We start from the raw sequence: 228146 nt of genomic DNA on the forward strand, positions 1-228146 counted from the left end.
TAATTGACATCATTTATAAAAATAAATAATCATTACTGCACTTTAATCAAATGCCAGAAATTCTAAGTCCATATCTAAGCTCGTTCTTTATTCTTTTCCGAGAAGGATTCGAGGGTCTATTAATTGCTATGCTGGTGTTTGCTTACCTTGATAAGATGAATGCAAGACACAAGCGTCCTGCTGTATTTTTAGGTCTTATTGCCGGAGTTATTTTTTCTTTATTATTAGGCTTGGGCATTAGACAAATAGCTTCTTTTACAGAAGGGTATGAAGAATTATTTTCTGGCATTGTGATGTTAACAGCATCTGGAATGCTAGCTTATGTTGCCTTTTTTTGTCAGAGCGCAAAACAACATGTTGAGGGAAAAGTTGATAGAGCGATTAATACGGGTAGCTCAATAATTTTATCGTTAGCAGTATTTCTTGCAGTTCTTAGAGAAGGTTTTGAAATTGTTTTATTTTATGCAGCATTAGTGACCTCTACTATATTTAATACTATTCCAGTATTTGCAGGTGCTATTACAGGTGTTGTTGCTCTAATCGTTGTTTATTTTGGATTAAATAAAATAACTAAAATTATTCCAATGAGTGCTTTTTTTAAAGTATCGAGTTATTTATTATTCGCGCTTTCTATTTATTTTGGTTACGAAGGGATAACAGATTTATATGCTGGCCTTCGCGAACTTAAAGTAATCTAGGTCTCAGACTTTATAAATTATGATACCAGGCTTTAGTTATCGAAGAAGATTTACTGATCTTTCTGAACAAGAAATTCTAGCACTAGCTATTTCGTCAGAAGAAGATGATGCTTCAATTTATCGAAGCTATGCTGAGCATTTAAAAAAAGACTATCCAGATACTGCAAAAGTATTTGTGGATATGGCACGAGTTGAAGACTCTCATAGAAAAATTCTAATTGATAAATTTCAATCCCGATTTGGCGAAAATATTCCTCTTATTAGAAGAGAGCATGTTTCAGGTTTCTACGCACGAAAACCTATTTGGTTAATAAAAAATCTAAGCGTAGATAGAATTAGATTAGAATCTGAAATGATGGAACGAGATGCTTATAATTTTTATACAAAAGCAGCTCAAATGACGTCGGACGCTTCAACAAGAAAATTGCTTGGTGATCTAGCTGCAGCTGAAGCAGGTCATGTTTCTACAACTGATAAACTTGTAGAATCCCATGTAAGTGGTGATGCAAAAGAAATGGAAGCTAGAACTTCGAAAAGACAATTAATACTTACTTGGGTTCAGCCTGGCCTGGCTGGTTTAATGGACGGTTCTGTATCAACACTTGCTCCAATTTTTGCAACTGCTTTTGCTACACAAAATACTTCGACAACTTTCCTTGTTGGTTTTGCAGCATCTATTGGTGCTGGTATTTCTATGGGATTAACTGAGGCAGTGTCAGATGATGGGTCAATTTCTGGTAGAGGATCTCCTTATAAACGCGGCATTGCAGCGGGCATCATGACTGCTGTTGGTGGCTTAGGTCATGCATTACCATATTTAATTCCACATTTTTGGACAGCAACTATCATTGCAATGATAATTGTATTTTGTGAGCTATGGGCAATTGTTTGGATTCAAAATAAATATATGGAGGCACCTTTCTTAAGAGCAACTTTGCAAGTAGTTTTAGGTGGTGCGCTTGTATTGGCCGCTGGAATTCTTATCGGATCTGGTTAATTAAGATCTATAGTCCGCGTTAATTGAAATATATTCTGCATTAAGATCACAAGTATAAGCAGTAAATTTTCCTTTACCTAAATTTAAATTCACATCAAAAACAATATCATTGCCAAGCATATAATCTTTAACTTTATTTTCATCATAAGAAGGTACTTGCATTCCGTATTTTGTAATTAGAAAGTTTCCAATTTGAATTTCTATTTTTTCTTGTTTTATTTTCTCGTTTGTTTTTCCAATTGCCATTAAAATTCTACCCCAATTAGGATCGCTTCCAGCAACTGCTGTTTTAACCAGTGGTGAATTTGCAATGGACATTGCAACTTCTTTTGCAAATTTATCATTAGAAGCGCCCGTTACTTTTACAGTTAAAAATTTTTTAGCTCCCTCCCCATCTAAAACTACTTGCTTTGCAAGATCCAACATCACTTCATAAAGCGCTTTTTCAAAATCTTTTGCAGCCTTAGAATTGATATCGTTAATAATCCTATTCTTGGCTTTTTTAGTTGAAAAAACTAAGACCATATCATTAGTTGAAGTATCTCCATCAACCGTGATTGCATTAAAAGTATTTTCAGTATTTCTCTTAAGCATTTTATTTAAAACTTCTTGCGAAATGTTTGCATCAGTAAAAATAAAACCAAACATTGTTGCCATATTTGGCGCAATCATTCCCGATCCCTTTGCGATACCTGCGATATTAATAAAATCTTTATTGGTTTGCACGACAGCACAACTCATCTTGCCGAAAGTGTCTGTAGTCATGATAGATAGTGCCTGCTTAATCCAAGTCAACTTTATCGGTCTTTTTAATTTTTCAATTAAATTAGGCAGAGCATTCTTAACTTTCGCAAGTGGAAACGGTTGACCAATTACACCTGTGGATGCAAATAAAATTTGTTTTTTTGAAATGTTTTTTTTATCTGAAAAAAATCTTGATAATTCAATAATGCTATTCAATCCTTGTTTGCCTGTGTAGGCATTTGCATTTCTTGTATTAACTAACAAAGCTTTAATGTCTTTTTTATTCGCTTTAATATTCCAATCAATACAAACAGATCTTGTTGTAGATTTTGTATAAACACCTGAAAATATTGCACCATCAGGAAAATAAAATAAACTTACATCATCTCTATTGGTATTATATAAGCCTGCACTTACTGCTGAAATTTCCAACCCCTCAATACTTGGCATCTCTGGAAAATCTTTGTTAACTCTATTAAGTTGTTTTTTCTTAAAAAAGTTTTGAAATAACATAGTCATGTGTATTTTATTTAGTATTTTTTCAGTTATAAGGTACTTGTTAAATTTATACTATTTAATTTATCTAGAATAATATCTCAAAATGATACCTGGTTTAAACATTTTAAAAAAAATATTTAAAACATCTAATGAGCGTAAGCTTAATGAAATCCAGCCTATAGTTCAGAAAATTAATTCATTAGAACAAGAAATTCAGAAACTTTCGGATCAAGAACTTAAAAACAAAACTCAAGAATTCAAAACAAGAATTAAAAATGGAGAAAATCTAAATAAAATTTTACCTGAAGCATTTGCATGCGTACGTGAGGCGAGCGTTAGAACTACAGGGCAAAGGCATTTTGACGTTCAATTGCTCGGTGGAATTATTCTGCATCAAGGAAAAATCTCAGAAATGAAAACTGGGGAAGGAAAAACTTTAGTTGCAACTCTGCCTGCTTACTTAAATAGTCTAAATGGAAAAGGTGTACACGTTGTAACCGTAAATGATTATCTTGCAAAACGTGACTCGGAATGGATGTCAAAAATTTATAATTTTTTAGGTGTGAGCGTTGGCTGCATCATAAATAGTATCGATGATGCTAGCAGAAAAGCTCAATATGAATGCGATATTACTTATGGAACTAACAACGAATTTGGTTTTGATTATTTAAGAGACAACATGAAATACTCAGTTGAAGAAATGGTACAACGCAAACATCATTTTTGCATTGTTGATGAAGTTGATAGTATTCTAATTGATGAGGCCCGAACACCTTTAATTATTTCTGGGTCCACAGAAGATAATTCCTCGGAATATTTTTTATGCAATAAATTAGTTAATCAACTTAATAAAGATCATTACGATTTAGATGAAAAAGATCGCAGCGCTCTACTTACTGAAAAAGGAATAGATTTTATTGAGGATAGGTTAAAAAAAGCAAATTTACTCAAGGGATCTAATTTTTATGATCCACAAAATTTATCTGTTGTTCATCATGTGAACCAAGCCTTAAGAGCCAACATGCTTTTTACTAAAGATAAAGATTATATAATTAAAGATAATCAAATTTATATTATCGATGAATTTACTGGAAGAATTATGGAAGGCAGACGTTACTCCGATGGTCTGCACCAAGCAATTGAAGCAAAAGAAGGCGTTCAAATTCAGAACGAAAACCAAACTTTAGCATCTATAACTTTCCAAAACTATTTTAGATTATACGAAAAGCTTTCGGGTATGACTGGAACAGCGATGACTGAGTCTGAAGAATTTTATGAAATTTATAAACTGGATGTTGTTGAAGTACCCACAAATAGACCTATGATTAGAAAAGATTTTAACGACAGAATTTTTAGAACTGAAAATGAAAAATTTGATGCGATTGTAAAAGAAATTGTAGTTGCTCATGAAAAAAAGCAGCCAGTATTAATTGGCACCACTAGTATTGAAAAATCTGAACGAATTTCAAAAATTTTAAAACAACAGTCAATAAAACATAATGTTTTAAATGCAAAATTTCACGAACAAGAAGCAAGTATTATTGCACAAGCAGGAAGAGTTGGTGCAGTTACTATTGCAACTAATATGGCTGGTCGAGGAACAGATATTCAGCTGGGTGGTAATTTGGATTTAAAAATTAAAGAAGGCGGCACTAATGATAAGATTTTAGTTGAGAAAACTAAACAAGAGCACGAACAAGAAAAGGCTAAAGTATTAGAAAGTGGTGGACTATTTGTAGTTGGAACTGAACGTCACGAAAGTAGAAGAATAGACAATCAGTTGAGAGGTAGAACTGGAAGACAAGGAGATAAAGGAGCATCTATTTTTTACCTTAGCCTACAGGATGATTTAATGAGAATTTTTGGATCTGAGCGAATTGACTTTATGCTTCAAAAATTAGGACTTAAAGAAGGAGAATCCATAGATCACCCATGGATTAATAAAGCCTTAGAAAAAGCCCAACAAAAAGTTGAAGGCAGAAATTTTGATATTAGAAAAACTTTATTGCAATTTGATGATGTAATGAATGATCAAAGAAAAGTAATTTTTGAACAAAGATTAGAAGTAATAAAAAACCCAAATATTTATAATGTAATAGATGATGTTTTTGATGAAATAGCAGAACAAGTTATAAGTGAAATTCAATTTTATCGAGAGCATGTTAATGCTGAAGCAAAGAAAACAATTAAAATTAAAACAGAACGTCTTTGCGGTACAAGAATTAGTGATGATGATTTTGCTCTAATACTTAAAAAAAGTAGTTCTGAAATAAAGAAATTTTTAAAAGATCATTTTGATGAAAAAAGAAATACGCGAATAAGTACGGCTGGAGATGAAGTGAATAAAGATGTTGAAAAAAGAATATTTTTACAGAATCTTGATTATGAATGGAGAAGTCATTTGCAATACCTTGAACAATTAAGACAAGTTATAGGTCTTAGAGGTTATGGACAAAAAAATCCTCTTGATGAATATAAAAAAGAAAGTTTCAATTTATTTAAAGATTTACTTTCAAAAATTAAAGAAAATTTAATTATATTTTTAATTAATATTCAAGTGACTACAGAAAACAAAGCTCCACAAACTCCAGAATCAAAACCCGTATTAGATGAAAAAATTTCAAGAAATGCTCCTTGCACTTGCGGTTCTGGGAAGAAATACAAGAATTGTTGCGGCTCTCTAACCAAAAATTAAAGCTAAAATAAACAACAGTACAATAACAGCAACCGTTGCTACCAATTTAGCATTATTCTGTAACAATAATTTCCAATTAAATGGATTGAATTTTGTAGTTGGAATATGAACTCCTTTATAAAATTCATCTTTAGTAATCAAAACATCTCTACCAATACTTAGGAATCTATTTTTTCTTTGATTAATGAGTTCTTCAGGAGAGATTCTTAATAATTCGCTTAAATTTCTTTTAATAACGCTTGTAACATTTGTAATAGCTTGGTCGTGACTTCTGTGAGCGCCCCCTTTTGGTTCTTGAATAACCTCATCTATAATTTTACTTTCTAATAGATCTTGTGCCGAAATTTTCATTGCCTCAGCAGCTTCTTTTGCCTTTTTGGGATCACGCCACAGAATAGAAGCGCACCCTTCTGGTGAAATCACTGAATAAACAGAATGTTCTAACATTAAAACTTTATTTGCTGTTGCAAGTGCAATGGCTCCTCCAGAACCACCTTCGCCAATTACAACTGATATCAACGGAACATTTACATTAAGACAACATTCAATACATTTTGCTATTGCTTCTGCCTGCCCCCTTTCTTCGGCTCCTTTTCCAGGATAAGCACCGGGTGTATCTACAAAAGTTATAATTGGAATATTTAATCTATTGGCAAGATTCATAAGACGCATACTTTTTCGGTAACCTTCTGGACGCATCATTCCAAAATTTCTTTGAATTCTAGATTGAGTATCATTTCCTTTCTCTTGACCAATCACCAAAACTGAAACTCCGTCTAGATTTCCAAATCCTGCTAGCACAGATTGATCTTCTCCGTATAAACGATCTCCTGACAAATTTATAAAATCTGGAAATATTTTTTTAATATAGTGAACAGAACGCGGTCTAAAATCATGTCTTGCAACTTTAGTTTTTTGCCAGCGATTAAGATTTGAATAAACTTTATCTAACTCATCATTTAACTTTTTTTCAGTCTCAACAATTATTGGATTTTCAATAATAGTGATACCTTTAGCAATATAAGGTCCTTTTAACTCCTGAATCTTTTGATCTAGAACCTTAATATTGTCTTCAAAATCTAAATAATTCATCTAATTTCTTATTTTTTATAAATATTGAGTTCAGATAAAGTTTATATATAAATAAACGCCTACATGAAATCTTTTCCAAAAAATACGACAATTACGGGCACTATTTCAAAAGAATTTGAAGATATACTAACATTAGAATGTTTAGAATTTATTGCTGAATTACACAGAAAATTTAACGGTCAAAGACTTGAATTATTAAAACGAAGACAAGAGGTTCAAAAAAAAATTGATGGGGGCTGGCGTCCTAATTTTTTAGAAGAAACAAGATCTATAAGAGAAAAAGATTGGAAGGTATTAAATGTACCAAAAGATCTGCAAGATCGAAGGGTTGAAATTACAGGTCCTACTAACCAAAAAATGATTATTAATGCTCTTAATTCTGGAGCGAGCTGTTTTATGGCCGATCTTGAAGACTCTTCAACTCCTTCTTGGAATAACGTTATCGAAGGTCAAATAAATTTAAAAAATGCTGTTAATAAAAAAATCGATTTTATAGACGCAGTAACCGGCAAAGCTTACAAATTAAATGAGAAACATGCTGTGCTGATTGTGAGACCAAGGGGATGGCACTTAGATGAAGCCCATTTCTTAGTTGATAATGAAAAATGCTCAGGAGGTATCTTTGATTTTGGTCTTTATTTTTATCATAACGCCAAACAACTTATTAAAAACGCAACAGGTCCATATTTTTATTTACCAAAAATGGAGAGTCATCTTGAAGCTAGACTTTGGAATTCTGTTTTTACAGAAGCTCAAAAAAAATTAGGTATTCTACACGGAACTATTAAAGCGACCGTTTTAATTGAGACAATATTGGCTTCTTTTGAAATGGATGAAATTCTATTTGAATTAAAAGATCATATCGTAGGTCTTAACTGTGGAAGATGGGATTATATTTTTAGCTACATTAAAAAATTTAAAAACTTTAAAGACTTTTTATTGCCAGATCGATCTTTCGTTAAGATGACTTCTCATTTTTTAAGATCCTATAGTTTATTGTTAATCAAAACATGTCACCGTAGAGGTGCTCACGCAATGGGCGGAATGGCAGCCCAAATTCCAATTAAAGACAATGAAGCTTTAAATCAAAAAGCAATGGAAGCCGTAAAACAAGATAAATTAAGAGAAGCGAATGATGGTCATGATGGTACTTGGGTTGCTCATCCGGGTCTGGTTAAAATTGCAAAAGATATTTTTGATGAAAAAATGCCACAACCAAACCAAATTAATAAAATTCCTAGCAATATAAAAATAGAAGCTAATGATTTATTGCTTGCTGAAAAAGGAGATATTACTGAAGAAGGTCTTAGAAAAAATATTTCTGTAGGTATCCAATATTTAGCAGCATGGCTTGGTGGTAATGGCTGTGTGCCTATTTATAATTTAATGGAAGATGCGGCTACTGCTGAAATTTCAAGGGCACAAGTTTGGCAATGGAATAAACATCAATGCAAAACCTCTGCTGGTAAAGAAATTGATCCTGAATATGTAAAAAAAATTGTCAAAGAAGAAATGGTGCAAATTAAAAAAGAAGTAGGAGAACAAAAATTTGCCAAAGGTAATTATGAGCGTGCCTCAAAAATGTTTGAAGAAATGTCAATTGCTAGTCAATTTGACGATTTTTTAACTGTTCCCGCTTACAACGAAATTCTCAGATCTGAAGCTAAATAATAGCTTACTTAATAATAGTTAATTTATCTGTTGGAATCTTTTCGATAATTTTTTCTTTTTCCAAAACAATATCTTTTGAACCAAAATAATAAAGAATACACAGAATAGCGATCAGGCTAGATATTGCTGATAGGATAATTAGTAAGGAAGTTCTGAAGGGCATTTCTGATTAATTATATAATATTTCAATTAGAATTATGTTAATAAATTATTCATTCAATAATGGCAACGCATAAAAGCTTAGTATTAGTTGGAATGATGGGTACAGGAAAAAGTACCATTGGAAAAGAAGTCGCAAAAAAATTAAAAATTGATTTTATCGATACTGATCAATTAATAGAAAAAGAAGCTAATCTTACTATTGCTGAAATTTTTAAAAAGAATGGCGAGAAATATTTTCGTGAATTAGAAGAAAAAATATTTCTAAAAATAAAAAATGATAAAGAAAGATTAATATCTGTGGGCGGTGGAGCTTTTATTAACAATTCTATTAGAAATAAAATTCTAAAAGAATACTTATCTATTTGGCTAAATATGGATGAAGATTTGATTATTGATCGCATTAAGCGTAATGCTAAAAAAAGACCAATGTTAGATCAGGATAATATTGAAAAAAGCATTATAAATCTAAAAAAAACTAGAGACCCAATATATAAATTGGCCGACCATGAAATAAATTGTAGTTTAAGTAGCAAGAGTAAAATTATTGAAAAAATTATAAATATTTATGAAAAAAATAACAATTAAAGTAAATTTAAAAAACAATAACTACCCAATTGTTATTAGTAATCATTTACTTAAAAACGCAGGAACAGAAATAAAAAAAATAATTCCAAAAGCACAAAAATTTCTTTTAATTACTGATAAAAATATTCCAAAATCTTACGCTCGCATAATTCTATCTTCATTAAAATCTAACAAAAAATACCTATTAACGTTGAGTGCTGGTGAAAAATCAAAAAATATGAATTTCACCAATGCTATTATAAAAAAATTATTTAAATATAATTTTAATCGAGATGACTGCGTTATCGCGTTGGGTGGTGGCGTTATTGGCGATTTATCAGGATTTGCGAGCAGTATTTTTAAGAGAGGTTTAAATCTAGTTCAAATACCAACAACTTTGTTAGCTCAGGTCGATTCTTCAATCGGTGGAAAAACTGGGATTAATTCTGAAGAAGGTAAAAATATGATTGGAACATTTTACCAACCCAAACTTGTTCTGATTGATCCAACAACATTAAAAAGTTTACCACGCAGACATTTAGTTGCTGGTTATGCTGAAATTTTAAAATACGCCTTAATCATGAATTCTAAATTCTTTGCTTGGTTAGAAAAAAATTCTCATGCAATAATTAATCTAACTGATTTAAATACAGTGATGTACGCGATTAAAGAAAGTTGCAAAAGCAAAGCTGTTATTGTGCAAAAAGATGAAAAAGAAAAAAATTTAAGAGCTATACTTAATTTTGGTCACACATTTGCTCATGCATTTGAAGCTCTAAAAAAATATTCAGAAGAGCTAATTCATGGAGAGGCAGTGCTATATGGAATGATGATTGCATCTTCTTTGTCTGTCAAAATGAAAATGATGCATATCAATGAATATCAACGCATTAGACATTTATATCGAAGACTAAATATTAATTATCAAATTAAAAATCTTTTTAAGAAAAAAGATATAAATAAAATCTTAGATTACATGAAACATGATAAAAAAAATTCTGGTTCTAAGATTAATTTAATCTTATTGAGTAAAATTGGAAAAGCTAAAATTCATCCTTCAGATCTTAATAAAAATATAAAACCTATTTTAGCTGAACAATTTAATTAATTTTGATTTCAAGGGAATGAATAATATTTTTCATCTCATCATATAAAATTGCATAAATTTTTTTATGCGCATCAATCGTTTTTAATTTTTTAAGCTCAACAGAAGAAATAATCACCTCAAAATGACTATTATTATTTTTGGGTGATTGAGCGTGATGTTGATGCAGGTGTGAATTGTTATTCACTACTACGTTCTCACAAATGATATTTTGTTTAATTTTGTCTAAGATAATATATTTTAGATCTGACATAAAATAATTTTAATCAATTTAAAAAATTACGCAAATGAGAAAGATCTGTGAGTGGAGCAAATGCAAAGATCTTGCGACAGGTCAGGGTCTTGTAAAAAAAGATATTAACAAGCAATATAAGTGGTTCTGTGCCGACCATCTAAAAATTCATAATAAGATCAACAATAATTCATGCGATTGGAAAAGATGTAAACATCCCGGAGAATTTAAAGCCCCATCCAAAACTCCTGGTGAATACAAATGGTTCTGCTCAGAACATATAAAGATTTATAATCATGAATGGGATTTCTTTTCCGGAATGGCTCAGGACAAGATTGAGGAATTTATTTATTCAGACATTACCTGGCATAAACCTACGTCTAAACTAGGTTCAAAAGATAATTTTTTTAATAAAGTTTGGAGAAATATTTTAGAAGAACATGACATCTCTAATTTTTCTGCAGATTTTTTTAAACAATTTGAAAATAAAACTATTTATAGTTCCAAAGAAATAGAGGCTCTTAAAAAGCTTGATTTAAAAAGTAATGTAAAATGGAGTGAAATTAGAGAACAATTTAAAAAACTTGTAAAAAAATATCACCCAGATACAAATTCCGGAGACAAAAAATTTGAAAATAAATTAAAAGAAATAACTATCGCATATACATATTTAAGGAATAACCAAAAAAATATTAATCATGGAAAATAATACTTTTGAAAATACCCCAGATATAAAAATTTCTGTAAAACAAACTTTTAATATCGACACAGATATGATGGTTGAAGGTTTTTCAAAACGAAATCAATTTGTTCCAGAGCTAGATAGTGCTTATAAATTTGACCGAGATACTACACTTGCCATCCTCGCAGGATTTGTTTTTAATAAAAGAGTTCTAATCCAAGGATTTCATGGCACAGGAAAATCAACTCATATCGAACAAATTGCAGCACGATTAAATTGGCCTTGCGTACGTGTAAACTTGGACAGTCATGTAAGTAGGATTGATTTGCTAGGAAAAGATGCAATTGTAATAAAAGATAATAAGCAGATCACTGAGTTCAGAGAAGGAATTCTTCCATGGGCACTACAAAATCCTGTGGCTTTAGTATTTGATGAATATGACGCTGGTAGACCAGATGTGATGTTTGTGATTCAAAGATTACTTGAGAGTGATGGAAAGTTAACTCTGCTTGATAAAAATAAAGTCATAAAACAACATAAATATTTTAGACTATTTGCAACCGCAAACACTATTGGTCTTGGAGATACTTCTGGACTTTATCACGGCACTCAACAGATTAATCAAGGACAAATGGATAGGTGGAATATAGTAACTACACTTAACTATTTAGCGCCAGAGAATGAACTTGAAATTATAATATCAAAATGTCCTCACTTAAATACAGCTGAAGGCAAAAAAATTGCGCAAAAAATGATTCAAGTAGCTGAACTAACAAGAGCTGGTCTTGCTAATGGAGACATTTCAACAGTAATGAGTCCCAGAACTGTAATGACGTGGGCAGACAATTATAAAATTTTTAAAGATATTGGTTACTCATTTAAAATATCATTTTTAAATCGTTGCGATGAGTTGGAAAGAGCAATTATTGCAGAGTATTTTCAAAGATGTTTTGCCCAAGAACTTACGGAAACATCAGCAAGTGTAAAAATAAATCTAAAAAATGGAAAATGAAAAACAGGCTGAAAATTTTAAAATAGCCATCTCATCGACCATTAAAGCCTTAGCAAAAAAACAAGACCTTAATATTTTATTTTCCGACGCTCCTATCAAAGAAAATAATACGATCAATCTTCCTAAAATTAGCTTTGAGTCCTTGAATGAATATCAAAATATTAGAGCTCTTGGGGATTCAGAGGCTCTAAAAATAAAATATAGCAATCAAGAACTATCAAGAAAATTTGAACCTAGAGGAGTTATTGCGAAAAATATTTACAAAAGTGCAGAAAAGATTCGTTATGAGAAATTAGGTTCAGAAAATTTTGAAGGAATAAAGCTTAATTTTAAAAACTATTATCAAAAGAAATTTAAAGAACAAAGTGATGACATGTACAATAATATTGAAAAAGCTTTTGATATTATTCTGGGAAATCAGTTGCTAAATTTAGGTTTAAATATTGATGAAAAAAAGAGCTTACAAAAATGGAATGAAATTATTAATGAACAAATCAAAGATAAAATAGGTTTATTAAAGCAAAATATTTCTAACCAAGAAAAATTCTCTAATATTCTAAATTCTATTATTCAAGATCTAAAACTAGAAGAAAAATTAAGTCCTAATGAAAATGACAATGACAACGAACAAAAGGACGAGAATAAAACTAAAGACCAAAATAATAACGAAGTTAACCAAGATAAAAATTCTAATAAACAAGATTTTAATATTGAAAGCGTGATTCCAGATATTGAAATTGACGCAAATCTAAGCGAACAAGAAAATTTGGTTGAAGATGAAAATAATTCTAGCGATGAAATTATGTCTTCAAATATTAAAAAAAATAATAGTGAAACAAAATACAAAGTTTTTACTAATAAATTTGATAAAATTATTAATGCTGAAGAAATGGTAGATCATACAGAAATGCATAAATTTAGAGAAAATTTAGATAATCAATTAAAATCTTTACATAATTTTATTTCAAGACTTGCAAACAAATTGCAAAGAAAACTATTGGCGGTTCAGAACAGATCGTGGGAGTTTGATCTTGAAGAAGGAATGCTTGATGCAGCAAAATTAACAAGAGTTATTATGGATCCGTATAATTCTCTTTCTTATAAAAAAGAAAAAAATACAAATTTTAAAGACACTGTCGTAACTTTATTGATTGATAATTCGGGCTCAATGCGTGGTAGACCCATCTCTATTGCGGCTATTTGTGCTGATATTCTATCGCGCACGCTTGAAAGGTGTTCTGTGAAAGTTGAGGTTCTAGGTTTTACGACATTAAATTGGAAAGGCGGAAAGAGTAGAGAGTTGTGGTTAAAAAACAAAACAAGCAATCCTGGAAGACTAAATGATTTATCACATATAATTTATAAATCTGCTGACACACCATGGAGAAGAGGAAAAAATAATTTAGGTCTAATGTTAAAAGAGGGAATATTAAAAGAAAATATAGATGGAGAAGCGATCTTATGGGCTTATCAAAGATTAAAGAAAAGAAGCGAAGAAAGAAAAATATTAATGGTAATTTCTGATGGAGCGCCTGTTGATGATTCAACCCTTTCTGTAAATCCTGGAAATTATTTAGAAAGACACTTAAAAAATACCGTAAAGTGGATCGAAAATAATAAAGATGTTGAAATTAATGCCATCGGAATAGGTCATGATGTAAGCAGCTATTATAGTAAAGCTTTAAAAATTGGAGATGTGCAAGAGCTGGGTGATGCTTTAATTGATCAGCTTGCAGATTTATTTATTGAAAACCCGAAAAGAAAAAAAACTATTAACTAAATCTAGCGATTGCAATCCTAAACGGTAGCAACATTGCAAAATCTACAAATAATTTAACTCCTAAATCTCCAAGAGCTAATACAACCCAAGAAGAATCAGTTCCATAAAAGGCGATACTAAAAAATATTACCGTATCCAATATTGAACCAAGAATTGAAGAGACAATCGGTGGTATAAACCATAATTTATTTCTTAAAATATCAAAAACCCTAATATCTAAAAGTTGTCCGGCAAGAAAAGCTGCACCTGATGCAATAACGATCCTTAAAAGAATTAAATTAAATTCTTCAAAAGTTAAAATAAACGATAGAGCAATTCCTAAAACAAATCCGAAAAATACAACTTTTTTAGCAAACTCTTTTCCAAAAAATCTATTTGCAAGATCTGTTACTAAAAAAGTAACAGGATACGTAAATGCTCCCCAAGTTAAAATTTCATTAAGTCCAAAATATTCAAAGGGAAATTGTACTAAATAATTAGAAACACAGATAATCAAGGCCATTAAGGCCGAATACAAAAATATCTTTTTTGAATAAATCAAAAGAACTAATTAGCTTTAACTTTTGTTTGTTTTTTAGCTTTTACTTCTTTTCTGGCTTTTTTAACGTGAGGAACGATTGTTAATAAAAGTTTTCTTAATTTTTTTACTCTAGGAGATAAATTTTTGTTTTTAGCTCTTAATAAAAACTCATCAATGCCACCTCTAAAATCTACAGCTTTGATTGCACGTGTACAAATTTTGATTCTAATATCACGATTTAATTTCTCGCTCTTAAAAGAAACTTTTTTAAGATTTGGAAAAAATCTTCTTTTTGTTTTGTTGTTAGCATGACTGACGTTATGCCCTGTTTGTGGTCTTTTACCTGTCAGTTCGCAAAGTTGTGACATAATTTCTCCTGCAAGGGATATATTTAGATGATGAATTTACGTCAAGATATTTATTATTTTTGCCGTTTTTTTACTTATTTAGTATGCTGTTTTAACAAAGATACTTTATAAATAAGTACTACTTAACAGCAAATTCCATGTTCGAGATTTTTTTACCTGTTGTAAAAATTCACGTTAACTACATTTATATTCTCCTTCTTAGTGGTTCCATTGGTATAGTTGGTGGGGTCATAGGTATTGGTGGTGGATTTTTGATGACTCCAGTATTAATTTTTTTAGGAATACCTCCTAGCTACGCAATCGCAAATGGTTCTAATAATATTTTGGCCTCATCAGTCTCTGGAACATTAAATTCTTGGTATAAAAAAGAGCTTGATCTCAAAATGGGGTATTTCATTTTGATTGGCGCTTTCTTTGGCGTTACTTTTGGAACTTTAGTTTTTAAAATCTTAATTAGAATTGGAATTGTAGACGAAATTACTGCAGTTTTATTTTTTTTATTATTAACTAGTTTTGGAGTGCTAATGCTAACTGAAAGTATTATCGAAATTTATAATAGAAAGAATAAAAGAATTATTTTAAAAAAAAGAAATAAACACAGTTGGATTCATGGTCTTCCATTTAAAGTTCGAATGCCAGCATCCAGATTATATACAAGTATCATTCCACCAATCTTTTTTGGATTTTTAGCCGGCATTGTGTCTGCGTTACTTGGTATTGGAGGAGCATTTCTTTTAATTCCAGCAATGATTTACGTAATAAGAGTGCCTATAAAAATTGTACGCGGCACGGCATTGTTAGTTGTGGTGTTTACTATGGCTTTTTCAACTTTTTTTCACTCCATAGCAAATCGTAACATTGATTTAATTCTTATTGTTTTACTAATGGTCGGTTCAATCATCGGAGTGCAAATAGGAACTAGAATTACAAACAAACTAAGAAATGAAGAGTTAAAATTTCTTATGTCGATACTTATTATAATGTTTGGATTAAAATTTGGTAAATCATTATTTTTTGCAGAAAAAAAAGTAAGATTTTTAAGAAAAATAGAAATTGATAACCAGTTTCCTGCTTTGAATAATTTTATAACTAATTTCCTGTATAATCATAAAATAATTTATTCAATGACAGCTATAGGACTTGCTCTATTATTTGGATTTATAGGTTCTTTTTTATTTAGAAAGATAAATAAAAAATGATAGTGAATAATAACAAATGAAAATAGAAAAGAAGAAATTATCAAAGATTCTAGGATATCTTGGTCTTATTCCCTTTTACGCTCTAACTATCTTTTATTTTTTATCAAATTTTAATAATTATGTTATTGAAGTATATTTATTCTACTCCAACATTATTATAGCTTTTATTTGTGGCACTCACTGGAGCAAAATACTTAATGGTAATTTACCTAATTCTAATCTAATTCTAACTGCCAGTGTTACAATTCCAATTGTAGCTTTTGTTTTAGATTTTTTTTCTAATCAAAATATAAATATTGTTTTTTATATAATCACTTTCTTTGTTCTTAATTTAATAGATGCAAAAATCTTTAAAGAAACGACTAATATTTGGTATGCAACTCTTAGAAAAAGATTAACTTTTTTGGTAATTATCAGTCAGGTAGTTAACTTATTTGCAATCAACGCCTATCGCTTCTTTTAAAGAAGAAAAACCATCTTTTCTTAACAACTCCGATAATTCTTGTTTAATAGAACTTACAACGAAAGGTCCCTTAAATACCAACCCTGTATATAATTGCAATAAAGAAGCACCTGATCTAATTTTTTCATAAGCTGTAACCCCTGAATTAATTCCGCCAACTCCTATTAATGGAATCTTTTTTCCAACTTTTTTAAAAAATTTTTTAACAATTAAATTAGAAGTTTTTTGTATTGGAGTTCCTGACAATCCACCCTGCTCACTTTTTTTATTGCTTATTAAATTTTCTCTTAAATTAATAGAAGTGTTAGTCAAAACCAAACCATCCAAATTAAATTCTAGAACATTGTTACAGATCGTATCAACATCTAAATCACTTATGTCTGGTGATATTTTTAAAACAACTGGAGTTCTGCTGTTCAGTTGTTTTTTAATATTTGATATTTCTCTTAAAAGATTTTTTAAATTTTCTTGATGATGAAAATCTCTTAAATTTTCAGTATTGGGTGAGGAAATATTTATGCAAATATAACTGCATAAATTATGAAAATTTTTAAAACACTCTATATAGTCATCTATACGTGAAACACTGTCTTTGTTTGGCCCAATATTAATTCCCAAAATTCCATTTGAGTTTTTAATCTCAATTCTACTTTTAACTCTAGCTAATCCTTGGCTTGGAAAACCTAATCGATTAATAATTGCTTCGTCCTGTATTAATCTAAACACTCTTGGTTTTGCATTTCCTTCCTGAGGTTTTGGTGTGATTGTGCCAACCTCTGCAAAACCAAAACCTAAAGCAAAAACCTTGTCATATACGTCTGCATTTTTATCAAAGCCCGCAGCAAGACCTATTGGATTTGAAAACTCTTTACCAAAAATATTAATTTTTAAAATCTCATCATCTTTTGATGAAAAAATCGGTATATAAATATTTTTTAAAAATTGAATTGCTAATGAATGTGCTAATTCAGGATCAAGCTTATTAATAAAACTATTAATAAATTGATAATTCATTTTTATATTTAATCACTAATAGACTTATTAATTAAGTTTACTGTTTCCTTAATACCATAAAAACTTATAAAAGATCCCATTCTAGGACCTTGTTCGTCGCCAAAAAGTACTTCGTAAATCATTTTAAACCACTCTCTTAATCTTTCTTTTGAATAATGAACTTTGCCAACAGAATAAACAATTGTCTGCATTTCCTCAGGGGTCATACTAGGTGTCATTTTGGATATTTGCTCAGCAAGATCTTGAAGTGCTTTTTTTTCATTTGAATCTGGTTTTCTAAATTTTTTATTAATTTTTACAACATCATTAAAATAATTAATTGCATTTAAAATAAGTCTTCTAAGAATTGGGTGTTTTTCTTTAATTAGGTTTGGACTAAAGTTTTTAATAAACTTCCAAATAACTTCTTCTTTATCAGTGTTACTAACGCTAACTAAATTAAGCAAAATATTAAAGGATATAATAATTTCTTCCTTAGGAGGATTTCCATTGTGAACATGCCAAACTGGATTCCCCAATTTTTCTTTTGGTTCTTGTTTTTCAAATTTTTCTAAAAACGACAAATATTCATCAACTGCTTTTGGAATAACCTGAAAATATAATTTTTTTGCTCTAGTCGGATTTTGATACATATAAAGAGATAAACTTTCTGGAGAGGCATATTTTAACCACTGTTCAATAGATATTCCGTTACCTTTTGATTTAGATATTTTTTCTCCATGCTCGTCTAAAAACAATTCATAAGCAAAACCGCTTGGTGGCGTTCCTCCTAAAATTTTACAAATTTTATTTGATAATTCTGCACTTGGAATTAAATCTTTTCCATACATTTCAAAATCAACTCCTAAGGCATACCAACGCATTGCCCAGTCTACTTTCCACTGCAATTTACATGCTCCGCCTGTAATTTTTGTCTCAACTTTTTTATTTCCGTTTTGATAAACTATAGTTTTTGCATCTAAATTTCTCTCAACCACAGCAACTTCTAGTACTTTTCCTGTTTCGGGACAAACAGGCAAAAATGGACTGTAAGTTTTTCTTCTTTCGGGTCCAAGCGTTGGCAGAACGACTTCCATGATTTTATCATAATTTTTCAATACTGCAGTTAATGCATCATCAAATTCTCCGTTGGTATATAATTCAGTTGAGCTTTTAAATTCATATTTAAAATTAAATTCATTTAAAAATTTTTGAAGCATATTATTGTTATGCTCTCCAAAGCTTTTAAATTTTTTAAATGGATCTGGAATTGCTGATAATGGCTTATTTAAATTTTCTTCTAAAATTGATTTATTAGGAATGTTGTCTGGAACTTTTCTAAGCCCATCCATGTCATCTGAAAATGTAAATAATTTTACAGGAATGTTGGATAATTTTTGAAGAGCATGCATGACCATAGTAGTTCTGCACACTTCACCGAAAGTTCCGATGTGAGGAAGTCCACTAGGACCATAGCCAGTCTGAAATAGAACGTAACCCTTTTTTTCTATTATCTTTGATCTTTTTTTTAAAATCTCTCGCGATTCAGCAAATGGCCAAGCTTCTGAATCTTCAAAAAACTTTTTATCGATTAACATTCTTAATTCTTGTTTTAATTTCTTTATTAATAATAACTCTTACCTCATTAAACATTGGATCTTCTAACCTTTTATTAAGTATTGTCCAAGTGTAAGGGATTAATTTTAAATATCTGTTTTTCTTATCACGCTTAAAAAGCCTTGAAAATATTCCAATAATTTTCATCGCTCTTTGTACTGACAAAATTGAAAATTCTTTTTTGAATTGCTGAATATTAAAATTTTTCTCTCTCGTTGCTAACGATAGATAAAAATTAAATAATTTTTGCTTTAGATTAAAATCAGTCTTAATTCTGACGTCATCTATTATAGATACGACGTCATAAGCTTTTGAACCTATCAAGGCATCTTGGCTATCAATGACACCTATTTTATTCTGAGATCCACTTCTATATGCCATCAAATTTGAAATATGAAAATCTCTATGAACGAAATAACTATTTTTAAAAAAATTAACTTTTAAGATTGATAGTAATAATCTTCTTAATTTTAATATTTTAGGATTAGTTCTTATCTTAAGAACATGAGGTAAGTACCAAATAAAAAATAAATCAATTTCTTTTTTAAGAATTTTAAAATTATATTTTTTAAATTTAAATATATTCTGTTCAACTTTAATACTTTGTAATTTTACTAAATATCTAATTAATGACTTATAAATTTTAAATTTATTTTTAGATTTATTAATTAACTGAAGATAAGTTTTATCACCAAAATCTTCCAATAAAGCTAGGCCGTTTTTATAATTATAATCTATAACTCTTGGTGAATTAATACCTTTAGTTGTTAAAAATTTATTTATTAAGACATAATTTAAAATATTAGATTTCTTTTCTTTTTCTGCAAAAGCAAGAATATAAGAATCGTTTTTGTGATAAATTCTAAAATATTTTCTAAAGGAAGCATCTCCTTGTATTTCTTTTATTCTACAATTCTCAATACAATTCCTTTTTAAAAAAATCTTTATTATCTTTAATTTATTTGCATTAATCATTAATACTAAATCCTGACCACTTTCCTTTGCCGTTAAATGTTAAAGATCTTAAATTTTTATCCACATTATAACTAAAATTAATTTGCAAAAATTCATTTAATGAATTTACAATAAATTCTGGCCATTCAATAATATTTATAAATTCCTTTGCTGTATCTAATAAACCAATGTTTGAAATCTCACTTTCTTTTTTTAGTCTATAAAAATCATAATGAGCGATTCTTAAATCTTTCCCTAAATCATAATATTGAACTATATTAAAAGTTGGACTTAACACTTCTTCTAGAGGACGATTATTTTTTTTCTGTAAAAAATTTATTAAATATCTTGAGAATGTTGTCTTCCCTGAACCCAGATTTCCATTGAGTAATATAAAATCATTTTTCTTTAAATTAATTGCAATAGTTTCTGCAATTTTTTTGGTGGAATCTAAAGATTTTAATTCCATTTAATTGAAATTAATAACGATAAGCGTCTGGTTTAAAGGGTCCTTTTTGTGAAACGCTAATATAATCAGCCTGTTCTTTGCTTAATTGAGTTAGTTTTGCTCCAACTTTCGCAAGGTGCAACATCGCAACTTTTTCATCTAAATGTTTTGGCAGCACATAAACTTTGTTTTGATATTTACCGTTGCTATTCCATAATTCTATTTGAGCAATAACTTGATTTGTAAATGAAGCGCTCATTACAAAACTAGGATGTCCAGTTGCACAACCAAGATTTACTAATCTGCCTTCTGCTAATAAAATAATTCTTTTCTTATCCGGAAACTCAATTTCATGAACTTGTGGTTTTACTTCGTTCCACTTGTAATTTTTTAACGCACTTACCTGAATTTCATTATCAAAATGTCCAATATTACAAAGAATAGATCTGTCTTTCATCTTTCTCATGTGCTCAATAGTAACGATGTCTTTATTACCTGTTGCGGTCACAACGATATCGGCTGATGATATTGCCTCATCCATCAATACAACTTCATAACCTTCCATGGCTGCTTGTAATGCACAAATTGGATCTGTTTCTGTAACTAAAACTCTTGCGCCACTTTGTCTAAGAGATGCCGCGCTACCTTTTCCAACGTCACCAAAACCTGCAACAATGGCAACTTTTCCTGACATCATAACATCTGTTGCTCTTCTAATTGAATCGACTAAACTTTCTCTGCATCCATACAAATTATCAAACTTAGATTTGGTTACTGAGTCGTTTACGTTAATTGCTGGGATTAATAATTTATTATCTTTCTCTAATTTTTTTAAAGCCTTAACTCCTGTAGTTGTTTCTTCTGAAACGCCCTTAATATTTTTTAATAAATCTTTATATTTGTCATGAATCAACATTGTTAGATCACCACCATCATCTAATAAAAGATTTGGTTTCCAATCTTTTTTTCCGTTAATTGTTTGTTCAATACACCACCAATATTCTTCTTCGGTTTCACCTTTCCATGCAAAAACTGGGATTCCTTTTTTTGCAATTGCTGCTGCTGCATGATCTTGCGTTGAAAAAATATTACAAGAAGACCATCTAACATCCGCTCCTAAAGCCACTAATGTTTCTATCAAAACTGCTGTTTGAATAGTCATATGCAGACAACCAATTATTTTTGCTCCCTTTAAGGGCTGAATAGAGTGATATTCTTTTCGAATTGCCATTAAACCTGGCATTTCTGTTTCGGCCAAAGATATTTCTTTGTTACCAAAATCAGCTAACTGCAAATCTTTTACTTTAAAATCTTGAGACATTTAAAAAGTTAACTAACAATAAAATCTATATATATCAATTTTATTTAACAAATTTTAACCTGCTATGGGCAGATCAATTTCAATAACAGCACCTTTTTTTCCTGCTTCTTCTAAATTGTAGGCTTTAATTTCACCTTTATGAGATTCAACAATATTTTTAACGATATTCAAACCTAATCCAGAATGAAGACCAAACATTTCTTTAGGTCTGTTACTGTAAAACCTTTCAAAAACTTTCCCTATATTATTTTCATTAAACCCAGGACCTTCGTCGGTAATAATTATCTTTGCATTATTTTTTACTTTTTGAATACTAACTCTTACCTTGCTTTTTTCCGGGCTAAAAGAAACTGCATTTTCTAATATATTTGAAATAACTTGATCTATTCTACTTTCAAAACCCAGTATTAAGATTTTTTTATCAGTTAAGTTTCTTACTTCTATTGAAATATTTTTTTTATTATTATTAATGACTTGCTGATAATCCTCCACAACATTTCTTATCAATTCAATTAAATCAAATTTTTTTAATTGCAGTTTAACTTCTAAAGCTTCTCCTTTTAACATCTTAGAATAGTCAGTAATTAATCTTTCAATTCTAACCACATCATCACTTAAAATATTTAATAATCTATTTCTTTTTTCAATATCTTTAGCATCAGGCAGAAGCTCTGATGCTGCTTTTAAAGATGCAAGTGGATTTCTAATTTCATGAGTAAGATCTGATGCAAATCTTTCTGCAAACTCAATCCTTTGATAAAGATTATTGGTCATACTTGAAAGTGATCTAGACAAATTGCCAATCTCATCTTCTCTTAAATTAATCCTGTCTACGATCTTGTCATCAGGATTGTTAGAGGTTGCTTTTGAAGTATAACGACCCAAAATTCCTATTGGTTTAATAATATTAGCGTTCAAAAATATTGAAAAAATTAATATAATTACGGCAACACTTAAGGCTGTTCTTGTAACAAAGTTCTTTCTTTCACGCACTGCAGTTTCAATCTCGTTAGCTTCTTCTGCTATAACAATAAATCCTTTTTTTTCATTATTAAGTGTTAATGGTGCAAAACTAAAAACTACAAAATTATTTCTAATTTTTCTTGTAATAGTTATTAATCTAGCAGGGGCAGAAACATCTAAATTCTCATTAATAATTCTATTAAATAATTGTTCTTCAGCTTTCGGGGTAAGATTTGATGTGTCTGGAATATCATCTTTTTCTAATTTTCTTTGCTGCACGTCGGGTACCTTATAAAAAGGTCTTGAGTTTAAATCTAACGAACGCGTATCAACTATGATGTCTTTTTTTAGATCATAAATTCTAATTTGATTAATATTAGGTAATAAAAATTTATAATTTGTTAAAAAAACCCTAAGATTCTCTTTCTTGTATGGAATATTCTGCAATTCCATATTCAAAGCTATATTGCTAATTAATTTTGAATGTTCTCTCTTCTTATTGCTAACGAGTTCAGGTTCGATGGATTGGATATAAGTAAAAGTAACAAAAAGTAGAACTAAAAAGAAAAATATATTTATAAATAAAAATCTTGTTAATAAAGATTTAAAATTTATCTCTGGAAGTTTCATTATATTTAGCTAATATTCCAGCGATAACCACTGCCATATCTTGTTTCAATTGCTGAAAAATCAGGATCAATTTTTTTAAATTTTTTTCTAATTCTTTTTATGTGACTATCGATAGTTCTGTCCTCAATATCACCATCTTCGTTCTTATATGCAATATTCATTAAGTATGCTCTTTCTTTAAGAACGCCAGGTCGTTTTGCTAATTCATAAATAATTTTAAATTCAGTCGTTGTAAGTTTTTCAGGTAAAGACTTATCTCCCCACAAACATTCCAATTGCTCTGAATCTAAAGTTAATTTTCCAACCGTTAAAATATTCTTAGGCTGTGTATTAGTTTTAGGCTCTAATTTTCTAAGCTGAACACGAATTCTCTCGATTAATACTTTGATTGAAAAGCCCCCAGATTTTTTTACATAATCATCAGCTCCAAGTTTTAAACCTAATAACTCATCCACCTCATCATCTTTAGATGTTAATAAAATTACAGGTATCGTAGATTTTTTTCTTAATTTTTCTAAAAGCTCTTCCCCATTCATTTTTGGCATTTTTAAATCTATAACTGCAAGATCAGGTGGGTTACGCGTCATACCAATGTAGGCACTTTCACCATCAAGATAGGTGTGAACTTTAAATCCTTCATTCTCAAGCGCCATTGAAACACTTGTTAAAATATTTCTATCATCATCCACCAGGGCAATTGTTTTACTCATGTAAATTATTTTATAATAATATCTGCAGAATCAAAAGTTTTAATGTGCAGTACTCCAATTTAAGCCTTCTTTAATATCAACGCTTAAAGGAACGGAGAATTTGTAGTCTGGTTCTGATGCTTTAGACATTATTTCGACAATATCTTTTTTCAATTGTTCAAGATTTTTACTTGGAGCCTCAAGTACAAGTTCATCATGAATTTGAAGAAGCATTTTGCAATCCAGTTCTTTATCAGTAATTTTTCTATCCATCCTAATCATCGCAAGTCTTAAAAGATCTGCAGCACTTCCTTGTATTGGAGCATTAATAGATGCTCTCTCTTGAAAAGTTCTTAGCGTATGGTTCTTGTCATTAATGTTTGGGAAATTACATTTTCTTCCAAAAACTGTTTTTACATATCCAAATTTTCTACAACTTTTTAATGTCTCGTTCATATAATCTTTTATTTCAGGAAATTTTTTAAAGTAAGATTTCAAAAAAGTTTCAGCTTCAGTGTTTGAAACAGAAATTTGTTTAGCAAGACCGTACGAAGAAATACCGTAAATTATCCCAAAGTTAATTGCTTTTGCTTTCCTCCTCATGTCTTCTGAGATCTCTCCTTGTTTTACGTCAAAGATTTGAGAGGCTGTAATGTTATGAATATCTTCAGAATTTAAAAAACCTTTTTTAAGCTCTTTAACATCGGCCATATGCGCTAAAATTCTCATTTCTACCTGACTATAATCCGCCGAAATTAAAAAATTTCCTTTCTCTGCAACAAATGCCGAGCGTATTTCTTTTCCATCAGCTGATTTAATTGGAATATTTTGAATGTTAGGATCGCTTGATGCTAATCTTCCAGTATTAGTGGCAGCTAACAAGAAAGAGGTGTGAATTCTCTTTGTTTTAGAATCTATAAATTCTTGCAAACTATCAGTGTAAGTATTCTTTAGTTTAGACTTTTGTCTCCAATCTAAAATAAGCTTAGGTAAATCATGACCTTGGAAAGCTAAATCCTCTAAAATATTAACATTTGTTGCGTAATTTCCTTTTTTAGTTTTCTTAGTACCTACGATCTTTAATTTTTTGTAAAGAATATCACCAAGTTGCTTGGTTGAAGCGATATTAAATTCCTCTCCTGCTAAATCATAAATCTTTTTTTCAAGAACTTTTAATTCTTTTTCGAATTTTAATGATAGATTTTTTAAAATCTTCTCATCAATCTTTATTCCATTCTCCTCCATTTGTGCCAAAACTTGAATCATTGGCTTTTCAAGATTTTCATAAACTGAAAGAACTTCTTCTTTAAAAATTCTATTACTAAAAAATTTATACAATCTTAAAGTTACATCAGCATCTTCTGCCGCGTATTCTGTGGCTTTATCTATGTGAACCTTATCAAAGGTGACTTGTGACTTTCCAATGCCAGCGACATCTTTGAATGTGATTGTTTTATGGTTTAAATGAACTTCTGAAAGTAAATCCATTCCATGACGATTAACTCCGGCGTCCAATACATAAGACATTAACATTGTGTCTTCCATCGGATTTAGATGAATCCCATATTTTTTTAATATTCTAAAATCATACTTAATGTTGTGGCCAATTTTTTTTATACTTTTATCTTCAAGATAAGGTTTGATCTTTTTAATGACGGCATCTGTATTTAGCTGAGATTTGATTTGTTTATCTTCCTTATTAGAATGATTTAAAGGTATGTAATAAGCACTTCCTTCATCAACGCACAAAGAAACTCCAACCAAATCTGCCTGTCTAATATTTAAAGAATTTGTTTCAACATCAACGACTACGAAGCCTTTTTTTTCGGCTTCTTCTAAGATTTTTTCTATTTCAGATAATTTAAATAATGTTTTATATTTTTCTCTCGAAACTACTGAACTTTCAGATTTACTGTTCTCTTCTTGTATAGGTAAATCCTGTTGATGCGGCTCTAATCCATAATCTTTCTCAATTCTTTGTAGCAATCTTGTAAATTCCATTTTTTTTAAGAATGAAATAATTTTATCGCCATCTAAATCTTTAATTTTAAAATCTTCAATTTTTTCAGTTATCGGCACGTCATCTTTTAAAGTGACTAATTTTTTACTAATAATTGCATTTTCTTTATTTTCAGAAATTGCCTGTCTTCTTTTTGGTTGTTTAATCTTATCTAAATTCTTCAATAAATTTTCTACAGAGCCAAATTCATTTATTAATTCGGCTGCAGTTTTAACTCCGATGCTTCTTACACCAGGTATATTATCTGATGTATCTCCTGCTAACGCCTGGACTTCGATAACTTTATCGGGAGTCACTCCAAATTTTTCTTTAACTTCTTCTATGCCAATGTCTTTATTCTTCATTGAATCAAACAAAGTTGTTTGTTTATCAACTAATTGCATTAAATCTTTATCTGAAGAAATAATTTTAACTCTTATATCTTTTTTTAAAGCTTCTTTTTTATAGGTCGCTATTAAATCATCCGCTTCATAATTCTCTAATTCTACACTTGGTAAATTAAAAGCTTTGACCGCTTCTCTTATAAAACTAAATTGCGGAATTAGATCTTCTGGAGTTTCACTTCTATTTGCTTTGTATTCTGGGTAAATATCATTCCTAAAATTTTTTCTAGCGGTATCAAATATTACAGCAATGTGAGTTGGTTTTTCATGACCATTTTTTGATTTCGCATCTTCCAAAAACTTATAAAGCATGTTGCAAAAACCATTAACCGCACCAACTGGCATGCCATCACTCTTTCTTGTAAGAGGTGGTAGAGCATAAAAGGCTCTAAAAATATAACCAGAGCCGTCTATCAGATAAAGAAGGTCTGTTTTTTTTGGATTAGTCATTAAATAAATATTATCTTATAAATACAAAAATTATATTACATAATATTAATGGAAAATTTTTTAGCTCTAGAAATCAGTAATCTTTCAAAAGAATATAAAACAAAACAAAATACAATCCAGGCTTTAAATAACGTTAGCCTAAATGTTAATAAGGGAGAAATATTTGGTTTACTGGGTCCAAATGGCGCTGGCAAATCTACATTTATAAATATTCTTGCAGGAACAGTTTTAAAATCGTCTGGCAAAGTAAAGGTCTGGAACTTTGACCTTGATACTAATGCAAGAGAAGTAAAAAGCTCAATTGGAATAGTCCCTCAAGAAACAAATCTTGATCCATTTTTTTCTCCAAGAAAATTATTAGAAATCCAAGCTGGAATGTATGGAATTAAAGAAAGCGAAAGAATTACAGACAAAATCCTTGAAATTACAATGCTAACCGACAAAGCAAATGCTTATGCAAGAAGTTTATCTGGTGGCATGAAAAGAAGATTGCTTGTTGCAAAAGCATTAGTTCATCGTCCTCCTATTTTAATACTTGATGAACCTACAGCAGGCGTTGATGTGGAACTTAGACAGCAACTTCTAGAAAATATTCAAGAACTCAACAAGCAAGGAGTTACTATTATTTTAACAACGCATTACCTTCAAGAAGCGCAACAACTATGTGATAGAATTGCGATTATTAATCATGGAAAATTAATTGCGTTAGATAAAACAGAAAATTTGTTAAATAATATTTTTACAAAAAAAATTATATTTAAATTAAAAAATCCTAAAAATATTGGAGACAAACTTAAGTCTGGGCTTGTCATTAACTATCCAAAAGCTGATCTGATTAGCATTACCTACAATAAAAATGAGAATAAAATTGAGGAAATTATATCGGAGGTTAAAGAAAAAAATGTTGAAATTATAGATATTTTAACAGAAGATGCTGATTTGGAAGACGTATTTTTAAAACTAACAAAAAAAAATGTTTAATAACAAAATTCAAAATAAAAGACTTTTTTTGTTAAAAGAAATTATTTGGTTGCTACCCGTAGTTATTTTTGCAACTTTTATAATTACTTTATCTGCAAAAACTAAAGTTCCATTTTATCCTGTTCCAATGACCATGCAGACATTCATAATTATGGCCATAGGTATAGCTTTTGGTAAAAGAGTTGGGCTTTTAATATTATTAACTTATTTTTTGGAAGGTTTATTTGGTCTCCCAGTGTTTGCTGGCACTCCTGAAAAAGGAATTGGACTAAGTTATATACTTGGACCAACTTGCGGATATTTAATGGGATATTTTATTACCGTATATCTTTCTGGAAACATCAAAAGTGAAGACAAAATTTTAACAAGAATTACAAAATTAATAATCGCAATTATTCCAACTTATGTATTAGGAATTATTTGGCTTAGCACAATATTTGGTTGGAATGACTCTGTTATCAAATTAGGAGTAGCCCCTTTTGTATTAGCTGAATTATTTAAAATAACTTTGCTTGCCTTATTAACTCCACATATTTTTAAATTAAAAAAATATATAAAATCTTAAATTCTTAATATCTAATTATAAATGTTCAAAAACCTTTTAGGTTCTTGGTATTTAAAAAAGAAAATATCAAATAGTTTTTTAGGTGAAGGCTTGGTGTCTATAAAATCTAAAAAACTGAATAAATTTTATTACGAAGAAAAAAGCTTAATTCACAAAAAAGGTAATAATAATACGATATCCGGCTATCAAAAATTTGACATTATTGAGAATAAGAATTTTATAAAATTCTATTTTTTACTGGGTGAGAAAAAGAATAAAATTTATCAAAAATTTAACAACAACTTAAAAGAGAATCTTGTTTCTTGGCACTTTTGCAAAAAAGATACTTACAAAACATATTTAAGAGTAATAAATAATAATCTATTTAAAATAGATCACTTAATAACAGGCCCAAATAAAAGAATATTTATACAAAATACCTACTTTAGGTCTTGTAAGAATAATTAGTTATTTTGGAGATCTTTTCGAAAGTATTCTTTGAAGAGTTCTTCTATGCATCTTAAGCCTTCTAGCCGTCTCAGAAACATTTCTGTCACATAATTCAAAAACTCTTTGGATATGTTCCCATTTTACTCTATCAGCCGACATCGGATTCTCTGGCGGAGTTGCTTTTTTATCTTTATCTGCCAGTAAAGCGGCCTCTAGGTCCTCAGCATCCGCTGGTTTTGCCAGGTAGTCTAGGGCCCCTGCTTTGACCGCTGCAACGGCCGTTGGAATGTTTCCGTAGCCCGTTAAAACTATAATTCTACTGTCAGCTTTTACTTTGTGGATCTCTTTAACGACGTCTAGGCCGCTGCCGTCGTTCAGTCTAAGGTCTATGATGGCAAAAGTTGGAGCTGAGAGCTTAACTTTTTGGTTCGCTTCAGCAACGCTAGCAGCTGAGGCAACAAAAAATCCTTTATTTTCCATAGCTTTTGCAAGTCTGTTTCGGAATGGATCATCGTCATCGACTATAAGCAAAGATTTGTTCACAAACTGGTCCAGACTGGCTCTTGGGGTTAAAATTTTATTCATCGAGGATCCTAATATAGTCCTTTCCGAACCCAATCTCAAGCGAAGGACACAGTGTGGAAAAAAAAATTCTTACCTAAAATAAATACTTTACAGAAATTAAAAATAGCTTTAATTCCCAACTCAGTTGGTTAATTAATAATAATTTTTTTAACAAAAGGACATAACAAGAATTGAAAAAATTTAATTCTGTTTCTGATTTAATCAGAGAACTTCAACCCGTAAATCCTGTTTATTGTATTCGACCAGAAAGCATAAAACTGGCTTGCAATTTTTTTGTAAATAATTTTCCAGGGAAGCCCCTATACGCTGTAAAAACAAATCCACACAAAAGTGTTATCAAGCAAATTTATCAAAATGGAATTTCAAATTTTGATGTAGCCTCTCTAGAAGAAATTAAATTAGTTAAGTCGATTGCAAAAGATGCAAAACTTTATTTCATGCACACAGTAAAAAATAGAAAGAGTATTGAAGAAGCATATTTTAATTATGGCGTGAGAGATTTTTCTTTCGATACAAAAGACGAATTAATTAAAATTTTTGAAGCAACTAAAGATGCAAAAGATTTAACTTTATATTTAAGAATATTTGTTTCTAACGAACATTCTGAAATCGATCTTTCTAAAAAATTTGGAGCTTCTTCTACTGAAGCTATTGGATTAATTAAATTAGTAAGACCACTTGTTAAAAAACTTGGTGTAAGTTTTCACGTAGGATCTCAGTGTATGCATCCAGTATCTTACTCAAAAGGAATTAAAGAAATTGGAAATATAATTGCAAAATCTGGAATTACTCCTGACATTATTAATGTGGGCGGAGGATTCCCATCTAAATATCCAGATCTGTATCCTCAACCATTAGAAAACTACATGGAAGAAATTAAAAAAGCAGTAAACAAATTAAATTTACCCACTCAACCAGAATTAATTTGTGAGCCAGGAAGAGCCATCGTTGCAGAAAGTGGTTCTACGATTGTTAAGATTGAACTTAGAAAAAAACAAAGTCTTTATATTAATGATGGAACATATGGATCTTTATTTGACGCTGGAGTTCCAAATTTTATTTTCCCAACAAAAGTTATAGATACTGGAAAAGATTTAAGCAGACGCTTTACTCCTTTTAATTTCTACGGACCAACATGCGATAGTATGGATTTTATGAAAGGTCCTTACATGCTTCCAAATAATCTAAAAGAGGGTGATTATATAGAAATTGGACAATTAGGAAGTTACGGCTTAACTTTTAGAACTAAATTTAACGGCTTTTATTCAGATGACATTTTCGAAATTGAAGATAAACCAATCATGTCCGTTTATCAAAATGAACAAGATGAAGAATACAAAAGCAATTATCTTGTTGCTTAATGAACAAATCTTCAAATCCAACTGTAGGTCACAACAAATCTAGCTTTTTAGATAAAGCAATCGAGCACATCGATATTACCTCTTTTGATGCAAGACCCATTATAGATGCTATGGCCAAGATGTCTTTTACATCTAGAGAAACGGCTAATGCAGCTCAGATCTACAATGAAATGTTAAATGATAAAGACTGCACTGTTTTTCTAACTTTAGCAGGGTCAACTTCTGCTGCTGGCTGCATGAAAGTTTATACTGACTTAGTTAAAAACAACATGGTCGATGCTATTGTTTCAACAGGAGCATCTATTGTTGATATGGATTTCTTTGAAGCTCTAGGCTTTAGACACTACCAAGGATCTCAATTTCAAAATGATAACGTATTAAGAGAACATTATATCGATAGAATATACGACACGTACATTGATGAAGACCAACTACAAGCATGCGATAAAACTGTTGGAGAGATTGCAGACCAATTAGAACCCAGACCTTATACTTCTCGTGAATTCATAAGAGAAATGGGAAAATATTTAACAAAACATTCGAAGAAGAAAGAATCTTTAATTCAACTTGCTTACGAAAATGATGTGCCAATATTCTGTCCTGCGTTTACAGATTCTAGCGCAGGTTTTGGTTTGGTAATGCACCAAGAAAGAAATCCTAAAAAACATTTAACAATTGACTCTGTAAGAGATTTTAGAGAACTTACTGAAATTAAAATTAAATCAAAAACTTCGGGTTTATTAATGATCGGTGGTGGAGTTCCTAAAAACTATATTCAAGACACAGTAATATGTGCTGAACTTTTAGGAAAAGAAGTTGATATGCATAAGTACGCTATACAAATAACTGTTGCTGACGTTAGAGATGGAGCATGCAGTTCTTCTACATTAAAAGAAGCAAGCTCATGGGGAAAAGTAGATACAGCAAGAGAACAAATGGTTTTCGCTGAAGCAACTAGCGTGATCCCTCTAATAGCAAGCGATGCATTTCATAGAGGCTACTGGAAAAATAGACCTAAAAGGAGTTTTTCTAAATTATTCAAATAAACAATGTCTTCACTAACTAAAGTAGCTTTGGTGCAGATGAAGATGGATGCTGAGCCAAAAAAGAATCTTTCTAAAGCTATCGAAAAAATAAAATTAGCCAAAAAAAAAGGCGCTCAAATCGTTTGTTTACCTGAGCTATTTCTAACGCATTATTTTTGCCAAGAAGAAAATCACGATAATTTTTCATTAGCAGAAAAAATACCCGGAAAAACTACTGATGCATTATGCAAATTAGCAAAAAAAATAGGTATAATAATAATCGTTCCGCTTTTTGAAAAGAAAGTTTCAGGTCTTTATCATAACTCATGCGTTGTAATTGATGAAAAAGGAAAGATCTTTGGTCATTATAGAAAAATGCACATTCCAGATGATCCTCAATATTATGAAAAATTTTATTTCACGCCAGGTGACTTAGGTTTTAAAAGCTTCAACACTAAACATGGTGCCATTGGAACTTTAATATGTTGGGATCAGTGGTTTCCTGAAGCTGCTCGTTTAACTGCTTTAAAAGGAGCTGAAATTATATTCTATCCAACAGCAATAGGCTGGCACTTACGTGAGAAAAAAGAATTTGGCAAATCGCAATTAAATGCATGGCTTACAATTCAAAGATCACACGCTATAGCAAACGGCGTATACGTTGTTTCTGTTAATAGAGTAGGCATTGAAGGCAAAAAAGATAAATCTATAGAATTTTGGGGCAATTCAATTGTATTTGACCCTAACGGAAACATTATTGCGGAAGGTAGTAATGATAAAGAGGAAATTATTGTTTGTAATATCGATTTAAGTAAAGTTGAAAAGGTAAGACAACACTGGCCATTCCTAAGAGACAGAAGAATTGATCAATACCACGGTCTATTAAAAAATCCTTCCAATGAATGAAAATCTGGCATCTTTGGGTTATAGAATGCCAGCAGAGTGGGAAAAACAAATCTCTACATGGTTAGCGTGGCCGCACAACAAAAATGACTGGCCAGATAAATTTGAAAACATCCCATCAACTTTTGCTAAAATAGCTTCAGCACTTTCCAAAGTTCAAAATGTTGATATTTTAATCCAATCCAAAGCGGTTAAAAAAAATATTAAAAAAATCCTAACAAAAGAAAAAGCAAATCTTAATAAGGTTAATTTTCATATCATTAAAACAAATAGAGTTTGGACCAGAGATACGGGACCCATTTTTTTAGTAAATGATGTTTTAAAAAAAAAGATCATGACTAATTTTCATTTCAATGCATGGGCAAAATATAAGGATTATAATTTTGATAATAATATTAAGCCGCAAATAGCCAAAATTAAAAATATAGAATTGATAGATGTAAAAGCCAAAATTAAAAATAAAGTTAAAGATGTTATATTGGAAGGAGGTGCAATTGACGTGAATGGAAAAGGAACATTAATTGCAACAAAAGAGTGTTTATTAAGTAAAGTTCAAGAGAGAAACCCTGGACTAAGTAGAGAAAATTTAGAAATAATCTTAAGCGAAAGTTTAAATATCAAAAATTTCATATGGCTTAATAAAGGTATTGTTGGTGATGATACACATGGTCATATTGATGACATCACAAGATTTTTTGATGATGATAAAATATTTACAGCGATGGAGTATAAAAAAAATGATGAAAATTACTCAGCTTTGAATGAAAATTTAAAAATTCTAAAAAAATCTAGAAATCATTTAGGTAAACAAAATACTATTATTGAAATCCCAATGCCATCTCCCTTGATTATAGATAATACAAGGGTGCCTGCGAGTTACTTAAATTTTTATATAGCAAATAAAATTGTGCTACTGCCAATCTTTGAAGATAAAAATGATGACAAAGCTTTTCAGATTCTAGAAAAGCATTTTAAAGACAGAAAAATTGTTCCAATCAACTGTCGTGATCTTATTTGGGGATTTGGAGCAATTCATTGTATGACTCAACAAGAGCCAGCTATATAAGTTTTAAACTAGTTAAATCTTTTTTTTGCCAAGATATATCAACCACGGCACCTTTATCTTTTAAATTATAAAAATTAATAATAGCTGAAAGTCTTTCTAAGAATACCTTTGCTATAAAAATTCCAAGTCCAAGACCTTCTTTGTCGCTATCTAAGTCCTTATTAATGTAAGGGTCACCTAAAAATCCCAATATCTGATTTGAAAATCCCATTCCATCATCTTCTACCTTTATTCTCAGTTCCTCTTCATTAGATAATAAAATAATCTCAATTTTTTTTGAAGAAAATTTTAAAGCATTATCAATGATATTTTTAAGACTATAAATAATTTCAATTTTTTTAGTGATTAAATAATCTTTTTTATAGCCTTCTTCTTTTATAATAATTTCTTTTTTACTTAGATCTTTAAATGAATCGACAATTTCATGTACAATAATTTTAAATGAAGCTTTGTCTAAAAATTTATCTTCTTTTTCTGCATGAGGATTCCTAGATATTTGCTTCAATATCTCTCCACATCTTTGGGATTGAGAAATAAGCAAATCTAAATCTTGATTAAATTTTTTATTTGATCCTAATTCTTTTTTTAACTCTTTAGCAACTAAAGATATTGTATTTAATGGAGTTCCTAATTCATGAGCTGCTGCTGCTGCTAATCCTCCTAGAGATCTTAATTCTTGTTCCCTTAAGAAAATTTGTTGTAAAACATTAAAAGCTTCATTTCTTTGTGAACTTTCTATTGCTAGCCTTTGTGAATAAATAGCCAAAAATATAATCGCTGTACATAGCGCTAACGCCAGTCCGAAAATATAAAACTTTGGAAAAAGATAATTTTTTTCAAGTCCTGGAAGCTCAGTGTAAAATAATGATAAAATAATAATTAATAAAACTGAAAAAATTCCTATTAAAAGACTACTTCTTAAATTCAAAAATCCAGCGGCAATAGTAATTGGTGCAACAATTAATATTGAAAATGGATTAGTTAATCCTCCAGTTAGAAATAGTAACCCAAATAACTGAAATAGATCATATAATATGCTAAAAGTGGCTTGTTTATTGGATAATAAATCCGTTTTTTTTGATCTAATTTGCAAAAAAATATTAAGAACAAGTGAAAATAAAACTAATAAATAACAATACTCAATCTTAAAATTGAAATTAAAGTAAAAATATACAATTGAAATTGTTATAAACTGACCAAAAATTGCGGCCCAACGAATATTAATTAAAGTTAAAAGTTTTATTTGATTGTCATTTAGCTCTGGAGATTTTGCTAAATTCATTAAACTAGATATCTAGATTATTTACATTAATAGCGTTTTTATTAATAAAATCTTTTCTTGGTACTACATCTTCTCCCATTAAAATTTTGAAAATTTCTCTATCTTTATCTCCTGGATTCGTAGTGTCGTTATCAACATCATTTCCTGAGTAGTCTACTTTTAATAAAGTATTGTTCTTGGGATCTAAAGTTGTTTCCCATAGCTCTTCTGGGTTCATTTCTCCTAATCCTTTAAATCTTTGAATAGATATAGATTTCTTACCTTCTTCTATTACTTTTTTTAAAAAATCTATAGGAGAGAATATTTCAGTTTTTTCATTAGTTGAATTAATTATATGACAATTATTTCTAAATATTTTTAACATATCTCCTAACTGACTTAAGTCTTCAACATGTTTAGTTTCTAAAAAATTAATATTTAATCTTTTTTTAATCGTTTCTTCATAATATTTTTTTTCTAAAATAAATGAATCGTCTTTGTATGATCCTTTCCAAGAATTACCTTCTGCATTAGTACTAAACTTATTTAAATATTCTGCAGCTGCTTGTGCCGCTCCTTCCTTTTTTTTATTATTGGAATCATCTCCAATTAAAAAAGTTTTTTTATCTTTGTAAAAACTACCTACAACTGTTAGTGCTTCGACCAATTCTTTATCATAATCTTTTCCTAAATTTCTTATTTTTGAATCAAATTGCCTGCAATGTTTTATAATTTGATTAAAGTTTTCTTCTTTTGATTTTCCAGACTCTTCTGAGAAAAGCTTAATATTTTCTTTAGCGGTATCAATTGTAATATCAAAAAGATCTTCATCATTTTTGATGTAGGATACTTTTTTTCCAACTTTAATTTTGTATAACGGCGGTTGTGCTATATAAATTTTTCCATTTTTGATCAGCTCGTTAAATGGTTCGTTGTTAAAGAAAGTAAGCAGTAAAGTTCTTATATGAGATCCATCAACGTCGGCATCGGTCATAATAATAATTTTTCCATATCTTAATTTTGCAATATTAAAATCATCAAATCCTGTGCCTATGGCATTTATTAAAGTTATGATTTCATTAGAAGACAACATCTTTGCATAAACTTTTTTTGCCTCTGCGGGATCTAGTTTGGATGATCCACTATTCTTTGAATCGACATAAGTGTTTAAAATCTTTCCTCTTAACGGTAATACAGCCTGAAATTCCCTATTCCGCGCTTGTTTTGCAGAACCACCCGCTGAATCCCCCTCAACGATGAATAATTCAGCTTTATCCTTATCCTTAGTCTGACAGTCAGCTAATTTGCCTGGCAAACTAGAAACATCTAAAGCGCTTTTTCTTCTAACACTTTCTCTAGCTTTTCTAGCGAGCTCTCTTGCTAAAGCGGCCTGTGAAATTTTATGAACAAGCGTTTTTGTTATTTTGTTATTTTGATCAAACCAAACTTCTAGTTTTTCATTAACCAGTCCTTCTACTGCTGGACGAACTTCGGAAGATACTAATTTTTCTTTTGTTTGAGATGAAAATTTAGGATCTTTAACTTTTACAGAAATAATAGCCGTCAAACCTTCTCTAACATCATCTCCCGTTACTGAAATTTTTTCTTTCTTTAAAATACTATTATCAACGACATATTTATTTATAGTTCTAGTTAATGCGTTTCTAAAGCCGACTAAATGTGTTCCTCCGTCTTTTTGAGGGATGTTATTTGTAAAGGTAACAACCTGTTCTTGATAACCTGCATTCCAGACTAGAGCGACTTCTAGCTGAATATCGTTCTTAGTTCCTGAAATATAAATTGGTTTTGTAAAAAGGTTTTCTCCAGCATCGGACTTTAATTTTTCTTTATTCTTATCAAGATCAACTACAAATTCTGCGATACCACCTTCAAATTTATATTCAGATCTCTTTACTTTTTCTTCACGCTTATCTTCCAAAACAATCTGGATACTCTTGTTAAGATATGCTAATTCTTTAATTCTTTTCTTTAAAATATTTATATCAAATACTGTAGTGGTAAATATTTTCTTTGAAGGTAAAAAAGTTACGGAAGTACCATTCGCTTTTTTTGCATCTCCAATTTGTTTTAACGATTTTGTAGTAGCTCCATCTTTAAACTCAGCAAGATATTCTTTATTTTTTCTAAAAATATTTAATTTTAAATTTTCAGATAAAGCATTAACAACCGAAACTCCCACTCCGTGTAATCCGCCTGAGATTTTATATGAATCATGATCAAATTTTCCTCCAGAGTGCAGCTGGGTCATAATAACTTCAGCGGCTGATATACCTTCTTCTTTATGCATATCAACAGGGATACCTCTTCCGTTATCCTCAACGGTAACGCTTTGATCTTTATTTAAAGAAACGTAAATTTCATTACAGTGCCCTGCCAAAGCCTCATCGATTGAGTTATCGATAACTTCGAAAACCATATGATGTAAACCTGTGCCATCATCGGTATCACCAATATACATGCCGGGTCTTTTTCTAACTGCGTCTAACCCCTTTAGGACTTTAATTGAGTCTGCTTCGTATGAATTATTTTGAGGTTTTTTTGTTAAATTTTCAGGCATTTATGAATTTTTTATTGATACATTTTATAACATTTTTTATCCTTAATTAGGACAAGGGAATTGCTATAATTTTACAAAAAAAGCTTTATTTTCAATAGCTTGAAATAGTTGTTTGTCAGTTCCTGTATACCAAGTTTGCATACCAATTTTTTCAATTTCATTGAAAAAAAGTTCAAGATTTTTACCGTCAATATGAGAGGCAATCTCATCAAATAAAAGAATAGAATTTTTATTTTGAAATTTAACTAGCCAAATAAATCCTAATATTAATGAAATTAATATTTTTTTCTGCTCACCAGTTGAGCAAAGATCCGAACTTAATTTTGTTTCTTTATTAAAAAATTCGAAAACATCAAACTGTGGACCTACACTATTTCTTTTTATTATCTGATCAATCTCGCGTTTTTCAAAATATTTCTTTTCAAACAATTTTATAAATTCTTCTTGATTAATTTTATCATCTAAATCGTAATTATTTTTTATATTTAATATTATATTTAAAAAATTATTTAATTTTTTTATAATAATATCATTAAGATCTTTAATAAAAGTTCTTCTATAAGAAAAAATATTCCATAACTCTTCTGCCATTTTCTTTTCTAAAATATCAATCCATTGCAAATCTTGATTTTCTTTTAATAAATGAATTCTTTCATCAGAAAGTTTCTTAAAAGTAATTAAATTTTTTTTATATTCTAAATTATAATTAGAAATTATTTTATCTAAGAATTTTCTTTTTACACTATCTCCTTCGTACATAATTCTATCCATCTGTGGAGTCAGCCAAACAAAAGTAGTATCTTTAAAAGATTCGGCTAAAGAAGATTTATTATTATCAATGTTGAGAGATCTTTTTATTTTATCTTCTTTTAATTCAAAAAATACATCCACTTTATAATCTTTATCGTCATAACTAATTGTTGATGAAATAATTGTTTTATCTTTAGAATCTTTCTTTATGCAATCTTCTATTGCTACGCCTCTAATACCTTTTTTATCTGCTATTAAAGAAATAGCCTCTAATATATTAGTTTTTCCGCTGCCGTTGGCTCCAACGATACAAATAACAGGATGATCTGTTTTAAGCTCTTTAAAGGAATAAGATCTAAAATTTTGTAATTTTATATCTTTAATTAGGAACATCTAATCATGCCACTCTCATTGGCATAATAACGTGCAAACTATTAATGTCCGAAGGATCGTGAATTAATACTGGCGATGAAGGGTCTTTAGCATAAATCATTAAATTTTTATCTTCTATAACTCCGCCTACATCAATTAAATATTTAGAGTTAAAACCAATTTCTAAATCTGGACCACTGTAGCTTAGAATAATCTCTTCAACGCCGTCTCCAGCGCTTGGATCATTTACTAATAATTTTAAAATATCTTTGTTAACAACAAGTTTTAATGTTCCTTTGCGATCAGAAGACAACGAATTAATCCTATCAATAGTAGATATAAACGACGATAAATTAACAGTAATTTTATTGTCATTATTTGTAGGTATTACCTTCGAATAATCAGGGAATCTTCCATCAATAACTTTGGATATTAGAGTGATGTCATTTAATGAAAATCTAATCTTTGTTTTGCTTGCTGTAATTTTTAACTCTGAGTTTTCTTCTTGAAGTATAGTTACTAATTCAAACAGAGTTTTTTTGGGCAAAATAATTGGCTCGAACGCTACGTCCTTGTCTAATACTATTCTACTTTTTGATAATCTGTGCCCGTCTGTTGCGACTGCAGCTAAATATAATTGATTATTTTCAGTTGTTTTATGTAAATAAATTCCATTTAAATAATGTCTTGTTTCATCATTTGAGATTGCAAATTTAGTCTTGTTAAGTAATTTTAAAAAGACAGAGGAATTAATTGAAAGAGCCTCTCCCTCAACATCATCTTGCGTAAGTGGAAAGTCTTTTGGTGATAAACATTTTAAATTAAAATTTGATTTTGCAGAGATAAGAGAAAGCTGTCCTTCATTTTTTTGTGATATCAATATTTCAGAACCTGAAGGTAATTTTCTAACTAGATCATATATAACTTGAGCTGTTGTTGTTGTTGATCCTTCTTCAATGATCTCTCCTTTAATAACTTCAATAATGATAATATCTAAATCTGTTGCAGAAATTGTTATTTTCCCATTGGCAGCATCCAATAAAACGTTGGATAGAATTGGTATAGTATTCTTTTTTTCGACTATTCCTTGGATATGCGCAAGACTCTTAAGAAAAAGATCTCTATTTAATTTTAGTTCCATTAAACACTTTTTGTTAATTTGCCATTTATGTCTTTAACTTCGTTCTCAAAGTTCTTATCTTGGATCATTAATTCTTCTACTTTCTTTATAGCATGGATAACAGTTGTGTGGTCTCTACCTGAGAAATTTCTTCCAATATCAGGTAAAGATTTTGTGGTCATTTTTTTTGCCAAATACATAGCTATTTGTCTTGGTCTTGCAACTGATCTTGATCTTCTAGATGACATAAAATCATGCATAGAAATATTATAATAAGAAACTACTGTTTTTTGTATGTCTTCTATAGTGATGTTTGTGTGAATTTTATTTAAAGAATCTCTTAAAATATGTTTAGCCTCCGCAACAGAGATCTTTCTTTGGTTTATATTTAAATAGGCGGCAATTCTATTGAATGCCCCTATCATTTCTCTAATGCTAAGTTTTAGTTCATTAGCAATAAAATTAATAATCTCATCATCGATAACAATATTTCTTTCAGAGGCATGAAATTCTTTTAAACATCTTTGTTTTAAGATTTTAACTCTCTGTTCAAAATCTGGACTTTGAACGTCAACAACAAGTCCTCCTGAAAGTCTTGATTTTATTCTATCTTGTATTCTATCAAGCTCGTTGGGAGGTCTGTCGCAAGAAATTACTATTTGTGAACCCGATTCTATTAACGCATTAAATGTATGAAAGAACTCTTCCTGTGTTACATCTTTACCGCTTACAAACTGTATATCATCTATAATTAAAACTTTTGCGCTTCTAAAAATATCTTTAAATTTTACAACCTCATTATTTTTTATGGATCGAACGAATTGATACATAAATCTTTCAGCAGAAACGTAGATAACTTTATCTATTTTTTTTAATAACTGATTTCCTATCGCATTTAAAAGATGTGTTTTTCCAAGTCCAACTCCTCCATAAATATAAAGCGGATTATATTTATTTAAATTATCGATAATTCTATTAGCTGCTGCAAAGGCAAGTTCGTTACTTTTTCCAACTACAAAATTATCAAAAACTAATCTTTCATCAATTTTTGATAAACCATAACTTCCGCTATCTTGAATAAAATCTTTCTTCTCAAAATCAATGACGTTCAATTTAGGATTTTTAGTTTCTGTTCTTTCTAAAATCTGAAATTCTATGCGGCTAATATTTGAATCTTGTTTTTTATATAAATCTAAAATCTTATCCGCGTAATGAGCAACAATCCAATCACGAATAAATCTGGTTTTTACATTCAGGATTAAAGCATTAAAATTTATTTTATTAAATATAACTCCTTGTAACCAACTTGTGTAAACATCTTTTCCGTAAAGTCCCAAGAGCGATGATTGAAGAGTATCCCATTTCTCGCTGCTAAGATTATTTTTAAGACTTGTTTGGTTTGACATTTGAATTTGTTTTAAAAAAAGAAGTGTGTTGTATTTTTTAAGCTATGTAAATACAAGAAAAGAATTAATTATTTTTTTTTTACAACTATAAAGTCTTAGATTTTAAGTTGTATGCAAAAAATAATTATCAACTTGAGATTGATAAAAATTTTATAATTTAGAAATTTGTTTTGAGATTCTAGAAACTTTTCTTGATACTGTCGTTCTTTTTAAAGAACCTTTTTTAGAAGCTTTCATAACCTGAGATTGAAAATTAGAAAATAATTTTAAAGCTTTGGCTTTATCTTTAGACTTAATTGCTTCTTCAATAGTTTTAACTGCAGCCTTGTACTTTCCAACTCTAATTTTATTAACTTGAGTTCTCTTTTTAATTTTTTTGACCGCGCGGATAGCTGAGACTGTATTTGCCATATTTTTAAGGGATTATATATAAGCTGAGTATATTAGGGTCAATTACTTAATTTTGACATTGCTTACAAAAAAAACTCGCTCTACCTAGCGATACAACCCTTGATATTGAGCCGCGACATCCTGTTCTTGAACATTTTAAATTTTCTCTACCATACACTTTAAATTCATTTTGGAATTTACCCTTTTGACCTTCTGAGGAGTAAAAATCTTTTATGCTTGAACCGCCCAATAGAATAGCCCTTTTAAGGATTTTTCTTGTAGCTGCATAAAGCCTACCTACATCTGCCGCACTTAATTTAAAAGACATCTTGTTAGGATTTATTTTTGCTAAATATAAAATCTCGCTTGCATAAATATTACCTATTCCAGAAATAAAATTCTGATCCATTAATAAAGTTTTTATAGTTCTTTTAGTCTTTTTTATTCTTTCAACTAAATAATCTTTTTTTAAATCTTGAGATAAGGGTTCTGGTCCTAATTTTTTTAAAAATTTATTAGAACTAAGTCCGTCTAATTTTTCTAATATAAAAAAGCCAAATCTTCTAGGATCATTATAAATCATTTTTAAATCTTTCGAGAAATTAAACTCCAAATGATTATGCTTTGTAGAAAACTCATTATAATAAAAACTGGTCTTTAAAAGTTCTTTGGAACGTTTATTTTGGATTAAAAATTTACCCGACATTCCTAAATGAGAAATCATCACATAATTATTCTGTAAAAAGAAAAGAATATATTTGGATCTTCTTAAAATTTTAATAATTCTTTGACCAACAACATGTTTTTTAAAATTGGAAGGAATTTTAAATCTTAAATTATAATTATTTATTATTAAATTTTTAATAACTTTATTTTCAACAAACTTTAATAAAGTTTTTCGCGTTACTTCTACTTCAGGTAATTCTGGCATTAACTATATGACTATTGATTACAAATGTTCTATATTCAAAGAATGCAAGATACTAATTCAAAAAAAGACCTTGTAAATACAGTTTTTAATTCTGTATTTAAAAAATACGATGTCATGAATGACATAATGTCTTTCGGAACTCATCGTCTTTGGAAAAGTAACTTAATAGATTGGTTGCAACCAAAAACAAATTCAAAATTAATTGATATGGCTGCTGGAACTGGTGACATCACAAAAATATATCTTGAGCGGATCAACTTTGAAGGTCACTCATTAATGGTTGATCAAAATTCTGAAATGTTAAACGAAGGTAAAAAAAAACTAAGTCGTTATAAAAATATTGATTATTTATGCGCTAAGGCCGAGGACATTCCAGCAAAAGAATCTAGTTTTGATTACTATACAATTAGTTTTGGTATAAGAAATGTGTCTGATATTAAAAAAACACTCAGTGAAGCCTATAGAGTTTTAAAACCAGGTGGAAGATTTATGTGTCTAGAGTTTTCAAAAATTAATAACGAAGTCATAAATAAGTTTTATTCAATCTATTCAAAATTTATTCCACAAATAGGACAATTAGTTGCTGGTGACAAAAAACCTTATGAGTACCTAGTGCAAAGCATTAAAGATTTTTATGACCAAGAACAATTATTAGCTCTTATGAAAGAAGCAAAATTTGCAAACACAGAATATAGAAATTTAACAACTGGAGTTGCCGCCATTCATTCTGGTTGGAAAATATAGAAATTTAAAATGTTATCTAATTTCTTCTCTCTTATTAAAATTGGTAGGGCGTTAGCAAAGTCTAATAGCCTATCTGTTTTTGAAGAATTTTATAAACCACCTTTGTCTATTAAAATTTTAATTAAAATATTTGGCTTTACTACCTTAAGTAAAGACACTTCAAATAAAAGTGCAGGCGAAAGACTAAAGAATGCTTTTCTAACTTTGGGTCCTGCATTTATAAAATTAGGTCAATTTCTTGCAACGCGGCCTGATATTGTTGGTGAAGAATTTGCAAAAGAATTACAAGAACTTCAAGATCAAATGCCAGCATTTTCAATGGCTGAATCAAAGATAGCATTAAAAAAGGAGCTTGGTGAAGAAACATATAAAAAAATAACTTATTTAAGCGAACCCATTGCGGCTGCATCTATTGCTCAGGTTCATTTTGCTAAAATCATTAATAGTGACAATAAAGAAATTGATGTTGCGATTAAAATATTAAGACCCAATATAGAAAAAATTTTTTACAAAGAATTAAATGCGTTAAGATTTTTAGCATCAATTATTGAATTCAGCGTTAAAAAAAGTAGAAGATTAAAACTAGTTAAAATTATAGATCTGCTTAAAGAGATCACAAGCATTGAAATGGATTTAAGATATGAAGCGGCATCGGCAAGTGAATTAAAAAAAAATACCGCACATGATGAAGGCTTCAAAGTTCCATCTATATTTTGGGATTTTACAAGTCAAAGAGTTTTAACCAGCGAAAAGGTAGAAGGAATTTCTATAAAAGATAAAAATTTACTTATTAAAAATAAAATTGATCTTAAAAAAATATCAAGATTACTAATACAAAACTTTTTAAGACAAGCGGTTGGCGATGGTTTTTTCCATGGCGACATGCACCAAGGTAATCTGTTTGTAGATAAGAATGAAAATATTGTGCCCGTAGACTTTGGAATTATGGGGCGACTTGATCTTGCTAATAGAAAGTATCTAGCTGAGATATTGTATGGTTTTATTAACCGAGACTACGAAAAGGTAGCAAAAGTCCATTTTATTGCAGGTTTAGTGCCAAATACCGAGTCTTTAGACAACTTTACACAAGCTCTAAGAACCATCGGCGAGCCTATTTTTGGTCAGTCCGCAAAGAATATTTCTGCTGGAAAGTTGCTGGCTAGATTATTTGAAGTAACAGAAAAATTTAACATGGTAACTCAGCCACAATTATTATTATTACAAAAAACAATGGTGGTGGTTGAAGGTGTTGCAAGATCATTAGATGAAGATGCAAATATTTGGGAGATTTCAAAACCGGTATTACAAGGTTGGTTGAATAACGAAATCGGTCCTAAAAATAGAATAGATAAAATATTAAAAACAACAACTGAACTTTTAGATAAACTACCAGAACTTCCTGACATGATTAACCGCGCTAATAAAGCGATGGAACTTTTGAGTTCTTATGATTTTTTAAAAAATCAAAACCAAAATAATGAATATGAGATTAAAGAAAAATCTTCAAAATTAAAAAAGACTTATTTAATAATATGCTTATTAATTATTGTAATTATATTGCTAATAGTATTCAAATAGCGCGATGCTAAATTCAATTGCTAATAAAAAAATTCTAATCGTTATTGGTGGCGGAATAGCCGCTTACAAAGTTCTAGATGTTATCAGAGAACTTAGAAAAAATGACTGTGAAGTAAAAACTATTCTTACAAACTCTGGAAAAGAATTTGTAACTCCATTATCCATTTCGGCTCTTTCTAAAAATAAAGTATTTGAAAATTTATTTGATCCGAACAATGAAGGTGAAATGGATCATATCGCACTATCCAGATGGTGTGATTTAATACTAGTTGCCCCTACAACTGCTAACCTGATGGCAAATTTTGCACGCGGAGAAGCCAAAGATTTTGCAACAACAGTTATTATGGCCTCTAACAAACCGATTTTTCTAGCTCCAGCAATGAATGTTGAGATGTGGAACAATCAAGCTACTCAAGAAAATTATCAAAAACTTCTTAAGTTTAAATATAGATTTATCGGTCCAACTGTTGGTGAAATGGCGTGCGGTGAAGTTGGTGTTGGAAAAATGTCATCTCCTGAAGAAATTATTATAACCATTAAGAACTATTTTCTTTCCAAAAATTTATTCAATAATAAAAATTTAAAAGCATTAGTGACTGCAGGATCAACTAGGGAATATATTGATCCAGTAAGATTTTTATCTAATGAATCTTCTGGAAAACAAGGATTTGAAATTGCAAAGTCACTAAATGAGATTGGTTTTAAAACAAAGTTAGTGATTGGTCCAAATTCTCTAAATATTAAAAACGAAGACAATCTTGAAGTAATCAATGTCACAACTGCAAAACAAATGTTTGAGGCTTGTAAAGATAATTTACCTGTTGATGTTGCGGTTTGTACAGCTGCAGTATCTGACTTTAAAGTTAAAAATTATAATGAAGAAAAAATAAAAAAAGAAGAATTTGAAAATTTTAATTTAGAACTTGAAAAAAATATCGATATTTTATCTTTCATATCTAATCAAAATATTAATAGACCAAGACTAGTTGTTGGCTTTGCAGCAGAGACTAAAAATATAATTGAAAACGCTCAAAAGAAAATTAACAGCAAACATTGTGATTGGATTGTTGCTAATAATGTCGCTGACAAATCCATTGGCTTTAACTCAGATTATAATGAAGTATTCTTAATATCTAAAAATAAAGAAGTTGAAAAATTTAACAAAACTACAAAATCAGAAATTGCAAAAAAATTATCTAACAAAATTCTTCATTCCCTTATTCAATAATGGTTAAAATTTTAGTAAAAAAAATAAATTACAAACATAAAGATCTGCCTAAGTATGAGACAGTTGGATCTTCTGGTTTAGATCTTATCGCTAATATCGATAATGATATAATTTTAAAGCCTAATGAGAGGGTTTTGGTACCAACTGGCCTTGCTGTTGCCATACCTGAAAATTACGAAATACAAGTAAGACCTAGATCAGGACTTGCAGCAAAGAATGGAATTAGCGTGCTTAATACGCCTGGAACAGTGGATGCTGATTATCGAGGCGAAATCAAAGTTATATTAGTAAACTTAAGTTTAGAAAATTTTAAGATCGAACCGGGTCAACGCATTGCACAAATGGTTCTATGCCCTGTTATAAAAGCTGAACTCGTTGAAGTAGACACTCTTCCTGAATCGGTTCGTGGTAGCGGTGGATTTGGCTCAACCGGCAAATAAAAATTCATGAAGCTCAGTTATGACAATGTAAAAAGATACATTGCTCATATTAACTTAAAAAAAATTGGCACCTTTGGTCAAAAAAAAATTATTGATGCAAAAATCTTAATTATCGGCGTCGGGGGATTGGGCTCCCCTGTTGTGCTTTATCTTGCTTCTTCAGGCGTTCAAAATATTGGCATAGCAGATCATGATAAAGTTGATATTTCAAATTTGCACAGACAAATTCTATTTAATGAAGAAGATGTTAAAAAATTTAAAGTAGATGTTGCGGAAAAAAGATTAAAAAAAATTAATTCTAAAATAAAAATTAAAAAATTTTGTACTAAAATAGACTCAAACAACATCAGTAAAATTGCAAAAGAATATGATTTAATTATCGATGGCACAGATAGTTTTAGATCAAAATTATTAATAAATGATTATTGTGCTAAAAATAAAAAAATTTTAATTACAGGTGCAATTAGTAAATTTGATGGGCATGTTTTTGTTTTTAATTTTAAAAACAAGAAATCTCCTTGTCTTAGATGTTTTATGCCTGAAGCCCCTGAAACAGACATGTTAGACTGTCAAAGCGAAGGTGTTCTTGCAACTTTAGCAGGGATGATAGGCTCTATCATGGCTAATGAAGCTATTCGTGAAGTATTAAATTTTAAAAACTCTCTATGCGGAAACATTCTAATGATTAATGCAGAGAATCTTTCAATTAAAAAGATAAAGCTAAACAAAAATAAAAATTGTATTAATTCATAGAATGAATTTTACAAAAACTATTATTGTTTTTTTTTCTATATTCTTTTCTAATAGCAATCTATTAGCCGAACAAATTGTTTCTAAAAAATATCTTAGCATTAGAACCAGCGTTGCAAATCTTAGAATAGGACCTTCTTCTGCTCATCCGATTGCATTCGTGTATGAAAAAAAAAATATGCCTGTTGAGGTAATAGATGAATTTGAAGTTTGGAGAAAAGTTAAAGATTATCAAGGTGACACTGGTTGGGTTCATTTAAGTCAGTTATCAAGAAAAAGAAGTTTATTAACCACTAAGGATGGAATTGTTCTTTATAAAAAATCAACTATCTATTCGGAACCAATTATTAAAATTGGAAAATCAGAAGCAGCGGTTATTAAAAAATGTATTCCAAATTGGTGCTTAGTTGAAATTCAAAAATACAAAGGTTGGATACAAACAGAACACGTTTGGGGCTTGGAAAATAAAGAAATTATCAATTAAATTTGTCAAATCCTTCATTAAATTGTAAGTTACAATAAAAAATTATTACAATTCAATTTTCTAAAAAAATCCCATGAAACAAAAAAATCAATACAGTTACCAAGATCTACTTGATTGTGCGGAAGGAAAATTGTTTGGACCTGGTAATGCAAAATTACCTTCTCCACCGATGTTAATGTTTGATAGAATTACTTCAATTAATGCTGAAGGTGGATTATTTAATAAAGGTGAAATTCTAGCAGAGTTAGACATCAAAGATAATTTATGGTTCTTCGAATGTCATTTTAAAGGTGATCCTGTGATGCCTGGATGTTTAGGATTAGATGCGATGTGGCAATTACTTGGTTTTTATCTTGGTTGGTTAGGCAACCCTGGTCACGGTCGAGCGCTTGGAGTGAATGAAGTAAAATTTACAGGTGAAGTTGTAAAACAAGTAAAACTCGTAAAATATGCCATTAATATCAAAAGATTGTTAAGAAAAGGTGAAACTTGTGTTGGTTTGGCTGATGGTTTAGTCTTTGCTGATAATAAAGAAATATATGCCGCTAAAAATCTTAAAGTTGGCTTATTTAAAAGTTAAGGGGGATTAGTGCGAAGAGTAGTAATTACAGGTTCTGGAATTGTATCTTGCATTGGTAACAATAAAAAAGAAGTCTTAGATTCTCTATTAAATACTAAATCTGGAATAACTTTTTCTGAAGAATATAAAAAATATAATTTCAAAAGCCAAGTCTGCGGTGTTCCTAAAATTAAGTACGAAGAATTAATTGATAGAAAAGTTCTAAGATTTATGGGAGATGGCTCTGCCTATGCTTATCTTTCAATGAAAGAAGCTATTGAAGAATCGGGTCTTACTGAAAAAGAAATTAGCAATGAAAAAACTGGAATCATTATCGGATCAGGCGGTCCTTCAATTAAAAACGTTATGTTCGCAATCGATTCAACAAGAGCATCAGGTCCTAAAAAAATGGGCCCTTTTATTGTGCCAAGAACAATGGCAAGCACATGTTCTGCAACATTAGCGACGCCCTTTAAAATTAAAGGAGTTAACTATTCAATCAGTTCTGCTTGTGCAACAAGCGCGCATTGTATTGGTAATGCCATGGAACTTATTCAGTATGGAAAACAAGATATTGTTTTTGCTGGCGGTGGTGAAGAAATAGATTGGAGTCTTTCTGCAATGTTTGATGCCATGACTGCATTATCTTCAAAATATAATGACACCCCACAAACAGCTTCTAGGCCTTACGATTCAAGCAGAGATGGCTTTGTAATCGCAGGTGGAGGCGGTGTTATCGTTTTAGAAGAGTATGAAAATGCAAAAGCTAGGGGAGCTAAAATTCTAGCCGAAATTACGGGTTATGGAGCCACCTCTGATGGTTATGATATGGTTGCACCTTCTGGTGAAGGAGCTGTTAGATGTATGAAAATGTCTATGCAAAATTTAAGAAATTCAAAAGTGGATTATATTAACACTCATGGAACTTCTACTCCTGTTGGAGATACAAAAGAAATAGAAGCAATGAAGGAAGTTTTTAAAGATAAAATTCCTCCTTTTAGTTCAACAAAATCAATTACAGGTCATTCACTTGGTGCAACATCAGTTCAAGAAGCTATTTATTGTCTGTTAATGATGAAAAATAAATTTATAGCGGCCTCTGCAAATATTACGAATTTAGATGAGAAAATAAAAGGATTGCCGATTGTAACTGAAGTTAAAAAAAATGTAGATTTAAATTGTGTAATGTCTAATAGCTTTGGCTTTGGTGGAACGAATGCAACTCTAGTATTTGAAAGTTTATAAAATGAAATTAATGCAAGGTAAAAAAGGTCTGATCATGGGCGTTGCAAATGATCGCTCCATTGCTTGGGGTATTGCAAAAAAATTAAGTGAACACGGTGCTGAACTTGCATTCACTTATGTGGGTGATGCTTTAAAGAAAAGAGTTATTCCTCTTGCAGAATCTTTAGGTTCAAAATTTACATTAGATTGTAATGTGGAAAAGAAAGAAGACATTGTTAAAACTTTCTCAGACATTAAAGACAAATGGGAGAATTTAGACTTTGTGGTTCACGCAATTGCCTTTTCAGATAAGTCAGAACTATCTGGACAATATTTAAACACTTCTCGAGAAAATTTCTCAAACAGTATGTTAATTTCTTGTTTTTCATTTACAGAAGTTTGCAAAGAAGCTGCTAAAATAATGAAACCAGGTTCAAGCTTTATCACTTTAACTTATTGTGCTGACAAAGTTATTCCAAATTACAATGTGATGGGAGTCTGCAAAGCAGCACTTGAAACAAGTGTTAAATATTTATCCGTTGATCTTGGAGGAAATGGAATTAGAGTAAATGCTATTAGCGCAGGTCCTATTAAGACGTTAGCAGCTTCTGCAATTGGTGATGCTAAATTTTTATATAAATGGAATGAAAACCATTCTCCACTAAAGAGAAACGTCGATATTAACGATGTAGGTGGCGCTGCAGTTTATTTACTAAGCGATCTTGCAGCTGGTGTTACAGGCGAAATTCACTATGTGGATGCGGGTTATAATATAATTGGTATGCCTAACCCAAAAAATATGCAGGCTTAATTAATTTAAGCACAAATAATCTAATTCTTTTTTTAAAAATATTTAAATATAATTATTGGGTATATGTACCGTTTCCAGTAAATTTAAGTATTGTATTTGATCCACTTGTTGTGATTGTAGGTGAGCCTGTATAATTTCCTGAATAACTTGCAGTTGGAATTGAGAGTATAACAACTCCTTTACCACCCGCGCCTGGATTGGTTGCATTATTCCATGATCCACCACCACCACCAGTACCATCTGTACCATTAGCTGTTGCAGAGTTATTAGTGGAGTTTCCGCCACCACCATTTCCACCTGCTCCTCCTGTTCCACCAAAGGTTCCACCACCTCCACCACCTGCATAATAAACTGTTGTCCCAGTAATGTTGCTTGAAAGACCAGCTCCGCCAGCGCCTCCTCCATTAGCGGTATAGTTGCCACCTACTGCACCAGCACCACCTCCACCACCAGATCCATAATAGCCGCCCCAACCTGGTTCTGATTGACCACCAATATTTCCTTGCCCTGCCGTCGCTGCTCCTACACCCCCTCCTCCTCTAGGATCTGATCGGCCACCACTTGACCCACCTGCACTTGAACTGCCGTCTGTAGTGTTGTTGCTACCACCACCACCGCCACCTATAGCAGTTATGGTTGTGAAACCTGTTCCGCTTATATAGGAGTCTCCACCAGTTCCTCCTTTTCCACTGTTTACCCCAGTACTTCCTTTTAATCCACCGGAGCCAACTGATACTGTGTAAGTTACGCCTGAGGAAAGTGAAGTTGTGTTAGCTAATAAACCTCCTGCTCCACCGCCTCCTCCAACACCATTTCCACCACCACCACCACCAGCTACAATTAAATAATTAACACTAACGGCAGCTCCTGCTCTCGTCACTGTTATTGTATAAGTTTTAGTGGTTGTTGCATCTTGCGCTGTCACAACTGTGGTGATGGTATTTGCTTTTTAACTTGAGGTTTTTCAATCTTAACTGCCAAATTATTCTTTGCTTCTTGAACAATTTTTTCATTCTTTATTTCTAGTTCTATTTGATCGATGCAAGTTTTAAGCAAAATAAATGATTTTATGCACTTTGGATTATTTAGATTCTTCTTTAAGAACTCTAAAAGCCTGTTGTTAATGTGTTCAAGTGTGTCTCTCTTAGACAAATCTTCTTTTTTAAGATTTTTATAAAGCAAATCTTTTTTTTCAAGATCTGCTTTTATCTTATCCTCAATAAAATTTGGAAATTTATTTCTCATGATGATACTCCCTGCCAAATCTATCCAGCATATATTCACGGTATATTCTATAAAATTTAGCATGCATTGAGTTTTCAATAGAAGTTAATCTTGATTGGGTGCCCGAGCTAATACAATCTCGAGCAAAAACCATTCCTAGAACTTCATCTTTATTTCCAAGTTCATTTAGAATTTTTCTTATTTCACCATGCTGTTTAAGATGAACATGTTCGTAATTATAACTATTTTCGAGAACACTCTTTATCTCAATATTATAAAGGCCATTTCTTAAATTATTCAATCGTCTTATATTCCATCCGTTTTGAATTAGATGAAAACACATATCTATTTGAATGGGTGTGATTGGATCTAAATCCTTCAATATTTCGTCGCGGTATCTTTCAAATTCTTTTCTATTCTCGCCATAAATAATAAATCTCTTGGAACGAAATCCATCTTTAATACTGTTCTTTGAGACTTGATATTTGGCTCGCTCTGTAGTTGGCCCTTTCCCCTTTTTAGCTCTGTTAACTAAAATTTTATTAAATGAATCCTTCGATTCAATTCCATTACTTTCGTCAAAATTTGACATCAATATTCCTTCAGTTTTTAATCAAATAAAAAGCAAACAAATGCTAGTGCTATATTTGATTTAAGTTTGCGACTTTCTGAAGGTCTTTACAGACACGAAGTTTAAACTTCGGAGCCACGTGGGGCGCAGGATTAACCTGCGATTACAACTTATACGATTATTTAAATAATGTAAAGAAATTAATTAATATAATTTTTATATAAAAATTATTTATATTATTAATTATTATTGGGCTTGTTTAATTGAAAGTTTAACTTTTCCTTTATCAAATCCTAAAACTTTAACTTTAACTTCATCACCCTCTTTTACAACGTCACTTACTTTTTCTACTCTTTTCGCTGCAAGTTCAGAGATATGAACTAAACCATCTTGTTTGCCTAAGAAGTTTACAAAAGCCCCAAATTCCATAATTTTTACAACTTTTCCTGTGTAAATTTTTCCAAGTTCAGGTTTTGCAATAATACTTTTCACCATCTCTAAAGCTTTGTTTCTTGAAATTTCATCGGGTGCAGAAATAGTTACAATTCCATCATCACTAATATCGACTTTAGCGCCTGATAACTCCACGATCTCTCTTATTGTTACGCCACCTTTTCCAATAATAGCTGCGATATCTTTTTTATCGACAGTTACTTTTTCCATTTTTGGAGTGTGTTTTGATAAATCTTTTCTTGAAGCATTAAGGGCTTTGTTCATCTCACCTAAGATATGAATTCTTCCATCTTTTGCTTGTGACAATGCTTTATCCATAATCTCAAATGTAATTCCTGTAATTTTAATGTCCATTTGTAATGAAGTAATTCCGTCTTCTGTTCCTGCAACTTTAAAATCCATATCTCCTAAATGATCTTCATCTCCCAAGATGTCGGATAGAACTGAATAATCAGCTCCTTCTTTAATTAAACCCATTGCAATTCCTGCAACTGGCTTTTTAATTGGAACTCCAGCATCCATTAAAGCAAGGGATGCTCCGCAAACTGTTGCCATAGATGATGAACCATTTGACTCTGTAATTTCTGAAACAATTCTAAATGTGTAAGGGAAATCTTCTTTTTTAGGTAAAATTGAATTAACAGCTCTCCATGCTAATTTACCGTGCCCTATTTCACGTCTACCTGTTCCAACTCTGCCAACTTCTCCAACTGAGAATGGAGGAAAGTTGTAGTGCAACATAAATCTGGATCTTTGTAATCCATCTAGGCTTTCAATTCTTTGCTCATCTTCTGAAGTCCCAAGTGTTGTAACAACAATTGCTTGTGTTTCACCTCTTGTAAATAAAGCAGAACCGTGAGTTCTAGGTAATACGCCTACTTCGCACTTAATCGGTCTAATATCTGCAAGTCCTCTTCCATCAATTCTTTTCTTTTCTTTAAGAATTTTTGTTCTAACGATTTCTTTTTCAACATCTTTAAACTGAGATTCAACATCCATTTTACTAAATTCTTCTGAATCCGTGTAAAGCGCTAATGATTTTTCTTTTGCTAAATTAATTAATCCGCTTCTTTTCTTTTTATCTGGCTCTGAAAACGCTGCGACTAAATCATTTTTAACATTTTTTAATAAATTATCTTTTACAACTTTTAAATCTTTTTTCTCTACAACCCATGTTTCTTTTTTACATTCTGCAGCAAATTCATTTATCATTTTAATCACCGGAGCAAATTGATCATGACCAAATTTAACTGCATCTAACATTATTTTTTCAGTTAATCCTGAAGCCTCAGACTCCACCATCAAAACTGCATCTTTAGTTCCAGCTACTATTAATTCTAATTGTGATTCTTTTAATTGTTCTTTTGTTGGATTTAAAACAAAGCTGTTATTAATGTAGCCAACTTTAGAAGCAGCAACTGGTCCCATAAATGGGATTCCTGAGATAGCTAATGCAGCTGACGCTGCAATTAAAGATAATACTTCTGGATCATTGTCTTTCTCATACGAAAGCACAGTTGGCAGAACTTGAACTTCATTTCTAAAACCTTCTGGGAATAGAGGTCTAATAGGTCTGTCAATTAATCGTGATATTAAAGTTTCGCTCTCTGTTGGTCTTGCTTCTCTTTTGAAATATCCACCTGGAATTTTTCCTGAAGCATAATATTTTTCTTGGTAATTTACTGTAAGAGGGAAAAAATCTATGTCAGGTTTTGCTTTCTTTGCCCCAACAACTGTTGCTAAAATAACTGTATCGCCTGATGTTAGTATAACTGCGCCATCTGCTTGACGAGCAATTTTTCCTGACTCGATAGATAGTTTTTTGCCGCCCCAAACAATCTCTTTTCTTACTATTTTAAACATTAAAATTTATTTTCTGATATTCAACTTCTCTAAGATCTTCTTGTAATTGGCAGTATTTGTTTTGCTTAGATAATCTAATAGTTTTTTTCTTCTATTTACCAATGTCGTTAATCCTGTGTACGAATGCTTATCTTTTTTATTCTTAGTAAAATGCTCAGTTAGGTATTTAATTCTGTCAGTTAAAATAGCTATTTGCACCTCTGAAGAGCCAACGTCTTTAGCGTGCTTTTTTACGTCTTTAAAAATACTTTCTTTATTTAAAATTTTTTTTGTCATCTTTTTAATTAAATACTCTCCTTGGATAAAAAAAACCGGACTTAAGGTATCCGAGAGCAAGTGGCTTTTCTAAAGCCTGAGTGTAAATATTATCTAAACTAACCTTTCCAAATTCATTAACCAAACTAACCATCATTCCATTCTTTATTAAATTAACTCTTTGATCATTTAATTTAATGCTAGGTATATGTATTAAAGCACTATGAATATCAAGCACATATTTTAAAAAATCTTCAGATCTTTCTTTTTCTATTAATTTTTCAAGGGTATTTGCGTTCCTAATTTTAAAACTTCCATATCTTGTTCTAACTAATTTAGTGATATGCGTAAATCCGCCAAAGGCTTTTGCAATGTCTCTTGCTAAGCTTCGAATATAAGTTCCCGTTCCACATTTAATATAAAAAAGACTCTTATTATTTTCATGTTTTAATAATCTAATATTTTTTATAAAAACTTTTCTCTCTTCCATATCAAATTCTAAATTATTTCTCGCAAGTTCATAAGATCTTTTGCCGTTAATTTTTACTGCAGAAAATTTTGGTGGCATTTGCATTTGGTGTCCGATAAATTTTTTTAAAATATTTTGAATTTGTTTTTTATCTGGGCAAACGTCATTGCTATTTATAACTTTTCCTTCTAAATCTAGAGTGTCTGTTTCTGAGCCCCACTCTATTTCAAATAAATAACTTTTTAACTGCAAGTGTATTAGTGAAACAGCCTTTGTTGCCTCTCCTAATGCAATAGGAAGTACTCCTTCAGCTAAAGGATCTAAAGTTCCTGCGTGACCTATTTTAATCTTTTTAAATTTGCTCTTTATTACGTTTAAACAGTATGCCGAGCTAAAACCTTTAGGTTTGTTTAAGTTGATCCAACCATTAATCATTTTCGTGCGTCTTAATAATTAATTTTTCAATTTTTTCAGCATAATCAAAAGATTCGTCTAATACAAAATGAAGGTTTGGAAGAAATTTATTTTTCCAACTACGAGACATTTCTTTTTTAATTAAACCACTATGATTAATAAGTGATTGCAAAATAAACTCTGAATTTTTACCTCCCAGTGGCATAAAAAAAACTTTTGCATGTTTTAAATCTGGGCTCATTCTAACTTCTGAAACCGTAATCACTCTGGTATTAATATTTGGCAAAGCCACCTCTTCTTTTAAAAATAGATTTCCAAGCAACTGTTTTAATAATTCGCCAACTCTTAATTGCCTTTGTGTAAAAGGCTGATCGCTTAAATGAATATTCATGATTAAATTAGTTTATTGTTCTCGCGCTCTGAACGACTGAAAAAACTTCAATAATATCTTTTTCTTTAAAATCTAAAAAATCTTTAAAAGCAACACCGCCTTCGATACCTGCTTTAATTTCTTTTACTTCATTTTTTTCTCTATAAAGAGATGCAATTTTTCCTGTCCAAACAACACTGCCATCTCTAACAATTCTAACATCAGAATTATTAACGATCGCACCTTCAGTTACTTTAATACCTGCAACTTTTCCAGCTTTAGAAGATTTAAATACTTGAAGTATTTCACACTGTCCTAATGCTTGTTCATTTATTTCTGGCGCTAAAAGACCTGAAAGGGCTTTAGTAATGTGTTCAATCGCTTCATAAATAATATTAAAGTATAAAATATTAACACCTAATTTTATCGCAAGATCTTTTGCTTCTTTATTTGGCTTAATATTAAAACCAATTAAAACCGCACTAGAAGCCTTTGCTAAAGACACATCTGTTTCAGTAATAGCTCCAACTGAAGACAAAACAATAACTGGTTTTACTTCGTCGTGTTGAATTTTTAATATCGCGTTTGATAAAGCCTCTGCAGATCCGTGAACATCGCTTTTAATAATAATTGCAAGTTCCTTTTGTTTATTAATATCACCAAAGACATCATTTTTTTTAACAAGAACGCTACTTTTTTTAGATTTACCCTGTTCAGTCCTATGATCGTTTATTTCTTTAGCTTTTGCCTCGCTATCTAGAACTAAAAAATCATCACCTGCTTCCGACACTCCCGTTAAGCCAATAATTTCAACTGGCATTGAAGGAGTTGCTTCATTTACTAATTCTCCTTTAAAATTATTCATCGCTCTAATTTTTCCCCACTGCAAACCACTTACGAAGAAGTCTCCTTTTCTTAAAGTTCCTCTCGTAATTAAAATTGTTGATACTGGACCTTTGCCTTTGTCTAATTTTGACTCAATTACTATTCCTTGTGCAGGTACATTTGGGTTAGTTTTGTGATTTAAAATTTCTGCTTGTAGAATAATTGCCTCTTTTAATTTATCCAAATTCGTTTTCTTTAGAGCAGATATTTCAACGCACTGAATATCTCCGCCTAATTCTTCAACGACAAGTTCGTGTTCTAATAATTGATTTCTAACTTTTTGTTTATCAACACCGTGAATATCGCATTTGTTGATTGCAACGATAATTGGAACTTTTGCAGCTTTTGCATGTTGTATCGCTTCAATAGTTTGAGGTTTAATTCCATCGTTTGCAGCAACAACAAGAACAACGATATCTGTAATTTTAGATCCTCTTGCTCTCATTTCGGTAAATGCTGCGTGACCTGGTGTATCTATAAATGTCATCCATTTATTGTCTTCTGCAAAAACTTGGTAGGCACCTATGTGTTGAGTAATTCCACCGTGTTCAGTTGCTACAACGTTTGTTTCTCGCAGTGCATCTAATAATGAAGTTTTTCCGTGATCAACATGACCCATGACAGTTACAACCGGTGGTCTAGAATAAGTATCTTCCTGTTCTTTAGATTTTTTTAATTTAGATAATTCGTCATCGATTTGACTATCTTTAACAACTTTATGCCCGAAAGAGCCAACGATATACTCTGCTGTATCTCTATCAATGGTATGGTTAATTGTAACTTTAACATTCTTTTCAAATAAAAATTTAATGATGGCACTTGCTTTTTCTGCCATTCTGTTTGCAAGCTCTTGAATAGTGATTAAATCAGGAACTGATATTTCTCTAGAAGCTTTTTTTGGCTCACCTGAAGAATCGTCTCCGTTTTCAATTGATTTTTTCTCTTTTTCTCTAGCTCTTTTAAAAGAAGCCGCACTTCTTTGTTTTTCGTCCTCATCCGCATCCGCGAGTGCTTTAGATAAAGTTAATTTATATTCTCTTTTTTTACCGTGAGTTTTTTTAATTAATTTTTTACTATTATCAATTTCAAGCTCTTCTTGAATTTTTTTTCTTGCCCACTCTTGAGCTGTTTTTTGTGCTTTGGCTGAATCTTCTTTTGTTAAATCTTTAGTTTTTACCGCATCTTGTGGGGCAGCAGAGACTTTTGCTTTTTCAGCATTATAACTAGCATCTACTGATCTATTTTTTTTCTTCTCAACTAAAACTGATTTATTTCCGGATCCCTTAGCATAACTAGAAATTGCAGCAGCTCCTCCACTAAAATTCTTTAATGTAAGCTTCTTCTTTTTATCTTTGACTTCTTCCATGTTCTTTTAAAAGCAAGTTTATTTGGTATTAAAAGCTTTTTCTCTTGCTTTTATTATAAGGCGCTCAGCCTCTGATCTTGCGATATCAAAATTTTGCAATATTCCTTCAAATTCAACTCTTTTCCCTTTGATTTCATCGTATCCACCTAGAATTTCATCAACTGATAGATCAGCAAAATCATGTAAGGTTTTAATATTTTTTTCACCTAACGTAAGTAGCATTCCAAGTGAAAGTCCTTCATGATTCATAAGATCATCTTGTATGCCAAGTTCTTTAACTTTATTTGAGATTTCTTTAGATTCTGTTTCTAAATATTCTTTTGCTCTTTCTTTTAATTCTTTTGCTGTCTCTGCATCAAACCCATCAATTTTAGTTATCTCTTCTATAGGAGACCCATCGATTTCTTTAATAGAAGAAAATCCTTCTAGCACTAAAAGTTGAGCCATCATTTCATCGATTTCTAAACTTTCAATAAATCGTTTCGTTTTAATTTTGAATTCCGATTGTCTTTTCTCTGTTTCTTCTTGATCGGTTAAAATATCAATTTCATAATTCATTAACTTAGAAGCAAGTCTTACGTTTTGTCCTCTTCTTCCAATTGCTTTGCTAAGATTATTTTCATCGATCACTACTTCAATTCTTTTTGTAGAGTCATCTAAAACTACTTTTTGAACTTCAGCTGGTGCTAAAGCATTAATAACAAGTGTCGCAGGATCTTCTGACCAGTGAATGATGTCAATTTTTTCGCCTTGCAATTCGTTCACAACTGCTTGCACTCTACTTCCTCTCATTCCAACGCAAGCTCCCACTGGATCTATTGATTTATCTTTTGATGTAACGCAAATTTTTGCTCTGCTACCAGGATCTCTTGCAACAGATTTAATTTCAATAATTCCTTCGTAAATTTCTGGAACCTCTAGTTTGAATAGTTTTGCCATAAACTGAGGATGGGCTCTTGATAGAAATATTTGTGGACCTTTACTTTCTTTTTTAACTTCATAACAATAAGCTTTAATTCTATCGCCTACTTTTATGTTTTCTCTTGGAATTAATTCATCTCTTTTTATTATTGATTCAGCTTTTTGAAGATCTACTATGATATTTCCAAACTCTATTCTTTTAACTATTCCGCTAAGGATCTCACCCACCTTGTCTTTAAATTCATTGTATTGTCTTTCTCTTTCCGCATCTCTAACTTTTTGAGTAATAACTTGTTTCGCAGCTTGAGCAGCTATTCTACCAAAATCAACTGGTGGTAGTGGTTCTAAAATTTCTTGATCGATTTGTATGTCGCTTTTAATCTTTTGAGCTTCTTTTAAGCTAATTTCATTTTGACTATTTGCAGGATTTTCTACAACTTTTAATCTTCTGCCTAATTCGATTTGACCGTTCGCTCTGTTAATAGAAACATAAATATTATTCTCTTGTCCGTAACGAGTTCTTGCAGCTTTCTCAATTGCTTCCTCCATAGAAGTAAGCACCAGCTCTTTATCAATCGATTTTTCGTTCGCTACAGCGTCAACTATTCTAATCAGTTCTACTGTATCAACCCTGTTATTTAACATTATTTTTATTTCCCGTAAAAAAAAAGGGCCAAACAAAGCCCTTCATGAATTTTCAGTAATTTCACATAATCTACGCTACATTTTTCAACTTATCAAGATTTAAAAAATAAAGGTTTTTTTTTAATTTATTGGCTTTATTTGAGTATTTCGTATCCGTTATCTGATGTTTGTTAGTCAGACTATATTCAAAAATATCTAATTTTTCTTTTAATGCTGAAATCTCTTTTAAGACCTGTTTAAAATAATCATGATCATCCGTCCCAAATATTAAAGCGGATCCAACTTTCATTTTTTTTAAAACTTTTTCTAAAAATAAAGAATTTAATAATCTTCTCTTTTTTTGTCTATTTTTCATCCAAGGGTCTGGAAATAAAATAAAAATTTTTGAAAAAAAATTATCTGAGAAATTATCTATTACTTTTTGTACCGGTGTATCAATAATATAAATATTTTTTAAATTAAATTCTTTAGCTTTTTGTACTACATTTGCTACACCGTTAATAAAAGGATCAATACCAATAAAATAATCATCAGAAAAATTTTTAGCCTGGAATAGTAAATTTTCCCCTAAACCAAATCCTATTTCTAAAATAAAATTTTTATTTTTAATTAATTTAATCTCTTCAAAATCGACTGAGAAATCTTTCTTGTGATTATCATAAAAAAATTTTTTACTTTTAGATAAAGCTCTTGATTTAGATCTTCCAAAAAAAATCTTTTTTTTGTCTTCGATCAAATTATACTTTTGATTGGAAATATTTAATTAAATCAGTTTTTTCCCAACTAAAAGACCCATTGTCTTCAGGTTGTCTGCCAAAGTGGCCGTAAGCTGCTGTTTTTTGATAAATAGGTTTATTTAATTTTAGTAACTCACGAATTCCTCTTGGACTTAAATTAAAGTTTTTAGAAATAATCTCTTCAACTTTTCTTGATTTATTATCTTCACCATCAAACAAATCGATATAAATTGAGAGTGGTTGAGACACTCCAATCGCATAAGATAATTGAATTAAACATTTTTCTGAAACACCGGCTGCAACAATATTTTTTGCTAAATATCTTGCTACGTATGCTGCAGATCTATCTACTTTAGTTGGATCTTTTCCTGAGAATGCTCCGCCACCATGAGGTGCGGCACCTCCGTAAGTATCCACTATAATTTTTCTTCCTGTTAAACCGGTATCTCCATCAGGACCACCTATCACAAATCTACCTGTTGGATTAACGTAAAAATTCTTTTCATCACACATCCATCCTTTTGGAATAACCGACAAGACATAAGGTCTTACAATTTCTTTAACTTTTTCTTGATCAATACTTTCATCATGCTGAGTTGAGACAACAATTGACGAGATTCCTTTTGGTTTTCCTTTTTCATAAATCACTGAAAACTGACTTTTTGAATCGGGTCCCAAAAGTTTTTCTTTTCCAGATTTTCTAGACTCCGCCATTAATTGTAAAACTTTATGAGCATAACTAATTGGCGCTGGCATAAGATCTTTTGTTTCATTGCAAGCGTAACCAAACATAATCCCCTGATCTCCAGCTCCTTCATCTTTGTTCCCCAAAGAGTCAACTCCTGCTGCAATATCCTGTGATTGACTATGAAGATAATTCGTAAATTTTAAATTCTTCCAATGAAAACCATCTTGTTCGTAGCCAATATCTTTAACTTTAGCTCTAATTAATTTTTCAATTTCATCGCTTTTTATTTCTGGTCCTCTAACTTCTCCTGCAATCACTACTGTATTGGTAGTTACTAAAGTTTCGCAGGCCACTCTACTTTCTGCAAATTTAGATAAATAAAGATCAAGAATGGAGTCTGATATGATATCGCACACTTTATCCGGATGACCTTCTGATACGGACTCGCTGGTAAATATATAATTCTCTTTAGCCATTATTTTTTAACTTTCTAAAAGTGATAACGAATATAATACTTAACAAGATTGTGAAGTAAAAAATGTAATTTTCTAATGCAGAAAATAAGGTTTTTTCTTTTAAAAAGAATAATTTGGCATTAATTATTCCTTCTTTGTTCAGTTCTATAGAGTTAATAATTGTTCCATTAGGAGAGACAAATGCTGAAATACCGGTGTTTGTTGATCTTACAATCGGCACTCCTTGTTCTATCGCCCTAAAAATTACTTGAGCTAAATGTTGTCTAGGTCCAATGGAGTTACCAAACCAACCATCCTCTGAAATATTTACTATAAAATTAAAGTCTTTAGAATTAAGTTTTAAATCTCCAGAATAAATTATTTCATAACAAAGCAGTGGTAAGAAAGATAAATTTTTAAATACTTCTATTTCTTTTCTTTCTTTCCCTGAAGCGTAGGAACCATAACCAAAAGTAATTTTCTTTAACCCAAGTTGAGATAATAATTTTTCAAATGGAATAAACTCACCAAAGGGGACAAGTTTAATTTTATTATAAATACTGACAACCTCTGCATTATGATTTAGCAAAACAAGTGAATTATAGTAGTTAATTTTTCCATTAGTAGTTATCGGATTTGACATTCCAATGATTATGAAATGATTTTTAGAAAAATTCTTATTAAAATATTCTTTATATTTATATAGATCTTGTGGTCTCGTTTGCTGGATCATTCCTTCTGGCCAAACAAACAAAGTTTTTTCGTCTTTATTTCCTTTGCTAAGTGCAATTAAACGAATTAAATTTTTATGCTCATTCTCAAGTCCCCATGTATTAACAATGGCAATATTAGGTTGGATTATTTTTATTTTAACATCATTATAATAATTAAACTCTGAATTCTTTATTATAAATTTTCCAACAAAAAAATTTAGAATTAAAAAAGCTAATACAAAGATTGATTTAATAAATATCTGCTTAGATTGAATGGGTCTTAAAGAATTAAAATAAATTGAAAAAATAAAAATACTAAAAAAATTTAAAGTATAAGTGCCAATAAATTTTAATATCTGTATGCTCTCAGTAGAAAAACTCCATGAATAAGATATTAAATTCCAAGAAAATCCGGTGAATAATATTCCTCGAAAATACTCAAATACGGATAAGGAAATAGAAAATATTAATAAAAAAACGTAATCTTTTTTTATGAAAGAATGTATCGCTAACACTGCAATACCATAAAATGCTGCTAATAAAATTGGCAGACCCAATATAGCAATCGGAATCAAAAAATTTAACTGCTGATCAAAAGTTAAAGAGTTAGAAACCCAATAAAGACTGCTTACAAAATATCCATAGCCAAAATTAAAACCTAAAAAAAAGAAATTTGATAACTTTGCTTTTTTTTCTTTAAAAAAAATTATGAAATATAAAAATAAAGAATAGGTAATAAAATTTATAAAAATAAAATTGTAAGGAGGCAGGGAAAAACTAGATAGTGAACCTAATAATAATAAAAAAATATATATTAAAAAAAAACTTTTTTTGGACATTTTATTAAATATTTTTAATAATCTTCTGCTCCAATAGGTTCATTTTCTTATATTTTCTTAATGAATCGTGCTCATGTCCTATTAGGTGTAAAATGCCATGAATTAACATTTTTTTAAAATAATAATCAAAACTTACGTTTTGTTTTTTAATAATTTTAGCAATATAGGGGTAACTTAAGGCAATATCCCCTAGATAAACTCTTTTGTTTGATATAATTTTTTTCTTAAAAAAATCTTTTTGCTCTGCTGGAAAAGATAAAACGTCCGTATCTTTATTAATCTTTCTAAATTTCTTATTAAGATCTTTCATATTTTTTGAGTTTGTTAATAAAACAGATATTTCAAAGGTAAAATTGCTTGATGGAAAAATTAATAATAAAATTCTTTTAATGATTTTTTTAAGAAATAAATCTGTTTTAGGATAACTAAACTTCCAGGATTTATGATTAATAACTAAATTAACTTTTACCATTAGGCTCTTTTTTATAATCAGCATAAGCCTTAACGATCTTTGAAACTAATGGGTGCCTCATAACGTCATTATGATCAAAGTTTATTGTCTTTATTTCTTTAATATCCTTAAGTATTTTTGTTGTCTCATAAAGACCTGACTCTTTTGATTTTGTTAAATCCACCTGCGATGGATCTCCATTAATAACCATGGTTGAGTTATTGCCAAGTCTGGTTAGAAACATTTTAATTTGAGTAAAAGTTGCATTCTGTGCTTCATCTAAAATTACAAAAGAATCTTTTAATGTTCTTCCTCTCATAAAAGCAAGGGGTGCAATTTCTATTATCCCCTCTTCAATCTTTCTTTGAATCTTTTCATAACCTAAAAGCTCATAAAGAGAATCGTAAAGAGGTATTAAATAAGGGTCTATTTTATCTTTCATATCACCCGGTAAAAAACCTAAATTTTCGCCCGCCTCTACCGCTGGTCTTGATAAAATTATTTTTTTAACCTTATCTTCTAATAAAAAAGTAACCGCAACTGCAACCGCTAAAAATGTTTTTCCAGTTCCAGCAGGTCCTAACGCCATAACAATCTTATTATTTTTAAGAGCATCTACATAAATCTTTTGTTTTTCTGACCTTGGCAGAACTGTCTTTCTTGATGTTTTTATAGCATCATGATCGCTATAAATTGAATTTGTACTTATTGCTTCTGGTTTATGCATCTTAGTCACGTCAAAAATTGTTTTAATATCTTCTTTTTCAATGTGATTTGTATTTAAAAATTTTGCTATTAGATTATCCAAAATCTGCACTACAGATTGTCTGTCGTCAGAATTACCTCTAACGATCATTAAATTTCCTCTCAAATTAATTTTTGTTTTAGTAAGACTTTCAATTTCTTTAAGATTAGAATCGAACTCACCGATAATTTTGCTAAGAACGAAATTATTTTTTATATAAAAACTTAAGTAATCAGCATTTTTTTCAATAATATCTATTTGGCTACTAGAAACTTTAGATAAATTCATTAAGCAAATATTTGTTCTTTTTGCAAAACTCCAAAAAGATTATTTTTGTTACAAGAAGAAATCTCAATATCAAGTAAGTCTCCGTCGTTAACATGATTAGAGTTAAAAAATACTGAGTGCATAAATTTACTTCTTCCAAAGAACTGTCCTATTTTTTTAGTCTTATTTTCAACTAATATCTGAATTTTTTTTCCAACCAATTGTCGATTCTTTTTTAACTGAATATCGGCTAACAAGTTCTGCAATTCTAACAATCTTTCCTTGCATGTATTTAATAGCACCTGGTCTCTTTCCACCGCTGGTGTTCCCGGTCTTTGACTATAAATAAATGAGTAAGAATTAACAAAATTCACTTTTTTAATAATATCAAGAGTATCATTAAAGTCTTGCTCTTCTTCTCCTGGAAAACCAATTATAAAATCACTTGAAAACTCTATATCCGGATTAACTTCTTTAAATTTATTGATTAAATCTAAGTAATATTCTCTCGTATGTTTTCTATTCATTAATTTTAGAATTTTATTAGATCCTGACTGAATAGGAAGATGTAATTGTGGCATTAATTTTTCTTGATATTTAAATGCATCGATAAGTTCTTGGTCCATGTCGTTAGGATGTGATGTTGTGAAACGTATTCTATGTATTGAGTCAATTTTTGCAATTTCATCTACAAGTCTTGCAAGATTGTAAGTTTTTTTACCATCAATAAATTTGTAAGCGCTAACATTCTGTCCTAGCAAAGTAATTTCTTTAACTCCATTGTCTGCTAATTTTTTTGCTTCACCAATAATACTATTAAAAGATCTAGAAAATTCAGCACCTCTTGTATAAGGAACAACACAGAATGAACAAAATTTATCGCAACCTTCTTGTATGGTTAAAAATTCAGAAATTTTAGATTTTCTAAAAGTCTTTAAGTTATCAAGAGTGTCAAATTTTTCGATTAATTCAAAATTGGTATCAGAAAAATTTTCTTTTCTTTCAAAAAAATTATTAACCTGCTCCGGAAGTCGGTGATATGACTGTGGACCAACCACGATATCTACATCTTTGGTTCTTTTAAAAATTTCTTCTCCTTGTGCTTGCGCAACACAACCTGCTAATACGAAAATAGGTTTTTTTTTAAATCTATTAAGTTTTTTAATTTTACCAATATCTGAATATACTTTTTCTGTAGCCTTCTCTCTAATATGGCAGGTATTGAATATAACGCAGTCCACGTCTGTTGGTGTTTCAGATCTTACAAAATTAACGGTCTGCATAAGATCTGCTATTTTATCAGAATCATATTCATTCATCTGACAACCAAAGGTCTTTATATAAAATTTTTTTGACAATTATTATAATCTTTCAAAGTATTTACGATCCTGAAGGTATAAAAAAAAACAAATAAATGAAATATATTTGTTATTTATTTTCATAAATTGGAAACAATTTATTATCGATAAAAAGTTTATTATCCAAAATATATAGAAGGTTTTTAGAGTTATATTTAGGTAACTCAGAAAACTTGGCTATTTTAGCAGTGTTAATGTCTGAATGGCTCTGCAAAGTAAATTTTGAGTAATAATCATCACAGTCAGTTATTTTTTTAACATAAAATTTATTATTCATTTCAATGCCAACTGAATCGTATTTTTTGTTATCAATTAAAGTTTTTAAAATCTGAAAATTATTAAATCCTAATATCTTAGTCTTTTTCACTAACGATATGCTTTTTAAAGAAGAGAGAATGTTTCTAAGGCCAACAAATCCTCCAGGGCCAAGATTTAACATAAAAAAATCTAAACCTTCTATCTTGATATTGTGCTCGGTAAAAAAATCTAACAAAACATTTATAAAATTTTCACTATTTTTAAATTTTTCTTTAATAATAGAAAACTCTGAATTGTCTTTCTTTAAAATTAATACTAAACTTCCGAGCGTAAAATCTACTGAACAAAAGTTAGAATCAATGAAAGTTTTCATAAATAAAATTATTTTAATTACTCTTTTAATAATTGTTAATCTTACATCAGTAAATGGGCAAGAATATCAAAATGAAAAAGGTATTATTGGATTAATGTATCATCGTTTCGAAGAAAACAAGTATCCAACAACAAATTTAAGAATAAAAGATTTCAATCTTCAATTGGAAATGATTAGTCAAAATAATATTGAATTCATTTCAATTGATGAATTAAAAAAAATTCTTCTTGAAAAAAAAGATTATAAATCAAAAAAAATTTTAATTACAGTCGATGATGCCTTTAGATCTTTTTATGACAATGGCTGGAAAATATTAAAAGAAAAAAAAATACCTTTTGTTCTTTTTTTTAATACTCGAGAAGTCAGTGCTAAAAACCCAAACTATATGACTTGGGATCAGATTAGAGAAATTCATAACTCTAAAATTGGAACAATCGGTGGACATAGTTTTTCTCATGAATATTTAATTAATAAATCTGATGCGGAAATAAAAGAAGATTTAGAAAGATCTCACAAAGATTTTATGCGGGAGCTATCTTTTATACCAAAATATTTTTCATATCCATTTGGTGAGTACAGTTCTAGTTTTAAAAAAATTGTTAAAGAATTAAATTATGAATTAGCCTTTGGTCAGCATTCAGGTGTGATTGATACAAGCAAAGATATTTTTGAGTTACCTAGATTTCCAGTAAATGAAAATTACGGAAAACCTGAAAGGTTTTTAACTTTATTAAAAACAAAGCCTCTTCCCTTTAAATCTTTTAAACCTGATAATAAATTTATTTCTAAATCAGATAATCCTCCAAAAATTGAAATAGAGTTTTATAAAGACATTAATAATTTACAAAACATAATTTGTTTTGCAAATGATGGTGGCGAATGGAGTAAGAAGAAAATAATTTTTATTGAAAAAAATTGGATCAGAATAAATCTAGACTCTAAATTTAAAACTAGAACAGGACGAGTTAATTGCTCAGTACTAGATAAAGATGGTCAGTGGAGATGGATGGGTTTCCAATTAGTAATGGATGGTATTAAATAGAATTAGATTTTTTAATTAACAGATTTGATTTATCAAAATCTTTTAAGGAATTCTGCTCTATAATCTTTTTTAACCCAAGCACATAATCGTCTCCTCTAATTGAATATTTACCAAGATAATTAATTAGTTTTAGTCCTGATATCGATCCTGTTAATCTTCCTTTTCTTTGGTGAGCTCTTTCTTTACGAAACTGGTCATAAAATGCATGAGTATTTAAATTATTTTTATAAGCACTAACCGCATATCTAATTTGATTAAACTTTGAAACTTCATGTCTTTCATCTTCGGTTCTATTTTCTGGTACCATTCCTTTGTTTTCTTTCCATCCCCATTGGCCAAAAAGAGCATTTCCTTCAATTGCAAAACGAGAAGTTCCCCAACCACTTTCATAAGCGGCCTGTGCTATAGCAATAGATGGGGGAATAATATCCATCCTTATTAATAATTCTTTAATATTGTTATCTTTAACTTTGTATTGCTGAAACTTTTCTTCCAACCAAGCTGCATCTTTGGTGAAACTTTTTCTATTCATAATAATTGTTAATTTTCTTCTATCCTCAATAATTTTTTCATTCTCGGAAAGGATAATTGGTAACAAAATTTGTATAAAAATTTTCTTTCTTTGCTCAATATTTTCTAATTCGCCTATACCCTCAGGAAATCTTGCTAAAAAAAAGTTTGCAACGGGCTCCCCTTCTCTTACCTTTTCTAAATTATAACCGCTTTTTTCAAATAAATTAATAAGGCTAATCACTTGTTGAAAATCCAAACCTAATTTTTTTGAATCGTTGGTTAAAAAATTTTTCTTTAAAATCTGATCAATAGACGGATCGTTATTAGAATAGTCATCTGTTTTATTATTAATCATTTTTTTGTTTATTCCAGAAAAATTGAAAAATTCTGGAACAAAAGCTGTAAAAATTATTAAAATAATTACTACAGAATAGGGTGCTAATTTTTTAAGATTAATTTTTTTAATTAAGAATAAATAAATTTTATTTATATTTTTTAAAATGTAAGACAAAAATCTAAATGTTGGCAAAATAGTTTCAACAATATAACGAGAGAATCCATTATTTAAGATTGCTTTTTTAATTCTAATAAAAGGCAAAATTAATTTTCCATTTAAAAATACTTTTTTAAAATTTTTTAAAATTAAATTTTTCATATTAAAAGATTATAGACTTACTGCTCTTACGCTTTTAACTTCTGGTACATAATGAACTAACATTCGTTCAACGCCTTGTTTTAAAGTTAAGGTAGATGATGGACATCCAGCGCAACTACCTTGTAGCTCAACTTCTGCCACTCCATCAATAAAAGATCTAAGACTGATGTTACCACCATCCATTGCAACTGCTGGTCTAATTTTTAATTCCAAAACTTCTTCAATTCTTTTAAAAACCTCATCTTGATTTTTATTATCAACTTTTTTTAAAATTATTGTTTTAAAATCTGCAGGAAAGTTATTTTTTATACTGTCTTTAACTTTTTCTAAAAGTTGTTCCCATTCTAAGGAACTATGTTTTTTAATAGAAATAAAGTTGCTTCCTAAGAAAACCAATTCAACACCTTCTAACCCAAATATTTTTTGCACAAACGGATATCCATTGGCATCTAAAGAACTTTTAAATTCAATAGAACCATTCTGCACTAGCTCTAAATCCAACACAAATTTCAACGTGTCAGGATTTGGTGTCTGCTGCACATGAATATCCATAAACGTAAATTTAGTTATTATGATTTGTTATTAAAGTAACCACGCTTTATAAAAAGCTTTAAAATTCAATGTGTTAGGTGAATTAACAATGTCTTTATATAAAAATAACATCAAAATTATGAGAATTAAACTACTCTACTGACAATCCTACGATCTTATGAACTTCTTTCAATGTTTTTTTGGATTCTATATTAGCGCGGTCGCTACCCTCTTTAAGAATTTTTTTAATTAAGGTCACGTCTTGTTTAAATTCTTTTATTTTTTTTCCGATTGGAATAATTTCTTTAATTAATTGCTCACTCAATTTATTTTTTAATTCAGAAAAATTAATTCCATTTAATTCTTTTAAGCTCTTATCTAAAGAGTTCCCTTTTAAGATAGAGAAAATATTTATTAAATTTCTTGCCTCTGGTCTATTCTCTAATTCTTTTTCACTTTTTGGAATTAAATCGTTATCGGTTTTTGCTTTCTTAATTTTTTGAACAATCTCGTCTTCACTGTCTGTTAAATTAATTCTTGAAGCATCAGACTCGTCCGATTTGCTCATTTTTTTTGTAGCATCTTTTAAACTCATTATTCTTGCAACTTCTTTAACAATAATTGGTTCTGGAAGCACAAAAAAATCTTTGCAGTTAAAATCATTATTAAATTTAATAGCTATATCTCTACATAGCTCAATGTGTTGTTTCTGATCTTCTCCAACCGGAACATGTGTTGCCTTATAAAGTAAAATATCTGCAGCCATTAAATTTGGGTAAGTATAAAGACCTACACTTGCTTTTTCTTTATTGGATCCTGCCTTTTCTTTAAATTGCGTCATTCTGTTAAGCCAACCTACTCTTGCCACGCAATTAAATATCCAAGCTAACTCTGAGTGTCCAGGAACGCCTGACTGACAAAAAATAACATTTTTCTTTGGGTCTAAACCGCATGCTAAAAAAACTGCTGCAGTTTCAATCACGTTTTCTCTAAGTTGTTTAGGATCTTGAAAAACAGTAATCGAATGAAGATCAGCGAGCATAAAGAAGCACTCATAATCTTTCTGAAGTTTAACAAAGTTTTTAATGGCTCCTAGATAATTACCCAAATGAAGATTTCCAGTTGGCTGAACGCCTGACAAAATTCTATTTTTAATCATTCACAATTTTTAAATTTTTAAATCTTTAATACTAAATGCCTTTAAAAAGTATGCAGACAAAAAATACATTAAAGCTGAGAATAAAACTATGGATATTAAAACAACCGCTTTTAATAAGGATTTTAATTCCAAATAATACGCAAAATATTTTAACAAAACACAAAGGATTAAGCCCATGGTAATTGTGGAAATAAATGATTTTATCAATCTAATAAAAAATAATTTATCAAAAGAATGATAACCCAATTTAATTAGATTTATTTGGTATATTAATACAGTAAACCATGCTGAAAAACTTGTCGCTAAAGGTATTATTAAAAAGCCATATTTTTTAAAAAATATAAGGCTAATAGAAATATTTAAAAACACAGAAACCAAAGATAAATAAAAAGGAAATTTTGTATTGCTTCTTGCAAAATAAAAACTTGAATAAATTTTTATTAATCCAAAAGCTGGTAAACCCAGACCAAATAATAAGAGCGCTGAAGAAGTATTTGCAACGCTATCACCTGTAAACGATCCATAACCATAAAGCGCAGATATAACTTGTTCTGAAGCAATAATAATTCCAATCGTTGCGGGCAAAGATAAAAATAAACATAATTCTAAAGAACGATTTTGAATAAAGTTAACTTTATTAAATTTTAAATTAAAAACTTCTTTCGATAGCCTTGGAAGAATAACAGTTGCAATCGCTATACCTGTTAATGCAAGTGGTAACTGATAAATTCGATCGGCATAATATAAATAAGAGACAGCTCCACTTTGAAAGGAGGCAATGATTGTTCCAGTTAAAATATTTATTTGATTTACGCCTGATGCAAAAACGCTTGGAAGCAATTGATTAAAAAAAGACTTAACTTGATTATTAATTTTAACAACAAAACTTAAATTGAGTTTAAAAAATTTTCTTGCAAAAAAAAATAGAAAAAAAACCTGAATAATTCCAGCAATGGTTAATGCGTAAGATGAAGCATAAACTGTTTGTATTTCATTATCATGAAAAAAAAATAACGTTAAGACCAATAAAATATTTAATATGATGGGTGCTGCCGCAGTTACTAAAAATTTATCTTTTGAATTTAAGATAGCAGAAAGAAAAGAGGCAATAGATATAAAAAATAAAAATGGAAAAGTAATTCTGCTCAAACTAACTGCTAAATCAAATTTACCGCTAATATCTTGAAAGCCTGGCGAAACAATAGATAAAAATTGAGGAGTAAATATTTCAATAATAAAAACTACAAACAAAATAAAAAAAATTAATAAATTTAAAACTTGATTTGCAAAATAATTCCTTTTTTTAACTCCTTTTTGTTTTGCATATGCTGGAATAAAAGCTGAATTAAAAGATCCTTCCGCAAATAAAGACCTAAAAGTATTTGGTATTCTAAAAGCAACGAACATTGCATCGGCGGCAGCTGAGGTTCCAAGAAATACTGCAATTAAAGTATCCCTCAAATAACCAAGAATTCTACTTAAAAAAGTCGAAAATCCAAAATAAGAGATATTTTTTAAAATATTCATTTGATATTTAGTTTCAACTTTGTTTTAATAATTTAAAATCTAAGAACTTAGTATAAGAAAAATAACTTCTTCTTACAGTTTTATTTATATTAAAAACCATATTATGGAAAAGTTTACAGATAAAGAAGCTTTAGACTATCATAGTCAGGGTAAGCCTGGGAAAATTGAAATAATAGCAAGCAAGCCAATGGCAACGCAAAGAGATTTGGCTCTTGCATATTCTCCTGGTGTTGCTGTTCCTGTTGAGGCGATAGCAAAAGATCCTTCGAAAGCTTACGACTACACAAACAAAGGAAATACTGTTGCAGTTATCTCAAATGGATCTGCAATCTTAGGTCTTGGAAATTTAGGTGCTCTTGCTTCAAAACCAGTAATGGAAGGAAAGGCCGTTCTTTTTAAAAGATTTGCTGATATCGATTCAATTGATATCGAAGTTGACTCTAAGGACGCTAATGAAATTATTAATTGTGTAGCTGCAATTGGAAATAGCTTTGGAGGCATCAATTTAGAAGATATCGCATCTCCAGACTGTTTTATTATAGAACAAGAATTAAAAAATAGACTTTCAATCCCCGTATTTCATGATGATCAGCATGGAACTGCTATCATTACAGTTGCTGGAATTTTAAATGCTTTAGATATTGTAAAAAAATCAATCAAAAATGTAAGAGTTGTTGCTAATGGAGCAGGAGCCGCTGGCCTTTCTTGTATTTCATTACTAAAAGCGATGGGCCTTCCTGATAAAAATGCAGTGATGTTAGATAAAGAAGGAGTAATTTATAAAGGGCGCCCAAAAGTAGATCAGTTTAAATCTGCACATGCCGTAGATACAAAACTTAGAACGTTAGAAGAGGCCATGAAAGGCGCAGATGTTTTTTTGGGTTTGTCAGCAAAAAACACTGTAACCCCCGCAATGGTAAAATCTATGGCAAAAGATCCTATAATTTTTGCTTGTGCAAATCCTGATCCTGAAATTCTTCCTGAATTAATAGAAAAAACTAGAAGCGATGCAATTATAGCAACTGGAAGATCTGATTATCCAAATCAAGTAAATAATGTTCTAGGTTTTCCTTATATTTTCAGAGGAGCTTTGGACTGTAGAGCAAAAACTATTAATGAAGAAATGAAGATTGCTGCCGCAAAGGCTATAGCAGCTCTTGCAAAAGAAGATGTGGCAGATGAGGTTGTTGATGCCTACGGTGGAGAAAGACCTAAATTTGGAAAAAATTATATTATTCCATCTCCTTTCGATCCAAGATTAATAAGAAATGTGTCTGCTGCCGTTGTAGAAGCAGCGATGAAAAGTGGAGTTGCACAAAAGAAAATTGAAGATATTGCTGCATATAAAGACAGTCTTTCCGCGAGATTAGATCCATCTGTTGGTTTTTTACAAAATATTTATTCAGTAATTAGAAAAAAACCTAAAAAAATTATTTTTGCTGAAGGTGAAGAAGAGTCGATGCTTCGAGCTGCAATTGATTTTAAAAATAATGGATTAGGAACTCCTATTTTAATTGGAAGTGCTGAAAAGATTGCACAACAACTTAAAGATCTTGGTTTAACTTTGGATAAGTCAATTGAAATACATAATTCAAAAGATGAAAAGCAAAGAAAAAGGTATGCTGAGCATATATATAAAAGATTACAAAGAGATGGTTTTCTTAAAAGAGACTGTGAACGATTAATAAAAACCAACAGAGTTGTATTTGGTTCTTGCATGGTAGATCTTGGTGATGCTGATGGAATGGTAACAGGTGTTACAAGAACTTTCAGCGATACATTAGAAAATATAAAATATGTTATAGATGAAAGACCGGGAGAAATTGCTTTTGGACTTACAATCGTTGTTGCTAAAAAAGGCACAGTATTTATTGCAGATACAAATGTTCACGAATATCCTAGTGCAGAAAATTTAGCAGACATAGCAACTTCTTCTGCTAGAGTTGCTAGACTTCTCGGTTTTACTCCTAGAGTTGCATTATTAGCTCATTCAACATTTGGAAAACCAATGTCTGAAAGAAGTATTCACTTAAGAGAAGCAAGAGATATTTTAGAAAAAAGAAAAGTTGATTTTGAATTTGAAGGAGAAATGCAACCAGATGTAGCTTTAAATCCAAAATTTAAAACTATTTATCCATTCTCAAAATTATCGGCACCAGCAAATATTTTAATTATGCCAGCTATTCATAGTGCTGCAATCTCAACTAAATTACTTAAAGAATTAGGTGGGGCTACATTAGTGGGTCCACTATTAATTGGATTAAACAGACCTATTCAAATTGCAACTTTAAGATCAAAAGTTTCTGATATATTTAATATGGCTGCAATCGCCGCGTTCTCTTGTGAGGTGATTAAATATAATAAAAAGAATTAAAGATAATTTCTTCTAGATAGATTATCTGCAAGAATAATACTTGGAACAACTTCTGCAACGTCTGGAATTGATTTGGCCTCTTTAAGAACTTCGTCTAACTCTTCTTTGTTCATCGCCATTCCATAAATATAAATCTTACCATTAATAGTATCTAAATTATAATTACGAGAATTAATTTTTTTATTAGCTAATAACGCAACATTTAATTGTGATGAAATTAAAATATCTTTTGCTCTCTGACGAAATGAGCCTGAATCTGCAACTATTATGTCATTTCTAACTGCTTTAATACCAGCTGTCTCCCATGCAAACTTTGTAAGTTTTAATTTATCTTCTGCGTTTTCAACTCTTCCACTTAAGATTGCTGTTCCATCAATAACCTTAACATTTAAAAATACCAATTTATAATCATGGGAAACAATTTTTTTAAGAATAAGCTTCTCAGCTAGCGAATCGTCAAATAATAACCCTGGAGATCTTGGGTCTAAATTAATATTCACGCCAATACCAAATATTGATGTGTTTAAACTTCCCATGCAAGACGTGAGAAGAAGAGAAATTAAAATTATTTTTAAAAATTTCATTTTTTATTTTTTAAATTTAAAATTTGCTTATAAATATCTTTCTTAGATATATTTAGTTTTTTTGAAAGATATTTTGAAATATCAGATGTTGTCATTTTTTTTGATAAATCTAAAATTTCTTTATTTAAATCAATATTTTGTTCTTTATTTTTATTCGCCTCAGAAGACAATACTATTGTGATCTCACCTTTTAATACTAGCAACTTAATTTTTTCAATAATGTTACTCAGATTTCCTTTAATTACAGTTTCATGAATTTTTGTTAACTCTTTTCCAATCAGAATATTTCTGTCACCAAGATATTTTTGCATTTCTTGAATTAATAAAATTAAATTCCGAGCAGGTAAAAACAGAATAATTGAGCTATCTATTTTAGAAAATTGCTCATAAGCCTCCTTTCTTTCGCCTAATTTTTTTGGAAGAAATCCATAAAAATAATAATCGTCACTGTATCCTGATAAACTAAATGCAGTTGTTACTGCTGAAACTCCTGGTATTGGAATAATTTTAATATTATTTTTTTCAATCTCATTAATTAAAATTTTACCGGGGTCAGAAATTAATGGAGTCCCCGCATCACTTATTAAAGATACAATTTTATTATTTTTAAATATTTCTAATATTTTAGATACAGACTCTTTTTCATTAAATTTATGATATGAAAATAACTCAGCTTTAATATCGTAATGATTTAGTAATTTTTTAGAAACTCGTTTGTCTTCACATAAAATAACATCTGACTTTTTTAAAACATTCAAAGCTCTGATTGTAATATCAGCAAGGTTTCCAATAGGAGTCGAAACTATATAAAGTCCTTTTTCTAAATTTTGCTCAAATTTATTTTCCATATCTAAAGAATCTTTTTATCTTACTGAATGCTTTATAACGATGACTTATCTTGTCTTTTAAATCAGCACTTATTTCGCCAAAAGTCTTTTTATAACCATTTGCAATAAATATTGGATCGTAACCAAACCCTTTATTTCCTTTTGGCTGAAGCGAAATTTTACCATTCACTGTGCCACTAAAAGTTTTACATTTTCCATCAGGCCAAGCAATTGCAAGTGAGCAATAAAATCTAGCTTTATTAGTTTTGTTTAATTTCTTTTTCTTTTTTAATTCTAAAAAAACCTTTTTAATTGCCGTGTCAAAGTTCTTACTCTTTCCAGCCCATCTTGCTGAATAAATTCCAGGTCTTCCTTTTAGTGCTAATACTTCCAAGCCAGAGTCATCGGATAAAGATATTAACTTACTTCTTTCGGCGCAATATCTTGCTTTAATAATCGCATTAGCTTCAAAGGTTTTTCCGCTCTCAACGGGCTCTGCTAATTTAAAATCTTCAGGGCTATAGAAATTAATTTTATCAGGTAGTAATTTTTTTATTTCCAATAACTTTCCCTTATTATTGGTTGCAACTAATAAAGATTTAACTTTTTTTAAATCCTTTAACCTATTTTTCAAAGCAAGACTTTTGAAGTTGTATTATTTTTTTTATAGCCTCTTTTGAAGCTTTTAACATTTCATTTAAATCTTGATCTGAAAATGTTTTTTTTTCACCTGTTGCTTGGATTTCAACTAACTGCATATTTTCAGTTATGACAAAATTTGCATCAATTTCTGCATTGCTATCTTCTGAGTAATCTAAATCTAGTAAAATTTTACCATTCAAGATTCCACAGCTCACTGCGCCAATATATTGTTGTATGGGATTTGTTTTAATTTCTTTTTGTCTAAGCAAATGATCAATGCAAGATTTTAAAGCCACAAATCCTCCAGTGATAGCAGCTGTTCTTGTTCCTCCATCTGCTGTTAATACGTCACAATCAATTGTAATTAATTTTTCATTCAAAAGTCCAAGATCAACAACAGATCTTAATGATCTTCCGATTAATCTTTGAATCTCAGATGTTCTTCCTCCAATTTTTCCAACTGCTGCTTCCCTTCTCATTCTCTCGTGCGTTGACCTTGGCAACATTCCATATTCAGCTGTGACCCACCCTTTTTGTGAACCCATTAGCCATCTTGGAACTTTTGTATCAACGGAAGCTGTACAAACAACTTGTGTGTCTCCGAATCTAACTAAACAAGAGCCTTCTGAATTTTTAATAAAATTTGGTATAATCTCAATTTTTCTTAAACTAAGATTGTCTCTGTTATCTTTTCTCATAATAAAGCTAGAAATATGAAATATAGTACCTATATATGTCAAAAAAATTATAAAGTATTGTTTTAAATATATAGATCTATGAATAATAACAACGAAACTGCTCCTAACGATAATCAAGAAGAAAAGATTAATAATACGGAGGTAGAAACTGTTGCAGAAAATAATGTTGAAAAACAAATAGAAGAATTAAATGATAAATTACTTCGTTCTTTAGCTGAAAACCAAAATCTTCGAAAAATACATGAAAAAGAAAAAGAAGATTTAATAAAATATAGCTCATCTTCTTTTGCAAGAGAAATTCTAAATCTTGCTGATAATTTAGAAAGAGCCTTCGGCTTATTTAAAGACAGTCCTAAATTTAAATCAGAAGAATTTAAAGATATTATACTTGGTATAGAACTGATCGAAAAAGAATTAATTAATAGTTTCGATAAAAATGGAATTAAATCATTCGAATCCGTTGGTAAAAAATTTGATCCTAATTTTCATCAAGCTTTGAATGAAGTTGAAAGCGAAGAGGAAACTGGAACAGTTATAAATGAGATACAAAAAGGTTACATGTTAAATGATAGACTATTAAGACCTGCATTAGTGTCTATTTCTAAAAAAAAAAGCGATCTCAATAAATAAGCTCTTAAAACCAAGCAAATTAGGCCTTTTTTGGCGAAAAAAATTTAGACCCAAAGGTTGTAATATTAAAATTAAGCACCACATACCTCTAACTAATTAATTAAAAAATAAAATTTTATGTCAAAAATAATTGGAATAGATTTAGGAACTACAAATTCATGCGTTGCTATTATGGATGGTGCGCAGCCGAAAGTATTAGAAAATTCTGAAGGAGTAAGAACTACTCCATCTATTGTAGCCTTTACTGAATCTGGTGAAAAATTAGTGGGTCTTCCGGCAAAAAGACAAGCTGTAACAAATCCAGAAAATACTTTCTTCTCCGTAAAAAGATTAATTGGAAAAAGTTTTGAAGATTCAAATTTAAAAAAAGACATACAGGGACTTCCTTACAAAGTAATAAAATCTGACAACGGTACAGATGCATGGGTTCAATCTCGTGATAAAAAATATTCTCCAAGTCAAATTTCTGCTTTCATTTTAATGAAAATGAAAGAGTCTGCTGAGAAATATCTTGGTAGCGAAGTTAAACAGGCAGTTATAACTGTACCTGCATATTTTAATGATGCACAGAGACAAGCAACTAAAGATGCTGGAAAAATTGCTGGTCTTGAAGTTTTAAGAATTATTAACGAACCAACTGCTGCAGCACTTGCTTATGGCCTTGATAAGAAAAAAGCTAAAACAATAGCTGTGTACGATTTGGGCGGAGGTACTTTTGATATTTCAGTTCTTGAATTAGGTGATGGAGTATTTGAAGTTAAATCTACAAACGGAAACACATCTTTAGGTGGGGATGATTTTGATGCAATATTAGCGGATTATATTATTGAAGAATTTAAAAAAGAAAACGGTATAGATTTAAAATCTGATAAACTTGCGCTACAAAGAATAAGAGAAGCCGCTGAAAAAGCAAAAATAGAACTATCTTCTTCAACTCAAACTGAAGTAAATTTACCTTTCATTACAGCTGATAAAACAGGTCCAAAACACGTTAATATGAAATTAACAAGAGCAAAACTTGAAGCTCTTACTGCAAAACTAATTGAAAAAACAATTGAGCCTTGCAAAATTGCTCTAAAAGATTCTGGTTTCACCGCATCTGAAATTCATGAAGTTATTCTTGTGGGTGGAATGACAAGAATGCCAAAAGTTGTTGAGGCAGTTAAAAACTTCTTTGGAAAAGAACCAAATCAAAGCGTTAACCCTGATGAAGTAGTAGCTTTAGGTGCTGCTGTTCAGGCGGGTGTGTTACAAGGGGATGTTAAGGACGTTCTTCTTTTAGATGTAACTCCATTGTCACTTGGTATTGAAACTTTAGGCGGAATATTCACAAGATTAATTGAAAAAAACACAACAATTCCAACTAAAAAAAGCCAAGTATTCTCAACTGCAGAGAATAACCAACCTGCTGTTACTATAAGAGTTTTTCAAGGTGAAAGGGAAATGGCAAATGACAACAAGTTACTAGGTAATTTTGAGCTTACAGGAATAGCTCCTGCTCCTAGAGGAGTTCCTCAAATTGAAGTAGCTTTTGATATTGACGCAAACGGTATTGTTAACGTTTCTGCAAAAGACAAAGGGACAGGCAAAGAGCAAAAGATACAAATTCAAGCTTCTGGTGGATTAACAGATGAAGAAATACAAAAAATGGTTAAGGAAGCAGAAGCTAACAAAGAAGCAGATAAGAAAAAAAGAGAAGAAGTAGATGCAAAAAATCATGCTGACTCTTTAATCGCTTCAACCGAGCAAAGCTTAAAAGAGCACGGAAGTAAAATTTCTGAAACTGATAAGAAAGCAATTGAAAAAGATATGGAAGATTTGAAAGAAGCTATTAAGTCTGACAAAACTGAAGATATTAAAACAAAAACACAACAGTTAATGACATCTTCGATGAAATTAGGTGAGGCTATTTACAAAGCTCAACAAGAAACAGCCGGAGCTCCAAAATCAGATGCTAAACCTGATGACAAAAAAGATGTGGTTGATGCTGAATTTGAAGAAGTGAAAGACGATAACAAAAAAGGCAATTAATCAGATTAATTTGGTTGCTAGACAGATAAGTCATTATGTCCAAAAAAGACTATTATGATATTCTTGGTGTAACCAAAAGTTCAAGTCCCGAAGAAATAAAAAAAGCTTACAGAAAACTTGCAATGAAATATCACCCTGATCGAAATCAGGGAGACAAAACTGCTGAAGCAAAATTTAAAGAAGCTTCAGAAGCCTATCAAGTATTATCCGATCCAAAGAAAAAATCATCATACGATCAATTCGGTCATTCTGCTTTTGAAGGCGGACAAGGTGGTCCTGCTGGCGGATTCGATTTTGGTGGATTTGAATCAGGTGCTTTCTCCGACATATTCGATGATTTTTTTGGAGACTTTATGGGGTCAGGAAGAGGTGGTGGTAGGTCTAAAAAATCAAGATCTAACCGTGGTTCCGATTTAAAAATCAATTTAGAAATTAGCCTTGAAGAAGCTTATCTTGGAAAAAAACAAACTATAAATTTATCTTCAAATGAAAAATGTGGAAAATGTTCAGGTAGTGGTGCAGAACCAGGTTCAAAACCAAAAACATGCTCTACTTGTGAGGGGCATGGAAAAGTAAGAACGAGACAAGGCTTCTTTACATTGCAGCAAACTTGCCCAGATTGCGGAGGTGAGGGTGAGATGCTTTCAAATCCTTGTAAAGATTGCAAAGGATCGGGAGCGGTAAAAACTAAAAAAAATCTTTCAATTCAGATTCCAAAAGGAGTTGATGATGGAACACAAATAAGATTATCCGGAAAAGGAGATGGTGGATATAGAGGGGGATCCAATGGAGATCTTTATGTATTTATTACAGTGCAAAAACATAAAATTTTTCAAAGATCTGAAGAAAATTTATATTTTAAACTACCTATATCCATGGTTGATGCTGCGCTTGGCGCGGAAATAGAGGTTCCAACTATTGATGGGGGTAAATCAAAAGTTAAAATCCCCGCTGGAACACAATCTGGAAAACAATTTAGACTTAAAGAAAAAGGTATGCCTATTCTAAGAGAAAGCAATTATGGAGATCTATATCTAGAAACAAATGTCATAATTCCAGAGTCTTTATCCAAAGAACAAAAAGAATTACTTGAAAAATTCAAATCTTTAGAAGACTCAAATAGTAATTCCGAAATAAAAAGCTTTATAAATAAAGCTAAAAAATTCTGGGAAAACATAAATTAATTATATAGTTTCATCTTATAATTAAAATTATAGATGAACGAAATCTTAAATAAAGGACTGACGCTTCATAAGGCGGGAAAACTAGAAGATGCAAAATTAATTTATGAAAAACTTTTAATAAAAGATCAAAATAACTTTGAATTAATAAACTTACTTGGAGTAATATCTTTACAACAAAAAAATTTTAATGATGCAATTACGAAATTTAATAAGGCAATTAGTATAAACTCAAAGCATCACGCTCTTTATAATAATTTAGGTGTCGCTTACAAAGAAATAGAGCAGTATGATAATGCAATTAAAAATTTCAACAAAGCAATTGAACTAAACCCTAATTATGCAGAAGCATATAATAATCTTGGAATAATTTTTAAAAAAAAATATCAATACAAAGAGGCTTATAATAATTATGAAAAAGCAATTGAACTAAACCCTAATTATGCAGAAGCATATAATAATTTGGGATTGTTATATGGAAATATTAAAAATTATAAAGAATCAATTATAAATTTTAGCAAAGCAATTGAATTAAAAAATAATTACATAGATGCCTACAAGAACAGAGCAGATGTATATTCTTTAGATAAAAAACATACCCTTGCTATTAAAGATTATAATAAATTAAAAATATTAGATCCCGAGAAAGAAAATATATACGAAAGCCTTATTTTTTTTAACAAAACTCAAATTTGTGATTGGAAAGACTATAAAAAGATCCTTCGTAAAATTGAAAATTACTTAATAAATAATCAAACTATAATTGATTATATAAATCCTTGGAAATTATTATCTTGGACAGATTCTCTGGAAATTATCAAAAATAACGCGAATAATTACAACAACAAAGAGTACAACACTGAAGATAAAGATAAAAAAATCTTTAATCTTTCTAAAAAAAAAAAAATTCGTATAGCATACTACTCTCCTGATTTCAGAAGACATGCTGTATCCCATTTAATTGCCAATGTATTTGAGTGTCATGATAAAAATACTTTTGAAACTATAGGTTTTCATTTTTGCAAATATAGTGATGACGACATGACTCGAAGAATATCGAAAACTTTTGATAAATTTTTTAATGTAAAAAACATTTCAGATGAAGATTTAATTTCCCAATCAAAAAATCTTGAAATTGACATAGCTATTGATTTATCAGGACATACTGCTGATAATAGAGTAAATATTTTTTCAAAAAAAATCGCTCCAATTCAAATAAATTTTTTAGGTTATCCAGGAACTGTGGGTTCTTACATGGATTATATTATTGCTGATAAAAATATAATAGATGATAAAAATAAAAAATTTTATTTTGAAAAAATAATTTATATGCCAGATTCTTTTCAGCCTTATGACTCTAAAAGAAGCACCGTACATAACAATTATGATCGTAAAAAATTTAATTTACCTGAATCAGGCTTTGTATATTGCTGTTTTAATAGTATTTATAAAGTCAATCCTACCATTTTTAATTCTTGGATGAGAATTCTAAAAAAAACAAAAAATACATATCTTTGTCTCCTTGAAAGCAATAATTCTTGCAAAGAGAACTTAATAGGCGAGGCTTTAAAAAGAGGGGTTGATGCTAATAGAATATTGTTCTCACCATTTGTAGATTATGAGGATATTTTTCAAAGATTTAAATTTTGTGATCTTTTTTTAGACACTTTTCCTTATGCTGCTCATACAACTGCAAGTGAAGCCTTATCATCTGGACTTGCGTTGCTAACAATGACAGGCCAATCTTTTCAAAGCAGAGTTTCTGCTAGTCTTTTAAAAAATTTAAACATACCAGAGCTTATAACCTCGAATATTGAGGATTATGAAAACTTTGCAATATACTTAGCTAATAATCCTGAAAAATTAAAAGAAATTAGACAAAAACTTATTTCCTCAATTAAAAGTTCGAATACCTTTAATACAAAAATTTACACTAAAAATTTAGAAAAAGCTTACCAGCAAATTTACGAAAACTATTATAAAAATTTGGCGCCAGAAAATATTTATATTAACTAATTATATAAAAAATATAATAAATATAACAAAATGAAGAAAATCAGAATTACTATTTGTGGTGGACTAGGAAGAATGGGGAAAATTCTTATTAAAGAAGTATTAAAAAATAAAAATTTAATATTACATAGTGTTACAGATATAAAAGAAAAAAAGATTTTTAATAATATTAAAACTCAAAAAAATAATTTAGAAGCCTTTAAAAAAACCGATGTTATTATAGATTTTTCAAGGCCTAAATCGTCTCTACAAATTCTTAAATACGCGACTCATTTAAAGAAAAGAATAGTTATAGGAACAACTGGATTTACAGAAAAACAAAATAGTTTAATAAAAAAATTTTCTAAAAAAATTGCTATATTTAAATCTGGAAATATGAGTTTAGGAATAAATCTTATTGAATATATAGCCACAATTTTATCAAACAAAATTCAAAATAATTATCAAATTGCAATTGGAGATAACCATCATAAAAAAAAAATTGACTATCCATCTGGTACAGCACTAATGTTGGCAAATGCGGTTGCTAAAGGTAAAAATAAAAAATTAGCATCTATAACAGGAAAATCCTTTTTAAATAAAAAAGGAAATTTTAATAAAAATAAAATCAATTTTTTTATTACAAGAAAAGGAGACACGATCGGCAAACATAATATTTTTTTTTCTAATAAAACAGAAAGTATAGAATTAAAGCATACTGCCTATTCTCGAGAATTATTTGCAGATGGAGCCTTAAATGCCGCAATTTGGATAAGTAAAAAAAATAAGGGATTATTCAATATGCAGGACATGTTTAGACTAAAATAGATAAATTAAATCCGCTAATTTTTAATGTCACTTGATAAAAATAAAGCTTTAAAACTTATTAATTTATTAGATCAGTCAATCAAAAACCCTAAAACCTCCTTAAAATATAGAAATCATTTTACTTTATTAACTTCAGTTGTTCTTTCAGCTCAGTGTACCGATGTAAATGTAAATAACGTGACGAAAGATATTTATAAAAAATATTATAAACCTGAACATTTCTTAAGACTTGGAGAATATAAAATAAGAAATTTAATTAAAAGTATAGGACTTTTTAATAATAAAGCTAAAAATTTATATAACTTATCTAAAATTTTAATTACTGAACATAAAAGTAAAGTACCAAATAATTTTGATGATTTAATCAAATTACCTGGAGTTGGAAGGAAAACTGCAAATGTTGTTTTAAATGCCGCATTTAATAAACCAACTATTGCCGTAGATACTCATGTTTTCAGAGTTAGCAATAGAACAGGACTTACAAATGAAAAGACTCCTGACAAAGTTGAAAAAAAACTTCTAACAATTCTTCCAAAAAATCATCTTTCTAAAGCACATCATCTAATTCTTTTACATGGAAGATATGTTTGCAAAGCTCGTAATCCTTCATGTAAAACATGTGTTATTAATAAAATTTGTCTATATAAAAAAAAATATGAATAAAAGTATTTTAGGAGTTGGGAATGCTATTGTTGACGTTTTTTGTCATGTTAATGAAGACTTTTTAAAGGACAACAATCTTATTAAAGGCTCAATGAAACTAATTAATAAAGATGAATTCAATTCTTTAAAAAAAAAAGTTTGCATTGATAAAGTTTTAGCAGGTGGATCGGCTGCCAATACTATGGCTGGAATATCTTACTTAAATGGCAATTCTTCCTTTATTGGAAAAATTAACTTTGATGAATTTGGAAAATTATATAAGAAAAGTCTTCAAGATATAAATGTAAAATTTAACTACATCGAAAAAACAGAAGATTTATCAACTGGCGCCTCTATTATTTTAATAACACCAGACTCTGAAAGGACCATGTGCACTTATCTTGGAATATCATCACAACTTTCTGCTAATGACCTAAATGAGGAGGAAATTTTAAATAAAGGTTTAATATTTTTAGAAGGGTACCTTTGGGATAAAGGCACAAGTGAAAAAATGTTTAAGCATTTAATTAAATTATCAAAAACAAAAGGGATTAAAATTGCCATGAGTCTATCTGATATCTTCTGCGTAACTCGTCACAAAGAAGATTTTATTCATCTATTAAAAAATGACTTAGATATTTTAATAGGAAATGAAAAAGAAATTATTGAATTAGCAGGTGCAAAAAATATTATCGACTCTATAAATCAATTAAAAAAATTTAATAAATTATTAGTTGTGACAATGAGTGAAAAGGGAAGTTTAGCTATGATAAATAATGAAATTGTTAATTGCGAAGCTCATAAAGTTGCTAAAACTCTAGATTTGACTGGTGCTGGCGATTTATTTGCAGCTGGTTTTTTAAAAGAATATGTAGATCAATCAGAAATTAAGAAATGCTTATATAGCGGCTCACTTATCGCAGCAAAAGTGATTCAAAAAATTGGAGCAAGGTTAAATTAACCCCCTAAATAATATAAAGAATTCTTTTCAATTATAAATTCTTTGTCTTTATAAGACTTTTCAATTTTTTTTCTTAATCTATGTAAATTAGTCTCAAACGCATGACTCTCCAAATCAGAATTATAGTTCCATATTTTTTTTAATAACATGGATTTTTGCATTCCATTTTTCTTATGGAGCGTTAAAATTAATTGTAATTCTTTTTCTGTTAACTTGGTCTTTACATTATTTTTTAAAATTATTTTTTGATTAGAATCAATTTCGTAGTTGCCGATAATAATCTTCGATTGTTTAAAAAAATTATATTTAATAGTTAAGATTTTCAATATTTCTTTAAAGGATAACAAGTCAATTGGGGTTAAAAGAGCTGCATGAAACTCTAGTAAAGAAAGTTTGTTTTTTAAAACATAATCTTTATTGCTCGATAAGAATATTGTCGGTACATTTTGTTTAAAAAAAATTTTAAGATCTGTTAATTTCAAACCTTCAACAAATACAATTCTAATTTCGTTATTAGAGAAGTTATTCTCTATTATAGAGGTGTTATTCTTTTCAAAAAAAGACTTATATTCAAGATTAAGTTCTTCAATTAGATTAAAAAAAACTTTAGATCCAAAAATATGAAGGTGAATGTTATTCATAAATAAATATATAATACATTTAATATGATTATTGTAAAAGAATCTGGTCACTTAACCTTTAAAAATTTGAAGTTTCGATGCGCATTGGGGAAAGCAGGAATAGGTAAAAAAATTAAGGAAGGTGATTCAATAACACCAAGAGGTATATTTAAATTAGTTAAAGTTTTCTATCGAGCAGACAAAATTAAAAATCTCAAAACACCTTTAAAAAAAATAAGAATAAAAAAAAATATGGGTTGGTGTGACGATCCTAAAAGTAAATTTTATAATAAACTAATAAGATTACCGAGTAATTTTGGATGCGAAAAACTTTATCGCAGTGATAGGCTTTATGATTTAGTTGTTGTTTTAAACTATAATTTAAATCCTATTATCAAAAATAGGGGCTCTGCAATATTTATTCATGTGGCAAAAAAAACATTTAAAAAAACAGAAGGATGTATTGCTCTTAATAAAGAAAATTTAATTAATCTATTGTCTGTAATTAGAAAAAATACAAAAATTAAAATTATTTAGCTCTATCACCAAATAAAGATGAGCCAATTCTTACATAATTTGCTCCGTATTTAATGGCTATTTCAAAATCAGAGGACATTCCCATACTTAAATCTTTAAAATTAAAACTTTCATTTAAATCTCTTAACTTAGAAAAAAAACTATCAGGAGATGTGCTGATTGGGGGAATGCACATTAATCCTAAAATATTTAATTTTAATTCTTTTTGACAATAGTTAACAAATTGTGGGACTAGCGAAATATCAATACCTTTTTTTTGACTTTCGCTACCTATATTCACCTGAATAAAATATTTTAATTGCTTATTAAACTTAGATTGAATTACTGAGAACTTATCTGCAAGTTTTTCACTATCTAAAGAGTGCACATATGAAAATATTTTAACAACTTGTTCGGCTTTATTACTTTGAACGTTACCGACCATATGTAATTTTAAGTCTTTTTTTAAAGCAATCAAATCAGTCCACTTCTCTACAGCCTCTTGAACTTTATTCTCGCCATAATCTAAATGACCAAAATCAATTAAAGGTTTTATATAATTTAGAGAAAATGTTTTAGAAACCGCGACTAAGGTTACCCCAGTAGATAATGCATTTATTTTATCTCGTATTAATTTATAATTATCAATTAAAGACATATGCAATTAAATAAATTTTACTCTGAAAATTTTTATTTCTTTACTAGCTACATTAACGAACAAATAAGCAAAAATGTACTAAAATTTCAAAACATAGCCATAGTTTATAATGAAACATCTATAAATGATCTTAAAAATTTTTTAATTATTAAAAAATTTTGTAAATATAATAATATAAAATTATATATTCTAGATAATCTAAGAATTGCCTACCAATTTAATTTGGACGGCATTGTTTTATCACACAACAATAAAAGGGTAGTTTTTTCTAATAAAATAACTTGTAAAAAAGAATTTAGAATTATTGGAAAAGTTCACAATCAAAGGGAATATTATTTTAAAATAAAACAAAACTGTAAAAACATTATCTTATCTCCAATATTTGCAAATAAAAAATACACTAATTATCAATTGTTGGGGGTCGTTAAATTTAACTTAATATCGAAAGATTGGCGTGAAAGCACCTTTACTATGGGTGGTATTAATCTTTCAAATTTTAGAAGAATAAAAGAAACTAAAGTTCAAGGAATTGGTTTTAATACTTTTATTAATAACCTAGAAATAAAAAAACCCGCCCTCTCTTTTATAAGAGGGCGGGTTTAATAAAACCTAATTATATTTAACTATAATTAAAATTTAGTTGAAACTCTAACTTGGGCCATACGACCGTTAGATTGGTCTGTTGGACCAGTAGCAGCGTCGTATATGTTAGTAAATTTAGAAGCCGTTGCAGATACAGCAACTGGTCCAAAGTTATAACCATATTGAATAGCTGTAACAGTTTCTGTTAAACCGTTCATAGCCGCACCTGAGGTATCAGTAACTGATTTAACTAAACCTAAAGTTTGGTTAGAATCTACAGCGTATGTAGCACCATATTTCTTAGTGACAGCTACAGCATTGTTAGCGTTCTCACCTAACACGTTAATTGCTGCCGCAGAACCTATACCATTTTCGTTTTTGTACTTATCAAAACCGATAGCAACTGTACCGAAGTTATAAGATACACCGTACTCAACACCTTTTACAGCGCCGTAATACGTTACGTTAGATTTTGTCATACTGTTATAAAAACCAGTAACGCCAAGACCTTTGATACCGAAAGCATCAACACCGATTACACCAACTTCGTAAGAAGAGTTAGTTCCGATGTTTGAAGTAACAGATGCAACATCTTCTCCACCCGTGTCTCCAGTTCTAGGAGCGTAAATTGCAGAAGCTTTTAATCCTAAAGAAGGAACGCTCTGAATTATACCAACGTGAGCTGATTCTGATGTTTTAGCACCAGTTACGTAAGTAGTTTTTGAACCTGCAGCCGTCATCAACTCAGTGATGTTAAATACTGCTGGTACTGAACCACTGTACGCTCTTTGAACGTGGTCAAGACCAACAGTCAAAGTTGTGTTTCCGATTATTAAATCAACATAAACGTTTTCGTTTGAAATTGATGGAGTTTCAGTTGCTGAAGTAGTGTTTGAAGCACCTCTTCCATCAAACTCTAAAGAGAAACCAGCGGCGTACTCAAGACCGTTGTTAAGTTTTCCTCTGTTAGAAACGTTTAATTGCGACTCTCTACCAAAACCTCTTGAAGAGTTAAGGCCAGAAGTTGCATTGTTTGTTAACGTACCATTTTGCTTTCTGAAAGCTGAATAGATAATCGCTAAATCGCCACCTACAGTAGTTGTAGATTGTCCATAATTATTACCTTTTTCGTAATAAGTTTGAGCGTTAGCAATGCTACCAGCCATTAAGCTACCAGCTGCTAAAGCGCTAGTAATTAATAGTTTGTTTTTCATTGTTTTCCTTATTTGTTAAGTTGTTATAACCACTTGGTTATAATTGGTTGATTAATATTAAATGTTTGCTAAAAACTTAACTATATTAAGCTTTATTTTTATTTCTTTTTAATAATGTTGCAATAATGACACATATGAATTTTGATAGTAAAATGAGCAAAAAAACGATTTTTAAGCTATAATATTACTATGTTTTCCATGAAAAATATTATTTTCCTAATAACTTTATCATTAACAATTATAGGTTGCGCTAAATATGATCCTGTAACTGGTGAAAAAGTAATAATTGAACCAAACCCTCAGAAAAAAGCTGAAGAATTTAGAGATAAAAAGGGTGGAATATTTGGGGACATAAATAATTCTAAAAAAAATAGCACCACATTCGATTTTGCAACTTCAAATGTTTTATGGAGAGCAACTTTAAAAAGTTTAGATTTTTTACCTTTATTGAACGCAGATTATTCTGGCGGAGTTATAGTTTATGATTGGTACTCTGAAAATTTAAATTCTAATGAGCAAGTTAAACTTACGGTAAGATTTCTTAGCAACGAATTAAGATCTGACTCAATTCAAGTGACAGCTCATAAAAAAGTTTGCGATGAAAATAATAAATGTACAACGACCAAGCTGAATAATAATCTTCCTCAAGAGATTAAAGATAAAATTCTATTTTCTGCTAGATCGATGAGAGTAGAAGATTTAAAAAATCAACCTAAAGATTAAAAGTTTTAAAATAAAGTTTTAGTAATGGATAATTATAATCCCTTGCCTGTAGAAAAAAAATGGCAAGAGTCTTTTGAAAAAAACAAAGTATTTAAGACAAAAAGCGAAAAAAACAAAAAATTTTATTGTTTAGAGATGTTTCCTTATCCATCAGGAAATATTCATATGGGTCACGTTAGAAATTATACCCTGGGTGATGTCATAGCTAATTTTAAAAGATTAAATGGTTATAATGTTCTTCATCCAATGGGTTGGGATGCTTTTGGCTTACCTGCCGAGAATGCCGCCATACAAAATAATCTACATCCGCAGGAATGGACTTTAAAAAATATTTCAACAATGAAATCTCAACTAAAACGTCTTGGTTTGTCTATTGATTGGGACAAAGAATTATCTACCTGTGATGAAAAATATTACAAACACCAACAAATAATATTTTCCAATTTTTTTAAAAATAATCTTGTCTACAAAAAAGAAAGTTATGTTAATTGGGACCCTGTCGACAACACAGTTCTTGCAAATGAACAGGTTATTGATGGAAAAGGTTGGAGATCAGGAGCTACGGTTGAGAGAAAGAAACTAAGCCAATGGTTTCTAAATATCACCAAATACTCTGATGAGTTATTAAATTCATTAGAAAATTTAAAAGGTTGGCCCGAAAAAGTAAAATTAATGCAAAAAAACTGGATTGGAAAATCCGAAGGTTGTGAAATCGATTTTACTACAGACTACAAGGACACCAAAATTAAAATTTTTACAACAAGACCAGATACAATCTTTGGAGCTTCTTTTATAGCAATTGCTCCTGACCATCCATTTACTGAATCTTTTAAAGATGAAAAAAATTTCAAAGATTTTAAAAATACTGCTTTAAAAAATATTAGAATTGAATCTGAATTATCAAAAAATGAAAAGCTTGGATTTAAAACATCATTTTCTGTTTTTCATCCTTTTTCAAATAAAAAAATACCTATTTACGTCGCTAATTTCATTCTCATGGACTATGGCACGGGAGCTATTTTTGGCTGCCCTGCTCATGATCAAAGAGATCTAGAATTTGCCATAAAATATGATCTGGAAATACTTCCGGTCGTAACTCCAGATAAATCTAAAGCCATTAATATTAAAGACCAGGCTTATACTGAAGATGGTTATATTGTTAATTCAGAATTTATTAACGATTTAACAATTGAAGAAGCTAAAAGAAAAATTATTCAAAAATTAGAAGAAAAAAAAATCGGTAAATCTAAAATAACATATCGTCTTAAAGACTGGGGCGTATCAAGACAAAGATATTGGGGATGTCCAATTCCTATCATGTACAGAGAAGATGGTAAAATTATATTAGTACCTGAAAAAGATCTTCCCGTAACCCTACCTAAGGATATTGATTTTAATAAACCTGGTAACCCATTAGAAAACCATCCAACATGGAAGTACACAAAATGCCCTGAAACGGGAATGAAAGCAATTAGAGAAACGGATACTCTAGATACTTTCGTAGACTCTTCTTGGTATTTTTTACGCTTTTGCTCGCCTCAAGAAAATAACAAACCTTTTAATACAGATGAAGCCAATTACTGGATGCCGGTTGATCAATATATTGGCGGCGTAGAACACGCTATATTACATCTACTCTATTCAAGATTTTTTACTTTAGCCTTAAAAAATGAATTTAAATTAAAAGTATCAGAGCCATTTGAAAATTTGTTTACTCAAGGAATGGTATGTCACCCAACTTTTAAAACTAAAGAAGGAAAATGGATTTTTCCAAAAGATGTTATTGAGGAAAACGGAGGTTTCTTCCTAAAAAATAAAGAAAAAGTTTTAAAAGGCGATAGTCAGGCCATGTCGAAATCAAAAAAAAATATTATTGATCCTGACGATATTATTAAAATTTATGGATCTGACAGTGTGAGATGGTTTATTTTATCAGATAGCCCCCCAGATAGAGGTATCCAATGGAGCGATAGTGGAATTCAAGGGGCATTTAAATATATCCAAAAAATCTGGAGGACATATGAAAAAATCAAAATATATAAAAAAGTAAAAGATGAAAAAGAAAATAAATTTTTTGTAAGCACTAATCTTTTAATTAAAGAAGTTACGGATTGCATAGAAAAGTTCCATATCAATGTGGCTGTGGCCAAACTTTATGTTTTTTTAAATAATATTAATGAACAAATTGAGATGAAGACTTTAGAAAAAGAAGAAATTATAAATGTATATAAACAATACCTAATTATTATATCTGTATTTATCCCTTATATTGCTAATGAATGCTGGCAAAAAATTACAGGAAAAGATGATCTTGTTAATCAAGAATGGCCAAAAATTAAGGATTCTCTATTAAAAAAAGATAATTTTGAAATTGTAGTTCAAATAGATGGTAAAAAAAGAGCAATTATTAATGCGACTGATAACGAGAACGAAGACAGTATTTTTAGCAAATCATTAGCAATTAAAAATATTAAAGTTATATTAGATGAAAAAATTATTGTTAAAAAAATCTTTATAAAAAATAAACTACTTAATATTGTAACAAATGATAAATAAAATTATTGTAACTTTCATAGTATCGATTTTTATTTATCAATGTGGATTTTCACCAATATATGTTGGAAATCCAAAGTCAGTTGTTGTTTCAAAAATGGAAATAATTGGCGATAAAAATCTAACATTTGAGCTAGAAAGAAGACTTAACTTTACAAGAGATGAGAAATCAACAAAGGCTTATGTCTTTAAAGCCCAAATCTTCGACACAGCTGAAAACTCTTTAGTAGACTCTAGAGGAATAGCAACTGAACAGATAATTAGATTAACGGTCACTTATCAATTTCTGGATAAAGATGGAACCGTAGTTTATCAAGACTCTGTTTCTAAAGACAAAAGAGTGGCTGTAACAGACAATATCTCGAGTAATATTTTAGTTAAAGATAACGAGAAAAAATTATTACTAGATGGAATTATTCAAAATATCTTATTTAAATCGAAGCTCTCATTAAATTAAGTGTTCCGATGTTGTTAAAATCACAAGAATTAAGTCTTAAAAAAAAAGATTTTTTTAAAGGAAAAATAATTCTTTTATATGGAGAAAATCAAGATTTAATTAAAGATTTAAATCAACAAATCATTAATATTTTTTTAGATGAAAAGAGAGCAGCACGAAATATTTTTGAGGAAGATGTAATTAAAAGTCCAGAAAATATTACTAATTATTATCTCAATGGCTCCTTATTTGATGATAATAAGAATATTTTAGTCATCAAAAATTGCTCTGACAAAATACTAGATATAATTAATAAAGTTAAAAATAATATAAGTGATAATCTTATTATTTTAAACTCTGAGTTACTGTTAAAAAATTCTAAATTAAGACAGTTCGGAGAATACGATAAATTAGCAATTTGCATTCCTTGTTATCAAGAAAATAAATTTGATATAAAAAAATTTCTTATCCAGCAAATACAAATAAATAAAATTCAATTATCAGATTCTCAAATTGAAATAATTATTAATTCAGCTTCTTTAAAAAGATCAAAAATTAAAGAAGTCGTAGAAAAATTAAATTTATATAAAAGTTCTAAAAAAATTACTGACCAAGTAATTGAGGAAATTTGTACTGACCCGGACTTGCAAAAAAATGATGAAATTATTGATATTTTGCTATCAAAAAAAGAAAGTTATATTAATGAATTTATATCTAACATGTCTAATTATGATAAAAATTTTATAGAAATAATTATTATTCTTAGATCGTTTATAATTAAAATTTTAGAAATACAAAAAAATAACAAAAATCTCTCAATAGATGAAAAAATTGAGCAATACAAACCGCCTATTTTTTGGAAAGACAAAGACAGAATAAAAAATATTTTAAAGCTTTGGAAGATTAATGATCTTGAGAAATTTTTAAGTAATTTGAATAAAATCGAAACAGACTTTAAAAAAATTGATTTAAACCAAGATACTCAATTTTATTACTTTTTATCTCAAAATTTATCTAAAATGTCTTTTAAGAACACTAATAACTTTATTTAATTGATCTAAATTTTTGTAAGAAAATTTAATCTCTCCTGAGTTATTTTTTTTATTTTTAATATCAACATTAATACCCATTAAAAGTTCTAATTCTCTCTCTAATGATTTTATATTTGTATCCTTATTATTTGCCTTAGCTCTCTTTAAGCCCCCAAAAGCTTGTTCTTTTTTGACGAAAAATTCAGCCTGCCTTACGGAAAGATTTTTATTAACTATGACTTTTGCAAGTTTAATATTATTAGGTACGTTAACTAAACATCTTGCATGACCCGCTGTTAATAATCCATCAGAAATCATTTTTTGTATCTCTTCAGGTAAATTGGCAAGTCTTAACGTGTTAGCTATATGACTTCTGCTCTTTCCAAGAATTTTTGACAATGTCTCTTGGGAATAGCCGTACTGTTTTACTAAATTGTCATAACCCAAAGCTTCTTCTATGCCATTCAAATCTGTCCTTTGAATATTTTCTAATATTGCAAATTCCAAAGATTTTTTATCATCAACATCCAAAACAATAACCGGCACTTCATGAACTTTTGCAAGTTGAGCGGCTCTCCATCTTCTTTCTCCTGCAATTATTTCATACTTATCTACTGATTTTTTTCTGACTAATATTGGCTGAATAATTCCCTGCTCTTTAATTGATTCTGATAACTCATTTAGCAAATCTTGATTAAAATTTTTTCTTGGTTGAGATGCATTTGGATATATAAAATGTATAGGTACTTTTTCTGAAGAATTATTGTTCTGAATATTTTCAGGAGTCACATCACCCATTAGAGCTGACAAACCTTTTCCTAAACCTTTAAATTTATTTCCAATCATCTTAAGCTACTTTTTTCTCCTGTAAGTTTTCTCGACTTAAAAACTCCTCTACAAAATTATTATACGCTAAAGAACCAGCACAATATTTATCATACAAAATAACTGGCATTCCAAAAGATGGAGCCTCTGAAATCCTTACATTACGGGGAATATTTGTATTATAAACTTTATTTCCAAAGAAATTTCTTCCCTCTTTTTCAACGTCAGCGCAAAGTCTGTTTCGTTTATCATACATAGTCAAAACTATGCCTTGTATTTCTAAATTTGGATTTAAATTAATTTTAATACGATCAATAGTTTTGACTAATTGACTTAACCCCTCCAAGGCAAAAAATTCTGTTTGCAGAGGAACAACTAATGAATGAGAAACAACTAATGACATAATTGTAAGCAGACTAAGAGATGGAGGACAATCAATTATGATATAAGAAAATTTTTCTTTTTCTAAATTATTTATTGGGTCTTCAATAATATTTTTTAATAAAAAAGCTTTTTGAGAATTATTTGCAACTTCAGTTTCAAGACCTGAGAGATCAGCATTGGCTGAAATGATGCTTAAATTTTCTATTTTAGTTTTCTTTATACACTCAAGAAAAGAATCTTTTTTTATAAGTAAGTCATAGATTGATTTATCCCTTTCACTTTGACTAATACCGACACCAGTTGAAGCATTACCTTGAGGGTCCAGATCAATAAGTAAAACTTTATAATTTTTTAAAGCAAGACCTGCAGCCAGATTTATTGCTGTCGTAGTTTTACCAACTCCCCCTTTTTGATTTATAACAGAAATTATCCTAGGCATTTACAACCTTAAGTTGTATATAGTTTAACATCTGTAATTTTAAGAATATAAGATTCATCAGAGGTAATACTTTTAAATTTTTCTATATTGAAAGTATATTTTTTTTTAGCCTCATCTATTTCTTGTTGATAAGTTTTTCCCTTTAAAAGGACTATTTCTTCAATTTTACTTATATTTTTAAATAATAGATCTAAGGTAGATAGAGTAGATTTGAATGCTCTAGAAACAACAGAGCTTTGATTGTTGAAATTATAATCTTCTAATTTTTTGCTATATATTTTTATTTTCAAATTTAACAAATTTGAAATATTTAACAAAAAATTAGATTTTTTATTACTTTTCTCTATTAATATTACTTTTCCATCTATTTTTTCATCTTCCATTAATAGCTTTATTATTAATCCTGGAAATCCAGCTCCTGAACCTAAATCGACAATATCTAATTTTTTATTAATTATATTGTATATTTGAGCAGAATCTAAAAAATGTCTAGAATATATGCTATTTTCTGTAGTTTTTCCTATTAAATTTAACTTTTTATTAGATAATATTAAAAAATCCTTATATATTTTTAGTTTATCTATTGTTTCACGTGAAACATTGAATTTTTTAATAAAAAATTCAACATTATCATCCATATATCTATGATGCTTTTCTAAGAGTGTTTTTACAATAAATCATAAGAATATTAACAGCTGCAGGAGTAACACCATCTATTCTAAGTGCCTGACCAAATGTTAACGGACTAATATCTTTTAATTTTCTTTTTATTTCATTAGAAAGACCAGAAATTGAATCATAATCTATATTTTTAGGAATTATAAGATTTTCATCCTTTTCGAAAATGCTAATGTCTCTTTTTTGCTGATCTATATAACCACTATAATGAGATTCTGTTTTTATTAAATCTTCAATTTCGTCATCATATTTAGGTATATCAGAAAAGATACTTCTAATTTTTTCTAAGGTCACATCCTTGAACTTCAAAATTTGTAAAAGCGATTTTTTTCTTCCGTCTTGAGAAATCTTAATTCCGTTTTTCTTTAAAACCGTTGGAGAAACAACTTTACCAGATAGAATAGCTTTAAAATCATTTAAGTTATTGATTTTATTGACAAATTTTGATTTTCGATCTGCAGCTATAAAATTATTTTTAATAGCTAGTGGAGTTAACCTTAGATCAGCATTATCAGATCGTAGAGTTAATCTATATTCTGCTCGAGATGTAAACATTCTGTATGGCTCGCTAACACCTTTGGTTATCAAATCATCAATCATAACTCCAATATAAGACTGAGATCTTTCAAATTTTATTGGTTCTAAATTTTTAACTGACTGAGCTGCATTGAGACCGGCAACGATTCCTTGAGCAGCAGCTTCTTCATAACCTGTGGTTCCATTTATTTGTCCTGCAAGATATAAATCTTCAATTTTTTTTGTCTTAAGAGTGAAATCTAGCTCAGTAGGAAACACATAATCATACTCAATTGCGTAACCTGGCCTAATCATTCTAACATTCTCTAAACCATTGATTTTAAATAATATTTCTTGTTGTATTTCCTTCGGAAGTGATGTTGAGATCCCATTCGGGTAAACTATATTTGTACTAAGACTTTCCGGTTCTAAAAAAATTTGATGTCTTTGCTTATCTTTAAATTTTACAATTTTATCTTCTATAGAAGGGCAATATCTTGGTCCGACACTGATTATTGATCCTGAGTACATTGCACTTTTTTTTAAGTTCTTTTCAATAATGCGATGAACTTCTTCATTAGTATAAGTGATCCCACAAGAAATTTGTTTGGCATTTATTTTTTTAGTTAAATAAGAGAAAAAATAAGGTTTACTATCCGCTCCCTGCATTTCTAAATTTTCATAATTAATAGTTGTTCCATCGAGTCTTGGTGGAGTTCCTGTTTTTAATCTACCAATTCTGAAATTTAACTTTTTTAACTGCTCACTTAAGCCTAAAGTTGGCTTCTCATTTATACGACCTGCTGAAATTTTTTCATCACCAATATGGATAAGTCCATTTAAAAAAGTTCCAGTTGTTAAAATATATTTCTTAGCAGAAAATGAATTTCCAGACTGTGTCGCGACTGAAATAATGTTATTTTTATTAAATTCAAACTTTACAATTGGATCATAAAAAAGACTTAAATTACAATAGTTTAAAAGCATTTTTTGCATATATTTTTTATAGAGTTCTCTATCAGACTGCGTTCTGGGCCCTCTAACGGCATGACCTCTGCTGCTATTTAATAATCTGAATTGAATTCCAGATTGGTCTGCAACAACTCCCATGATGCCATCTAATGCATCTATTTCTCTAACTAAGTGACCTTTTCCTAAGCCTCCGATTGCAGGATTGCATGACATTTCACCAACTGTAGAAAGGGAATTTGTAATAAGGGCAGTATGAACTCCTGAACGCGCAGCAGCAGCAGCAGCTTCACAACCAGCGTGTCCTGCACCAATGACTATTACATCAAATTTTTTTTCTGAATTCATGGAGGGTTTATATATCTCATTAACCCAAAAGATAAGTTATTTTATGCTACTTTCCGATGCAAAAATCTTTGAAAATTCTGTCTAATAATTCTTCAACATTAACATAACCAAGGATCTCACCTAGGCTTCTAGTCGCCAATCTAAGATCTTCAGCTGCCAAATCTATTTGATTAATAGATGTTTTTTTAAGAGATTTATTAATAAAAAACATAGCATTTTCAAGGCTTTTTATATGTCTTTGTCTTGAAACAATATTATCTTCATTAAGTACAAAATGCTGATCAATTTCTTTAGATATAATTTTAATAAGGTTAGAAATTCCGATATTTTTCTTTGCAGAAATTTTGATGGGTTTATATATTTTTTTTTTAAAAATATTTTTTGAAGATTTTATATCAATTTTGTTTAAAACTAAAATTGACTTTGAATCATACAACCTTAAAATTTTTTTATCTATTTTTTTTGTTTGATCAAAAATTATTAATTTTAAATCAGAATTTTCTAAGTTCTTTTTAGTTAAGGAAATACCTTTTTTCTCAATAACATTTTTTGATTTTCTTAAACCAGCGGTATCAAAAAATCTAACTAACTTTCCATTTAGCATAATGCTTGTCTCAATGATATCCCTTGTTGTTCCTGGGACACTAGAGACAATGGACACTTCTCGATTGGCTAAACAATTCATTAATGATGATTTTCCAGAATTAGTTGGACCTATAATTGAAATCTTAAAACCTTCTCTAATTTTTTCTGAATTCTTGCTTTTATAGATAATATTTTTAATTTTATTGTTTAAATTCAATAACTTAGGTCTATTTATTAAAAAGACATTATCTCCGACTTCATCATCTGAAAAATCTATAACAGCTTCATAATCTGAAAGAATTTTTATAATTTCATTTCTTAGATCATCATAAATTTTGGTTGTATCGTCATTCATAATCCTTAAGGCTTGTTTTCTCTGAAGTTCGGTTTCTGAGTTTATTAGATCAATCAAACTCTCTGCTTGGAGCAAGTTAATTTTTTTATTGAGAAGGGCAGTCTTAGTAAATTCTCCTGGCTTTGCTAATCTACAATTCTTAAATCCAGATAAAGTTTTTAAAAAATATTTAATTACTGCATTACTGCCATGCACATGAAATTCAACGACATCATCCCCTGTATAGCTATTAGGTTTAGGAAAAAATATATATATTCCATTGTCGATAATCTCCTTTTTTTGATCATAAAATGGACCGAAATTAGCTAACCTTGGCTTGATCTTTTTGATTTGAGTTATGCTCATAGCTATTTTAAGAGCATCCTTGCCAGACACCCTTATAACTGCCAAACCAGAAGTTCCTGGAGCTGTTGCTAGTGCAAATATTGACATAAAAAAATGATATGATTTACTTTTAATACAAATGTCAACTTTGCAGTTATCCTTTAAAACTAAATTTGGTTTTGTCTCGATTATAGAAAGAAAAGGTTATGTCGCTGATATTAATTTTAGCAAAAATGTTAAACAAAAAATAGACCCAAATAAATCTGCAATTAAGAACCAAATTAAAAAGTTCTTTGAAGGAAGGAAAAAAAAATTTAATTTTAAATGCAAAATTAATGGATCAACAATGCAACTGAAAGTATGGAAGGAAATAAAAAAAATCCCTTACGGAATGACGACCACCTATAACAATATCGCAAAAAAACTAAATTTACACCCAAGACAAATTGGAAGAATCTGTGGTGAAAATAAATTGCTCCTTCATATACCCTGTCATAGAGTTATAAGGTCCGATGGGAGTTTAGGAGGCTACTCATCAAAAGGAGGTATTTCTTTAAAGAAAAAAATATTAAAAATTGAAAAGTTAAATAAATAAACCTTTGTCAGCTACCTTGGCTAAATTATTTTTGATAAAATAATTCTTATCAATTATAGAAAGTGTATTTTTTCTCATAGAAGCATAGCCATCAATTTTAATATCAAATATTTTTCTTATTCCGTCTATTAAAGTTGTAAAAGCAAAATTATTTAATTTCACCTCATCTAAATATTTTTCTATAAAAATATTGTTACCAATCTCTAACCCCAAATCCTCAAAATCTTTAATAACCTTGACTAAAGAAAAAGCATTTCTTAAAGTCATATTCCATCCTTGCCCAGCTATAGGATGTATTTTAGAAGCAATGTCACCAAACAATAGTGTTCTTTTAAATTGTTTTAATTCATTAAAAACATAATCTAAATTAAATACACTAATGTCAGAAACAGAGTTGATACGCTTAAATAATTCTTTAAAATTTTTATTAAAAAAATTTAATAAATAATTCTTATTTGAAACATATTTCTTATTAAACGAGTCTTTTTTAATAGACCAAATAACAAAAGTTTTTTCGCTAGAAATAGGCAAAAAAGCCAAAGGTCCATCTTTTAAAAAAAACTGCCTAGCAGAATTATTTATAATTTTTTTATGACTTATACTAAAGACATAAGCATCTTCGTTATAAGATTTGTCTATAATTGTTTTTAAATTAATTTTTGGCAAAAGTTCAAGATTATTTCTGGAAGTTAAAATAACAAGACTATAATTTTTTTTAGAAAAATCTTCAAAAGTTATTGTTTTAAAAATATTATTATCGTTAATAGAAGAAATTTTTTTTTTTATAAAATTGATATTATTTAGATTTCTCAAATTTTTATTAAGGTCTGAAAGCAAAGTTGTGCTGTCAATTATATAAGCCAAAACTTTCTCTTTATTAGAAGATGAGAATTTTAAATCTTTTTCTAAATTAATTTCTGAATAAGAGTCGTATAAATAAATATTTTTAATTGGGTTTGATTTCTTCTTTATCTCCTTTAATCCAGAGTTATGTAATTGATCTAAGGAACTTTTGCTTAATGCCAGCTTAGTAGAAATTTTTTTTTTATAATTATCATCTACAATATCTATCTGAAGCTTAAACTTTGATAATAAATAAGCGATAGTCGAACCTGTTAATCCAGAACCGATAATACAAATTTTTTGAGAGTTTAGCATAGTAAGCTTTTGCTTTGGAATTCTATCAACTGAATATTAATGATACAAAGGTTTTAATTGTGATTCGCTAAGTAAAATATGGAAAAAATAATAACATTTATCAAATTAAAATTAATTGAACTTTCAGGCCTAATCATCATTTTTTCTGGTTTTGCATACTTTATTTCTTTAACAACCTACTCCGCCAATAATATTAGTTATATTTTTCCTGCTGAGAAAAATACCCATAATAAATTTTTTTCTTTTTTTTTCTATCTTTCTGATTTTTTTTTACAAGCCTTTGGGATTTTAGCCTTTTTAATATTTATTAATTTAATTATTTGGGGCGGGTACTTAATCTTAAGAAAAAAAATAGATAATTTTTTTATAAAATTATTATTTTTAATCTTATCAATAATTTTTGGTTCGCTATTCTTTGTAATAAATATTGAACAAAGTTTTTGGTTGCCAGATAATGGATTTGGTGGGTTTGTTGCTGGATTTATTTCTGAAAAAATTTCACTTAAAAATAACTCTTTTTCAATTTATTTTTCAGTTATATTTTTAAGTCTTTCAATTGGATTTTTTTATGTGAGCGCTGGATTAAATATTCAAGAATGGAAAATTGTTCTTATAAATATAAATAAGTTATTAAGTTTTTTTCCGAAACTATTATTCAAGCTTTATCTGAAAAGAAAAACTCCAGAGGAAAATATTACAAGTCTCTCTATTCAAGAAAATGTTCCTCAAAAAATTCAGGAAAATATACCTATGCAAGAACTATCTCCTCAACAACAATTGCCGTTGGAAAGTGTAAAAATTGAAAAGTCTTTAAATTTTAAAATGCCCCCTATAAAGCTTCTTGACGATCCAATAAAAATTGAAAACAAACTAGATGAAGAAAGCTATAAAACTCAGTCAAAATTTCTTGAGAATGTTTTGCTAGATTTTAGTATTTCTGGGGAAATAAAAAGAGTAAGTGCTGGACCAGTCGTAACTTTATATGAATTTGAACCAACAGCTGGAATTAAAACATCAAAAATTATAAATTTATCGGAAGATATCGCCAGAAATACTAGCTCTATCTCAACAAGAGTTGCAACGGTTCCAGGAAAAAGTACCATAGGAATAGAGATACCAAATAAAGTAAGAGAGAATGTTGCTTTAAAAGAAATAATTTCGAGCAAAGAATTTAACAATAAAGATATTAAGATTCCAATAACGCTTGGAAAAAGCATTGCTGGATTTCCAATTGTTGGTGATCTAGTTTCAATGCCTCATCTTTTAATTGCAGGGACAACTGGTTCTGGAAAATCTGTTTGTATTAATACTTTAATTTTATCAATTCTTTACAGACACAAACCTGATGATTGTAAGTTGATTATGATTGACCCAAAAATGTTAGAGCTCTCTATTTATCAAGGTATTCCACATCTATTAACACCTGTTATTACCGAACCTAAAAAGGCCACAACGGCTTTAAAATGGACCGTTAAAGAAATGGAAAAAAGATATCGAGAGATGACTGAAATCGGCGTTAGAAATATTTCTGGTTTTAATGAAAAAGCACCCTCTGAAAATAAGAGAAAGATGCCCTACATAGTTGTCATCGTTGATGAAATGGCAGACTTAATGATGATAGCAGGAAAAGAAATTGAAAATTACATACAAAGATTAGCTCAAATGGCAAGGGCTGCTGGAATTCATATAGTGATGGCAACTCAAAGACCAAGTGTTGATGTTATTACCGGAACAATTAAAGCCAATTTTCCAACCAGAATCTCATTTCAAGTAACATCAAAAATAGACAGTAGAACTATATTGGGAGAGCAGGGTGCTGAATTATTGCTTGGTAATGGCGATATGCTTTTTATGTCATCAGCAAGTCGAATAGTAAGAATTCATGGTCCTTATGTATCAGAAAAAGAAATAGAAAGAGTATCAACATTCTTAAGACTTCAAGGATCTCCAACTTACATTGAAGAAATTACTAAGATTGAAGAACAAGAAAACGATGAAGTTATCTTAAATTCTGAAGGAAAAGATGAGCTATATAATAAAGCAGTTGAAATAATTAGAGGCGAAGGCAAAGCATCAACTAGTTTTTTACAAAGAAAACTTGGCATTGGTTACAATAGAGCAGCTAGAATTATTGATCAAATGGAAGAGGAAAAAATAATTAGTCCAGCAAATCACGTAGGTAAAAGAGAAATTTATTAGAATACATGAATAAATTTTTTTGCATTGTTTTAACAATGCTAATTTTGGTTACAAACGCAGGTGCTTCAGAGAAAGAAAAAATAATTGAAAATTTAAAAAAAATAAATTCTATTAGATTTAATTTTACGCAGATATCAAGTGATGCAATAGAAAGTGGTAATTGCGTTGTTGTTTATCCAAAAAAAATGCACTGTTTTTATAAAGAAGAAGATAAAGAAATTATTGTTAATGATGACAATTTATTTTTAATAAATAGAAAAGAAAACAAAAACTATAACTACAATATTAAAGATACCCCTTTAGGAGTTATATTGGACAAAGAAAATATCTTAGAACAATTATCTAAAATAGAAAAATTTATTAGAATACAAAATAATATAATTACAACAATAAATCTAAATGCTCAAGAAAGTATTGATCTGTATTTTGACTCTGAAAGAATGAATATTTCAGGATGGAAAATTAAAAATTATGACCAATCTAGTCTAGAATTTCTAATGAAAGACATTTCAATAAACATTAATACAAAGGATAAATTTGATATTCCGATAATAAAAAATTAAAGATTTTCAGGATTAAAATATATTTTTTCTGTTTTAAAAATCTTCATACCTCTTGCAATATAATTTTTTAAAGCATTAGGGTGATCAAGAGTGCAAGTATGAACCCATACTTTGTCAATATTCCCTGCAAATGCTGTTAGTATCGCATCAGTTAATAAATATCCTCCGATTCCTTTGCCATAAAGTTCTTTAAATATCCCAAAGTAAGGAATCTCTGTTGAGTTGGTATTTATGTCATATAGCAGTTCATAATAACCTGCTAAATTATTCTTATATTTTAAAACATATAATTTAAAAAAATTATTATTAATATAGTCTAGCCATTGTTGATCACTCCATCTTAGTCTATCTCTCCAAAAAAAATCTTTTCCTACTTCTTTATAAAGAAACTTACAAAAATCTGGTGTAGGACATTTTTCAAGAAAAATTTCTAAATCAGTTTCTGTGCAATTAGACTTAATTAAATTATTTTTTGAAAAAATATCTAGATAAAATCTATCTATCGTCCTGTCCATATTATTTATGGATCATTCTTCCCAATTTTTCTCCACCAAAAATATGAAAGTGTAAATGAGGAACTTCCTGTCCTCCGTCTTTTCCATTATTACCTAAGTACCTGTAGCCAGAAATGGCTACACCCAAAATGTTAGCAACTTTACCTAACGCTCTAATTAATCCTTCAATTTCTTCCCCTTTAGCATTAGCGGTAAAATCATTCATATCAACATAGGCACCTTTGGGAATCACCAATGCATGAATCTTAGCCTGAGGATTGATATCTTTAAATGCAAGTACAAATTTATCTTCGTAAATTTTATCACAAGGAATTTCTGCTCGTAAAATTTTTGCAAAAATATTATTTTTATCGTACATTTTTTTTTCTATTTTTTTTTTCTTGAATACCAGAGATTTTTTTACGCTTTTTTAGCTCACCCAAAATAGAACTAAAAGAAACCCTCTTAAACTCTAAAAGAACTAAAAAATGATACAAAAGGTCTGCGGCTTCATGTTTGATATGTTTTTTATTTTTATAATGAGATGCTTTAAATAATTCTTTTGCTTCTTCTAAGAACTTTTTTAAAGAAATATTATTTTTTCCTTTAATTAAAGTTGCGGTATAAGAAATTTTAGGGTCTTTTTTTTTGTTCTTTTTTATTTGAACAATTAGATCTTTTAAAGTTTTAAACATATCTAATTAATTATTTTCTTTTTTATAAAAATCTACAATTTTATTCAAACAATCTATTAAATCTTTCGAAAAGGTAGTCGAGTCAAACAATACTGATTTTCTGGATGAAGCTCTCAAGTGTGACCTTGCATCATTTAATAAATTAAAGTTGTTAGAATATTTTAGTACCTTTGAAATGTAATCTTTGGTGTTATAGGCTATCCAGTCATTCATATGTAAATTTTTATTTATACTTTCTCCACAACGGGCAACAAATCTATCGCTACTAAGCGTTAAAAGAGGAACGCACATCCAGCTTAGTTCGAAACTGGTTGTGCCTCCATTCCATGGAAATGGATCGAGAGCTATATCAATTAAATTATATTTTTTTAAAGTATCTTCTCTTGAAGAGTCACCCTCCAAAATTAATCTGTCTTCATTAATATTATTCTTTTTAAATTTTTGAATTAAAATATCTCTAGAAAAACTATTATCTAACTGAGAATTTTTAATAATTAATTTTGAATTTGGACTATTATTTAAGATATTTGCCCATACATTTATTACTTCATCAGTAATCTTATTTAAATTATTAAAAGATCCATATGTAATATAGCCATTTTTTATTGCAGGAGTTTCAACAGTATCGATTTGAGGTAGATTCGAAGTGGATAAATGACACCAAATATTAGGTAAATTTATAATCTTCTCAGAAAAATATTCTTTTGTATCCGGAGGTGTTACGTATGGATCTCCAATTATATAATCTATCTCTTTAATTCCAGTGCTTGCTAAAAAAGCAGCCCAGGATAATTGAATTGGTGCGGCTCTATTAGCAAATATTTCTAGATTGTTATCATTGGTATGACCAGACATGTCTATAAGCAAATCTACATTATCTAATTTTATTAGATTAAGAATTTCTTGCGTATTTAACTTAAAAACTTTTTCCCATTTTGTTACATTTTTTTTTATTTGTTCTGACAAATTATCTTCTAAAGGATTATTTAAATAAGCATAAACATCAAAATTACTTAATTTTAATTTTGGTACTAGATCTAATAAAAAATAACCTACAGGATGATTTCTAAAATCAGCACTAATAAGCCCCAAGCGAAGCTTCTTTTTAGAAAAATCTATTTTATTACATTGATGATCTAAGTTCTGAATATTTTTTCTAAATTCCGTTGTCCATAATTGATAGTCCTTAAAATCATAGTGAGTGTATGGAAAGGCTCCTAAGTACCTACTAAAAATTTTTAGATTACTTTTTTTATTCTCAACAGCTTTTTGCATATAGTTTTTGCTAATAACTGCATCACCTAATTCAGAAAATACTATAGCTATATTTTGATATAGCGACGATAATTCTCCATTAAATTTTAGGGCCTCTCGAAAGTATTCCAAAGCCTCTTTAAGATTCTTAGATTTTAAATAAATAACGCCAAGATTATTATGAGTAATATTTAGTTTGTCTTTATTAAACATAAGAGCAATTTTATAATTTTTTATTGCTTCATCTTGGTTATTTAATTTTTCATATGTCATGCCTAATTGATGATATGCATAATAAAAATTGGGTTGGATATCTGAAGCTTTTTTAAAAAATTCTAGTGCCTTGTCATATTCTGCATTTTCAAAGTTAATAAACCCTAGGTTATAATGAGATAAATAATCATCTGCATTTTTATTTATTAACTCCAAAAATATTTGCTCTGCCTTTGAATAAGATTTTTTTTTAGATAGCAAACAACCTAAATTAAATTTAGCTTCTAAAAAATTATTATCTAAATCTAACGATTTTGTATAATTTTTCTCAGCCTCTTCGAGATCACCTAATTCTTGGTTGGCATAACCAAGCATATTAAAATAATAATGATCTTTGTGTTCTTCATTAAAAGCTAATAATTTATTTTTTAATGAAAAAAAATCTTTTTTGTTCGCTAACTCTGTGATTTCTTTTATTGAATCTTTATTTTCTTTCAATTTATGCTCTCACGTTTTTTAAAGTCTAATTGGAATACCTTTAGAAGCTAAAAATTGCTTAGCTTCTAAAATAGAATATTCTCCATAATGAAAAATTGATGCAGCTAAAACCGCACTGGCTAATCCGTCATTAAACCCTTGATATAAATGATCTAAATTACCAACTCCACCAGATGCAATAATTGGTATCGATACTAAATTTGATACCTTTCTAGTTAACTCTAAATCATAGCCTGTCTTGGTCCCATCTCTGTCCATGGAGGTTAAAAGAATTTCACCTGCTCCATTTTTTTCTGCAATCTTTGCATATTCCATAACATCGATACCTGTTGAGTTTCTTCCTCCATGAGTAAAGATTTCCCATTTATTATTGGCCACTTTCTTTGCATCAATTGCAATAACTATACATTGTGATCCAAATCTAATGGAGCTTTCTTTAATAAAATTATGATTTTTTACTGCTGCAGTATTAATTGAAACCTTATCAGCTCCTGCAAGTAAAAGGCTTTTGATATCTTCAATACTGGCTACACCTCCTCCAACGGTTAAGGGGATAAAACAATTTTTTGCTGTTTCACTTACCTTGCTTAATAAAGTTTTTCTATTCTCGTTCGATGCCGTTATATCTAAAAAACATATTTCATCAGCTCCACCCTTGTCATATATTTTTGCTTGCTCGACTGGATCCCCAGCATCTTTCAAATCTGTAAAATTAATGCCTTTTACAACTCTGCCATCTTTAACATCAAGACAAGGTATAATTCTTTTTTTAAGCATTTTTTTTATTAAATAAATTTTTTAAGCTCGTTAAGAGAGATAGATTTATCGTAAATAGCCTTGCCAATAATAACACCATCAAAACAATCCTCTTTAAGTAATTTTTTTATATCGGTAATATTTGAAATTCCCCCTGAAACTACTAGCGGAATATTAATTTTTGATACTATCTTTTTAAGCTGAGAAAAATTAACACCTGTCTTTGTTCCATCTCTATTAATGTCTGTATAAATAATTCTAGAAACGCCAAAATTTTCTAATTTTTTTGAGAATTCCATAACCTTTATTTTTGTTTGTTTAACCCAACCCTTAATAGCTAAAAAATTGTCTCTAACATCAAGTGCAACAGCTATTCTTCCCGGGAATAAATCACATGCTTTCTTTAAAATTTTTGGATTTTCTATGGCCATCGTTCCAACGACAATTGTCGAAACACCATTTTTTATCCAAAAAGATATTTGTTTTAAAGTTCTGATCCCGCCTCCTAATTGAACTTGCAAGTTAGTTTTTTTAATTATCTTAATAATAACTTCTTTATTTTTAGATTTTCCTTTTAAAGCACCATCTAGATCTACAAGATGTAAATCAGTAAAACCTTTTTTTTTAAATTCGATTGCCTGGTTATAGGGGGAAGAGTTAAAAATAGTGGTTTTACTAAAATCACCTTTATAAAGTCTAACGCACTTTCCATCTCTTAGATCTATTGCAGGAAAAATTATCATTATAAATTCCAATTTAAAAAGTTAGATAATAACTTAATCCCATTTTCTTGACTTTTTTCAGGATGAAACTGTGTACCAAAAATATTTTCTTTCAAAAGAGCAGCTGTTATTGGTTTTTCATAATCGGTAGTGCAAACAACATTATCAATATTTTCAGCTTCAAATGCATAGCTATGAACAAAATAAAAATGAGATAAATTTTTTATATCTACAAATAAATCATTTTTTTTAGTAATATTAACTTCGTTCCATCCCATGTGAGGTAATTTTAAATCTTTATTATTTAATTGTATTTTTTTTACCGAACCTTTAATCCAACCAAAACCTTGGGTAACTTCTTCTTCAAATCCCTGATCTGAAAAAAGTTGCATGCCAACACAAATGCCAAAAATTGGTTTTTTTTTAATTAAAACGAATTCATTAATAGAGTCCCACAATCCAGATATATTTTTTAATCCCAAAACACACTGTCTATACGAACCTTGTCCGGGCAATATAATTTTGTCAGAATCTAAAATATCCTTTGGATTATTTGATATTTTTATATTTAATTTTTTATTAATTTTTGCGGCTGCAGCCTCTAAAGCTTTTGAAACAGAGTTAAGATTCCCAGTTCCATAATCAACGATTGATACATACATTTAAAAAATCTTTAAAGTATTCCTTTAGTTGAAGGCAAACTGTCAGAAGCTCTTGCATCTTTTTCTAATGCAATACGCAATGCTCTTGCTAAGCCTTTAAAGCAAGACTCAATAATGTGATGACTGTTATCGCCATAAATATTTTCTATATGCAAGGTAATGCCTGCACTCTGAGAAAATGCTTGAAACCACTCTTTAAAAAGCTCAGTGTCCATTTCTCCAAGTTTTTCCACCTTTAATTTTACTTTCCACACCAAATAAGGTCTGTTTGATATATCTAAGGAAACTCTTGTTAATGTTTCGTCCATTGGAATATATGCATGGGCATATCTTTTTATACCTTTTTTATCTCCCAATGCTTTAGCAATAGCCTCTCCTAAAACAATTCCAGAGTCTTCTGTTGTGTGGTGTAGATCAATATGCAAATCGCCTGTTGCTTTAAAATTTATATCTACCAAAGAATGTTTTGATAATTGTTCAAGCATGTGATTCAAAAAACCAATGCCAGTATCTATTTTGTATAGACCTTTTCCGTCCAAATTTACTTCTGCTTCAATAGAAGTTTCTTTAGTTTTTCTATTAATGTTTGCAACTCTCATATCAATTAATCTATATATAGAAAAAGTAAGCTTATCAATAAATTAGCTTTGGTAGCTTAATAAATGCTGCTTATAATCTTTTTTTTAATCTTAATAAAAAAGCACCTGAACCACCCAAGTTTTGATCCGGCTCTTCTATTGAATTAACAATTTCAAAAAAGTTGTCTTTTATAAAATTAGGAATAGCATATTTTAATAAGCTAAGATCTTCTGATAAATAAGGATTCTCTTTAACTTTAGATCTTAATCCTTTCCCAGTAATAACCAAAATATTTCTCAGATCTTTTTCATAACAACTTTCGATAACCACTCGAATCTTCTTAAAAGCTTCTTCAAGAGTGAAACCATGAAGATCTATCTTAAAATCAATATGGTCGTTCTTTTTATTCTCCTGTTTGAAAATTTTAGGAATTTCGCCTTTATCACCTTCTAAAAATTTTTCATTTTTAAAATCTTCCCAAGCCTTAATGTCTTTGGGGTCGAAGGAATTATTCTTTACCATGCACATCCTGTGCAATTTCTGTTAGATGCCAAGTAGGATCTTCAGAGTTAAGGTCTCTTGAAAAAATCCAAACATCGTTGACTGTTTGAATTTCCTCTGGGCTTCCTTCTACAATATTATTATCTTTGTCTTTGACGCAGGATATAATCTCACTAATGAATCTGGTCTTAACTGTGTAAAAAGTACCCTTTTTATCTATGTTCTCTATTTTTGCTTTTTTAATGCCAATAAATGTAAATTGATTAACATATTTTTTGTTTTTTCTTTCATCGAGAACACTAACAAAATTTTTAAATACTTCAGATGAAGTTAAATCTTTTAAAGTTGTTTTGTCAGCTGCTGCAAATGCATTAACTATCATTTCGTAAGCTGCTTGAGCACCTTTTAGAAAGGTCTCTTCTTTAAATTCTTTTGAATTAATATTTTCTTCAACTTTATTTGAATGAGCATCTTCAAATTGAGCCTCGACTACAGAGGTATGTTTGGCTCTAATAGCGCTATCTTCTGCGCCTTTACCAAGCACGCTTCTAAGTCTTAGAATAATAATACCAGCAACTATTGCTAATAATACGATGTCTATATATCCAAAATTATCATTCATTTAATAGTATTTTAGATTAAATAGTTCAAAAATAATACATCTAAATTTAGATCGAATTAGATGATATTTAATATAAAAATAAAATTATATTTTTAAGATGGAAATAGAGATTAAAAATAATTCTAGATATCAAATCATCGCGCACTACATAAAAGATCTGTCTTTTGAAATTCCCTCTTCAGAGTCTTTTGTAAACGCCGCGCAGAATCTTGATAAATACGAAGCAAAAATTGATATATCAAACAAGCCATTGAAAAATGGGATGCTTGAACTAAATTGTAAAATTTTTTTTGAGGCTCCTAAAGAAATTATAGATAAAATTCATGCTGAAATATGTATGGCAATTATATTTAAGATTATTGATACTCAATTAAACTCTGAAGAGATAAAAAGAATTATTCTTGCTGAAATTCCAGATTTATATGGAAAAAAAATGACAGATCTTATTACTGATTTATTCCACAAATCAGGATTTAAAGAATTTAAATTTAAAAAAGATATTAATTTTGCAGAACTTTACGAGCAACAATTTTCTAATCTAAAGCAAAAGAATTAGAAATATTTTTTTTTAAAAATTTTTTATATTCTTCCATTTGTTCTTCTGAAATCTTGTTAACTATTCCATCACCTTTTATGCCAACTAATCTCTGTTTATTATCAAAATTTTGATCATTTGAATTCAAATCAAGTGTAAGTTCTTTTTTGTCGACCAGTTCAATATAAACTTTAGAAAGTAGGTGGCAGTCTAATAATGCGGAATGTTTTTCTCTTGCTTCAATATTAATCTTAAATCTTTTACATAAAGCATCTAAACTATTACCAACGCCGGGAAATTTTGACCTTGCAATTTGGAGTGTATCTACAATATCGGATTTTAAAATAGACTTAAGATTTAGTCTTTTAAATTCGTTATTTAAGAAACCAAGGTCAAAGTCAGCATTATGAATAATAAGTTTTTTATTTTTTATAAAATTAATAAAATTTTGGGCCACATCCTTAAATTTAGGTTTTGTTGCCAAAAACTCATCGGAATATCCATGCACTCTAAAAGCATCTTCCGAAACTTTTATTCCTGGATTTATAAAAGAATGAAAAATATTTTTGGTTGGAATGTAATTACTAAGCTCAACACAAGCGATCTCGACTATCCTATCCTTTTCTGCAGACAAACCTGTAGTTTCAGTATCAAGTATAACTTCAATCATTTAATATAATTTTATTAATAATATTTTTTATTTGCAATTTAACTTTGTTTTTAGAATTGTTAAAAACCACAAAATTAGCATAAGTTTCTTTTATCTTCTCACTAAACTGCTGTTTTCTTAATATTTTTAAAAACGATTCATCTAAATTCTTTCTTTTCGAGATTCTATTATTAAAAACTTTTGGTTTAGTCTTGATAAAAACAAATATATCAACAAATTTGTTTAATTTATTCTCTATTAAAAGAGGAATATCCAAAACAACTAATTTTTTATTTTTATTTTTTACTAAAAATTTAATTAATTCTTTCCTAACTAATGGGTGAATAATTCTATTTAAAATCTTAAATTTTTTAGGGTATTTTTTAACAAACTCCCTAAGATCATCTTTGCTTATTCTGTTCTTATAAAGCTTTAGTTTAAAATACTTAGAAATCTTCTTGCTTACAATTTTATTGCTTTTATAGATCTTAGCCACTTCTGCATCTGCGGAAAAAATATTAAATCCAAAGTTTCCAAAAATATTAGCGACAAAAGATTTACCAGAACCAATGGATCCTAAAATTCCAACTCTAACCATTTATTTTCTTTCTTAATTTTTTATAAATATCTTTATTTACTTCTGGGTTTTTTTTATTCCATATAAAGAAGGCTCTTTGAGCCTGGTAAACAAACATATCAAGACCTGTAAATGTGCGATGTCCATATTTTTTGGCATCCTTCAAAAACCTTGTATTTTCAGGGTTATAAACTATGTCAACAACGTTAATTTTTTTATTAAAAATATCAAAATTAAATCTTAAGTCCTTATAACCAAGCAGTCCAAGACTTGTTGCATTAATAAGAATTTGCACTTTTGCAAAAACTTTTGGATATTCATTCCATTTAACCGGCTGGACAATTTTCCCGAATTTTTTTTTCACAGGCTTTAATTTAGAAAATGTTCTATTTGTTATATAAATTTTTTTTACTCCTCTTTTGATTAAAGAAAGGATTATAGAAGGGGTTACCCCTCCAGCACCTATAATTCCTGCAACTTTGATCTTTGTTTTAACTTGTTTTAAAATTCCATAAGAGAAACCATAAACATCGGTATTGTCACCAACTAATTTTTTTTTTTCTAGATAAACGGTATTAACTGATAAGGTTTTTAAAGCATCACCTTTTAGAATATTTAAAAATTTAATAACTCTACTTTTAAAAGGTATGGTTACATTAAGACCTTCGATTTTTTTTCTTCTTACCTCGTTTAAAATATTTTTTATCTTGGTATGATTTATTTTTAATTTTTTATACTCACAATTTAATTTAAGTTTTTTAAACCAATAATTATGCAAAAAGGGAGATAAAGAATGTTTTATTGGGTTACCAATAACTAAAAATTTTTTTTTATTTTTCATTTATTTTATAGTAATTGATTAATTGCTTAATTGGCATTCCCATAACAGAATATTCGTCTCCTTGGATTTGTTCAAATAATTCTTTGCCCTGGCCCTCAATTTGGTAAACACCATATTGTTTTATTGTTTCCAAACCCACTTTATCTAAATAGTTTTTAATAAATTCATCTGACAATTTTTTCATTTTTAAAATGACTTTTTCAGTATGCATCCACATAACCGCGTTATTTTTACTTAAACAAATAGAGCTAAATAGAAAATGACTATTTCCATTTAACTTTTGCATTAAATTAACGGCTGATTCCATATTCTCTGGTTTGTTAAATATCTTACCTTTAAAATCCAAAACCTGATCGGCACCCAAAACCATATCATTTATAAACTTGCTGCTTATTTTTTTTGCTTTTGTTTCTGCGAGAGCTCGTGAAATATCAAAAGAAGTGAACCTCTCATTTAACAATGAATTTTTTATTTCATCCTCATCTATGCCTGCCGGAATAACTCTAACATTAAAACCATGATCTTTTAATATTTTTAGCCTTATCCCGCTTGCGGATGCTAAAATTATATCTTTCATTAACTGTTTTTTATTTCGTATATCTTTATGATTGAGGCTGCAATTTCTTCAACTGATTTTCTTGTAACGTCAATTGTTGGAATGTTGTTTATTTTAAAAATTTTTCTACTTTCTTCAAGCTCATCTTTGATTTTATCTAGATCAACATAAGAGGTGTGCTTATCTTCACTTAAAGTGTTAAGCCTATTTTTTCTTATATCAACAAGCCTGTCTGGATCAGCCACAAGCCCCACTATTGTTACTTTTTTATTTTTTAAAACTTCTTCCGGTATCTTTTGGTTCGGAACCATTGGAATATTCGAGGATTTAAAGCCTTTATTCGCAAGATAGATAGTAGTCGGCGTCTTGCTTGTTCTGCTAATTCCTAAAATAATTATATCTGATTCCAAAATAGTTTCTAATTTCTGCCCATCATCATGCTCGATGCTAAACTGCATTGCTGATATTTTTTTATAATATTCTTTATTTAAGGCGTGTTGACCGCTGGGTTTATGATTTGCTTTTCTATTTAAAACCTCTTCAAATTTGGGAATTAAATAATCCAATACTCCAAAACAGGGGATTTTATTTTTTTTTGTTTCTTCTATTAAAACAGAGGTGATGGGGATCTCGACTAACGTATACAAAATTATTGGATTTCCTAATTTATGACACTTATCTAACAATGTTTTAATTTGGGCCTCAGTCCTAACAAAAGAGAAATGGTGGAGAGTGTTATTAAAATTTTCAAATTGCGCTTTTAGTGCCAAAAATATCCTATCTAGTGTTTCCCCGGTTGAATCTGAAACTAAAAAAACATTATATTTTCTGTTCATGGATATGTGGATAAATGTTTATAAACGTAGTTTATACACTTGTAGTTTTAAAATTAACAAGCATTAACACTTAATAAAATATTGTTATTGAATTAATAACATTAATAACTTGTTATTTTTAATTTTTAATATCGTTAATAACTTTAGATAATTGTTAAAATTACAAAGTTATTAAAGAAAATTCATTAACAACAAAGTGTTAACAAAGTGTTAATAAAAACATAAACACATTACTAACAGAACCATATAATACTACTATTTTAACTAATATTTATTAATGAGTAGTTTGCTTAACTGTCTTTTACATAAAGAAAAAAATTTACCTATTTGGTTTATGCGCCAAGCAGGCAGATATTTACCAGAATATCAAAAAATAAGAAAAAAAAATAAAGATTTTATAAAATTTTGTTTAAATGTGAATGACGCTATGACCGTGTCTTTACAACCAATAAATAAATTTGACCTAGATGCTGTTATTATTTTCTCAGATATTTTATTAATATTAAATGCGACAGGACAAAAAGTAGAATTCAAAGAAAACATTGGTCCAATTTTACATAAATATAATTCAAATAAATTTTACAACTTAAAAGATAAAGAATTTACTAATAATTTAACCAACGTTTACAAAATTTTAAAAAAAATAAAAAAAAACATACCACAAGAAAAATCTTTAATAGGATTTGCAGGAGCACCCTGGACACTATTAGTCTATATGCTTAACCAAATGTCACCAAAAAAAAATATAAATTTTTTAAAAAAAATAAAAAAAAAAGAAATAATAAAAATAATTAAAAGATTAGAACATTTAATTTTTATACATTGTGAAAAACAAATACAAGCAGGAGCAGATATTATACAACTATTTGATAGCTGGGCAGGTTTAATAAAAGAAAAAGACCTAAAAGAGTTTTGTATCAACCCAAACAAAAACATAGTTAGTAAAATAAAAAAAAAATACCCAAACAACCCAGTAATTTGTTTTCCAAAAGGAATTAATAAAAATATTAATTATTTTATAAAAGAAGTAAAACCGAACGGCATCAGCATCGACCACGATATCGATCTTAATAAACTAGACTTAACCCAAAATATAACTTTTCAAGGTGGGTTGAACCCAAAGTTTTTATTAGGGAGTAATAAAAAAATGTTCAAAGAAGCAAAGAGATATTTAGATTTTTTTAAAAACAGGCCGTATATTTTTAATTTAGGACACGGAATATTGCCACAAACAAACCCCAACAATGTTAAGAAGTTGGTTGATTTTGTGAGGAGTTATAATTTATGAGTTTTGATTTGGAAAAAATTAATCACCCTAAGATAAAGTTTGGCAAAACAGGGGTGTTGCTCGTCAATCTTGGCACACCAGACACCACTGGTTGGTGGGACATTAGAAAATATTTAAAAGAGTTTTTATCAGACAGGAGAGTTATAGAACTAAACCCGATTATTTGGCAAATAATTTTAAACTTATTTATATTAACCTTTAGGCCCTCAAAAACAGCTCATGCTTATAAAAAAATTTGGATGAATGACATTAACCAATCGCCACTTAGGTATTATACGGATAGTCAGGCAAAAAAATTAAAGAACAAAATTGGAAGCAATAATATTATCGTTGATTATGGAATGAGATATGGAAATCCAAGTTTAAAAAGTAAATTAGACTTTTTAAAAAAAGAGGGTTGTGAAAAAATTATTATTTTTCCTTTATACCCACAGTATGCATCCGCAACTACAGCAACCGTTTGTGACGAAGTTTACAGAAACTTGATGGACATGAGATGGCAACCGGGCCTGCAGGTAATACCTCATTATGAGAGCGAACCTCTTTTTATCGACGCTCTTGTTAAAAGTATAAAAAAAAAAATATCAGAGATAAAATGGAAACCAGATTTAATTATCGCTTCTTACCACGGCGTACCAAAAAAATATTTTACAAAAGGAGATCCCTACCATTGTTATTGTCATAAAACGACAAGACTAATGAAAGAAAAATTTAACGAGATCTCAATCGAGACAACTTTCCAGTCGCGTTTTGGTCCACAAGAATGGCTACAACCTTACACTGATAAAACTTTAGAAAAGTTACCAAAAGAAGGAAAAAAAAATGTACTAGTGATATGCCCAGGATTTTCATCGGACTGTGTTGAAACTTTAGAGGAGATGGCCATTCAGGGCAAAGAAAGTTTTTTAGAAAGCGGCGGTGTAAACTATGACGTCGTTCCTTGCTTAAATGACAATGATGACCATATAAAAATGATGGAGTTTATTGTTAAAAAATATTTAATTAATTAATGAGTCTTTATTTAACTTTAAAAGCATTACATGTAGTAGCCGTCATTTCTTGGATGGTCGGCCTTTTATATTTGCCTAGATTATTCGTGTACCATGTTGAAAATAATAATTTTGAATCTGTAAAAGTTTTTAAAATTATGGAAAAAAGATTAATGAAAATAATTATGAACCCGGCGATGATTGTTACTTGGTTAACAGGCTTGTCAATCTTGTGGGTTCTGGGATTTAATACTATCTTTTCTTTGTGGTTATCGATCAAATTTTTATTTGTAATTATTCTTTCCGGGTATCATGGTTTTTTATCTAAATGTTTGAAGGATTTTGCACTAGATAAAAATACTAGAAGCTCAAAATTTTTTAGGTTTATAAATGAAATACCAACTATAATACTGATAATCATTGTTTTTTTAGTTATCTTTAAACCCGCTTGAAATATAAGTTAATAGCTGTTATATTATTTTCCACACCTAAAGTTTCACAAGACAATCCCAAAACACAATGAATTTACAAGAATTAAAAAATAAAACTCCAGCAGATTTAATTTTAGAAGCTGAAAAACTTGGCATAGAAAACCCAAGCACAATGCGTAAGCAAGAAATCTTGTTTGCCATTCTTAAAAAATTTGCAGAAAAAAATGAAAAAATTACTGGAAGCGGAGTTCTAGAAACTTTGCAAGATGGCTTTGGTTTTTTAAGAGCTACAGAGTCAAATTATTTGCCAGGACCAGATGATATTTACGTAAGCCCAAGCCAAATTAGAAGATTTGGTCTTCGCAAAGGAGACACGGTTGAGGGTGAGATTAGAGCGCCAAAAGATTCAGAAAGATATTTTGCTCTTTTGCAGGTTAGTAAAATAAATTTTGAAGATCCTGAAAAATCTAGAAATAAAATAAACTTTGATAACCTAACACCTTTATATCCAGACGAACGTATTAAGTTGGAAGTAGAATCTAATAAAGCAGATAAGAAACCAGATTTAACAGCAAGACTAATAGACCTTGTGACCCCAATTGGAAAAGGACAAAGAGCTTTAATTGTATCGCCTCCAAGAGCAGGAAAGACAGTAATACTTCAAAACATTGCCCATTCAATTACGGCAAATCATCCAGAAATTTATTTAATAGTTCTGCTTATTGACGAAAGACCAGAGGAGGTTACGGACATGCAACGTTCTGTTAAAGGCGAAGTGGTAAGCTCAACATTTGATGAACCGGCAATGAGACACGTTCAAGTAGCGGAGATGGTTATTGAAAAAGCAAAAAGATTAGCAGAGCACAAAAAGGATGTCGTGATTTTGTTAGATTCAATTACGCGATTAGGAAGAGCATATAACGCTGTTGTTCCAAGTTCAGGAAAAGTTTTGACAGGTGGTGTTGATGCTAACGCTTTACAAAGGCCAAAACGATTTTTTGGAGCTGCTAGAAATATCGAAGAAGGCGGATCACTTACAATTATTTCAACAGCATTAATTGAAACAGGTTCAAGAATGGACGAAGTTATTTTTGAAGAATTTAAAGGAACGGGTAATGCCGAAGTTATTCTAGATAGAAAAATTGCTGATAAGAGAATTTTCCCAGCGATTGATATTACCAAATCTGGTACTCGAAAAGAGGATTTATTATTTAAGAAAGAAGATCTTCAAAAGATGAATGTTTTGAGAAGATTAATAGCGCCTATGGGCAACATGGAAGCAATAGAATTTTTAATTGGAAAATTAAGAGAGACAAAAAATAATGCTGAATTTTTTGACTCTATGAATAAGTCTACTTAATTAGTGAATTCTTCTTTCAGAATCTGGATTATTCCCAAGGATATAAAAATTTATTATTTGATTTATAAGTAGATTTCTTTCAAGCACTGTTTTTGCCTCAAGCAAACCTTGTTTTTCGCTAACAGAAAAAGGACATATCATTGATAAAGAATTTATTAATTGATCGGCTTCAACTTTTTCTACAATTTTCCAATCCGTAGATAGATGGTGGATTTTAAATAGCTTTCTAGCCTTATCTATTAATTGTAGCACATCAATTTTATCATTAAATTTTATTTTTTCTAAATCATCTAAAAATTCATCATAGGTTACTCTAAATTTTCTATAAGGAAGATCTGTCTGTGCTTCATCCAAAACTCTAAATCTAATTAAACCTTTTAAATTTATTAAATACCTACCATCAGCTGTTTTTGTGTGGGTATCTATTTTTCCAAGACAACCAACGCTAAATACCTCTGGTTTTTTTGGATTATTACTTTGTTTAGTTTGGATCATACCAATCATTTTATTTGATGCTAGAGCATCTTCGATCATTTTTTTATATCTTGGCTCAAATATATTTAATGGCAAAATTGTATTTGGAAAGAACACAGCATTTGCAAGTGGGAAAATAGATATCTCTTGAGGAATTTCTTTTTTATTAAGAGTTTTCATTATGAATGAATATAGTGTTTAATTTGATTTATTCAATTTCACTTTTCAATTGATTAAAATTTATTTTTGTTTAATTTCACTGAATTATTAAGCGGGTGTAGCTCAGTGGTAGAGCGAATCGTTGCCAACGATTAGGTCGTGGGTTCAATTCCCTTCACCCGCTCCAAATCAGCAGTAAAATATCTTTAATCTGATATAAGAAAGTAATTATGGAGCTTCACAAAAAAAAATGCGTTCCTTGTAGAGGTGATATTCCTCCTTTCACCAAAGAACAGATTGATGAATATTTAAAGTATTTAGCAGACTGGAAAGTTCAAATTAACGATACAAAAGCGTTTTATTTAACAAGAGTTTATAAATTTTCTAACTTTGAAAAAAGTTTAAGTTTTATAAATAAAGTTTCAAATATTGCTGAAGAAGAGGGTCATCATCCAGATTTAAAATTTGGATGGGGCTATGCTGAGATTATTATATTCACCCATGCAATTAATGGACTTTCTTTAAGTGATTTTATCTTGGCCTCTAAGATAGATATGATTAGTGTCTAAAGTTTCTAATTCCAGTAAACACCATGGCAATTCCAGCTTTATCAGCCGCCGCAATTACTTCATCATCTTTGATAGATCCACCTGGCTGGATAACAGCTTTAATTCCAATTTTTATAAGTTCGCTTAATCCATCGGCGAATGGAAAGAAAGCATCTGAGGCTGCAACACTTCCTTTTATTTCATTTGCAAAAAATTGATTAGCGTTTTCACAGGCAATTTTGCTTGAAGCTAATCTATTAGTTTGTCCAGCTCCAATACCAAGAGTTTTGTTATTTTTCGCTATAACAATGGCGTTAGATTTTACAAATTTACAAACTTTAAATGCAAAAATTAAATCGTCTAATTCTTTATCCGTTGGTTTATTTTTAGTTACAAACTTTAATTCTTTTTTATTAATTTCAATTTGATCTTTGTCTTGAATTAAGAAATTGTCCCCTAAAAATGTGTAAGATAATTTGTCTTGCTCTTTAATATTTTCTAAAGAAATTAATCTTAAGTTTTTCTTTTTCTCAAAAATTTCTAAGCTTTCTTTAGTAAAACTTCGTGCAATAATAACTTCATAGAATGTTTTGGTAATTTCACTTGCCAGTTTTTCGTCGATTTCATCATTAAAGCTGACGATACCCCCAAAAGCACTGATTGGATCGCTGCTAAGGGCTAATTCGTAGGCTTTTAAGGCATTTTCTGCGGTAGCACAGCCACAAGGATTGTTATGTTTAACAATAACGCATGAGCTATCATTTTCGCCAAGTTCTTTAGATATAGATACAGCTGAATACATATCTAAGTAATTATTATAGCTAAGCTCCTTACCCTGGAGCTGTTTGATTTTTGATAAGAAATCATTCTTGTAATTAATTTTGTAAACAGACGCTTGTTGATGAGGATTTTCTCCATATCTTAATTTATCTTTAAGATGCCCTGTAATTGTAATTTTTTTTGGAAATTTATTATCTGTAAATCCATTCATCCAATTAGATATTACAGAGTCATAATAAGCAGTTTCAAGAAAAGCATCCGTTGCAAGTTTCTTTCTAAAATCAAACGATGTTGATCCTTGGTTATTATTTAACTCTTTGATTAAATGTGAATATTGATCTGTGCTTGAGATGACGGTGGTAAATTTAAAATTTTTAGCAGAAGATCTAATCATTGCAGGTCCGCCGATATCAATATTCTCAATCATAGTGTCAAAATCTGCTTTTTCTAAAAGTTTTTTTTCGAATGGATAAAGATTAACGATGAGTAGATTGATAAGTTCTATATTTTCTTTTTTAATTTGATTTAAATGGTCTTTATCATCGCCTTTTGCAAGAAGACCACCGTGAATTTTCGGGTGCAATGTTTTAAGTCTGCCATCTAATATTTCAGGAGATTTCGTATATTCTGAAATTTCAGTACATTCAAACCCAAGATCTTTAATAAATTTATAGCTTCCACCTGTACTAATAATTTCTACATTATTTTTTTTTAAACATTCTAGTACTTCTTTTAAATTTGTCTTATCTGAAACAGAAATTAAGGCTTTTTTAATTTTGATAAGTTGCATGAAGAAGCATTTGGTATACGATTTTTATTTGGCTTTTTCTAGATGCCAAATAATATTTGTGATCTCATTTTCTATATTTCCTTCAAGAAGAATAAATGAAGTCTCTTTAATATTGCTTGAATCGCCGAAATAAAGATTTTTTTCAATTTTAGTTGGTATTTGAGGGCTTCTAAAGATCCAGCCATCACCTTCAGGCGAACTTAGTAGAATGTCATTACCCATAGTTTTTGTTATACGAATATCTGGGTGAATATGAAATCTCGCACTAAAACTTAAATTATTATTCTCCAAGTCTTTGCAGCATAATGTATCAATTCCCTCAATATGATTTTTATTTTTGAATAAAGTTATTTGACGTTCGTGCAATGTTTTAAATCTTTTTTCATAGCCGTTATGAGCAACAATACATTGAATGTATTCTTTCTCATTTTTAAATTCTTTTTTATAAATTGAATGTTTTTCAATGAGAGAATTTCCAAAGTATTTTCTAATTTGAGTATTTTTTTGAAAGATACAAGAAGAGGTATCATTAACTGTCAATGTTGATTGAGCGGCTGTTGATGAGCTTAAATAAGACAATTCTTCGCCAAGATTTTTGCCAGACCCAGAATTACAAATAAATTTTATTCCATTTGAGGAAAGTTCAAATGATAAGGCGCCAGCTTGATAGTTCTTTGAATATAGAGTTGATGCCGGATTGTTAGCATCAATGAATAATTCAATTTTTTTTGATTTAATTTTTGCATAACCACAAAAAATATTATCCATGTCACTAAATTCATATCCTCTAGATTCTAAAAACTCATAAAATTTTTCGGTATTCACGTGGTTTGCTCCATTAAACAAAGGAATGTCTCCATTAGAAAATCTCAAGAACTTAAAACAGATACCAAGAGCATTAATATAACTATTAATAAAAGCAGGTGTTTGTTTTTGAGACAAAATTAGCCATTCTTTAATCAAAAAAAGAAAATATAAAGTCCAATATAAATCTTCTGGATTTTTACTTTTTACAAAACCGTCTTTATTTATAAAATTATTAAGTTCATTCTCTAGATTATTAAGACCAGATCTAGTGTAGTCTTCATATTGTTCAAAAGAATTTCCAACTAATATTATTGCAGCTAAAGATTTTATTTTCTCAACGCCAGGCTCAACAAGATTTATATTTTGGTATAAGTGTTTTGTTTGTTTAACAATATTGTTTATGACTTTGCTTCTAAAAATAAGATCACTATTTTTAAATATAATTTCATAACTTGATATCCAAAATATTAAGCGCATAGTTAAGGTATCAAGCGACCAATATTTATCATTATAATTTGCAAAATTATTGATCCATTGATCAACAATTAAGCAGGCTAATTCTTTCTCGGTTTTAATATTAAGAGCGGGTAACCATGAAAAATTGTGAAGTTTGTTTATTTTATTGTCTTCAAGATTAGTAATTTTCCAGATGTTTGTTGTAAATTTTCTGACACTATTAAGGATAACGGCATCATTATTAATAAGATCTTGAATTAGAAAAATATTTGAAGATTCAAAAATACGGTGAGGTTGAATACCACCAAGCGATATATTGTAACTTGAACTACTAAATTTTTTCTCTCGCGATCGTTCTTGAAATCGTTTTTTTAAAGATAAAAGATAAAGATTAAATGTATTAAAGTTTGACACTTAAGCACAATTTCTTAATTTAAGAATATTCTCTTTTAAGGAACCGCCTGCAAAAATAGTTGTTCCGGACACTAGAATATTAGCACCCGCTTTTACAGCAAGAGGCGCCGTTTCGAAGTTTATGCCACCATCAATTTCAATATCAATCTTTAATTTTTTCTCATTAATTATCTGTCTTAATTCTTTAACTTTTGGAAGAACTTCGCTCATAAAACTTTGACCTGCAAATCCTGGGTTAACGCTCATAATTAAAATAAGATCAATTTCATTAATCACATCCATAAGAACACTAATAGGTGTTTTTGGATTAAGAGAAACCCCAGCTTTTTTCCCTAAGGATTTAATTGTTTTTACTGCTCTTTTAAGATTATCCGTTGCCTCCGGGTGAATAGTAATTATGTCAGAACCTGCATTTGCAAAATCTTTAATATATTTTTCGACAGGAGAGATCATCAAATGCACATCAAATGGAAGTTTTGTGCATTTCCTAATCATCTTAATAATAGGAGGGCCCATAGTAATATTAGGGACAAAGTGGCCATCCATAACATCAACGTGAATTAAATCTGCGCCAGCTTTTTCTAAACTTTTAATTTCTTCACCTAGAATACTAAAATCAGCAGATAAGATAGAAGGCGATATTTTTATATTTTGTGTCACTAGAACACAATTAAATGAATTTAAGAAATTTGAAATGTTTTTTTTGGTATAAAAAAAAGGCCCCTAAGTATTTAAACTAGGGGCCTTTTATTAAACGAATAATTCGTTTTTAAATGCTTATTTTTCTAGGCTTACGTTTCTCTGTTCTTTAATAAACAAAGTTCCAATTACAAATGTTCCTACTGCAACAATGATTGGATACCATAGACCGTAGTAAACATCGCCCTTTAATGCCACCATAGCAAACGCTGTAGTTGGTAGTAACCCACCAAACCATCCGTTTCCGATGTGATAAGGTAAAGACATCGATGTGTAACGAATTCTAGTTGGGAACATCTCAACTAGTAACGCAGCAATCGGTCCATAAACCATAGTCACATAGATAACTAAGATAACTAGTATTGCTAAAACCATTGGCTTATTAATTTCCTCAGGATCAGCTTTCACTGGGTAACCTGCACCATTAACAGCCTCTGTGAATTTAGCAGTAAAGTCAGCAGCTGCAGCTTTTGGATCAGCTACTTTCTTCGCATCATAAGATTGGATCACTTTGTCACCAATTTTGATTGAAGCAGTAGTTCCAGCAGGAGCACTTGCGTTAGTATAGTTTACTGATCTTCTAGCTAAACTTGCTTTTGCTATATCGCACGAACTTGTAAACGACTTCGTTCCTGTCGGGTTAAACTGGAACTGACAATCATTAGGATCAGCAGTTACAACAACCGGAGCAGAATTAATAGCAGCTTCAAGTTTTGGATTAGCATAGTGCGTCAAACCTTTGAACAGCGGGAAGTAAGTAATAGCCGCAAGCAGACATCCTGCCATGATTATTTTCTTTCTTCCGATGTTGTCAGACATGATACCAAAAACGATAAAGAACGGAGTTCCAATCACTAATGATATTGCAATCAAAATGTTAGCTGTAGCACTGTCAACTTTTAAAGTTTGAGTTAAGAAAAACAGAGCGTAGAATTGTCCAGTATACCAAACAACTGCTTGACCTGCTGTTAATCCTAAAAGAGCTAAGATAACTATTTTAGCATTTTTCCACTGAGCAAAAGATTCTGTAAGTGGTGCTTTTGATCCTTTACCTTGTTTCTTCATTCTTGCGAATACTGGAGACTCATTCATTGCTAAACGAATCCAAACAGAAATACCAAGAAGAATTGCAGATAATAAGAATGGTATTCTCCATCCCCAATCAGCAAACTGTTCTTCACCAAGATACGTTCTTACTCCAAGAATAACTAATAGAGATAAAAATAATCCTAATGTTGCAGTTGTTTGAATGAAAGATGTAAAGTAACCACGTCTATCATCTGGAGCATGTTCAGCTACATAAGTTGCGGCACCACCATATTCACCTCCCAGAGCAAGACCCTGAAGAATTCGAAGTGAAATTAATGCTATCGGAGCAATCACTCCAACTTGAGCATAATTAGGTAGAACACCAACTAAGAATGTTGCAAAACCCATGATGACAATTGTTACTAGGAAAGTATGTTTTCTTCCTACTAAGTCACCTAAGCGTCCAAATAAAATCGCTCCAAATGGACGAACAATAAAACCAGCAGCAAAAGCTAACAAAGCAAAAATGAATGCTGTGTTAGGATCTGTACCAGCGAAGAACTGCTTAGCAATAATTGCAGCAAGTGAGCCGTATAAATAAAAATCATACCACTCAAATACAGTTCCTAGAGAAGAGCCTACAACGACTAGGCGTTCTTCTTTCGTGAAACCACGTGAACTCATTAAACCCCCTTATTTTTTTATTAGTATCGAACCCTAGCTGAAATAATTATTTATATAAAGTCATTTTTTACTTTGAAATTCGCTATTTACTTCATTAACAGTAGAGTTGGTTATAAATAAATCAACTAACAGTTGTTGTATAAGATTCTATGAAGGAAAAATTTAAAAAACAAGCAGAGCAGGCATTAAAGGAAGCGGCACTAAGAAAAAAAAATAATTCAGGAAAAAAAAGACCAAAAGAAGTTAATGGTCCAAAAGGTTTAGAGCCAACTCGTTATGGCGACTGGGAGACCAAAGGAATTACTTACGATTTTTAATTTATTTATTTAATCTATTATCAATTAAACTTTGCACAACACTCGGATCCGCAAGTGTAGAAGTGTCGCCTAAATTTTCAAATTGATTTTCAGCAACCTTTCTTAAAATTCTTCTCATAATTTTTCCAGATCTAGTTTTAGGTAGTCCCGAAGTGTAATGAATAAGATCTGGAGTTGCTAAAGGCCCAATAATTTTTCTAACCAAATCTTTTAATTCTTTTGTTAGAGCATCGGACGCTATCTCGCCTACTTTTAAAGTTACATAACAGTATAAACCTTGGCCTTTAATATCATGCGGGTATCCTACAACCGCAGCTTCAGCAACTTTTGGATGAGCGACAAATGCACTTTCAATTTCAGCTGTTCCAAGATTGTGACCTGACACAATAATCACATCATCTACTCGACCTGTAATCCAATAGTATCCATCCTCATCTCTTTTGCAGCCATCACCAGTAAAATATTTGCCATCGTGCTGTGAAAAATAAGTATCAATAAATCTTTGATGATCTCCGTATACAGTTCTCATTTGTCCTGGCCATGAATCTCCAATGCATAGTCTACCCTCACATGCATCACTAAGTTCATTTCCTTTTTCATCAACTATTACAGGAAGTATTCCATAGAATGGTTTTGTTGCTGAACCAGGTTTTAAATCAATCGCACCGGGCTGAGGTGATAAAAGAGCCGCTCCAGTTTCCGTTTGCCACCAAGTATCAACTATTGGACAACGAGAATCTCCAACAACTCTATGGTACCAAAGCCAAGCTTCGGGATTAATAGGCTCACCAACGGAACCTAAAAGTTTAAGTGATTTTCTGCTTGTTTTTTTTACCATTGCATCACCTTCTCGCATTAAAGCTCGAAGTGCAGTTGGTGCTGTATAGAAAATATTTACTTTATGCTTGTCTATAACCTGCCAGAAACGACTTGCATCAGGATAACTCGGAACGCCTTCAAACATTAAAGTTGTTGCCCCATTTGATAGAGGGCCGTAGACGATATAACTATGACCTGTTACCCAACCAATGTCTGCCGTACACCAATAAATGTCTCCATCCTTATAATTGAAAATATATTGGAACGTCATTGAAGCATAAACTAAATATCCACCCGTTGTATGCAATACTCCCTTTGGCTTTCCAGTTGATCCAGATGTGTAAAGAATAAACAAAGGATCTTCTGCATTCATTTCTTCGGGTTTGCAAGTGGTAGACATTTTGTTAGTTAATTCGTGATACCAAATGTCGCGCTTTACATCAAAAGATACATTGCCCCCCGTTCTTTTAAGAACAATACATTTTTTAACATCAGGACATTTCTTTAATGCTTCATCAATATTCTTTTTTAATGGAATAACCTTTTGTCCTCTTAATCCCTCATCAGCAGTAATTACGAATTCTGATTTACAATCTAATATTCTATTAACAATAGAGTCTGGCGAGAAACCTCCAAATATTACAGAGTGAACTGCTCCAATTCGAGTACAAGCGAGCATCGCATAGATGCCCTCCGGAACCATCGGCATATAAATAGTAACCCGATCTCCTTTTTTAATTCCAATTTCTTTTAATCCGTTTGCAAGTTTACAAACTTCATCACTTAATTCTTGGTAGGTAATATTTTTAGATTCTTTTGGATCGTCTCCTTCAAAAATAATTGCTGTTTGTTTTGCCCTTTTAGGAAGATGTCTATCGATACAATTATAAGAAACGTTCGTTGTTCCGTCATAGAACCATTTGATCGAAACTTTTTTTGTGCTGTAAATTACGTCTTTGATTTTTGAATAAGGTTTAAACCAGTGAATTCTTTTTCCTTCTTTTGCCCAGAAGTTTTCATTGTCCGTGATAGACTCTTTATATTTTGCTTCGTACTGTTCTTTGTTAACGTATGAATTTTTTGCCCAATCAGCTGGTACTTTAAAAAGTTTATCGCTCAATGCCCCTCCTTATTTTTATTAAATTCTACCCATCTTACATATTATTTTCCAGCTTTTTGAATCTATAGACATTACCGATAATCTGCTTTGTTTTATAAGGGGTAAATGAGAAATTTGCTTATTCCCCTTTATATCAGCAAGTGATACTGGCTCATTTAAGTCTTGAAAATAGCTTAATTGAACTGCTACGAATTTTTTCTCTTTATCTGTTGGATCGGGAAATGCTGATTTAATAATTTTAACTATGCCTATAATTTTTTTATCTTCATTAGAGTGATAAAAAAAACAAAGATCACCTATTTGCATTTGTTTTAAGTAATTAGCAGCTTGATAATTTCTAACCCCATTCCAAACGGTTCCTTTAGAACCTGCTTTTTTTTGATTATCAAAAGACCACACTGATGGTTCTGATTTTACTAACCAATAGTTCATAAGATTTTTTTTGTATTTTTAAGCAGTGTCTGTGTCAAAACAAAGCCAAATTTAGTTAAGTAAATCAATGATTTTTTAAAATGAATAATTTGATTTTAGTATTTAACCCCAGCCCCCTTTAAAAAAGGTGCCTCAGGATCCAAAGGCCATCTTGGTTTTGCAAGAACCTCAAGATTATCTTCAATTCCACTTTTAAATCTTTCAATACCAGCCCAGGCAATCATCGCGCCATTATCGCTACATAATTCTGCTGGCGGAAATAAATTTTCAAAATCCATTTCTTTACTTAGTTTTTCTAAATTTTTTCTAATGCTATGGTTTGCCGCAACACCACCAGAAATTACGAAAACTTTTTTAGCTTTTTTGTATTTAGAACTAAATTCATTCATCGCAACTTTGCATTTAGAATATAAAATTTCATTGATTGTTCTTTGAAAAGAAGCTGCAAGATTTTCTTTGTCTTTTTCTGTTTTGATTTTTGGTAATAAATTTAAAATTGAAGTTTTAAGTCCAGCAAAAGACAAATTACATCCAGGATGATTTAAAATTGGTTTAGGTAAAATATAAGCCCTTTCATCACCATGCTTTGCAAGCTTTTCAAGTTTCGGCCCACCTGGAAATTCAAGTCCAATCATTTTTGCTGTTTTGTCAAAAGTTTCTCCAAGAGCATCATCAATAGTTGTTCCAATTCTTTTGTATTTTCCAATACCTTCGACTATTAAAAATTGAGTGTGTCCTCCGGATACAAGAAGCAAAAGATAAGGAAAGTTTATTTTTTTAAAAATTCTTGCTGTTAGAGCATGACCCTCAAGATGATTAATTGCTAAAAATGGTTTTTTTAAAATTCCTGCAATACTTTTTCCTGCACTCAAACCAACCATTAAACAAACTAAAAGACCGGGCCCCGCTGTTGCTGCGACACCATCTAATTCTTCAAAATTACATTTACTATCGTCTATTGCTTTTTTAATAATAAGATCAATTTTTTCAGCATGGGATCTTGCTGCATTTTCAGGAACCACCCCCCCGAATTTTAAGTGTTCATCGACTTGGCTCGAGACAACATTGGATAGTATTTTAACACTTCCATCTTTCTCTTCTCTAACAATAGAAGCTGCAGTTTCGTCGCAACTAGTCTCGATTCCAAGAAATGTTAAATCTTTTTTCATAGATGTATTGAGTGTGATCACCTGTCGCTATAAAAAGTAGCGATAATATATAACAAAATGTTATTAAATCAGCAAAATGTTAAGAAATAAAAAAATTATTATCGGCACTAGAGGCAGCAGATTATCTCTTGCTCAAACTGAACATTTTAGAGACGAGTTACTGCTTGCTTATCCAGGAATTAAATCAGATCAACTGGTTATCAAAATTATAAAAACATCTGGTGATAAATTTAAAACAGAAAACTTAGGAATGATGGGTGGCAAAGGCCTATTTGTTAAAGAACTAGAGGAGTGTTTGCTTGAAAAAACAATCGATGTTGCGGTTCATTCTCTTAAAGACGTGCCAACTTTTTCATCAAATAAATTATCACTCGCTTGTTTTTTAAAGAGAACAGATGAACGTGATGCTTTTTTATCTCCCGTAGCAAACTCATTCTTAAATTTAAAGCCAGGCTCTACTATTGGTACTTCCTCAGTAAGAAGATTTGCTCAATTAAAAAGATTAAGAGATGATCTAAAAATTATTCCAATGAGAGGAAATATCGACACCAGAATAAACAAAATGAAAGAGGGAATTTTTGATTCAATTATACTTGCAGCATCAGGGTTAAAAAGACTTGGATTTCATTCGGAAGTAAAACAGTATTTTGAAAAAGACGTAGTAATCCCATCTGCCGGACAAGGAATCATAACTGTTCAATGTAGAGATGAAGATTCAGACATTAAGGAAATTTTAAAAGCAATAAACGATAAAGAAACACAAATTTTAGCAGAGGCAGAGCGTTCATTACTAGAAGTGCTAAATGGTGCATGCGATACTCCAGTTGGAGCTAATGCTATTATTAATGATGAAGGAGAATTATTTTTGCAGGCAGAATTATTATCTTTAGATGGCTCAAAATCTTTTAGAGCACATAAAACTGGAATTGCTGAAAAAGCAAAAAGCATAGGAATTGATGTGGCTGAAGAAATTTTATCTAAGGCTGGAGACAATTTTATTATTTCGGAGACAAAACTTGCACATACTATTCACAAAAAGTCAGAATAGTTCTGAAATTTTAATTAAAAGATTCGCCGACAAAGGCCATCGCATTACTAATTTTTCAATACTAAACATAAAACCAATAATAATTCCTGATATTAATTTTAAATATTTTACCGTAGTTATTTTTACGAGCTCTAACGCTGTTCAGAATTTAAAAAATATAAAAAATGTAAGTCATCTTAAATGTTTTTGTGTTGGAGAAGAAACCGCCGCGGCTGCCAAAAAAATTGGATTTTTGAATATTCAAGTTGCGGGAGGAAACTATATTGAACTTCGTGATCTTATTTTTAAAAGTTGTGACAAAGCTAAAGAAAACTTTATCTATGTTAGAGGAGAATTTATATCCAATGATTTAGAGGGAGATTTTAAAAAGCGGGGTTATAATTTAAAAAGTGTTAACAATTATACTGCAGAACCCAATTTAAATATTGATCATCAGTTAATTGAAGATTTAAAGAATAAACTTATAGATGTTATTTTTGTTTACTCAAAAAGAGCAGCAGACCAATTGCTAAAAATAATTTTGAATCACAAAATTATGAATGATTTAGACAATTGTAGTTTGAATTGTATTAGCATTAATGTTGCAAATACTTTAAAAAGACTAAAGTGGAAAAGAATTAAAATTTTTTCATCAGGAGAAGAAGAATTATCTTTATTATAATTAAGGGATTTTTTAGTGATTATAGACGGAAAAAAGTTTGCAAAAAAATTAAGACATAAGATTAAAAAAGAAATTCAGTCTATAAAAAGGAGGACTAGATTAAGCCCGGGTCTAACGGTTATTCTTATTGGTAATAGCACCCCAAGTGAAATTTATGTTAAAAATAAAGAGCTTTCAGCAAAAGAAGTGGGCATTAATTCAAAGGTTTTAAGATTTAAAAGTACTATTTCAGAGGCAAAACTAACTTCAGTTATTCATAAATTAAACAAAGATAAAAAAGTACACGGTATACTCGTTCAGCTTCCTCTGCCTAATCACATTAACGGCTCTAAAATTATAGAAGAAATTGATCCAAATAAAGACGTAGATGGTTTCCATGCAATCAATGTTGGAAATTTGTCCTCAGGAAAAGATGCCTTAGTTCCGTGCACTCCACTTGGATGTTATTTAATGATTAAAAATGTTCGTAAAAATCTTTCTGGATTGAATGCGTTTATTATTGGCAGATCTAATTTAAATGGCAAACCGATGGCTCAATTATTATTAAAAGAAGATTGTACAGTTACTATCGGTCATTCAAAAACAAAAAATTTAAAAGAATTATGTAAAAAAGCAGACATTGTTGTTGCTGCGGTTGGTAGAGCAAATTTAGTTAAGGGTGACTGGATTAAAAAGGGAGCTATCGTAATTGATGTTGGAATTAATAGAGTTGAGAAAAAAGGTGGCTATAAAATAGTAGGAGATGTTGATTTTAAATCTGTCGTAAAAAAAGCAAGAGCTATTACTCCAGTGCCAGGAGGCGTAGGTCCCGTTACTATCGCCTGTCTTCTAAGTAATACTTTAAAAGCTTTTAAAACAATTCATCATTTTAAAAAATAGATTATGAAATTGAAAAAAATTTATATTGTTGTTTCTGTAGTTTGGGTTTTAATGATCACATCGTTACTTTCAGTTCGTTTTTTTGGATGTTTTAATGAACCAGAAAAAATTAATGACAGCTTGAGTCATTGTTATAATTACTCTTTTACCAATGAAATTATAACTTTAATTATTTTAATTGTATTTTTATTTCCCTTATATGCTTTGGTGCAAAAATTAAGAAAGTATGTGGAGAAAAAATTACTTTCTAAGAAGTAGTGCGTTTTTTCTAATAAAATTTTCTACTCTTTTTTTATTAAAACTTTTGTTTTCTTCGAAAGAAACGTTTTTCATAGAGTAAATACTTTTATCAGAAACTCTTGAAACAACACTTACGTTGCCTTTATATATTTTTAATTTAATTTTTCCTTGAACCCTAGATCTTTTTTGGTCAATAATTTTTTGCAATTTTAATCTTTCTTTTGAATACCAAAATCCATTGTAAATTAACTCTGCAAATCTTGACATTACGGCATCCTTTTTATGAGCTGTTTCCTTGTCTAGCGTAAGAGATTCAATTGCTCTATGTGCGAATAAAAGAATAGTTCCACCTGGTGTTTCATAAACTCCTCGAGACTTAATTCCAATAAATCTATTCTCAACAAGATCCACTCTACCCACGCCATTTTTTCCACCAATGTTATTTAAAATAGAGAGTAATTTACTTGGAGAATATTTTTTGTTGTTAATGCTAATAGGATCTCCATTCTTAAAACCAATAGTAACGTAGGAAGGTTTATTAGGTGCTTTTTCAGGAGAAACAGTTCTTTGAAATATAAATTCAGGAGCTGGTTTTGAAGGATCCTCCAAAACTTTCCCCTCTGTTGAAGTGTGAAATAAATTATCATCAACCGAGAATGGTGGTGCACCTTTTTTATCACTTGGCACAGGAATATTATTTTTTTTAGCATATTTAATCAGATCGCTTCTTGATGCAAAATCCCAATCACGCCATGGAGCAATGATTTTAATTTTTGGATTAAAATAATAGTACGCAAGCTCAAATCTCACCTGATCATTACCTTTGCCTGTTGATCCATGAGATACAGCATCTGCTTTAAATTTTTTTGCAATTTGAATTTGGCGTTTTGCAATAAGCGGGCGCGCAATAGAGGTTCCAAGTAAATAAATTCCTTCATACAGGGCGTTTCCTCTAATCATTGGAAAAATGTAATCTTTTACAAAAACATCTTTTAAGTCTTCAATAACTATATTTTTAACGCCAAGATTTGTTGCGTTTCTGATTATTTTTTTTCTGTCAATTTCCTGACCAAGGTCGGCAGTGTAAGCGATAATTTCTGCGTTATAGTTTTCTTGTAACCAACGTAAAATGACCGAAGTATCAAGACCTCCAGAATAAGCTAAAACAATTTTTTTAACTTTTTTTTTCATTCTTAAATGAAATTACATTTTTTTTTAGCAGCTTCATAGGCATCGTTAAAACCACTTAATGAGAAAGTATCAGTAGTTTTAGAACCCTTAGCTGATGTCGCAATAACTTTTGCTTGTGAAGATTTTTTCATCGTTTCTATCATTGAAACTTCTTCTTCATATTTTGTAAGCCAAGCAAAATTTTCTTCAGTTTCAAATTTAAATTCTTTTTTATCAACTGCGACGCTTACTTTAGAAGATGGTTTGTAATTGTATCCACTTGTAACACTTACTTCATTTTGAATTTTGTCATTTGGTCTAAAAGTTACAAAAATTCTAGATTCTGCACGGTTAAGACTTTTTGGCTCCGAGGCTACAGGGCTTGATACGGCGTAACAAACTGTTTGGCCATTAACGTTAGTATTTTGTGCTGTCCAGTTTTTAAATTGTCCATCTTGCTTAATTTGAGCAAATATTTTTTGCTCAAAAGACAAAAGACAAATTATAGAAAAAAATAAAACTCTTAAGGACATGGGTTTGAATATATTAATTGAACATTGTTAATGTCTTTTATTATCTCATTAGTTAGCACGAGATCAATACTATCAATGTCCTTTTTTAACTGCTCCATTGAAGTTGCCCCAATAATTGTTGAGGTTACAAATTTTTGTATAGTGCAAAATTGAATAGCCATTTGCGCCAAATCTAGATTATGTTTTTTTGCAACGTCATAGTAGGCTTGTACCGCTGGTTGCGTATTAGGAGTTCTATATCTATCAAATCTATTTCCCCACAAAACTTCTCTAGTACCAGCAGGTTTTTTTCCACCTAAATATTTCCCGCTTAAATGTCCACCTCCCAAAGGAGAGTAAGAAAGTAGTCCAATCTTTTCTCTAATAGAGATTTCTGCAAGGCCAACCTCATAACTTCTATTAATAAGACTATAGGCATTTTGGATTGTTATCGGTTTTGGAATATTATGTTTTTCAGCAAGCTTTAAATACTGACTTGTACCCCAAGGAGTCTCATTGGATAGACCGTAGTATTTTATCTTTCCTGCTTTAATTAAAGAAGCCATTGTTTCCATAGTTTCAAGTATTGGAACTATGTCAGCTGTTTCTGTATGTTCATATTCAAGTCCGCTAAAAATATTTAAAGGTCTGTCAGGCCAGTGCAGTTGATAAATATCAACGTGATCAGTTTGTAAATTTTTTAAACTATTATCGATTGCGATATTAATTTGTTTTTTATTAAGACGAGTTTCTGTTTCGCCTGGTCTAATCCAGCTCATCCCTGATCTGCCAGTCACTTTGTCAGCGATAATAAGGCTGTCTCTCTTTTTTGTTTTTTTTAACCAATTGCCAATAATTTTACTTGTTGTTCCGCATGTTTCTTTAGTAGGTGGTATTGAATATAATTCAGCAGTATCAAAAAAATTAATTCCTTTCGACACAGCGTAGTCCATTTGTTCAAAACCATCTTGCTCAGTGTTTTGTGTAGAGCCCCAAGTCATCGTGCCAAGGCAAATTTGACTAATATTTAAATCGGTGTTTGGTATTTTATTGAATTTCATATTTTAGTATTTTTTAAAAAACACAATGAGATAGCCTTTTTTTAAGCTTCTTGAAATAAACATATTTTAACATTATGTATTAGGTCAAACAAACATATAGGGAAAAGACATGAACTTAAAATACGGTCAAACAAGAGCTACGACACGTGCGGATTCAAGTGCCATAGATCAGGGCCTAAGATCCTACATGTTGAAAGTCTACAATTACATGGCAACAGGTATTCTGGTGACAGGTTTTGTAGCTTTATTATTATTTAAATTTTCTATAACAACAAATGAAGTTGGAACGATTACTGGCTTAACTCCACTTGGAAATGCGATTTATCATTCTGCATTAATGTGGGTAATTGCTCTAGCTCCCTTGGGAATTGTGATGTGGATGAGCTTTGGACTTGCAAAAATGTCTGCATCGAAAGCACAAACTTTGTTTTGGGTGTTCGCAGCATTAATGGGCGCATCACTCTCTTCAATATTTATGGTTTATGTTGGAACAAGTATCGCTCGTGTATTCTTTATTACAGCAGGAACTTTTGCTGCAATGAGTCTTTACGGTTACACGACAAAATCTGACCTAACTAAACTTGGCTCATTTTTAATGATGGGTTTAATTGGAATAGTTATCGCATCAATCGTAAATATTTTTCTTAAATCTTCTCAACTTGACTTTATCGTTTCAATACTTGGAGTTATAATTTTTGTTGGTCTGACTGCTTATGACACACAAAAAATTAAAGACATGTATTTTGACGGTGGGGATTTAGAAGTTATGGCAAAAAAATCCATTATGGGTGCCTTAACTTTATATTTAGATTTCATTAATCTTTTTGTAATGTTACTAAGAATCTTCGGAGACAGAAGAGAATAAATTATTTTTATATGGCCCCGATAATTTTCGGGGCCGCAGAGCATGAATCAACAAAACTTATTAAAAGTAGACTGGTCAAAAATACCGGCGCCGAAAGCAGAAGTTTCTTTAGATCATCTTAATAATAGTCAGATTCCAGAAATAAAACTTCAAAGCACTAAAGGAAAATTCGTTAATATAGGAAAACTTTCTGGTTTAAGTGTTATTTATATTTATCCTATGACGGGTCAGCCCAATGTAGCCTTGCCAAAAGACTGGGATGAAATACCGGGTGCTAGAGGATGCACACCTCAATCTTGTAGTTTTAGAGATAATTTTTCTGAATTAACAAAACTTAATGTTAAAAATATTTTTGGCCTTTCTAGTCAAAAAACAGATTATCAAAAAGAATTAGCAACAAAACTGCATCTTCCTTATGCAATCTTATCAGATGAAAAACTTACATTTGCGAACGCTCTTAAACTTCCAACGTTTAAAGTTGATAATATGAACTTAATTAAGAGAATAACTTTAATTTTAAACGATAATAAAATTATCAAATATTTTTATCCTGTATTTCCTCCTGATGAGAACGTTAATCAGGTAATAGCTTGGCTAAAGAATAACAAATCTTAATAATCTAATTTCCTGAACATTTTTTAGAGCAGAATTTTACAGAATCCCAATTCTTTTCCCATTTTTTCCGCCAAAAAAAAACTCTATTACATGCGGGGCATATCTTTTGTGGTAATTCATTTTTCTTTCTCAAGTTATTTAATGATTTTTAAATATTTTGCAGAATGTTTTTTTGAAATAATCTTTAAAATGGAGTTTAAATTATCAGAGCTTTTAATCACGGAACCATTTGCTTCTTTTAATTGATATTTGTTTTTATCTTTATTATTTAATTTTTTTGATATTTGAAAAAGAGGAGTTTCTGTAGCTTTTCTATAAATTTCAAAACTCACCATATTTTTACTCATATAAATTCCATAATCTTTCCATTCACCAACTGAAACCATTGAGCCGTAAAGATTTAATATTTCTTGAAGTTCTTTTTTATTAAAAAAATTTTCTTTATTAAGATTATTGTTTTGAATTAGATGTAGTTTCATCAGTCATATTTATGTTTTCTAATCATGTATACTTGTAAAGCCGTAAACGCTAAGCTTATTGGAACAATACCAAATACTTTAAAACTCACCCAAAAAGCCTCAGTTTGTGTTCGCCAAATACATTCATTTAAAACCCCTAAAAAAATAAAAAAATATATCCAGTGGTTAGTGACTCGACTCCATCCATCATCAGAAATTTTTACGGTTTCAAATATATTTTTTAGTACAAGTTTCTTTTGAAAAAATTTTGTATAGATTAAAGCTGCTGCAAAAATAGCATTAATAAAAGTCGGCTTCATAAAGAAAAATATTTTATTATTAAAGTATATTGCAAGTCCGCCAAATACTGCAATGAAAGTAGCACCAACAACTGCAATGATAGGGATTCTTTTTTCTATCATATAGCTAATAATAACCGACAGTATGGTCGTCATTATTAACACAATGATTCCACTGTTCATTCCACTCTTTCTGTAAGTTAAAAAGAATAGTAATAATGGACCTAGTTCTAAAAGAAATTTTATGAGACTTTTATTCATTCGTTTTTTATTAATTACGTATTTAATTACTTCAAATCTAAGTTTATCGCTAGCCAAAGAATTTAAATATGATGTGCGAGCATATAATTTAAAAGTAATGGAGATTAACTTTAATATTGATGATGAAATAAACAATAAAATTAATTTTAGCGCTGAAGCTGTGGGAATTGTAGGATTTTTCGTTAAGGTTTTAGCAAAATCAACAGTTGAATTTGATAGTAAGGATAAAAATTTTTGGAAATATGAATATCGTTATGACAAACCCACAACTAATAAATTTAGGTTAAATAAAATAAATTTTTCTAAAGAAAAAGTTCTGAGTTATGAAACAGACCCACCTCGAACTGAAGATTTAACAAAAAAAGTTACTTATAAAAAAGAAGATTATTTTGGTGTAATTGATCCTATATTTGCAGTTAAAAAGTTATTTTTGATCGACAAAAATAACTTTGATTGCAATAAAAAAATTAAAGTTTTTGATGGAAATATTTTTTATTATTTGGTTATGAAAAAAGAGAATGACCAAATGGAACTTGATACAATTTTTTCTGATTACAAAGGAAAATTACAAAAATGTACTTTAGTCTATGAGCCAATTTCTGGTTACATTCCTGGAGATCCAAATACACCCGAGCAGTTCAAAGTTGATCTTTATTTTGGAATTGTTGGGGATAACTATTTTCCAATTTACGCAACAACTAAAGGAAAAAAAGGTATTAGACTCAAGATGTATTTAAATATGATTAACTGATCTATTGAATTTTTTATAAGAATCACTAATTTATTTTTAATGCTTGAAAAAAAATTGAACAAAGCCAAGTTCTCAATTGGAGAAGTAGTGAGACATCGTTTGTTTGATTTTAGAGGAGTCATTTACGATGTAGATTTTCAGTTTAGTAATTCTGAAGAATGGTATCAATCAATTCCAAAAGCATCCCGCCCTAGAAAAGATCAACCTTTTTATCATTTGTTAGCAGAGAATGATGAGATTACTTATGAAGCCTATGTTTCAGAACAAAATCTTTTAGCAGACGATCCAAATGAACCTGTTCGTCATCCTTTAGTAGATCAAATCTTTAAAGGTAAAAAAGGTGATCTTTATTTTAAACCTTGTAACTAAAATTTAAGAATTATTTTTATCAATTAATTTAATAATTGCTGAAAAATCAAGAGCACCATCTCCTTGGGAACTTAGATCTTTATATAATTTTAGTGCTGTTCTTGCCATTGTGGCAGATTGATTAATTTGTGTAGCAGCTTCTGTGGCCAAACCTAAATCTTTAATCATAAGATCAGTTTCAAAGCCGCCAGTATAATTTCTAGAGGCTGGAGCATTAGCGACAACTCCTGGATAGGGATTGTAAACTTCACTACTCCAACAACGACCACTAGAGGAGTTAATTATTCCAGCTAGAATATTAGGATCCATTCCCATGGAAACACCAAGAGACATGGCTTCAGCAACGCCTATCATTGATATGCCAAGCAACATATTATTAGCTACTTTTGCTACCTGACCGTTGCCTGAGGGACCACAATGAACAATATTTTTCCCCATATTAGTAAGAATTGGTTTTGCCATATTAAAAATTTTTTCATCGCCACCCACCATGAATGTTAGAGTTCCAGATTGAGCGCCTCCAGTTCCTCCAGATACAGGAGCATCAAGCATGGGATTACCTTGAGACTCAGATTTCTTTGCAACATCTCTTGCAGTTTGAGGATCAATGGTTGATGAATCAATTACACAAATTTCTTTTGGTATATTTTTTAAAATTCCATTTTCTCCTAAATAAACTTCTTTTACATGTGTTGAGGCAGGGAGCATTGTAATTACAATTTCGATACCTGAGCTTTTTACAACTTCAGCAGGTGAGTTTTTAGCTTCAGCACCAAGCGCAACTAATGGTTCAGCTAAGGATTTTACGATGTCATTTATTATTAGCTTATGTCCATTCTTAATTAGGTTTTTAACCATAGGCCCGCCCATATTGCCAAGTCCAATAAATCCAATTTTCATATAATTATTGCTATCATATTATTTGTTTTGTAACTTTAAATAAAAGTTAAATAATAGGGGATCTAATGAAAATTTTAAAACAGCTTTTAATATCAATTTATTTTTTAGTATTTTTATCAACGCAGATTTCAGCCGCTGAAAAAATTAGTATTGTTGTTGGTGGAATAGGTAAACAAATTTATCTTCCAGCAAAACTTACAGAGGCGCTAGGTTATTTTAAAGAACAGGGTTTAAATGTCGAATTGATAGGAGAACAATCGCAAGCCGGAGTAAATGCAGCAAATGAAATGATAGCTGGAGTTGTTCAAGGCGTTGTAGGTTTTTATGATCATACAATTGATCTGCAAGCAAAAGGAAAAGAAGTGATGTCGGTTGTGCAATTTAGCCAGGCACCAGGAGAAGTTGTTTTAGTATCCTCAAAATTAGCAGATGCAATCAAATCGCCAAAAGATTTTAAAGGCAGAACTTTAGGAGTAACAGGACTTGGCTCTTCAACAAATTTTATCATGATGTATCTTTCGGTGAAGGCTGGACTTAAGCCATCAGACGTCACACCTTTAGCTGTTGGTGCTGGACACACTTTTATTGCAGCAATGAAACAAGGAAAGATAGATGTCGGCATAACGACAGAGCCAACAATTTCTACAATGTTAGCAAGTGGGGACGCTAAAATTTTAATTGATCAGAGACATCCAGAGGGAACTATAAAATCACTTGGAGGATTATATCCTGCCGCATGTTTATATATGTCTACAAAATGGATTAATTCACATCCAGACGAAGTTCAAAAACTTGCAAATGCATTTTATAAAACTATGAGGTTTATCGACACTCACTCAGCTGCAGAAATAGCAGCATTGCTTCCGCCCGATTTTTATGGAGATTCTAAAGAACAGTACATAAAATCTTTAGCTGAAAGTAAACGTATGTTCACAAAAGATGGAGTAATGCCACAAGGTGGACCAGAGTCTGTTCTGAGAGTCCTGCAGGTTTTCAATGAGGCAGTTACAGGAAAGAAGATCGACCTTTCTAAAACATATACAACTAAATACGTTAAAGCAGCAGCAGCTAAATATAAATTGTAAATATATTTTAAAACCAGTTATGAATTCAAATTTTTTGATCGAACTGGAAAATGTTGACAGGCGTTTTACAAGCCCTGAAGGAAAAATTATTCAAGTTTTAGATAATTTTTCAATGACCGTTAAGCCAGGTGAATTCTGTGCTGTCGTTGGACCTACTGGATGTGGAAAATCAACTACTTTAAGTTTAATTTCTGGTTTAGCAAAAGCAAACGCTGGAAAAGTTCTAATCGAAGGAAAAGAGTTTGAAGGAATAGATTCTAGAGTTGGATATGTTTTTCAAACCGATGCAGTTTTTCCATGGAAAAATGTTTTGGATAATGTTGCTGTAGGACCTTTGTTTAGGGGTGTAGACAAAAAAGAAGCAATAGAGAAGTCTTTGGATTGGATAAAAAGAGTAGGCCTACAAGGATTTGAGCATCATTACCCTCATCAACTTAGCGGCGGCATGCGAAAAAGAGTTGCGTTAGCACAAACATTTATAAATTCTCCGGATATTTTACTTATGGATGAACCATTCTCTTCTTTAGATGTTCAAACTAAATTGTTAATGCAGCAAGAGCTTTTACAATTATGGTCTAAACATAAGGCTGCAGTTGTTTTCGTTACTCACGATATTGAAGAAGCAACTATACTTGCAGATAAAGTGTACGTGCTAAGCAAAAGACCCACAAAAGTTAAAAAAATTTATAATGTGGATATTGAAAGACCTAGAATAGTAACTGAGACTAGATACACAAAAAAATTTATTGAGATTTCAAAAAGCATATGGAACGATTTAAGCGAGGAAGTGAATATTTAATATGAGTGACCAAAATAATATAAATAGAGAAGAAGAAATTAAAAAGTTAGAAAAAATTTCTGTTGAAAAAGTAAAAGAACGTTGGAGATTTGTTATTTTTTATAGATTTATGTTTTTATTTGTTACATTGGGTGGTTGGGAAGTTTTAGGGCGCACCGGGATCATCGATCCATTTTTCTTTTCTATGCCATCATCAATTGCTTATCAGCTTTATATTTGGATTATTAAAGGAACATCACAAGGACCTCTTTGGTTGCAGGTATTGGTTACTTTAGAAGAGACTGTTCTTGGATTTTTAATTGGAGCAGTAATGGGAATTATTTGTGGTATCGCACTTGGAAGAAATAAGATGCTCGCAGATATTTTTAGTATTTACATTAAGATTGCAAATGCAATTCCAAGAATTGTTTTAGGATCAATTTTTATTATTGCACTTGGACTTGGAATGGCTTCAAAAGTTGCTTTAGCAGTTGTCATGGTTTTTTTTGTTGTTTTTGGGAATGCATTTCAAGGAGTTCGAGAAGCAGACACCAATCTTATTGCGAACGCTAGAGTATTAGGAGCAAGCGATCGTCAGGTTACTTTTAAAGTTGTTCTACCGTCAGCACTAAGTTGGATACTTGCAAGCTTACATATTAGTTTTGGTTTTGCATTAGTTGGAGCTGTGGTTGGAGAATTCTTAGGCTCCAAACAAGGAATAGGTTTGTTGATAGCGACCGCTCAAGGAGCATTTAATGCCGCCGGTGTTTTTGCAGCAATGATCGTTTTAGCTGTTGTTGCGCTCATAGCTGATTATTTGATTACTAGGCTAGAAAATCGCCTTTTAAAATGGCGTCCTAACGTTTAATAGTCGCCTTAATTAGAACATTATTAACGCAAAAGTTAGACAGAATATTTTATTAAAGTATATCCAATGCTTAACTGAGTTATCTTTGATCCCCAATCTCCCTTATCTCAGTTAAGCAAACTTTCAATAACTCCCAACATATAGTAAAAAAATTCCAATAAAATGTTTGGAATATTTAAACCTAGAACCTTTTTTAATTTAGCAAGTACTAGTATTTTTTGGTTAAAAATAATTTTTATTTTTTCTATAATTATTGGTTTAGGTTTGGCTCTAGTTTTTTCACCGATTGATTATCTTCAAAAAGATACGGTGAGAATTATGTATGTTCATGTCCCATCGTCATGGATTTCGTTATTAATTTTTTTAATTATAGGAATATGCTCATTTATAAGTTTAATTTTTAGAGTTAAAGTTTTTTCAGTTTATGCAAAAAGTTTAGCTCCTATAGGATTAGTTTTCTCTCTAATCTCAGTTGTGACGGGTTCATTATGGGGTTTTCCAACCTGGGGAACTTTTTGGAGTTGGGATGGTAGATTAACCTCGATGTTTATTTTAGTCTTAACTTATATTCTTTATGTTTTGTTATGGTCTTTTATCAAAGATTATAATTCTGCTGAAAAAATTACTAATATTGTTGGCGTCGCTGGATTGATAAATATACCAATTGTTAAATTTTCAGTAGCATGGTGGAATTCACTTCATCAACCATCAAGCATTACCCTAACAGCCGCACCCACAATACACAGTTCAATGTTAGCGCCATTGCTTATTATGTTCTTTAGTTTCTCCATTTTGTCGCTGATTATTTTCTTGATTAGATATAAATATGAAATTATAAATTTTAGAGTTAATAAAAAATGATTTCAGAATTCTTAAATATGGGTGGTTACGGTTTGTACATATGGTTATCATATGCATTTTCTGCAATTTCTTTAGTTTCTCTTTACTATTCTTCTCTTAAGAAATTAAATGTTATTCGTAATAAAGAATATTTATATCAAGAATCAGAAAAGAGTATTCAAGACCCTGTTTCCAATCAGGCAAAATCAATCTAAATTTTTTAGATAATTTTTATAAGTTATTGGCCTCAGGTTTTAATTGACCTCATTTTTTTATTATAATTTTCATAATTTAGACCAAAAACATTAAATCTAGCTAGATGCTGGAGTAGAAATGCGTTTGCCCCTAATTTGTATAAAGAAGCCACGTCACCCGATAAAAGAAATTTTCTTTCTTCAGTTGTTAGAGAAAAAACGGATATTGATTTACTAGGATCATTTTGAGTTTTAGATCTAAAATTTAAATCAAGAAGGATTTCTCTACATATCTTGTTAATTTGATATACGCTCATTTATCTAGTCTCCATGCCACGAATGCATTTCCAAGCTCAAGTTGAGTTTCTAGAAATATTGGTTTTTTTTCTCCAACAACACCAAGCAATGCAATAAAATTTAGTATTTCACCAGCTATGTTGCCAGCATGAGCTATTTGTTCTGTTGTACTATTTTTTACCAACTCATTTATATTTGAACTTTCAAAGTATTTAACAACACGCTCTGCCCAAATAGGATCGGGTACTCCAAAAGTTTTGCCCTCAAACATTCTTGGACCTCCAACTTCTAATGAAAGGGATCCACTAGCCATAATTACCACCCTCTTTTTATTTGGCCAGCTTTCAATAGCTTTACGAACCATTTTACCAAGATCATGACATCTATTAGCAGAGGGCATTGGCGGAACAAAAGTATTAATAAAAATGGGAACTATCGGTATTTGCATATTGGGCGTTAAAAAATGCAAAGGAACTAAAATAGAATGATCAATAAGAAATTCTTTTGTAAAAGATAAATCAAAACCATTATTAACGCCAACATTTTGGATATGTTGTCCTAGAGATTCATCAACTAGAACTTTGTACCATGGCATTGAGGGAGTCTGGTCGATAGGCCCTGCAGTTTCATTCGAAATACCAACCGCAAAAGTAGGCCAGTTGTCATAAAAAAAAGTATTCCAATGGTCAGAGTCAAACTTTACTATAACATCTGGCTTAACATCATCTAAATAATTTTTTATAGATTGAAATAATTTTGCCACTGGCGCCTCAGGTCCTTCTTTTGCAACAGTAGCAACAAAACTAGGAGTGTGAGGTATGCCAAACGCCGCTACAATTTCTGCCATAAATTCCTTAATATTAAATTATAAAAAACGATCAGCACCACCAGATGCCTCAATTGTATCTCCAGTTATAAAACCACTTCTTTCAGAGGCTAAAAAAACAGCCAAAGCTGCAATCTCTTCTGGTTTACCAGCCCTTCCTATGGGCGTTCTTTCTTTGCCTATTCTTATTAAAATTTCCTCGTCTGTTAAATTCTTAAAATCTGCCCTAGACGATCTTAAAGCAGGGATCATGTTATTAGTCATATTTTCAGTTGCCACAGCACCTATCCCTATTGCATTTACTAAAATTCCGTATTCAGCTACTTCTAAAGCAAGTGCTTTAGTAAAAGCATTAATAGCACCACTGAGAGTATGGGAAATAAATAACTTAGGATTGGGGTATATACCTCCAATTGAGGACATGTTTATAATTCTTCCCCATTTATTAGAACGCATATGAGGAATAGACCAATAGCATAGTCGACGCATTGCTGACAATTTAACAGCTGTCATATTTTCCCAATCCGATTCGCTAGACTTCATCAATCCGCCAGAGTGTGCGCGCCCAGCATTGTTAACTAGAATATCTATTTTCCCAAAATTTTTAATACATTGATTTGTAATTTCTTCAGCAGAAGCAGGCAATGAAACATCTGCAGAAATTGTAAGAATTGATTCATGTCCTTGTTTTTTTAAATCTTCAGAAGCTAAATTTAGTTTATCGGGATCTCTCGCAACCATAACAACCGAAACACCATTCTCTAAGAACTCTTTTGAAACTGAAAAACCTATACCAGCGCTCGCACCAGTAACAATTGCTACTTTTTTTTTAATTTTTAGATCCATAAATTATAATTATTTTGCCATATATTTAATTAAAAAATATATGGCAAAAAATTAAATATTATTTAGGAAGTGGTTTTCCCATTGTTTCAGGGAGAAAAATGACCACAATTATCGAAATAATAAATAACAAACAAAGGTAAGTCACGGACATTGCCGGACCACCTAATGTTGTGAATAATACAGCTGCATAGATAGGAGCTGGCGTTGCAATAAGCCTTGATGTATTAAACACAAATCCAGTGGCTGTAGATCGGACATTTGTTGCAAATAACTCAGGTAAATATATAGGCATCCACGAAAACGCCCCCAACGTAAACATTCCTAATAATGGTGTGAATATTAACGCGGTTATTAGGTCAGGAGTAATGTTAAACATTACCGGACCAACAATTAAGCCTCCGGTAAAAATCAAAAACATATATTTTTTTCTACCTAGGGCATCAGCTAAAAATCCAGCTGATATATAACCAATGATAGCTCCTATATTATAAATAATCGCTCCGTAAGAAGCCCACTGTTTCGGATCTAGACCACTTTTTGCTGCCAATGAACCAATATAAGGAGGAATCAAAACACTGGTTCCATAAAATACTGCTACAGTAATAGAGCACAAAATAAGAGTTAAAAACATTCTGTAACGAGCTACAGAATCTCCAAATACTTGCGTCAAAGTAAAAGGCCTCTTACTAGTATTCGTGTAAGAATTGTTCTGCTCAGTAGTTGTCCATTGTTTATTTTTTATTGCCTCTAACCATAACTCAGATTCAGGCAGGGCACGTCTAATGTAAATAAGCAGTATTGCAGGCAAGACACCAAATACAAACATCCATCTCCACGCCGAAGAACCAAGCATAGGTTGAGCAAATAACCACAAACCAGAGGCAAGCAAGAATCCAAAACCAAAACCTGATTGCATTATGCCAAGAGCTTTAGAGCGAAAATTTTTTGGCCATGTTTCTGCTATTAGAGCTGTTCCTGTTGCCCATTCTGATCCTAAAAATAAACCAGTGATGAAGCGAAGAGCAATTAAAGAGTCAGGAGTTTGTGCTAATGCTGTAATACCTGTAAACACAGAGTAGCCAAGTATTGCAATTAACAACATTTTTTTTCGGCCAATGTAGTCTGCATAAATACTTCCAATAACTCCTCCGATTGCCCATCCAAGCAACGTGGCGGCAATAGCATATCCGACTGAAAGTCTTATAATAGAGGGATCCGTACCAGCAGGCATCATCGAGCTAATAGCTACAAATCCAACTAGTATTAATGCACTAGTTTCATATCCGTCGAACATCCATCCGACAAAACTACTTAGTAATGTTTTTTTCTGTGTAGAACCAATACCGTTCTTAGCAAGATAACCCATGAGCCCCCTTATTTTTATTAGATTACAATTATAATACTATTAATCTGAATAACAATGCACAAATTTTGTTTATACAACTCTGAATGGTATCATTAATACTCGTGTTTTCTATTTTATAAGTTTTCTTACCTTATCTTAAAAAATTGTTTAGATAGTTTTGTGATAAGCAAATCCTCATACAATAGATTAAAAATATTTTTTATTTTAATAACAATTGGATTAATAATAATTTTTTTTATCTATAGTAATTTAAAAAAAAATACGGTGTATTTTTATGCGCCACAAGAAATAAAACATTTATCAGAAATACCAGCTAATAAAGTTAGGCTTGGAGGTCTTGTTAAAGAAGGTTCACTAAAAAAAAATAATAATACTTATATTTTTGTTATTACCGATTTTAAAAATGAAATTTTAGTTGAATATAATGGTTTATTACCAAACTTATTTATTGAGGGCAAAAGTGCCGTTGTAGAAGGAGTCCTGAAGGATAAAAAATATTTTATAGCAAGTACTATACTTGCAAAACATGATGAAAATTATATGCCCCCAGAAGTTGCTAATGCGTTAAAGCAGAAAAAATCAAAATGACCGCAGGCAGCATAGGTAACTTAGCTTTAATAATTTGTTTTATACTTAATATTTATTTAATTTTTTCTTTAACAACGAAGATAAAAAAAAAATCTTTTAAAGATCTTAAGAAAATAAAATTTATTAATAATAGTATTTTTATTCTATTATTATTTTCATTTTTAACTTTAATTTATTGTTTTATTATTTCTGATTTTGCAAACGCTGCAGTTTATCAAAACTCTCATACAACAAAACCTCTGCTTTATAAAATATCAGGCGCCTGGGGCAATCATGAAGGCAGCATGGTTTTGTTTGTTCTTATTTTATCTTTATTTTCTTTTTTATTTTCAAACAGCAAAGTTAATGATGAATTGAAAATTTATACGATTTTTTTTCAATCAATATTAATCTTTATTTTTTTACTTTTTTTAATCTTTACTTCTAATCCTTTTGATCAAATTGATCCAAAACCATTGCAGGGATTGGGGTTAAATCCAATACTGCAAGATCCATTGTTAGTAATACATCCACCATTTTTATATTTTGGTTATGTGGGCTTTTCTTTAGTTTTTAGTTTTGCTTTGGCAGGATTAGTTACCAATCGTTTTAACAGTCTCTGGAGTAAGGTCTCAAATTTTTGGATACTGCTTCCTTGGTCTTCACTTACTATTGGAATAGGTCTTGGATCTTTCTGGGCTTATTATGAATTAGGATGGGGTGGGTATTGGTTTTGGGATCCAGTTGAAAACGCTTCTCTAATGCCTTGGCTTGCGGCTACGGCTTTGTTGCATTCTAATATCGTCACCTTAAAAAAAGATAAATTATATTCCTGGACTGCGCTGTTATCTATTTTTACTTTTGTTATGAGTTTACTTGGTACTTTTTTAGTTAGATCAGGAGTTTTAAATTCAGTGCATGCCTTTGCAAATGATCCTTATAGAGGAGTATATATTTTATCTATAATACTATTAATCACTTTTTTTTCGCTTGTTATCTTTATTATTAAAGATCCAAAGAAATCTTTAATTACTAATTACTCTTTTTTTCAGAGAGATAATTTTATTTTAATTAATAATTATTTTTTAATTTTTTTTCTTTCGGTAGTTTTAGTTGGTACGGTTTATCCAATTATTCTTGAGGCAATACTTGGACAAAGTATTTCTGTAGGACCTGTCTATTACAATACAATTTTAACGCCATTTTTATTTGTATTCTTATTTTTTATGGCGCATGGTCCTCTCTTAAATTGGAATAAAGATAAGAGTATAAAATTAAAGAATATAAAAATTTTTTTACCTATTTCACTTATACTAAGCTCAATAATTATTTTTGTTTTTTTAGATTATAAAAATATTATTTTATTTTTAGCCTTAATATTTTCTATCTATTTAATTGTTTCAGTAGTTTTTGATTGGATTTTTCAGAAAAAACTTAATTTAAATCTTGGTAGATTGTTTTCGCATTTAGGCTTTGGTTTGTTAATTTTTTCTATATTTATTAACGCTTATTCATCAAAAGAAATTAACTCAGCAATGAAGGTAGGAGATGAGGTTAAAACTCAGGGCTTTATAATAAAATTTCAGGGAATTAATAAAATTAAAAAAGATAATTATGAAGAAATCTTTGGTAATTTTTTAGTATCTAAGGATAATAAGCAAGTCCAATTAACACCATCCATTAGAAAATATGATCAACCAGTCCAATTCACATCTGAAACCAGTATTAAATCAAATTTTATTACTGATTATTATTTTGCAATTAATTTATCCGAATTTGAAAAGGATAAAATAATGGTAAGATTTTATTACAAGCCATTTATGTTATGGATATGGTCCTCGGTATTGTTGATCGCTTTTGGAGGCATTTATCAAACTTTTAGAGCAAGAAATGAATATTAGATATAGGATTATAATTTTAACTGTTACGCTTCTTATAATCTTTGCTCTTTTTCTAAAAGTTTTAAACTCTAATAAAGTTTATCAACCCAATCAGATGATTGGAAAAAAAATTCCAGAATTTGTCTTGGAAGATCTTTTTGATAAAAAAATAAAAATTAATAGTAAGGAATTACTAGATAAGGATTTTGTTGTTATAAATATTTGGGCTTCTTGGTGCATCCCTTGTCGTGTTGAGCATCCTTTATTAATAAATTTAAAAAATAATAATCAAATAAATATTATTGGTATTAATTATAAAGACGAAAGAATGAATGCTAAAAATTTCTTAAAAACTTATGAGAATCCTTATCAATTAGTTGGAGTGGATAGTAATGGAGAAGTATCAATCCAACTTGGCGCTTATGGAGTGCCAGAGACATATGTTCTTAATAAGGGAAAAATTATCTTTAAAAATATAGGTCCACTAAATGAAGATATTGTTACCAAAATTTTACAATTAAAAAAATAAATTATGTTGTTTAAGAAATATTTTTTAATAATAGTATTTTTTTTATTCACCACACATTCTATTTTGGCAAACGAAGAATTAAAAAATAAAATTTATAAAAATGTTCGTTGCATTGTATGTCAGGGGCAATCAATTTATGAGTCGAACTCTGACTTTGCATTAGATTTAAAAAAATTAATTTCTAAAAAAATTGACGCTGGAGAAAGTGAAAAACAAATTTACGATTTTTTAATTAGTCGCTACGGTGAATGGATTGTATTTACGCCAAGGTTTAATTTTAATAGTTTAATTTTGTGGTTATTACCTTTAATTGTATTTGCTATAGGTGGATTTTTAATATTTCGCTTAAATACCAATAAGAAAAAATAAATCTTTATTGCTTTTATATGTGTTTTGTTAAATAAAGACTTACGATTATGAGCGCAAAATTTTTTAAATCTTTCACAATTATTTCTACAATATTTATTAGTCTATGTTCTGTTTCTAAAGCAGATGGAATTACATTTTCTGGCGGAAGATTTGATCATAATGATAGCCATGCAAGAGATATGGTTCAAATAGATTATGATTTTGACAAAACTCTTTTTGGTTCTCCAATAGGTGATTTTAAACCAGTAATTGGATTCTTAAGAACAGGTGGTGATGCAAAGTATGCATACGCCGGAGTTAGATTAGATTATAAAGTTTTAAATAACTCTATTTTAATTTCTCCAAGCTTTACTCCTGGTATTTACGGAAAAGGAGACGCAAAAGATTTAGGTTATGGACTTGAATTTAAGTCACAAGTTAGAGTGGCTTTAAATTTAACTCCAACATTCAATATAGGTGTTGCATATAGTCATATTTCAAATGCTAGTCTTGGAGAGAAAAATCCAGGCGCTAATAATTACATCTTAGGTTTTCAAAAAAATTTCTAGGTTTTTATAATGTCATTAGCAAAGTGTCTGAATGTTGATGATTTTAGAAAACTAGCTAAAAAAAAATTACCTTCTCCAATATTTCATTACATCGATGGTGGGGCGGATGATGAAGTTACTTTAAAAAGAAATACAACAGCATTTAATGATTGCGATTTAGTCCCAAGTGTTTTGAGAGACGTGAGCTCAATTGATATGTCGACAACTGTTTTTGGACAGAAGATTAATATGCCATTATTTCTTGCACCAACAGCAATGCATAGATTGTACCATCACCAAGGTGAGAAAGCGACTTCAAGAGCTGCAGAAAAATTTGGTACTTTTTTCGGCATGTCTACGATTGCAACAACTGGAATTGAAGAGATTGGTAGTTTAACGAATGGGCCAAAATTATTTCAACTTTACATTCATAAAGATAAAGGTCTCACAGATAATTTAATTGAACGATGTCAAAAAGCTAATTTTAAAGCATTGTGTTTGACCGTCGATACTATTGTTGCAGGTAATAGAGAGCGAGATCACAGAACAGGCTTTACAACACCACCTAAATTAACTTTAGCGAGTTTAATAAGTTTTGCATTACATCCTGAATGGACTCTAAATTATTTATTTCATGAAAGATTTAAATTACCTAATCTTCCTCATACTGAAAAAGATGGGCACTCTATAGAGACTTCAGTAATTAATTATATTAACAGTCAGTTCGATCATACCATGAACTGGAAGGATGCAGAGTATGTTGCAAAAAAATGGAACGGCGCTTTTGCGATTAAAGGAATTGTATCTGTAGAGGATGCAAAAAAAGCAGTCGACATAGGAGCAACTGCAATTATGATTTCAAATCACGGAGGAAGACAATTAGATGCTTCGATGTCACCATTTGATGTGCTCGCAGATATTGTGGATGCAGTTGGAGATAAAGTGGATGTGATCTTAGATGGTGGAGTTAGAAGAGGAACTCACGTTTTAAAAGCTTTAGCGCTTGGAGCAAAGGCATGTTCCTTTGGAAAAGGTTATTTATATGCATTGGGAGCAGGCGGGCAGCAAGGAGTAGAAGCAATACTTAGAATTATGCATGATGAAATAAAAAGAGGAATGACATTAATGGGCTGCAGAAACGTTAAAGAAATAACAAGAGATAAAGTAATTTTTAGAAAAAAGTGAAATTAGCAGATAGTCTTTTTAAACTCGGCACAGAAAATGCATTTGTTGTTCTTGCAAAAGCAAAAGCTTTAGAAGCGCAAGGAAGAGAAATAATCAATTTAGGAATTGGTCAGCCAGATTTTAGAACACCACAACATATCGTTGATGCTGCAAAAAAAGCGTTAGATGATGGTTTTCATGGATATACACCGGCAAATGGTCTTTTAGAATTAAGACAAGGTGTTTCTCGGCATATTAAAAAAATGTATGGCGCAAATGTAGATGCATCCAGGGTAGTTATTATGCCAGGCGGAAAGCCTACAATGTTTTTTGCAATGTTAATGTTTGGTCAGCCGGGAACAGAAATTATTTACCCAGAACCTGGATTCCCAATTTATGAGTCTATGATTAACTATACAGGAGCAAAAGCTGTTCCAATGTATCTAAAGGAAGAAAATAATTTTTCTTTTAAAGCGGAAGAAGTTTTAAAATTAATAAATAATAAAACTCGTTTGATTATTATTAATAACCCTCAAAACCCAACAGGTGGACTAATTGAAAGAGAGCAAATTGACAAGCTTGCTGAAGGATTAAAAAAATTTCCAGATGTAGCAATTTTAAGTGATGAAATTTATAGTAGGCAAATTTATGATAAGAAAAAAATGCCTTCTTTCTTTAATTATCCAGAACTTTTTGATCGATTAATAGTTTTAGATGGTTGGAGCAAAACATATGCAATGACAGGTTGGCGTCTAGGTTGGAGTGTTTGGCCAGAAAAAATTATTGAAGATGTAACAAGATTATGTGTGAATGATCACTCATGTCCTTGTGCCTCAACCCAGATTGCAGGATTGGCGGCATTAGATGGTCAGCATGATTTTTTAGATGAAATGATGAGTCAGTTTAGTAGAAGAAGAAAATTAATCGTTGATGGCTTAAATAGTATTAAAGGCATCAAGTGCAATAATCCTGGAGGAGCTTTTTACGTATTTCCTAATATTAGTGGTACAGGCATGAACGGCAATGAATTCGCAGATAAATGTTTAAATGAAGCTGGAGTTGCAATTATTCCTGGTGTTAGCTTTGGTAAATCTGCTAAAGATTTTGTAAGATTTAGTTTTGCAAACTCTTACGAGAATATCGAAAAAGCTTTAGAAAAAATTAAAAAAACTGTTGTTAAATAAAGTTTTATTTTCAACTTCAAAGATCTGTATCTATCAAACAAAATAATATAAGTTTGTTGCATGACTCTAGTAATGCCACAAGTAGATCAGCTTATTCTTGATGATAAAGAAAAAATTGTTCGAGATTTAAAAAAATTCACTAATCCAATTAATATTATTTCAGATTTAGAGGGCATCACTCCTTACGAAACAGATGCTTTGAGTGCCTATAAACAAAAGCCAATGGCTGTAGTTTTGCCAGAAAATACTAGAGAGGTTAGCGATATTTTAAAATATTGTAATGAAAAAAATATTAAAGTTGTTCCAAGGGGTGCAGGAACAGGACTTTCAGGAGGTGCATTACCATTAGCAGATTGTGTTTTATTGGGACTTGGAAAATTTAATAAAATTTTAGAAATTGATTTTGAAAATAGATGCGTAGTAACTCAACCCGGCGTTACAAATCTAGCCTTAACAAAAGCTGTCGAGCATAAAGATTTTTATTATGCTCCCGATCCTTCAAGTCAGATAGCCTGTTCAATCGGAGGAAATATTGCTGAAAATTCTGGGGGAGTTCATTCCTTAAAATATGGAACAACGACTAATAATGTTCTCGGTGTTGAGTTTGTTTTGATGGATGGAACTATTATGCGTTTTGGCGGAAAAAAAATTGAGTCAGAAGGCTATGATTTGCTCGGTCTTATTACAGGTTCAGAAGGATTATTAGGAGTTGTTACTGAGGTCACAGTTAAAATTTTAAAAAAACCACAATCAATAAAAGCATTATTGTTAGGATTTCAAAAAGTTGAAGAGTCAGGCCAGTGTGTTTCAGATATTATTTCTGGAGGAATTATTCCTGCTGGAATGGAAGTAATGGACAAGCCTTTAATTAAAGCAACCGATGATTATTCTAAAGCAGGATATCCAAGAGATGTCGACGCTATTTTAATTGTAGAATTGGATGGAACAGAAAGCGAAGTGAATGTTTTAATTAAGAAAGTTGAAGAAATAGCAAAAAAAAACAAAGCTACTTATTTGCGCATTAGCAAGAATGATGACGAAAGATTAAGATTTTGGTCGGGAAGAAAAGTTGCTTTCCCAGCAGTTGGAAGTATTTCACCAGATTATTTGTGTATGGATGGAACTATACCAAGAAAAAAATTACCAGAAGTTTTAAAAGAGATTACCAGACTTTCAAATAAATACGGTTTAAGAGTTGCAAACTGTTTTCATGCGGGAGATGGAAACCTACACCCACTTATAATGTTCGACTCTAATATTCGTAGTGAATTAAAAAAAGCAGAACAATTTGGAGCTGATATTTTAAAATATTGTGTCAAATCCGGAGGAGTTCTTACAGGTGAACATGGGGTTGGAATTGAGAAGAGAGATTTAATGTGCGAAATGTTTAATGACGAGGACATTCAACAACAACTAAATATCAAAGAAGCTTTTGATAAGAATTCATTATTAAATCCTGGTAAAGTTTATCCACTTCTTCATCGTTGTGCAGAAGGGGGAAAAATGCATGTACATAAAGATAATAATAAATTTAAAGATATTCCAAGATTTTAATGTCAGAAATTTATTCGCCATCCAGCGAAAATGATATCTCAAATTTTATAAGAGAGAGTCATGAGCAAGCTACTCCAATTGAAATTATAGGACAAAACACAAGACCTATCGGAAGATTGATTCAATGTTCAAAAACTCTTCAGTTAAAAAATTTAAATGGAATAATTGAGTACTTTCCTGAGGAGCTTTACATAAAAGTTAAAGCAGCAACTTCACTTGGACTAGTAGAGGCAGAGCTTGATAAAAGAGATCAGGAATTAGCTTTTGAGCCAGCTGATCTTGGATTTTTATATAATGGTAAAAGCAACAAAGGCTCCGTTGGTGGTGCAGTTTCATGTAACTTGTCAGGGTCTCGAAGATTTAAATCCGGGGCTTTAAGAGATCATATTTTAGGTTTTCAGGGCGTTAATGGAAAAGGTGAGATTGTAAAATCAGGTGGCACAGTTGTTAAAAACGTAACCGGATATGACGTAAGTAAACTTATAGCGGGATCCTATGGAACTTTAGTTGCTCTAACTGAGATTGTTTTAAAAGTTCAGCCTAAAAATGAAGAAAGTCAAACACTGCTTATTAATAATATTAATTTAAAAAAAGCTTTAAACATTTTTTCAAAAGCCATGCAAACTTCAGTTGAGATTTCAGGAGCATGTTTTTATCCTGAAAAAAGTTTAAATTTTTTTAAATTAAATGATTTAGATATTAGCACCTCTATCACAGCACTTCGCATTGAAGGACCAAAAATTTCTGTAATTGAAAGAGTGAATACTTTAAAAAAATTATTTGATGAATATAAAAAAACTATGTCTGTTCTAGAGAATTATCAATCAAGAATTTTTTGGAAGAATACTACTGATTTAGAATTTTTTAATAATACTGAGAGTGTTGTTATAAAAATAATTTTACCATCTGTTAACACTGGTCAATTCATTAATCAGTTTGAGAATGAAGAATTACGATACGTGGTAGATTGGGCGGGAAATCTTACTTGGATTGCTATACCGCAGAATGATAGCGTTCTTCTTAGACAATTAAGAAAAGCAGCGCTTGCTCTTAATGGTCACATGACAATTATTAAAGCACCTAATCACGTACGTATTAGAGAAGACTTTTTGACAACGGTTGATGACAATATTAGAGTTTTGTCTTTGAAGATCAAAGAGAGCTTTGATCCAAAAAAAATTTTAAATCCAGGGAAAATGTATTCAGGAATATAATGCAAACAACTTTTACTAAGAAACAACTACAGGATAACAACGTTAATTCTTCAGAAAAGATTATTAGAAAATGTGTTCATTGTGGTTTTTGTAACGCAACCTGTCCAACTTATCAAATTGTAGGCGATGAACTAGATGGACCAAGAGGTAGAATATATTTGATAAAAGATATGCTGGAAAAAAATAAGCCAGCAAATGAAAAAATAACAAAACACATTGACCGTTGTTTATCATGCTACTCATGTATGACGACCTGTCCATCAGGAGTTAATTATATGCACCTTGTGGATCATGCGCGAAATCACATAGAAAAAACATTTGTTAGACCTTTTTTTGATAGATTTTTAAGAGCTCTCTTATCTAAAATTTTACCCAGTCCAACCCTTTTTAGAATTGCTGGGTATAGTGCAAGACTATTTTATCCGTTCAGATTTATTTTTCCAAAAAAAATTAAAAATATGCTTAAGTATATGCCAAATTCTTTTCCTAGATCTATATATGCTAATCAGGAAGTTTATCCGGCAACGGGCAAAACATATGCAAAAGTTGCTCTACTAACGGGCTGCGTACAAAGAGTTATTTCTCCACAAATTAATGACGCTACTATTAACGTTCTAAATAGACACGGAGTTGAGGTGTTAGTTCCAAAACAAGTTGAATGCTGCGGTTCACTAAACCATCATCTCGGAAAAGAAGATTTAGCCCACAAGTCTTTTATAAATAATATTAACGCCTGGTTTAAACTGTATGAAGAAAAAAATCTCGATGCTATTTTAGTTACCACTTCTGGCTGCGGAACTACTATAAAAGATTATGGTTATATTTTTAGAGATCATGAAGATAAAGAGATTAGAAATAAAGCAAAAATCATATCAAATCTTGCAAAAGATGTGACTGAGTATTTAGGAAAAAATATTAAATTAAATTATAAAACTAAAGATAAAAAATTTAAAATTGCGTACCATTCAGCTTGTTCAATGCAGCATGGTCAAAAATTACATTCTAAACCGATAGATTTATTAAAAAAAACCGGAAATGATATTTTTGAAATACCGGATGGTCATTTGTGTTGTGGATCTGCTGGAACTTACAATCTATTTCAAGACCAAATGGCTGCAGAACTTTTAAAAAGAAAAGTTGAAAATATTAATAAAGTAAATCCTGATTTTATTTCTACGGGAAATATTGGATGTATTACGCAGATATCTTCCGGAACAAAAATACCTATAGTTCATACAATAGAGGTTCTGGATTGGTATACGGGAGGAGAAAAGCCTAAAGCCATTTCTTCGTTATGAAAAAAAAAATTTTAGTTACTAGAAATTTGCTTCCAGAAAATGAAGAAAGAATAAAAAAATTATTTGATGTAAAATTAAATAAGCAAGAAAAAGTCTACACTTCTGAAGAAATTTTAGAACTCTCAAAAGATTGTGATGGAATTTTATGCATAGGTGGAAATAAATTTGATGCTGATATTTTCAGTAAAATTTCAAACACAGTCAAAATTATCGCAAGTTATTCAGTGGGCTACAATAATATTGATATTGATGAAGCTACCAAAAAAAGAATCGTAGTTACTAATACCCCAGAAGTTTTAACGGACGCGACTGCTGATATTGCAATTTTATTATTATTAGGAGCTTCAAGAAGAGCTTATGAAGCAAGAAAATCTGCTGAGGAGCAGGAGTGGGTTTGGGCAACAGATTTTTTATTAGGAAAACAAATGTCCGGCAGCAATTTAGGAATTCTAGGCATGGGAAGAATTGGAAGAGCAATTGCAGAAAGAGCAAGAGGCTTTGGAATGAAAATACATTATCATAACAGAACTAAGCTTTCAGCGGATCTTGAACAGGGAGCAATTTATCACGACAATATTAAATCTCTTTTTAGTAATAGTGATTTTTTATCAATTAATTGCCCTGCAACAAAAGATACGTCCAAAATAATTAATGAAGAAACTATTAGTTATTTACCCAATGGAGCCGTTATTTCTAATACCGCAAGAGGAGATGTGGTTGATGATGAGGCAATGATCAAGGCTTTAAAAAATGGAAAAATTTTTGCTTTAGGGCTTGATGTATATAATGGAGAGCCAAAAATTCATCCAGAGTATTTAAAACTTCAAAATCTTTTTTTACTTCCTCATTTAGGTAGCGCAACATTAAAAACTAGAATTGCCATGGGTAATAGATCTATCGATAATTTAGAAAATTTTTTTCAGAATAAACGTCCGAAAGATCAATTAAATTAAAATTTTAGAAAAATAGTATTTTTGTCTCAGAATATATTAAATCTATCGCAACCCACAAAATAGTAAACAGACCTATCCAAGCAACCCATTTAAATTTCTTAATATAAGAAGAGATTATGTTTGCAAGAATGGCCATTACAAAAATAGAGAGAATTAGTCCAGTAGCTAAAGCCCAGTAATGACCTTTTGCTGCTCCAGCAACACCTAAAACATTATCTAAACTTAAGGTAATATCTGCTATGGCAACAGTGAGAATTGCTTTACCTAGTTTTGTTTTTTCTGATTCTTTAATAGTGAATTTATTATTATCTTCTTCTTTATTTTTTTCTTTAATAACGTCTTCATATAACTTGTAAACAATCCAAAGCAGCAGAATTCCTCCAAATATTTTAACCCCTTTAAATTGAAATAAGTAAGTTACAATTCCCGTGAAAGCTAAACGCATAAAAACGGCAACTAACGTTCCATACAATAATATTTTTTTTCTAAGGGAGCCTTCAAATTGCGAGGCAACCATTCCAATAATTATTGCATTGTCGCCTGAAAGAATAACGTTGACTAAAACTATCTGGAAAAAAATTATTACTTCTTCTGAAAATAGATTCATTTCAGCAATTTAATTATCACAAAACTAAAGCTTAAATATATTAAGTTTATTATTACAACCTTGAGTAGTAATATTTGTTATTTCACTTGTTATAGTTAATTTTTTTTATCGAGACTCTCTTTAATTTTTTTGTTTTAATCGCTCCCAGTTAATTAACTAAAACAAGGAAAATAAATGATAAGAAAAACAAACAAATTCGTACTGGCAGTTTGCGTTTTATTCGCAAGCATTATTGCTAGTGCGTCATTTGCTCAGACTATCAAAATTGGAGTTGATGGACCTTTCACAGGTGGATCATCTTCAATGGGTGTTAGTATGAGAGATGGAGTACGACTAGCTGCTAAAGAAGTAAATGCGGCGGGTGGTGTTCTTGGAAAAAAGCTTGAGTTAATCGAGCGTGATGACGAAGCTAAAAATGAAAGAGGAGTGGAAATCGCTCAAGAATTAATTAATAAAGAAAAAATAGTTGCAGTCGTTGGCTTTATTAATACAGGCGTTGCTCTTGCTTCACATCGTTTTTACCAAGATGCTAAAATTCCTGTAATCAATAACGTTGCGACCGGAACTGCTCTGACAAAAGGTCCAAGCTTTCCATTTAAAGACGCTAAAGATGTATTCGTTTTCAGAACATCAGCAAGAGATGAAATTCAATCTCCTATGATCGTTAATGAAGCAATTACTGTTCGTGGATTTAAAAAAGTTGCGATCTTAGCTGATTCAACAAATTATGGTCAATTAGGACAAGCAGACTTAATTAAAGCTTTGGCTGCAAAAAATATCACACCAGTTACTACAGAAAAATTTAACACTGGCGATACTGATATGACAGCACAAGTTTTAAAAGCTAAAAGCGCTGGAGCTGAAGTTATTTTAACTTACGCAATCGGACCGGAACTTGCTCAAATAGCAAATGCAATGGCCAAAGTAGGTTGGAAAGTTCCTTTAATTGGTAGCTGGACTTTATCAATGGCAAACTTCATTGATTCAGCTGGAAAAAATGGTGAAGGTGCAATTATGCCTCAAACATTTATTCAAGCACCAACAACTCCAAAACGTAAAGCTTTTATCGAAGCTTACTTGAAAGAGTTTAAACCTAAAAACGACCGTATAGATTCACCGGTGTCTGCTGCTCAAGGATACGATTCAGTATACTTATTAGTTGCAGCTATCAAACAAGCGAATAGCTTAGAAGGTGATAAAATTAGACTAGCTCTTGAAGATTTAAAAACGCCAGTTGTTGGTGTTGTTAAAACTTACAACAAGCCGTTTACTAAAGATGACCACGATGCGATCACAGATAAAGATCCAGTTATGGGAATCGTTAAAAACGCAAGAGTTGTTGCTGCTAAAGGTCAAAAATAATTAAGTTTTAAAAATAATTTTTTTATTTTTATTCTTTTAGAAAACGCCACACCTTAAAAGTGTGGCGTTTTTTATTTGGATTGATTGAAAAGATTATTAGTTTATTTTACTATTATTAAATTAAAAATTGTGGGGATTTAATGGATATTTTTGTTCAACTTATTTATAGCGGAGTAGCCCTTGGCATGATTTATGCTGTTGTTGCATTTGGTTATCAATTAACTTTCTCAACTTCTGCAACTTTAAACTTTGGACAAGGAGAGGCTTTAATGCTGGGGTCCATGGTTGGACTGACTTTATCTAATTTAGGAATAAATTACTGGCTTATTATTCCCTTAGTTTGCGTTTTTGGATTTTTACAAGGAACCGTAGTTGAGTATTTAGGAGTTCGTCCTGCAATTAAAATAAAATCAGAGTTTGGTTGGATTATGTCTACTATTGCACTTGGAATTATTTTTAGAAATTTTGCTGAAAATATTTGGGGAAGAAGTACTTTTAGATTTCCAGGACCATTTGAAGACGATCCTATAAAACTTTTTGGTGCAAATATTTTGCCAATGGAAATTTTAGTAGTTTTAGGTGCTGTATCCATGATGCTGCTCGTTGAAATTTTCAACCGCAAATCAATTTATGGAAAAGCAGTTGTAGCCACTGCAAATGATAGAGATGCAGCTGGTCTTATGGGAATTAACACTGGATTAGTAATCACATTTTCTTATGCACTTTCTTCTTTAACAGCATCTTTCGCTGGAGTTTTAATTTCTCCTTTAACATTAGCAGGATCAGGCGCTGGAGGCGCTTTGGGATTAAAAGCTTTTGCTGTTGCAATTGTTGGTGGTTTGTCTAGCGGTTTAGGAATTGTTGTTGGTGGAATTATTTTAGGAGTTAGCGAAACATTGACAGGTTTTTATATTTCGACTGGCTATAAAGATGTGCCTAGCTTAATTATTTTGTTAATAGTTTTATCTTTTAAACCAGCGGGTTTATTTGGAAAAACTACAATTAAAAAAGTTTAAAAAAGATGAGATTTAAATTTTTAATATTGGCCGCGGGAATAATAATATTGTCCCTTTTTCCAATTTTTCAAACCAATACTTATTATATTCATATGGTTGAAAGAATTTTGATTTACTCAATTCTTTTATTTGGTTTAGATATAGTTGTTGGTTACACTGGACAAGTATCCCTGGGTCACGCTGGGTTGTTTGGTGTAGGAGCTTATACTGCTGGAATTCTATATTTTAAATTAGGCGTTCCTTTTTTAATTATTCTTCCAATAGCCGTTATTGTCTCTTGTATTTTTGGAGCATTACTTGCATTGCCCGCCCTTAAAGTTGTAGGTCCTTATATTGCCATGGTTACTCTAGCGTTTGGTACAATTATACAAATCCTAATTAATGAAATGACTTTTTTAACAGAAGGACCTTTAGGAATTATAATAAAGAAACCAATAATTTTTGGTTTTCAAACTAAGGAAATACATTATTACTGGATAGTCTTAGCGATATCAGTTTTGAGTCTTGTAGTTATTAATCGAATACTTAAGTCAAGATTAGGAAGATCATTTGAAGCTTTAAGAGATAGCCCTGTTGCTTGCGATTGTATGGGTGTTTCTGTTTATAAATATAAAGTTTATGCTTTTATTATAAGTGCAGGCTTTGCCGGGCTTGCAGGTTCTTTATACGCTTATTCAGAGCAATATATCTCTCCTAACACCTATGTGTTTGAATTAACCGTTTTATTCTTGCTAGCAATTATTATGGGCGGTCGTAAAACTCGTTTAGGAGCTATCATTGGCGCTGCCATCGTTATTACTTTACCTCAGTTATTAGGAGATGTTAAACTTTTTAGAATTGTTGCAACTGCTCTCGCATTTGTTGTTGTTGCAGGATCAGCTCTTTTAATCTCAAGACAAATGTCAACAGTAAGAAAAGTTTCTATACCTGTCATTGGAACTGTCGGGTTAATGATTTTTTCATATTTTATAAAAAATATTAGTGACTGGCGTTTGAGTATTTTTGGATTTATGATTCTTCTTGTTGTTTATTATCTTCAAGATGGAATCGTTGGGTTTGTTAATAATTTTTATATGCGAATATTTAGTTCTAAAAAATCAGCAAGAGATCAAATTGATGTTGGAAATTTTGATAAAGATGATGCTATTATTTCTGCCAAAAACTCATCTGCCCCAGATCAGTTATTAAATCTAAAATCAGTTTTAATGCAGTTTGGTGGTTTAAAAGCGTTACATGATGTTGATTTAATAGTTAAAAGAGGAACTATTCATGGCCTTATTGGACCAAATGGATCTGGAAAAAGTACGTTAATAAATGTTTTAACTGGAATTTACGTTCCAACAGCAGGCACAGTTGAGTTTTCAGGAGCAAGCATTGTTGGGAAAGTTTCTTCAAAAATCGCCCTTTCAGGAATAGCGCGAACTTTTCAAAACGTTCAGTTATTTAATGAGATGACAGCCATAGAAAATATTATGGTTGGTTTAAATCATACTTATAAATCAAATTTATTTGAGATCGCATTAAACTTACCAAGATTTAAACGTGAAGAATTAGCAGCAAAACAAAGAGCATATGGCCTTTTAAAATTTGTTGGCTTGGAAGAGTTTGCTAATGAAGAAGCGAGAAATTTAACTTACGGAAAACAAAGATTACTAGAGATTGCTAGAGCCCTTGCTTTAGATCCTAACTTACTTTTACTTGATGAGCCCGCAGCAGGATTAACAGCTCCTGATATTAAAGAGCTTTTATTAATTATTAAAAAGATTAAAGAAAAAGGAATTACAATTATTCTGATCGAGCATCATATGGAAGTTGTGATGGCAGTATCTGATGTTGTGTCGGTATTAGACTTTGGTCAAAAAATTGCTGAAGGTAAACCTAAAGAGATCCAAAATAATCCAAAAGTTATAGAGGCTTATTTAGGAGCGCAAACAACTTAGAAAATTATGCTAATTATAAAAGATTTAGAATCTGGTTACGGCAAAGTAAATGTTCTAAAAAAAATTAATATCGAAGTACCTAAAAATAAAGTTGTCACTCTTATTGGCGCAAATGGAGCCGGAAAAACAACAACCCTTAGAACAATTACTGGAATGATAAAATTAACGTCCGGACATATTACTTTAAATGGAAAATCTATTGATAATTTTCCGTCATATAAAGTTGCATGTTTAGGATTAGCCCACTCACCAGAAGGACGTCGAGTTTTTCCATCTCTTACGGTATTTGATAATTTGCAATTAGGAGCCTTCCCAAGGCTAACCGGAAGTAGACCTAGGGGAGATTTTAAAGGAGACATAGATAGAGCCATGGAACTGTTTCCAAAATTAAAAGAGAGAAGAAATCAATTAGCTGGAACTTTGTCGGGAGGAGAACAGCAAATGTTAGCAATGGCGAGAGCGATTATGTTAAACCCAGATATTATTCTGCTTGATGAACCTTCTATGGGACTAGCTCCTATTCTTGTTGAAGAAGTTTTTAAGATTATAGCAAGACTTAAAGCCGCTGGTACAACGATGCTTTTAGTTGAGCAATTCGCTGTTGGAGCTTTAAATATAGCAGACTACGCTTATGTTTTAGAGAATGGGCGTATTTCTATGCACGGTCCAGCTAGTAAACTTAAAAACGATCCAGCAATTAAAGCGGCATATTTAGGCGGACACTAAATAAGTAGATTATCTATCTATTTAATAAGATGAATCTTTATTTTCTATCTACGTCCGAAATTATTTCTAAAATAAAATTCAATGAAATTTAAAAATATTTTTTTATATTTAATAACGATTTTAATATTTTTATATACTTCGATTTGCGCTTACATGTATGTCGTTCAGAGAGATATTTTATATCAGCCAAATGTTATTCGTCCTCTATTAGTAGAAAAATTAAATACGGAAGTTCAGGAGATTGAGATTTTATCTACAGACAAAGTTAGTCTAAAGTCATGGTTTTATAAGAATAATAAAAATAAATACACCGTACTTTTTTTGCATGGCAATAATGGTAATTTAAAAACTAGGATTTATAAATTGAATGAATTTAAAGATTTAAATTTAAATTATTTAATTATTTCATGGCGTGGTTTTAATGGCAACAATGGAAAGCCAACAGAACAAGGACTTTACGATGATGCGCGAAATGCAGTTAAGTGGTTAGAAAAGAATAATATTCCAAAAAGTAAAATTATTTTATATGGCGAGTCTTTAGGGACAGGCGTTGCAGCTGAGCTTGCGCAAAATGAGAAATTTGCCGCAGTTGTTTTGGAATCGCCTTATACTTCTATAGGGGACGTTGCAAAAATTCGTTATCCTTATTTACCGGTAGATATTTTATTAAAGGATAAATTTTTAACTTTAAAAAAAGTTAAAAATATTTCAATTCCTGTTTTTGTTATTCATGGGATGCTAGATGGAAAGATACCACCTTATATGGGTAAAAAAATATTTGATGAAGTTAAATCAAAAAAATATGGATATTTTCCTGAAAATGATCGTCATATGATACGATACGACTCGCAGTTTATATCTGAGCTTAAAAAATTTATTAAAAGCTTAAATTAATTTTTAATAAAAGCTTGGACGAAGTCTTTCGCAACAAAGTTATCTAAATCTTCTTCTTTTTCACCAACGCCGATAGCATAAATTGGGATCTGAAATTGTTTTGCTATTGCAACAAGAATTCCTCCTTTTGCCGTACCATCAAGTTTAGTCATAATAATTCCAGTAATTGGAGTTATTTTTTTAAACTCTTCGATTTGATTGATAGCATTCTGACCAGTAGTTGCATCAAGCACTAATATAGTTTCGTGAGGAGTGTCATTGTCGATTTTTTTTAAAACTCTTATTATCTTAGAAAACTCTTCCATTAAATTTTTTTTATTTTGCAATCTTCCAGCAGTATCAATGATGCAGTAATCAAAGTTATTTTTTTTTGCATATTCAAAGCTTTTAAAAGCAACTGAGGCTGGATCAGAGCCAAGATCTGATTTTATGATTTCAACATTTATTTTTTTGCACCATAACTCTAGCTGTTCAATTGCAGCAGCTCTAAAGGTGTCAGCCGCACCTACTATAATTTTATTGCCTTGATCTTTAAGTTTTTTACATAATTTTCCTATGGTTGTTGTTTTTCCAACTCCATTTACCCCACATACTAATATGACTGTTGGCTTGTTATGAGTAATTGAAAAAAAATTTTTTTGAACAGGCATCAAAATACTTTCAATTTCCTTAGCTATAATTTGAAAGAAATTTTCTTTAGTTAATTCTTCTTGGCTATACTTCTTATTTGCAATATTTTTTTTAAATTCTTCAACAAAACCCACACCAACATCTGCCTGAATAAGAAGATCTTCTATGTCCTGTAAAATTTCTTGCTGCGGTTTGGATTTATTAAATACCTCATCAATTCCTTTTACAAATTTTTCTGAAGTTTTTTTTAGACTATTTTGAAGTTTTTTAAAAAAATTCATTGCATCATTAATAATTAAATCTTTAGACTAATATTATTAATGTTTGAAACAGAACCCGTCATTACGATGTGTTTATCTTTTTTTAATTCAATTTGAAGTGTTCCATTTTTAAAATGAATATTAACTTTTTTTCCAGTTAGTCCTAATTTATTTGCAGCAACTGCAGTTGCACACGCTGCAGTACCACAAGCAAGTGTTAAACCGGCCCCTCTTTCCCAAACTTTAACTGCAATATTTTTCTTATTAATAACTTTCGCAAAAGTAACATTGCATCTTTGAGGAAAAAATTCATGATGTTCAATTTGAGGGCCAATTTTTTTTAACAATTCAAATGTTATTTCTTTAAAAAAAATAACATGAGGATTGCCAACACACAAAGTATAACCCGTTAGAATTCCAAGATTTTTAGTTTTAATTTTAACTTTCGCATTATTCATCTTCTTTGATAGAGGAATTTTTTTCCAGTCAAAATTAGGAATCCCCATATCAATAGACACTTCAGTTTTGTCAGTAAGTCTAGCCGTTAAGATTCCACTTTCAGTATTAATTTTTGATTTAGTTAATTTTTTTTCATTCATTAAAAAGTAAGAGATACATCTAGAACCATTACCGCATGCTCCAGTTTCGCCGCCGTCCGAATTATAAAAAGTAATTTTTGCGTTAGTTTTTTTTTCTTTATCTTTATCCATGATGATCACTTGATCGCACCCAACACCTTTTTTTCTATCTGCGATATTTATGATTTGCTGTTTGGAAAGATTGATTTTATCTTTTCTTCTATCAATAATGATAAAATCATTACCGAGACCATCCATTTTATAAGCTTGTATTTCAGTCATCTATTATGTTGTTGTATCTTACAAATATTCTCAATTGTTGACTTTTAAAATAGTAAAATATACTTTTAATAAAATTTTCCACAAAAATAAGCAGGTTTTGTGGTGTCCTTCTAATGAAGGAGATCAACACTAGTCAGCGATATTCGCCCACTAGTGCGATAGCTGCTGGAGCAAAAAAATGTTTGAAAATTTAACAAGTAAAATTGAGTCTGTTTTTTCTTTTTTTAATAAAAGCACTCAATTAGATGAAAAACAAGTTGATGAGGGACTAAGAAAGATCCGTCAGGCACTGATTGAGTCCGACGTTGCTCTTTCAGTTGCTAAGGAATTTATTGCAAACGTTAAACCTAAAGCAATCGGACAAGAAGTTTTAAAATCAATAACTCCAGGACAGTTACTTGTTAAAATTGTTTACGATGAACTTGTTAAGATCTTAGGTAGTGAGAAATCAGAAATTAATCTTAGCACAATCCCGCCAGCAAAAATATTAGTAGTAGGTTTACAAGGTTCTGGAAAAACAACAATTTCAGCAAAGATTGCAAAATTTATTGAAAAGAATTTTAATAAAAAAGTTATGTTATCAAGCTTGGACGTTTATCGTCCAGCAGCCCAGAAACAATTAGAATTATTAGGAAGTCAGAATAATATTCAGACAATACCAATTATTGAAGGACAACTCCCAATAGAAATTACCCAAAGAACTTTAGCCGCAGCTTCTTTATCTGGGTCAGATGTAATTATTTTTGATACCGCGGGAAGAATACAGATTGATAGTTTGATGATGAGCGAATTAAGTAATTTAAAAAAAATAATCAACCCTATCGAAACTTTTTTAGTTGCAGATTCTTTAACAGGACAAGACGCAGTTAATATTGCCAGTGAATTTAAAAAAACAGTAGATTTAACAGGAATAATATTAACAAGAGTAGATGGTGATGGAAAAGGCGGAGCGGCTCTAAGCATGAAGTCAGTTGCGAATTGCCCCATTAAATTTTTAGGAGTAGGAGAAAAAATTGATGATTTTGAAATTTTTCATCCGGAAAGAATTGCAAATAGAATTTTAGGAATGGGAGATGTGGTTTCTCTTGTTGAAAAAGTATCTGAAAATTTAAAAAAAGAAGAAATTCAGGAATTAGAAGAGAATTTTAAAAAGGGACAATTTACTTTTAATGATTATTTAAAACAAATTAGACAGATGAAAAAAATAGGTGGAATGGGAAAAGTTCTTGGAATGATACCTGGTATTTCAAAAATTAAAAAACAAATAGACGAGGCGGATATTGATGAGAGCATTCTTAACAAGCAAGAAGCTGTTATTTTATCAATGACTTTAAAAGAAAGAGATAATCCAAAAATTATTGATGGTTCTAGAAAAAAAAGAATAGCGAATGGGTCAGGTACTGATATCGCTTTAGTAAATAAGCTTCTAAAACAGCATAAAATGATGACAGGAATGATGAAAAGAATGTCTCAAGGTGGCGGAAGAAATTTTGGGGGTCCAGACGGAATTCCTCCAGAGTTATTTAATAATCTAAAATAGAAAGGAAGAACAAATGTTAAAAATAAGATTGTCTAGAGGGGGAACAAAAAAAAGACCCTTCTATCAAATCGTAGTTGCAGATTCTAGGAATCCAAGAGATGGAAAGTTTATTGAAAAAGTAGGATATTTCAATCCCTTACTTCCTAAAAGCAAACCAGAAAGATTAAGTTTAGAGTCAGAGAGAATAACTCATTGGATTAAAATGGGCGCTCAACCTACTCTAAGAGTTGCAAAATTTTTAGGTGCTGCAAATCTTGCTCCAGTTCCTGAAAAAAGAAATAATCCAATTAAAGCTTTACCTAAGAAAAAAGCTCAAGAAAGATTAAAAGCAGCTCAGGCTCCAAAAGTAGAAACGCCAGCAGTAACTCCAGCAGTAGAAGTGGCTCCAGCAGCAGAAGCAGCTCCAGCAGTAGAAGCGGCTCCAGCAGCAGAAGCAGCTCCAGCAGTAGAAGCGGCTCCAGCTCCAGCAACGGAGGAAACAAAGACTAATTAATTATTATGTGGTCTGCAAAAATATTCACTTTGTATCCAGAATTTTTCCCAGGGATTTTAGATATCGGGCTTTATAAAAAAGCCAGAGAAAATAAAATTTGGTCACTCGATGTTATAAACATTAGAGACTATGCCTTGGATAAGTATGGAAGTGTAGATGACACTCCTTTTGGAGGTGGAAGTGGAATGGTTATGCGGGCCGACGTAATAGATAATTGTTTGGAAAAAAATATTAAGAACTCAAATAATGAACTTATTTATCTTAGTCCTAGAGGAGAACTATTAAATCAAAATATTGCAAAACAATTATCGCAAGCAAATGGAGTCGATCTTATTTGCGGACATTTTGAAGGAGTTGATCAAAGAGTAATAGAAGAAAGAAAGATCAGAGAAATAAGTGTTGGTGACTTTATTTTATCTGGAGGAGAAAGCGCGGCATTTGTTTTTTTAGATTCCGTAATTAGATTATTACCAGGAGTTATTGGCAATTCCGCCTCATTAAATGAGGAAAGTTTTGAGAATAATTTATTAGAGTATCCTCAATATACAAAGCCTCAAGAGTGGAAAGGTAGAGCGGTTCCAGAAGTACTTTTGTCTGGGAATCATGGTAAAATTAAGGACTGGCGCTTATTGCAATCCGAGGATATAACACGTCGCCAGAGGCAGGACTTATGGGAAAAATATCGCAAATAACTAAATTTTAATGCAAATTTCTACAATGAGAATAGACGAATTAGACAAGCTTCATATAAAAAAAATTGGTGAGAAGAAAAATATTCCAGACTTTTCTCCTGGTGACACTTTGAAAGTGAACGTAAGAATTATTGAAGGAAAAAGACAAAGAATACAGGCCTACGAAGGAGTTTGTATTGCTAAAAAAAATAGAGGAATTAATTCTACTTTTACCGTTAGAAAAATTTCTTTCGGAGAAGGTGTTGAAAGGTTATTTCCAGTACACAGTCCAAACGTAGAGTCTGTTGAGGTTATTAGAAGTGGAAAAGTCAGAAGAGCAAAACTTTACTACTTAAGAGAGAGAACTGGTAAATCAGCTAGAATTACTGAAAAAATTAGAAAAAAAATTGGCGTTGATATTATTCAGCCTTTGCCTAAAAAAGAGGTAATCCAAAATCTTGAAGCACAAGCCGGTGCAGCTGTTGAACAAGCTCCCAAAAAAACGGAAAAAGCTTCGACACCAAAAGTAGAAGCTGAAAATAAAAAAAAGTAACACTAGTTTTTATTTAATGGCAAAGACGATTTACGACAAAATATGGGAAAGTCATTTAGTTGAAGAACAAAATGATGGAACTTCACTTTTATATATTGATAGACATTTAGTTCATGAAGTAACTAGCCCACAGGCATTTGAAGGGTTACGTTTATCTAATAGAAAAGTAAAATTACCCAGTTCAACATTAGCAGTTGTCGATCATAATGTTCCAACAACAGACAGGTCAAAAGGAATAGCCGACAAAGAATCTGCCATTCAAGTTGAAGCGCTTTCTAAAAATTGCAAAGATTTTGGTATAGAATTTTTTGGTTTAACAGACAAAAGACAAGGCATTGTTCATGTTATTGGTCCAGAACAGGGATTTACGCAACCTGGTATGACAATTGTTTGTGGTGACAGTCATACTTCAACGCACGGCGCTTTTGGTGCATTAGCTTTTGGGATTGGAACTTCAGAGGTAGAACATGTGCTTGCAACACAAACTTTAATTCAAAGTAGAGCAAAAAATTTTAAAATTAATGTTGATGGAAGATTATCACCAGGAGTTACTGCTAAGGATGTAATTTTATCTATAATTGGAAAGATTGGTACGGCAGGAGGAACTGGTTATGTCATTGAATACTGCGGAGAAGTTTTTAGAAATTTTTCTATGGAAGAAAGAATGACAGTTTGCAATATGAGCATAGAAGCCGGAGCTAGAGCTGGACTTATTGCTCCTGACCAAAAAACATTTGATTATATTAAAGGAAGACCCTTAGCTCCGAAGGATGAGAATTGGGATAAAGCACTTAAATATTGGAGTACTTTATATACTGATGAAGACGCTAAATTTGATAGAGAACTTAATTTGCAAGGCAAAGATATTGAACCAACGGTTACCTGGGGAACAAGTCCTCAAGATATATCTTCAATTAATGGAAAAGTACCTGATCCAAGTTTAGAAAAAAATGAAGATAGAAAAAGATCTATTTTAAGATCTTTGGATTATATGGGTTTAGAACCAAACACTCCAATTCAAGATATTAAAATTGATAAGGTTTTTATAGGATCTTGCACTAACGGAAGAATAGAAGACCTAAGAGAAGTTGCAAAAATTGTTAAAGGAAAAAAAGTAAACAAAAGTGTTGATGCTATTGTTGTTCCTGGTTCTGGACTTGTAAAATTACAAGCTGAAAAAGAAGGTTTAGATAAAATATTTAAAGAATCAGGCTTTGATTGGAGAGAGCCGGGATGTTCAATGTGTCTTGGAATGAATCCAGATCAATTAAAACCAAAAGAAAGATGTGCGTCCACTTCAAATAGAAACTTTGAAGGAAGACAAGGCAGAGGCGGAAGAACACATCTGGTTAGCCCAGTAATGGCGGCAGCAGCGGCTATTGAGGGTAGATTTGTCGATATTAGAAAGATTATTTAATGGAAAAATTTACAAAACTTAAAAGTATAGCCGCTGATCTTCCAATTACGAATGTTGATACGGACATGATTATTCCAAAACAATTTTTAAAGACAATTAAAAGAACAGGTCTTGGTTCAGCTTTGTTTTATGAAATGCGTTACGATGAAAATGGCGCTCTAATAAAAAGTTTTATTTTAAATAACGCCCCTTATAACGAGGCAAAAATTTTGATTTCAGGAAAAAATTTTGGTTGCGGCTCATCAAGAGAGCATGCACCTTGGGCATTATTAGATTTTGGAATTAGATGCGTAATCGCAGAGAGTTTTGCTGATATTTTTTATAACAACTGTTTTAAAAATGGAATTTTACCGATTGTTCTTCCAGAAAATCAGGTGAAGGAATTGTCGGAAGCTGCAAAAGAAAATAAAGAAATTGAGATAGATTTAGTAGATCAAAAAATTCATAAAGGTGACAACAGACCTTTTGATTTTGAAATTGAGCCATTTAGAAAAGAATGTTTATTAAATGGATATGATGATATTGCGCTTACTTTAAAAAAAGATGCAAAAATTAATAGCTTTGAACAAAAGAAAAAAAGCTTAACTCCTTGGTTATACTAGTGAAAAAAAAACTTCTTATTCTTGCAGGTGATGGAATTGGTCCGGAGGTAATGAATGAAGTTAAAAAAATTATTCTTTGGTTTAATAAAAATAAATATGCTGAATTTGATATTACAGAGGAATTAGCCGGTGGAATTTCTTTTGATAAGCACGGCACACCAATTACTGACAAAGTAATGGAGATTGCACTAGCAAGTGATGCTGTTTTGTTAGGAGCGGTAGGTGGACCTAAGTGGGATAAATTAGATTTTTCTAAAAGGCCAGAAAGAGCACTATTAAGACTTAGAAAAGATCTCGAATTATTTGCAAATTTAAGACCTGCAATTTGTTTTAAAGAACTTGCCAATGCCTCAACATTAAAGCCGGAAGTTGTTTCTGATTTAGATATTATGATTGTTCGTGAACTAACCGGAGGAATTTATTTTGGAACTCCAAGAGGAGTTGAAACATTATCCAATGGTGAAAAAAAAGGAACTAACACTCATACATATACATCGAGCGAAATACAAAGAGTTGCTAGAGTTGCTTTTGAATTGGCTAGAAAAAGAAACAATAAAGTAACTTCATGTGAGAAATCAAATGTTATGGAAGCAGGTTTATTGTGGAGAGAAGAAGTAGAGGAACTTCATAAAAAAGAATTTAAAGATGTAGAACTTAGTCATATGTTAGCAGACAATTGCGCTATGCAATTAGTTAGAAATCCTAAGCAATTCGATGTGATTGTAACTGATAATTTGTTTGGTGATATGCTTTCAGATGAAGCTGGAATGTTAACAGGTTCTCTTGGAATGTTGCCATCGGCATCCTTAAGTGGAAAAAATAAAGAAGGAAAATTTAAATCAATGTATGAACCTTGTCATGGTTCAGCACCTGATATTGCTGGAAAAAATATTGCAAATCCACTTGCATCAATATTAAGTTTCTCTATGGCGTTACGTTATTCTTTTGATATGGACAAAGATGCAGATATGCTTGATCAGGCAGTCAAGAGTGTTCTTAAAGAAGGTTATAGAACTCAAGACATAATGGAAAAGGGTCAGAAAAAAGTTTCAACTTCAGAAATGGGAGATTTGGTTATATCCAAATTAAAATAAAAAATGAGAACAAATATAGCAATTGTCGGTAGCACAGGAAACGCAGGAAGAAAAACAATCGAAGTTTTAGAAAGAAGAAAGTTTCCAGTAAATACACTTTATTTATTAGCTTCAAAAAAAAGTGTTGGAAAATTTATAAAATTTAAAAATAAAAATATCGAAGTTAGGAGTTTAGAAGATTTTGATTTTAGAAAAGTAGATATTACCTTTTTTTGCGCTGGTTCTAAACTTGCAAAAACTTGGGCACCTAAAATTGCAAAAGACTCAATTGTTATTGAGTACTCAAGTTATTTTAGAGCATTTAAAAATATCCCACTTATTGTTCCAGAAGTTAATGAACACGCTATTAAGGATTATAAAAAAACAAATATTATTGCCAATCCAAATTGTTCAACAGCTCAGTTAGTTGTTGCGTTAAAACCGCTGCATGACAAATTTAAGATAAAAAGAATTGTTACATCTACATATCAGTCAGTGTCTGGAGCAGGAAAGGCTGCTATGGACGAATTAGTTGCTCAAACTAAAGATTTCCTTAATAAGAAAAAAATTAGACCAAAAAAATTTACTAAACAAATTGCTTTTAATGTTATTCCTCACATAGATGTTTTTATGAAAGATGGATCAACAAAAGAGGAATGGAAAATGGAAAATGAAACAAAAAAAATATTAGGTAAGAATATTAAACTTACAGCAACATGTGTTCGTGTTCCTGTGCTTATTTCTCATTCGGAAACAGCAAACGTAGAATTTCAAAAGAAATTTAATATACAGCAGATACGATCAATTTTAGCTAAAGCGCCAGGTTGTAAAGTGATTGACGAACAAAAGAATGGTGGCTATGCAACTCCTGCTGAGTCTGCTGGAAGCTTTTTAACTTATATTTCTAGAATTAGAAAAGATCCTACAAAAAATGCCGTAAATTTATGGATTGTCTCTGATAACTTATTAAAAGGAGCGGCTTTAAATGCAGTGCAAATAGCGGAGGTTTTAGTTAAAAAGCATATAAAAAATAATTAATATTTTTTATGGAAAAAAACTCCGGACCACTATCTCCTCATATTCAAATTTATAAATGGCAGTTTTCTTCTTTATTATCAATCACACATAGATTAACCGGCGTAATTAATACTGTTGGGTTTTTTTTAATTGTTTTGTGGATATTATTTTTAGCTTTAGGACCCGAGTGTTACAATTTTTATCAAAAATTTTTAAGAAGTTTTTTAGGTAAATTTATCCTTGTTGGTTTTACCTGGTCATTTATTTATCACATGTTGAATGGAATAAGACATCTTCTTTGGGACTTAGGTTATGGTTATGAAATTAAAACTGCAAACATCTCAGGGGTAACTGTTCTATTATTTTCTATTCTAACAACATTTTTTATCTGGATTATATAATGAAGAACCACGCTTTAAATAAATGGATGATACAAAGAATAAGTGCAGTTATTTTGTTGCCACTGTTATTATTTTTTTTATACTCTTTAATTAATTTAGTTAATCAGGACTATACCGGTGCTCTAGATTTTTTTGATAGCTATTTACCAATAATTATTTTTACTTTGTTTTTAATATTTTCAGGATTGCATTTTAAATTAGGTCTTAATGAAATTATCGAGGACTATGTTCAGGATGAGCGTTTTAAAAATATTTTGAATAAAGTTGCATTTTTATATTCAGCTGTACTGCCGATCGTTGGTATTATATCATTAATAACAATTATTTTATGAGCACTTATCCAATTATTGATCACGAATATGATGTTATCGTTGTAGGAGCCGGTGGTTCAGGATTAAGAGCAGCCGTAGGACTAGCGGAAGCTGGACTGAAAACAGCTTGTATTTCAAAAGTTTTTCCAACTAGAAGTCACACCGCTGCCGCGCAAGGTGGAATTTCAGCGGCTTTAGGAAATATGTCAGAAGATGATTGGCGTTGGCACATGTATGATACGGTTAAGGGAGCCGACTGGTTAGGGGACCAAGATGCAATTGAATATTTATGCAAAGAAGCTCCTAGAGCAGTAATAGAGCTTGAAAAATACGGAGTCCCATTTAGTAGAACCGAAGAAGGAAAAATTTATCAAAGACCGTTTGGTGGAATGACAGCGAATTATGGAAATGGCATTGCACAAAGAACTTGTGCCGCTGCAGACAGAACTGGTCATGCAATTCTTCATACCCTTTATGGACAAGCTCTTAAAAAAAATACTGAATTTTTTATTGAATATTTTGCATTAGATTTATTAATGCATAATGGAAAATGCCACGGAGTTACTGCCTGGAATTTACAAGATGGAACTATTCATCGTTTTAGAGCCAACATGACTATTCTTGCAACAGGTGGTTATGGTCGTGCATATTTTTCAGCGACGTCAGCACACACGTGCACAGGTGACGGCAATGCGATGGTTTTAAGGGCAGGTTTACCATTACAGGATATGGAATTTGTCCAATTTCACCCAACAGGAATTTATGGAGCTGGATGTTTAATCACTGAAGGATCAAGAGGAGAAGGAGGTTTTCTAGTTAATTCTGAAGGAGAAAGATTTATGGAAAGATATGCTCCCCATGCAAAAGATCTTGCGTCTCGAGATGTGGTTTCAAGATCTATGACTATTGAGATTAATGAAGGAAGAGGAGTTGGAAAAAACAAAGATCATATTTATTTGCATTTAAATCATTTAGATCCAAAAGTTTTACATGAAAGACTTCCTGGTATTTCAGAATCAGCAAAAATTTTTGCAGGGGTGGATGTTACAAAAGAACCTATCCCTGTTGTTCCAACCGTTCATTATAACATGGGAGGAATTCCAACTAATTATTATGGAGAGGTTATTTCAAAAACTGAAAATAACAAAGATGTTATTGTTCCAGGATTAATGGCAGTCGGAGAAGCAGCGTGCGTTTCTGTGCATGGCGCAAATCGACTAGGATCTAATTCGTTAATTGATTTAGTAGTATTTGGAAGAGCTGCTGCAATGAGAGCTGCAAAAATTGTGAAACCAAATTCTAAACATGAAACTATTCCTGAAAGTGAAACTCAAAAATCAATTGATAGATTTGATAAATTAAGAAATGCAAACGGCAAAACTCCTACTTCAGTTTTAAGAGATAAGATGCAAAGAACAATGCAAAAACACTGCGCGGTATTTAGAGACGCAAAGATTTTAAAAGAAGGTATGAATGAAATTAAAAAATCATGGCAAGGAATTGAAGATATTTCAGTTTCAGACAGATCTTTAATTTTTAATACAGATCTGATCGAAACTTTAGAGTTCGATAATCTTATTAGACAATCATTAGTCACAATGGCTTCTGCTGAAAATAGAAAAGAAAGTAGAGGAGCTCATTCTAGAGAGGATTTTAAAGATAGAGATGATGAGAATTGGATGAAACATACATTAGCATGGCAAGAGGGTGAAAAAGTTAAAGTAGATTATCGAAACGTGCATAATTTTACATTAAGCAACGAGGTGCAGTATTTTCCTCCAAAAGCGAGAGTTTATTAATGGTTCAGTTTTCATTACCTAAGGACTCAAAAGTTGTTGAGGGAAAATATTTTAAGGACAAAACAAATGGAAAAAATTTAAAAAAAATAAAAGTTTATCGCTGGAATCCGGAAAATAAAGATAACCCAAGATTAGATACCTATGAAGTTAATATGGATGAGTGCGGACCTATGGTTCTTGATGTTCTTATTAAAATAAAAAACGAAATTGATACAACATTAACCTTTAGAAGATCATGCAGAGAAGGTGTTTGTGGATCTTGTGCAATGAATATTGATGGTGTTAATGGTCTTGCTTGCACAAAATCAGCAGTGGATATTAAGGATGAAATAAAAATTTACCCCTTACCTCATATGCCGGTAGTTAAAGATTTGGTGCCAAATTTAAATCAACTTTATAAGCAATATCAGTCTATTGAGCCCTGGTTACAAGTTGAGAAAAAAAGTGAAGTAGGCGACAAAGAAATACATCAATCAAAGCAAGACAGAGAAAAGTTAGATGGGTTATATGAATGTATTATGTGTGCGTGCTGTTCAACTTCATGCCCCAGCTACTGGTGGAATGGTGAAAAATATTTAGGACCCGCAGTTTTGTTACAGGCTTACAGATGGATAATTGATAGTAGAGACGAGGAAAGAGTAAAAAGATTAAAAAAAGTGGCAGATGAACTTAAACTTTTTAGATGTCATACAATCATGAACTGTACTAACGCGTGCCCAAAGGGATTAAACCCAGCAAAAGCAATTGGGTCGATAAAAAAATTGTTAGTTCATCATAGTAAAGATTTATAATTTTTTTTACTTCACTATTTGACAGCTTAATTTTATCCCTATATTTTCACTTTAATTGAAATGAAAACTATAGAACATTTTGTTAACGGAAAATCCTTTTCGGGATCTTCAAAAAGAACTTCTGATGTCTTTAATCCAGCAACTGGTGAAGTCTCTGCAAAAGTAATTTTAGCTTCTAAAAAAGACGTTGATGATGTTGTTAGTGTTGCGAATAATGCTTTTATAAAATGGTCTCAGGTTTCCCCATTACAAAGATCTAGAATTTTATTTAAATTTAAACATTTAATAGAACAGAATACTGACGAACTTACAAAAATAATCGTTTCAGAGCATGGCAAAGTTTATGATGATGCCAAAGGATCGTTAACTAGAGGATTAGAAGTAGTTGAGTTTGCTTGTGGGATTCCTCATTTGTTAAAAGGTGAGTTTACAGAAAATGTTGGTAGCGGAGTTGATAGTTGGTCGATTAGACAGCCTTTAGGAGTTTGCGCTGGAATTACACCTTTTAATTTTCCAGCAATGGTTCCAATGTGGATGTTTCCTTTAGCAATTGCTTGTGGAAATACTTTTATTTTAAAACCTTCTGAAAAAGATCCAAGCTGCTCACTAATGCTTGCTAAATTATTAAAAGAAGCAGGATTGCCTGATGGTGTATTTAACGTTGTGAATGGAGACAAAGAATCCGTAGATAGTTTATTGTCAAATCCAGACGTTAGCGCAATTAGCTTTGTAGGCTCAACTCCTATTGCAAAATATATTTATGAAAACGCAGCAAAATTTGAAAAAAGAGTTCAGGCATTAGGAGGCGCTAAAAATCATTGTGTTGTTATGCCAGACGCTGATCTTGATCAAACAGTAGCCGGTTTAATGGGTGCTGCTTATGGTTCAGCTGGAGAAAGATGTATGGCCCAATCAGTTGCAGTTGCCATTGGAGATATAGGAGACGAGTTAGTTAATAGATTAACAAAAGAAGTTCAAAAATTAAAAGTAGGACCTGGAATGGATAAATCTTCAGAAATGGGCCCCTTAGTTACAGGTCAACATTTGGAAAAAGTTGCAGGCTATATAGACATCGGTGTTAAAGAAGGCGCAAAGTTAGTCGTTGATGGAAGAAAATTCCAAAAATTACAAGGCTACGAAAAAGGGTTTTATATAGGCGGATCTTTATTTGATAATGTAACTCCAAACATGCGTATTTACAAAGAAGAAATTTTTGGACCAGTATTAGCAGTAGTTAGAGCTAAAGATTTTAATGAGGCGATAAACTTAATTAATAATCATGAATTTGGAAATGGAGTTAGTATTTTTACAAGAGATGGAAATAGTGCAAGAACATTTACGAGTCATATAAAAGTTGGAATGGTTGGGATTAATATTCCAATACCAGTTCCTATGGCATTTCATAGTTTTGGAGGGTGGAAAAGATCTTTATTTGGTGATCATCACGTTCACGGAATGGAAGGCGTTAGATTCTACACTAAATTAAAAACAGTCACTTCAAGATGGCCTACAGGCAAAGCGAGCGCAAGCTTTACAATGCCTACAATGAGTTAATAATCATGAGAAAAAAAATATCACTTATAGGATCAGGACAAATTGGCGGAACTTTAGCGCATTTAGTTTCATTAAAGGAATTAGGAGACGTGGTTATTTTTGATATTGCCGCAGGATTACCAGAGGGAAAATCTTTAGACATAGCTCAATCAGGAGCCGTTGAACGCTTTAATGCAAATCTTAAAGGAACAACAAGTTATGCGGATATTGCAAATTCAGATGTTATTATTGTGACTGCTGGTGTTCCAAGAAAAGAAGGAATGAGTAGAGATGATCTTTTAGGAATTAATTCAAAAGTTATGAAACAAGTTGGTGAGGGAATTAAAAAATATTCTCCAGATGCTTTTGTAATTTGTATCACAAATCCTTTAGACGTTATGGTTTTAGCTCTACAAAAATATTCAGGTCTTCCAGCTGAAAAAGTAGTTGGCATGGCTGGAGTGTTGGATTCTTCTCGTTTTAGATTGTTTTTAGCTGAAGAATTCAAAGTATCTATTGAAGACGTAACAGCTTTTGTTTTAGGAGGCCACGGAGATACAATGGTTCCACTTGTAAGATACTCAACAGTTGCAGGAATACCAATCCCAGATTTGATCGAAATGAAATGGTCTACTAAAGAAAGAATGGATAAAATTATACAAAGAACTCGTGATGGAGGGGCTGAGATAGTCAAATTATTAAAAACTGGCTCTGCTTATTATGCACCGGCAAGTTCAGCCATTGAAATGGCAGAAGCTTTTTTAAAAGATAAAAAGAAGATTTTACCGTGCGCAGTATATTTAGATGGAGAATATGGAGTTAATGATCTTTACGTAGGTGTACCAGTGATTATTGGCGCAAAAGGAGTTGAGAAAATTATTGAGATTAAATTTAATTCTGACGAAAAAGAAATGTTTTTAAAGTCTGTTGATTCTGTTAAAAAATTAACTCAAGATCTCTTTAAACTTGATCCAGAAGTTTCAAAAATTAAGACAGTTAAGCCAAAATATTAGTTTTCATGAACATTCACGAACATCAGGCAAAAGATTTAATAAAAAAATTTGGCGCTCCAGTTTCAAAGGGAGTAGTTATTTTTAACCTAAACGAGATTGACGAGAAGATTAAGCAGCTCAATACTAAACTTTATGTAGTAAAAGCTCAGATTCATGCCGGAGGAAGAGGTAAAGCCGGAGGGGTAAAATTAGTTAAAAATATTGATGAGTTAAAGCAAAAATGCAAAGAATTGCTTGGAAAAGTTTTAGTTACTCATCAGACGGGACCTCAAGGAAGAGAAGTAAAAAGATTATATATAGAAGAAGCCTCAGATATTAAAAAAGAATTTTATTTATCATGTTTGGTAGATAGAGCATCTTCAAAAATTGCTTTTATTTCTAGCGCAGAAGGAGGAATGGACGTTGAAGAAGTTGCGGACAAAACTCCTGAAAAAATTATCACAACGCGTGTTTCATTATCATTAAAATTAAGAGAAGAAGATTTAGAGTCGATTGTAAAACCTTACAATCTTGCAAATGACCAAAAAAACCAAGTAAAAAAAGTAGCGCAGGCTCTATATGATACTTTGGTTAATACTGATGCAAGTTTAATTGAAATTAATCCTTTAATTCTTACAACTGAAGATCAAATTAAATGTTTAGATGCCAAAATAAGTTTTGATGACAACGCTCTTTTTAGGCATCCTGATATTAAAGCACTTAGAGATCTAAACGAAGAAGATCCAATGGAAATAGAAGCTAGTAAATATGAATTAGCTTACATTAAATTAGATGGAAAAATTGGCTGCATGGTTAATGGTGCGGGTCTTGCTATGGCAACAATGGATATAATAAAACTTTATGGTTCAGAGCCAGCAAATTTTTTAGATGTTGGTGGTGGAGCTACAAAAGAAAAAGTGTCAGCAGCATTTAAGATCATTTTGTCCGATAAAAACGTTGAAGGAATTTTAATAAATATTTTTGGAGGAATTATGCGTTGCGATATTATTGCTCAAGGAGTAGTCGAAGCAGCCAAAGAAATTGGTCTTAAAATTCCTCTTGTTGTCAGACTTGCAGGAACAAATGTTGATCAAGGAAAAGAAATTTTAAAAAAATCGGGATTAACTATTATTTCAGCTGACAATTTATCAGATGCTGCAAAAAAAATTGTGGAGGCAACATCTTAAATGTCAGTTTTAGTTAATAAAAAAACAAAAGTTATTTGTCAGGGTTTTACCGGAAAGCATGGAACGTTTCATTCTGAACAAGCAATTGCTTATGGTACAAATTTAGTTGGTGGTATTACTCCAAAAAAAGGAGGACAAACACACCTAGGTAGGCCCGTATTTAATACCGTTGCCGAAGCAGTTGAAAAAGTTCAACCCGACGCAACAATGATTTATGTTCCCGCTCCTTATGCAGCAGCAGCTATTCTTGAGGCGATAGATAGTGAAATTCCATTAATCGTTTGTATCACTGAAGGAATCCCAGTGCTTGATATGATTAAAGTTAAGGAAAAATTAATTAAAACTAAAAGCAGACTAATAGGGCCAAATTGTCCAGGAATTATTACACCAGACGAATGTAAAATTGGAATTATGCCAGGACATATTCATAAAAAAGGATCTGTTGGAATAGTATCAAGATCAGGAACCTTAACCTATGAAGCGGTAGCGCAAACTACTGTTTTAGGCTTAGGCCAATCTACATGCATTGGAATTGGAGGAGACCCAATCAACGGAACTAACTTTATAGATTGCTTAGAATTATTTTTAAAAGATGATGAAACTAAATCTATTATTATGATAGGTGAAATTGGAGGAAGTGCAGAAGAAGAAGCGGCTGAATTTATTAAGTCTTCAAAAACTAAAAAACCAGTCGTTGGATTTATTGCTGGAGTAACTGCACCCCCAGGAAGAAGAATGGGTCATGCAGGAGCTATTATTTCTGGAGGAAAAGGACTTGCAAAAGACAAGATAGAAGCAATGAGATCTTGCGGAATAACAGTCGCAAATTCACCAGCAGATATTGGGAAAACATTGTTTGACAAAATTAAGGCATAATATTTTAATATAAGATTAGAACTAAATGTCTTCACAGGAAAATAATATTATTTTTGAAAAAACATCCTTTTTATCTGGCTCAAATTCTTCTTATATCGAAAAACTTTACGCTAAATTCGTAGAGAATCCTTCTAGCATCCCAGAAAGCTGGAGACAATTTTTTGAAGGTTTAGGAGATTCAAAAAATAATATTACAAACAATCAAGGACCAAGTTGGGCCCCATCTAATATAAAATATATTTCTAATGGAGATTTAGATATTTATGAAAAATACCTTCCCAAAAATTTAAATGAAAGTTCAATTAAAGAAAAAATAGTTGAAAAGAATAAAAATTTATCAAGTAATGATAAGTTAGATGTAGAAAGATCTACTATCGATTCTGTCAGAGCAATTATGATGATTAGGGCTTATAGAATTAGAGGTCATTTAATCGCAGATTTAGATCCTTTAGAGCTTCAAGAGAAAAATTATCATCCAGAACTTAATCCTGAAACTTATGGCTTTAAAAAAGAAGATAGAAATAGAAAAATATTTTTAGATAAAGTACTCGGCTTTGAATATGCAACTGTTAATGAGATATTAGAAATTTTATTAAAAACTTATTGTTCTAAAATTGGGATAGAATTTATGCACATGGGGGATCCCGAGGAAAAAAAGTGGATCCAAGAAAGAATTGAGGGAAAAGGCAAAGAAGCAACTTTTTCAACTGAAGGAAAAAAAGCAATTTTTAAAAAATTAGTAGAGGCAGAAGGATTTGAAACTTATTGTCATACTAAATTTGTTGGAACAAAAAGATTCGGTTTAGATGGTTGTGAGTCTTTAATCCCTGCTCTTGAGCAAATAATTAAAGTTGGTGGAAACTCAGGAGTGAAAGAAATTAAAATTGGAATGCCACATAGAGGTAGATTAAATATTCTTGCCAACGTTATTCAAAAACCTTTTAAAAAGATATTTAAAGAATTTTCAGGAGATCTAGGCACAGATACAGCCGGTGTATCGGGTGATGTTAAATATCATTTAGGTGCATCTGCAGATAGAGATTTTGGTGGAAATAATGTTCATGTAAGTTTGACTGCAAACCCTTCTCACCTTGAGGCAGTAAATCCTGTAGTTTTAGGACAAACAAGAGCTAAACAATTTTTTCATAATGACCCACAAAGAGTAAAAGTCATTCCGGTGCTTTTGCATGGAGATGCAGCATTTGCGGGACAAGGAATTGTTGCAGAATGTTTTGCTATGTCTGGTTTGAAAGGACACAATACCGGAGGTACAATTCATATTATTGTTAATAATCAAATTGGTTTTACGACCAGTCCTTCTTTTGCAAGATCATCTCCCTATCCATCTGAAGTAGCCAAAATGGTTCAAGCTCCAATATTCCATGTTAATGGGGATGATGTAGAATCTGTTGTTTATTGTGCAAGAATTGCAACAGAATATAGGCAAAAATTTAAACGAGATGTTGTTATAGATATTATTTGCTATCGAAGATTTGGTCACAATGAAGGAGATGAACCTTCTTTTACGCAGCCTTTAATGTATAAAAAAATTAAATCTCAAGCTACAACACTGAAAATTTATGGAAACCAACTTGTTCAAGAAGGGGTTTTAAGAAATGAAGAATTTCAAAAAGAAAAAGATAATTTTAAAGAATTTTTAGATAAAGAGTTTGAAAGCTCAAAGAGCTACATTTCAAATCAAGTAGATTGGTTCACAGGAAGCTGGTCAAAATTTACAACTGAAATTGGATCTGATCGTAGAGGTGTAACAGGTGTTGATTTAGATTTAATCCGTCAAGTCGGAGAAAAAATTTACAATCTTCCTGAAAATTTAAATTTTCATTCAACGATAAAAAGACTTTTTGAAGCAAAGAAAAAAATGTTTGAAACCGGAAAAAGTTTTGACTGGGCGACAGCTGAGAGTTTAGCTTTTGGAACTTTATTATTAGAAGGTTACCCAGTAAGATTTGTGGGACAAGATTCATCAAGAGGAACTTTCAGTCAAAGACATGCCGGCGTGCTTGACCAGGACACGGGAGAAAAATATTACCCTTTAAAAAATCTTAGCTCAAAACAAGCGCAGTTTGAGATTATTGATAGCTTTCTTTCAGAGTTTGGTGTTTTAGGGTTTGAATATGGATACTCAATATCTTCACCAGAGACATTAGTTTTGTGGGAAGCTCAGTTTGGTGATTTTGCAAATGGCGCTCAAATTATAATTGATCAGTTTATTACTTCTGGAGAAAAAAAATGGACACGAGCAAGTGGTTTAGTAATGCTTTTACCCCATGGCTATGAAGGACAAGGACCAGAGCATTCCTCAGCGCGAATTGAAAGATATCTGCAATCTTGTGCTCAAGAAAACTTACAAGTAGTCAATTGCACTACACCCGCAAATTATTTTCATTTATTAAGAAGACAAATTCATAGAAAATTTAGAAAACCACTTATAGTATTCTCTCCAAAATCTTTATTGAGACACAAAAAATGTGTTTCTGAGATCGAAGATTTTTTACCTGAAAATTCTTTTCATAGAATATTGCCAGATCATGCAGATTTTCAGGAATATAATTTAATTAAATTAGTAAAAGATGAAGAAATTAAACGCGTAGTTCTTTGTTCTGGAAAAGTTTATTTTGATATTTCTGAAAAAAGAGAAATTATAAGAAATCCTAAAGTTCAATTATTAAGAATTGAACAGCTATATCCATTCCCAGTAAAAAAATTAGCTAGTTTCTTAAAAAGATTTAAAAATGCCGATGAATTTATTTGGTGTCAGGAAGAGCCAGAAAATATGGGTGCCTGGAGTTTTGTTGAAAGATATATCAATTGGACATTAGATTCGATTGGCGCCAAGTCTAAAAAAGTACATTATGTTGGCAGAAAACCTTCAGCTTCAACGGCTACCGGATATTTGAAAAAACATGTACAACAGCAGGACGAAATAATATCAAGAGTACTTTTATAGAATAATGGCAAAAGATTTATTAGTACCCACACTTGGCGAGTCAGTAACCGAAGCTACGGTTTCTAAGTGGTTAAAAAAAGTTGGAGACGCTGTAAAAGTAGATGAACCCGTTGTTGAATTAGAAACTGACAAGGTTAGCGTTGCGGTTCCATCTCCAGAATCTGGCGTTTTGTCAGAAATTAAAATTCAAGAAGGAACAACAGTCAAAGTTGGTGCAATTCTTGGTTCAGTAGGAGCAGGAAGTGCTAGCGTAAAAAAAGAACCAGTTAAAATTTCAGAGCCATCAGTTAAAGCCCCAGAGCCAACAAGACCAAAGTTAGAAGTTGTTCAAGATAAAAAAGAAATATTATCACCAGCAGTAAAAAGAATAGTCGAAGAAAAAAGAATTGATATTAGCACAATTAGCGGCTCAGGAAGAGATGGAAGAATTTTAGTTGGAGACTTATTGGAGTCCATGGGGCTTCCTTCTGCTCCTACTCAAGCAAGAGCAACAAAAGGAAATGAAGAGCGCGTTAAGATGACCCGTTTAAGGGCAACTATCGCCAAAAGACTAAAAGAAGCGCAAAATAATGCAGCTATGCTTACGACATTCAATGAAATTGATATGTCGCGAATTATTGAAATGAGATCTGAATATAAAGATGGTTTCCAAAAAAGATACGGAGCGAAACTAGGGTTTATGTCTTTCTTTGTAAAGTCTTGCGTAGAAGCTTTAAAAGCTTTTCCAGTAATTAATGCAGAAATTCAACAAGACGAAATTGTTTATAAAAATTATTATAATATAGGAGTTGCTGTTGGAACAGAGAAAGGACTAGTTGTTCCGGTAGTTAGAAATGCAGATGAATTATCATTTGCTGATATTGAAAAACAAATCGTTGCTCTTGGTGAGAAAGCAAGAACCGGACAATTGTCTATCGATGAACTTCAGGGCGGAACTTTTACAATTACAAACGGAGGAATTTATGGATCGATGTTATCAACTCCGATATTAAATCCGCCGCAATCTGGAGTTCTAGGAATGCATAATATTGTTCAGAGAGCAGTTGTTATTGAAGGAAAAGTAGAAGTTAGACCGATAATGTACCTAGCCTTATCTTATGATCATAGAATTATTGATGGAAAGGATGCAGTTTCATTCTTAGTTAGAGTTAAAGAATATTTAGAAGATCCAAGAAGACTTTTTTTAAAATTGTAATTCATGGAAGAATTTGATTTTTTAGTTATAGGTGGTGGTCCAGGAGGATATGTTGGCGCAATTAGAGCGGCCCAACTTGGATTAAAAACAGCATGTATAGAGTCTAGAGGAACATTAGGAGGCACATGTCTCAATGTTGGCTGCATACCTTCAAAAGCCTTATTGCATTCATCTGACCTTTATAGAAAAGCAAAGACTGAATTTAAAAATATAGGAATTAATATTAATGAGCCATCACTAGACCTTGCAAAGATGATGAGTCACAAGTCTAAAGGAGTTGAAGGGCTTACTAAGGGTATAGAATTTTTATTTAAAAAAAATAAAGTTACTTATATTAAGGGCTTTGGATCGTTTAAAGACAAAAACACAATATCGGTGAAAGATGATTCTGGTAATCAGAAAGATTATAAATTTAAAAATGCAATTATTGCGACAGGATCAGTTCCTATTTCACTTCCAAATATAGAAATTGATGAAAAAATAGTTGTTTCTTCAACAGGAGCACTAAATTTAAACGCTGTTCCTAAAAAACTTATTGTTATTGGAGCGGGTTATATTGGACTTGAAATGGGCTCTGTATGGCTAAGATTAGGCTCTGAAGTTCAGGTTGTAGAATATTTAGACTACATAACTCCAGGCATGGACAGAGAGGTGTCAGATGCTTTTTTAAAAATATTAAAAAAACAAGGAATGCAGTTTGATTTATCAACAAAAGTAATCAGTGTTAAAAAAAATAAAAATGGTGCTGTTGTTACAGTCGAGAAGAATGGAGCTAAAAGCGATATCGATTGCGACATAGTATTAATGTCTGTTGGAAGAAAGCCAAATACAACAGGATTAAATCTTGAAAAAATTGGAGTAAAATTAGACTCTAAAGGAAGAGTAGAAACAGATCATAAATACAAAACTAATGTAGAAAATATTTATGCAATTGGTGATGTGATTGTTGGTCCGATGTTAGCGCATAAGGCAGAAGAAGAAGGAATTGCTATTGCTGAAATTCTTAGTGGCAAATATGGACATGTAAATTACGATGTCATTCCTGGTGTGGTTTATACTTCACCAGAAGTTGCTTCAGTTGGAAAAACAGAAGAACAACTTAAAGAGCAAAAAATATCTTACAAAATTGGAAAATTTCCTTTCGCAGCCAATGCAAGAGCAAAAATTAATGACGAAGGAGATGGTTTTGTTAAGATTTTATCTGATGAAAAAACAGACAGAGTTCTGGGTGTTCATATGATCGGACCAGATGTTGGTAATATGATAGCAGAAATGGCTTTGGCTATGGAATTTGGTGCAAGCGCAGAAGATATAGCAAGAACATGTCATGCACACCCTACGTTAGCAGAAGCGATCAAAGAAGCAGCCCTAGCAGTTGATAAGAGAGCTATTCACTTTTAGATCTAGATTTTCATTCCAGACTTTTTCCAGTCTGCAGTAAAAATATCTATACCTTTGTCTGTAAGATGGTGTTTATGAAGTTCTTTAAAAACTTTAACTGGAACAGTAGCAACATCTGATCCAATCGAAGCAACAGCGCTGAAATGCTCAACAGATCTTATAGATGCTGATAAGATTTTTGTTTTTATATTTTTATAATTGCTAAAAACTTTTTTTATATCTTCTATTAGTTTAATTCCATCTTCGCCAATATCATCGAGTCGTCCAATAAATGGAGAAACATAAGTTGCACCAGCTTTTGCTGCGAGTAAAGCCTGAGATGTAGAAAAGCACAAAGTAACGTTCGTTTTTATTTTTTTCTCTGAAAGTAAACTGCATGCTTGCAATCCATTCCAAGTTAAAGGAACTTTAATAACAATATTTTTTGCAATTTTCCTTAATACATCCGCCTCTTTTAACATCGAAGGAACGTCAGGAGCCGTTACTTCAGCACTCACCGGTCCTTTTATTTCGCTGCAGATTTCTTTTAATAAAATTTTAAAATCAGTATTTGCACTTGCAAGTAGAGAAGGATTTGTTGTGACGCCATCTATTAAATTAGCTTTGTTTAATCCTCTAATTTCTTTAATATCTGATGAGTCTAGAAAAATTTCCATGGATTTAGATTATAAAATTTATACTAAGAAATAAACAGTTAATAGAATTTTTTGATGACATTAGACGTATTATTACCATTAAAATTTGACCATCCCTTCACATATAATCTTCCAAAAGATATTAATGCAAAAATTGGAGATTTTGTTTTGGTTCCATTTCAAAACAAAGAAATTATAGGGGTTGTTTGGGGCAAAGGAAGTTCTGTTAAAAGCTCAATTAGAATAAAGGATATAAAGAAAAAATTTGATTTTGTATCTCTAGATAAAGACATCTTAACTTTTGTAGAAAAATTTTCTTTATATAATTTGGTTGATTTAGGAATTGTTCTTAAATTATTTATTTTTAAAAAAGCATTTATCAAATCTTTAAAAAAAAATAAAAAAATAGAATTTTTTAAATCTACATTAAAAAAGAAAATTAATTTTGACGACAGTCAAAAAAAAGCTATTAAAATTTTAGATGACAAAATTACTTTTGATAAGTTTTCAACAACGTTGTTACATGGAATTACTGGCTCAGGAAAAACATTAATATACTTTAAAAAAATACAAGATTTTTTAGAAAAAGGTTATCAGGTTCTGGTTTTGCTTCCTGAGATTGCATTAACAAATCAAATTAAAGAGAGGTTTAAGGAGTATTTTGGTAATTATCCCTCCTTATGGCATTCCGATGTTTCTGAAAAAAATAAAAAATTAATTTGGCAGGGTATTGCTGACAATAAAATTAATTTAGTTTTAGGTGCAAGATCATCCCTTTTTCTTCCTTTCAAGAAACTGGGTTTGATTATTATAGATGAAGAGCACGATCAATCTTACAAGCAGGAAGATCAAATTATTTATAATGCAAGGGATATGGCTGTATTAATGGCTTCAATAAAAAATATATCAGTTATTCTTGTATCCGCGACACCTTCTCTTGAAACTTATTACAATACAATAAATAAAAAGTTTTTTTATATAAGTTTAGATAAGAGATATAAGGATGCTCAATTACCAGAAGTAAAATTTGTAGATTTGAAAATTAATCCTCCTCTTAAATCTAAATTTATTTCACCATCTATTCTTCCTGAGCTTAGAAATATTTTAGAAAAAGGAAATCAGATATTATTTTTTTTAAATCGAAGAGGATACTCAACTTTTGTTATCTGCTCAAAATGTGGTTATCGTTTCAATTGCCCGCACTGTTCAGTTTCATTAATTTATCATAAGGAAACAAATAAATTAATATGTCATTATTGTAATCATGAAGCTTCACTTCAAAGAAAATGTAAAGATGGAGATGATTGCAAACTGTCTTTTTATGGTTTGGGTGTAGAAAAAATATATGAAGAAGTGAAAGAAATTTTTTCAGATCAAAGAATTGAACTGTTCTCAAGTGATTTTATTCATAATGATGATAATGCCAAAAAGATTTTTGAAAATATACAAGATGGGAAAATAAATATTATTGTAGGCACTCAATTAATTTCTAAAGGGTTTCATTTTCCAAAGTTAAATTGCATCGTCGTTGTTAATGCTGATACCAATTTTTTAGGTAATGATATTCGTAGCTCAGAAAAGACATATCAGCTCATGAACCAACTTAGCGGTAGAGCCGGAAGAGAAGTTAAAAATTCGACAGTATATTTTCAAACTTTTGAGCCAGAAAATCAGACTTTAAAATCAATATGTGACCAAAATATTTTATCTTTTTATGAGAATGAAATTAGTTTTAGGGAAAGATCTAATTTGCCCCCTTTTACAAAACTAATCGCTTTTATTATATCTGGCAAAAATAGATTTGATGTAGATGAGTGTGCGAGAATTTTAAAAAATAGAATTCCTAAAATGAAAGATACTCAACTTCTAGGTCCTGTTAGCGCTTCAATTTCGCTTATAAAGGGAAAATATCGTTCGAGGCTTTTGCTAAAATACCCTCAAGAAGCATTTCCTCAAAAATTTTTAAAAAATTGGTTAAAAACTATTAAAATTAAAAAAAACATTTCATTAACGGTAGACGTTGATCCAATAAACTTTAAATAATTTTTTTAAAAAGTACAAAATATCACAGTTGATAAGTGTAAATTGGCATGTTACGAGACCTTTTTCTTATTAAATTTAATAATAAAAAAACTTATGAAAACTTTTAGCGAAACTAATAGATATGCTAAAGCAGTATATAGGCTAGCTCATGAGGCTAAAAGTTTAGATGTTCTTGAAAAAGATTTCTTAAAATTAAAAGAGATATTATCTCAAAGCGATGATTTAAAAAAATTTATTAAAAATCCAACTAATAAATATTCTGTTATTAACAACGTAATCGATGCTTTGACTAAACACTTTTCATTTTCGGATTTATTTTCAAGATTTTTAAAAGTTTTAAATAAAAACAGAAGATTCTTCTTTGTGGAAAAAATAGTAAATAATTTTTTTGATTTATTGTTAAACGAAAGAGGAGAAGTTCTTGCAACTCTCAAACTGTCACATGCAATCACAGATAGTGAGAAGGTAGACATTGCAAAAAAATTAGACGATATTTTAAAGAAAAAAATCAACATTTCTTTTTCTGTGGATCAATCTTTATTGGTTGGTTCAATCTTACAAATCGGTAGCACAATGATTGACACCTCCGCAAAGACAAGATTAAATAATTTATTAAATAAATAAAAATGAAAATTAACCCTTCAGAAATTACTAACATTTTAAAAGACCAGATAAAAAACTTCGGAACAGAAGTTGAAGTTTCAGAGGTTGGTCAGGTTTTAACAGTAGGAGACGGTATCGCCAGAGTTTACGGATTAGATAACGTGCAAGCTGGAGAGATGGTTCAATTCTCTGAAGGCACTAAAGGTATGGCTTTAAACCTTGAAACAGAAAATGTTGGGGTGGTTATATTTGGAGATGACTCAAAAATTAAAGAAGGTGATATAGTTAAAAGAACAGGTTCTATCGTTGACGTTGCTGTTGGAAAATCTTTATTAGGAAGAGTAGTTGATGGATTGGGAAATCCAATAGATGGCAAAGGACCAATTGATAAAAATGCTGAAAGAAAAAGAGTTGAAATTAAAGCTCCAGGAATTATTCCAAGAAAATCTGTAAACGAACCAATGCAAACAGGATTAAAAGCTATTGATAGCTTAATTCCAGTTGGAAGAGGACAAAGGGAATTAATTATTGGCGATAGACAAACTGGTAAAACAGCAATTGCAATTGATACAATTATTAATCAAAAAGAAATTAACAAGTCTAATGATGAGAGCAAAAAACTTTATTGTATTTATGTTGCAATTGGACAAAAAAGATCGAGCGTTGCACAGATTGTTAAAACTTTAGAAGAAGCGGGTGCATTAGAGTATACTATCGTTGTTGCTGCAACAGCATCGGACCCAGCTCCATTACAATTTTTAGCTCCTTACACAGGATGTACGATGGGAGAATATTTTAGAGATAATGGAATGCATGCCCTTATTGTTTATGATGATTTATCAAAACAAGCAGTTGCTTATAGACAAATGTCATTACTTTTACGTAGACCTCCGGGAAGAGAAGCTTTTCCAGGGGACGTGTTCTATCTTCATAGTAGATTGCTTGAAAGAGCTGCAAAATTGAATGATAAACATGGTGGCGGATCTCTTACAGCATTACCAATCATTGAAACGCAAGCTAGCGACGTCTCTGCTTATATTCCAACAAACGTTATTTCTATTACTGACGGACAAATATTCTTAGAAACAGAACTTTTTTACAAAGGAGTTAGGCCTGCTGTTAACGTAGGTATCTCAGTTTCTAGGGTTGGATCTGCAGCGCAGATTAAAGCGATGAAACAAGTTTCTGGTTCAATCAAACTTGAACTTGCTCAGTATCGAGAGATGGCAGCATTTGCTCAGTTTGGATCAGACTTAGATCTTGCGACCCAAAAACTATTAAATCGTGGATCAAAATTAACTGAATTATTAAAACAAGACCAGTATTCACCCTTAAAAGTAGAAGAACAAGTTGTTGTTATTTTCTCGGGAGTAAGAGGATTTTTGGATGATGTTGAGCTTAATCAAATAAAATCTTTTGAGAAGAAACTTTTATCAAAAATAAAATCAGAAGCTGCTGATATTTTAGACAATATTAAATCTTCAGGAAAGATTGATGAAGCTAATGAAGAAAAATTAAAACAATTTATTACTGATTTTAAGAGAGGTTTTGCTAAATAAATGGCCAGTCTAAAGTTTTTAAGAAATAGAATTGTTAGCGTTAAGTCTACTCAAAAAATAACTAAAGCAATGAAGATGGTTGCTGCTGCTAAACTTAGAAAAGCACAACAGAATGCAGAAAATGCAAGACCTTATTCTGAGAAATTAAATTCTATAATACTAAATTTAAAAAACTCAGTAACAGATATGGATTCAGCACCAAAATTATTAGTTGGAAATCAAAAAACCGAAACACATCTTTGTGTTGTTTTAAGCTCTGACAGAGGTTTGTGTGGTGGTTTTAATACTAACATATGTAGAAAAGCTAAAGTTTTTTTTGAAAAAGCATTAGAAGAAGGGAAGAATTTGAAAATTATAGTTGTCGGTAGCAAAGCTAACGATCAACTTAAGAGAAAATATAATCAATATATTATCGATAGAGTATCTCTTAAAGATGAAAAAGTAGTTTCTTTTGCAAAAGCTCAAGAGATTACTGATAAAATTTTAAATCTATTTACTAGAAATGAATTTGATGTGTGCACTTTGTTCTATAATAAATTTAAGAGTGTTATTGCTCAAATTCCACAATCACAACAGTTAATACCTGTTTCAATTGAGGAAAAACCAAATCAACAAAACACAGCAAATAGTCAGTATGACTATGAGCCTGATGAAAATGAAATTCTAGAAAATCTTTTACCAAAAAATATTGCAACACAAATTTATGCGGCTTTTCTAGAAAATCAGGCTAGTGAACAGGGATCAAGAATGACGGCTATGGATAACGCAACTAGAAATGCAGGAGATTTGATCTCAAAACTTACAATTAATTATAACAGAACAAGACAAGCAGTTATTACTAAGGAGTTAATAGAAATCATATCAGGAGCAGAATCTTTATAGGAGAATTATGGAAAATAAATTTGGAAAAATAGTTCAGGTTATTGGAGCGGTTGTAGACGTAAAATTTGATAATCAATTACCAGAAATTTTAACCGCTCTAGAATGTGACAATAATGGATTAAGAGTAGTTCTAGAAGTGGCGCAACATCTTGGAGAAAACACAGTTAGAACTATAGCAATGGATACGACCGAAGGATTAAAAAGAGGAGACAAGGTAACGAATACAGGAACAGCTATTACTGTACCAGTGGGTCCAGAAACATTAGGCAGAATCATAAATGTTATTGGTGAACCAATTGATCAAAGAGGTCCTTTAATAACAAAAGAAAAATGGCCAATACACAGAGCTGCACCAGCTTATGTTGAGCAATCAACAGAGACTGAAGTTTTAGTTACAGGAATTAAAGTTGTGGATTTGCTTGCTCCATATTCTAGAGGTGGAAAAATTGGATTATTCGGAGGAGCCGGAGTTGGAAAAACAGTTTTAATTATGGAATTAATTAACAACGTTGCAAAAGCACACGGAGGGTATTCAGTGTTTGCAGGAGTTGGAGAAAGAACAAGAGAAGGAAATGATTTGTATCATGAGATGATAGAGTCGGGCGTTATTAAAGTTGATGGTCCAGGATCTAAAGCCGCTTTAGTTTACGGACAAATGAATGAACCACCAGGAGCAAGAGCTCGAGTTGCTTTATCAGGACTAACACTTGCTGAATATTTTAGAGATAAAGAAGGTCAAGACGTTCTTTTTTTCGTTGATAATATTTTCAGATTTACGCAAGCAGGATCTGAGGTGTCAGCATTACTTGGTCGTATTCCTTCAGCGGTTGGATATCAGCCAACTTTAGCAACAGATATGGGAAATTTACAAGAAAGAATTACAACAACTAGCAAAGGTTCTATTACTTCAGTGCAAGCGATTTACGTTCCAGCAGACGATTTAACGGATCCCGCTCCCGCAACTTCTTTTGCTCATTTAGATGCAACAACAGTTTTATCAAGACAAATTGCTGAGCTTGGAATTTACCCTGCGGTTGATCCTCTAGATTCAACATCAAGAATTCTTGATCCAAGAATTGTTGGTGAAGAGCATTATAGAGTCGCTAGGGAAGTTCAAAAAATTTTACAAAACTACAAATCTTTACAAGATATTATTGCAATTTTAGGTATGGATGAGTTATCTGAGGAAGATAAATTAGTAGTATCAAGAGCAAGAAAGATACAAAGATTTTTATCACAACCTTTCTTTGTTGCCGAAGTGTTTACAGGATCACCAGGAAAATTAGTTGATTTACAATCAACAATTAAGGGTTTTGATGCAATCTGCAAAGGTCAGTATGATCATCTTCCAGAGTCGGCATTTTACATGGTCGGAACTATAGAAGAGGCCGTTGCAAAAGCTGAAAAAATGGCAAAAGAAGCAGTGGCTTAATTTAAATGGCAGATAATATCCAATTAGAAATCGTAACTCCAAAACAAGTAGCTTACTCAAAGGCTGTTGATAGCGTTGTAGTTTCTGGAATTGAAGGAGAGATGGAGATATTTAAAGATCATATATCTATAATTACTTTTCTTAAAGCAGGAAAGATTATTGCAAAAGATGGAAGTAATTCTGATATATTTTTCTCAACAGGTGGAACTGTAGAATTTTCAAATAATAAATTAAGCATTTTGTTAGATAACCTTTTTAATAGTTCTGAATTTCAGAGTGAAGAAATTATGAAACTAAAACTAAATGCAGAAAAAAAACTAACTATTAAAGAAATTTCAGACGAGGAGATTTATTTAAATAATCAGATTATTGATCAAATTAATAATCTTAAATCTTAGAAATATTCTTTAAATTCTTTTATAACTTCTTTATAAAGTTTTTTTTTAAAAGGAACTATTAGTTTAGGAAGTTCCAGAGGCTCTTCCCATCGCCAATCATAAAATTCAGCTTTTTTTTGCTTAATATTAATCTCATCGTTTTTCCCTAAAAACTTTGCAAGAAACCAAGTTTGTTTTTGTCCTTTATATTTTCCACCCCAAATTTTTCCAAGTAACTCTTTAGGTAGATCGTAAACGAATTCTTTTTCAGATTTTTTTATAATTTCGATAGATGTAATGCCAGTTTCTTCTTTAAGCTCTCTTTTAGCTGCAGTTTCAACATCCTCATTATGATCAACTCCACCCTGGGGCATTTGCCAGGCTTGTGTTGTATCAATTCTTTTTCCAATAAATACTCTGGTTTCTTTATTAATAAGCATTATTCCTACACCTTTCCTATAAGGAAGATTGCTTAAATCTTTCATGAGGCTTTTAGAAGTTTTAAAGCGTAAATTAACTGATTGTCATTTATAGGATCGTTAATTTTGAAATTCTCTTTTTTTTGTTCAATTTTAATATCTGGTTGAACACCAATATTTTCAATAGTTTCCCCGCTAGGTAAATAATATTTTGCAATTGTTAATCTTAATCCTCCACCATTAGATAAAGGCATTATCGATTGAACGGATCCTTTGCCAAAAGATTTTTCACCTACAATAATAGCTCTTTTGTTATCTTTTAGAGCGCCAGCTACAATTTCCGAGGCTGATGCAGAACCGCCGTTAATAAGAACTATTAATGGTCTGCCATTAATCTCATCTCCTTTTTTAGCATTATATATTTTAACATCTTTAGGATCTCTGCCTTTGGTCGATACAATTTCACCGCTATCTAAGAATGTATCTGATACTTTGATTGCCTGAGTAAGAAGTCCGCCAGGATTATTTCTAAGGTCTAGAACAAAACCACTAACATTAGGTTTGTTTTTATTAATTTCCTTAATATGATCTATAAGTTCATCACCACTTTTTTCATTGAAAGATCTTAATCTAAGATAGCCCACATCTCCTTTGACTTCTGATACTACGGATTTAGTTTTAATGATTTCTCTAACTATTTTAACAACTATAGGATCATTAGTGTCTATTCTTCTTATAGTCAGAGTTATAGGTGTTCCAGCCTTTCCTCTCATAGTATTAACGGCATCTTCGAGAGTTAGACCTTTAACCTGTTTTTCGTCTAATTTAATAATGTAGTCACCAGATTTAATTCCAGCTTTGTCAGCTGGCGTATCATCAATTGGTGAAATTACTTTTACAAGACCAGACTCCATCGTAACTTCAATGCCAAGGCCTCCAAACTCACCCTTAGTTTCAGTGTTCATATTTTTGAACGTTTTAGGATTCATATAAGAAGAATAAGGGTCAAGAGACTGAAGCATTCCATTAATTGCCCCATCAATAACATCGCCCTCATTTATTTCTTTGACGTACTCTTTGTTTATAGTGTTAAGAATATCTCCAAATAAATCTAATTTTTCATAAAGTGCATCTTTTTTTTGTGCAAATGTATTTTGTGTAAATAAATTTAAAATTATAAGAGTTAATATTATGTAGATTTTTTTCATTTTTATTCTCTGTGATAGGGATGGTTTATCATAATTGTAGCGCATCTGTAAATTTGTTCGGTTAACAATACTCTTGCTAAAGAGTGGGTAAAAGTAAGTTTACTTAGACATATTTCTTCGAAATTTTCTTTATTCAAAGAATTTTTGAACCCTTCTGGTTCTCCAATAATAAATAACGTTTCCTTAATAGAAGAATTTATTAATTTTTTTAATTTTTTACATAAGTTTACGGTACTAAGATCTTGCCCATTCTCACTTAAAAAAATAATTTTTTTTTCTTTTTTATTTTTGATTATATTTTCTAATTCTTTTTTTGAGATTTGTTCAATTGAAAAATTAGTAATTCCGCTATTTTTTAAACTTTTAAGTCTGTTCTCGTAACGTTTGCACAGCTCATTTTCTTCATCTTTGTTTAATCTTCCTAAACAAAGAATTTTAATTTTCATTAAACAGATATCTTTTGACTTGGTAGAATATCTTCCCACATTTTTTCCAGGTCATAATGTTTTCTTTGTTCATGATGGAAAACATGAACTATAACATCAGTTGCATCAATTAGTTTCCAGTTATCACTATCTTTACCTTCAACTTTACAGCCCTTAATTCCGATTTTTTTTAATTCTTCGATTGTATTTTCTGAAATGGATTGAATGTGTCTAGAAGATGTTCCGCTAGCAACAACCATGTAGTCAGCTATAGAACTTTTATTTTCAAGATTAATTTTGACGATATCTTTTGCTTTATTATTATCAAGAATTTTGATTATTTCTTTTAGAAGTAATTCTTTGTTTCTAGTTTGCATTAATTGTTTTTTTTATTTTTGATGAAGAGATATTCATACCTTTAGTATTTAAAAAATACCATCTATGTCGTTTAGTATTTAAGTTGGCTTCCAAAGACTTTTGCTTTTCAAGCTTTTTTGCAGTTACTGAATTTAACGATTTTATTGAGTATTCAGGTCTATTAATCACAATTACAGATAGTTTGCTTAAGATCTCATCATATTTCTTCCATTGATCAAATTTTATAAAACTATCAGCGCCCATAATAAAATAATATCTGTTGTTTAGTGATTTATTGACAATGTGTTTTATGTTATCGAATAAAAAATTTGATTTAGTTTTTTCCTCAATATACTTAACATCAATAATATTTTTATTTTTTTTTATAAATTCATTACATAGCTTTATTCTTTCATTAACATCATTAGATGATTTGTTAGTTTTTAAAGGATTTTTTTTTGTAATAAGCCATATAACTTTTTTTAGTTGAAATCTCTTAATAGCTTCTAATGAAATATTTAGATGACCTATATGAGGAGGATCGAAGGTTCCGCCAAGAATACCAATTTTCATTATATTTTAATAAAAAGTTTAAGGTCTAGTTTGTCCATTACCTTCTACTAAATATTTGTAAGTTACTAGCTGTTCAAGACCTACCGGTCCTCTAGGATGCAATTTATCTGTAGATATGCCTACTTCAGCTCCAAAACCAAATTCATTCCCGTCTGCAAATTGAGTAGAGGCATTATGTAAAACTATTGCACTATTAACTTTTGATAAAAATAATCCAGCATTTATTTTATTAGCAGTCACAATACTGTCAGTATGATGACTTCCATATTTATTAATATGTTTAATTGCATCCTCAACTCCATTTACAATTTTGACTGAAATTTTAGAGTCCAAATATTCTGTTTTCCAGTCTTGTTCTTTCGCCAAAGAAACAGAACCTTGATAATTTTTTTGTACAATTTTATCCCCAATAATTTTACATCCGCTAATACTTAATAATTGCAATATTGGACCTAAATGAGTCTTTAGACAGCCTTTATCGATTAATAAAGTTTCAGCAGCACCACAAATGCTAGTGTTTCTCATTTTGGCATTAAGTGTAACTTTTTTTGCCATATTTAAATCTGCATATCTATCAATATAGACATGACAAATTCCTTCTAAATGACCAATAGTTGGAACGTTAGACATTGTTTTAATTTTTTGAACTAAATTTTTTCCTCCTCTTGGAATTATAACGTCAATAAATCTTTCCATCTTTGAAAGCATGTAATCAACTAATTTTCTATTTGTATTTTGAATTAGTTGAACGCAATTCTCATCAACTTTATTTTTCTTTAAGGATTTTTTAAAACATTCAGCAATAACTTTATTTGTCTGAATAGCTTCGCTCCCGCCTCTCAAGATAACCGCATTGCCAGATTTAAAGCATAGAGTTGCAACATCCGATGTTACGTTTGGTCTAGATTCATATATCACGCCTATAACTCCAATTGGAACGGTGTATTTATTAATAATCATTCCATTTGGCCTTTTCCATTTTGATATTATTTTTTGAGTTGGATCTTTTAATTTAATAACTGCCTGTATGGAATTAAGTATAGAATTAATTTTATGTTCATTCAGCAATAGTCGATCAACTAAATTTTTACTAACCTTATTTTTATTTGCTCTAGAAATGTCGGTCTTGTTTGCTCTTAAGATTTTTTTTTGATTTTGTTTAAAATTCTTATAGAAATCTTTAAGGACTTTATTTTTTTTTTTCTCATTTAATAAAGATAGATTTTTTGATGCGTTTAGAGCGTTTAAACCAATTTTATCCAAATAACTATTTTTCATAATATTTATTCTTTTTGATGAACTAAGTTATTTATGTGCACTATTTCTCCTCTACTAACATAACCTAAAATTTCTTTAATTTTATCAGTTTTAAATCCAATAATTTTTTTAGCATCTGCACTAGAATAAGCACTAATACCTGTTGCAATACGTTTATTTTTGGAATTTATAATATAAATAGCATCACCGCGATTAAAATTTCCATCAATAGCTGTTACCCCTATTGGTAAAAGACTTTTCCCATTCTTTAATGCTTTTTCAGCTCCTTCATCAATCTTAACGGAACCTTTCGTTGCAATTGAATTTAAGATCCATTGCTTCTTTGCGCTTAAAGAAGAAGATTGAGATTCGAACAATGTATAATTTTTATTTTTAATAATATTTTTTATAGAATTATTTATCATTCCACTTGTTAAAATCATGTCACAACCAGACTGCATACAAATTTTTGCAGCTTTAATTTTTGTTATCATTCCACCAGTTCCGTAAGAACTAATACTTTCGGAGGCAAGCGCTTCAATAGACTTATTAATAGTTGTTACTTTTTTAATTATTTTTGCATTTTTATCTTTCTTTGGATCAGCAGAATAAAGACCATCGATGTCTGAAAGCATAATTAGGCAGTCAGCGTTACATATTTGAGCAACTCGTGCTGCCAATCTATCATTATCCCCATATCTTATTTCTGAAGTAGCAACGGTATCATTTTCATTTACGATTGGTATTACAGACATTTTTAACAAATTATTGATCGTTTCTTTTGCGTTTAGCGATCTTCGTCTTTCTTCAGTATCTTCTAAAGTAAGTAATATTTGAGAAACTTTAATTTTTTTTCTCTCAAATGCTTTTTTAAAAAGATTGATTAATTCAATCTGCCCAATAGCTGCTATTGCTTGGAATTGACTTAGTTTTATATTTTTTTTATTTATTTTTAATAAATCGCAACCCAATGCTATTGCTCCAGAAGAAACAATAATAACTTGTTTATTTTTCTTTATTAAAAAAATAATATCTTCGATTAATTTATCAAACCAGTTCTTCTTAACTTTGTTTTTACCATCAACAATAAGGCCAGAACCTATTTTAATTACAATGGTTTTATATTTTAAGACGTCCATTTAAATAGCTCGTAGTAAATTGTTTATATTAATCTTTTTTTCAACAGATATATCATAAACTTTTTTCTTAATTTTTTTAGTAAAATTCATTATTTTTTCTTTCTTTTCTTCTTCATCAATTAAATCAATCTTGTTAAAAACAATAAGTTCTCTCTTTTTTATTAATTCAGGGTTAAATTCCTTAAGTTCATTTCTAATAATTTTATATTTTCCAACTAAATCATCCTCGTTAATATCAATCATATGAATGATGCTTTTACATCTTTCTATATGCTTTAAAAATTTATCACCCAATCCTGAACCAGAATGAGCACCCTCGATCAGGCCAGGAATGTCGGCAATAATTATTTCTTTATTATCAACAAAAACAACCCCAAGATTTGGATTGAGAGTTGTAAAAGGATAATTCGCAATCTTAGGTCTGGCTCTTGTCGATATTGAAAGAAGACTCGACTTTCCAGCGTTTGGAAAACCAATAATTCCAACATCAGCAATTAATTTTAGTTCAAGCCAAATTATAAATTCTTCTCCTATTTTTCCAGGAGTAAACTTCCTAGGAGATCTATTTGTGGAACTTTTAAATTTTGAATTACCAAGTCCACCCTTTCCTCCTTTAGCTATGACGTACTCTTGATTTTCGTTTGTTAAATCAAATAGTAGTGTTTTTTTATCCTCCTCATATATTTGAGTTCCAACAGGAACTTTTAAAACTAAATCTTTTCCACCGTGTCCTTTTCTATTGTTTCCAGAACCGTTAGATCCATTTTCAGCTTTATGATGTTGAGCAAAACGGTAATCAACTAAAGTATTTAATCCATTAACAGCTTTAACAATTATTGACCCACCATCACCACCATCTCCTCCGTAAGGACCTCCAAATTCAATAAATTTTTCTCTTCGAAAAGCAACACAGCCGTTTCCTCCGTCACCAGCTTTAATTATAATTCTAACTTGATCTAAAAATTTCATACAATCATATTATTCGATTATTAATGGAAATCTCAGTTTAAAAATAAACTGAGTTTATAGAGGGATTACTGAGATGTAAGTTCTTCCGAGTTTTTTTGTCTCGAATTTTACTATGCCGTCTACTTTAGAAAAAATAGTATGATCTTTTCCCATACCAACATTATTACCTGGGAACATTTTTGTTCCTCTTTGTCTCATAATAATATTTCCTGCTATGACAGTTTGACCACCAAATTTTTTGACACCAAGTCGCCTACCGGCACTATCGCGTCCGTTTTTCGTCGAGCCGCCAGCTTTTTTTGTTGCCATTGTTTTTATCTATTTCTTTTTAGTAGTTACTTTAGTTTCAGCTTTTTTCTCTACTGTTGCACTCTTAGCTTCAGACAAAAGCTTTCCACTTTTACCATAAATTTTTAATATTTTCACTATAGAAACATGTTGTCTATGACCTCTTCTTCTTCTTGAATTCTGTCTTCTTCTTTTCTTGAAAATAATTATTTTGTCGTTTCTTGTTTGTTTTAAAAGTTCTGCTTCAACATATGCTCCATCAACACTTGGAGAACCAACTTCCGTTATTTCATTATCTGCTGTTAAAAGAACTTCTTTAAATTCAAATATTTTTCCAGCCTCGTTGTCAAGCTTCTCAATTCTAATAGTATCATTTGCTGACACTTTATATTGTTTACCGCCGGTTTTGATTACTGCAAAAGTCATATGTAATTTCTTTTAGGTCTGGGCAATATATATAGCCACCTTAGCTTGTCAAGATTGCGATTATGCTTGAGTGTATTGGCTTTTAGAAGTTATCTTTTAAGTCTCTAATCTTCTTGAAAAAATCTACCTCATTTAGATCTTCAAATCCTATTTTCTTTTTAAATTCTAAATTATCAAATTTAAGAAATATATTTAGTTCTATTTCTTCATCTAGATTAGCAGGCATGCTTGTTAAATTCTTATTAATATTATTATTAATTTGATTATATATTTTTTTTAATTCGGAATTTTTTTTGTCAACTGCCATACAGAATTTTAAATTAGAAATAGTATATTCATGACCACAAAATATTTTTGTTTTTCTAGGAAGAGACTTAATTTTTTTTAAAGAATCCACCATTTCTTTGTAAGAGCCTTCAAATAATCTTCCACAACCAAAAGAGAATAGAGTGTCACCTGTAAAAGCAGAATTTTCGTTTTTAAAATAATAAAATATATGACCAGATGTATGTCCTGGTACGTGCTCTACTAGAACGTCAGATCCTTCAAAGTTCCATATTTCTTTATCATTCAATGCAATATCAATTCCTGGAATTCTATTTTTATCTTTTATAAATCCCAATATTTTTGCATTAAATTTTTTTTTTAGATCAAGATTGCCACCAATATGATCGGCATGATGATGGGTGTTAAGTATATACTTTAAATTTAATTTATTTTTTTCTAAGAAAATTAAAACTGGTCCAGATTCAGAAGGATCTATAACGCATGCATTTTTAGTTTTCTCATTTTCAATAATATAAGCATAATTATCTTTTAGACACGGGATAATATGAATATTCATAATTTAAAGAATAATTAATTCTTTTTGCTAATTAAAAATATTCCAAATTCAGAGTAAAGATTTTTTATTTCTAAATTTAGATTTGTAATTACAGAAGATTTTTCTTGAGTAACGGCAATTGATTTTATGATATGAATTTTGTCATCACGGCATAAATCAAAAAAATCTTTAATAGTGCACATATGTAGATTTGGCGTGTCGTGCCATGTGTTAGGCAATGTTTTTGTAACAGGCATTCTGCCCTTTAGTAATAAACTAAATCTAACTTTCCAATAACCAAAGTTAGGAATAGAAACAATTGCATTTTTTCCTATTCTCAAAAGCTCATGAAGAACTTTTCTAGGGTTATAAAAGGCCTGTAAAGTTTGAGTTAGAATTACGTAATCAAAAGATTGATCTGGGTAATTGATTAGATCTTTTTCAGCATCGCCCTCTACAACAGATAGACCTTTGCTTAAACTTTCTTTTACTTTTTCGTGATCTATTTCAATGCCTCGAGCGTCAATTTTTTTTTCTTTTTTAAGATGTAGCATTATACTTCCATCACCACATCCCACATCAAGGACTTTTGAAAAAGGTTTTATAAGATCTATGACTATTTTTGATTCTAATTTCATTTAAACTAAAAAATTACTTTAATACTAAAGTAATTTTTTACCTTTTTAGCTGTTTGTTTGCGCTCGCAATTCGGTAAATCAGCGCAAATAATTTTTATCTTAGGCTTAATTTCTTGTCAATTTATTTGCTTTTATTGCTTGTGTTACTGTTGTTTTTAAAAATTTTAGAAGATTTATTTTTATAAATAGTATCAACCACAATAGCATTATGTTAATTAAAAAATAATATTGTCAAATATTTACAAAAATATGCCATTAAAATTTAAAAATTTTAATAATTTAAAATATGTGGGTGGATTATCTCAGATTAAAAATATTAATAATCCAATAAAGCTTTCTGCGAACGAATCTGCTTTAGGGCCTTCCAAAAAGGCTATTTCAGCATTTATTCAACACAGCAAAAGAATATCTAGATATCCCGATGGAAATTCAAATGATTTAATTAAAACAATATCAAAAAATTTTAAGTTAAATCCTAATAATCTCATTATTGGCAATGGCTCGGATGAGATTATTAGTTTAGCTTGTCAGTTATTTTTAACTCCTAATGATGAAGTTATTGTCACTGAGTACAGTTTTTTAATGTACAGAATTTACGCAAAGATTTTTGGAGGCAAAGTAATCCTTGCTAAAGAAGATGATTTAAAGGCTGATATAAATTCTATATTAGCAAAAGTTAATTCTCGAACTAAAATAGTTTTTTTAGCCAATCCAAATAATCCAACCGGAACCTATCTAGACAAACAAGAAATGCTGTTGTTGAGAAAAAAATTACGCAGCAATATTTTGCTTGTGGTAGATGACGCTTACTCTGAATTTGTTGTTAATAAAGATTATACTTCTGGTTTAGATTTGTTCAGAAATTGTAATAATGTTCTTGTTACTAGATCTTTTTCTAAAATATATGGTCTTGCTAGTCTAAGACTTGGCTGGGGGTATGCTTCAAAAAATTTGATTCAAGCAATGAAGCTTATTAAACCACCCTTTAATGTAAATTCTGCAGCGCAAAAAGCAGGTGTTGAAGCCATAAATGATAGATCCTGGTTAAGAAAAAATGTTGATCACAACTCTAAGTGGGCCGATATTTTTTTTGAAAATTTTATAAACTTAGGAATTTTAACAAATACGCCAGTAGCTAATTTCTTTTTAATGCGCTTTGATAACAAAACAATTACTGCTGATAATGTTTATAATAAATTTATTAAATCTAAGATTATTCTAAGAAAAATGAAAGGATATGGATTGCCCAACGCACTAAGAGTGACAATTGGTAATAGCAAGGAAAATAGTTCTTTTTTGAAAACTCTTAATAGAATTTTTGATGTTTAAAAAAATAACAATAATAGGAATGGGTTTAATAGGTTCTTCGATTGCAAGAGCTATTAAAAGCAAAAATTTATGCAAAATCTTAGTCGCCCATGATTCTTCTAAATCTGTTTTAACAAAAGTTTTAAAATTAAGAATTACTAAAAATATTGAATCAAATTTAAAAAAAAGTGTTCAAAATTCGGATTTAGTTATCATTTGCACACCTCTTGGCTCTTACAAAAATATAGTTTTATCTATTAAAAATGATTTAAAAAAAGAATGTATTTTAACAGACGTTGGTTCTGCAAAAATTTTTGCAAAGAACGTTGTTAGCGGTGTAATTAATAAAAATACTATATGGATACCTGCTCATCCAGTAGCAGGAACAGAAAAAAGTGGACCAGAATCTGGTTTTGCTGATTTATTTAAAAATAGATGGTGCATTATTACTCCAATAAATAAAAAAAATTCTGCATCTTTAAAAAAACTTAATAAGTTTTGGACAAAAATAGGCAGCAAAGTTCAACACATGTCAGCTGAGCATCACGATAAAGTCATGGCAATTACAAGTCACATTCCTCATTTAATTGCCTACAATATTGTAGGCACAGCAGCCAATCTCGAAAAAGATACAAAATCAGAAGTTATTAAATACAGCGCAAGTGGATTCAGAGATTTTACAAGAATAGCATCATCGGATCCTACGATGTGGAGAGATATTGCTCTTAATAATCGTAAACAAATTCTTTATATGTTAGATAAATTTAATTTAGATCTAAATAATTTAAGAAGGGCAATTTTAAGAAAAGATGGCAATAAATTATTTAAACTATTTTCTAAAACTAGGAAGATTAGAGCAGAAATCGTTAAAGCCGGTCAAGACAAGTAGTGCTGCTAATTTAGTATAAAGAATTACTCGTAGATTCCCTTTTCAAGACTGTTCATAAAATCAACCATATTAAGACCTGGTTCGATTGGTTTTTTGAATTCAATGCAAATTTCTCCAGGAAATCTAAAAAAACTATCTCTAGGCCAAACGTCTCCTGTATTTAATTTAACTGGTATGCATGGAACTTTTGCTCTTTCATAAATTCTTGCAACACCTTTTTTCAATGGTACTCTTTCGTTGTTTTTAATTCTTGTTCCTTGAGGAAAAATTATTAAAGGGAATCTTTCTTTATGAATAGTTTCAGTTGTTTTTTCTAAAAAAAATAAATGGTCTTTAGTAACCTTCTCTCTTTGTGTTCCAATAAATCCTAATTTTTTTATACACCAGCCATAAAATGGAATTTTAAATAATTCTTGTTTAACAATAAATATAGGAGCATCTAACACAGCATTAAATACAAAAGTTTCGCAAATAGACTGGTGAGCAGATGCCACAAAAAATCTTCTATCTTTAGGTATATTTTCTAATCCTTTAAATATTATTTTTGTATTTATAATAAACCTTACACAAAAAATAATATAAAAACCTAGCATGCGAGCGAGCCATTGCATGGCTGATTTAGGCATTACTAAAGTTGGCAATGCTAATAGTGTTGAAAAAAAAGATCCACAATAAGTGGCAAAGTTAAAAACTAAAGATCTTAAAAAATGCATTTAATTAATTAAAGATTCTAATTTTTGTCTTTGTTTAATTATTTTATAAGTATTTTTGTTAATTAAAATTTCAGCTGAGTAAGGTCTTGTGTTATAATTTGAAGCTAAAGATCTTCCGTAAGCCCCAATATTGTTAATACAAACAAAATCTCCCTCGTTAAGTTTTTGATACTTATTATAAGTGATAAATGTATCTGAACTTTCACATACAGGACCTACAAATTCAGTTTTTTTTTTAATTATAAGATTATTTTTTAGCAATGGATAAATCTCATGTTTTGCACCATAAAGAGCGGGTCTCATCAGATCATTCATTGCAGCATCAATAATTATAAATTTTTTACCAGGTATATCTTTTAGATATATAATTTTAGAAACCAATATTCCTGAGTTGCCACACACGGATCTACCAGGCTCAAATATAATTTCTACATTATTAATTTTCTTAAACTTTAGAACAAGATTTGAGTATTTTCCTAGATTGAAAGGTCTTTCAGATTGAGAATAAGGAATGCCGGTGCCACCCCCCAAATCTACATATTTTAAATTTATACCTAGTTGATTAATTTTTTTATTAAAGTCTGAAAGACTAGACAAAACTTTTTTAAAGGGATTTACGTCCATAATTTGTGAACCGATATGAACACTAATTGCTTCAAATTTAATATATTCATAATGATATTGGCTATTGAATATTTCCAAGCAAGTATTCATTGATACGCCAAATTTATTATCTTTTTTCCCTGTAGATATTTTTTTATTAGTCTTTGCAGAAACGTTTGGATTTATCCTTATTCCAACAGAAACAATTTTATTATTTTTTTTAGCAATTTTATTGATTATTTTTATTTCACTTTCTGATTCAGCATTAATTAGAAGGATCCCTTTTTTTATTGCAAAGTCTAATTCTTCTTCTGTTTTACCAACTCCTGAAAAGACTATTTTTTTTGGAACAATCCCTGCCTTAAGAGCTATTTTCAATTCACCAAGAGATACAACATCTGCACCTGAGCCTAATTTTTTTAACTCAGATATAATTTTTATATTTGAATTTGATTTAACCGAAAAACAAATAACTGGATTAACTTTTTTAAAAGATTTTTTAAAATTGTTAAAATTCTGTTTTAATTGATTTAAAGAATAAAGATAAAAAGGAGTTTTAATTTTTGTAGTTATTTTTGATATAGCAATATTTTCAAGAAGTAATCTTTTATTTTTGAATTTTAAAAAATTCATTAAATGATTTTGATATCAATTTTAGTTTCTAAAAATTTTTTCTCAAAATTATTGTTAAAAGACTGGTACACAGGATTGTTTTTAACCCCACAAGATGTTGTTAAAAATAATGTTGATAATATTAATAAAACTCTAATCATTTAAACTCTTTTTGATATTTTTTTATCATTTTATTAACATTAAACGGTGATGTTCCGCCATAAGATTTTTTTGAATTAACTGAATTCTTTAAATCAAACATTTTTAACACATCTTTTTCTACGCTTTTTTCAACTTTTTTTATTATTGAAAAATCTAATTCATCAAGAGTTTGGTTATTTTTTTCTGCAATATTCACAAGAGTTGCTGATTTTTTGTGTGCATCTCTAAAAGACATTCCCTTTTTTACTAAATAATCCGCAAAGTCTGTTGCTGTAGTAAATCCTAATTTTGCTGCAGCTAACATCTTTGCTTTATTAGGTTTTATTCCGTCCACTAATTCAGTGGCTAATTGAATATTTAATAAAAGAGTATCGTAAGCATCAAATACACTTTCCTTGTCTTCTTGCATGTCTTTGAAGTAAGCAAGCGGCAAGCCTTTCATTGTAGTTAACATTGAAGACAATTGCCCAAATATTCTTCCTGTTTTTCCTCTAATTAATTCTGCAGAATCTGGATTCTTTTTTTGCGGCATAATTGAAGATCCGGTTAATAAGCTATCTTCAAGAGTAATTAAATTTACTAGATCAGAGTTCCAGATAATAATTTCTTCAGCAAGTCTTGAAAGATGCACAGAACATAAAGATGCTATAAATAAAAACTCAATAGCAAAATCTCTATCAGAAACTGAATCAATAGAATTGTTAGTAGGTTTTTTAAAACCCAGTTTTTTTGAAGTAAAGTGTCTATCAATATTATAAGAAGTGCCAGCAAGAGCTGCGGATCCTAATGGATTTTCATTAATATTCTCTAAAAAACTTTTAATTCTTACTTTGTCTCTCTTAAACATTTCTACATAAGCTAATAAATAATGAGAGAATAAGACTGGCTGCGCATTCTTAAGATGCGTAAATCCAGGCATAATTACATCAATATTTTTTTTAGCTTTATTTAAAAAACTTTTGATGAGCAAAGTTAAATTTTTATCAATAATATTTGCAGATTTTTTTACCCATAGTTTAAAATCTGTTACCACCTGGTCATTTCTTGATCTAGCGGTATGAAGGAATCCAGCATGATCTCCTATAATTTCAAATAATCTCTTTTCTATATTTAAATGAATATCTTCATGTTCTTTTTTAAATTCAAATTTATTTTTTTGGATCTCAATTTTTATTTTTTTAAGCCCATAGATAATTTTTTTAGCAGAATTGCTATTTATTATTTTTTGCTTTGAAAGCATTTCACAATGCGCAATAGATGCGTCAATATCTTCCTTAAACAATCTTTTATCTACATCAATAGAAGAGTTGATTGATTGCAAAAGTTTTGATGTGGGTTTTTTAACTCTCGTACCCCACACTTTATTTTTATTTCCTTTAGTCATATTCTTAATGATATATAAAATTAAACTATGTTTTTTTTACGCAATTTTTTAAAATATTTAGTTTATTTAGCTTGTTTATTATTATTTATTACTAATCAGTCTTTATCACAACCCATTAAAAACCTCCCTTTTAAGAATATAGTTGTGCACGAAATACCAAAAGAAATCATCGGTGAAGAATTTATAAATTTCTCAGGTAAAAAATTAAAGTTTAATAAATTTGAACATCAGATAACTCTAATTAACTTTTGGTCAACCTGGTGTGTGCCCTGCAAAGAAGAAATGCCTTCTATCGATAAGTTAGTTAATGTCATGGGAAAAGATAAAATCAAAATATTTGCTATTGATCTTGAAAAAATAAATAAGAAAAAAACTGATAAATTTTTTGCCGATTTAAAGATAAAAAATTTTTCTACTTACTATGATCCTGATTATGTTTTAGCTAGTAAGATTGGATTAAGAGGATTGCCAACAACGTTAATTATAGATCGAAATGGCAAAGAAATTGCGAGGGTAATAGGTTCTATAGATTTCGCAGATGAAAAATTTATTAATTGGTTAAAGAACTTATAGAATTATTTCTTATAAAAGTAGGCTAGAGCCATTATTATAATAATAGCAATAAACTGAGCAAAAACTCTCAATTGCATTAGTTTGTTACTTTTTCTTTTTTCATCAATATTACCACCAACGAAAAATGATTTCAGCCCACGTAAAAGAATTATCAACACAACAATTAAAGCAATCGCTATAACAATACGACTAAAATTTGGCATTAAGAAATAGTTATCATAAAACAGTTAAAATTATATAAAATAAAATATTAATGAAAATAATTAATGAAAATATATTTTTAAGATCAACTTCTTTGGCTCAGATTTCGACTAAAGCAAACTATTTAATAGTTTTTTGTCATGGATATGGAGCAGATGGAAAAGATTTAATTAATATTGGAAATTATTGGCAAAGGTTTTTACCAGATTTTTATTTTACTTCACCTAACGCACCAAATGTTTGTTCAGTAAATCCGTCAGGGTTTGAATGGTTTAACCTTATGAATCCAGATATTAAAAATGTTGATTTAGAATTAGAAAGTTCAGTATTACAATTAACAAAATTTATTGATGCTAAACTTAAAGACTTAAGTTTAGATTATTCAAAATTATTTCTGGTAGGATTTAGCCAAGGAACTATGCTGTCTTTGCATTATGCATTAACAAATCCTAATAAAATCGCAGGAGTTATTGGTTATTCAGGTAAGATTTATGATCCAAGTATTTTAGAAAATAATATTAAATCTAGACCGCCAATTTTTTTAATGCATGGAGATGAAGATAATATTGTTCCTCTAGAAGACATGATGGAAGCTAAAAATTTCTTAACAAAAAATAAAGTTGATCTAAAAACTAAAATTTTTAAAGGTTGTGGTCACTCAATTCCAACACAAGGACTGAGCTTAGGTCTTGAATTTATCAACATTAATAAATAAAAAATATTTTGATTATCAATAACATTGGTATATCAATTAATGTATTAAATGATTATTACTGAATCCAACACTGTACCTCTCGATAAGTGTCCAGCCCTAGTATTAAATGCGGATTATAGGCCATTAAGTTATTATCCATTATCATTGTGGTGCTGGCAGGATGCTGTTCGTGATGTATTTTTAGATAGAGTAACAATAGTTTCGGAATACGATCGAGAAATTAGAAGTCCGTCTTTTACAATGAAATTACCAAGCGTAATTTCATTGAAAAAATATATAAAACCTTCAGAATTTCCAAATTTTACAAGATTTAATGTTTTTTTAAGAGATAAATTTTCCTGCCAATATTGCGGTAGTCAAAAAAATTTGACTTTTGATCATGTAATTCCAAGATCTAAGGGCGGCATCACCTGTTGGGAAAACGTTGTATCTGCTTGTTGTACATGCAATGTAAGAAAAGGAGGAAAGCTTCCTCATGTTATCGGAATGATTCCAAAAATGAAACCTTATCGTCCAACAGTAGAAGAATTACATCATAATGGAAAATTTTTTCCACCAAATTTTTTACACCAAAGTTGGTTAGATTATTTATACTGGGACGTTAAACTCGAAAGTTAATATTTTTTTGAAATTGTTATAGCCAATTTAGAGCTATTTTTTATTAAAATATCTAAAATAGAATATAAACCATCATTATTGGCCCCCAGACCTTCAGCGGTATGTTTGTGCTCGAGCTCTTCTTCTCTAAATTTAATAAATTTATTTTTAAGTTCTTTTTCTTCTTCATATTCTTTGGATAGAATATTTATTTGTTCCCCATAATGATCACCTATAACCTCTTCAACAGCAGAAGTGCATAAAGCGGTAGCTTTTTTACCAAGTAAGGCAGTTCCAAAACCAAGAGCCGTACCAAGGACATCCCACAAAGGAAGAAGAGCAGTTGGTCTAACTTTTCGTTCAATAATTTGATTTTCAAAAAATTCTAAGTGCTCCAATTCATGATCACGCATATCTTTAATAGTATTCTGTAATTCAGGATCTTTATTTAATAATTGAAGAGCTTTTAGTTGCCCTTCATATATTTTGATAGCACCACGTTCTCCAGCGTGGTTTACTCTAATCATTTCAGCTATTTGGCTTCGTTTTTTATCCATGAAAATATTTTATAATATAAAATAGAAAGAGCCAAAGAAACAATAGTATTAATAGAGGCCAAAGATAGACCAAATAATTTAAAACCCACTTCTTTGCATGATGAAGACAGTTTGTTTTCTAATTCTTTGAATAATATCTCCTTAGAAAGATTATTGTTAGCACTAACTTTGCAACTGGATAATTCGTTTATTAATCCATATTCGATTCCTGCATGATATCCAGCAAGAATGAAGCTTCCTATTGAAGTAAAAAAAATTAAAATAATTAACTGATTTTTCCAATTATTATTTAAAAAAAATAAAGAGCAAAATAATAATATTAGGTAATATGGATAACGCTCATAAAGACACAAAATACAAGGTTTAATATTTAAAAAATATTGAATGAATAGCGTAACGGAAATAATAAAAATATTTATTAATATAATGAATAAAAAATATTTATAAGTCTTATTGTTCAAGCAGCGAAGTAATGTGGGAATTTAATATAAAATAAATACATTCCTCCGATAACTATAATGAAACTGACAATTATCCAGATTAAGAATGTTGTGAACTTTTTCTCGATATGTTCTTGAATTTTTGGTCCATATTTTGAAAAGAAATAAGCCAAAAAAAAATATCTTGAGCCTCTAGTAAAAAGAGCAGTAGCGGCAAATAGTGGAAAGTTAAAAGACACAAAGCCGCTTGCTATAGCCAATAAGTTAAATGGAAGTGGAGTAAACCCAGAAATAAATAATATAAATGCAAATCCTATCATTGTGCTTTTTTTGTGAAAGATAGCCAAAAATTTTTCAGGATTAGATACCCCAGACAAATCAAAAATATAAACTCCAAGCTTGTCAAACATGTAATGACCAATTGCGTAAGCAGCTAGAGCTCCTATAAATGCAGCTATTGTTGCAATTGCAAATGTCTCAAACCATTTTTTTGGTTTTGAAATTGACATTGGAATTACAATTGAGTCAGAGGGTACTGGAAAAAATATATTTTCCATAAAACACCACCCAGCTAAAAAATATTTAGCTCTTTTATGGCCTGCTAATTTAATTAAATCATTTAAGAGTTTTTTTAACATTTAAGTTGTTAAGTATATTTGAATTTATATAATTAAAAAATGGAATTAAAATTTGATATTAAGCAATTTCTCATATCATTAGTAGTATCACCAGTGGTTTTCTATGCGGTCGTTGGTATTGCTAAGATTTTTGGAGCATCTTATCGCATGAGTCACGGGGAAGCCTTCATTATTTGGCTGCTTCTTGCAATTTTAATAAAGATTAGTTTTATTAATAAAAAATAAAAAAATACTTGCGGAAGTGATGGAACGGTAGACATGATAGACTCAAAATCTATTGCTTGCAAGAGTGTGAGGGTTCAAATCCCTCCTTCCGCACCAATTAAAATAAATATTTTATTATAAGAAAAATAATCAATAATAAAATTACACTTACAATAGATAAAATATTTAGATATTTTTCTATAAAAAATTTAATTTTTTCACCAAATTTTAATATTAAAAAACTAATTGTAAGGAAACGAATTCCTCTAGAAATTAGACTTCCAACAATAAATATCCAAAAGTTAAATTGTACAAAACCACTACCTATAGTTAGTAATTTATAAGGAAGAGGAGTGAACGCATAGAAGAACACAATCCAAAATTCCATTTCTTTTGTAATTGAGTTAGTAAATTTAATAAACGATTCTTGATAACCATAGAAACTGATAACAGATGCACCAATAGTGTCATAAAAAAAATAACCCAAATAATAACCAAGAGCACCACCTAATACTGAAAACAGGGTTACAAAAAATCCAATAGATATTGCTTTGTGCCTTTTTACTAATTGCACAGGTATCATGAGAAGAACAATCGGTATTGGGAAAACACTACTTTCAATAAAACTTATAAAATATAGAAATTTTTCAGACTGTTTCTTGCCCGAGATAAGTAAAATTTTATTATATAAAGATCTCATTTAAAATTAGCTTATATATTTAATTTTATTATTAGCACCTAAAATAACTAGGCTGGGATAAGTAATCTAAAAAAGTATAGAATAGTGTTTATGCAGATTTCGACTTTTAAAAATTTAAATGAAATTCTATTTTCACAATATGAAAACCATAAAAAAGAAGATCATTTATTATTTAACAATTTGAACTTAAAAAAGTTTCAGACTTATACTTGGCAGGACACCAGGAATAACGTTCTCAAATTTGCTAATTTTTTATACAGTAAAAATCTCAAAAAGGGAGACAGGGTATTATTAGTTTCGGAAAATAGACCCGAGTGGTTAATTGCTGATCTCGCAATATTATTGAATTCTGCAATAACAGTTCCTAATTACACAACTTACACAGCAAATGATTTTGCCTTTACTATTAATGACAGCAAACCTGTTGGATTAATTGTTTCTAGTTCTAATTTATTGAAAAATATTTTATTAGCAGCAAAAAGAATTAATTATAATTTTAATTTTATAATTCTTTTTAATGAATGCGAAAAAAATATCCCGCCTAATGTTATTAATTTTTTCGAGATATTAAATAAAGAAATAGATTTTGAAAAAGAACAAAGTTTTTTTTTTGAGAACAATAAAAATTTAAATAGACAAGACCCTGCGTGCATTATTTATACCTCAGGAACACAAGGAACACCAAAAGGCGTTGTGTTATCACATGGAGGAATATTAAAAAACTGCGAAGGCGCTTTAGAGTTTTTAGATTTTGCTAAGGGAAAAAAAAATACTTTTTTGACCTGGTTGCCGTTATCACATTCTTATGAGCATACAGTTCAATTTGCTCAATTAAGTTTAGGTGCCAAAATATTTTATTCTGAAAGTTTAGATAAATTATTATCAAATTTGAAAATAGCAAAACCAACAATCATGACAGCTGTGCCAAGATTTTATACCAATCTTATGCATAAAATTAAAATTAACTTACAAACACAAAGCAATTTTAAAAAAATTATTTTTCAAAAGACATTAGCTTTAGGAGAGAAAAAATTTTTAAATAAACCCATGAATACTTTTGAGAAACTTCTTAATTATATTTTGGATTTTATAGTTAGGAGAAAAATAAAGAATCAATTTGGGGGAAAAATACAAGCATTTATATCCGGAGGAGGACCTCTTGATTATAACGTCGGTATTTTTTTAAATTCTTTAGGATTATCAACCTTGCAAGGCTATGGCCTCACGGAAACTTCACCAATTATCAGTGCCAATCCAATAAATAAAATCAAAGTAGATACAGTTGGAACAATTTTTAAAGATGTGGAAGTTAAAATTGCTGAAGATGGAGAAATTTTAGTTAAAGGCGAAAATGTTATGATTGGTTATTGGAATAATAAAGAAGAAACAGATAAAGTTTTAAAAGATGACTGGTTACATACAGGTGATATTGGTGAAATTGATAATGAGGGTTATTTAAAAATTACCGATAGAAAAAAAGATATTATAATTAATGCCGGAGGGGATAATATTGCCCCAAGCAAGATAGAAAATTTGCTATCAAATTATCCAGATATTATTCAAAGTTATATTTACGGAGATAAAAAGAATTATCTAGTTGCATTAATTGTTGTCGAAAAAGAGATAGAAGATAAGAGAAGTAAAATACAATTCATCATTAACAAAGTTAACGATGAACTTAGTATTATTGAAAAAATAAAGAAATTTATAATTATTGATGCTCCATTTACTGTTGAGAATGAAATGTTAACTCCAACAATGAAGATAAGACGACATCAAATTAAAAAAATTTTTGGGGATCAACTAGAAAAACTTTATTTTTAATCTGGTGCACTCGAGAAGATTCGAACTTCTGACACCAAGTTTAGGAAACTTGTACTCTATCCAACTGAGCTACGAGTGCACTTGTACATAATATAAATAATATTTTGCTATAGAAAAATATTAAAAAAGTATTGTAAACCAATAAAAAATGAATCAAAAAAAAATTGATTCATTTTTGAAATTTTGATCAACAAATAACAATTTGACTTACTAATCGATATGTTTTTAAGTATTTATAAATACGAATCACTTAAATTATTTAAGTGAAAATTAACGTAACGGGAGAAAAAAATGGCTAAAAAAAGAAAAGCAGCTAAAAAAACTACTAAGAAGAGAAAATCTTCTAGAAGAAAGCCAGCTAAGAAAGCAACAAAGAGAAGAAGATAGTTCTTTTAGTTTTCAAGAAAAACGCTCTTCAAATTTTATTGAAGGGCGTTTTTTTTATATGGGCTCTGCAGTTACTGCTTCTTTTTTCCCAAGCGCCTTATCTAATTTCTTTTTAGCATCTTCGTCACTAATGGCTAATCCGATTGCAACTTCCCCCAATAAACGATCGTAAGCTTTTTCAAATAATTGTCTCTCACTGTAAGATTGATCTACGGGGATTTCTGTATTTTTATTTAAATCTCTAACTACTTCTGCGATTTGATAAATCTCACCAGAGTTAATTTTTTGATCATACTCTTGCGCTCTTCTGCTCCACATAGTTCTTCTGATTTTTGGTTTTCCTTTTAATATAGATATAGCTTTATTAATTTGATTTACGCTTGATATTGGTCTCAAGTTTCCTTGTTGATTAACTGGTATAGTTAAAACTAATTTATCTTTGGTAACTTGAATTTTATAGTAAGTCATTTCAATTTCGGCAATCACGCTTGTTTCGACAGCAACGATTTGTCCAACACCATGTTTTGGATAAATAACATGATCTTTTATTTTGTAGATTTTTTTATCGGATTCTTGTTTAGCAACTTTTTTAATTTCTATAATTTCATTAACAGGTGCATGATTTGATGATGTGGCTTTTAAATTTGATCCTGCTACAGGAGTATTTTTTAATGTTTCTGGATTCTTGGGTCTGCCACGTTTGCCTTTTGGCTTAATTTCTACAGGAGTTTTTTCTTTTTTTGGAACTTCTTTTTTTATAACTTTTACAGGTTTTTTTTCTAATATAATTTTTTTATTTTTCTTAGCAGGTAAATCTTTTTTCTTATCTTTTGCTTTTTTCTTTATGATTTTTTTTAGAAATTCCATGTGGCGCTTAATATAGTATCCGATTACTTAATACAAGCTTACAAGATTATTTATTACCAGGACCAGGCTTATCACTAAAGTATTTTTCAAGTTTGTTAGGTGTATTTTTATATTTATCTGCATCAGGTAAGGGGTCTTTTTTTTTATTAATGTTTGGCCATTTTGCAGACATGTCTTTATTTAATAAAACTAGTTTTTCAGTATTTTTATTTGTATCTGGCTCAATAGCATTTATAGGACACTCCGGTTCACAAACACCACAGTCTATGCATTCATCAGGATTAATAACTAGCATGTTTTCGCCCTCGTAAAAACAATCTACAGGACAAACTTCTACGCAGTCAGTCAGTTTGCACTTAATACAGTTCTCGTTAACTACGTAAGTCATAATTAGTTTTTATAATATAATTTATTGTTCAGTTATTTAAAGACAAATTCTTTAAAGAAGCAAATGGGTTGTTATAATTTTTTTTGACATGATCTTTGTGCTTCTTCTTATCTTTATGTTTAAAATTATAACTATATAAATCTTTATCTTTCTCTACTTTTGTGTAGTTCATTAATTTTAATAATTTTTCAAAATCTTCTTTGCTGCATCCAAGAAGGTTAAGCATTTCAGCAGATATAGAAAATTTATTATTATTTGTAGAGCTTAAAATTTTTATAAAAAGTTTCTCTAACATATCAACTCTGACAATATAATTTTTAAAAGTTTCAAATCCACAAATTAATAAAAATGTCTTATCTGATGTTTCAAAATTTTTAAGAAAATTTAATCCAAACGTAGGACATTTTTCTTGCTTAGTTCTATTATTAAAACAATTCCAAAAAATTATTTTTAAATTTACTGCTTTTGGCTTAATCATTAGCGGCTGATAAATATGATATCTGCCTATTTTAATTCCAGCTTTTTTAATTATGGCTCTCTGTTCTTTGTCTAGATTTTTTAATAAATCTTCATTCTCTACTCTTTTTAATACTCCATGATTTTCAAATAATCTAAAATAAAGAGCTCGTGCATAACTATTTTCTAAATTAATTTTAGATATTTTTATTAGATCTCTTAAATAAAGATTTTTTTCTTTATTTATCCATTTTTCTAAATAAATTTTTAATTCGTTTTGCTCTTCAACATCTAAAGAGTCATCGATTAATAATTTTATTTTTGGATTTAAATAGTCTTTTCCTGGAATAATAACTGCGATTGGATTTCCTTTCCAAAGAATTTTAAAGTCATCTTTTAATTCAAAAACATCAGAACTTAGATCTGATTTTATAATGTCCTCAATTCTTTTTTTTAATTCTTCAGTAACCCCTTGGCGAGCAGCTTTTTTTATAGATTTGATATCAGTTTGAAGAGCTGTGCTTGAAAAATCTAAATTAAGTTTTAATCCCTTAATTGTTCCAATAAATTGTTTATCAATAATTACTTCATCTTTTTCTGAAATTTTTGTTTCTAATTTTGCATCCTGCTTTAAGTGTTTTGAAAGAATGCTTATTCTTCTATCAACAAAGCTTTTTGATAACTCTTCATGCAATTTTACGGAAAGTTTGTCTTCAATATCTTTTGTTTTAGCGATCCAATAATCACTATTTTCCACCCAATTTTTTTTATACGAAACGTAAGCCCATGTTCTTACGTGTGAAATTCTGTTTGCAATAGTGTCAATGTTTCCAGAATCGTTATCTAGACCCGCTAATTGAATTCTCATCCATTCATTTGGTATTTTTCTTCTATCGGACACTAAGAACTCATAAACTTTTTTAACAATATCAATGTGCTGATTGTGAGAACTCTTTGTAAAATCTGGAATTTGGCAACATTCCCATAAAGTAGCAAGCTCATTTTCTTTATAATTAATTTTAATTTGATTATTCTTTATAACAAGAGTTTTTAAGACGTTTTCGTCTAGCAGATCTTTGCTTCTTAAAAGGCTTAGATCATTAGGTTTTTTATCAAGACTATTTAATAAATTTTCTATGCTAGAAAAATCTAAATTAGAATTTCTCCAATAAATATTTATAACACTATCAAATTGATGATTTTCTAACTTTTCAATTTGTTCAGGATTTAATTCATCGCATTTTCCAGTGATACCAAAAGTTCCGTCATTCATATATCTTCCTGCTCGACCAGCAATTTGACCAATCTCAGTCAATCTAAGATGTCTATTTCTTCGTCCATCAAATTTATTTAAGTTATTAAAGCTAACATGATCAATATCCATATTAATGCCCATGCCTATCGCATCAGTTGCAACTAGAAAATCAACATCACCAGATTGATATAATTCAACTTGAGCATTTCTTGTTTTTGGACTTAAGGAACCCATAACGATGGCCGCACCACCTCTTTGACGTCTGACAAATTCTGCAAGCGCATAAACTTCATCTACAGAAAATGCAATGATTGCTGTTCTTCCAGCCAATCTAGAAATTTTTTTATGTCCAGAATATGAAAGTTTAGAAAATCTATTTTTAAAAATAAACTCAGCTTCCGGAATAAATTTTTCTATTATGTTTTTCATAATATTAGATCCAAGAAACATTGTGAGTTTATCTCCTCGAATATTTAGTAATCTGTCGGTAAAAATATGACCTCTTTCAGGATCTGCGCACATTTGAATTTCATCAACCGCAACAAATTCGGCATTAATATCTAAAGGCATAGATTCTACCGTGCATAAAAAATAATCAGCATAAGGAGGAATAATTTTTTCTTCACCTGTAATTAGTGCAACTTTTTCAGGTCCAATAATTTTTATACATTTCTCATAAACTTCTCTTGCAAGTAGACGAAGAGGAAATCCAATTATACCAGAGCCGAACTGAAGCATTCTTTCAATTGCAAAATGAGTTTTGCCGGTATTTGTGGGGCCTAAAACAGCTATAATTTTTTTTTCTAATAAAGACATTTTTTTAGTGTCAGGTTTTTTTTGGATACTACCTATTGTTATTGCCCAAGAACAAAGCGTGCATAAAATATGACCGAATCACTTTGAAAAATGTTCTTATTTTACTCATAAATGCTGCTTAATTTTTTTTAATACGCTTAATACACAGAAGTGGCAATTTAGATTTTAAATATATCCTTTTAATAGTTTCTTTTATTCCCATTACAACTACTTTTTTTCTGGGACCGAACGCATGTACTAATTTTTTATTATTTAAGGCGATTGCAACATGACCTTTCCAGAATAATAAATCTCCCTTCATTATTTTATTAATAGTAATTTTTTTTTTAAAGAATACTTCTTGATCTTTAGAGTCGCGTGGAGAATATATATTATTAAATTTTAACAGCTCCTGCACAAAAGCAGAGCAATCCAATCCTTCGGGACTGTTGCCACCCCATAAATATTTACTATTTAGATATACTTTAAAATTGTCGCAAAAGTGTTTTTTTTTAAAATTTATAGGTTTAATATTCTTTTTTAAAATCCAACCCAGAGTTATTTGAACAAAACCATTTTTTTGGTTTAATATAGATATTTTCGAGTTAAAAAATATTTTTTTATTTAATTTAGTTCTAAGATTTGGTTTTTTATATAAAAAACATTTACTAGAAGTAATTTTGTGTGTTTTTTTTCTTTTATCTAAATCTAAATCCTTTATTTCAATGAATCCTTTGTATTTATCATAACTTCTGTAACCTTTATAAAACAAACCATTTTTTTCTTGAGCTAAGAATTTCTCTCCAAATAATATTTGAGTTACAAGTTCAGATTTCTGATTGTTTTTTTTGTAAATATTTGCGACTGGATTTTTAACTGTAAGTAACATAATATTAAAAAATTATAGAAATAATAACAGATAACTTTGTTATAATTAAAATCTATTTTTAAATTAAATTATTTTTTAGGAGCAGGAGCGGTTGCTAGAGGTTTTTTCTGCTTAGCAAGAAAAGTTTTATGTTCTTCCTCAGTAACAACTCCATCTTTATTTGTATCTTCTGAGTCAAAAGTAGTCTCTTCTATTTTCGTTACTGCGTTTACGTAATCAGATTTAGATAGAGTACTTTTATTATTACTAAAAGTTTTAAAATCTTTATCAAGTGTAGCTTTTACATTAGCGATATAACTTTTAACTTTCTCCTCTTCAGCTTTTATTATTTTTCCAGCAAATTCATCAAAATTAATTTCATCTTTCCCATATTGTTGTGTCCAAGCAGCTTCAACTTCCTTCTTTTTACCTGAAAGATAATCTGCTTTTTTTAATGGGAATTTAATTTGATTATTTTGAGCAGTGGCAAAACCAGCGCTAAGAATTATAAAAGTAGTTATAAAAAATATTTTTTTCACAACCCAGATATATGTTCTGATTATATTACTGTAAATCAGTTTTTGTTAATATTAACAATTTTATTTATCCACACTATTAAGAATAGTACAGGAACTCCAATAATTGCAGTAAATGTAAAGAATGTTGGATATCCAAAAAGATTTACAAAACTTCCCGCATAACCAGCGATAAGCTTAGGCAAAAATAACATTACAGAGCTAAATAATGCATATTGTGTAGCTGTAAACTTAACAGAAGTAAGTGACGAAAGATAAACTATGAAAGTTGCCCCAGCAAACCCACTAGCGATATTATCTGCTGTAATAACAAAGGCTAATATTTTTATATCCACAGCAATAATTGCAAGCCATGCAAACAATAAATTACTAAGAGATGAAATAAGCGCTCCAATAAATAAGGATCTCATCATTCCAAGATGAACGGCCGCAAGTCCACCAATAATACCACCAATAATAGTTGCAATGGTTCCAAAGAATTTCGAGTAGGTTGCAATTTCAGCAACTGAAAATCCTTTTTCAATATAAAATACATTTGCCATAACGCCAAGAACAACATCTGAAATTCTATATAAGCCAATCAGTAGTAATATTGCAGTTGCTTTAGAACCGTATCTTTTTAAAAAATCTAAAACAGGTTTTGCGTATGCGTTTGAGGCAGAGTTTTTATTAACAAATTTTATTTTGATAAGTAAAAATATAATAAAAAGAAATACAGATAGACACGCAATAATTTTAATAAGTTCATTTAAAAAATTTATAAAAGGATCTTTTCCGTTAAATAGATCTTTAAAATAAATATAGCATAATACGAAACCGAAAATTGCTAATAAGAATGCAATAAAAAATTTTGTTTTTTGTGAATTCTTATTTTCAATATTTCTTTTTATTTTTGGTTCGGGAGAATAAATAATTGTTATAACTCCAATTAACATTAGTAGAGCCATTACTTGATATACGGTTTGCCATACTTTTGGATCATAAACTTCAGTTCCTAAATAAGAAGCAATCCATAAGCTTCCAGCGCCAGCAACGATCATCGCTATTCTGTAACCTGTTAGGTACATAGAAGACAAAGCCCCCTGAAGATCTTTTGAAGCAGATTCAATTCTAAAAGCGTCAATTACAATATCTTGTGTAGCGCTTGAGAAGGCAATTAAGATTGCCCCTATCGTGGTGTAGATGAGAGAATTTTTAGGATCAGTAAAAGAGATGAAGATTAAAGAAAAAATAATCATTAGCTGAGATAGCAACAACCAACTTCTTCTATGACCTAAACTATTTAAAAGTGGTAACTTGATATTATCTACAACAGGCGTCCAAATAAATTTAAATGAATATGCAAATCCTACCCAACTAAATAAAGTTATGGTAGCTCTATTAACTCCAGCTTTTACTAACCAGACAGATAATGTTGAAAAAATTAAAAGAATAGGCAGACCCGCTGAAAAACCAAAGAACAACATTCTTAATGATTTTGGATGTGCTAGTGGACTAAAATATTTGTTAATTTTTTTTAAATAAGAAATTTTCATTAGAAAAATTTATATATTTAAAGATAGAGAATAATAATCTTATTATTTAAGCGGAAGAGGTGAACTGCTAATGCTATTTAAATAAGCGATGACATTGGCTCTATCCTCATCTTTTGCAAGACCTGCAAATGCCATTTTAGTTCCTTTTATGTAATCAGCAGGTTTATATAAAAATGCATTTAACTCATCAAACGTCCAGTTTTTTCCATGGGTGCTTAATCCAGAAGAGTATTTAAATTCAGGATGTGATCCAGCTTTTTTTCCAACGATACCCCAAAGCGGAGGCCCAATTCTTACTGCTCCACCATTAGTGTTGGTATGACATGCTGCGCATTTTTTAAAAACATTTTCTCCTGCAGCAATATTAGCAGAAGCTAATAAAACTTTTATATCAGCTAATTTTTCTTCTTTTTTAACTTCACCTTTATTACCTGCTGTTTTTGCTTCAACAACACCCTCAACTTTGTAACCAGGTTTTTCAGGTTTTTTTACGTGATAAATAAAATCTGCGAATTGATTTAAACCAATTATTAACAAAGCAGTAACTAGTATTCCTGCAGCAATTTTATTAAATTCGAAACTGTCCATATTCTAGTGATTTTTATAACCTAAATTGTATAACATCATAATCTTTAAAGTAAAAAAAAAATTTAAAATCTATTTTATGCGTCTTACGGTCGCATAAATTAATTATGAACGACACAGTTATTTTAATACCAAGCCATTTAAGAGCAACCAGATTACCCAATAAACCTTTATTGTTAATTAATAATAAACCTATGATTGTTCACTGTTGGCAAAAAGCCATAGAGAGCAAAGTTGGAGAGGTTTACGTTGCAACTGCAGATGAGGAAATTGCTGAAGTTATAAAAAATGTGGGTGGTAAAAGTATTTTAACTAGCAAAGAACACAAAACAGGCTCCGATAGAATTTTTGAAGCGATAGAAAAAAATTTTTCTAATAAGCCCAAAAATATTATTAATCTACAAGGAGACATGCCCAACATTGATCCTGCGGCTATTAAACTTTTAGATAAGTTTATGAAAAACAACTCTTATCAAATAGCAACTCTTGCAACTAAATTAAATTCTAAAAAAGATTTAGAAAATAAAAATATTGTTAAAGTAGAAACGAGCGGTGAAATCCCTATGAACAGTTTTGTTAAAGCCTTAGATTTTTTTAGATCACAAAATATTAATGAAAGTAAGTTTTCTTATCATCACGTTGGTATTTACGGATATCAATATGAAGTATTGAAAAAATTTGTTCCTTTGAAAAGAAGCGATAATGAGGTTGAAAGAAGCTTAGAGCAAATGCGTGCAATGGATAATGGAATTTCGATAAGCGTAGGCTTGGTAAATTCTTATCCTTTAGGAGTTGATACTATTGAAGATTTAGAAGAAATAAGAAATATTATGAAAAATGGCATATAAAATAATTATACAAGGTGAACAAGGCGCTTATTCGCATTTAGCGGCAATAAAGATTTTCAAAAAGCCAAGCATGGTATGTTGCAAAACCTTTGAAGATGCTTTCGTTAAAGCTAAGGGCATTAAAAATAGTAAATTATTAATCCCAATTGAAAATTCTATAGTGGGCCGAGTAGCTGATATTCATTATTTATTATCAGCTTCGAGATTAAAAATAGAAGGAGAGCATTTTCAAAAAGTTGAGCACTGCCTACTAGGTTTGAAAAATACTTCTATTAAGCAAATAAAAACTGTAAGAAGTCACGCCCAAGCTATTGGACAATGTAAGAAAAATATTCAAAAATTAAAATTACAGCCTATTGTTGCTGCAGATACAGCAGGGTCAGCGAGATATATTTCTGAACAACAGATAGATTCAGAATCCGCAATCGCTTCAGCTCTTGCTGCAAAGATTTATGGTTTAAAAATTTTAAAGAAAAATTTTGCAGATCAAAAAGGTAACGTTACAAGATTTTTAATTATGTCCGGTGCAGCTAAACCAAAACCATATAAAAAAAACAAAAAATATATTACTTCTTGTATTTTTCGCTTAAAAAGCGTGCCTTCAGCTTTGCATAAAGCTTTAGGGGGATTTTCCGAAAATAAGGTTAACCTTACAAAACTTGAAAGTTTTTCAACTGGCAATTCTTTCAAACAAGTAAGTTTTTATCTTGATATTGAAGGACATATTGAAAATTTATCGGTGAAAAAAGCGTTATCAGTTTTAAAAAAACATACTGAAAAATTAGATATTTTAGGTGTTTATTTTGCCAATTCATTTAGATATTAAAATTATTATAGCTGTCGTTTTTTTTTAATTATCTTGTTATAATATTTTGGGAGATTGGTGGCAGGTGGAGGTTACGCTAATCCGGTCAGATCTGAAAAGAAGCAGCCGTAACGATAATTTTTCAGGTTGTCCTCAGTCTCCCGTTTTTTTATGGAAAATAATCACAAAGGCTTAGCATTAAAGTATCGACCACAAAGTTTTGACGAAGTCATCGGTCAAGACGTAATGGTGCAAATTATTAAAAATGCGATCAAGCTAGATCGTATTCCTAACGCTTATTTATTGACGGGTATTAGAGGAGTTGGAAAAACAACAACAGCAAGGATAATTGCAAAAGCAATTAATTGTAAAGATTTTGAAAAAGGAATGACAAAGTGTGAAGGCTTTTGTCATTGTGAGGCGATTACAAATTCAAATCATATTGATGTTTTAGAAATGGATGCGGCTTCTAAAACTGGAATTGATGATATTAGAGAATTAATAGATTCCGCCAAATATTATCCTACTAGCGCAAAGTATAAAGTCTTTATTATTGATGAAGTTCATATGTTATCAAAACAGGCCTTTAACGGTTTGCTTAAAACTTTAGAAGAGCCACCTCCTCACCTTAAATTTATTTTAGCAACTACTGAAGTTAAAAAAATTCCATTAACTATCATTTCAAGATGTCAAAGATTTGATCTTAGAAGAATCAAACTTGAAGAAATGATTTCTTTCTTAAAGAAAATAGCTGAAAAAGAAAAAGCAAAAATTAACGAAAAAGCTTTAATGTTGATTGCAAAGGCATCAGAAGGATCTGTAAGAGATGCCTTATCTATACTTGATCAGTCAATTTCCACTTTTAATTTTTTAGGCGAAGAGGTTACAGAAAAATCTGTAAGAACAATGCTTGGCATATCAGATCGTTCGAGAATTATTGATCTTGTTCGTTTTATTATTGACGGTGATAAAGCAAAAGCTCTTCAAGACGCGCAAGAAATATTTGATTTAGGAGCAGATCCAAAGTTAGTTTTACAAGACATGCTAGAAGTTATTTATCTAATTTCTAGAAGCAAAAGTTTTGGCAAAATTGAAAACGACTTAACTGTTTCTGAGTCTGAATCTGATTTAATATTTGGATTATCCAAAAATATTGATTTTTCTTATATTTCAATGATCTGGCAATTCATTCTTAAGGGAATTGAAGAGCTAAGTTTTGTGCCAAACCATTTCCTATCTCTTCAAATGCTAATTATGAGATTGGTTCATTTAAAAGATTTACCAAGCCCAGAGCAAGTTATTGAAGATGCTCTTAATTCGGACACACGTATTATTGGTGAACCTACAGAGAAAAAAGAAGATTTTGATGAAATTAAACCAGGCGCAATCATTAATAAACAAACATCAATTAAAACACAGATAAAAAGCGTTGCGCAAGAAAAGGCAGAAGATATTGACCGTAGTCCAAAAGTTTTGGAAAAAAAACAAGAGATTGGAAAATTTGAAATAATCAACTCATTTGAAAAACTTGTAGAAGCCGCAAACAGTAAAAAAGAAATTGAATTAAAATTTGATTTAGAAAGAAATGTTAGAGTAGTAAAATTTGAGACGGGTAAGATTGATATCTCTTTTAATGAAAAATTATCTAAGAATTTTGTAAGATCTTTGACTGAGAAACTTAAATTATGGACAGGAGAAAGATGGATAATTTCTTTATCAAAAGAAATAGGAAAAAGTACAATTTATGAGAATAAAGAAAACTATAAGAAAAAATTATTACAAGATGCTCTTCAAAGTGAAGTTTATATAAAAATTAAAGAAAATTTTCCAGACGCAGAACTTAGCGATGTAGAGGAGGTTAAGTAATGGATTTTGGTGGCATGATAAAAAAAGCCCAAGAGATGCAGCAAAAAATGATGGAAGTTAAAGCATCATTAAAGAATATTCAGGCTGAGGGAATAGCAAGTAATGGAGCAGTAAAAGTAATTCTAAACGGAAATAATGAGATGATCAAAATAGACATTGATCCAAAACTAATGACCGAAGACAAAGAAGTCTTGGAAGATTTAATCGTAGTAGCTACAAATAATGCAAAAAAAGAAATCGAGATAAAGTCCTCAGAGGAGATGTCGAAAATAACTGGTGGCTTAAAATTACCCTCAGGATTTAAGCTTCCCTTTTAATAATGAAAAGCAATTCTCATCCAGACCTTGAAACTTTAATGTTTCTTATTGCAAAGTTACCAGGACTAGGACCAAAGTCTGCAAGACGTATTGCTCTTTATCTTTTAAAAAACAGAGACAATATTATGAAACCATTATCTGGTGCTTTAGATAAAGTTTATGAAAATGTTGCTCGTTGTAATATTTGCGGAAATTTTAAGACTAACAAAATTGAATGTAATTGTAGTAATAAAAATAACTACGATCAAATTTGCGTCGTAGAAAATGTTGCTGATATGTGGGCTCTTGAAAGCACAAATGTATATAGTGGTCAGTATCATATTTTAGGAGGAACTCTTTCAGCAATAAATGGCGTAAATCCTGAAGATCTTTTAATAGGTTCATTAGTCAATAGAATTAAAGCTAATTCAGTAAAAGAAGTAATTCTTGCAACAAGTGCTACCATCGAAGGACAAACAACAGCCCATTACATTAAAGACAGTATTAAAAATTTAAATGTGAAAGTAACAAAGTTAGCTCACGGGTTACCAGTGGGTGGAGAGATTGAATATTTAGATGACGGAACATTATTTTCTGCATTTAAATACCGCAGTTCTTTAAATAGTGATTAGTATCAAGCGCTTGATTAATTAAATAGATTTAGTATTTTTTCATTATGACTATTAGGAAAATCTTAACAGAACCAGATCCAAAATTAAGAATTAAGTCAAAACCTGTCGCAAAAGTAGATCGGGAAATTAAAAATTTAATGAAGGATATGCTCGAGACAATGTATGCTGCTCCTGGAATAGGTCTTGCTGCAATTCAGATTGGAGTAGATAAAAGAATAGTCGTCATTGATATAGCAAAAGATCCCGAACCAAAGAATCCTATGTATTTTGTAAATCCAGAAATTGTTTGGACCTCAGATATAAAATGCACTTTTGAAGAAGGTTGCCTTTCATTGCCCCAGCAATTTGCAGAAATAGAAAGACCAGAAAAATGCCATGTAAAATATTTAGATCAGAACGGAAAAGAACAAATATTAAAAGCAGATGGATTACTTGCGACATGCATTCAGCATGAGATTGATCATTTGAATGGAGTTTTATTTATTGATTATTTATCAAAATTAAAAAAATCTTTTATATTAAAAAAACTTTCAAAGGCAAAAAAAGAAGCTACTACAGATCGTATTAATTTTTAGGTAATCCATGTCATTAAAAATAATTTTCATGGGAACACCAGACTTTGCTGTTCCTGCATTAAAAGAACTGCTTAATCAAAAA

Annotated in this window: 240 protein-coding genes, 3 tRNA genes and 1 other RNA gene (1 of these 244 only partly in view); 124 read left to right on the plus strand and 120 right to left on the minus strand. The window is 30.5% G+C overall.

The annotated features are described in order from the left end of the window. Positions 1-50 precede the first annotated feature (50 nt). On the plus strand, positions 51-698 hold the full coding sequence (locus tag AC8IG9_RS00310) for an FTR1 family iron permease (protein WP_507424832.1): 648 nt from the start codon (positions 51-53) through the stop codon (positions 696-698). Between the two features lie 19 nt (positions 699-717). After that, positions 718-1695: an iron exporter MbfA gene (gene mbfA, locus AC8IG9_RS00315; RefSeq protein WP_507424833.1), complete on the plus strand. Its 978-nt coding sequence runs from the start codon at positions 718-720 to the stop codon at positions 1693-1695. On the opposite strand, the gene argJ is transcribed toward mbfA, so the two are convergent. Beyond that, a complete protein-coding gene (gene argJ / locus AC8IG9_RS00320; RefSeq protein ID WP_507424834.1) occupies positions 1696-2958 on the minus strand; it encodes a bifunctional glutamate N-acetyltransferase/amino-acid acetyltransferase ArgJ in 1263 nt (420 codons plus the stop codon). Between the two features lie 82 nt (positions 2959-3040). Here argJ and secA point away from each other — a divergent pair, with 82 nt between their 5' ends. Then, positions 3041-5632 (plus strand): preprotein translocase subunit SecA, encoded by a 2592-nt coding sequence (gene secA / locus AC8IG9_RS00325; protein WP_507424835.1) that lies wholly within the window; start codon positions 3041-3043, stop codon positions 5630-5632. Here secA and AC8IG9_RS00330 read toward each other — a convergent pair. Further along, positions 5618-6724 (minus strand): acetyl-CoA carboxylase carboxyltransferase subunit alpha, encoded by a 1107-nt coding sequence (locus AC8IG9_RS00330; RefSeq protein ID WP_507424836.1) that lies wholly within the window; start codon positions 6722-6724, stop codon positions 5618-5620. The two genes, secA and AC8IG9_RS00330, sit on opposite strands and share 15 nt — an antisense overlap. Positions 6725-6787: 63 nt before the next feature. On the opposite strand from AC8IG9_RS00330, the gene aceB reads away from it, so the two are divergent. From aceB to aroB, 3 genes are all read left to right on the plus strand, one after another. Further along, positions 6788-8395, plus strand: coding sequence for a malate synthase A (gene aceB, locus AC8IG9_RS00335; protein ID WP_507424837.1), 1608 nt, complete (start codon positions 6788-6790; stop codon positions 8393-8395). 222 nt (positions 8396-8617) lie between these two features. After that, a complete protein-coding gene (locus tag AC8IG9_RS00340) occupies positions 8618-9142 on the plus strand; it encodes a shikimate kinase (protein WP_507424838.1) in 525 nt (174 codons plus the stop codon). Continuing rightward, on the plus strand, positions 9123-10229 hold the full coding sequence (aroB, locus tag AC8IG9_RS00345; RefSeq protein WP_507424839.1) for a 3-dehydroquinate synthase: 1107 nt from the start codon (positions 9123-9125) through the stop codon (positions 10227-10229). Before AC8IG9_RS00340 ends, aroB begins: the two co-directional genes overlap by 20 nt. On the opposite strand, the gene AC8IG9_RS00350 is transcribed toward aroB, so the two are convergent. Further along, positions 10222-10479: a BolA family protein gene (locus tag AC8IG9_RS00350; RefSeq protein ID WP_507424840.1), complete on the minus strand. Its 258-nt coding sequence runs from the start codon at positions 10477-10479 to the stop codon at positions 10222-10224. The two genes, aroB and AC8IG9_RS00350, sit on opposite strands and share 8 nt — an antisense overlap. Positions 10480-10513: 34 nt before the next feature. Here AC8IG9_RS00350 and AC8IG9_RS00355 point away from each other — a divergent pair, with 34 nt between their 5' ends. Genes AC8IG9_RS00355 through AC8IG9_RS00365 form a run of 3 tightly spaced genes read left to right on the plus strand, consistent with a single transcriptional unit; the run spans position 10514 to position 13932 of the window. Next, a complete protein-coding gene (locus AC8IG9_RS00355) occupies positions 10514-11167 on the plus strand; it encodes a J domain-containing protein (protein ID WP_507424841.1) in 654 nt (217 codons plus the stop codon). Beyond that, positions 11157-12152 carry an AAA family ATPase gene (locus AC8IG9_RS00360; RefSeq protein ID WP_507424842.1) on the plus strand — a complete coding sequence of 332 codons (996 nt, stop codon included), beginning with the start codon at positions 11157-11159 and terminating at the stop codon, positions 12150-12152. The genes AC8IG9_RS00355 and AC8IG9_RS00360 overlap by 11 nt, the downstream gene beginning before the upstream one ends. Then, positions 12142-13932 (plus strand): cobaltochelatase CobT-related protein, encoded by a 1791-nt coding sequence (locus AC8IG9_RS00365; protein WP_507424843.1) that lies wholly within the window; start codon positions 12142-12144, stop codon positions 13930-13932. Before AC8IG9_RS00360 ends, AC8IG9_RS00365 begins: the two co-directional genes overlap by 11 nt. Here the strand turns inward: AC8IG9_RS00365 and AC8IG9_RS00370 are convergent. After that, a complete protein-coding gene (locus AC8IG9_RS00370) occupies positions 13925-14473 on the minus strand; it encodes a queuosine precursor transporter (protein ID WP_507424844.1) in 549 nt (182 codons plus the stop codon). The two genes, AC8IG9_RS00365 and AC8IG9_RS00370, sit on opposite strands and share 8 nt — an antisense overlap. Positions 14474-14478: 5 nt before the next feature. Continuing rightward, the gene (gene rpmB / locus AC8IG9_RS00375) at positions 14479-14820 is read right to left on the minus strand and encodes a 50S ribosomal protein L28 (RefSeq protein WP_507424845.1); all 342 of its coding nucleotides are present in this window, start codon (positions 14818-14820) and stop codon (positions 14479-14481) included. A gap of 137 nt (positions 14821-14957) precedes the next feature. Between rpmB and AC8IG9_RS00380 the strand changes: the two genes are divergently transcribed. Together AC8IG9_RS00380 and AC8IG9_RS00385 are read left to right on the plus strand one after the other, a co-directional pair. Further along, positions 14958-16019: a sulfite exporter TauE/SafE family protein gene (locus tag AC8IG9_RS00380; RefSeq protein WP_507424846.1), complete on the plus strand. Its 1062-nt coding sequence runs from the start codon at positions 14958-14960 to the stop codon at positions 16017-16019. A gap of 16 nt (positions 16020-16035) precedes the next feature. Next, positions 16036-16482 (plus strand): DUF3429 domain-containing protein, encoded by a 447-nt coding sequence (locus AC8IG9_RS00385; RefSeq protein ID WP_507424847.1) that lies wholly within the window; start codon positions 16036-16038, stop codon positions 16480-16482. On the opposite strand, the gene AC8IG9_RS00390 is transcribed toward AC8IG9_RS00385, so the two are convergent. From AC8IG9_RS00390 to polA, 8 genes are read right to left on the minus strand one after another with little or no spacing between them, the layout of a single operon-like run. Beyond that, positions 16450-17496 carry a quinone-dependent dihydroorotate dehydrogenase gene (locus AC8IG9_RS00390; RefSeq protein WP_507424848.1) on the minus strand — a complete coding sequence of 349 codons (1047 nt, stop codon included), beginning with the start codon at positions 17494-17496 and terminating at the stop codon, positions 16450-16452. The two genes, AC8IG9_RS00385 and AC8IG9_RS00390, sit on opposite strands and share 33 nt — an antisense overlap. 8 nt (positions 17497-17504) lie before the next feature. After that, positions 17505-19073, minus strand: a complete 1569-nt coding sequence (locus AC8IG9_RS00395) for a lysine--tRNA ligase (RefSeq protein WP_507424849.1) — start codon at positions 19071-19073, stop codon at positions 17505-17507. Next, on the minus strand, positions 19060-20067 hold the full coding sequence (locus AC8IG9_RS00400; RefSeq protein ID WP_507424850.1) for an aminoglycoside phosphotransferase family protein: 1008 nt from the start codon (positions 20065-20067) through the stop codon (positions 19060-19062). The genes AC8IG9_RS00395 and AC8IG9_RS00400 overlap by 14 nt, the downstream gene beginning before the upstream one ends. After that, positions 20060-20515: a tRNA (adenosine(37)-N6)-threonylcarbamoyltransferase complex ATPase subunit type 1 TsaE gene (gene tsaE / locus AC8IG9_RS00405; protein WP_507424851.1), complete on the minus strand. Its 456-nt coding sequence runs from the start codon at positions 20513-20515 to the stop codon at positions 20060-20062. Before tsaE ends, AC8IG9_RS00400 begins: the two co-directional genes overlap by 8 nt. A 10-nt stretch (positions 20516-20525) precedes the next feature. After that, a complete protein-coding gene (ahcY, locus tag AC8IG9_RS00410) occupies positions 20526-21815 on the minus strand; it encodes an adenosylhomocysteinase (protein ID WP_507424852.1) in 1290 nt (429 codons plus the stop codon). Positions 21816-21869: 54 nt separating this feature from the next. Further along, a complete protein-coding gene (locus AC8IG9_RS00415; protein ID WP_507424853.1) occupies positions 21870-23408 on the minus strand; it encodes a sensor histidine kinase in 1539 nt (512 codons plus the stop codon). Between the two features lie 5 nt (positions 23409-23413). After that, the gene (locus tag AC8IG9_RS00420; RefSeq protein WP_507424854.1) at positions 23414-24118 is read right to left on the minus strand and encodes a response regulator transcription factor; all 705 of its coding nucleotides are present in this window, start codon (positions 24116-24118) and stop codon (positions 23414-23416) included. Between the two features lie 39 nt (positions 24119-24157). After that, complete coding sequence (gene polA / locus AC8IG9_RS00425; protein ID WP_507424855.1) at positions 24158-26950, minus strand: DNA polymerase I; 2793 nt, start codon at positions 26948-26950, stop codon at positions 24158-24160. A 48-nt stretch (positions 26951-26998) separates the two neighbouring features. Here polA and AC8IG9_RS00430 point away from each other — a divergent pair, with 48 nt between their 5' ends. Genes AC8IG9_RS00430 through AC8IG9_RS00440 form a run of 3 tightly spaced genes read left to right on the plus strand, consistent with a single transcriptional unit; the run spans position 26999 to position 28943 of the window. Next, positions 26999-27931, plus strand: coding sequence for an ABC transporter ATP-binding protein (locus AC8IG9_RS00430; RefSeq protein ID WP_507424856.1), 933 nt, complete (start codon positions 26999-27001; stop codon positions 27929-27931). Then, positions 27924-28496 carry a biotin transporter BioY gene (locus AC8IG9_RS00435; RefSeq protein WP_507424857.1) on the plus strand — a complete coding sequence of 191 codons (573 nt, stop codon included), beginning with the start codon at positions 27924-27926 and terminating at the stop codon, positions 28494-28496. The genes AC8IG9_RS00430 and AC8IG9_RS00435 overlap by 8 nt, the downstream gene beginning before the upstream one ends. A 21-nt stretch (positions 28497-28517) precedes the next feature. Continuing rightward, the gene (locus AC8IG9_RS00440) at positions 28518-28943 is read left to right on the plus strand and encodes a DUF6314 family protein (protein WP_507424858.1); all 426 of its coding nucleotides are present in this window, start codon (positions 28518-28520) and stop codon (positions 28941-28943) included. Here AC8IG9_RS00440 and AC8IG9_RS00445 read toward each other — a convergent pair whose 3' ends face one another. After that, positions 28944-29510: an ActR/PrrA/RegA family redox response regulator transcription factor gene (locus AC8IG9_RS00445; protein WP_507425897.1), complete on the minus strand. Its 567-nt coding sequence runs from the start codon at positions 29508-29510 to the stop codon at positions 28944-28946. 170 nt (positions 29511-29680) lie between these two features. On the opposite strand from AC8IG9_RS00445, the gene AC8IG9_RS00450 reads away from it, so the two are divergent. The 4 genes from AC8IG9_RS00450 to AC8IG9_RS00465 are packed head-to-tail and all read left to right on the plus strand — an operon-like array spanning position 29681 to position 33865. Next, the gene (locus AC8IG9_RS00450) at positions 29681-30871 is read left to right on the plus strand and encodes a type III PLP-dependent enzyme (RefSeq protein WP_507424859.1); all 1191 of its coding nucleotides are present in this window, start codon (positions 29681-29683) and stop codon (positions 30869-30871) included. After that, on the plus strand, positions 30871-31917 hold the full coding sequence (locus AC8IG9_RS00455) for a 1,9-bis(guanidino)-5-aza-nonane synthase (protein WP_507424860.1): 1047 nt from the start codon (positions 30871-30873) through the stop codon (positions 31915-31917). The genes AC8IG9_RS00450 and AC8IG9_RS00455 overlap by 1 nt, the downstream gene beginning before the upstream one ends. 3 nt (positions 31918-31920) lie before the next feature. Next, entirely contained in the window at positions 31921-32802 is an 882-nt protein-coding gene (locus tag AC8IG9_RS00460) for a carbon-nitrogen hydrolase (RefSeq protein WP_507424861.1), read from the plus strand. Further along, a complete protein-coding gene (locus tag AC8IG9_RS00465) occupies positions 32795-33865 on the plus strand; it encodes an agmatine deiminase family protein (protein WP_507424862.1) in 1071 nt (356 codons plus the stop codon). The genes AC8IG9_RS00460 and AC8IG9_RS00465 overlap by 8 nt, the downstream gene beginning before the upstream one ends. On the opposite strand, the gene AC8IG9_RS00470 is transcribed toward AC8IG9_RS00465, so the two are convergent. The 7 genes from AC8IG9_RS00470 to mutM form a co-directional block, all read right to left on the minus strand. Then, a complete protein-coding gene (locus AC8IG9_RS00470) occupies positions 33858-35147 on the minus strand; it encodes an ActS/PrrB/RegB family redox-sensitive histidine kinase (RefSeq protein WP_507424863.1) in 1290 nt (429 codons plus the stop codon). The genes AC8IG9_RS00465 and AC8IG9_RS00470 overlap by 8 nt on opposite strands. Positions 35148-35151: 4 nt before the next feature. Continuing rightward, positions 35152-37704 (minus strand): DNA gyrase subunit B, encoded by a 2553-nt coding sequence (locus AC8IG9_RS00475; RefSeq protein ID WP_507424864.1) that lies wholly within the window; start codon positions 37702-37704, stop codon positions 35152-35154. Between the two features lie 63 nt (positions 37705-37767). Continuing rightward, a complete protein-coding gene (recF, locus tag AC8IG9_RS00480; protein ID WP_507424865.1) occupies positions 37768-38847 on the minus strand; it encodes a DNA replication/repair protein RecF in 1080 nt (359 codons plus the stop codon). A 4-nt stretch (positions 38848-38851) separates the two neighbouring features. After that, positions 38852-39967 carry a DNA polymerase III subunit beta gene (dnaN, locus tag AC8IG9_RS00485; RefSeq protein WP_507424866.1) on the minus strand — a complete coding sequence of 372 codons (1116 nt, stop codon included), beginning with the start codon at positions 39965-39967 and terminating at the stop codon, positions 38852-38854. Next, on the minus strand, positions 39967-41352 hold the full coding sequence (gene dnaA / locus AC8IG9_RS00490) for a chromosomal replication initiator protein DnaA (protein ID WP_507424867.1): 1386 nt from the start codon (positions 41350-41352) through the stop codon (positions 39967-39969). Before dnaA ends, dnaN begins: the two co-directional genes overlap by 1 nt. A gap of 150 nt (positions 41353-41502) precedes the next feature. Next, entirely contained in the window at positions 41503-41763 is a 261-nt protein-coding gene (gene rpsT / locus AC8IG9_RS00495) for a 30S ribosomal protein S20 (RefSeq protein WP_507416320.1), read from the minus strand. A gap of 46 nt (positions 41764-41809) precedes the next feature. Further along, complete coding sequence (gene mutM, locus AC8IG9_RS00500) at positions 41810-42673, minus strand: bifunctional DNA-formamidopyrimidine glycosylase/DNA-(apurinic or apyrimidinic site) lyase (RefSeq protein ID WP_507424868.1); 864 nt, start codon at positions 42671-42673, stop codon at positions 41810-41812. A 42-nt stretch (positions 42674-42715) separates the two neighbouring features. On the opposite strand from mutM, the gene ubiE reads away from it, so the two are divergent. The 9 genes from ubiE to AC8IG9_RS00545 all read left to right on the plus strand — a co-directional run bounded on the left by ubiE (position 42716) and on the right by AC8IG9_RS00545 (position 50491). Then, positions 42716-43417 (plus strand): bifunctional demethylmenaquinone methyltransferase/2-methoxy-6-polyprenyl-1,4-benzoquinol methylase UbiE, encoded by a 702-nt coding sequence (gene ubiE / locus AC8IG9_RS00505; protein WP_507424869.1) that lies wholly within the window; start codon positions 42716-42718, stop codon positions 43415-43417. A gap of 9 nt (positions 43418-43426) precedes the next feature. Continuing rightward, complete coding sequence (gene ubiB / locus AC8IG9_RS00510) at positions 43427-44995, plus strand: 2-polyprenylphenol 6-hydroxylase (protein ID WP_507424870.1); 1569 nt, start codon at positions 43427-43429, stop codon at positions 44993-44995. Positions 44996-44999: 4 nt separating this feature from the next. Beyond that, positions 45000-46223 (plus strand): bifunctional phosphopantothenoylcysteine decarboxylase/phosphopantothenate--cysteine ligase CoaBC, encoded by a 1224-nt coding sequence (coaBC, locus tag AC8IG9_RS00515; RefSeq protein WP_507424871.1) that lies wholly within the window; start codon positions 45000-45002, stop codon positions 46221-46223. Next, on the plus strand, positions 46223-46663 hold the full coding sequence (gene dut, locus AC8IG9_RS00520; RefSeq protein WP_507424872.1) for a dUTP diphosphatase: 441 nt from the start codon (positions 46223-46225) through the stop codon (positions 46661-46663). Before coaBC ends, dut begins: the two co-directional genes overlap by 1 nt. 6 nt (positions 46664-46669) lie before the next feature. Further along, a complete protein-coding gene (locus tag AC8IG9_RS00525) occupies positions 46670-47416 on the plus strand; it encodes a HesA/MoeB/ThiF family protein (protein ID WP_507424873.1) in 747 nt (248 codons plus the stop codon). A gap of 1 nt (position 47417) precedes the next feature. Then, entirely contained in the window at positions 47418-47897 is a 480-nt protein-coding gene (locus AC8IG9_RS00530; RefSeq protein ID WP_507424874.1) for an SH3 domain-containing protein, read from the plus strand. A gap of 73 nt (positions 47898-47970) precedes the next feature. Beyond that, a complete protein-coding gene (gene fabA / locus AC8IG9_RS00535; protein ID WP_507424875.1) occupies positions 47971-48477 on the plus strand; it encodes a bifunctional 3-hydroxydecanoyl-ACP dehydratase/trans-2-decenoyl-ACP isomerase in 507 nt (168 codons plus the stop codon). A 9-nt stretch (positions 48478-48486) separates the two neighbouring features. Beyond that, positions 48487-49701, plus strand: coding sequence for a beta-ketoacyl-ACP synthase I (gene fabB / locus AC8IG9_RS00540; RefSeq protein ID WP_507424876.1), 1215 nt, complete (start codon positions 48487-48489; stop codon positions 49699-49701). Position 49702: 1 nt separating this feature from the next. Then, complete coding sequence (locus AC8IG9_RS00545) at positions 49703-50491, plus strand: enoyl-ACP reductase FabI (RefSeq protein ID WP_507424877.1); 789 nt, start codon at positions 49703-49705, stop codon at positions 50489-50491. A gap of 52 nt (positions 50492-50543) precedes the next feature. Here AC8IG9_RS00545 and AC8IG9_RS00550 read toward each other — a convergent pair whose 3' ends face one another. The 16 genes from AC8IG9_RS00550 to AC8IG9_RS00625 form a co-directional block, all read right to left on the minus strand. After that, positions 50544-51416: a glycine-rich domain-containing protein gene (locus AC8IG9_RS00550; RefSeq protein WP_507424878.1), complete on the minus strand. Its 873-nt coding sequence runs from the start codon at positions 51414-51416 to the stop codon at positions 50544-50546. Then, complete coding sequence (locus tag AC8IG9_RS00555) at positions 51413-51736, minus strand: hypothetical protein (RefSeq protein WP_507424879.1); 324 nt, start codon at positions 51734-51736, stop codon at positions 51413-51415. The genes AC8IG9_RS00550 and AC8IG9_RS00555 overlap by 4 nt, the downstream gene beginning before the upstream one ends. Continuing rightward, a complete protein-coding gene (locus AC8IG9_RS00560; RefSeq protein ID WP_507424880.1) occupies positions 51726-52307 on the minus strand; it encodes a hypothetical protein in 582 nt (193 codons plus the stop codon). Before AC8IG9_RS00560 ends, AC8IG9_RS00555 begins: the two co-directional genes overlap by 11 nt. 225 nt (positions 52308-52532) lie before the next feature. After that, positions 52533-54602, minus strand: coding sequence for a polyribonucleotide nucleotidyltransferase (pnp, locus tag AC8IG9_RS00565; protein WP_507424881.1), 2070 nt, complete (start codon positions 54600-54602; stop codon positions 52533-52535). A gap of 6 nt (positions 54603-54608) precedes the next feature. Continuing rightward, positions 54609-54878 (minus strand): 30S ribosomal protein S15, encoded by a 270-nt coding sequence (rpsO, locus tag AC8IG9_RS00570; protein ID WP_507424882.1) that lies wholly within the window; start codon positions 54876-54878, stop codon positions 54609-54611. A 4-nt stretch (positions 54879-54882) separates the two neighbouring features. Further along, positions 54883-55761 carry a tRNA pseudouridine(55) synthase TruB gene (truB, locus tag AC8IG9_RS00575; RefSeq protein WP_507424883.1) on the minus strand — a complete coding sequence of 293 codons (879 nt, stop codon included), beginning with the start codon at positions 55759-55761 and terminating at the stop codon, positions 54883-54885. After that, the gene (gene rbfA / locus AC8IG9_RS00580) at positions 55754-56131 is read right to left on the minus strand and encodes a 30S ribosome-binding factor RbfA (RefSeq protein WP_017969660.1); all 378 of its coding nucleotides are present in this window, start codon (positions 56129-56131) and stop codon (positions 55754-55756) included. Before rbfA ends, truB begins: the two co-directional genes overlap by 8 nt. A 7-nt stretch (positions 56132-56138) precedes the next feature. Further along, positions 56139-58361, minus strand: coding sequence for a translation initiation factor IF-2 (gene infB, locus AC8IG9_RS00585; protein WP_507424884.1), 2223 nt, complete (start codon positions 58359-58361; stop codon positions 56139-56141). An 18-nt stretch (positions 58362-58379) separates the two neighbouring features. Further along, positions 58380-59927 (minus strand): transcription termination factor NusA, encoded by a 1548-nt coding sequence (nusA, locus tag AC8IG9_RS00590; RefSeq protein WP_507424885.1) that lies wholly within the window; start codon positions 59925-59927, stop codon positions 58380-58382. A gap of 70 nt (positions 59928-59997) precedes the next feature. After that, the gene (trmB, locus tag AC8IG9_RS00595; RefSeq protein ID WP_507424886.1) at positions 59998-60663 is read right to left on the minus strand and encodes a tRNA (guanosine(46)-N7)-methyltransferase TrmB; all 666 of its coding nucleotides are present in this window, start codon (positions 60661-60663) and stop codon (positions 59998-60000) included. Between the two features lies 1 nt (position 60664). Further along, on the minus strand, positions 60665-61828 hold the full coding sequence (gene metK / locus AC8IG9_RS00600; protein ID WP_507424887.1) for a methionine adenosyltransferase: 1164 nt from the start codon (positions 61826-61828) through the stop codon (positions 60665-60667). Next, positions 61821-63359, minus strand: a complete 1539-nt coding sequence (gene lnt, locus AC8IG9_RS00605; RefSeq protein WP_507424888.1) for an apolipoprotein N-acyltransferase — start codon at positions 63357-63359, stop codon at positions 61821-61823. Before lnt ends, metK begins: the two co-directional genes overlap by 8 nt. A 4-nt stretch (positions 63360-63363) precedes the next feature. Next, positions 63364-63831, minus strand: coding sequence for an rRNA maturation RNase YbeY (gene ybeY / locus AC8IG9_RS00610; RefSeq protein WP_507424889.1), 468 nt, complete (start codon positions 63829-63831; stop codon positions 63364-63366). Further along, complete coding sequence (locus AC8IG9_RS00615) at positions 63818-64843, minus strand: PhoH family protein (protein ID WP_507424890.1); 1026 nt, start codon at positions 64841-64843, stop codon at positions 63818-63820. The genes ybeY and AC8IG9_RS00615 overlap by 14 nt, the downstream gene beginning before the upstream one ends. Continuing rightward, entirely contained in the window at positions 64843-66180 is a 1338-nt protein-coding gene (gene miaB / locus AC8IG9_RS00620; RefSeq protein ID WP_507424891.1) for a tRNA (N6-isopentenyl adenosine(37)-C2)-methylthiotransferase MiaB, read from the minus strand. Before miaB ends, AC8IG9_RS00615 begins: the two co-directional genes overlap by 1 nt. Before the next feature lie 70 nt (positions 66181-66250). Beyond that, positions 66251-66811, minus strand: a complete 561-nt coding sequence (locus AC8IG9_RS00625; protein WP_507424892.1) for a hypothetical protein — start codon at positions 66809-66811, stop codon at positions 66251-66253. Between AC8IG9_RS00625 and AC8IG9_RS00630 the strand changes: the two genes are divergently transcribed. Further along, positions 66798-67853: a polysaccharide deacetylase family protein gene (locus tag AC8IG9_RS00630; RefSeq protein ID WP_507424893.1), complete on the plus strand. Its 1056-nt coding sequence runs from the start codon at positions 66798-66800 to the stop codon at positions 67851-67853. The two genes, AC8IG9_RS00625 and AC8IG9_RS00630, sit on opposite strands and share 14 nt — an antisense overlap. On the opposite strand, the gene AC8IG9_RS00635 is transcribed toward AC8IG9_RS00630, so the two are convergent. The 4 genes from AC8IG9_RS00635 to murJ all read right to left on the minus strand — a co-directional run bounded on the left by AC8IG9_RS00635 (position 67846) and on the right by murJ (position 72238). Next, the gene (locus AC8IG9_RS00635; RefSeq protein ID WP_507424894.1) at positions 67846-69021 is read right to left on the minus strand and encodes a glucosaminidase domain-containing protein; all 1176 of its coding nucleotides are present in this window, start codon (positions 69019-69021) and stop codon (positions 67846-67848) included. The two genes, AC8IG9_RS00630 and AC8IG9_RS00635, sit on opposite strands and share 8 nt — an antisense overlap. A 9-nt stretch (positions 69022-69030) precedes the next feature. After that, the gene (locus AC8IG9_RS00640; protein ID WP_507424895.1) at positions 69031-69573 is read right to left on the minus strand and encodes a NifU family protein; all 543 of its coding nucleotides are present in this window, start codon (positions 69571-69573) and stop codon (positions 69031-69033) included. A gap of 130 nt (positions 69574-69703) precedes the next feature. After that, positions 69704-70711, minus strand: a complete 1008-nt coding sequence (gene trpS / locus AC8IG9_RS00645) for a tryptophan--tRNA ligase (protein WP_507424896.1) — start codon at positions 70709-70711, stop codon at positions 69704-69706. Positions 70712-70720: 9 nt separating this feature from the next. Then, the gene (gene murJ / locus AC8IG9_RS00650) at positions 70721-72238 is read right to left on the minus strand and encodes a murein biosynthesis integral membrane protein MurJ (protein ID WP_507424897.1); all 1518 of its coding nucleotides are present in this window, start codon (positions 72236-72238) and stop codon (positions 70721-70723) included. A 103-nt stretch (positions 72239-72341) separates the two neighbouring features. Between murJ and AC8IG9_RS00655 the strand changes: the two genes are divergently transcribed. Beyond that, positions 72342-74612 carry an NADP-dependent malic enzyme gene (locus tag AC8IG9_RS00655; RefSeq protein ID WP_507424898.1) on the plus strand — a complete coding sequence of 757 codons (2271 nt, stop codon included), beginning with the start codon at positions 72342-72344 and terminating at the stop codon, positions 74610-74612. Here AC8IG9_RS00655 and AC8IG9_RS00660 read toward each other — a convergent pair. From AC8IG9_RS00660 to rph, 4 genes are read right to left on the minus strand one after another with little or no spacing between them, the layout of a single operon-like run. Continuing rightward, entirely contained in the window at positions 74609-75196 is a 588-nt protein-coding gene (locus AC8IG9_RS00660; protein ID WP_507424899.1) for a BON domain-containing protein, read from the minus strand. The two genes, AC8IG9_RS00655 and AC8IG9_RS00660, sit on opposite strands and share 4 nt — an antisense overlap. Then, positions 75193-76044: a 16S rRNA (cytidine(1402)-2'-O)-methyltransferase gene (gene rsmI, locus AC8IG9_RS00665; RefSeq protein WP_507424900.1), complete on the minus strand. Its 852-nt coding sequence runs from the start codon at positions 76042-76044 to the stop codon at positions 75193-75195. Before rsmI ends, AC8IG9_RS00660 begins: the two co-directional genes overlap by 4 nt. Further along, positions 76034-76657, minus strand: coding sequence for an RdgB/HAM1 family non-canonical purine NTP pyrophosphatase (gene rdgB, locus AC8IG9_RS00670; protein WP_507424901.1), 624 nt, complete (start codon positions 76655-76657; stop codon positions 76034-76036). The genes rsmI and rdgB overlap by 11 nt, the downstream gene beginning before the upstream one ends. Then, positions 76647-77363 (minus strand): ribonuclease PH, encoded by a 717-nt coding sequence (gene rph / locus AC8IG9_RS00675; RefSeq protein WP_507424902.1) that lies wholly within the window; start codon positions 77361-77363, stop codon positions 76647-76649. The genes rdgB and rph overlap by 11 nt, the downstream gene beginning before the upstream one ends. 78 nt (positions 77364-77441) lie before the next feature. Here rph and grpE point away from each other — a divergent pair, with 78 nt between their 5' ends. From grpE to AC8IG9_RS00710, 7 genes are all read left to right on the plus strand, one after another. Then, positions 77442-77993 (plus strand): nucleotide exchange factor GrpE, encoded by a 552-nt coding sequence (gene grpE, locus AC8IG9_RS00680; protein WP_507424903.1) that lies wholly within the window; start codon positions 77442-77444, stop codon positions 77991-77993. A gap of 117 nt (positions 77994-78110) precedes the next feature. After that, entirely contained in the window at positions 78111-80024 is a 1914-nt protein-coding gene (dnaK, locus tag AC8IG9_RS00685) for a molecular chaperone DnaK (RefSeq protein ID WP_507424904.1), read from the plus strand. 35 nt (positions 80025-80059) lie between these two features. Further along, positions 80060-81208: a molecular chaperone DnaJ gene (gene dnaJ / locus AC8IG9_RS00690; protein WP_507424905.1), complete on the plus strand. Its 1149-nt coding sequence runs from the start codon at positions 80060-80062 to the stop codon at positions 81206-81208. Positions 81209-81241: 33 nt separating this feature from the next. Further along, entirely contained in the window at positions 81242-83221 is a 1980-nt protein-coding gene (locus tag AC8IG9_RS00695; protein ID WP_507424906.1) for an O-linked N-acetylglucosamine transferase family protein, read from the plus strand. Between the two features lie 30 nt (positions 83222-83251). Beyond that, positions 83252-84025 carry a 4-hydroxy-tetrahydrodipicolinate reductase gene (gene dapB / locus AC8IG9_RS00700; protein WP_507424907.1) on the plus strand — a complete coding sequence of 258 codons (774 nt, stop codon included), beginning with the start codon at positions 83252-83254 and terminating at the stop codon, positions 84023-84025. 24 nt (positions 84026-84049) lie between these two features. Next, on the plus strand, positions 84050-84688 hold the full coding sequence (nth, locus tag AC8IG9_RS00705) for an endonuclease III (protein WP_507424908.1): 639 nt from the start codon (positions 84050-84052) through the stop codon (positions 84686-84688). Next, positions 84681-85628 carry an adenosine kinase gene (locus AC8IG9_RS00710; protein WP_507424909.1) on the plus strand — a complete coding sequence of 316 codons (948 nt, stop codon included), beginning with the start codon at positions 84681-84683 and terminating at the stop codon, positions 85626-85628. Before nth ends, AC8IG9_RS00710 begins: the two co-directional genes overlap by 8 nt. On the opposite strand, the gene AC8IG9_RS00715 is transcribed toward AC8IG9_RS00710, so the two are convergent. After that, entirely contained in the window at positions 85625-86269 is a 645-nt protein-coding gene (locus tag AC8IG9_RS00715; protein WP_507424910.1) for a winged helix-turn-helix domain-containing protein, read from the minus strand. The two genes, AC8IG9_RS00710 and AC8IG9_RS00715, sit on opposite strands and share 4 nt — an antisense overlap. A gap of 24 nt (positions 86270-86293) precedes the next feature. Between AC8IG9_RS00715 and AC8IG9_RS00720 the strand changes: the two genes are divergently transcribed. Next, entirely contained in the window at positions 86294-86785 is a 492-nt protein-coding gene (locus AC8IG9_RS00720; RefSeq protein WP_507424911.1) for a L,D-transpeptidase family protein, read from the plus strand. Here the strand turns inward: AC8IG9_RS00720 and AC8IG9_RS00725 are convergent. Beyond that, entirely contained in the window at positions 86778-87422 is a 645-nt protein-coding gene (locus tag AC8IG9_RS00725; RefSeq protein ID WP_507424912.1) for a YggS family pyridoxal phosphate-dependent enzyme, read from the minus strand. The two genes, AC8IG9_RS00720 and AC8IG9_RS00725, sit on opposite strands and share 8 nt — an antisense overlap. On the opposite strand from AC8IG9_RS00725, the gene AC8IG9_RS00730 reads away from it, so the two are divergent. Then, complete coding sequence (locus tag AC8IG9_RS00730) at positions 87423-88025, plus strand: thiamine phosphate synthase (protein WP_507424913.1); 603 nt, start codon at positions 87423-87425, stop codon at positions 88023-88025. A gap of 26 nt (positions 88026-88051) precedes the next feature. Here AC8IG9_RS00730 and AC8IG9_RS00735 read toward each other — a convergent pair whose 3' ends face one another. Further along, entirely contained in the window at positions 88052-89218 is a 1167-nt protein-coding gene (locus tag AC8IG9_RS00735) for a porin (RefSeq protein WP_507424914.1), read from the minus strand. A 198-nt stretch (positions 89219-89416) separates the two neighbouring features. On the opposite strand from AC8IG9_RS00735, the gene AC8IG9_RS00740 reads away from it, so the two are divergent. Genes AC8IG9_RS00740 through AC8IG9_RS00755 form a run of 4 tightly spaced genes read left to right on the plus strand, consistent with a single transcriptional unit; the run spans position 89417 to position 93982 of the window. Continuing rightward, positions 89417-89941 (plus strand): DUF3576 domain-containing protein, encoded by a 525-nt coding sequence (locus tag AC8IG9_RS00740; RefSeq protein WP_507424915.1) that lies wholly within the window; start codon positions 89417-89419, stop codon positions 89939-89941. Positions 89942-89965: 24 nt separating this feature from the next. After that, complete coding sequence (gene leuS / locus AC8IG9_RS00745; protein ID WP_507424916.1) at positions 89966-92497, plus strand: leucine--tRNA ligase; 2532 nt, start codon at positions 89966-89968, stop codon at positions 92495-92497. Next, complete coding sequence (locus AC8IG9_RS00750) at positions 92487-92951, plus strand: hypothetical protein (protein WP_507424917.1); 465 nt, start codon at positions 92487-92489, stop codon at positions 92949-92951. Before leuS ends, AC8IG9_RS00750 begins: the two co-directional genes overlap by 11 nt. Positions 92952-92959: 8 nt before the next feature. After that, entirely contained in the window at positions 92960-93982 is a 1023-nt protein-coding gene (locus tag AC8IG9_RS00755) for a DNA polymerase III subunit delta (RefSeq protein WP_507424918.1), read from the plus strand. Here AC8IG9_RS00755 and AC8IG9_RS00760 read toward each other — a convergent pair. Genes AC8IG9_RS00760 through mnmE form a run of 5 tightly spaced genes read right to left on the minus strand, consistent with a single transcriptional unit; the run spans position 93941 to position 99492 of the window. Beyond that, a complete protein-coding gene (locus AC8IG9_RS00760) occupies positions 93941-94807 on the minus strand; it encodes a ParB/RepB/Spo0J family partition protein (protein WP_507424919.1) in 867 nt (288 codons plus the stop codon). The genes AC8IG9_RS00755 and AC8IG9_RS00760 overlap by 42 nt on opposite strands. A 1-nt stretch (position 94808) precedes the next feature. Further along, positions 94809-95609, minus strand: coding sequence for a ParA family protein (locus AC8IG9_RS00765; RefSeq protein ID WP_507424920.1), 801 nt, complete (start codon positions 95607-95609; stop codon positions 94809-94811). Between the two features lie 8 nt (positions 95610-95617). Continuing rightward, complete coding sequence (rsmG, locus tag AC8IG9_RS00770; protein ID WP_507424921.1) at positions 95618-96247, minus strand: 16S rRNA (guanine(527)-N(7))-methyltransferase RsmG; 630 nt, start codon at positions 96245-96247, stop codon at positions 95618-95620. Between the two features lie 4 nt (positions 96248-96251). Then, positions 96252-98120, minus strand: coding sequence for a tRNA uridine-5-carboxymethylaminomethyl(34) synthesis enzyme MnmG (gene mnmG / locus AC8IG9_RS00775; protein WP_507424922.1), 1869 nt, complete (start codon positions 98118-98120; stop codon positions 96252-96254). 46 nt (positions 98121-98166) lie between these two features. Further along, positions 98167-99492 carry a tRNA uridine-5-carboxymethylaminomethyl(34) synthesis GTPase MnmE gene (gene mnmE / locus AC8IG9_RS00780; protein WP_507424923.1) on the minus strand — a complete coding sequence of 442 codons (1326 nt, stop codon included), beginning with the start codon at positions 99490-99492 and terminating at the stop codon, positions 98167-98169. 31 nt (positions 99493-99523) lie between these two features. Between mnmE and AC8IG9_RS00785 the strand changes: the two genes are divergently transcribed. After that, positions 99524-99979: a methylated-DNA--[protein]-cysteine S-methyltransferase gene (locus AC8IG9_RS00785; protein WP_507424924.1), complete on the plus strand. Its 456-nt coding sequence runs from the start codon at positions 99524-99526 to the stop codon at positions 99977-99979. Here AC8IG9_RS00785 and AC8IG9_RS00790 read toward each other — a convergent pair. Further along, a complete protein-coding gene (locus AC8IG9_RS00790) occupies positions 99968-101137 on the minus strand; it encodes a Rossmann-fold NAD(P)-binding domain-containing protein (protein WP_507424925.1) in 1170 nt (389 codons plus the stop codon). The two genes, AC8IG9_RS00785 and AC8IG9_RS00790, sit on opposite strands and share 12 nt — an antisense overlap. A 78-nt stretch (positions 101138-101215) precedes the next feature. Here AC8IG9_RS00790 and AC8IG9_RS00795 point away from each other — a divergent pair, with 78 nt between their 5' ends. Further along, positions 101216-103336 (plus strand): FtsK/SpoIIIE family DNA translocase, encoded by a 2121-nt coding sequence (locus tag AC8IG9_RS00795; RefSeq protein WP_507424926.1) that lies wholly within the window; start codon positions 101216-101218, stop codon positions 103334-103336. A gap of 5 nt (positions 103337-103341) precedes the next feature. Beyond that, positions 103342-103899: a LolA family protein gene (locus AC8IG9_RS00800; protein WP_507424927.1), complete on the plus strand. Its 558-nt coding sequence runs from the start codon at positions 103342-103344 to the stop codon at positions 103897-103899. On the opposite strand, the gene AC8IG9_RS00805 is transcribed toward AC8IG9_RS00800, so the two are convergent. The 10 genes from AC8IG9_RS00805 to AC8IG9_RS00850 form a co-directional block, all read right to left on the minus strand. Further along, entirely contained in the window at positions 103896-104414 is a 519-nt protein-coding gene (locus AC8IG9_RS00805) for a GNAT family N-acetyltransferase (protein ID WP_507424928.1), read from the minus strand. The two genes, AC8IG9_RS00800 and AC8IG9_RS00805, sit on opposite strands and share 4 nt — an antisense overlap. Before the next feature lies 1 nt (position 104415). Then, a complete protein-coding gene (locus AC8IG9_RS00810; protein ID WP_507424929.1) occupies positions 104416-104772 on the minus strand; it encodes a histidine triad nucleotide-binding protein in 357 nt (118 codons plus the stop codon). Next, positions 104762-105088, minus strand: a complete 327-nt coding sequence (gene hisE / locus AC8IG9_RS00815) for a phosphoribosyl-ATP diphosphatase (RefSeq protein WP_507424930.1) — start codon at positions 105086-105088, stop codon at positions 104762-104764. The genes AC8IG9_RS00810 and hisE overlap by 11 nt, the downstream gene beginning before the upstream one ends. Positions 105089-105094: 6 nt before the next feature. Next, positions 105095-107053: an O-linked N-acetylglucosamine transferase, SPINDLY family protein gene (locus AC8IG9_RS00820; RefSeq protein ID WP_507424931.1), complete on the minus strand. Its 1959-nt coding sequence runs from the start codon at positions 107051-107053 to the stop codon at positions 105095-105097. Positions 107054-107071: 18 nt separating this feature from the next. Further along, the gene (gene hisF / locus AC8IG9_RS00825; RefSeq protein WP_507424932.1) at positions 107072-107830 is read right to left on the minus strand and encodes an imidazole glycerol phosphate synthase subunit HisF; all 759 of its coding nucleotides are present in this window, start codon (positions 107828-107830) and stop codon (positions 107072-107074) included. 8 nt (positions 107831-107838) lie between these two features. Continuing rightward, a complete protein-coding gene (hisA, locus tag AC8IG9_RS00830) occupies positions 107839-108552 on the minus strand; it encodes a 1-(5-phosphoribosyl)-5-[(5-phosphoribosylamino)methylideneamino]imidazole-4-carboxamide isomerase (protein WP_507424933.1) in 714 nt (237 codons plus the stop codon). Further along, positions 108552-109193, minus strand: a complete 642-nt coding sequence (gene hisH / locus AC8IG9_RS00835; protein ID WP_507424934.1) for an imidazole glycerol phosphate synthase subunit HisH — start codon at positions 109191-109193, stop codon at positions 108552-108554. Before hisH ends, hisA begins: the two co-directional genes overlap by 1 nt. Positions 109194-109204: 11 nt before the next feature. After that, positions 109205-109792, minus strand: a complete 588-nt coding sequence (gene hisB, locus AC8IG9_RS00840; RefSeq protein ID WP_507424935.1) for an imidazoleglycerol-phosphate dehydratase HisB — start codon at positions 109790-109792, stop codon at positions 109205-109207. A 70-nt stretch (positions 109793-109862) separates the two neighbouring features. After that, positions 109863-110294, minus strand: coding sequence for a Smr/MutS family protein (locus tag AC8IG9_RS00845; RefSeq protein WP_507424936.1), 432 nt, complete (start codon positions 110292-110294; stop codon positions 109863-109865). After that, positions 110281-110895, minus strand: a complete 615-nt coding sequence (locus AC8IG9_RS00850; protein ID WP_507424937.1) for a Tim44/TimA family putative adaptor protein — start codon at positions 110893-110895, stop codon at positions 110281-110283. The genes AC8IG9_RS00845 and AC8IG9_RS00850 overlap by 14 nt, the downstream gene beginning before the upstream one ends. 97 nt (positions 110896-110992) lie before the next feature. Between AC8IG9_RS00850 and AC8IG9_RS00855 the strand changes: the two genes are divergently transcribed. Next, entirely contained in the window at positions 110993-111451 is a 459-nt protein-coding gene (locus AC8IG9_RS00855) for a protein-export chaperone SecB (RefSeq protein ID WP_507424938.1), read from the plus strand. Here AC8IG9_RS00855 and dnaQ read toward each other — a convergent pair. Genes dnaQ through AC8IG9_RS00880 form a run of 5 tightly spaced genes read right to left on the minus strand, consistent with a single transcriptional unit; the run spans position 111429 to position 114889 of the window. Next, positions 111429-112100 carry a DNA polymerase III subunit epsilon gene (gene dnaQ, locus AC8IG9_RS00860; RefSeq protein ID WP_507424939.1) on the minus strand — a complete coding sequence of 224 codons (672 nt, stop codon included), beginning with the start codon at positions 112098-112100 and terminating at the stop codon, positions 111429-111431. The genes AC8IG9_RS00855 and dnaQ overlap by 23 nt on opposite strands. Next, the gene (coaE, locus tag AC8IG9_RS00865; RefSeq protein ID WP_507424940.1) at positions 112093-112677 is read right to left on the minus strand and encodes a dephospho-CoA kinase; all 585 of its coding nucleotides are present in this window, start codon (positions 112675-112677) and stop codon (positions 112093-112095) included. Before coaE ends, dnaQ begins: the two co-directional genes overlap by 8 nt. Further along, entirely contained in the window at positions 112670-113497 is an 828-nt protein-coding gene (gene aroE / locus AC8IG9_RS00870; protein WP_507424941.1) for a shikimate dehydrogenase, read from the minus strand. Before aroE ends, coaE begins: the two co-directional genes overlap by 8 nt. After that, on the minus strand, positions 113487-114074 hold the full coding sequence (locus AC8IG9_RS00875) for a nucleoside triphosphate pyrophosphatase (protein ID WP_507424942.1): 588 nt from the start codon (positions 114072-114074) through the stop codon (positions 113487-113489). The genes aroE and AC8IG9_RS00875 overlap by 11 nt, the downstream gene beginning before the upstream one ends. Continuing rightward, positions 114074-114889, minus strand: coding sequence for a pyruvate, water dikinase regulatory protein (locus AC8IG9_RS00880; protein WP_507424943.1), 816 nt, complete (start codon positions 114887-114889; stop codon positions 114074-114076). The genes AC8IG9_RS00875 and AC8IG9_RS00880 overlap by 1 nt, the downstream gene beginning before the upstream one ends. Positions 114890-115166: 277 nt before the next feature. Between AC8IG9_RS00880 and hemE the strand changes: the two genes are divergently transcribed. From hemE to rho, 4 genes are all read left to right on the plus strand, one after another. Then, complete coding sequence (gene hemE, locus AC8IG9_RS00885; RefSeq protein WP_507424944.1) at positions 115167-116177, plus strand: uroporphyrinogen decarboxylase; 1011 nt, start codon at positions 115167-115169, stop codon at positions 116175-116177. After that, positions 116174-117187, plus strand: a complete 1014-nt coding sequence (gene hemH / locus AC8IG9_RS00890) for a ferrochelatase (protein WP_507424945.1) — start codon at positions 116174-116176, stop codon at positions 117185-117187. Before hemE ends, hemH begins: the two co-directional genes overlap by 4 nt. Further along, on the plus strand, positions 117187-117618 hold the full coding sequence (gene hemJ / locus AC8IG9_RS00895; RefSeq protein WP_507424946.1) for a protoporphyrinogen oxidase HemJ: 432 nt from the start codon (positions 117187-117189) through the stop codon (positions 117616-117618). Before hemH ends, hemJ begins: the two co-directional genes overlap by 1 nt. A gap of 67 nt (positions 117619-117685) precedes the next feature. After that, complete coding sequence (rho, locus tag AC8IG9_RS00900) at positions 117686-118957, plus strand: transcription termination factor Rho (protein WP_507424947.1); 1272 nt, start codon at positions 117686-117688, stop codon at positions 118955-118957. Here rho and AC8IG9_RS00905 read toward each other — a convergent pair whose 3' ends face one another. Continuing rightward, positions 118958-119611, minus strand: a complete 654-nt coding sequence (locus AC8IG9_RS00905; protein ID WP_507424948.1) for an LON peptidase substrate-binding domain-containing protein — start codon at positions 119609-119611, stop codon at positions 118958-118960. A 91-nt stretch (positions 119612-119702) separates the two neighbouring features. Between AC8IG9_RS00905 and AC8IG9_RS00910 the strand changes: the two genes are divergently transcribed. Further along, positions 119703-119777: transfer RNA gene (locus AC8IG9_RS00910), tRNA-Gly, on the plus strand. Positions 119778-119820: 43 nt separating this feature from the next. Further along, positions 119821-120159, plus strand: a complete 339-nt coding sequence (locus tag AC8IG9_RS00915; RefSeq protein WP_507424949.1) for a 4a-hydroxytetrahydrobiopterin dehydratase — start codon at positions 119821-119823, stop codon at positions 120157-120159. On the opposite strand, the gene purH is transcribed toward AC8IG9_RS00915, so the two are convergent. From purH to AC8IG9_RS00935, 4 genes are all read right to left on the minus strand, one after another. After that, positions 120149-121708, minus strand: a complete 1560-nt coding sequence (purH, locus tag AC8IG9_RS00920) for a bifunctional phosphoribosylaminoimidazolecarboxamide formyltransferase/IMP cyclohydrolase (protein WP_507424950.1) — start codon at positions 121706-121708, stop codon at positions 120149-120151. The two genes, AC8IG9_RS00915 and purH, sit on opposite strands and share 11 nt — an antisense overlap. Positions 121709-121732: 24 nt before the next feature. Continuing rightward, positions 121733-123385 carry a heparinase II/III domain-containing protein gene (locus AC8IG9_RS00925; protein ID WP_507424951.1) on the minus strand — a complete coding sequence of 551 codons (1653 nt, stop codon included), beginning with the start codon at positions 123383-123385 and terminating at the stop codon, positions 121733-121735. Next, entirely contained in the window at positions 123386-124045 is a 660-nt protein-coding gene (gene rpe / locus AC8IG9_RS00930; RefSeq protein WP_507424952.1) for a ribulose-phosphate 3-epimerase, read from the minus strand. 117 nt (positions 124046-124162) lie between these two features. Beyond that, a complete protein-coding gene (locus AC8IG9_RS00935) occupies positions 124163-125797 on the minus strand; it encodes an MFS transporter (RefSeq protein ID WP_507424953.1) in 1635 nt (544 codons plus the stop codon). A 149-nt stretch (positions 125798-125946) separates the two neighbouring features. On the opposite strand from AC8IG9_RS00935, the gene AC8IG9_RS00940 reads away from it, so the two are divergent. Next, the gene (locus AC8IG9_RS00940) at positions 125947-126114 is read left to right on the plus strand and encodes a DUF1674 domain-containing protein (protein WP_507424954.1); all 168 of its coding nucleotides are present in this window, start codon (positions 125947-125949) and stop codon (positions 126112-126114) included. A gap of 1 nt (position 126115) precedes the next feature. On the opposite strand, the gene acs is transcribed toward AC8IG9_RS00940, so the two are convergent. The 3 genes from acs to tsaD all read right to left on the minus strand — a co-directional run bounded on the left by acs (position 126116) and on the right by tsaD (position 129654). After that, positions 126116-128053: an acetate--CoA ligase gene (gene acs / locus AC8IG9_RS00945; protein ID WP_507424955.1), complete on the minus strand. Its 1938-nt coding sequence runs from the start codon at positions 128051-128053 to the stop codon at positions 126116-126118. Between the two features lie 18 nt (positions 128054-128071). Next, positions 128072-128485: an EVE domain-containing protein gene (locus AC8IG9_RS00950; RefSeq protein ID WP_507424956.1), complete on the minus strand. Its 414-nt coding sequence runs from the start codon at positions 128483-128485 to the stop codon at positions 128072-128074. A 95-nt stretch (positions 128486-128580) separates the two neighbouring features. Then, positions 128581-129654, minus strand: a complete 1074-nt coding sequence (gene tsaD / locus AC8IG9_RS00955; RefSeq protein WP_507424957.1) for a tRNA (adenosine(37)-N6)-threonylcarbamoyltransferase complex transferase subunit TsaD — start codon at positions 129652-129654, stop codon at positions 128581-128583. 76 nt (positions 129655-129730) lie between these two features. Here tsaD and hemC point away from each other — a divergent pair, with 76 nt between their 5' ends. From hemC to AC8IG9_RS00975, 4 genes are read left to right on the plus strand one after another with little or no spacing between them, the layout of a single operon-like run. Continuing rightward, positions 129731-130702 carry a hydroxymethylbilane synthase gene (hemC, locus tag AC8IG9_RS00960; protein WP_507424958.1) on the plus strand — a complete coding sequence of 324 codons (972 nt, stop codon included), beginning with the start codon at positions 129731-129733 and terminating at the stop codon, positions 130700-130702. After that, complete coding sequence (locus AC8IG9_RS00965) at positions 130671-131363, plus strand: uroporphyrinogen-III synthase (RefSeq protein ID WP_507424959.1); 693 nt, start codon at positions 130671-130673, stop codon at positions 131361-131363. Before hemC ends, AC8IG9_RS00965 begins: the two co-directional genes overlap by 32 nt. Before the next feature lie 15 nt (positions 131364-131378). Further along, a complete protein-coding gene (locus AC8IG9_RS00970) occupies positions 131379-132242 on the plus strand; it encodes a bifunctional 5,10-methylenetetrahydrofolate dehydrogenase/5,10-methenyltetrahydrofolate cyclohydrolase (RefSeq protein ID WP_507424960.1) in 864 nt (287 codons plus the stop codon). 3 nt (positions 132243-132245) lie between these two features. Continuing rightward, on the plus strand, positions 132246-132500 hold the full coding sequence (locus AC8IG9_RS00975; protein WP_017972066.1) for a hypothetical protein: 255 nt from the start codon (positions 132246-132248) through the stop codon (positions 132498-132500). On the opposite strand, the gene AC8IG9_RS00980 is transcribed toward AC8IG9_RS00975, so the two are convergent. From AC8IG9_RS00980 to AC8IG9_RS00990, 3 genes are read right to left on the minus strand one after another with little or no spacing between them, the layout of a single operon-like run. Further along, positions 132483-133673 carry an argininosuccinate synthase gene (locus tag AC8IG9_RS00980; RefSeq protein WP_507424961.1) on the minus strand — a complete coding sequence of 397 codons (1191 nt, stop codon included), beginning with the start codon at positions 133671-133673 and terminating at the stop codon, positions 132483-132485. The genes AC8IG9_RS00975 and AC8IG9_RS00980 overlap by 18 nt on opposite strands. Positions 133674-133675: 2 nt before the next feature. Further along, entirely contained in the window at positions 133676-134185 is a 510-nt protein-coding gene (locus AC8IG9_RS00985; protein WP_507424962.1) for an invasion associated locus B family protein, read from the minus strand. After that, the gene (locus AC8IG9_RS00990) at positions 134176-135225 is read right to left on the minus strand and encodes an NADP(H)-dependent aldo-keto reductase (RefSeq protein ID WP_507424963.1); all 1050 of its coding nucleotides are present in this window, start codon (positions 135223-135225) and stop codon (positions 134176-134178) included. The genes AC8IG9_RS00985 and AC8IG9_RS00990 overlap by 10 nt, the downstream gene beginning before the upstream one ends. Before the next feature lie 109 nt (positions 135226-135334). On the opposite strand from AC8IG9_RS00990, the gene AC8IG9_RS00995 reads away from it, so the two are divergent. Continuing rightward, the gene (locus AC8IG9_RS00995) at positions 135335-136090 is read left to right on the plus strand and encodes a Bax inhibitor-1/YccA family protein (RefSeq protein ID WP_507424964.1); all 756 of its coding nucleotides are present in this window, start codon (positions 135335-135337) and stop codon (positions 136088-136090) included. Between the two features lie 42 nt (positions 136091-136132). Beyond that, the gene (locus AC8IG9_RS01000) at positions 136133-136705 is read left to right on the plus strand and encodes a peroxiredoxin (RefSeq protein ID WP_507424965.1); all 573 of its coding nucleotides are present in this window, start codon (positions 136133-136135) and stop codon (positions 136703-136705) included. Between the two features lie 4 nt (positions 136706-136709). On the opposite strand, the gene AC8IG9_RS01005 is transcribed toward AC8IG9_RS01000, so the two are convergent. Genes AC8IG9_RS01005 through AC8IG9_RS01015 form a run of 3 tightly spaced genes read right to left on the minus strand, consistent with a single transcriptional unit; the run spans position 136710 to position 137723 of the window. After that, a complete protein-coding gene (locus tag AC8IG9_RS01005) occupies positions 136710-136838 on the minus strand; it encodes a DUF2256 domain-containing protein (protein ID WP_507424966.1) in 129 nt (42 codons plus the stop codon). A 1-nt stretch (position 136839) separates the two neighbouring features. After that, on the minus strand, positions 136840-137184 hold the full coding sequence (locus AC8IG9_RS01010; RefSeq protein ID WP_507424967.1) for a DUF2794 domain-containing protein: 345 nt from the start codon (positions 137182-137184) through the stop codon (positions 136840-136842). Continuing rightward, the gene (locus AC8IG9_RS01015; RefSeq protein ID WP_507424968.1) at positions 137184-137723 is read right to left on the minus strand and encodes an inner membrane-spanning protein YciB; all 540 of its coding nucleotides are present in this window, start codon (positions 137721-137723) and stop codon (positions 137184-137186) included. Before AC8IG9_RS01015 ends, AC8IG9_RS01010 begins: the two co-directional genes overlap by 1 nt. Between AC8IG9_RS01015 and AC8IG9_RS01020 the strand changes: the two genes are divergently transcribed. Both AC8IG9_RS01020 and hspQ read left to right on the plus strand, forming a co-directional pair. Then, positions 137707-138474: a hypothetical protein gene (locus tag AC8IG9_RS01020; protein WP_507424969.1), complete on the plus strand. Its 768-nt coding sequence runs from the start codon at positions 137707-137709 to the stop codon at positions 138472-138474. The genes AC8IG9_RS01015 and AC8IG9_RS01020 overlap by 17 nt on opposite strands. A 39-nt stretch (positions 138475-138513) precedes the next feature. Further along, positions 138514-138843 carry a heat shock protein HspQ gene (hspQ, locus tag AC8IG9_RS01025; RefSeq protein WP_017972076.1) on the plus strand — a complete coding sequence of 110 codons (330 nt, stop codon included), beginning with the start codon at positions 138514-138516 and terminating at the stop codon, positions 138841-138843. A gap of 3 nt (positions 138844-138846) precedes the next feature. Here hspQ and mmsB read toward each other — a convergent pair whose 3' ends face one another. Continuing rightward, complete coding sequence (gene mmsB / locus AC8IG9_RS01030; protein WP_507424970.1) at positions 138847-139743, minus strand: 3-hydroxyisobutyrate dehydrogenase; 897 nt, start codon at positions 139741-139743, stop codon at positions 138847-138849. 65 nt (positions 139744-139808) lie between these two features. Here mmsB and AC8IG9_RS01035 point away from each other — a divergent pair, with 65 nt between their 5' ends. From AC8IG9_RS01035 to ccmD, 5 genes are all read left to right on the plus strand, one after another. Continuing rightward, positions 139809-140828 (plus strand): ABC transporter substrate-binding protein, encoded by a 1020-nt coding sequence (locus AC8IG9_RS01035; protein ID WP_507424971.1) that lies wholly within the window; start codon positions 139809-139811, stop codon positions 140826-140828. A gap of 4 nt (positions 140829-140832) precedes the next feature. Then, positions 140833-141627, plus strand: a complete 795-nt coding sequence (locus AC8IG9_RS01040) for an ABC transporter ATP-binding protein (protein WP_507425898.1) — start codon at positions 140833-140835, stop codon at positions 141625-141627. A 1-nt stretch (position 141628) separates the two neighbouring features. After that, on the plus strand, positions 141629-142474 hold the full coding sequence (locus tag AC8IG9_RS01045) for an ABC transporter permease (protein WP_507424972.1): 846 nt from the start codon (positions 141629-141631) through the stop codon (positions 142472-142474). A 162-nt stretch (positions 142475-142636) separates the two neighbouring features. Beyond that, entirely contained in the window at positions 142637-143335 is a 699-nt protein-coding gene (ccmC, locus tag AC8IG9_RS01050; RefSeq protein WP_507424973.1) for a heme ABC transporter permease CcmC, read from the plus strand. Next, entirely contained in the window at positions 143332-143529 is a 198-nt protein-coding gene (gene ccmD / locus AC8IG9_RS01055) for a heme exporter protein CcmD (RefSeq protein WP_507424974.1), read from the plus strand. Before ccmC ends, ccmD begins: the two co-directional genes overlap by 4 nt. A 32-nt stretch (positions 143530-143561) precedes the next feature. Here the strand turns inward: ccmD and AC8IG9_RS01060 are convergent, their stop codons facing one another. Genes AC8IG9_RS01060 through AC8IG9_RS01075 form a run of 4 tightly spaced genes read right to left on the minus strand, consistent with a single transcriptional unit; the run spans position 143562 to position 146771 of the window. Further along, positions 143562-143825 (minus strand): hypothetical protein, encoded by a 264-nt coding sequence (locus AC8IG9_RS01060; protein WP_507424975.1) that lies wholly within the window; start codon positions 143823-143825, stop codon positions 143562-143564. Beyond that, entirely contained in the window at positions 143822-144652 is an 831-nt protein-coding gene (locus tag AC8IG9_RS01065; protein ID WP_507424976.1) for a DODA-type extradiol aromatic ring-opening family dioxygenase, read from the minus strand. The genes AC8IG9_RS01060 and AC8IG9_RS01065 overlap by 4 nt, the downstream gene beginning before the upstream one ends. Before the next feature lie 18 nt (positions 144653-144670). Further along, complete coding sequence (locus AC8IG9_RS01070; RefSeq protein WP_507424977.1) at positions 144671-145477, minus strand: SDR family NAD(P)-dependent oxidoreductase; 807 nt, start codon at positions 145475-145477, stop codon at positions 144671-144673. 58 nt (positions 145478-145535) lie between these two features. Next, positions 145536-146771, minus strand: a complete 1236-nt coding sequence (locus tag AC8IG9_RS01075; protein ID WP_507424978.1) for an MFS transporter — start codon at positions 146769-146771, stop codon at positions 145536-145538. A 231-nt stretch (positions 146772-147002) separates the two neighbouring features. Here AC8IG9_RS01075 and ccmE point away from each other — a divergent pair, with 231 nt between their 5' ends. Genes ccmE through AC8IG9_RS01130 form a run of 11 tightly spaced genes read left to right on the plus strand, consistent with a single transcriptional unit; the run spans position 147003 to position 158082 of the window. After that, positions 147003-147431, plus strand: coding sequence for a cytochrome c maturation protein CcmE (gene ccmE, locus AC8IG9_RS01080; RefSeq protein ID WP_507424979.1), 429 nt, complete (start codon positions 147003-147005; stop codon positions 147429-147431). Continuing rightward, positions 147428-149311 carry a heme lyase CcmF/NrfE family subunit gene (locus AC8IG9_RS01085; RefSeq protein ID WP_507424980.1) on the plus strand — a complete coding sequence of 628 codons (1884 nt, stop codon included), beginning with the start codon at positions 147428-147430 and terminating at the stop codon, positions 149309-149311. The genes ccmE and AC8IG9_RS01085 overlap by 4 nt, the downstream gene beginning before the upstream one ends. Then, entirely contained in the window at positions 149301-149819 is a 519-nt protein-coding gene (locus AC8IG9_RS01090) for a DsbE family thiol:disulfide interchange protein (protein WP_507424981.1), read from the plus strand. The genes AC8IG9_RS01085 and AC8IG9_RS01090 overlap by 11 nt, the downstream gene beginning before the upstream one ends. Positions 149820-149822: 3 nt before the next feature. Further along, positions 149823-150188 (plus strand): cytochrome c-type biogenesis protein CcmH, encoded by a 366-nt coding sequence (locus AC8IG9_RS01095; protein ID WP_017972172.1) that lies wholly within the window; start codon positions 149823-149825, stop codon positions 150186-150188. A 47-nt stretch (positions 150189-150235) separates the two neighbouring features. Then, positions 150236-150736: an acyloxyacyl hydrolase gene (locus tag AC8IG9_RS01100; protein ID WP_507424982.1), complete on the plus strand. Its 501-nt coding sequence runs from the start codon at positions 150236-150238 to the stop codon at positions 150734-150736. Between the two features lie 9 nt (positions 150737-150745). Continuing rightward, positions 150746-151900: an alpha-hydroxy acid oxidase gene (locus tag AC8IG9_RS01105; protein ID WP_507424983.1), complete on the plus strand. Its 1155-nt coding sequence runs from the start codon at positions 150746-150748 to the stop codon at positions 151898-151900. Beyond that, a complete protein-coding gene (locus AC8IG9_RS01110) occupies positions 151897-153063 on the plus strand; it encodes a pyridoxal phosphate-dependent aminotransferase (RefSeq protein ID WP_507424984.1) in 1167 nt (388 codons plus the stop codon). The genes AC8IG9_RS01105 and AC8IG9_RS01110 overlap by 4 nt, the downstream gene beginning before the upstream one ends. Positions 153064-153123: 60 nt before the next feature. Beyond that, positions 153124-154617: an FAD-linked oxidase C-terminal domain-containing protein gene (locus AC8IG9_RS01115; RefSeq protein WP_507424985.1), complete on the plus strand. Its 1494-nt coding sequence runs from the start codon at positions 153124-153126 to the stop codon at positions 154615-154617. Continuing rightward, positions 154617-155831 (plus strand): FAD-binding protein, encoded by a 1215-nt coding sequence (locus tag AC8IG9_RS01120; protein WP_507424986.1) that lies wholly within the window; start codon positions 154617-154619, stop codon positions 155829-155831. The genes AC8IG9_RS01115 and AC8IG9_RS01120 overlap by 1 nt, the downstream gene beginning before the upstream one ends. Then, the gene (gene glcF, locus AC8IG9_RS01125) at positions 155831-157129 is read left to right on the plus strand and encodes a glycolate oxidase subunit GlcF (RefSeq protein ID WP_507424987.1); all 1299 of its coding nucleotides are present in this window, start codon (positions 155831-155833) and stop codon (positions 157127-157129) included. Before AC8IG9_RS01120 ends, glcF begins: the two co-directional genes overlap by 1 nt. Further along, the gene (locus AC8IG9_RS01130; protein ID WP_507424988.1) at positions 157126-158082 is read left to right on the plus strand and encodes a 2-hydroxyacid dehydrogenase; all 957 of its coding nucleotides are present in this window, start codon (positions 157126-157128) and stop codon (positions 158080-158082) included. Before glcF ends, AC8IG9_RS01130 begins: the two co-directional genes overlap by 4 nt. A gap of 4 nt (positions 158083-158086) precedes the next feature. On the opposite strand, the gene AC8IG9_RS01135 is transcribed toward AC8IG9_RS01130, so the two are convergent. Next, complete coding sequence (locus AC8IG9_RS01135) at positions 158087-158689, minus strand: YjbE family putative metal transport protein (protein WP_507424989.1); 603 nt, start codon at positions 158687-158689, stop codon at positions 158087-158089. 174 nt (positions 158690-158863) lie between these two features. Between AC8IG9_RS01135 and AC8IG9_RS01140 the strand changes: the two genes are divergently transcribed. The 5 genes from AC8IG9_RS01140 (at position 158864) to AC8IG9_RS01160 (ending at position 164627) form a co-directional block, all read left to right on the plus strand. Further along, positions 158864-160051, plus strand: a complete 1188-nt coding sequence (locus AC8IG9_RS01140; protein WP_507424990.1) for an ABC transporter substrate-binding protein — start codon at positions 158864-158866, stop codon at positions 160049-160051. A gap of 140 nt (positions 160052-160191) precedes the next feature. After that, the gene (locus AC8IG9_RS01145) at positions 160192-161067 is read left to right on the plus strand and encodes a branched-chain amino acid ABC transporter permease (protein WP_507424991.1); all 876 of its coding nucleotides are present in this window, start codon (positions 160192-160194) and stop codon (positions 161065-161067) included. 5 nt (positions 161068-161072) lie between these two features. Further along, positions 161073-163007, plus strand: coding sequence for a branched-chain amino acid ABC transporter ATP-binding protein/permease (locus AC8IG9_RS01150; RefSeq protein ID WP_507424992.1), 1935 nt, complete (start codon positions 161073-161075; stop codon positions 163005-163007). 6 nt (positions 163008-163013) lie between these two features. Next, the gene (locus tag AC8IG9_RS01155; protein WP_017972159.1) at positions 163014-163733 is read left to right on the plus strand and encodes an ATP-binding cassette domain-containing protein; all 720 of its coding nucleotides are present in this window, start codon (positions 163014-163016) and stop codon (positions 163731-163733) included. Between the two features lie 81 nt (positions 163734-163814). Continuing rightward, positions 163815-164627 carry an alpha/beta hydrolase gene (locus AC8IG9_RS01160; RefSeq protein WP_507424993.1) on the plus strand — a complete coding sequence of 271 codons (813 nt, stop codon included), beginning with the start codon at positions 163815-163817 and terminating at the stop codon, positions 164625-164627. Here the strand turns inward: AC8IG9_RS01160 and ftsY are convergent. Together ftsY and dapF are read right to left on the minus strand one after the other, a co-directional pair. Continuing rightward, positions 164624-165538 carry a signal recognition particle-docking protein FtsY gene (gene ftsY, locus AC8IG9_RS01165; RefSeq protein WP_507424994.1) on the minus strand — a complete coding sequence of 305 codons (915 nt, stop codon included), beginning with the start codon at positions 165536-165538 and terminating at the stop codon, positions 164624-164626. The two genes, AC8IG9_RS01160 and ftsY, sit on opposite strands and share 4 nt — an antisense overlap. Before the next feature lie 14 nt (positions 165539-165552). Beyond that, positions 165553-166377 (minus strand): diaminopimelate epimerase, encoded by an 825-nt coding sequence (gene dapF / locus AC8IG9_RS01170; RefSeq protein WP_507424995.1) that lies wholly within the window; start codon positions 166375-166377, stop codon positions 165553-165555. A 178-nt stretch (positions 166378-166555) separates the two neighbouring features. On the opposite strand from dapF, the gene ffh reads away from it, so the two are divergent. Genes ffh through lpdA form a run of 19 tightly spaced genes read left to right on the plus strand, consistent with a single transcriptional unit; the run spans position 166556 to position 187197 of the window. Then, on the plus strand, positions 166556-167917 hold the full coding sequence (gene ffh, locus AC8IG9_RS01175; protein WP_507424996.1) for a signal recognition particle protein: 1362 nt from the start codon (positions 166556-166558) through the stop codon (positions 167915-167917). Positions 167918-167930: 13 nt separating this feature from the next. Beyond that, positions 167931-168410 (plus strand): 30S ribosomal protein S16, encoded by a 480-nt coding sequence (gene rpsP / locus AC8IG9_RS01180; RefSeq protein ID WP_507424997.1) that lies wholly within the window; start codon positions 167931-167933, stop codon positions 168408-168410. Positions 168411-168415: 5 nt separating this feature from the next. Further along, positions 168416-169102: a tRNA (guanosine(37)-N1)-methyltransferase TrmD gene (trmD, locus tag AC8IG9_RS01185; RefSeq protein ID WP_507424998.1), complete on the plus strand. Its 687-nt coding sequence runs from the start codon at positions 168416-168418 to the stop codon at positions 169100-169102. Between the two features lie 10 nt (positions 169103-169112). Beyond that, positions 169113-169634, plus strand: coding sequence for a 50S ribosomal protein L19 (rplS, locus tag AC8IG9_RS01190; RefSeq protein ID WP_017972152.1), 522 nt, complete (start codon positions 169113-169115; stop codon positions 169632-169634). Between the two features lie 16 nt (positions 169635-169650). Further along, positions 169651-171051, plus strand: a complete 1401-nt coding sequence (leuC, locus tag AC8IG9_RS01195; protein ID WP_507424999.1) for a 3-isopropylmalate dehydratase large subunit — start codon at positions 169651-169653, stop codon at positions 171049-171051. Further along, positions 171051-171653 (plus strand): 3-isopropylmalate dehydratase small subunit, encoded by a 603-nt coding sequence (leuD, locus tag AC8IG9_RS01200; RefSeq protein WP_507425000.1) that lies wholly within the window; start codon positions 171051-171053, stop codon positions 171651-171653. Before leuC ends, leuD begins: the two co-directional genes overlap by 1 nt. Then, entirely contained in the window at positions 171653-172747 is a 1095-nt protein-coding gene (leuB, locus tag AC8IG9_RS01205; RefSeq protein WP_507425001.1) for a 3-isopropylmalate dehydrogenase, read from the plus strand. Before leuD ends, leuB begins: the two co-directional genes overlap by 1 nt. A 3-nt stretch (positions 172748-172750) precedes the next feature. After that, complete coding sequence (locus tag AC8IG9_RS01210; protein ID WP_507425002.1) at positions 172751-173764, plus strand: aspartate-semialdehyde dehydrogenase; 1014 nt, start codon at positions 172751-172753, stop codon at positions 173762-173764. An 8-nt stretch (positions 173765-173772) separates the two neighbouring features. Beyond that, a complete protein-coding gene (gene sdhC / locus AC8IG9_RS01215) occupies positions 173773-174144 on the plus strand; it encodes a succinate dehydrogenase, cytochrome b556 subunit (protein WP_507425003.1) in 372 nt (123 codons plus the stop codon). Beyond that, the gene (gene sdhD / locus AC8IG9_RS01220) at positions 174144-174476 is read left to right on the plus strand and encodes a succinate dehydrogenase, hydrophobic membrane anchor protein (RefSeq protein WP_507425004.1); all 333 of its coding nucleotides are present in this window, start codon (positions 174144-174146) and stop codon (positions 174474-174476) included. Before sdhC ends, sdhD begins: the two co-directional genes overlap by 1 nt. Continuing rightward, positions 174473-176254, plus strand: coding sequence for a succinate dehydrogenase flavoprotein subunit (gene sdhA / locus AC8IG9_RS01225; protein WP_507425005.1), 1782 nt, complete (start codon positions 174473-174475; stop codon positions 176252-176254). Before sdhD ends, sdhA begins: the two co-directional genes overlap by 4 nt. Next, positions 176254-177045, plus strand: a complete 792-nt coding sequence (sdhB, locus tag AC8IG9_RS01230; RefSeq protein WP_507425006.1) for a succinate dehydrogenase iron-sulfur subunit — start codon at positions 176254-176256, stop codon at positions 177043-177045. Before sdhA ends, sdhB begins: the two co-directional genes overlap by 1 nt. Before the next feature lie 60 nt (positions 177046-177105). Then, complete coding sequence (locus AC8IG9_RS01235) at positions 177106-178599, plus strand: CoA-acylating methylmalonate-semialdehyde dehydrogenase (RefSeq protein ID WP_507425007.1); 1494 nt, start codon at positions 177106-177108, stop codon at positions 178597-178599. Between the two features lie 5 nt (positions 178600-178604). Then, positions 178605-179591, plus strand: a complete 987-nt coding sequence (mdh, locus tag AC8IG9_RS01240) for a malate dehydrogenase (protein ID WP_507425008.1) — start codon at positions 178605-178607, stop codon at positions 179589-179591. 5 nt (positions 179592-179596) lie between these two features. Further along, positions 179597-180757: an ADP-forming succinate--CoA ligase subunit beta gene (gene sucC, locus AC8IG9_RS01245; protein ID WP_507425009.1), complete on the plus strand. Its 1161-nt coding sequence runs from the start codon at positions 179597-179599 to the stop codon at positions 180755-180757. Continuing rightward, a complete protein-coding gene (gene sucD / locus AC8IG9_RS01250) occupies positions 180758-181633 on the plus strand; it encodes a succinate--CoA ligase subunit alpha (protein WP_507425010.1) in 876 nt (291 codons plus the stop codon). A gap of 25 nt (positions 181634-181658) precedes the next feature. Then, a complete protein-coding gene (locus AC8IG9_RS01255; protein WP_507425011.1) occupies positions 181659-184601 on the plus strand; it encodes a 2-oxoglutarate dehydrogenase E1 component in 2943 nt (980 codons plus the stop codon). 4 nt (positions 184602-184605) lie between these two features. Then, positions 184606-185796 carry a 2-oxoglutarate dehydrogenase complex dihydrolipoyllysine-residue succinyltransferase gene (gene odhB, locus AC8IG9_RS01260; RefSeq protein ID WP_507425012.1) on the plus strand — a complete coding sequence of 397 codons (1191 nt, stop codon included), beginning with the start codon at positions 184606-184608 and terminating at the stop codon, positions 185794-185796. Positions 185797-185799: 3 nt separating this feature from the next. Beyond that, positions 185800-187197, plus strand: coding sequence for a dihydrolipoyl dehydrogenase (lpdA, locus tag AC8IG9_RS01265; RefSeq protein ID WP_507425013.1), 1398 nt, complete (start codon positions 185800-185802; stop codon positions 187195-187197). A gap of 2 nt (positions 187198-187199) precedes the next feature. Here lpdA and fsa read toward each other — a convergent pair whose 3' ends face one another. Then, entirely contained in the window at positions 187200-187853 is a 654-nt protein-coding gene (gene fsa, locus AC8IG9_RS01270) for a fructose-6-phosphate aldolase (RefSeq protein ID WP_507425014.1), read from the minus strand. A gap of 54 nt (positions 187854-187907) precedes the next feature. Here fsa and priA point away from each other — a divergent pair, with 54 nt between their 5' ends. From priA to atpC, 6 genes are all read left to right on the plus strand, one after another. After that, positions 187908-189875, plus strand: coding sequence for a replication restart helicase PriA (gene priA, locus AC8IG9_RS01275; RefSeq protein ID WP_507425015.1), 1968 nt, complete (start codon positions 187908-187910; stop codon positions 189873-189875). Positions 189876-189968: 93 nt separating this feature from the next. Then, positions 189969-190499 (plus strand): ATP synthase F1 subunit delta, encoded by a 531-nt coding sequence (atpH, locus tag AC8IG9_RS01280; protein ID WP_507425016.1) that lies wholly within the window; start codon positions 189969-189971, stop codon positions 190497-190499. Between the two features lie 2 nt (positions 190500-190501). Beyond that, entirely contained in the window at positions 190502-192037 is a 1536-nt protein-coding gene (gene atpA / locus AC8IG9_RS01285; protein ID WP_507425017.1) for a F0F1 ATP synthase subunit alpha, read from the plus strand. Further along, entirely contained in the window at positions 192038-192919 is an 882-nt protein-coding gene (locus AC8IG9_RS01290) for a F0F1 ATP synthase subunit gamma (RefSeq protein ID WP_507425018.1), read from the plus strand. A gap of 7 nt (positions 192920-192926) precedes the next feature. Further along, positions 192927-194351: a F0F1 ATP synthase subunit beta gene (atpD, locus tag AC8IG9_RS01295; protein ID WP_507425019.1), complete on the plus strand. Its 1425-nt coding sequence runs from the start codon at positions 192927-192929 to the stop codon at positions 194349-194351. A 5-nt stretch (positions 194352-194356) separates the two neighbouring features. Continuing rightward, a complete protein-coding gene (atpC, locus tag AC8IG9_RS01300) occupies positions 194357-194749 on the plus strand; it encodes an ATP synthase F1 subunit epsilon (protein WP_507425020.1) in 393 nt (130 codons plus the stop codon). On the opposite strand, the gene AC8IG9_RS01305 is transcribed toward atpC, so the two are convergent. The 12 genes from AC8IG9_RS01305 to metW form a co-directional block, all read right to left on the minus strand. Next, positions 194746-195213 (minus strand): RNA pyrophosphohydrolase, encoded by a 468-nt coding sequence (locus tag AC8IG9_RS01305; protein WP_507425021.1) that lies wholly within the window; start codon positions 195211-195213, stop codon positions 194746-194748. The two genes, atpC and AC8IG9_RS01305, sit on opposite strands and share 4 nt — an antisense overlap. After that, on the minus strand, positions 195210-196355 hold the full coding sequence (locus tag AC8IG9_RS01310) for a S41 family peptidase (protein ID WP_507425022.1): 1146 nt from the start codon (positions 196353-196355) through the stop codon (positions 195210-195212). Before AC8IG9_RS01310 ends, AC8IG9_RS01305 begins: the two co-directional genes overlap by 4 nt. A gap of 2 nt (positions 196356-196357) precedes the next feature. Further along, on the minus strand, positions 196358-196801 hold the full coding sequence (locus tag AC8IG9_RS01315; protein WP_507425023.1) for a 23S rRNA (pseudouridine(1915)-N(3))-methyltransferase RlmH: 444 nt from the start codon (positions 196799-196801) through the stop codon (positions 196358-196360). Then, positions 196801-197157 carry a ribosome silencing factor gene (gene rsfS / locus AC8IG9_RS01320; protein ID WP_507425024.1) on the minus strand — a complete coding sequence of 119 codons (357 nt, stop codon included), beginning with the start codon at positions 197155-197157 and terminating at the stop codon, positions 196801-196803. Before rsfS ends, AC8IG9_RS01315 begins: the two co-directional genes overlap by 1 nt. Beyond that, positions 197147-197710 carry a nicotinate (nicotinamide) nucleotide adenylyltransferase gene (gene nadD / locus AC8IG9_RS01325; RefSeq protein WP_507425025.1) on the minus strand — a complete coding sequence of 188 codons (564 nt, stop codon included), beginning with the start codon at positions 197708-197710 and terminating at the stop codon, positions 197147-197149. Before nadD ends, rsfS begins: the two co-directional genes overlap by 11 nt. An 18-nt stretch (positions 197711-197728) precedes the next feature. Further along, complete coding sequence (locus AC8IG9_RS01330) at positions 197729-198988, minus strand: glutamate-5-semialdehyde dehydrogenase (RefSeq protein ID WP_507425026.1); 1260 nt, start codon at positions 198986-198988, stop codon at positions 197729-197731. A 5-nt stretch (positions 198989-198993) separates the two neighbouring features. Next, the gene (proB, locus tag AC8IG9_RS01335; protein WP_507425027.1) at positions 198994-200106 is read right to left on the minus strand and encodes a glutamate 5-kinase; all 1113 of its coding nucleotides are present in this window, start codon (positions 200104-200106) and stop codon (positions 198994-198996) included. Further along, complete coding sequence (obgE, locus tag AC8IG9_RS01340; protein WP_507425028.1) at positions 200107-201075, minus strand: GTPase ObgE; 969 nt, start codon at positions 201073-201075, stop codon at positions 200107-200109. A 54-nt stretch (positions 201076-201129) separates the two neighbouring features. After that, complete coding sequence (gene rpmA / locus AC8IG9_RS01345; protein ID WP_507425029.1) at positions 201130-201384, minus strand: 50S ribosomal protein L27; 255 nt, start codon at positions 201382-201384, stop codon at positions 201130-201132. A gap of 9 nt (positions 201385-201393) precedes the next feature. After that, complete coding sequence (gene rplU, locus AC8IG9_RS01350; RefSeq protein WP_507425030.1) at positions 201394-201789, minus strand: 50S ribosomal protein L21; 396 nt, start codon at positions 201787-201789, stop codon at positions 201394-201396. A gap of 82 nt (positions 201790-201871) precedes the next feature. Continuing rightward, entirely contained in the window at positions 201872-202633 is a 762-nt protein-coding gene (gloB, locus tag AC8IG9_RS01355) for a hydroxyacylglutathione hydrolase (protein ID WP_507425031.1), read from the minus strand. Between the two features lie 14 nt (positions 202634-202647). Beyond that, the gene (metW, locus tag AC8IG9_RS01360) at positions 202648-203250 is read right to left on the minus strand and encodes a methionine biosynthesis protein MetW (RefSeq protein WP_507425032.1); all 603 of its coding nucleotides are present in this window, start codon (positions 203248-203250) and stop codon (positions 202648-202650) included. Positions 203251-203478: 228 nt separating this feature from the next. On the opposite strand from metW, the gene hisC reads away from it, so the two are divergent. After that, positions 203479-204579: a histidinol-phosphate transaminase gene (hisC, locus tag AC8IG9_RS01365; protein WP_507425033.1), complete on the plus strand. Its 1101-nt coding sequence runs from the start codon at positions 203479-203481 to the stop codon at positions 204577-204579. Next, a complete protein-coding gene (locus AC8IG9_RS01370) occupies positions 204572-205447 on the plus strand; it encodes a prephenate/arogenate dehydrogenase family protein (RefSeq protein WP_507425034.1) in 876 nt (291 codons plus the stop codon). Before hisC ends, AC8IG9_RS01370 begins: the two co-directional genes overlap by 8 nt. 23 nt (positions 205448-205470) lie before the next feature. On the opposite strand, the gene AC8IG9_RS01375 is transcribed toward AC8IG9_RS01370, so the two are convergent. Continuing rightward, positions 205471-206160, minus strand: coding sequence for a lysophospholipid acyltransferase family protein (locus AC8IG9_RS01375; RefSeq protein WP_507425035.1), 690 nt, complete (start codon positions 206158-206160; stop codon positions 205471-205473). Continuing rightward, positions 206161-207396: a diaminopimelate decarboxylase gene (lysA, locus tag AC8IG9_RS01380; protein ID WP_507425036.1), complete on the minus strand. Its 1236-nt coding sequence runs from the start codon at positions 207394-207396 to the stop codon at positions 206161-206163. A 3-nt stretch (positions 207397-207399) separates the two neighbouring features. Here lysA and AC8IG9_RS01385 point away from each other — a divergent pair, with 3 nt between their 5' ends. Continuing rightward, on the plus strand, positions 207400-207540 hold the full coding sequence (locus AC8IG9_RS01385) for a hypothetical protein (protein WP_507425037.1): 141 nt from the start codon (positions 207400-207402) through the stop codon (positions 207538-207540). On the opposite strand, the gene argH is transcribed toward AC8IG9_RS01385, so the two are convergent. Further along, positions 207533-208921, minus strand: a complete 1389-nt coding sequence (gene argH, locus AC8IG9_RS01390) for an argininosuccinate lyase (RefSeq protein WP_507425038.1) — start codon at positions 208919-208921, stop codon at positions 207533-207535. The genes AC8IG9_RS01385 and argH overlap by 8 nt on opposite strands. A 27-nt stretch (positions 208922-208948) precedes the next feature. Here argH and AC8IG9_RS01395 point away from each other — a divergent pair, with 27 nt between their 5' ends. After that, a complete protein-coding gene (locus AC8IG9_RS01395) occupies positions 208949-209494 on the plus strand; it encodes a TlpA family protein disulfide reductase (protein WP_507425039.1) in 546 nt (181 codons plus the stop codon). A gap of 2 nt (positions 209495-209496) precedes the next feature. Here the strand turns inward: AC8IG9_RS01395 and AC8IG9_RS01400 are convergent, their stop codons facing one another. Beyond that, positions 209497-209697 carry a twin transmembrane helix small protein gene (locus AC8IG9_RS01400; RefSeq protein ID WP_507425040.1) on the minus strand — a complete coding sequence of 67 codons (201 nt, stop codon included), beginning with the start codon at positions 209695-209697 and terminating at the stop codon, positions 209497-209499. A 50-nt stretch (positions 209698-209747) separates the two neighbouring features. On the opposite strand from AC8IG9_RS01400, the gene AC8IG9_RS01405 reads away from it, so the two are divergent. Beyond that, positions 209748-210410, plus strand: coding sequence for an alpha/beta hydrolase (locus AC8IG9_RS01405; protein ID WP_507425041.1), 663 nt, complete (start codon positions 209748-209750; stop codon positions 210408-210410). A 48-nt stretch (positions 210411-210458) separates the two neighbouring features. Further along, entirely contained in the window at positions 210459-211028 is a 570-nt protein-coding gene (locus AC8IG9_RS01410) for an HNH endonuclease (protein ID WP_507425042.1), read from the plus strand. On the opposite strand, the gene AC8IG9_RS01415 is transcribed toward AC8IG9_RS01410, so the two are convergent. From AC8IG9_RS01415 to AC8IG9_RS01425, 3 genes are read right to left on the minus strand one after another with little or no spacing between them, the layout of a single operon-like run. Then, on the minus strand, positions 211025-211564 hold the full coding sequence (locus AC8IG9_RS01415) for a demethoxyubiquinone hydroxylase family protein (protein WP_507425043.1): 540 nt from the start codon (positions 211562-211564) through the stop codon (positions 211025-211027). The genes AC8IG9_RS01410 and AC8IG9_RS01415 overlap by 4 nt on opposite strands. Continuing rightward, entirely contained in the window at positions 211540-212025 is a 486-nt protein-coding gene (locus AC8IG9_RS01420) for a disulfide bond formation protein B (RefSeq protein WP_507425044.1), read from the minus strand. Before AC8IG9_RS01420 ends, AC8IG9_RS01415 begins: the two co-directional genes overlap by 25 nt. Continuing rightward, positions 212022-212642, minus strand: coding sequence for a YqaA family protein (locus tag AC8IG9_RS01425; RefSeq protein ID WP_507425045.1), 621 nt, complete (start codon positions 212640-212642; stop codon positions 212022-212024). The genes AC8IG9_RS01420 and AC8IG9_RS01425 overlap by 4 nt, the downstream gene beginning before the upstream one ends. 39 nt (positions 212643-212681) lie before the next feature. Here AC8IG9_RS01425 and AC8IG9_RS01430 point away from each other — a divergent pair, with 39 nt between their 5' ends. Both AC8IG9_RS01430 and AC8IG9_RS01435 read left to right on the plus strand, forming a co-directional pair. Further along, positions 212682-212867 (plus strand): hypothetical protein, encoded by a 186-nt coding sequence (locus AC8IG9_RS01430; protein ID WP_507425046.1) that lies wholly within the window; start codon positions 212682-212684, stop codon positions 212865-212867. Positions 212868-212877: 10 nt separating this feature from the next. Beyond that, a tRNA-Leu gene (locus tag AC8IG9_RS01435) sits at positions 212878-212963 on the plus strand. 1 nt (position 212964) lies between these two features. Here the strand turns inward: AC8IG9_RS01435 and AC8IG9_RS01440 are convergent. Next, positions 212965-213546 (minus strand): YqaA family protein, encoded by a 582-nt coding sequence (locus AC8IG9_RS01440; protein ID WP_507425047.1) that lies wholly within the window; start codon positions 213544-213546, stop codon positions 212965-212967. A 90-nt stretch (positions 213547-213636) separates the two neighbouring features. Between AC8IG9_RS01440 and AC8IG9_RS01445 the strand changes: the two genes are divergently transcribed. Further along, the gene (locus tag AC8IG9_RS01445; protein ID WP_507425048.1) at positions 213637-215370 is read left to right on the plus strand and encodes an AMP-dependent synthetase/ligase; all 1734 of its coding nucleotides are present in this window, start codon (positions 213637-213639) and stop codon (positions 215368-215370) included. A gap of 2 nt (positions 215371-215372) precedes the next feature. On the opposite strand, the gene AC8IG9_RS01450 is transcribed toward AC8IG9_RS01445, so the two are convergent. From AC8IG9_RS01450 to AC8IG9_RS01485, 8 genes are all read right to left on the minus strand, one after another. Then, positions 215373-215449: transfer RNA gene (locus tag AC8IG9_RS01450), tRNA-Arg, on the minus strand. 362 nt (positions 215450-215811) lie between these two features. Beyond that, the gene (locus AC8IG9_RS01455; RefSeq protein WP_507425049.1) at positions 215812-216624 is read right to left on the minus strand and encodes a CarD family transcriptional regulator; all 813 of its coding nucleotides are present in this window, start codon (positions 216622-216624) and stop codon (positions 215812-215814) included. A gap of 46 nt (positions 216625-216670) precedes the next feature. After that, positions 216671-217012, minus strand: coding sequence for a ferredoxin FdxA (gene fdxA / locus AC8IG9_RS01460; RefSeq protein ID WP_507425050.1), 342 nt, complete (start codon positions 217010-217012; stop codon positions 216671-216673). A gap of 28 nt (positions 217013-217040) precedes the next feature. After that, positions 217041-219539: a helicase-related protein gene (locus AC8IG9_RS01465; protein WP_507425051.1), complete on the minus strand. Its 2499-nt coding sequence runs from the start codon at positions 219537-219539 to the stop codon at positions 217041-217043. Between the two features lie 118 nt (positions 219540-219657). Next, a complete protein-coding gene (locus AC8IG9_RS01470; protein WP_507425052.1) occupies positions 219658-220407 on the minus strand; it encodes a C40 family peptidase in 750 nt (249 codons plus the stop codon). Positions 220408-220475: 68 nt separating this feature from the next. After that, the gene (locus tag AC8IG9_RS01475) at positions 220476-220925 is read right to left on the minus strand and encodes a hypothetical protein (protein ID WP_507425053.1); all 450 of its coding nucleotides are present in this window, start codon (positions 220923-220925) and stop codon (positions 220476-220478) included. A 35-nt stretch (positions 220926-220960) separates the two neighbouring features. Then, positions 220961-222457 (minus strand): AmpG family muropeptide MFS transporter, encoded by a 1497-nt coding sequence (locus tag AC8IG9_RS01480; RefSeq protein ID WP_507425054.1) that lies wholly within the window; start codon positions 222455-222457, stop codon positions 220961-220963. Between the two features lie 42 nt (positions 222458-222499). Beyond that, a complete protein-coding gene (locus AC8IG9_RS01485; RefSeq protein WP_507425055.1) occupies positions 222500-223045 on the minus strand; it encodes a c-type cytochrome in 546 nt (181 codons plus the stop codon). Between the two features lie 104 nt (positions 223046-223149). Here AC8IG9_RS01485 and kdsB point away from each other — a divergent pair, with 104 nt between their 5' ends. From kdsB to fmt, 8 genes are all read left to right on the plus strand, one after another. Continuing rightward, positions 223150-223890, plus strand: coding sequence for a 3-deoxy-manno-octulosonate cytidylyltransferase (gene kdsB / locus AC8IG9_RS01490; protein ID WP_507425056.1), 741 nt, complete (start codon positions 223150-223152; stop codon positions 223888-223890). After that, positions 223880-224716 carry a prephenate dehydratase domain-containing protein gene (locus AC8IG9_RS01495; RefSeq protein WP_507425057.1) on the plus strand — a complete coding sequence of 279 codons (837 nt, stop codon included), beginning with the start codon at positions 223880-223882 and terminating at the stop codon, positions 224714-224716. Before kdsB ends, AC8IG9_RS01495 begins: the two co-directional genes overlap by 11 nt. Positions 224717-224765: 49 nt before the next feature. Further along, positions 224766-224860: signal recognition particle sRNA small type (gene ffs, locus AC8IG9_RS01500), an RNA gene on the plus strand. 6 nt (positions 224861-224866) lie between these two features. Beyond that, a complete protein-coding gene (locus AC8IG9_RS01505) occupies positions 224867-226561 on the plus strand; it encodes a DNA polymerase III subunit gamma/tau (RefSeq protein ID WP_507425058.1) in 1695 nt (564 codons plus the stop codon). Continuing rightward, positions 226561-226878 carry a YbaB/EbfC family nucleoid-associated protein gene (locus AC8IG9_RS01510; protein ID WP_507425059.1) on the plus strand — a complete coding sequence of 106 codons (318 nt, stop codon included), beginning with the start codon at positions 226561-226563 and terminating at the stop codon, positions 226876-226878. The genes AC8IG9_RS01505 and AC8IG9_RS01510 overlap by 1 nt, the downstream gene beginning before the upstream one ends. Positions 226879-226880: 2 nt before the next feature. Further along, positions 226881-227489 (plus strand): recombination mediator RecR, encoded by a 609-nt coding sequence (gene recR / locus AC8IG9_RS01515; protein WP_507425060.1) that lies wholly within the window; start codon positions 226881-226883, stop codon positions 227487-227489. A gap of 44 nt (positions 227490-227533) precedes the next feature. Then, entirely contained in the window at positions 227534-228064 is a 531-nt protein-coding gene (gene def, locus AC8IG9_RS01520) for a peptide deformylase (RefSeq protein WP_507425061.1), read from the plus strand. A gap of 7 nt (positions 228065-228071) precedes the next feature. Then, on the plus strand, positions 228072-228146 hold the start of the coding sequence (gene fmt / locus AC8IG9_RS01525; protein ID WP_507425062.1) for a methionyl-tRNA formyltransferase. Its footprint extends 846 nt past the window's final position; the window shows 75 of its 921 coding nt (coding positions 1-75); it begins with the start codon at positions 228072-228074; the stop codon falls past the right edge of the window.

This window comes from Candidatus Allofontibacter sp., assembly GCF_040404065.1.
In the GTDB taxonomy this organism is placed as follows: Bacteria; Pseudomonadota; Alphaproteobacteria; order Pelagibacterales; family Pelagibacteraceae; genus Fontibacterium.

Excerpts from the sequence above, each read along its gene's own strand:
- purH (WP_507424950.1), bottom strand. The coding sequence starts at position 121,708 with ATGCAACTTATCAAAATTAAAAAAGCCTTAATTTCTGTTTCAGATAAG.
- AC8IG9_RS00935 (WP_507424953.1), bottom strand. The coding sequence starts at position 125,797 with ATGAGTTCACGTGGTTTCACGAAAGAAGAACGCCTAGTCGTTGTAGGC.
- AC8IG9_RS01385 (WP_507425037.1), top strand. The coding sequence starts at position 207,400 with ATGATTTTGATATCAATTTTAGTTTCTAAAAATTTTTTCTCAAAATTA.
- obgE (WP_507425028.1), bottom strand. The coding sequence starts at position 201,075 with ATGAAATTTTTAGATCAAGTTAGAATTATAATTAAAGCTGGTGACGGA.
- ubiB (WP_507424870.1), top strand. The coding sequence starts at position 43,427 with ATGTTATCTAATTTCTTCTCTCTTATTAAAATTGGTAGGGCGTTAGCA.
- dnaN (WP_507424866.1), bottom strand. The coding sequence starts at position 39,967 with ATGGAACTAAAATTAAATAGAGATCTTTTTCTTAAGAGTCTTGCGCAT.
- pnp (WP_507424881.1), bottom strand. The coding sequence starts at position 54,602 with ATGTTTAAAATAGTAAGAAAAGAGATTGTTTGGGGCGGCAAAAAACTA.
- AC8IG9_RS01255 (WP_507425011.1), top strand. The coding sequence starts at position 181,659 with ATGTCTTCACAGGAAAATAATATTATTTTTGAAAAAACATCCTTTTTA.
- def (WP_507425061.1), top strand. The coding sequence starts at position 227,534 with ATGACTATTAGGAAAATCTTAACAGAACCAGATCCAAAATTAAGAATT.
- AC8IG9_RS00530 (WP_507424874.1), top strand. The coding sequence starts at position 47,418 with ATGAATTTTACAAAAACTATTATTGTTTTTTTTTCTATATTCTTTTCT.
- ccmC (WP_507424973.1), top strand. The coding sequence starts at position 142,637 with ATGTTTGGAATATTTAAACCTAGAACCTTTTTTAATTTAGCAAGTACT.
- tsaD (WP_507424957.1), bottom strand. The coding sequence starts at position 129,654 with ATGAAAAAAGATTTAACATTTCTTGGAATCGAGACTAGTTGCGACGAA.
- mutM (WP_507424868.1), bottom strand. The coding sequence starts at position 42,673 with ATGCCAGAATTACCTGAAGTAGAAGTAACGCGAAAAACTTTATTAAAG.
- AC8IG9_RS01400 (WP_507425040.1), bottom strand. The coding sequence starts at position 209,697 with ATGCCAAATTTTAGTCGTATTGTTATAGCGATTGCTTTAATTGTTGTG.
- AC8IG9_RS00455 (WP_507424860.1), top strand. The coding sequence starts at position 30,871 with ATGAACAAATCTTCAAATCCAACTGTAGGTCACAACAAATCTAGCTTT.
- AC8IG9_RS01020 (WP_507424969.1), top strand. The coding sequence starts at position 137,707 with ATGAGACTTTTATTCATTCGTTTTTTATTAATTACGTATTTAATTACT.
- AC8IG9_RS00810 (WP_507424929.1), bottom strand. The coding sequence starts at position 104,772 with ATGTACGATAAAAATAATATTTTTGCAAAAATTTTACGAGCAGAAATT.
- AC8IG9_RS01010 (WP_507424967.1), bottom strand. The coding sequence starts at position 137,184 with ATGAAACTACATCTAATTCAAAACAATAATCTTAATAAAGAAAATTTT.
- grpE (WP_507424903.1), top strand. The coding sequence starts at position 77,442 with ATGAATAATAACAACGAAACTGCTCCTAACGATAATCAAGAAGAAAAG.
- hisE (WP_507424930.1), bottom strand. The coding sequence starts at position 105,088 with ATGTTTAAAACTTTAAAAGATCTAATTGTTCAAATAAAAAAGAACAAA.
- coaBC (WP_507424871.1), top strand. The coding sequence starts at position 45,000 with ATGCTAAATTCAATTGCTAATAAAAAAATTCTAATCGTTATTGGTGGC.
- AC8IG9_RS00750 (WP_507424917.1), top strand. The coding sequence starts at position 92,487 with ATGATAAATAAAATTATTGTAACTTTCATAGTATCGATTTTTATTTAT.
- AC8IG9_RS00445 (WP_507425897.1), bottom strand. The coding sequence starts at position 29,510 with ATGAATAAAATTTTAACCCCAAGAGCCAGTCTGGACCAGTTTGTGAAC.
- AC8IG9_RS00340 (WP_507424838.1), top strand. The coding sequence starts at position 8,618 with ATGGCAACGCATAAAAGCTTAGTATTAGTTGGAATGATGGGTACAGGA.
- AC8IG9_RS00725 (WP_507424912.1), bottom strand. The coding sequence starts at position 87,422 with ATGTCTTTAATTGATAATTATAAATTAATACGAGATAAAATAAATGCA.
- AC8IG9_RS00990 (WP_507424963.1), bottom strand. The coding sequence starts at position 135,225 with ATGAAATTCAATAAAATACCAAACACCGATTTAAATATTAGTCAAATT.
- ccmD (WP_507424974.1), top strand. The coding sequence starts at position 143,332 with ATGATTTCAGAATTCTTAAATATGGGTGGTTACGGTTTGTACATATGG.
- rplS (WP_017972152.1), top strand. The coding sequence starts at position 169,113 with ATGCAAATTTCTACAATGAGAATAGACGAATTAGACAAGCTTCATATA.
- AC8IG9_RS00730 (WP_507424913.1), top strand. The coding sequence starts at position 87,423 with ATGCAATTAAATAAATTTTACTCTGAAAATTTTTATTTCTTTACTAGC.
- rbfA (WP_017969660.1), bottom strand. The coding sequence starts at position 56,131 with ATGAATATTCATTTAAGCGATCAGCCTTTTACACAAAGGCAATTAAGA.
- leuC (WP_507424999.1), top strand. The coding sequence starts at position 169,651 with ATGGCAAAGACGATTTACGACAAAATATGGGAAAGTCATTTAGTTGAA.
- truB (WP_507424883.1), bottom strand. The coding sequence starts at position 55,761 with ATGATTAATGGTTGGATCAACTTAAACAAACCTAAAGGTTTTAGCTCG.
- mmsB (WP_507424970.1), bottom strand. The coding sequence starts at position 139,743 with ATGAAAATTGGATTTATTGGACTTGGCAATATGGGCGGGCCTATGGTT.
- AC8IG9_RS01470 (WP_507425052.1), bottom strand. The coding sequence starts at position 220,407 with ATGTTACTTACAGTTAAAAATCCAGTCGCAAATATTTACAAAAAAAAC.
- ubiE (WP_507424869.1), top strand. The coding sequence starts at position 42,716 with ATGCAAGATACTAATTCAAAAAAAGACCTTGTAAATACAGTTTTTAAT.
- rpsP (WP_507424997.1), top strand. The coding sequence starts at position 167,931 with ATGTTAAAAATAAGATTGTCTAGAGGGGGAACAAAAAAAAGACCCTTC.
- AC8IG9_RS00395 (WP_507424849.1), bottom strand. The coding sequence starts at position 19,073 with ATGTTAATCGATAAAAAGTTTTTTGAAGATTCAGAAGCTTGGCCATTT.
- AC8IG9_RS00845 (WP_507424936.1), bottom strand. The coding sequence starts at position 110,294 with ATGGTAAAGAATAATTCCTTCGACCCCAAAGACATTAAGGCTTGGGAA.
- murJ (WP_507424897.1), bottom strand. The coding sequence starts at position 72,238 with ATGAATATTTTAAAAAATATCTCTTATTTTGGATTTTCGACTTTTTTA.
- AC8IG9_RS01085 (WP_507424980.1), top strand. The coding sequence starts at position 147,428 with ATGACCGCAGGCAGCATAGGTAACTTAGCTTTAATAATTTGTTTTATA.
- AC8IG9_RS01065 (WP_507424976.1), bottom strand. The coding sequence starts at position 144,652 with ATGGCAGAAATTGTAGCGGCGTTTGGCATACCTCACACTCCTAGTTTT.
- AC8IG9_RS00795 (WP_507424926.1), top strand. The coding sequence starts at position 101,216 with ATGGAAAAAATAATAACATTTATCAAATTAAAATTAATTGAACTTTCA.
- recR (WP_507425060.1), top strand. The coding sequence starts at position 226,881 with ATGAAAAGCAATTCTCATCCAGACCTTGAAACTTTAATGTTTCTTATT.
- AC8IG9_RS00430 (WP_507424856.1), top strand. The coding sequence starts at position 26,999 with ATGGAAAATTTTTTAGCTCTAGAAATCAGTAATCTTTCAAAAGAATAT.
- AC8IG9_RS00355 (WP_507424841.1), top strand. The coding sequence starts at position 10,514 with ATGAGAAAGATCTGTGAGTGGAGCAAATGCAAAGATCTTGCGACAGGT.
- AC8IG9_RS01115 (WP_507424985.1), top strand. The coding sequence starts at position 153,124 with ATGACTCTAGTAATGCCACAAGTAGATCAGCTTATTCTTGATGATAAA.
- AC8IG9_RS01155 (WP_017972159.1), top strand. The coding sequence starts at position 163,014 with ATGCTAATTATAAAAGATTTAGAATCTGGTTACGGCAAAGTAAATGTT.
- mdh (WP_507425008.1), top strand. The coding sequence starts at position 178,605 with ATGAGAAAAAAAATATCACTTATAGGATCAGGACAAATTGGCGGAACT.
- AC8IG9_RS00475 (WP_507424864.1), bottom strand. The coding sequence starts at position 37,704 with ATGCCTGAAAATTTAACAAAAAAACCTCAAAATAATTCATACGAAGCA.
- hisB (WP_507424935.1), bottom strand. The coding sequence starts at position 109,792 with ATGAGAGTTGCAAACATTAATAGAAAAACTAAAGAAACTTCTATTGAA.
- atpA (WP_507425017.1), top strand. The coding sequence starts at position 190,502 with ATGAAAATTAACCCTTCAGAAATTACTAACATTTTAAAAGACCAGATA.
- leuS (WP_507424916.1), top strand. The coding sequence starts at position 89,966 with ATGGATAATTATAATCCCTTGCCTGTAGAAAAAAAATGGCAAGAGTCT.
- aroB (WP_507424839.1), top strand. The coding sequence starts at position 9,123 with ATGAAAAAAATAACAATTAAAGTAAATTTAAAAAACAATAACTACCCA.
- gloB (WP_507425031.1), bottom strand. The coding sequence starts at position 202,633 with ATGAATATTCATATTATCCCGTGTCTAAAAGATAATTATGCTTATATT.
- argH (WP_507425038.1), bottom strand. The coding sequence starts at position 208,921 with ATGACTAAAGGAAATAAAAATAAAGTGTGGGGTACGAGAGTTAAAAAA.
- dut (WP_507424872.1), top strand. The coding sequence starts at position 46,223 with ATGGTTAAAATTTTAGTAAAAAAAATAAATTACAAACATAAAGATCTG.
- rpsT (WP_507416320.1), bottom strand. The coding sequence starts at position 41,763 with ATGGCAAATACAGTCTCAGCTATCCGCGCGGTCAAAAAAATTAAAAAG.
- sdhD (WP_507425004.1), top strand. The coding sequence starts at position 174,144 with ATGAAGAACCACGCTTTAAATAAATGGATGATACAAAGAATAAGTGCA.
- AC8IG9_RS01160 (WP_507424993.1), top strand. The coding sequence starts at position 163,815 with ATGAAATTTAAAAATATTTTTTTATATTTAATAACGATTTTAATATTT.
- AC8IG9_RS01445 (WP_507425048.1), top strand. The coding sequence starts at position 213,637 with ATGCAGATTTCGACTTTTAAAAATTTAAATGAAATTCTATTTTCACAA.
- sucD (WP_507425010.1), top strand. The coding sequence starts at position 180,758 with ATGTCAGTTTTAGTTAATAAAAAAACAAAAGTTATTTGTCAGGGTTTT.
- trmD (WP_507424998.1), top strand. The coding sequence starts at position 168,416 with ATGTGGTCTGCAAAAATATTCACTTTGTATCCAGAATTTTTCCCAGGG.
- AC8IG9_RS01330 (WP_507425026.1), bottom strand. The coding sequence starts at position 198,988 with ATGAAAAATAGTTATTTGGATAAAATTGGTTTAAACGCTCTAAACGCA.
- sdhA (WP_507425005.1), top strand. The coding sequence starts at position 174,473 with ATGAGCACTTATCCAATTATTGATCACGAATATGATGTTATCGTTGTA.
- AC8IG9_RS01145 (WP_507424991.1), top strand. The coding sequence starts at position 160,192 with ATGGATATTTTTGTTCAACTTATTTATAGCGGAGTAGCCCTTGGCATG.
- AC8IG9_RS00460 (WP_507424861.1), top strand. The coding sequence starts at position 31,921 with ATGTCTTCACTAACTAAAGTAGCTTTGGTGCAGATGAAGATGGATGCT.
- AC8IG9_RS01405 (WP_507425041.1), top strand. The coding sequence starts at position 209,748 with ATGAAAATAATTAATGAAAATATATTTTTAAGATCAACTTCTTTGGCT.
- AC8IG9_RS01510 (WP_507425059.1), top strand. The coding sequence starts at position 226,561 with ATGGATTTTGGTGGCATGATAAAAAAAGCCCAAGAGATGCAGCAAAAA.
- dapB (WP_507424907.1), top strand. The coding sequence starts at position 83,252 with ATGAAGAAAATCAGAATTACTATTTGTGGTGGACTAGGAAGAATGGGG.
- AC8IG9_RS01235 (WP_507425007.1), top strand. The coding sequence starts at position 177,106 with ATGAAAACTATAGAACATTTTGTTAACGGAAAATCCTTTTCGGGATCT.
- lysA (WP_507425036.1), bottom strand. The coding sequence starts at position 207,396 with ATGAATTTTTTAAAATTCAAAAATAAAAGATTACTTCTTGAAAATATT.
- AC8IG9_RS00435 (WP_507424857.1), top strand. The coding sequence starts at position 27,924 with ATGTTTAATAACAAAATTCAAAATAAAAGACTTTTTTTGTTAAAAGAA.
- rho (WP_507424947.1), top strand. The coding sequence starts at position 117,686 with ATGAATTTACAAGAATTAAAAAATAAAACTCCAGCAGATTTAATTTTA.
- AC8IG9_RS00720 (WP_507424911.1), top strand. The coding sequence starts at position 86,294 with ATGATTATTGTAAAAGAATCTGGTCACTTAACCTTTAAAAATTTGAAG.
- AC8IG9_RS01465 (WP_507425051.1), bottom strand. The coding sequence starts at position 219,539 with ATGTCTTTATTAGAAAAAAAAATTATAGCTGTTTTAGGCCCCACAAAT.
- AC8IG9_RS00950 (WP_507424956.1), bottom strand. The coding sequence starts at position 128,485 with ATGAACTATTGGTTAGTAAAATCAGAACCATCAGTGTGGTCTTTTGAT.
- AC8IG9_RS00980 (WP_507424961.1), bottom strand. The coding sequence starts at position 133,673 with ATGAAAAAAAAAGTTAAAAAAATTGTTTTAGCTTATTCTGGAGGTCTT.
- mnmG (WP_507424922.1), bottom strand. The coding sequence starts at position 98,120 with ATGAATTCAGAAAAAAAATTTGATGTAATAGTCATTGGTGCAGGACAC.
- ftsY (WP_507424994.1), bottom strand. The coding sequence starts at position 165,538 with ATGAATTTTTTTAAAAAACTTCAAAATAGTCTAAAAAAAACTTCAGAA.
- AC8IG9_RS01100 (WP_507424982.1), top strand. The coding sequence starts at position 150,236 with ATGAGCGCAAAATTTTTTAAATCTTTCACAATTATTTCTACAATATTT.
- AC8IG9_RS01095 (WP_017972172.1), top strand. The coding sequence starts at position 149,823 with ATGTTGTTTAAGAAATATTTTTTAATAATAGTATTTTTTTTATTCACC.
- AC8IG9_RS00765 (WP_507424920.1), bottom strand. The coding sequence starts at position 95,609 with ATGCCTAGGATAATTTCTGTTATAAATCAAAAAGGGGGAGTTGGTAAA.
- AC8IG9_RS01140 (WP_507424990.1), top strand. The coding sequence starts at position 158,864 with ATGATAAGAAAAACAAACAAATTCGTACTGGCAGTTTGCGTTTTATTC.
- AC8IG9_RS00350 (WP_507424840.1), bottom strand. The coding sequence starts at position 10,479 with ATGTCAGATCTAAAATATATTATCTTAGACAAAATTAAACAAAATATC.
- AC8IG9_RS00310 (WP_507424832.1), top strand. The coding sequence starts at position 51 with ATGCCAGAAATTCTAAGTCCATATCTAAGCTCGTTCTTTATTCTTTTC.
- AC8IG9_RS00975 (WP_017972066.1), top strand. The coding sequence starts at position 132,246 with ATGAAATTGAAAAAAATTTATATTGTTGTTTCTGTAGTTTGGGTTTTA.
- rsfS (WP_507425024.1), bottom strand. The coding sequence starts at position 197,157 with ATGCAAACTAGAAACAAAGAATTACTTCTAAAAGAAATAATCAAAATT.
- AC8IG9_RS01015 (WP_507424968.1), bottom strand. The coding sequence starts at position 137,723 with ATGAATAAAAGTCTCATAAAATTTCTTTTAGAACTAGGTCCATTATTA.
- AC8IG9_RS01150 (WP_507424992.1), top strand. The coding sequence starts at position 161,073 with ATGAGATTTAAATTTTTAATATTGGCCGCGGGAATAATAATATTGTCC.
- AC8IG9_RS00330 (WP_507424836.1), bottom strand. The coding sequence starts at position 6,724 with ATGAATTATTTAGATTTTGAAGACAATATTAAGGTTCTAGATCAAAAG.
- nadD (WP_507425025.1), bottom strand. The coding sequence starts at position 197,710 with ATGAAAATTGGTATTCTTGGCGGAACCTTCGATCCTCCTCATATAGGT.
- AC8IG9_RS01455 (WP_507425049.1), bottom strand. The coding sequence starts at position 216,624 with ATGGAATTTCTAAAAAAAATCATAAAGAAAAAAGCAAAAGATAAGAAA.
- AC8IG9_RS00630 (WP_507424893.1), top strand. The coding sequence starts at position 66,798 with ATGAAAGTTTTCATAAATAAAATTATTTTAATTACTCTTTTAATAATT.
- AC8IG9_RS00385 (WP_507424847.1), top strand. The coding sequence starts at position 16,036 with ATGAAAATAGAAAAGAAGAAATTATCAAAGATTCTAGGATATCTTGGT.
- atpC (WP_507425020.1), top strand. The coding sequence starts at position 194,357 with ATGGCAGATAATATCCAATTAGAAATCGTAACTCCAAAACAAGTAGCT.
- AC8IG9_RS01305 (WP_507425021.1), bottom strand. The coding sequence starts at position 195,213 with ATGAAAGATTTAAGCAATCTTCCTTATAGGAAAGGTGTAGGAATAATG.
- AC8IG9_RS00985 (WP_507424962.1), bottom strand. The coding sequence starts at position 134,185 with ATGTCCTTAAGAGTTTTATTTTTTTCTATAATTTGTCTTTTGTCTTTT.
- lnt (WP_507424888.1), bottom strand. The coding sequence starts at position 63,359 with ATGTCCAAAAAAAGTTTTTTTTTAATATATATTTTTTTATTATTATTA.
- lpdA (WP_507425013.1), top strand. The coding sequence starts at position 185,800 with ATGGAAGAATTTGATTTTTTAGTTATAGGTGGTGGTCCAGGAGGATAT.
- metK (WP_507424887.1), bottom strand. The coding sequence starts at position 61,828 with ATGGCTAAAGAGAATTATATATTTACCAGCGAGTCCGTATCAGAAGGT.
- dnaK (WP_507424904.1), top strand. The coding sequence starts at position 78,111 with ATGTCAAAAATAATTGGAATAGATTTAGGAACTACAAATTCATGCGTT.
- AC8IG9_RS01410 (WP_507425042.1), top strand. The coding sequence starts at position 210,459 with ATGATTATTACTGAATCCAACACTGTACCTCTCGATAAGTGTCCAGCC.
- AC8IG9_RS01495 (WP_507425057.1), top strand. The coding sequence starts at position 223,880 with ATGGCATATAAAATAATTATACAAGGTGAACAAGGCGCTTATTCGCAT.
- glcF (WP_507424987.1), top strand. The coding sequence starts at position 155,831 with ATGCAAACAACTTTTACTAAGAAACAACTACAGGATAACAACGTTAAT.
- AC8IG9_RS00915 (WP_507424949.1), top strand. The coding sequence starts at position 119,821 with ATGGAGCTTCACAAAAAAAAATGCGTTCCTTGTAGAGGTGATATTCCT.
- AC8IG9_RS00760 (WP_507424919.1), bottom strand. The coding sequence starts at position 94,807 with ATGATTGGAAATAAATTTAAAGGTTTAGGAAAAGGTTTGTCAGCTCTA.
- AC8IG9_RS01060 (WP_507424975.1), bottom strand. The coding sequence starts at position 143,825 with ATGAGCGTATATCAAATTAACAAGATATGTAGAGAAATCCTTCTTGAT.
- trpS (WP_507424896.1), bottom strand. The coding sequence starts at position 70,711 with ATGATTAAAAATAGAATTTTGTCAGGCGTTCAGCCAACTGGAAATCTT.
- hemC (WP_507424958.1), top strand. The coding sequence starts at position 129,731 with ATGTTAAGAAATAAAAAAATTATTATCGGCACTAGAGGCAGCAGATTA.
- AC8IG9_RS00470 (WP_507424863.1), bottom strand. The coding sequence starts at position 35,147 with ATGAATTTAGCAAAATCTCCAGAGCTAAATGACAATCAAATAAAACTT.
- rph (WP_507424902.1), bottom strand. The coding sequence starts at position 77,363 with ATGAGAAAAGATAACAGAGACAATCTTAGTTTAAGAAAAATTGAGATT.
- AC8IG9_RS01440 (WP_507425047.1), bottom strand. The coding sequence starts at position 213,546 with ATGAGATCTTTATATAATAAAATTTTACTTATCTCGGGCAAGAAACAG.
- AC8IG9_RS01130 (WP_507424988.1), top strand. The coding sequence starts at position 157,126 with ATGAAAAAAAAAATTTTAGTTACTAGAAATTTGCTTCCAGAAAATGAA.
- AC8IG9_RS00855 (WP_507424938.1), top strand. The coding sequence starts at position 110,993 with ATGGAAATAGAGATTAAAAATAATTCTAGATATCAAATCATCGCGCAC.
- coaE (WP_507424940.1), bottom strand. The coding sequence starts at position 112,677 with ATGGTTAGAGTTGGAATTTTAGGATCCATTGGTTCTGGTAAATCTTTT.
- dnaJ (WP_507424905.1), top strand. The coding sequence starts at position 80,060 with ATGTCCAAAAAAGACTATTATGATATTCTTGGTGTAACCAAAAGTTCA.
- AC8IG9_RS01480 (WP_507425054.1), bottom strand. The coding sequence starts at position 222,457 with ATGAAAATTTCTTATTTAAAAAAAATTAACAAATATTTTAGTCCACTA.
- AC8IG9_RS00940 (WP_507424954.1), top strand. The coding sequence starts at position 125,947 with ATGAAGGAAAAATTTAAAAAACAAGCAGAGCAGGCATTAAAGGAAGCG.
- leuD (WP_507425000.1), top strand. The coding sequence starts at position 171,051 with ATGGAAAAATTTACAAAACTTAAAAGTATAGCCGCTGATCTTCCAATT.
- hisH (WP_507424934.1), bottom strand. The coding sequence starts at position 109,193 with ATGTATGTATCAATCGTTGATTATGGAACTGGGAATCTTAACTCTGTT.
- AC8IG9_RS01135 (WP_507424989.1), bottom strand. The coding sequence starts at position 158,689 with ATGAATCTATTTTCAGAAGAAGTAATAATTTTTTTCCAGATAGTTTTA.
- sdhC (WP_507425003.1), top strand. The coding sequence starts at position 173,773 with ATGGAAAAAAACTCCGGACCACTATCTCCTCATATTCAAATTTATAAA.
- AC8IG9_RS01210 (WP_507425002.1), top strand. The coding sequence starts at position 172,751 with ATGAGAACAAATATAGCAATTGTCGGTAGCACAGGAAACGCAGGAAGA.
- AC8IG9_RS00735 (WP_507424914.1), bottom strand. The coding sequence starts at position 89,218 with ATGAAAAACAAACTATTAATTACTAGCGCTTTAGCAGCTGGTAGCTTA.
- mnmE (WP_507424923.1), bottom strand. The coding sequence starts at position 99,492 with ATGTCAATATTTGCACTAGCAACAGCTCCAGGAACTTCTGGTTTGGCA.
- ffh (WP_507424996.1), top strand. The coding sequence starts at position 166,556 with ATGTTTGAAAATTTAACAAGTAAAATTGAGTCTGTTTTTTCTTTTTTT.
- AC8IG9_RS00465 (WP_507424862.1), top strand. The coding sequence starts at position 32,795 with ATGAATGAAAATCTGGCATCTTTGGGTTATAGAATGCCAGCAGAGTGG.
- AC8IG9_RS01315 (WP_507425023.1), bottom strand. The coding sequence starts at position 196,801 with ATGAAAATTAAAATTCTTTGTTTAGGAAGATTAAACAAAGATGAAGAA.
- AC8IG9_RS00440 (WP_507424858.1), top strand. The coding sequence starts at position 28,518 with ATGTTCAAAAACCTTTTAGGTTCTTGGTATTTAAAAAAGAAAATATCA.
- AC8IG9_RS00785 (WP_507424924.1), top strand. The coding sequence starts at position 99,524 with ATGTCAACTTTGCAGTTATCCTTTAAAACTAAATTTGGTTTTGTCTCG.
- rpsO (WP_507424882.1), bottom strand. The coding sequence starts at position 54,878 with ATGACAAAAAAAATTTTAAATAAAGAAAGTATTTTTAAAGACGTAAAA.
- AC8IG9_RS01035 (WP_507424971.1), top strand. The coding sequence starts at position 139,809 with ATGAAAATTTTAAAACAGCTTTTAATATCAATTTATTTTTTAGTATTT.
- AC8IG9_RS00360 (WP_507424842.1), top strand. The coding sequence starts at position 11,157 with ATGGAAAATAATACTTTTGAAAATACCCCAGATATAAAAATTTCTGTA.
- nth (WP_507424908.1), top strand. The coding sequence starts at position 84,050 with ATGTCACTTGATAAAAATAAAGCTTTAAAACTTATTAATTTATTAGAT.
- AC8IG9_RS01485 (WP_507425055.1), bottom strand. The coding sequence starts at position 223,045 with ATGGACAGTTTCGAATTTAATAAAATTGCTGCAGGAATACTAGTTACT.
- AC8IG9_RS01430 (WP_507425046.1), top strand. The coding sequence starts at position 212,682 with ATGGAATTAAAATTTGATATTAAGCAATTTCTCATATCATTAGTAGTA.
- AC8IG9_RS00880 (WP_507424943.1), bottom strand. The coding sequence starts at position 114,889 with ATGAACAGAAAATATAATGTTTTTTTAGTTTCAGATTCAACCGGGGAA.
- AC8IG9_RS00525 (WP_507424873.1), top strand. The coding sequence starts at position 46,670 with ATGAAGCTCAGTTATGACAATGTAAAAAGATACATTGCTCATATTAAC.
- hisF (WP_507424932.1), bottom strand. The coding sequence starts at position 107,830 with ATGCTTAAAAAAAGAATTATACCTTGTCTTGATGTTAAAGATGGCAGA.
- dapF (WP_507424995.1), bottom strand. The coding sequence starts at position 166,377 with ATGACTGAAATACAAGCTTATAAAATGGATGGTCTCGGTAATGATTTT.
- AC8IG9_RS00755 (WP_507424918.1), top strand. The coding sequence starts at position 92,960 with ATGTTGTTAAAATCACAAGAATTAAGTCTTAAAAAAAAAGATTTTTTT.
- ahcY (WP_507424852.1), bottom strand. The coding sequence starts at position 21,815 with ATGTCTCAAGATTTTAAAGTAAAAGATTTGCAGTTAGCTGATTTTGGT.
- hisA (WP_507424933.1), bottom strand. The coding sequence starts at position 108,552 with ATGATAATTTTTCCTGCAATAGATCTAAGAGATGGAAAGTGCGTTAGA.
- sucC (WP_507425009.1), top strand. The coding sequence starts at position 179,597 with ATGAACATTCACGAACATCAGGCAAAAGATTTAATAAAAAAATTTGGC.
- sdhB (WP_507425006.1), top strand. The coding sequence starts at position 176,254 with ATGGTTCAGTTTTCATTACCTAAGGACTCAAAAGTTGTTGAGGGAAAA.
- AC8IG9_RS01310 (WP_507425022.1), bottom strand. The coding sequence starts at position 196,355 with ATGAAAAAAATCTACATAATATTAACTCTTATAATTTTAAATTTATTT.
- AC8IG9_RS00635 (WP_507424894.1), bottom strand. The coding sequence starts at position 69,021 with ATGAAAAATTTAATTTTAAAAAATTTTAAAAAAGTATTTTTAAATGGA.
- ybeY (WP_507424889.1), bottom strand. The coding sequence starts at position 63,831 with ATGGTAAAAGTTAATTTAGTTATTAATCATAAATCCTGGAAGTTTAGT.
- AC8IG9_RS01425 (WP_507425045.1), bottom strand. The coding sequence starts at position 212,642 with ATGTTAAAAAAACTCTTAAATGATTTAATTAAATTAGCAGGCCATAAA.
- AC8IG9_RS00560 (WP_507424880.1), bottom strand. The coding sequence starts at position 52,307 with ATGTCAAATTTTGACGAAAGTAATGGAATTGAATCGAAGGATTCATTT.
- rsmG (WP_507424921.1), bottom strand. The coding sequence starts at position 96,247 with ATGGATGATAATGTTGAATTTTTTATTAAAAAATTCAATGTTTCACGT.
- AC8IG9_RS00420 (WP_507424854.1), bottom strand. The coding sequence starts at position 24,118 with ATGAGTAAAACAATTGCCCTGGTGGATGATGATAGAAATATTTTAACA.
- dnaA (WP_507424867.1), bottom strand. The coding sequence starts at position 41,352 with ATGTCAAACCAAACAAGTCTTAAAAATAATCTTAGCAGCGAGAAATGG.
- AC8IG9_RS00380 (WP_507424846.1), top strand. The coding sequence starts at position 14,958 with ATGTTCGAGATTTTTTTACCTGTTGTAAAAATTCACGTTAACTACATT.
- AC8IG9_RS00660 (WP_507424899.1), bottom strand. The coding sequence starts at position 75,196 with ATGAAATTTTTAAAAATAATTTTAATTTCTCTTCTTCTCACGTCTTGC.
- AC8IG9_RS01000 (WP_507424965.1), top strand. The coding sequence starts at position 136,133 with ATGAATCAACAAAACTTATTAAAAGTAGACTGGTCAAAAATACCGGCG.
- AC8IG9_RS01415 (WP_507425043.1), bottom strand. The coding sequence starts at position 211,564 with ATGGATAAAAAACGAAGCCAAATAGCTGAAATGATTAGAGTAAACCAC.
- AC8IG9_RS00710 (WP_507424909.1), top strand. The coding sequence starts at position 84,681 with ATGAATAAAAGTATTTTAGGAGTTGGGAATGCTATTGTTGACGTTTTT.
- proB (WP_507425027.1), bottom strand. The coding sequence starts at position 200,106 with ATGGACGTCTTAAAATATAAAACCATTGTAATTAAAATAGGTTCTGGC.
- tsaE (WP_507424851.1), bottom strand. The coding sequence starts at position 20,515 with ATGGAATTAAAATCTTTAGATTCCACCAAAAAAATTGCAGAAACTATT.
- AC8IG9_RS01395 (WP_507425039.1), top strand. The coding sequence starts at position 208,949 with ATGTTTTTTTTACGCAATTTTTTAAAATATTTAGTTTATTTAGCTTGT.
- AC8IG9_RS00740 (WP_507424915.1), top strand. The coding sequence starts at position 89,417 with ATGAAAAATATTATTTTCCTAATAACTTTATCATTAACAATTATAGGT.
- AC8IG9_RS01375 (WP_507425035.1), bottom strand. The coding sequence starts at position 206,160 with ATGCATTTTTTAAGATCTTTAGTTTTTAACTTTGCCACTTATTGTGGA.
- fdxA (WP_507425050.1), bottom strand. The coding sequence starts at position 217,012 with ATGACTTACGTAGTTAACGAGAACTGTATTAAGTGCAAACTGACTGAC.
- AC8IG9_RS00390 (WP_507424848.1), bottom strand. The coding sequence starts at position 17,496 with ATGAATTATCAATTTATTAATAGTTTTATTAATAAGCTTGATCCTGAA.
- infB (WP_507424884.1), bottom strand. The coding sequence starts at position 58,361 with ATGGAAGAAGTCAAAGATAAAAAGAAGAAGCTTACATTAAAGAATTTT.
- AC8IG9_RS01290 (WP_507425018.1), top strand. The coding sequence starts at position 192,038 with ATGGCCAGTCTAAAGTTTTTAAGAAATAGAATTGTTAGCGTTAAGTCT.
- AC8IG9_RS00875 (WP_507424942.1), bottom strand. The coding sequence starts at position 114,074 with ATGAAAGATATAATTTTAGCATCCGCAAGCGGGATAAGGCTAAAAATA.
- mbfA (WP_507424833.1), top strand. The coding sequence starts at position 718 with ATGATACCAGGCTTTAGTTATCGAAGAAGATTTACTGATCTTTCTGAA.
- hemH (WP_507424945.1), top strand. The coding sequence starts at position 116,174 with ATGAGTTTTGATTTGGAAAAAATTAATCACCCTAAGATAAAGTTTGGC.
- AC8IG9_RS00995 (WP_507424964.1), top strand. The coding sequence starts at position 135,335 with ATGAACTTAAAATACGGTCAAACAAGAGCTACGACACGTGCGGATTCA.
- metW (WP_507425032.1), bottom strand. The coding sequence starts at position 203,250 with ATGAAATTAGAATCAAAAATAGTCATAGATCTTATAAAACCTTTTTCA.
- AC8IG9_RS00800 (WP_507424927.1), top strand. The coding sequence starts at position 103,342 with ATGAATAAATTTTTTTGCATTGTTTTAACAATGCTAATTTTGGTTACA.
- AC8IG9_RS00655 (WP_507424898.1), top strand. The coding sequence starts at position 72,342 with ATGGAAAAGTTTACAGATAAAGAAGCTTTAGACTATCATAGTCAGGGT.
- AC8IG9_RS00715 (WP_507424910.1), bottom strand. The coding sequence starts at position 86,269 with ATGAATAACATTCACCTTCATATTTTTGGATCTAAAGTTTTTTTTAAT.
- hemE (WP_507424944.1), top strand. The coding sequence starts at position 115,167 with ATGAGTAGTTTGCTTAACTGTCTTTTACATAAAGAAAAAAATTTACCT.
- AC8IG9_RS01370 (WP_507425034.1), top strand. The coding sequence starts at position 204,572 with ATGTTTAAAAAAATAACAATAATAGGAATGGGTTTAATAGGTTCTTCG.
- AC8IG9_RS00415 (WP_507424853.1), bottom strand. The coding sequence starts at position 23,408 with ATGAAACTTCCAGAGATAAATTTTAAATCTTTATTAACAAGATTTTTA.
- AC8IG9_RS00850 (WP_507424937.1), bottom strand. The coding sequence starts at position 110,895 with ATGAATGATAATTTTGGATATATAGACATCGTATTATTAGCAATAGTT.
- AC8IG9_RS01045 (WP_507424972.1), top strand. The coding sequence starts at position 141,629 with ATGAGTGACCAAAATAATATAAATAGAGAAGAAGAAATTAAAAAGTTA.
- hspQ (WP_017972076.1), top strand. The coding sequence starts at position 138,514 with ATGCTTGAAAAAAAATTGAACAAAGCCAAGTTCTCAATTGGAGAAGTA.
- AC8IG9_RS00625 (WP_507424892.1), bottom strand. The coding sequence starts at position 66,811 with ATGAAAACTTTCATTGATTCTAACTTTTGTTCAGTAGATTTTACGCTC.
- fsa (WP_507425014.1), bottom strand. The coding sequence starts at position 187,853 with ATGGAAATTTTTCTAGACTCATCAGATATTAAAGAAATTAGAGGATTA.
- rpmB (WP_507424845.1), bottom strand. The coding sequence starts at position 14,820 with ATGTCACAACTTTGCGAACTGACAGGTAAAAGACCACAAACAGGGCAT.
- AC8IG9_RS00905 (WP_507424948.1), bottom strand. The coding sequence starts at position 119,611 with ATGAAAACTCTTAATAAAAAAGAAATTCCTCAAGAGATATCTATTTTC.
- odhB (WP_507425012.1), top strand. The coding sequence starts at position 184,606 with ATGGCAAAAGATTTATTAGTACCCACACTTGGCGAGTCAGTAACCGAA.
- argJ (WP_507424834.1), bottom strand. The coding sequence starts at position 2,958 with ATGACTATGTTATTTCAAAACTTTTTTAAGAAAAAACAACTTAATAGA.
- hemJ (WP_507424946.1), top strand. The coding sequence starts at position 117,187 with ATGAGTCTTTATTTAACTTTAAAAGCATTACATGTAGTAGCCGTCATT.
- dnaQ (WP_507424939.1), bottom strand. The coding sequence starts at position 112,100 with ATGATTGAAGTTATACTTGATACTGAAACTACAGGTTTGTCTGCAGAA.
- fabA (WP_507424875.1), top strand. The coding sequence starts at position 47,971 with ATGAAACAAAAAAATCAATACAGTTACCAAGATCTACTTGATTGTGCG.
- AC8IG9_RS00545 (WP_507424877.1), top strand. The coding sequence starts at position 49,703 with ATGAAATTAATGCAAGGTAAAAAAGGTCTGATCATGGGCGTTGCAAAT.
- kdsB (WP_507425056.1), top strand. The coding sequence starts at position 223,150 with ATGAACGACACAGTTATTTTAATACCAAGCCATTTAAGAGCAACCAGA.
- AC8IG9_RS00640 (WP_507424895.1), bottom strand. The coding sequence starts at position 69,573 with ATGGATATTCATGTGCAGCAGACACCAAATCCTGACACGTTGAAATTT.
- AC8IG9_RS00805 (WP_507424928.1), bottom strand. The coding sequence starts at position 104,414 with ATGGACAGGACGATAGATAGATTTTATCTAGATATTTTTTCAAAAAAT.
- AC8IG9_RS01505 (WP_507425058.1), top strand. The coding sequence starts at position 224,867 with ATGGAAAATAATCACAAAGGCTTAGCATTAAAGTATCGACCACAAAGT.
- AC8IG9_RS00615 (WP_507424890.1), bottom strand. The coding sequence starts at position 64,843 with ATGAATTTATCTAAAGTTTCTAGTAGCCAAATAGATATTATTGAAAAA.
- polA (WP_507424855.1), bottom strand. The coding sequence starts at position 26,950 with ATGACTAATCCAAAAAAAACAGACCTTCTTTATCTGATAGACGGCTCT.
- AC8IG9_RS01105 (WP_507424983.1), top strand. The coding sequence starts at position 150,746 with ATGTCATTAGCAAAGTGTCTGAATGTTGATGATTTTAGAAAACTAGCT.
- recF (WP_507424865.1), bottom strand. The coding sequence starts at position 38,847 with ATGTTCCTAATTAAAGATATAAAATTACAAAATTTTAGATCTTATTCC.
- rplU (WP_507425030.1), bottom strand. The coding sequence starts at position 201,789 with ATGACTTTTGCAGTAATCAAAACCGGCGGTAAACAATATAAAGTGTCA.
- AC8IG9_RS01070 (WP_507424977.1), bottom strand. The coding sequence starts at position 145,477 with ATGGATCTAAAAATTAAAAAAAAAGTAGCAATTGTTACTGGTGCGAGC.
- AC8IG9_RS01075 (WP_507424978.1), bottom strand. The coding sequence starts at position 146,771 with ATGTTCGACGGATATGAAACTAGTGCATTAATACTAGTTGGATTTGTA.
- AC8IG9_RS00790 (WP_507424925.1), bottom strand. The coding sequence starts at position 101,137 with ATGCTAAACTCTCAAAAAATTTGTATTATCGGTTCTGGATTAACAGGT.
- aroE (WP_507424941.1), bottom strand. The coding sequence starts at position 113,497 with ATGAAAAATAAAAAAAAATTTTTAGTTATTGGTAACCCAATAAAACAT.
- AC8IG9_RS00695 (WP_507424906.1), top strand. The coding sequence starts at position 81,242 with ATGAACGAAATCTTAAATAAAGGACTGACGCTTCATAAGGCGGGAAAA.
- AC8IG9_RS00555 (WP_507424879.1), bottom strand. The coding sequence starts at position 51,736 with ATGAGAAATAAATTTCCAAATTTTATTGAGGATAAGATAAAAGCAGAT.
- atpH (WP_507425016.1), top strand. The coding sequence starts at position 189,969 with ATGAAAACTTTTAGCGAAACTAATAGATATGCTAAAGCAGTATATAGG.
- AC8IG9_RS00365 (WP_507424843.1), top strand. The coding sequence starts at position 12,142 with ATGGAAAATGAAAAACAGGCTGAAAATTTTAAAATAGCCATCTCATCG.
- priA (WP_507425015.1), top strand. The coding sequence starts at position 187,908 with ATGACATTAGACGTATTATTACCATTAAAATTTGACCATCCCTTCACA.
- rpmA (WP_507425029.1), bottom strand. The coding sequence starts at position 201,384 with ATGGCAACAAAAAAAGCTGGCGGCTCGACGAAAAACGGACGCGATAGT.
- AC8IG9_RS01090 (WP_507424981.1), top strand. The coding sequence starts at position 149,301 with ATGAATATTAGATATAGGATTATAATTTTAACTGTTACGCTTCTTATA.
- nusA (WP_507424885.1), bottom strand. The coding sequence starts at position 59,927 with ATGTTAAATAACAGGGTTGATACAGTAGAACTGATTAGAATAGTTGAC.
- AC8IG9_RS01120 (WP_507424986.1), top strand. The coding sequence starts at position 154,617 with ATGTCAGAAATTTATTCGCCATCCAGCGAAAATGATATCTCAAATTTT.
- AC8IG9_RS00400 (WP_507424850.1), bottom strand. The coding sequence starts at position 20,067 with ATGATTAATGCAAATAAATTAAAGATAATAAAGATTTTTTTAAAAAGG.
- atpD (WP_507425019.1), top strand. The coding sequence starts at position 192,927 with ATGGAAAATAAATTTGGAAAAATAGTTCAGGTTATTGGAGCGGTTGTA.
- secA (WP_507424835.1), top strand. The coding sequence starts at position 3,041 with ATGATACCTGGTTTAAACATTTTAAAAAAAATATTTAAAACATCTAAT.
- aceB (WP_507424837.1), top strand. The coding sequence starts at position 6,788 with ATGAAATCTTTTCCAAAAAATACGACAATTACGGGCACTATTTCAAAA.
- rsmI (WP_507424900.1), bottom strand. The coding sequence starts at position 76,044 with ATGGAAAATAAATTTGAGCAAAATTTAGAAAAAGGACTTTATATAGTT.